The organism is Mucilaginibacter mali (assembly GCF_013283875.1).
Lineage (GTDB): Bacteria > Bacteroidota > Bacteroidia > Sphingobacteriales > Sphingobacteriaceae > Mucilaginibacter > Mucilaginibacter mali.
On record NZ_CP054139.1, the window covers coordinates 686,906 to 917,591 of the forward strand.

General features: G+C 47.4%; 187 protein-coding genes, 2 tRNA genes and 1 riboswitch (2 of these 190 cut by a window edge). Of the genes, 98 read left to right on the forward strand and 91 right to left on the reverse strand.

The features are described 5' to 3' along the window. Together HQ865_RS03040 and HQ865_RS03045 are read right to left on the reverse strand one after the other, a co-directional pair. Nucleotides 1-754: the 5' portion of a SusC/RagA family TonB-linked outer membrane protein gene (locus HQ865_RS03040; RefSeq protein ID WP_173413474.1), read on the reverse strand. 2,681 nt of this gene lie to the left of the window's left edge; only the first 754 of its 3,435 coding nucleotides appear in the window; its start codon is at nt 752-754; its stop codon lies beyond the left edge, outside the window. Nucleotides 755-1,105: 351 nt separating this feature from the next. Next, nucleotides 1,106-2,221, reverse strand: a complete 1,116-nt coding sequence (locus HQ865_RS03045) for a FecR family protein (RefSeq protein ID WP_173413475.1) — start codon at nt 2,219-2,221, stop codon at nt 1,106-1,108. Between the two features lie 339 nt (nt 2,222-2,560). On the opposite strand from HQ865_RS03045, the gene HQ865_RS03050 reads away from it, so the two are divergent. Then, the gene (locus tag HQ865_RS03050) at nt 2,561-4,654 is read left to right on the forward strand and encodes a sulfatase-like hydrolase/transferase (protein ID WP_173413476.1); all 2,094 of its coding nucleotides are present in this window, start codon (nt 2,561-2,563) and stop codon (nt 4,652-4,654) included. A 202-nt stretch (nt 4,655-4,856) separates the two neighbouring features. Next, entirely contained in the window at nt 4,857-5,891 is a 1,035-nt protein-coding gene (locus HQ865_RS03055) for a metallophosphoesterase family protein (protein ID WP_173413477.1), read from the forward strand. A 246-nt stretch (nt 5,892-6,137) separates the two neighbouring features. Here HQ865_RS03055 and HQ865_RS03060 read toward each other — a convergent pair whose 3' ends face one another. Beyond that, nucleotides 6,138-6,290, reverse strand: a complete 153-nt coding sequence (locus tag HQ865_RS03060; RefSeq protein ID WP_173413478.1) for a hypothetical protein — start codon at nt 6,288-6,290, stop codon at nt 6,138-6,140. A gap of 625 nt (nt 6,291-6,915) precedes the next feature. Here HQ865_RS03060 and HQ865_RS03065 point away from each other — a divergent pair. From HQ865_RS03065 to HQ865_RS03110, 10 genes are all read left to right on the forward strand, one after another. Beyond that, a complete protein-coding gene (locus HQ865_RS03065; RefSeq protein ID WP_173413479.1) occupies nt 6,916-9,795 on the forward strand; it encodes a SusC/RagA family TonB-linked outer membrane protein in 2,880 nt (959 codons plus the stop codon). A gap of 14 nt (nt 9,796-9,809) precedes the next feature. Further along, entirely contained in the window at nt 9,810-11,483 is a 1,674-nt protein-coding gene (locus HQ865_RS03070) for a RagB/SusD family nutrient uptake outer membrane protein (RefSeq protein ID WP_173413480.1), read from the forward strand. A gap of 121 nt (nt 11,484-11,604) precedes the next feature. Beyond that, nucleotides 11,605-14,682 (forward strand): SusC/RagA family TonB-linked outer membrane protein, encoded by a 3,078-nt coding sequence (locus HQ865_RS03075; RefSeq protein WP_173413481.1) that lies wholly within the window; start codon nt 11,605-11,607, stop codon nt 14,680-14,682. 5 nt (nt 14,683-14,687) lie between these two features. Then, nucleotides 14,688-16,484 (forward strand): RagB/SusD family nutrient uptake outer membrane protein, encoded by a 1,797-nt coding sequence (locus tag HQ865_RS03080; protein WP_173413482.1) that lies wholly within the window; start codon nt 14,688-14,690, stop codon nt 16,482-16,484. 236 nt (nt 16,485-16,720) lie between these two features. Beyond that, nucleotides 16,721-17,653 carry an AraC family transcriptional regulator gene (locus HQ865_RS03085; RefSeq protein WP_173413483.1) on the forward strand — a complete coding sequence of 311 codons (933 nt, stop codon included), beginning with the start codon at nt 16,721-16,723 and terminating at the stop codon, nt 17,651-17,653. A 311-nt stretch (nt 17,654-17,964) separates the two neighbouring features. After that, nucleotides 17,965-18,351, forward strand: coding sequence for a hypothetical protein (locus HQ865_RS03090; protein WP_173413484.1), 387 nt, complete (start codon nt 17,965-17,967; stop codon nt 18,349-18,351). Between the two features lie 168 nt (nt 18,352-18,519). Beyond that, nucleotides 18,520-18,933 carry a hypothetical protein gene (locus HQ865_RS03095; RefSeq protein ID WP_173413485.1) on the forward strand — a complete coding sequence of 138 codons (414 nt, stop codon included), beginning with the start codon at nt 18,520-18,522 and terminating at the stop codon, nt 18,931-18,933. A gap of 425 nt (nt 18,934-19,358) precedes the next feature. Next, a complete protein-coding gene (locus HQ865_RS03100; protein ID WP_173413486.1) occupies nt 19,359-19,784 on the forward strand; it encodes a hypothetical protein in 426 nt (141 codons plus the stop codon). A gap of 48 nt (nt 19,785-19,832) precedes the next feature. Next, the gene (locus HQ865_RS03105) at nt 19,833-20,426 is read left to right on the forward strand and encodes a penicillin-binding protein activator LpoB (RefSeq protein WP_173413487.1); all 594 of its coding nucleotides are present in this window, start codon (nt 19,833-19,835) and stop codon (nt 20,424-20,426) included. A gap of 170 nt (nt 20,427-20,596) precedes the next feature. Next, nucleotides 20,597-22,012: a COG3014 family protein gene (locus HQ865_RS03110; protein ID WP_237073732.1), complete on the forward strand. Its 1,416-nt coding sequence runs from the start codon at nt 20,597-20,599 to the stop codon at nt 22,010-22,012. A gap of 486 nt (nt 22,013-22,498) precedes the next feature. Here HQ865_RS03110 and HQ865_RS03115 read toward each other — a convergent pair whose 3' ends face one another. Continuing rightward, nucleotides 22,499-22,855 carry a response regulator gene (locus HQ865_RS03115; protein ID WP_173413489.1) on the reverse strand — a complete coding sequence of 119 codons (357 nt, stop codon included), beginning with the start codon at nt 22,853-22,855 and terminating at the stop codon, nt 22,499-22,501. A 327-nt stretch (nt 22,856-23,182) separates the two neighbouring features. After that, on the reverse strand, nt 23,183-25,249 hold the full coding sequence (locus HQ865_RS03120) for a M13 family metallopeptidase (protein ID WP_173413490.1): 2,067 nt from the start codon (nt 25,247-25,249) through the stop codon (nt 23,183-23,185). Between the two features lie 578 nt (nt 25,250-25,827). Between HQ865_RS03120 and HQ865_RS03125 the strand changes: the two genes are divergently transcribed. Next, complete coding sequence (locus tag HQ865_RS03125; RefSeq protein WP_173413491.1) at nt 25,828-26,178, forward strand: hypothetical protein; 351 nt, start codon at nt 25,828-25,830, stop codon at nt 26,176-26,178. 188 nt (nt 26,179-26,366) lie between these two features. Here HQ865_RS03125 and HQ865_RS03130 read toward each other — a convergent pair whose 3' ends face one another. Beyond that, nucleotides 26,367-28,409: a M13 family metallopeptidase gene (locus tag HQ865_RS03130; RefSeq protein WP_173413492.1), complete on the reverse strand. Its 2,043-nt coding sequence runs from the start codon at nt 28,407-28,409 to the stop codon at nt 26,367-26,369. 333 nt (nt 28,410-28,742) lie between these two features. Here HQ865_RS03130 and HQ865_RS03135 point away from each other — a divergent pair, with 333 nt between their 5' ends. Then, nucleotides 28,743-30,278, forward strand: a complete 1,536-nt coding sequence (locus HQ865_RS03135; protein WP_173413493.1) for an IS1182 family transposase — start codon at nt 28,743-28,745, stop codon at nt 30,276-30,278. A gap of 197 nt (nt 30,279-30,475) precedes the next feature. Here the strand turns inward: HQ865_RS03135 and lpdA are convergent, their stop codons facing one another. After that, nucleotides 30,476-31,861, reverse strand: a complete 1,386-nt coding sequence (lpdA, locus tag HQ865_RS03140; RefSeq protein ID WP_173413494.1) for a dihydrolipoyl dehydrogenase — start codon at nt 31,859-31,861, stop codon at nt 30,476-30,478. Nucleotides 31,862-32,124: 263 nt separating this feature from the next. Between lpdA and HQ865_RS03145 the strand changes: the two genes are divergently transcribed. From HQ865_RS03145 to HQ865_RS03160, 4 genes are all read left to right on the forward strand, one after another. Then, nucleotides 32,125-34,746, forward strand: a complete 2,622-nt coding sequence (locus tag HQ865_RS03145; RefSeq protein ID WP_173413495.1) for a TonB-dependent receptor — start codon at nt 32,125-32,127, stop codon at nt 34,744-34,746. Nucleotides 34,747-34,757: 11 nt separating this feature from the next. Further along, nucleotides 34,758-35,975: a hypothetical protein gene (locus tag HQ865_RS03150; RefSeq protein ID WP_173413496.1), complete on the forward strand. Its 1,218-nt coding sequence runs from the start codon at nt 34,758-34,760 to the stop codon at nt 35,973-35,975. A 292-nt stretch (nt 35,976-36,267) separates the two neighbouring features. Beyond that, nucleotides 36,268-39,597: a TonB-dependent receptor gene (locus tag HQ865_RS03155; RefSeq protein WP_173413497.1), complete on the forward strand. Its 3,330-nt coding sequence runs from the start codon at nt 36,268-36,270 to the stop codon at nt 39,595-39,597. Between the two features lie 39 nt (nt 39,598-39,636). Continuing rightward, entirely contained in the window at nt 39,637-40,173 is a 537-nt protein-coding gene (locus HQ865_RS03160) for a hypothetical protein (RefSeq protein WP_173413498.1), read from the forward strand. A 162-nt stretch (nt 40,174-40,335) separates the two neighbouring features. Here HQ865_RS03160 and HQ865_RS03165 read toward each other — a convergent pair whose 3' ends face one another. The 8 genes from HQ865_RS03165 to HQ865_RS03200 form a co-directional block, all read right to left on the reverse strand. Next, nucleotides 40,336-41,871 (reverse strand): IS1182 family transposase, encoded by a 1,536-nt coding sequence (locus tag HQ865_RS03165; protein WP_173412997.1) that lies wholly within the window; start codon nt 41,869-41,871, stop codon nt 40,336-40,338. A 212-nt stretch (nt 41,872-42,083) separates the two neighbouring features. Further along, on the reverse strand, nt 42,084-43,262 hold the full coding sequence (locus HQ865_RS03170; protein ID WP_173413499.1) for an AIR synthase related protein: 1,179 nt from the start codon (nt 43,260-43,262) through the stop codon (nt 42,084-42,086). Nucleotides 43,263-43,325: 63 nt separating this feature from the next. Next, a complete protein-coding gene (locus HQ865_RS03175; RefSeq protein WP_173413500.1) occupies nt 43,326-43,943 on the reverse strand; it encodes a class I SAM-dependent methyltransferase in 618 nt (205 codons plus the stop codon). Between the two features lies 1 nt (nt 43,944). Then, nucleotides 43,945-44,826, reverse strand: a complete 882-nt coding sequence (locus HQ865_RS03180) for a UbiA prenyltransferase family protein (protein WP_237073733.1) — start codon at nt 44,824-44,826, stop codon at nt 43,945-43,947. A gap of 40 nt (nt 44,827-44,866) precedes the next feature. Continuing rightward, nucleotides 44,867-46,153, reverse strand: coding sequence for a metallophosphoesterase (locus HQ865_RS03185; RefSeq protein WP_173413501.1), 1,287 nt, complete (start codon nt 46,151-46,153; stop codon nt 44,867-44,869). A 102-nt stretch (nt 46,154-46,255) separates the two neighbouring features. Then, the gene (locus tag HQ865_RS03190) at nt 46,256-47,761 is read right to left on the reverse strand and encodes a sigma 54-interacting transcriptional regulator (RefSeq protein WP_173413502.1); all 1,506 of its coding nucleotides are present in this window, start codon (nt 47,759-47,761) and stop codon (nt 46,256-46,258) included. Between the two features lie 114 nt (nt 47,762-47,875). After that, on the reverse strand, nt 47,876-48,973 hold the full coding sequence (locus HQ865_RS03195) for a vWA domain-containing protein (protein ID WP_173413503.1): 1,098 nt from the start codon (nt 48,971-48,973) through the stop codon (nt 47,876-47,878). A 237-nt stretch (nt 48,974-49,210) separates the two neighbouring features. Next, the gene (locus tag HQ865_RS03200; protein ID WP_173413504.1) at nt 49,211-50,077 is read right to left on the reverse strand and encodes a carbohydrate kinase family protein; all 867 of its coding nucleotides are present in this window, start codon (nt 50,075-50,077) and stop codon (nt 49,211-49,213) included. A 176-nt stretch (nt 50,078-50,253) separates the two neighbouring features. Here HQ865_RS03200 and HQ865_RS03205 point away from each other — a divergent pair, with 176 nt between their 5' ends. The 3 genes from HQ865_RS03205 to HQ865_RS03215 are packed head-to-tail and all read left to right on the forward strand — an operon-like array spanning nt 50,254 to nt 52,193. Continuing rightward, on the forward strand, nt 50,254-51,300 hold the full coding sequence (locus HQ865_RS03205) for a c-type cytochrome (RefSeq protein ID WP_237073734.1): 1,047 nt from the start codon (nt 50,254-50,256) through the stop codon (nt 51,298-51,300). 9 nt (nt 51,301-51,309) lie between these two features. Then, the gene (locus HQ865_RS03210; RefSeq protein ID WP_173413505.1) at nt 51,310-51,765 is read left to right on the forward strand and encodes a DsrE family protein; all 456 of its coding nucleotides are present in this window, start codon (nt 51,310-51,312) and stop codon (nt 51,763-51,765) included. 23 nt (nt 51,766-51,788) lie between these two features. Further along, nucleotides 51,789-52,193 (forward strand): hypothetical protein, encoded by a 405-nt coding sequence (locus HQ865_RS03215; protein ID WP_173413506.1) that lies wholly within the window; start codon nt 51,789-51,791, stop codon nt 52,191-52,193. 102 nt (nt 52,194-52,295) lie between these two features. Here the strand turns inward: HQ865_RS03215 and HQ865_RS03220 are convergent, their stop codons facing one another. Further along, a complete protein-coding gene (locus HQ865_RS03220; RefSeq protein WP_173413507.1) occupies nt 52,296-53,177 on the reverse strand; it encodes a cupin-like domain-containing protein in 882 nt (293 codons plus the stop codon). Between the two features lie 364 nt (nt 53,178-53,541). Between HQ865_RS03220 and HQ865_RS03225 the strand changes: the two genes are divergently transcribed. Both HQ865_RS03225 and HQ865_RS03230 read left to right on the forward strand, forming a co-directional pair. Beyond that, nucleotides 53,542-55,818, forward strand: a complete 2,277-nt coding sequence (locus HQ865_RS03225; protein ID WP_173413508.1) for a glycosyltransferase family 4 protein — start codon at nt 53,542-53,544, stop codon at nt 55,816-55,818. A 50-nt stretch (nt 55,819-55,868) separates the two neighbouring features. Beyond that, complete coding sequence (locus tag HQ865_RS03230) at nt 55,869-56,924, forward strand: glycosyltransferase family 4 protein (protein ID WP_173413509.1); 1,056 nt, start codon at nt 55,869-55,871, stop codon at nt 56,922-56,924. Nucleotides 56,925-57,108: 184 nt separating this feature from the next. Here the strand turns inward: HQ865_RS03230 and HQ865_RS03235 are convergent, their stop codons facing one another. The 9 genes from HQ865_RS03235 to HQ865_RS03275 all read right to left on the reverse strand — a co-directional run bounded on the left by HQ865_RS03235 (nt 57,109) and on the right by HQ865_RS03275 (nt 65,044). Then, entirely contained in the window at nt 57,109-57,588 is a 480-nt protein-coding gene (locus HQ865_RS03235; RefSeq protein ID WP_173413510.1) for a hypothetical protein, read from the reverse strand. 17 nt (nt 57,589-57,605) lie between these two features. Then, nucleotides 57,606-58,457 carry a hypothetical protein gene (locus HQ865_RS03240; protein WP_173413511.1) on the reverse strand — a complete coding sequence of 284 codons (852 nt, stop codon included), beginning with the start codon at nt 58,455-58,457 and terminating at the stop codon, nt 57,606-57,608. Between the two features lie 53 nt (nt 58,458-58,510). Then, nucleotides 58,511-59,065, reverse strand: a complete 555-nt coding sequence (locus HQ865_RS03245) for an RNA polymerase sigma factor (RefSeq protein ID WP_173413512.1) — start codon at nt 59,063-59,065, stop codon at nt 58,511-58,513. Nucleotides 59,066-59,373: 308 nt separating this feature from the next. Continuing rightward, nucleotides 59,374-60,330, reverse strand: coding sequence for a transketolase family protein (locus HQ865_RS03250; RefSeq protein WP_173413513.1), 957 nt, complete (start codon nt 60,328-60,330; stop codon nt 59,374-59,376). Between the two features lie 108 nt (nt 60,331-60,438). Beyond that, nucleotides 60,439-61,284: a transketolase gene (locus HQ865_RS03255; protein WP_173413514.1), complete on the reverse strand. Its 846-nt coding sequence runs from the start codon at nt 61,282-61,284 to the stop codon at nt 60,439-60,441. A 62-nt stretch (nt 61,285-61,346) separates the two neighbouring features. After that, nucleotides 61,347-61,805 carry a thioredoxin-dependent thiol peroxidase gene (gene bcp, locus HQ865_RS03260; protein WP_173413515.1) on the reverse strand — a complete coding sequence of 153 codons (459 nt, stop codon included), beginning with the start codon at nt 61,803-61,805 and terminating at the stop codon, nt 61,347-61,349. Then, complete coding sequence (locus tag HQ865_RS03265; RefSeq protein WP_173413516.1) at nt 61,805-63,517, reverse strand: M23 family metallopeptidase; 1,713 nt, start codon at nt 63,515-63,517, stop codon at nt 61,805-61,807. Before HQ865_RS03265 ends, bcp begins: the two co-directional genes overlap by 1 nt. 151 nt (nt 63,518-63,668) lie before the next feature. Beyond that, nucleotides 63,669-64,280 carry a fumarylacetoacetate hydrolase family protein gene (locus HQ865_RS03270; protein ID WP_173413517.1) on the reverse strand — a complete coding sequence of 204 codons (612 nt, stop codon included), beginning with the start codon at nt 64,278-64,280 and terminating at the stop codon, nt 63,669-63,671. A gap of 116 nt (nt 64,281-64,396) precedes the next feature. Continuing rightward, nucleotides 64,397-65,044, reverse strand: coding sequence for a DsbA family oxidoreductase (locus tag HQ865_RS03275; RefSeq protein ID WP_173413518.1), 648 nt, complete (start codon nt 65,042-65,044; stop codon nt 64,397-64,399). 369 nt (nt 65,045-65,413) lie between these two features. On the opposite strand from HQ865_RS03275, the gene HQ865_RS03280 reads away from it, so the two are divergent. After that, nucleotides 65,414-67,066, forward strand: a complete 1,653-nt coding sequence (locus HQ865_RS03280) for a polysaccharide lyase (RefSeq protein WP_173413519.1) — start codon at nt 65,414-65,416, stop codon at nt 67,064-67,066. A gap of 226 nt (nt 67,067-67,292) precedes the next feature. On the opposite strand, the gene HQ865_RS03285 is transcribed toward HQ865_RS03280, so the two are convergent. From HQ865_RS03285 to HQ865_RS03315, 7 genes are all read right to left on the reverse strand, one after another. Continuing rightward, nucleotides 67,293-68,717: a serine hydrolase domain-containing protein gene (locus HQ865_RS03285; protein WP_237073735.1), complete on the reverse strand. Its 1,425-nt coding sequence runs from the start codon at nt 68,715-68,717 to the stop codon at nt 67,293-67,295. Nucleotides 68,718-68,766: 49 nt separating this feature from the next. After that, nucleotides 68,767-69,939, reverse strand: a complete 1,173-nt coding sequence (locus HQ865_RS03290) for a helix-turn-helix domain-containing protein (RefSeq protein ID WP_173413520.1) — start codon at nt 69,937-69,939, stop codon at nt 68,767-68,769. 50 nt (nt 69,940-69,989) lie between these two features. Further along, nucleotides 69,990-70,364 carry a glyoxalase superfamily protein gene (locus HQ865_RS03295; protein ID WP_173413521.1) on the reverse strand — a complete coding sequence of 125 codons (375 nt, stop codon included), beginning with the start codon at nt 70,362-70,364 and terminating at the stop codon, nt 69,990-69,992. Nucleotides 70,365-70,417: 53 nt separating this feature from the next. Further along, the gene (locus HQ865_RS03300) at nt 70,418-70,819 is read right to left on the reverse strand and encodes a contact-dependent growth inhibition system immunity protein (RefSeq protein ID WP_173413522.1); all 402 of its coding nucleotides are present in this window, start codon (nt 70,817-70,819) and stop codon (nt 70,418-70,420) included. Then, the gene (locus HQ865_RS03305) at nt 70,816-71,517 is read right to left on the reverse strand and encodes a TIGR02117 family protein (RefSeq protein ID WP_202020445.1); all 702 of its coding nucleotides are present in this window, start codon (nt 71,515-71,517) and stop codon (nt 70,816-70,818) included. The genes HQ865_RS03300 and HQ865_RS03305 overlap by 4 nt, the downstream gene beginning before the upstream one ends. Nucleotides 71,518-72,098: 581 nt before the next feature. After that, complete coding sequence (gene aroB / locus HQ865_RS03310) at nt 72,099-73,181, reverse strand: 3-dehydroquinate synthase (RefSeq protein ID WP_237073736.1); 1,083 nt, start codon at nt 73,179-73,181, stop codon at nt 72,099-72,101. Nucleotides 73,182-73,183: 2 nt separating this feature from the next. Then, on the reverse strand, nt 73,184-73,390 hold the full coding sequence (locus tag HQ865_RS03315) for an RNA-binding S4 domain-containing protein (protein WP_173413523.1): 207 nt from the start codon (nt 73,388-73,390) through the stop codon (nt 73,184-73,186). 68 nt (nt 73,391-73,458) lie between these two features. On the opposite strand from HQ865_RS03315, the gene HQ865_RS03320 reads away from it, so the two are divergent. Further along, complete coding sequence (locus tag HQ865_RS03320) at nt 73,459-74,661, forward strand: proline dehydrogenase family protein (RefSeq protein ID WP_173413524.1); 1,203 nt, start codon at nt 73,459-73,461, stop codon at nt 74,659-74,661. Here HQ865_RS03320 and HQ865_RS03325 read toward each other — a convergent pair. The 5 genes from HQ865_RS03325 to HQ865_RS03345 form a co-directional block, all read right to left on the reverse strand. Beyond that, the gene (locus HQ865_RS03325; RefSeq protein WP_173413525.1) at nt 74,658-75,137 is read right to left on the reverse strand and encodes a DinB family protein; all 480 of its coding nucleotides are present in this window, start codon (nt 75,135-75,137) and stop codon (nt 74,658-74,660) included. The two genes, HQ865_RS03320 and HQ865_RS03325, sit on opposite strands and share 4 nt — an antisense overlap. Nucleotides 75,138-75,139: 2 nt before the next feature. Continuing rightward, nucleotides 75,140-75,769 carry an HAD family hydrolase gene (locus tag HQ865_RS03330; RefSeq protein WP_173413526.1) on the reverse strand — a complete coding sequence of 210 codons (630 nt, stop codon included), beginning with the start codon at nt 75,767-75,769 and terminating at the stop codon, nt 75,140-75,142. 118 nt (nt 75,770-75,887) lie between these two features. Further along, nucleotides 75,888-75,961 (reverse strand) — tRNA-Ile (locus HQ865_RS03335). A 235-nt stretch (nt 75,962-76,196) separates the two neighbouring features. Further along, on the reverse strand, nt 76,197-77,753 hold the full coding sequence (locus tag HQ865_RS03340; protein ID WP_173413527.1) for a glycoside hydrolase: 1,557 nt from the start codon (nt 77,751-77,753) through the stop codon (nt 76,197-76,199). Between the two features lie 88 nt (nt 77,754-77,841). After that, a complete protein-coding gene (locus HQ865_RS03345; RefSeq protein ID WP_173413528.1) occupies nt 77,842-78,363 on the reverse strand; it encodes a hypothetical protein in 522 nt (173 codons plus the stop codon). 444 nt (nt 78,364-78,807) lie between these two features. Between HQ865_RS03345 and HQ865_RS03350 the strand changes: the two genes are divergently transcribed. From HQ865_RS03350 to HQ865_RS03425, 15 genes are all read left to right on the forward strand, one after another. Continuing rightward, nucleotides 78,808-80,235 (forward strand): inorganic phosphate transporter, encoded by a 1,428-nt coding sequence (locus tag HQ865_RS03350; RefSeq protein ID WP_173413529.1) that lies wholly within the window; start codon nt 78,808-78,810, stop codon nt 80,233-80,235. A 36-nt stretch (nt 80,236-80,271) separates the two neighbouring features. Continuing rightward, nucleotides 80,272-81,093, forward strand: coding sequence for a universal stress protein (locus HQ865_RS03355; RefSeq protein WP_173413530.1), 822 nt, complete (start codon nt 80,272-80,274; stop codon nt 81,091-81,093). Between the two features lie 47 nt (nt 81,094-81,140). Then, a complete protein-coding gene (locus tag HQ865_RS03360; protein ID WP_173413531.1) occupies nt 81,141-81,752 on the forward strand; it encodes a GDSL-type esterase/lipase family protein in 612 nt (203 codons plus the stop codon). Nucleotides 81,753-81,789: 37 nt separating this feature from the next. Then, on the forward strand, nt 81,790-82,518 hold the full coding sequence (locus HQ865_RS03365) for an esterase family protein (protein WP_173413532.1): 729 nt from the start codon (nt 81,790-81,792) through the stop codon (nt 82,516-82,518). Nucleotides 82,519-82,766: 248 nt separating this feature from the next. Continuing rightward, nucleotides 82,767-83,822, forward strand: coding sequence for a hypothetical protein (locus HQ865_RS03370; protein ID WP_173413533.1), 1,056 nt, complete (start codon nt 82,767-82,769; stop codon nt 83,820-83,822). Between the two features lies 1 nt (nt 83,823). After that, a complete protein-coding gene (locus HQ865_RS03375) occupies nt 83,824-84,663 on the forward strand; it encodes a cytidylyltransferase domain-containing protein (RefSeq protein ID WP_173413534.1) in 840 nt (279 codons plus the stop codon). 1 nt (nt 84,664) lies between these two features. After that, nucleotides 84,665-85,525: a transketolase gene (locus HQ865_RS03380; RefSeq protein ID WP_237073737.1), complete on the forward strand. Its 861-nt coding sequence runs from the start codon at nt 84,665-84,667 to the stop codon at nt 85,523-85,525. 3 nt (nt 85,526-85,528) lie between these two features. After that, nucleotides 85,529-86,467, forward strand: a complete 939-nt coding sequence (locus tag HQ865_RS03385) for a transketolase family protein (protein ID WP_173413535.1) — start codon at nt 85,529-85,531, stop codon at nt 86,465-86,467. Between the two features lie 6 nt (nt 86,468-86,473). Then, nucleotides 86,474-87,817 (forward strand): aminotransferase class III-fold pyridoxal phosphate-dependent enzyme, encoded by a 1,344-nt coding sequence (locus HQ865_RS03390; protein WP_173413536.1) that lies wholly within the window; start codon nt 86,474-86,476, stop codon nt 87,815-87,817. Between the two features lie 3 nt (nt 87,818-87,820). Beyond that, nucleotides 87,821-88,624, forward strand: a complete 804-nt coding sequence (locus tag HQ865_RS03395) for an SDR family oxidoreductase (RefSeq protein ID WP_173413537.1) — start codon at nt 87,821-87,823, stop codon at nt 88,622-88,624. A 12-nt stretch (nt 88,625-88,636) separates the two neighbouring features. Next, on the forward strand, nt 88,637-90,088 hold the full coding sequence (locus tag HQ865_RS25920) for an HAD-IIIA family hydrolase (protein WP_178126374.1): 1,452 nt from the start codon (nt 88,637-88,639) through the stop codon (nt 90,086-90,088). Further along, nucleotides 90,075-91,016: a sterol desaturase family protein gene (locus HQ865_RS03410; protein WP_173413538.1), complete on the forward strand. Its 942-nt coding sequence runs from the start codon at nt 90,075-90,077 to the stop codon at nt 91,014-91,016. The genes HQ865_RS25920 and HQ865_RS03410 overlap by 14 nt, the downstream gene beginning before the upstream one ends. A gap of 102 nt (nt 91,017-91,118) precedes the next feature. After that, on the forward strand, nt 91,119-91,931 hold the full coding sequence (locus tag HQ865_RS03415) for an SDR family oxidoreductase (RefSeq protein WP_173413539.1): 813 nt from the start codon (nt 91,119-91,121) through the stop codon (nt 91,929-91,931). Between the two features lie 67 nt (nt 91,932-91,998). Beyond that, nucleotides 91,999-92,901, forward strand: a complete 903-nt coding sequence (locus tag HQ865_RS03420; protein ID WP_173413540.1) for a helix-turn-helix domain-containing protein — start codon at nt 91,999-92,001, stop codon at nt 92,899-92,901. A 151-nt stretch (nt 92,902-93,052) separates the two neighbouring features. Continuing rightward, nucleotides 93,053-93,235: a hypothetical protein gene (locus tag HQ865_RS03425; protein WP_173413541.1), complete on the forward strand. Its 183-nt coding sequence runs from the start codon at nt 93,053-93,055 to the stop codon at nt 93,233-93,235. Nucleotides 93,236-93,256: 21 nt separating this feature from the next. Here the strand turns inward: HQ865_RS03425 and HQ865_RS03430 are convergent, their stop codons facing one another. Continuing rightward, nucleotides 93,257-93,895 (reverse strand): START domain-containing protein, encoded by a 639-nt coding sequence (locus HQ865_RS03430; RefSeq protein WP_173413542.1) that lies wholly within the window; start codon nt 93,893-93,895, stop codon nt 93,257-93,259. A 415-nt stretch (nt 93,896-94,310) separates the two neighbouring features. On the opposite strand from HQ865_RS03430, the gene HQ865_RS03435 reads away from it, so the two are divergent. The 3 genes from HQ865_RS03435 to HQ865_RS03445 are packed head-to-tail and all read left to right on the forward strand — an operon-like array spanning nt 94,311 to nt 96,344. Then, nucleotides 94,311-94,589 carry a hypothetical protein gene (locus tag HQ865_RS03435; RefSeq protein WP_173413543.1) on the forward strand — a complete coding sequence of 93 codons (279 nt, stop codon included), beginning with the start codon at nt 94,311-94,313 and terminating at the stop codon, nt 94,587-94,589. Next, nucleotides 94,586-95,512 carry a hypothetical protein gene (locus HQ865_RS03440; RefSeq protein WP_173413544.1) on the forward strand — a complete coding sequence of 309 codons (927 nt, stop codon included), beginning with the start codon at nt 94,586-94,588 and terminating at the stop codon, nt 95,510-95,512. The genes HQ865_RS03435 and HQ865_RS03440 overlap by 4 nt, the downstream gene beginning before the upstream one ends. Before the next feature lie 16 nt (nt 95,513-95,528). Then, a complete protein-coding gene (locus HQ865_RS03445) occupies nt 95,529-96,344 on the forward strand; it encodes a hypothetical protein (protein ID WP_173413545.1) in 816 nt (271 codons plus the stop codon). Between the two features lie 76 nt (nt 96,345-96,420). On the opposite strand, the gene HQ865_RS03450 is transcribed toward HQ865_RS03445, so the two are convergent. Continuing rightward, nucleotides 96,421-96,912 carry an SRPBCC family protein gene (locus tag HQ865_RS03450; RefSeq protein WP_173413546.1) on the reverse strand — a complete coding sequence of 164 codons (492 nt, stop codon included), beginning with the start codon at nt 96,910-96,912 and terminating at the stop codon, nt 96,421-96,423. Beyond that, a complete protein-coding gene (locus tag HQ865_RS03455; RefSeq protein WP_173413547.1) occupies nt 96,909-97,232 on the reverse strand; it encodes an ArsR/SmtB family transcription factor in 324 nt (107 codons plus the stop codon). Before HQ865_RS03455 ends, HQ865_RS03450 begins: the two co-directional genes overlap by 4 nt. Nucleotides 97,233-97,546: 314 nt before the next feature. On the opposite strand from HQ865_RS03455, the gene HQ865_RS03460 reads away from it, so the two are divergent. The 11 genes from HQ865_RS03460 to HQ865_RS03510 all read left to right on the forward strand — a co-directional run bounded on the left by HQ865_RS03460 (nt 97,547) and on the right by HQ865_RS03510 (nt 109,356). Further along, nucleotides 97,547-99,223: a GMC oxidoreductase gene (locus HQ865_RS03460; RefSeq protein WP_173413548.1), complete on the forward strand. Its 1,677-nt coding sequence runs from the start codon at nt 97,547-97,549 to the stop codon at nt 99,221-99,223. Between the two features lie 21 nt (nt 99,224-99,244). Beyond that, nucleotides 99,245-100,711, forward strand: a complete 1,467-nt coding sequence (locus HQ865_RS03465; protein ID WP_173413549.1) for a Gfo/Idh/MocA family protein — start codon at nt 99,245-99,247, stop codon at nt 100,709-100,711. 32 nt (nt 100,712-100,743) lie between these two features. Beyond that, a complete protein-coding gene (locus tag HQ865_RS03470; RefSeq protein ID WP_173413550.1) occupies nt 100,744-101,310 on the forward strand; it encodes a gluconate 2-dehydrogenase subunit 3 family protein in 567 nt (188 codons plus the stop codon). 30 nt (nt 101,311-101,340) lie between these two features. After that, nucleotides 101,341-102,234 (forward strand): hydroxypyruvate isomerase family protein, encoded by an 894-nt coding sequence (locus tag HQ865_RS03475; RefSeq protein ID WP_173413551.1) that lies wholly within the window; start codon nt 101,341-101,343, stop codon nt 102,232-102,234. 36 nt (nt 102,235-102,270) lie between these two features. After that, entirely contained in the window at nt 102,271-103,149 is an 879-nt protein-coding gene (locus HQ865_RS03480) for a TIM barrel protein (RefSeq protein ID WP_173413552.1), read from the forward strand. 22 nt (nt 103,150-103,171) lie between these two features. Then, on the forward strand, nt 103,172-103,948 hold the full coding sequence (locus HQ865_RS03485) for a 3-keto-disaccharide hydrolase (protein ID WP_173413553.1): 777 nt from the start codon (nt 103,172-103,174) through the stop codon (nt 103,946-103,948). A 419-nt stretch (nt 103,949-104,367) separates the two neighbouring features. Then, on the forward strand, nt 104,368-105,519 hold the full coding sequence (locus HQ865_RS03490; RefSeq protein WP_237073738.1) for a Gfo/Idh/MocA family protein: 1,152 nt from the start codon (nt 104,368-104,370) through the stop codon (nt 105,517-105,519). A gap of 7 nt (nt 105,520-105,526) precedes the next feature. Next, a complete protein-coding gene (locus tag HQ865_RS03495; protein WP_173413554.1) occupies nt 105,527-106,579 on the forward strand; it encodes a sugar phosphate isomerase/epimerase family protein in 1,053 nt (350 codons plus the stop codon). Between the two features lie 34 nt (nt 106,580-106,613). Beyond that, nucleotides 106,614-107,030: a c-type cytochrome gene (locus HQ865_RS03500; RefSeq protein WP_173413555.1), complete on the forward strand. Its 417-nt coding sequence runs from the start codon at nt 106,614-106,616 to the stop codon at nt 107,028-107,030. Nucleotides 107,031-107,069: 39 nt separating this feature from the next. Then, on the forward strand, nt 107,070-108,290 hold the full coding sequence (locus HQ865_RS03505; RefSeq protein WP_173413556.1) for a nucleoside permease: 1,221 nt from the start codon (nt 107,070-107,072) through the stop codon (nt 108,288-108,290). A 70-nt stretch (nt 108,291-108,360) separates the two neighbouring features. Beyond that, nucleotides 108,361-109,356, forward strand: coding sequence for an alpha/beta hydrolase (locus tag HQ865_RS03510; protein ID WP_173413557.1), 996 nt, complete (start codon nt 108,361-108,363; stop codon nt 109,354-109,356). Nucleotides 109,357-109,358: 2 nt separating this feature from the next. Here HQ865_RS03510 and HQ865_RS03515 read toward each other — a convergent pair whose 3' ends face one another. From HQ865_RS03515 to HQ865_RS03530, 4 genes are all read right to left on the reverse strand, one after another. Beyond that, nucleotides 109,359-110,600 (reverse strand): serine hydrolase, encoded by a 1,242-nt coding sequence (locus tag HQ865_RS03515; RefSeq protein ID WP_173413558.1) that lies wholly within the window; start codon nt 110,598-110,600, stop codon nt 109,359-109,361. Between the two features lie 92 nt (nt 110,601-110,692). Then, complete coding sequence (locus HQ865_RS03520) at nt 110,693-111,493, reverse strand: DUF4397 domain-containing protein (protein WP_173413559.1); 801 nt, start codon at nt 111,491-111,493, stop codon at nt 110,693-110,695. An 11-nt stretch (nt 111,494-111,504) separates the two neighbouring features. After that, nucleotides 111,505-113,064 carry a SusD/RagB family nutrient-binding outer membrane lipoprotein gene (locus HQ865_RS03525; protein ID WP_173413560.1) on the reverse strand — a complete coding sequence of 520 codons (1,560 nt, stop codon included), beginning with the start codon at nt 113,062-113,064 and terminating at the stop codon, nt 111,505-111,507. An 8-nt stretch (nt 113,065-113,072) separates the two neighbouring features. Then, nucleotides 113,073-116,180 carry a SusC/RagA family TonB-linked outer membrane protein gene (locus tag HQ865_RS03530; RefSeq protein ID WP_173413561.1) on the reverse strand — a complete coding sequence of 1,036 codons (3,108 nt, stop codon included), beginning with the start codon at nt 116,178-116,180 and terminating at the stop codon, nt 113,073-113,075. A gap of 223 nt (nt 116,181-116,403) precedes the next feature. Here HQ865_RS03530 and HQ865_RS03535 point away from each other — a divergent pair, with 223 nt between their 5' ends. Together HQ865_RS03535 and HQ865_RS03540 are read left to right on the forward strand one after the other, a co-directional pair. Next, nucleotides 116,404-117,150, forward strand: a complete 747-nt coding sequence (locus tag HQ865_RS03535; RefSeq protein ID WP_173413562.1) for a DeoR/GlpR family DNA-binding transcription regulator — start codon at nt 116,404-116,406, stop codon at nt 117,148-117,150. A 196-nt stretch (nt 117,151-117,346) separates the two neighbouring features. Then, a complete protein-coding gene (locus HQ865_RS03540) occupies nt 117,347-118,672 on the forward strand; it encodes an MFS transporter (protein ID WP_173413563.1) in 1,326 nt (441 codons plus the stop codon). On the opposite strand, the gene HQ865_RS03545 is transcribed toward HQ865_RS03540, so the two are convergent. From HQ865_RS03545 to HQ865_RS03650, 22 genes are all read right to left on the reverse strand, one after another. Further along, nucleotides 118,669-118,971, reverse strand: a complete 303-nt coding sequence (locus tag HQ865_RS03545; RefSeq protein WP_173413564.1) for a hypothetical protein — start codon at nt 118,969-118,971, stop codon at nt 118,669-118,671. The two genes, HQ865_RS03540 and HQ865_RS03545, sit on opposite strands and share 4 nt — an antisense overlap. A 479-nt stretch (nt 118,972-119,450) precedes the next feature. Beyond that, nucleotides 119,451-120,770 carry a glucuronyl esterase domain-containing protein gene (locus HQ865_RS03550; RefSeq protein WP_173413565.1) on the reverse strand — a complete coding sequence of 440 codons (1,320 nt, stop codon included), beginning with the start codon at nt 120,768-120,770 and terminating at the stop codon, nt 119,451-119,453. A gap of 33 nt (nt 120,771-120,803) precedes the next feature. After that, on the reverse strand, nt 120,804-122,207 hold the full coding sequence (locus HQ865_RS03555) for a glycoside hydrolase family 28 protein (protein ID WP_173413566.1): 1,404 nt from the start codon (nt 122,205-122,207) through the stop codon (nt 120,804-120,806). A gap of 151 nt (nt 122,208-122,358) precedes the next feature. Next, entirely contained in the window at nt 122,359-123,864 is a 1,506-nt protein-coding gene (locus tag HQ865_RS03560) for an FGGY family carbohydrate kinase (RefSeq protein ID WP_237073739.1), read from the reverse strand. Further along, on the reverse strand, nt 123,848-124,828 hold the full coding sequence (locus tag HQ865_RS03565) for an ABC transporter permease (protein ID WP_173413567.1): 981 nt from the start codon (nt 124,826-124,828) through the stop codon (nt 123,848-123,850). The genes HQ865_RS03560 and HQ865_RS03565 overlap by 17 nt, the downstream gene beginning before the upstream one ends. Nucleotides 124,829-124,834: 6 nt before the next feature. Next, nucleotides 124,835-126,343: a sugar ABC transporter ATP-binding protein gene (locus HQ865_RS03570; protein WP_173413568.1), complete on the reverse strand. Its 1,509-nt coding sequence runs from the start codon at nt 126,341-126,343 to the stop codon at nt 124,835-124,837. Nucleotide 126,344: 1 nt separating this feature from the next. Then, nucleotides 126,345-126,965 carry a DUF2291 domain-containing protein gene (locus HQ865_RS03575; protein ID WP_173413569.1) on the reverse strand — a complete coding sequence of 207 codons (621 nt, stop codon included), beginning with the start codon at nt 126,963-126,965 and terminating at the stop codon, nt 126,345-126,347. Nucleotides 126,966-127,154: 189 nt separating this feature from the next. After that, complete coding sequence (locus tag HQ865_RS03580) at nt 127,155-128,093, reverse strand: D-ribose ABC transporter substrate-binding protein (protein WP_173413570.1); 939 nt, start codon at nt 128,091-128,093, stop codon at nt 127,155-127,157. Nucleotides 128,094-128,722: 629 nt separating this feature from the next. Further along, nucleotides 128,723-129,691 (reverse strand): transketolase family protein, encoded by a 969-nt coding sequence (locus tag HQ865_RS03585; RefSeq protein WP_173413571.1) that lies wholly within the window; start codon nt 129,689-129,691, stop codon nt 128,723-128,725. Between the two features lie 235 nt (nt 129,692-129,926). After that, nucleotides 129,927-130,736, reverse strand: a complete 810-nt coding sequence (locus HQ865_RS03590; RefSeq protein WP_173413572.1) for a transketolase — start codon at nt 130,734-130,736, stop codon at nt 129,927-129,929. Between the two features lie 6 nt (nt 130,737-130,742). Continuing rightward, complete coding sequence (locus tag HQ865_RS03595; RefSeq protein WP_173413573.1) at nt 130,743-132,152, reverse strand: L-fucose/L-arabinose isomerase family protein; 1,410 nt, start codon at nt 132,150-132,152, stop codon at nt 130,743-130,745. A 228-nt stretch (nt 132,153-132,380) separates the two neighbouring features. Next, nucleotides 132,381-133,664: a bile acid:sodium symporter family protein gene (locus HQ865_RS03600; RefSeq protein WP_173413574.1), complete on the reverse strand. Its 1,284-nt coding sequence runs from the start codon at nt 133,662-133,664 to the stop codon at nt 132,381-132,383. Between the two features lie 165 nt (nt 133,665-133,829). Beyond that, complete coding sequence (locus HQ865_RS03605; protein ID WP_173413575.1) at nt 133,830-134,495, reverse strand: aspartate/glutamate racemase family protein; 666 nt, start codon at nt 134,493-134,495, stop codon at nt 133,830-133,832. 369 nt (nt 134,496-134,864) lie between these two features. Then, nucleotides 134,865-136,262 carry a four-carbon acid sugar kinase family protein gene (locus HQ865_RS03610; RefSeq protein WP_173413576.1) on the reverse strand — a complete coding sequence of 466 codons (1,398 nt, stop codon included), beginning with the start codon at nt 136,260-136,262 and terminating at the stop codon, nt 134,865-134,867. 4 nt (nt 136,263-136,266) lie between these two features. After that, a complete protein-coding gene (locus HQ865_RS03615; protein ID WP_173413577.1) occupies nt 136,267-137,514 on the reverse strand; it encodes a ribulose-bisphosphate carboxylase large subunit family protein in 1,248 nt (415 codons plus the stop codon). Continuing rightward, nucleotides 137,514-138,818 carry an L-fucose:H+ symporter permease gene (fucP, locus tag HQ865_RS03620; RefSeq protein ID WP_173413578.1) on the reverse strand — a complete coding sequence of 435 codons (1,305 nt, stop codon included), beginning with the start codon at nt 138,816-138,818 and terminating at the stop codon, nt 137,514-137,516. Before fucP ends, HQ865_RS03615 begins: the two co-directional genes overlap by 1 nt. Nucleotides 138,819-138,824: 6 nt before the next feature. Beyond that, entirely contained in the window at nt 138,825-139,271 is a 447-nt protein-coding gene (locus HQ865_RS03625; protein WP_173413579.1) for a MaoC family dehydratase, read from the reverse strand. 557 nt (nt 139,272-139,828) lie between these two features. Next, the gene (locus HQ865_RS03630; RefSeq protein ID WP_173413580.1) at nt 139,829-140,905 is read right to left on the reverse strand and encodes a Gfo/Idh/MocA family protein; all 1,077 of its coding nucleotides are present in this window, start codon (nt 140,903-140,905) and stop codon (nt 139,829-139,831) included. Beyond that, on the reverse strand, nt 140,889-142,142 hold the full coding sequence (locus HQ865_RS03635; RefSeq protein ID WP_173413581.1) for an extracellular solute-binding protein: 1,254 nt from the start codon (nt 142,140-142,142) through the stop codon (nt 140,889-140,891). Before HQ865_RS03635 ends, HQ865_RS03630 begins: the two co-directional genes overlap by 17 nt. After that, nucleotides 142,139-143,275, reverse strand: a complete 1,137-nt coding sequence (locus HQ865_RS03640; protein ID WP_173413582.1) for a CaiB/BaiF CoA transferase family protein — start codon at nt 143,273-143,275, stop codon at nt 142,139-142,141. Before HQ865_RS03640 ends, HQ865_RS03635 begins: the two co-directional genes overlap by 4 nt. Beyond that, nucleotides 143,272-144,417, reverse strand: a complete 1,146-nt coding sequence (locus HQ865_RS03645) for a CaiB/BaiF CoA transferase family protein (RefSeq protein WP_173417708.1) — start codon at nt 144,415-144,417, stop codon at nt 143,272-143,274. Before HQ865_RS03645 ends, HQ865_RS03640 begins: the two co-directional genes overlap by 4 nt. Beyond that, nucleotides 144,417-145,592 (reverse strand): ABC transporter substrate-binding protein, encoded by a 1,176-nt coding sequence (locus tag HQ865_RS03650; protein WP_237073740.1) that lies wholly within the window; start codon nt 145,590-145,592, stop codon nt 144,417-144,419. Before HQ865_RS03650 ends, HQ865_RS03645 begins: the two co-directional genes overlap by 1 nt. A gap of 389 nt (nt 145,593-145,981) precedes the next feature. On the opposite strand from HQ865_RS03650, the gene HQ865_RS03655 reads away from it, so the two are divergent. From HQ865_RS03655 to HQ865_RS03665, 3 genes are all read left to right on the forward strand, one after another. Further along, on the forward strand, nt 145,982-146,368 hold the full coding sequence (locus HQ865_RS03655) for a BlaI/MecI/CopY family transcriptional regulator (protein WP_173413583.1): 387 nt from the start codon (nt 145,982-145,984) through the stop codon (nt 146,366-146,368). 34 nt (nt 146,369-146,402) lie between these two features. After that, nucleotides 146,403-148,436 (forward strand): M56 family metallopeptidase, encoded by a 2,034-nt coding sequence (locus HQ865_RS03660; RefSeq protein ID WP_173413584.1) that lies wholly within the window; start codon nt 146,403-146,405, stop codon nt 148,434-148,436. A gap of 131 nt (nt 148,437-148,567) precedes the next feature. Further along, nucleotides 148,568-151,003: a TonB-dependent receptor gene (locus HQ865_RS03665; RefSeq protein WP_173413585.1), complete on the forward strand. Its 2,436-nt coding sequence runs from the start codon at nt 148,568-148,570 to the stop codon at nt 151,001-151,003. Between the two features lie 142 nt (nt 151,004-151,145). On the opposite strand, the gene HQ865_RS03670 is transcribed toward HQ865_RS03665, so the two are convergent. Next, a complete protein-coding gene (locus tag HQ865_RS03670; protein ID WP_173413586.1) occupies nt 151,146-152,015 on the reverse strand; it encodes a pirin family protein in 870 nt (289 codons plus the stop codon). A 377-nt stretch (nt 152,016-152,392) separates the two neighbouring features. On the opposite strand from HQ865_RS03670, the gene HQ865_RS03675 reads away from it, so the two are divergent. From HQ865_RS03675 to HQ865_RS03720, 10 genes are all read left to right on the forward strand, one after another. Next, on the forward strand, nt 152,393-153,136 hold the full coding sequence (locus tag HQ865_RS03675) for a (Fe-S)-binding protein (protein WP_173413587.1): 744 nt from the start codon (nt 152,393-152,395) through the stop codon (nt 153,134-153,136). 113 nt (nt 153,137-153,249) lie between these two features. Next, on the forward strand, nt 153,250-154,623 hold the full coding sequence (locus HQ865_RS03680) for a lactate utilization protein B (protein WP_173413588.1): 1,374 nt from the start codon (nt 153,250-153,252) through the stop codon (nt 154,621-154,623). A 171-nt stretch (nt 154,624-154,794) separates the two neighbouring features. Then, nucleotides 154,795-155,382: a LutC/YkgG family protein gene (locus HQ865_RS03685; protein WP_173413589.1), complete on the forward strand. Its 588-nt coding sequence runs from the start codon at nt 154,795-154,797 to the stop codon at nt 155,380-155,382. A 294-nt stretch (nt 155,383-155,676) separates the two neighbouring features. Next, on the forward strand, nt 155,677-155,952 hold the full coding sequence (locus HQ865_RS03690; RefSeq protein WP_173413590.1) for an ArsR/SmtB family transcription factor: 276 nt from the start codon (nt 155,677-155,679) through the stop codon (nt 155,950-155,952). Between the two features lie 190 nt (nt 155,953-156,142). Beyond that, entirely contained in the window at nt 156,143-157,234 is a 1,092-nt protein-coding gene (locus HQ865_RS03695; RefSeq protein WP_173413591.1) for an efflux RND transporter periplasmic adaptor subunit, read from the forward strand. Nucleotides 157,235-157,240: 6 nt separating this feature from the next. Then, entirely contained in the window at nt 157,241-160,357 is a 3,117-nt protein-coding gene (locus HQ865_RS03700) for an efflux RND transporter permease subunit (protein ID WP_173413592.1), read from the forward strand. Continuing rightward, on the forward strand, nt 160,354-161,709 hold the full coding sequence (locus HQ865_RS03705) for a TolC family protein (RefSeq protein WP_173413593.1): 1,356 nt from the start codon (nt 160,354-160,356) through the stop codon (nt 161,707-161,709). The genes HQ865_RS03700 and HQ865_RS03705 overlap by 4 nt, the downstream gene beginning before the upstream one ends. 804 nt (nt 161,710-162,513) lie before the next feature. After that, a complete protein-coding gene (locus HQ865_RS03710) occupies nt 162,514-163,245 on the forward strand; it encodes a dioxygenase family protein (protein ID WP_173413594.1) in 732 nt (243 codons plus the stop codon). Between the two features lie 75 nt (nt 163,246-163,320). Beyond that, nucleotides 163,321-163,863 carry a hypothetical protein gene (locus tag HQ865_RS03715; RefSeq protein ID WP_173413595.1) on the forward strand — a complete coding sequence of 181 codons (543 nt, stop codon included), beginning with the start codon at nt 163,321-163,323 and terminating at the stop codon, nt 163,861-163,863. A 71-nt stretch (nt 163,864-163,934) separates the two neighbouring features. Continuing rightward, the gene (locus HQ865_RS03720) at nt 163,935-164,651 is read left to right on the forward strand and encodes a pirin family protein (RefSeq protein WP_173413596.1); all 717 of its coding nucleotides are present in this window, start codon (nt 163,935-163,937) and stop codon (nt 164,649-164,651) included. A 98-nt stretch (nt 164,652-164,749) separates the two neighbouring features. Here the strand turns inward: HQ865_RS03720 and HQ865_RS03725 are convergent, their stop codons facing one another. Continuing rightward, complete coding sequence (locus HQ865_RS03725; RefSeq protein ID WP_173413597.1) at nt 164,750-164,887, reverse strand: Sec-independent protein translocase subunit TatA/TatB; 138 nt, start codon at nt 164,885-164,887, stop codon at nt 164,750-164,752. 318 nt (nt 164,888-165,205) lie between these two features. Then, nucleotides 165,206-165,682, reverse strand: coding sequence for a DUF6265 family protein (locus HQ865_RS03730; RefSeq protein ID WP_173413598.1), 477 nt, complete (start codon nt 165,680-165,682; stop codon nt 165,206-165,208). A gap of 259 nt (nt 165,683-165,941) precedes the next feature. Here HQ865_RS03730 and HQ865_RS03735 point away from each other — a divergent pair, with 259 nt between their 5' ends. The 7 genes from HQ865_RS03735 to HQ865_RS03765 all read left to right on the forward strand — a co-directional run bounded on the left by HQ865_RS03735 (nt 165,942) and on the right by HQ865_RS03765 (nt 175,826). Next, nucleotides 165,942-166,430 carry a nuclear transport factor 2 family protein gene (locus HQ865_RS03735; RefSeq protein ID WP_173413599.1) on the forward strand — a complete coding sequence of 163 codons (489 nt, stop codon included), beginning with the start codon at nt 165,942-165,944 and terminating at the stop codon, nt 166,428-166,430. A 257-nt stretch (nt 166,431-166,687) separates the two neighbouring features. After that, on the forward strand, nt 166,688-169,657 hold the full coding sequence (locus HQ865_RS03740; protein WP_173413600.1) for a ligand-binding sensor domain-containing protein: 2,970 nt from the start codon (nt 166,688-166,690) through the stop codon (nt 169,655-169,657). Between the two features lie 23 nt (nt 169,658-169,680). Then, nucleotides 169,681-170,307 (forward strand): response regulator transcription factor, encoded by a 627-nt coding sequence (locus HQ865_RS03745; RefSeq protein WP_237073741.1) that lies wholly within the window; start codon nt 169,681-169,683, stop codon nt 170,305-170,307. A 203-nt stretch (nt 170,308-170,510) separates the two neighbouring features. After that, on the forward strand, nt 170,511-172,940 hold the full coding sequence (locus HQ865_RS03750) for an outer membrane beta-barrel protein (RefSeq protein WP_173413602.1): 2,430 nt from the start codon (nt 170,511-170,513) through the stop codon (nt 172,938-172,940). Between the two features lie 224 nt (nt 172,941-173,164). After that, nucleotides 173,165-174,373, forward strand: a complete 1,209-nt coding sequence (locus tag HQ865_RS03755) for an outer membrane protein assembly factor BamB family protein (RefSeq protein ID WP_173413603.1) — start codon at nt 173,165-173,167, stop codon at nt 174,371-174,373. Between the two features lie 206 nt (nt 174,374-174,579). Next, a complete protein-coding gene (locus HQ865_RS03760; protein ID WP_173413604.1) occupies nt 174,580-174,951 on the forward strand; it encodes a VOC family protein in 372 nt (123 codons plus the stop codon). Between the two features lie 11 nt (nt 174,952-174,962). Continuing rightward, on the forward strand, nt 174,963-175,826 hold the full coding sequence (locus HQ865_RS03765) for an AraC family transcriptional regulator (RefSeq protein WP_173413605.1): 864 nt from the start codon (nt 174,963-174,965) through the stop codon (nt 175,824-175,826). A gap of 226 nt (nt 175,827-176,052) precedes the next feature. On the opposite strand, the gene HQ865_RS03770 is transcribed toward HQ865_RS03765, so the two are convergent. Continuing rightward, complete coding sequence (locus HQ865_RS03770; protein ID WP_173413606.1) at nt 176,053-176,556, reverse strand: T9SS type A sorting domain-containing protein; 504 nt, start codon at nt 176,554-176,556, stop codon at nt 176,053-176,055. Between the two features lie 202 nt (nt 176,557-176,758). On the opposite strand from HQ865_RS03770, the gene HQ865_RS03775 reads away from it, so the two are divergent. Then, a complete protein-coding gene (locus HQ865_RS03775; RefSeq protein WP_173413607.1) occupies nt 176,759-178,708 on the forward strand; it encodes a KUP/HAK/KT family potassium transporter in 1,950 nt (649 codons plus the stop codon). Between the two features lie 239 nt (nt 178,709-178,947). After that, nucleotides 178,948-180,648 carry a M3 family oligoendopeptidase gene (locus HQ865_RS03780; RefSeq protein ID WP_173413608.1) on the forward strand — a complete coding sequence of 567 codons (1,701 nt, stop codon included), beginning with the start codon at nt 178,948-178,950 and terminating at the stop codon, nt 180,646-180,648. A gap of 169 nt (nt 180,649-180,817) precedes the next feature. Here the strand turns inward: HQ865_RS03780 and HQ865_RS03785 are convergent, their stop codons facing one another. Beyond that, a complete protein-coding gene (locus HQ865_RS03785; RefSeq protein WP_173413609.1) occupies nt 180,818-182,842 on the reverse strand; it encodes an alpha/beta hydrolase domain-containing protein in 2,025 nt (674 codons plus the stop codon). 200 nt (nt 182,843-183,042) lie between these two features. Between HQ865_RS03785 and HQ865_RS03790 the strand changes: the two genes are divergently transcribed. After that, nucleotides 183,043-183,276 carry a hypothetical protein gene (locus HQ865_RS03790; RefSeq protein WP_173413610.1) on the forward strand — a complete coding sequence of 78 codons (234 nt, stop codon included), beginning with the start codon at nt 183,043-183,045 and terminating at the stop codon, nt 183,274-183,276. A 180-nt stretch (nt 183,277-183,456) separates the two neighbouring features. Here the strand turns inward: HQ865_RS03790 and HQ865_RS03795 are convergent, their stop codons facing one another. The 6 genes from HQ865_RS03795 to HQ865_RS03820 all read right to left on the reverse strand — a co-directional run bounded on the left by HQ865_RS03795 (nt 183,457) and on the right by HQ865_RS03820 (nt 187,668). Continuing rightward, the gene (locus HQ865_RS03795; protein ID WP_173413611.1) at nt 183,457-184,965 is read right to left on the reverse strand and encodes a M56 family metallopeptidase; all 1,509 of its coding nucleotides are present in this window, start codon (nt 184,963-184,965) and stop codon (nt 183,457-183,459) included. Then, the gene (locus tag HQ865_RS03800) at nt 184,962-185,333 is read right to left on the reverse strand and encodes a BlaI/MecI/CopY family transcriptional regulator (protein ID WP_173413612.1); all 372 of its coding nucleotides are present in this window, start codon (nt 185,331-185,333) and stop codon (nt 184,962-184,964) included. The genes HQ865_RS03795 and HQ865_RS03800 overlap by 4 nt, the downstream gene beginning before the upstream one ends. A 236-nt stretch (nt 185,334-185,569) precedes the next feature. Beyond that, a complete protein-coding gene (locus HQ865_RS03805; RefSeq protein ID WP_173413613.1) occupies nt 185,570-186,061 on the reverse strand; it encodes an SRPBCC family protein in 492 nt (163 codons plus the stop codon). Nucleotides 186,062-186,172: 111 nt separating this feature from the next. Continuing rightward, the gene (locus tag HQ865_RS03810) at nt 186,173-186,574 is read right to left on the reverse strand and encodes a VOC family protein (protein ID WP_173413614.1); all 402 of its coding nucleotides are present in this window, start codon (nt 186,572-186,574) and stop codon (nt 186,173-186,175) included. A gap of 31 nt (nt 186,575-186,605) precedes the next feature. Further along, complete coding sequence (locus HQ865_RS03815) at nt 186,606-187,325, reverse strand: DNA alkylation repair protein (RefSeq protein WP_173413615.1); 720 nt, start codon at nt 187,323-187,325, stop codon at nt 186,606-186,608. Between the two features lie 4 nt (nt 187,326-187,329). Next, nucleotides 187,330-187,668 (reverse strand): ArsR/SmtB family transcription factor, encoded by a 339-nt coding sequence (locus HQ865_RS03820; protein ID WP_173413616.1) that lies wholly within the window; start codon nt 187,666-187,668, stop codon nt 187,330-187,332. 734 nt (nt 187,669-188,402) lie between these two features. Here HQ865_RS03820 and HQ865_RS03825 point away from each other — a divergent pair. The 6 genes from HQ865_RS03825 (at nt 188,403) to HQ865_RS03850 (ending at nt 201,346) form a co-directional block, all read left to right on the forward strand. After that, a complete protein-coding gene (locus HQ865_RS03825; RefSeq protein WP_173413617.1) occupies nt 188,403-191,423 on the forward strand; it encodes a SusC/RagA family TonB-linked outer membrane protein in 3,021 nt (1,006 codons plus the stop codon). A gap of 13 nt (nt 191,424-191,436) precedes the next feature. Beyond that, a complete protein-coding gene (locus HQ865_RS03830) occupies nt 191,437-192,879 on the forward strand; it encodes a RagB/SusD family nutrient uptake outer membrane protein (RefSeq protein ID WP_173413618.1) in 1,443 nt (480 codons plus the stop codon). Between the two features lie 356 nt (nt 192,880-193,235). Further along, nucleotides 193,236-193,412, forward strand: coding sequence for a hypothetical protein (locus tag HQ865_RS03835; RefSeq protein ID WP_173413619.1), 177 nt, complete (start codon nt 193,236-193,238; stop codon nt 193,410-193,412). A 171-nt stretch (nt 193,413-193,583) separates the two neighbouring features. Further along, nucleotides 193,584-195,935, forward strand: a complete 2,352-nt coding sequence (locus HQ865_RS03840; RefSeq protein ID WP_173413620.1) for a PDZ domain-containing protein — start codon at nt 193,584-193,586, stop codon at nt 195,933-195,935. Between the two features lie 95 nt (nt 195,936-196,030). Beyond that, complete coding sequence (locus HQ865_RS03845; RefSeq protein ID WP_173413621.1) at nt 196,031-198,757, forward strand: TonB-dependent receptor; 2,727 nt, start codon at nt 196,031-196,033, stop codon at nt 198,755-198,757. A 384-nt stretch (nt 198,758-199,141) separates the two neighbouring features. Next, on the forward strand, nt 199,142-201,346 hold the full coding sequence (locus HQ865_RS03850) for a glycoside hydrolase family 3 C-terminal domain-containing protein (protein ID WP_173413622.1): 2,205 nt from the start codon (nt 199,142-199,144) through the stop codon (nt 201,344-201,346). A gap of 48 nt (nt 201,347-201,394) precedes the next feature. On the opposite strand, the gene HQ865_RS03855 is transcribed toward HQ865_RS03850, so the two are convergent. The 8 genes from HQ865_RS03855 to HQ865_RS03890 form a co-directional block, all read right to left on the reverse strand. Beyond that, nucleotides 201,395-202,159, reverse strand: coding sequence for an SDR family NAD(P)-dependent oxidoreductase (locus tag HQ865_RS03855; RefSeq protein ID WP_173413623.1), 765 nt, complete (start codon nt 202,157-202,159; stop codon nt 201,395-201,397). Between the two features lie 419 nt (nt 202,160-202,578). Then, nucleotides 202,579-203,484: a helix-turn-helix domain-containing protein gene (locus HQ865_RS03860; protein ID WP_173413624.1), complete on the reverse strand. Its 906-nt coding sequence runs from the start codon at nt 203,482-203,484 to the stop codon at nt 202,579-202,581. A gap of 197 nt (nt 203,485-203,681) precedes the next feature. Further along, complete coding sequence (locus HQ865_RS03865; protein WP_173413625.1) at nt 203,682-206,021, reverse strand: S9 family peptidase; 2,340 nt, start codon at nt 206,019-206,021, stop codon at nt 203,682-203,684. A 236-nt stretch (nt 206,022-206,257) separates the two neighbouring features. Then, entirely contained in the window at nt 206,258-208,714 is a 2,457-nt protein-coding gene (locus HQ865_RS03870; protein WP_173413626.1) for an outer membrane beta-barrel family protein, read from the reverse strand. 129 nt (nt 208,715-208,843) lie between these two features. After that, nucleotides 208,844-209,656, reverse strand: a complete 813-nt coding sequence (locus tag HQ865_RS03875) for a DUF4097 family beta strand repeat-containing protein (RefSeq protein WP_173413627.1) — start codon at nt 209,654-209,656, stop codon at nt 208,844-208,846. A gap of 22 nt (nt 209,657-209,678) precedes the next feature. Beyond that, nucleotides 209,679-210,533: a DUF4097 family beta strand repeat-containing protein gene (locus HQ865_RS03880; RefSeq protein ID WP_173413628.1), complete on the reverse strand. Its 855-nt coding sequence runs from the start codon at nt 210,531-210,533 to the stop codon at nt 209,679-209,681. Nucleotides 210,534-210,547: 14 nt separating this feature from the next. After that, nucleotides 210,548-211,363 carry a zf-HC2 domain-containing protein gene (locus tag HQ865_RS03885; protein WP_173417710.1) on the reverse strand — a complete coding sequence of 272 codons (816 nt, stop codon included), beginning with the start codon at nt 211,361-211,363 and terminating at the stop codon, nt 210,548-210,550. Between the two features lie 15 nt (nt 211,364-211,378). Beyond that, a complete protein-coding gene (locus tag HQ865_RS03890; RefSeq protein WP_202020446.1) occupies nt 211,379-211,930 on the reverse strand; it encodes an RNA polymerase sigma factor in 552 nt (183 codons plus the stop codon). A 472-nt stretch (nt 211,931-212,402) separates the two neighbouring features. Between HQ865_RS03890 and HQ865_RS03895 the strand changes: the two genes are divergently transcribed. From HQ865_RS03895 to HQ865_RS03935, 9 genes are all read left to right on the forward strand, one after another. Next, complete coding sequence (locus HQ865_RS03895) at nt 212,403-212,639, forward strand: helix-turn-helix domain-containing protein (protein ID WP_173413629.1); 237 nt, start codon at nt 212,403-212,405, stop codon at nt 212,637-212,639. A 101-nt stretch (nt 212,640-212,740) separates the two neighbouring features. Further along, on the forward strand, nt 212,741-213,154 hold the full coding sequence (locus HQ865_RS03900; protein WP_173413630.1) for a hypothetical protein: 414 nt from the start codon (nt 212,741-212,743) through the stop codon (nt 213,152-213,154). A gap of 206 nt (nt 213,155-213,360) precedes the next feature. Then, a riboswitch (SAM riboswitch) is annotated at nt 213,361-213,479 on the forward strand. A 174-nt stretch (nt 213,480-213,653) separates the two neighbouring features. Further along, nucleotides 213,654-214,289 (forward strand): peroxiredoxin, encoded by a 636-nt coding sequence (locus HQ865_RS03905; protein WP_173413631.1) that lies wholly within the window; start codon nt 213,654-213,656, stop codon nt 214,287-214,289. 245 nt (nt 214,290-214,534) lie between these two features. Beyond that, a tRNA-Cys gene (locus HQ865_RS03910) sits at nt 214,535-214,605 on the forward strand. 230 nt (nt 214,606-214,835) lie between these two features. Continuing rightward, on the forward strand, nt 214,836-215,486 hold the full coding sequence (locus HQ865_RS03915; RefSeq protein WP_173413632.1) for a peroxiredoxin family protein: 651 nt from the start codon (nt 214,836-214,838) through the stop codon (nt 215,484-215,486). 594 nt (nt 215,487-216,080) lie between these two features. After that, nucleotides 216,081-216,278 carry a hypothetical protein gene (locus tag HQ865_RS03920; protein WP_173413633.1) on the forward strand — a complete coding sequence of 66 codons (198 nt, stop codon included), beginning with the start codon at nt 216,081-216,083 and terminating at the stop codon, nt 216,276-216,278. Nucleotides 216,279-216,478: 200 nt separating this feature from the next. Beyond that, on the forward strand, nt 216,479-217,309 hold the full coding sequence (gene kduI / locus HQ865_RS03925) for a 5-dehydro-4-deoxy-D-glucuronate isomerase (RefSeq protein WP_173413634.1): 831 nt from the start codon (nt 216,479-216,481) through the stop codon (nt 217,307-217,309). Between the two features lie 30 nt (nt 217,310-217,339). Beyond that, a complete protein-coding gene (locus tag HQ865_RS03930; RefSeq protein WP_173413635.1) occupies nt 217,340-218,155 on the forward strand; it encodes an SDR family oxidoreductase in 816 nt (271 codons plus the stop codon). A gap of 158 nt (nt 218,156-218,313) precedes the next feature. Then, on the forward strand, nt 218,314-219,099 hold the full coding sequence (locus HQ865_RS03935) for a DUF4350 domain-containing protein (protein ID WP_237073742.1): 786 nt from the start codon (nt 218,314-218,316) through the stop codon (nt 219,097-219,099). 238 nt (nt 219,100-219,337) lie between these two features. Here the strand turns inward: HQ865_RS03935 and HQ865_RS03940 are convergent, their stop codons facing one another. The 4 genes from HQ865_RS03940 to HQ865_RS03955 form a co-directional block, all read right to left on the reverse strand. Next, nucleotides 219,338-219,928 carry a nucleotidyltransferase family protein gene (locus HQ865_RS03940; RefSeq protein WP_173413636.1) on the reverse strand — a complete coding sequence of 197 codons (591 nt, stop codon included), beginning with the start codon at nt 219,926-219,928 and terminating at the stop codon, nt 219,338-219,340. Further along, nucleotides 219,921-221,075, reverse strand: a complete 1,155-nt coding sequence (locus HQ865_RS03945; protein ID WP_173413637.1) for an XdhC family protein — start codon at nt 221,073-221,075, stop codon at nt 219,921-219,923. The genes HQ865_RS03940 and HQ865_RS03945 overlap by 8 nt, the downstream gene beginning before the upstream one ends. A 263-nt stretch (nt 221,076-221,338) precedes the next feature. After that, nucleotides 221,339-222,499, reverse strand: coding sequence for a trans-sulfuration enzyme family protein (locus HQ865_RS03950; protein ID WP_173413638.1), 1,161 nt, complete (start codon nt 222,497-222,499; stop codon nt 221,339-221,341). Between the two features lie 346 nt (nt 222,500-222,845). Further along, entirely contained in the window at nt 222,846-224,177 is a 1,332-nt protein-coding gene (locus HQ865_RS03955) for an APC family permease (RefSeq protein ID WP_173413639.1), read from the reverse strand. Nucleotides 224,178-224,356: 179 nt separating this feature from the next. On the opposite strand from HQ865_RS03955, the gene HQ865_RS03960 reads away from it, so the two are divergent. Continuing rightward, nucleotides 224,357-224,878, forward strand: a complete 522-nt coding sequence (locus HQ865_RS03960; RefSeq protein WP_173413640.1) for a hypothetical protein — start codon at nt 224,357-224,359, stop codon at nt 224,876-224,878. A 214-nt stretch (nt 224,879-225,092) separates the two neighbouring features. On the opposite strand, the gene HQ865_RS03965 is transcribed toward HQ865_RS03960, so the two are convergent. Beyond that, complete coding sequence (locus HQ865_RS03965; RefSeq protein WP_173413641.1) at nt 225,093-225,293, reverse strand: hypothetical protein; 201 nt, start codon at nt 225,291-225,293, stop codon at nt 225,093-225,095. Between the two features lie 101 nt (nt 225,294-225,394). Here HQ865_RS03965 and HQ865_RS03970 point away from each other — a divergent pair, with 101 nt between their 5' ends. The 3 genes from HQ865_RS03970 (at nt 225,395) to HQ865_RS03980 (ending at nt 228,918) form a co-directional block, all read left to right on the forward strand. Further along, nucleotides 225,395-226,147, forward strand: a complete 753-nt coding sequence (locus HQ865_RS03970; protein WP_173413642.1) for a hypothetical protein — start codon at nt 225,395-225,397, stop codon at nt 226,145-226,147. A gap of 318 nt (nt 226,148-226,465) precedes the next feature. Further along, on the forward strand, nt 226,466-227,056 hold the full coding sequence (locus tag HQ865_RS03975; protein WP_173413643.1) for an RNA polymerase sigma factor: 591 nt from the start codon (nt 226,466-226,468) through the stop codon (nt 227,054-227,056). Further along, nucleotides 227,053-228,918 (forward strand): outer membrane beta-barrel protein, encoded by a 1,866-nt coding sequence (locus tag HQ865_RS03980; RefSeq protein WP_173413644.1) that lies wholly within the window; start codon nt 227,053-227,055, stop codon nt 228,916-228,918. Before HQ865_RS03975 ends, HQ865_RS03980 begins: the two co-directional genes overlap by 4 nt. Nucleotides 228,919-229,560: 642 nt before the next feature. Here HQ865_RS03980 and HQ865_RS03985 read toward each other — a convergent pair. Further along, nucleotides 229,561-230,686 carry the 3' portion of a family 43 glycosylhydrolase gene (locus HQ865_RS03985; RefSeq protein WP_202020447.1) on the reverse strand. Its footprint extends 482 nt past the window's final position, so only the last 1,126 of its 1,608 coding nucleotides appear in the window; its start codon lies off the right edge, out of view; the stop codon is at nt 229,561-229,563.

The following is a 230,686-nucleotide window of genomic DNA, read 5'->3' on the forward strand; positions in this document are numbered from 1 at the left end:
AAAAGTCGGCGCCATCATCGCCCGGGCGGCCGCCGCGTTGTTGCGAGAAAAATCCGGTCACCTTACCCGTAAGCGAGTTTTGGATACTGGCCGATGGCGTTTGCTGGATATCATCGGTGCTGATGGTGCTGACAGCGCCGGTCAGCACAATTTTCTTTTGCGTGCCGTAGCCCACCACTACCACCTCGCTTAAAACCTTTGGGTAGGGCACCATTTTTATACTGATGCTGTTACGGCCGGCTGTGCCCACTTCCTGAGTGGCGTAGGCGATATACGAAAAGATGAGCGCGGCATTGGGGTTTTGTAAATTGATGCTAAATATGCCATTGGCATCGGTTGATGTGGCCTGGGCTGTACCCTTAACCCTAATGGTAACACCAGGAAGCGGCAGCCCGTTCTCATCCGTTACCGCGCCATGGATATGGCCCGGTACCTCGTATATTTTATGAAGGACGATCAGCCCGCCAACATCCTCAAAAGTGATATTTTGTGTAATAAGTACCTGCCTTAATACATTGCTGATGGCCTGATTATTGGCTGTGAGGGAAACAAGCGTGCTGTCGATATTTTCCGAACTGTAGGCAAAGCGCACATCGGCCAGTTTTTCGATGGTTTTTAAAACGCTTTTAATATCGGCGTTCCTCACCTCGATGCTGATCTTTTTATCCAGCGGCCCCTGGGCCAAAGCCCGCACCTGCATCAATGCCGAAAAGAAGAACACAAACCCTATGAAATAAAAGTACTTACATTTCATATTCACCATCAATGGGCTATCAGCAACCATGCAAAACCGGCCATATAAAGCCGGGTAAATTTAGCATTGTAAAATTACCCCTATGTTTACTCAGCGGTAAGTTATTAATATAAAACAGTATTCCATATACCACAAAAACTTATCCCGGTACAGAGATAAGTTTTTAGTCGTCCCCCAGGGAGCTTTTTCAGTTCCCTCCTTTGGGAGGGGTGCGGATGCCGGTGTGATGGCAAGGAGGGGGTTTATACGATATTGCATCAGGACTAAACCCCTCCCTGAATCCTCCCAGTGGAAGGGAATCGCACAATTCCGCTCTTTGCTTGCGACAGGGTTAACAAAAACAGCGTTTACCTATTGCAGCACCTTTGCGTAAATCACCACCTTGCCGTCGTTAATTTCGTAGCGGGCGTTAATGGTTTTACAAATAATATCCAGCTTTTGGTACATAGTGGTCTTGCTCAAATCGGCAGTTAAGGTGCGGCTTGCGAAAACCTTGTCATCATATATCACCGGGATGCCATAGCAATCTTCCATTTTTTTAAATACAGTTTTCAGCGGCGCGTCGGCAAAGGCTTCGTTAAAAACCTGCTCGTTTGCCGCCACCGGTTTTGCTACCACCGACGCGATCAGCGTACGGTCGATCTTTGAGAAGCTGGCCTTTTGGTTACGGGTTAAGATCAGGCTGTTCAGCTTTTGGGTGTTCGCGTCATCCTGCGATTTTTTATCTACCAGCGAAAATACGGATACAATGCCCGAGGTCACTTCTACGGTCGCGTTCTTATCCTCCTCGTTTGATGTAATGGTGAAACGCGTGCCCAGCACTTTGGTGATCAGCCCGTTGGTGTAAACAAAAAACGGCTTAGCCGGATTTTTAGCCACCTCGAATGTCGCCTTGCCCGTCAGGTATATTTTGCGCGTGCCGTAGCTGTTAAATTTAGGGGCGTAACTTATACGCGCACCTTTTTGCAGGATGATCTCGCTGCCGTCGGCCATAATCACCTGCCTGGCCGAAGCATTGTTATTACTTTGCTCCACCAGTTCGCCGCCGGCTTCCTTTACCAGGTCTTTGTAGGATATGGTGCCATGGCTATACCGCACAAAGAACAGCAGCGCCACACTCATTACCACCAACAACGATGCCGCGATGCCTGCGTGTTTATACCAGTTGGTTCGCTTTATCGGTACCACCGGAGCCGGCTCGAGAACTGCTTTATCGGCGGTTTGGGCCATAATGTTTTGTATGGACATATCCATTTCCTCATCCGAAACCAAAGCCTCCTTTACTACCATAGAGCGGATGATCTGTTTGGCGGTGGCTATCTCCTCGCGTTTATTTTGATGAGCGGCTTCCCAATCGCTCCAGAACGCATCCAGGTCGCTGTCGTTAGTTAAAACCCATTGCCTGAAATCCTCGTCCCAAACCAAATCTTCAACGGTCGCGGCATCTCTGTTTATATGATTATTCATGATCTGTTAAGGTAGTAGAGACATTGGCTTAGGACAGATACCAGTCTTTTGTTAATTTTTTATTAAAAGAGTAATAATTGAGTGTTAAGTGGCTGATGTGCAACACGTGTGATAAAAAATTTAGTTTGCATGGGACAAGTTACAGATAAATTATTGGTATTTGGAAGAGGGGTTGGCAGGTGGAACCATCCTAAATCGATAACAAATTAATACGTTAAATACTGGTATGCCGCGCAGTCCGCTGTCTCTATGAAATTGTAAATTATTAATTAAGGTATACTTGCTATGGAAATATTAAGCCTAATTTTAGCGATCCACTTTTAACCAATTCTGCCTTAAATGAAATTTAATTGTAGCTTATTGCTGATACCTGCTTTATTATTGTACAAACCAGCCAATGCCCAGGGGCAAAAAAAGCCCGCGGTGAAAAAACCGAATATCATTTTTATCCTTACCGACGATCTGGGTTATGGTGATGTTGGCGTTTTCTGGCAAAATCAGCGCGCCAAAGCGGCCGACCGCAGCCAACCCTGGACGTATACGCCCAATTTGGATAAAATGGCCATGCAGGGCGCTATGCTTACGCAGGCTTATGCCGCGGCGCCGGTCTGCGCCCCGTCGAGGGCCTCGATACTGACCGGTTTAAGCCAGGGCCACGCCCGCGTGCGCGATAACCAGTTTGATAAGGACCTGGCCGATAATTATACCCTGGGTAATGTATTGCAAAAGGCGGGTTACGCCACCGCCGCCATCGGTAAATGGGGTTTGCAGGGCGATGCCCGCTGGACTAAAGATGGTAAAGACTGGATAGCCCATCCGTTGAACCGCGGCTTCGATTATTACTACGGCTACATGCGTCATGAAGACGGGCACGAGCATTACCCTAAAGAGGGCCTGTACCGCAAACAGAAACAAGTTTGGGATAATCGTACCGATGTAACCCAGCAACTGGATAAATGCTATACCGCTGACCTGTGGACAGCCGCCGCCAAAAAATGGATTGCTGAACATCAAAAGGGTAAAAATGGCGATCAGCCGTTTTTTATGTATTTGGCTTATGATACCCCGCACGCCGTATTGGAATTGCCTACCGGACCTTACCCCGCAGGTGGCGGATTAAAAGGTGGTGTACAATGGCTGGGGCAGCCGGGCCACATGATCAATACAGCAACCGGAACCATAGATAGCTATACCTATCCCGACTATGCCAATGCCACTTATGATGATGACAACAATAAGGCCACACCCGAGGTGCCCTGGCCAGATACTTATAAACGCTACGCCAGCAGCGTGCGCCGTATTGACGATAACATCGGCGATCTGTTTAAACTATTGGCGGATTTGAAGATAGACGATAACACACTGGTGATCTTCAGCAGCGATAACGGGCCATCGATAGAGGCCTATTTGCCCAAACCACATGTAGATTATAAGGCCAATTTTTTCGGGAGCTTTGGTCCGTTTGATGGCATCAAGCGCGATGAACTGGAGGGCGGCGAACGTATGCCGGTGATAGCCCGCTGGCCGGGGCATATACCAGCAGGTAAGCCGGTAAATACGCCAACCATATCTTACGATTGGCTGCCCACCATGGCAGATGCCGCCGGGCTACCCGCTCCGGCCAATACAGATGGCCGGTCGATATTGCCTGCCCTGACCGGAAAGGGAGTGCAAAAAGATGGGCTGATCTATTCGGAGTACTTCGAACCGGGTAAATCACCAAACTATAAAGAGTATGCACCCAATAACCGCATGAAGCAGCGCAACCAAATGCAGATGATCCGCATGGGTAATTTGGTTGGCTTGCGATATAATGTAAAATCGGCGGATGATGATTTTGCCATTTTTGATGTAGTTAAGGATACGCACCAGGCTAATAACCTCGCGGCAGCCATGCCCCAACTTCAAAAGCAAATGAAGGAAATGGTATTGCAGGTAAGGCGGCCGGATACCTCGGCCCAAAGGCCTTATGATGATGCGCTGGTACCGGCATCAAACACCGGCAATACTAAACAGGGCCTGGTATGGAAAGGTTATGCGGGTAAATACCCGTGGATACCTGATGTGACCGATCTGGCAGCGACTGCTACAGGCCAATGTAATACCATTGATACCAAAACTTTAAAACCCGGCTGCGATACCTACCTGTTTGAGGGTTATATCAAAGTACCCGAAGACGGCGAGTACACGTTTTACTTAAGCAGCAGCGGCAAGGCTTTTCTGCGGATCCATGATGCATCGGTAATTGATGAGGATTATGGCTATCAGCCAAATACCGAAAAGGAAGGGAGTATGAAATTGAAAGCAGGATTGCACCCCATCAGGATATACTACCAGGGCAAACCCGGCGGCGCGCTGAATTTTGAATGGAAAAGCGATGTATCTAAGAAAATGCAAGTTCCTGCGAACGCGTTTTTTATTGGGGGCAAGTAATTGCGGGATAATATTCATCGCCGTTGACTTTAGTCAACGGTAGAAGAGCAGTAATACGGAGCTTTAGCCCAATTACCCAAGCGTAGTTTGGCTAAAGCCATTTGTTTACCATGCATTATCCGTTGGCTAAAGTCAACGGCAATGATTTTTACTTAAGGATCCTAAATTGGATTTAACATCTTCAGTATATCATTAACATCCTATGAAAAAGAATAACCTACTAAAAAAATGGCGACCGGCTTTAATCGCTACATCGTTATTGAGCGTAGCGCTGCTGGCTTTTACAGTTCCATCACACAAAAAGAAGCCTGCGAAAACAAAGATAGAGCAGGCTGGTGTAGATTTCCGCATCGCGGTGCTGCCCGATATCCAGTTCTATACCGGTATGGCGCATGGCGGCAAACCGGCCATGTTCATGTCGCAAATTAAATGGATCAAACAACACCAGGCCGATTCGAACATTGTGTTTGTAGCCGGTTTGGGCGATACGGTAGATGATACGGTGATAGACAGCGTGCCGCCACCGCAGCAATGGATCAATGCATCTGCCGGATATTACGCTTTGGAAGCCGCGCCTGCTTTGGCTTACGGCGTAACTGTTGGCAACCATGATGAGGCCGACCCTGCATTCCCGCAAAAAGAGCCGGGGAAATACCATAACCATCCGGGCCTGTCGCCGGTGCGTAATACTACCGAGAATTATAATAAATATTTTGGTGTAGACCGCTTTAAGAACAAGCCCTGGTATGGCGGCCATGCCAATATATTGGGCAAAAATAATAACGACCTGCATTACGATAAATTTACCGTGGCCGGCAAAAAGTACCTGGTGATCTTTATCCCCTTTGATGTGAACGGCCAGAACGGCGAAGGCGAAGACAAAGACGGCCTGATGATGAAATGGGTGCACAATGTGCTGGAAGAACATAAGGATGCCAAAGCCATTATTGTTAGCCACAGTATATTGAAGGGTCCTAAGGATGGCAATTTCAGCGAGCAGGGTAAGCGCATTTACGATGGTGTAAAGGATATGCCCAATGTTTTCCTGATGCTGTGCGGCCACGTTACCGGCGAATACATGCGCGAAGACGTATACCAGGGCAACACCATAAAAACCTACCTGATAGATTGCCAGGCGCTGCCCAACGGCGGCGGCGGCCGCATGCGCACCATGCGGATAAACACGGAAACCAATGCTATCAGCATTAATACTTTTTCGCCGTATAAGGGGGAGTAGGCGAAAGTTATAATGTGCTTTGCACCCCGGTCCCCCCCATCGGGGTGAAATATCTGTAGAATAACCACATATTGATTTCCTCCGTGCCTTTAGGTACGGAATAGAATATAGCGTACCTAAAGGCACGCTGATACAATGAGTTTATTTTGCTGTTCACGCGAAGAAATAATTGTTCAAAAAAACGCTTTTTTTGAACAAAAATTGAACACACATCATTTTGATTTTCAATAAAATAAATGCGTTTGTTCAGTTTTTCGTTTTCTCACCACTACCATGTTTTTTAAGGGTACTGACACATTTACGCCACCATTTATAATGGTTATTATCGGTACTTTCCACCAGCTTTTTTATAGATGCCTGGGCCAAATCCGGTTCGCCATCCTGAATGCGGTGAGCCAATTTCAAGCTTGGTTGCTAAACCCACACCACATTAAAAGATGTGTCCACACGATAGCCCAAACGGATGGTGTAGGGAGGGGTTTGTACGATACGGCATTGCAGGCAAACCCCTCCCTTACACAACACGGCCAACCGCACCCTCCCGGGAGGAGGCAACTATATTTTTACGTAAATAAACCTGGCTTATTTATTTAGGGATAGTGTATTAAATAATACGCTAACAATTATTTAACAATAATCTAATCTACCCGCTTTTTCCACACTTTGTACATGGTGTTTGTTCTTAATATATGTTGTTATACAGTTGTTTATAGCTTCATGCCCGGTTTTTAAATATCGCTACTGCTTTTAATTCACTCAATCCAACCGGCGCGGATATATTTAAGATAGTGTGCGATATTCGGAAAAATAAAAATTAAAAATTATGGTATGCGGTATATTGTACCCGTCTCTCTGTATATGTAACCGGTGAAAAATAATTAAACGCGGGTAGGTAAACGCTCCGTGAGCCATCTGCAAAAACGTAAAAACTAAAACAGGAAAACGATTTTAAAACCAACCAGCGCCCAACCCATTATTTCGACAAACATTTTGTAGCCCACCGTGGCTGCCTATGAATTTTTATATGAATAGAAATTTACTTCACAGATCAAAAAATATCATCTGCCTGTGCCTTTTCTCGTCGGGGCTGTTGCTTGCTCAACAAGGCCTTGCCCAGGGGAAATTGCGGGATACCACCCAAAAAGCTACAGATGATTCCATTAAACGGGCGACAGGGATTGCCGCCGGTTTAATCCCACAAAACATACCCATATTATTTGGCCAGCAGGATCGTAGCCGACTGGTGCAATCGGTTAGCTACCTGAATGGAAAACGCCTGGAAAGCGCGCCGGTATCGCTGCTTAGTAACTCGTTTGGCGGGCAGCTGGCGGGTTTATATGCCCAACAAAGCAATGGCGCGCCCCGCTTTGATAACCCAACGCTTAGCCTGCGCGGCCGCAACCCGCTGGTAGTGATCGACGGTGTGCCGATGTATAACCTGGTAAGCCTTACCGCATCTAACGTAACATCAGGCATCACTAACCAAAGCTTGTTCGATGTACTGTCCATCAACCCTGAGCAGGTAGAATCGGTAGTATTACTGAAAGACGCCTTATCAACCGCCATGCTGGGCAACCAGGCTATGGACGGCGTGCTGCTGATCACCACCCGCAAGGGCCTGCCTGAGAAAACATCGGGTGTAACCTTTACGGCGCAGGCGGGTGTGCAAACGCCCATCGGTATGCGTAAACCGCTGTCGGCTTTTGATTATGCATCGCTTTATAACGAGGCGGCTATTAACAGCGGCGGCGCGGCGGTATTTAGTCCGGCGCAGTTAGATGCCTACAGAAACGGCACCGACCCAAACCTGTACCCTAACGTAAACTGGCAGGATGCCGTGTTGAAAAAGAACGCGCCCATGCAGCGCTACAACCTGAGCGCGGGCGGCACTTTTACCAATATGAAGTACTTCCTTTCGTTGGATTACCTCGCGCAGGGTGGCCTGCTGAAAGAGGACCCGAACACGGCTTATGGTACTAATGTTGATTATAAGCGCTACGTATTGCGCTCCAACATCGATATCAATCTGGATAAACACCTCTCAGCATCGTTCAACCTGCTGGGTAATATACAGGATTACTACCAGCCCGGTGTAGGTTATGCTTCGGTGTTCAGCAGTATATTAAATACCCCGGCCAACGCTACGCCAATTTATACACCGGTTGGCGGCACTTACGCGGGTACCAGGCAATACCCAACTAACCCCTACGCGCAGGCGGTATCTACAGGTTACCTTAAAAACAATTTACAGGCAGCATCGGCCAATATCTCAATCAAAAGGATGATGGACGATGTGGTGAAGGGCCTGTATGTAAAAGCCTTATTGTCCTACACGCCATCGTACGAGCAGCAGATAGACAGGTCTAAAAACTATAACGCCTACTACTATCCCGTAACTGCCGATACCACGCAGCACATCAAGGTAAACACCATATCCGACCAAAGCAACGTCGCCAGCGTTATCGAACGTTTCCAGCAAACCTATACCGAACTATCGATGGGTTACGATCATGCTTTTGGTAACGATAAATTAAGCGCCTTACTAATGGGCCGTTACGATAATACCCAGGGCGATAACACGCTGAACCAGGTTTACAAAGGCTTTTCGGGCCGTGTAAATTACAGCTTTAATAACCGCTTTAATGTGGAGGCCGCCGGCGCTTACAATGGCAATAACCGCTTTGCGCCGGGTAACCAGTATGGCTTTTATCCATCGGTGGGGGCAAGCTGGAATATCCATAACGAGGACTTCTTTAAAAGCATCAATTTCCTATCCGAACTGAAAGTTCGCGCCACCTACGGTAAAGTAGGCAATGCCAATCCCGGCTATTATACCTATTTGCAGGCTTACAGCGGTGGCTCGGCCTACTTTTTTGGTACGGGCGCTACCAGCAGCTCGTCATTTTTCCAGGGCGATCTGGTTAACCCCAACCGCGTAGCCGAAAAGGCCAATAAGCTGGATCTTGGCTTCGACCTGGCTTACAGCCAAAACCGTGGCTGGCTGAATTTTGATTACTACAATAACAAGCAATACGATCTGCTGCAGATCCGCGGTGGTAATACCGCCGTATTGGGCCAGGTTTATCCGCTGGAGAATATCGGCAAAAACAAATATTACGGTTTCGAGATCAATACCGGCTGGAGCGATAAAATTGGCAAGCTGCTTTACAGCGTATCGGGCAACCTCTCTACCGTATCAAGCAAAATTATTTATAACGATGAACCGGCGCAGGCTTATCCGTACATGGCTAAAACCGGCACGCCTATCAACGCCATCCGTGGTTATGTGGCAGATGGTTTCTTTACCGCGGGCAACTTAACGGGGGCTACCATGTCGGGCTTTACGCCATCGGCAGGCGATGTTAGATACAAAGACCTGAACGGCGATGGCATCATCAACCAGTACGATCAGACCGTTATCGGTAACAACAAGCCGCTGGTATTTTATGGTTTAGGTTTAAACCTGCAATATAACGGTTTGGATCTGGGCATACTGTTCCAGGGGGTGGCTAACCGCGATATTATGCTTAGTGGTAATTACGAATATCCGTTCACCAACAACGGCCTGGGCCAGGCATTCGATTATAACCTTAACCGTTACACGCCGGCAACCGCCGCTACCGCCACTTTGCCGAGGGTTACTCTAGGTACCGATATTAATAATTATGTACCGTCATCGCTGTTTGTGCGCAATGCCAGTTATGTAAGGCTAAAGAACTTTGAACTGGGTTTCAGTTTTAGCAACAGGCTTTTATCAGCCGCTAAAATTAAAAGGGTACGCCTGTTTGTAAGGGGCGAGAACCTGCTCACCTGGTCTAAGTACAAGGAATCAGATCCGGAAGATTACACCGGCCTGTACCCGATACAACGTGTAATTAATGGTGGTTTATCGGTTAAATTATAAGGAGGAAGAGCAACATGAACTTTAAACGATCATACAAATTTTACGCCATGCTGCTAATAATGGGCATTGCGCAAACGGGCTGCATCAAGAATGAAACGGTACCGTTGGATATTAAAACCGAGGACCTGATCTACGATAAAATGGATATCAACGGCTACTATGCCGACCAGGCCCTTACCAACCTGTACACGTTTTTGCCCAAAGGCTTCAATAGGGTCGATAACTCGTACCTCGATGCCGCTACCGACGACGCGGTGAACTCGCAGCTATCGGGTAATATTGATATTTTGGCTAAGGGCCTGCAAAGCCCCACCCAGGTGGTTGATGACGCATTTGCCAGCAACTATACCGGCATTTACAGGGCCAACCAGTTTTTATCTAAGATTGATGTGGTGCCGATAACCAACTCGGTTAAAACCTTTGATAAAGCCGAGGCCCGCTTCCTGCGTGCCATGTTTTACTTTGAATTGGTGAAACGTTACGGCGGTGTGCCCCTGCTGGGCGACCAGGTACTTAATTTGAACAGCAACCTTAAGATAGCCCGCAACAGCTATGCCGATTGCGTTAATTACATTGTTAGCGAATGCGATGCCATCAGCGGACAATTGCGCACCGAACCGATCACGACAACCTTATTAGGGCATGCTACACAGGGTTGCGCGCTGGCTTTGAAAGCCCGTACCTTGCTATACGCCGCCAGTCCGCAGAATAACCCCGGTAACGATGCTGCCAAATGGACCTCGGCAGCCAATGCGGCCAAAGCGGTTATCGACCTGAATTATTATGCGCTGAACGCCAGTTTTGTATCGGCCTTTTTAAACCGGGCCGATAAGGAAGTGATATTGGGCTTTCAGCAGGCTAAAAACCAAACGCTGGAAACAGCGCAGGCGCCGGTGGGTTATACCAACGATCTGATCACCAGCCGTGGCCAAACCAGCCCGACGCAGGATCTGGTGGATGCATTCCCCACCATTAAAGGTCTACCTATCGGCACCGATATTAAATCGGGCACAAATACAACCGGCTTTGATGCTGCCAACCCTTATGCTAACCGCGACCCGCGCATGGGCGCAACCGTGTTCTACAACGGGCAGCAATGGCTGGGCCGGGCGGTAGAAACTTTTGAGGGCGGTAAGGATAAACCGGGTGGCACGCTGGTGCAAACCAAAACCGGCTATTACCTGCGCAAATTCCTGCCCGATCTGTCAGCCGCTTCGGCCTATAGCACGCAGGACCATAACTTCATCATCTTCCGTTATGCCGAAATTTTGCTGGATTATGCCGAGGCTATTAACGAAGCGGCCGACGCGGCATCGAACAGGTCGACAGCTTTGGCGCAACTGGTGTTGATTCGTAAACGTGCCGGTTTAACGGCAGGCACACCTGCTAACTACGGTATTACGGCCACTACCCAAAGCCAGATGCGCGATGCCATCCGCCTGGAGCGAAGGCTGGAACTGGCCTTTGAGGAGCACCGCTTTTGGGATGAGCGCCGCTGGAATACCGCGGGTACCGATTTTAATAAAACACGACATGGTATCACCATTACCAAAACGGGGACGACATACAATTATCAAACCAAAAATGTAGACAATATGGTGTTTATAGCGCCAAAAATGTACCTATACCCATTTGCTTTCAGCGATTTGCAAAGCAATACGGCGCTCACGCAAAATCCCGGATGGTAATTTTTGACAGACCTAATTTCTGATAGCGAGTAATATGAAAAATATATACAAATTTTTGTTACCGGTGCTACTGCTATGCGCTGTTTTTCAGGCCCGAGGCCAAAATCGTATAGTAACCGGTATGGTAAAAGATAAAGACGGCCCGCTTCCGGGCGCCACCGTAATGGAAAAAGGTACTGCCGCCAATGGCGTGAGCACCACTGTGGATGGTAAATTTACCATCACCCTGCGGGGGAGCAGCAATGTGCTTACCGTGCGTGGCGTAAGCTATATTTCGCAAGATGTAAACGTGGCCGGGAAGAGCAATATCACCGTCACACTGGTGGCCGACTCCAAGGGTTTGGAGGAAGTTGTGGTGGTGGGTTACGGTACACAAAAGAAGATAAACGTAACCGGCGCGGTAAGTTCTGTTAGCCGTACCGAGATCCAGCAAACCCCATCGGCCAGTATCCAAAACGCGCTGACTGGTAAATTGCCGGGTTTCTTTTCGCAACAACGCAGCGGTCGCCCCGGTGCCGATGCCGCCGATTTTTTTGTGCGTGGTGTAAGTACGCCATCCGGTAATCAATCACCATTAATTTTGGTGGATGATATCATCACCAATTACAACGATTTTGCCAATATCGACCCGAACGAGGTACAAAGCATCAGTATACTAAAAGATGCTGCCACCACCGCCCCATACGGTATTGAGGGCGCGAACGGTGTAATTTTAGTAACCACCCGCCGTGGCGCAGTTGGTGCGCCCCGCATTAATTTCCGCACCGAGTTTGGCTTGCAAACGCCTACGCAAAGGCCGCATTTTTTGGATGCTTACAACACGGCGCTTTTGCGCAACGAAGCCGGTTATAACGATGCCCGCATTACCGGCGGTACAGCGTTAACCAACTACGTACCTGAGTTTAGCGCGGCCGATCTGCAAAAATTTCAGGATGGGTCCGACCCTTACGGCCACCCGAATGTGGATTGGTATAATACCCTGTTCAAAAAATTCGCCGGTATCAATAAAAGCAATTTCGATCTTTCAGGCGGTACCGAAAATGTGCAGTACTTTGTATCGCTGGGTTACGAAGACCAGGGTGGTATGATGCGCAATTTCAATACATCAAACGATCTGGATAATAACTACGCGTTCAACCGCTTCAACTTCCGGTCTAATTTGGATATCAAAGCCAGCAAATCCTTAAGCTTTAAGGTCGACCTGTCGGGAAATAATACCATCACCAATAGTCCTAAATTTAATGGTGGCAGTGGTTCGGCCGAAACAGCGGCGTTTTACGAAGTGTTTAACTTCGAATCGTTAACGCCGTATAGTTATCCAATTTACAATCCCGATGGCAGCTTTGGCGCGGCTAACCCAAACAAGCCGGCGCCATCAAATAATATTATCGGCCGTTTAACCTACGGTGGTTACAGCCGTGTGAAGCAAAACTTGCTGAACGTGAATCTGTCGGCAATAGAAAAGATGGATTACATTACCAAAGGTTTATCGGCTAAGCTAACAGCTTCCGTATCAAATTCCGAAGCATCGACACGCACAACCAGCCGCGCGAACTTCCCATCGTTCTATTACGATCCGGTTGCCGGTACCTATACTCCGCGCGATGCTACTATCTATCGTATCGATCCATTCGCTACAACTTACGCGGGTGGCAGCCCGCGCAGGCAATCGAGCATACAGGCCAGTTTAAATTACAATAATTCGTTTGGCAAGCATAATGTAAGCGTATTGGTGCTGGCTAATCAAAGTACTATAGTTACTGCCGATGCGGGCGATACTAATTATATCCCTACTAACCTGCGTGGCGCTATGAGCCGTGTGCAGTATAACTTCAACAACAAGTACAATGTGGAGTTTGATGGCAGCTATAACGGTACCGATAAGTTCGCGGCTGCCAAGCGTTACGGCTTCTTCCCGGCGGTATCGGCCGGCTGGACGATATCCGAAGAAGGCTTTGTGAAAAATAACCTGAAGTTTATCGACCTGTTGAAATTCCGTGGATCGTACGGTGTGGTGGGTAGCGATAACCTGCCTAACGGTGCCAAAAACTCGTACGAAGAAAATTATATCCGTGGCGGTATCTACTCGTTCGGGCAAAGTAATACGCCTTATACCAGTATTGTGCCCAGCACACTGGCCAATAACAGCGTAACCTGGGAAAAGGAAAAGAAGCTGAACTTAGGCGCCGATTTTTCTTTTTTTCACGGCCGCTTGTATGGTTTGGTCGAAGTATTTAAAAACAGGCGTTACGATATCTTAACCGCCCTGAAAACCGTTCCGCATTATTATGGCGTGCCCACATCGGGCCTGCCGCCAGAGAATTTGGGTATTGTAGAGAACCATGGCTACGAGTTTGAACTGGGTTATAACGGCAAGGCCGGTAAGGATTTTACCTACCGGTTGAAAGGCAGTTTCTCGTACGCTAAAAATAAAATTATTGAGATTGACGAGGTGCCGCCGCTGTACCCATGGCAGGAACAAACCGGGCGCTCTATTGGCGAAGTGACACAGTGGATCTGGGATGGCTACTATTCGGCTGCCGAAGCGGCCGACCCTAAAGTTCCTAAATATATCGGTTCGGCAGTGGCCGGGGTAGCAGGTACAACCTTGCCCGGTTTCCTGAAATACCGCGACCTGAACGGCGATGGCGTGATCACCGACCTGGATAAGGCTTACGTGGGCCATGCCAACCTGCCAACTACCATTATTGGGTTTAATACAGGCTTAACATATAAACGCATATCTTTAAACGTACTCATGCAATCGGCCTTAAATTACGATGTGCAGGTGAACTATGCTTTCGCTACGCCGTTTAAGGGTAACCTGCAGGCCATCCATTTAGACAGGTGGCAGGCCAGCGACCCCGGCGCGGCGCAGTTCCCTACGCTGGTAACCAATTTTCACGGCACCTATCAAACCGCGGGCAACTATTCTACGTTTTGGTCTATAAGCGGCAACTACCTGCGTATCAAATCGGTAGAGTTGGGTTACCAATTGCCCGAACGCTGGGCAAACGCCGTTGGTATGAAAGGCATACGCTTATATGCAAACGGCTATAACCTGTATACCTGGTCTAAAAGTTTAACTAAATACGGTTTAGATCCCGAAGTGCTGCGTGGCGCCGGCGATCCGGGCGCGCAGGGTGTTTACCCGCAGTCGGCCATTTTTAATTTAGGTGTTAACGTTTCGATAAAATAATTACGATGATGAAAAAGTTTTATTTAATAGGTTTAGCTATCGTTGCGGTAACCATAGTTTCATGCCGCAAGGGTAGCTTCCTCGATAACAAATCGACCGCCAGTTTAAACAAATCCATAACCTTTGCCGATAGCGCCAATACCATGGATTTTTTGGCCGGTTTGTATATCGATATCGCTTACAGTTTCCCTTCAAGACCAACAGCCACGGCCACTATCGCCAATAACCTGGCCGATTTTTCGGACATGTGCGATGAAGGCACAGGCCGTTACCCGGCAGCGGGTAATTTTGATAAAGTGGTAACCCAGGGTACATTCGCCAGTATTTTCGCGGGTACGCTTACCCAGCATTATTCAGATTTTTATGCCGATATCCGCAACATTAATATCTTTTTGCAGAATGTGGATTCATCGCCACTGTCGGCTGCTAAAAAGACCCGCGTAAAAGGCGAAGCCCGCTTCCTGCGCGCGCTGTACTACTCGTACCTGATGCGTTACTTTGGCGGCATTCCGCTGGTGGGCGATAAGGTGTTTGATATTGCCGAACCCGGTACGGTTATCCGTGGTACTTATGATGAATGCGTAAAATACCTGGTTGGCGAACTTGATGCCATTTCACCAAATATGCCTTTAAGTTATACCGGGCTTGATTATGGCCGTATTACTAAAGGCGCTTGTTTAGCCCTGAAATCGAGGATCTTATTGTACGCGGCTAGTCCGCTTTATAACGGTGGCAGTACCGCCAGTGGCACCGCATTGATTGCCACTACGGCCTATCCAAGCGCCGATCCTAACCGCTGGGAAACCGCGCGCCTGGCTGCTAAAGCGGTGATGGATTTGGGCGTATACTCGTTAAATACCAATAACACCACCGCCTGGGGAGGTAACTCAGCCGGATTGGGCTATGGCTTTTATAAGCTGTTCATCACCCGCGAGAATGCCGAATTTATTTTGCCACGCCCACAAGTAACCGGTAAAGCGGTCGAGGCTTATTTCAACCCTAAATCGCGCGGCGGTGCCGACTTTTACTATTACCCAACGCAGGAACTGGTTGATAAATTTCCGACCATTAAAGGTTTACCCATCACCAGTGATGTTTACAACGCCACCACCAACCCAACCGGCTATAACGCCGCTAACCCTTATGCCAACCGCGATCCGCGCATGTCGGCCACGATTGTTTACAATGGCAGCCTGATGTTCCTGAACAGCACCAAGGCACTGGCCGAAGTAAATACCTATGTAGGTGCCGCAAACGATGGTATTGTAGCCGTATCATCAAACACGGCTACCATCACCGGTTATTATGTGCGCAAAATGTGCGATGAGAACGGTGTGGTAACCGGTGGTAATAACGTAGACCGTAGCTTACCGGTTATCCGTTATGCCGAGATCTTATTAAACTACGCCGAGGCCACAAACGAAACTGGCAACCAGGTGGAAGCCTTAAATACCCTGCGCCTGTTGCGGGTACGCGCCGGCATTACACCGGGTGCAGGTAACTTGTACGGCATCCCGGCAACGGATACCAAGGATAATGTGCGTGCGCTGATCATGAACGAGAGGGGTATCGAACTGGCTTTCGAGGGGCACCGCTTCTTCGATATCCGCCGGTGGAAGATCGGTCCGCAGATTGATGGCATGATGACCCACGGGATGCAGATCACCAAAACGGGCAGTACTTACACCTACGCCCGTATTAACGTAACACCGCGCTATTTTAAGGATATTTACTACTACTTCCCGATACCGACGGACGACGTTACTTTTAACCCGCAATTGTTGCAAAACCCGGGTTATTAATATAAATGTGTGTTTTTTGGATTGATAAATTGCCTGTGCTGAAAAGCGCAGGCATTTATGTTTTGTGCTAATGTAATTCGGGGTAGATAGTATAGCGACTTTGTTTGATTGGTAAGTATATTATCCATCGATATAAAAAGATAAGATTTTGATAAAAGTATATTAATAATGTATTGCAAACGTACGCTATATTTATCATCATAAAATAATCCATCTATAATTACTCATAAACGCAATTGCAGGCATTAGATAACATAACGATAACAGATCCGCCAGCCGAACATACTCAACGAAAAAGTGAGGGCTTTAACGGTCAGCGGGCTATTGTGCTTCCCGATAAGGTGATAAAAGCTTATCGTAAATCGGCCATTATCAGCAATGTGTTTATTACCGATATCGGCTTTTATCCAAAAGCTAAGTTTCATTACTTCGAGCGCAACACCGGTTCACCGGCCTACATTCTTATTTATTGTGTGGACGGAAAAGGGTGGCTGAACATAAACGGTAAGGAAATGATAGTTGAGCGTGGCCAGTACATTATCATCCCCGCCAATACCCCACACAAATATGGCTCGGACGAGAAGCATCCCTGGTCTATCTACTGGTTGCACTTCAAAGGCAGCCAGGCCGGAGCATTAGCCGATTTGTTGAGTTTGGGGAATACCAGCTTTTGCCGCGGCATTACTTATTCGGAAGATCGGATAAAGCTGTTTGATAACATATACCGTATTTTAGAAAAAGGTTACAGCGATGCCAATCTGCAATATATCAATATGTGCCTGTGGCACTTCCTTTCGTCGTTCAGCTACCCAGATCAGTTTGATGCCGGTGAGAACAACCGCGGCGAGGACGCTATCGACCGCTCCATCGCCTATATGCGCGATAACCTGCACCACGTGCTCACATTGAAGCAATTGGCTGGGCAGGCGCTCGTTTCGCCGTCACATTATTCGGCCCTGTTTAAAAAGAAGACCGGCTACCCGCCGCTCGAATATTTTAACCATATCAAAATCCAGAAGGCTTGCCAGTACCTGGAGTTTACCGATAGCAGCATTAAAGAGGTAAGCCATAAAATGGGCATCAGCGATCCGTATTACTTTTCGCGCTTGTTTAGTAATGTGATGGGGGTGTCGCCTACAGCGTTTAGGAATAGGAAGAGGGAGGTGTAGAAATGTGCAGATGTGCGTATGTGCAAATATGCAGATGAAAAATCGGTGAAATCGAAAACTAATCGGTGAAATCAAATGGGAATTGCTACAACGCCCGCCATCTCATATACCAAACCCCACAATATGTAGATGAAACCCCCGAAACCTGCTTTATCGCAACTTTTTAGCTGTTATAGCCAATTATAGCCTACATGTATACTTATCCCCGTAACTGGTATACTATCAAAAATCGGTATCGGATTAATGTGTTGCTTTGGACATTGAAACAAAACAACAAACACACATTAACACACTCTTAAACAAAAAATATTATGAAAACCACTATCAAAACCGCTATCATTTTTTCAGCATTCGCATTATTATCAACCGGCGCTTTTGCCGCTAACAACATGAAAACCGATACCACCGCCAACGATGTATCGGCCACAGTAAGCTATTACGATGATACCTTTGGCATCGACGTAAACATTGACAAAGCTACCGAAGGCGATAAGGTGGTAACCATATACGATGCCGCCGGCGAAGTGATATTAACCGACAAATTTGAAGCCGAAAGCGCCAGCATCAAGAAAAGCTATCTAATGACCGGCATTGCTGAGGGCAGCTATACCATCGAAGTAAAAACCGGCACTGAAGTAGTAAAACACAGCATACAACTGAGCGCTGAAGAAGACGATGCCACGTCGTTCGCGTTCTGAAAATATAGACCCCTTTTAATTTCTCTCTCAATTTGGGTTGGCCCTGCCTGTTAAGGCGGGGCTTTTTTGATTAATAGGATAGTACTTCCAGATTACTTTTTTTCATGACCTTGTAAGGCAACCGGTTTTAAAAGTGTTTCGTTAGGCTATTGTAATTATAAACTATAAATGAAAAAGACACTTACAATTTTAGCCGCTATTACCGCTATCTGCCTTGCCATCTCCTGTAAAAAAGGTAAGCCGCAGCAACCCGTCCCCTCGCCTACAAAAACAGTTAGGTTTGTTTTGTATACCAACGCAGATTTTTCGACCGATAATGATACCGTAAGCTTTAAGCTGGTGATACGTAATAATGCCGGCACTATACAATCGCGCACGATATTTGATTCGACACTGGCCACCAGGCGGTTTAAAGATCTGCCAGGCCCCTTGCATAAATTGGTTTTCGAGAAGACTGTACCGGATGATGGATCCATCCTGCAGGCGGGCTTTATTTATAGCGCCTGGTTTGGGGTGGGATCACGCTTTGATACGGTTGGGGTGAATGAGAAGTTAAAGGTGTTTGAGTATCCGTTTCAGTAGGAAATAACTCATAATATGGTAGCCGGAACCTGTTTGCATTATTCCGATAGTGAGTAGATGCAAAATGGATCTGCTAATGGATAGCGCCAGATAATTATTTGGCGCTACAGTATATTTTGCCCTGTTAACGTAGGGGGCGCTTCGTGCAGCGATGATATATATTACTATGTTTTTCTACCCACCGGAGCTGATTCGCTATCGCTCAGGATGACGACGGGGTATTAAATTTCACACCCCCATTAAACCACAAATCATTTCTCACATCTAATCCATCAATTGCAGGCAAGGATGATTTAACGCGCCCCCGGTTCATTGCTAAGTAAAAAATTATTGTTGCGCACATTTTTTTACCTGCTTGCAACGTTTAGGTGTTTTATATCGTCTAAGCGTTACGTAATTTTACTTATTACAATATCACAATAACCATGAAAGCAAAATTCATCATTATAGCAACCTTTGTTTTAGGTGCTCTTTACAGCGGAGCTACACTGGCCCAGCAAAGGGTTTTAGCGGCTGACCAAAACCCGCGCTATATGGAAAGCCAGGCTAAGTACGCCCGCGTGGCCGACAGCCTGACCACTACCCAGGGCACTACCATACAAGATACTTACAAAGCTTATGATTGGTATGAAGCCCGCCAGGAGCGCCGCCAGCAAAACCGCGAATGGGCGCACCAGGAGCGCATGAACGGCTATTACGATTACTCGCCATCGTGGGGCATATATGGCGGTAGCTATTACAGTCCGTTTTATAATAATTATAACTATGGCCGCGGTTGGGGCCGCGGTGCTTACCGTGGCGGCTGGGGTGGCCGGAGCCATATCGGTATCGGCTTTGGCTGGTATAATTAACATGCATTTTTTTTCGATCTGTCTATATCATAATTAATCTTCCCAAAAATGAAATTTCGTAGTATTTTATCTATTGCTGCCATCGCGGCATCAGGCATTTTTATAACTTCCTGCTCAAGGCAGGTAACGCGGGTTAGTCCCGATCAAACCATCGACGTAAGCGGTAACTGGAACAACAGTGATGCCCGCATGGCCGCCGACGAACTGACCGGAAAAATTTTAAGCGGTGCATGGATAGATACACACCGGAGCGGCCATCAGGGCAAAAGCCCGGTAGTGATCGTTGGTTTTGTACAGAACAAAAGCCACGAGCATATTGATGCCGAGACGTTCCTGACCGATATTGAAAGCTCGTTCATCCAATCGCAAAAGGTACGTTTGGTGCAGGGCGGTAAAAAACGCGAAGAACTGCGTGCCGAAAAAGCCGATCAGCAAACCAACGCTTCGGTATCGAGCATGAAGAAGTTTGGGCTGGAGAACGGCGCCGATTACATCCTGCAGGGTTCTATCAATTCCATTGTCGATTCGCACAAGCGCCAAAAGGTGGTTTACTACCAGGTAAGCCTTGAACTGACCAATATCCAAACCAACGAAGTGGTATGGATAGGTGAGAAGAAGATAGCTAAATACGTTAAGAATTAATTTCGTCCATATTTCGTAACCCTGAACATAGCCGATAGGGGACTGTCGGTCTGAGCTTGTCGAAGATTGTGCGCGGTGGGCTGCCCGCCCCATGCTTCGACAGGCTCAGCATGACACCCGGTTCACTTCTGGCTATATTTAGGGTTATTTGCATTATCACAATGATCTACATGCGTAAGCATATCTTCAGGGCCGTGGCTTTTGTGGCGCTCTCTATTAGTTTGTGGGGCTGCGCAAGCTATAACGATGCTGTGGCGCCGTATTATAAAAACGTATCGGCGGCCAACTATCCGCAGGCCGAAAAAGAGCTGGATAAGAACAGCCTGATACAAAAGCCCCGAAACCAGCTGCTTTACTTTATGGAGAAAGGCCGCATTGCCCACCTGCGTGGCGAGTACCAGGAAAGTAATAAGTACTTTAACGATGCCGATCAGCTACTGGACAACGGCATGAAGAGCGCCGGCGACGAAGCGGTGGGCCTGCTGGTGAACTCCATGTCGCAAAAATATAAGGGCGAGGATTTTGAGAAGTTCATGATCCACTATTACAAGGCGCTTAATTATTTGTACCTCCATCAAACCGAAGATGCCATTGTGGAAGCCCGCCGCATTACCCTGCAAGCGCAGGAGCAGGGCGATAAATTTAATAATAAGGATACGCGTTATAGTAACGATGCTTTTTCGCTGATGCTGCAGGGCATGCTGTACGAGAGTAATAACGATGTGAACAATGCCTTTATATCGTACCGAAACGCGGCTGATATCTACCTGAAAAGCCCTGACAAAACTTATTACGGTACACCGATGCCCTTAGGCTTACAGCAGGATGTGATCCGCACGGCCCGGTTAAATGGTTTTACCGATGAGGCCGACCGCTACGAAAATACCTTCGGTATTAAATACGATGCGCCACCGGCAAGCGATGGTGGCAGTCTGATAGTTTTTTGGGAGAACGGCCGTGCACCAATTAAAGAGCAAAGCGACCTGTTCTTCACCCTGGTACGTAACAGTAACGGCGACTTCTTTTTTGATGGCGGCGGCGGGGTAATGATCCCCTTTAACTATACCGGCGACCGCAGTAAGGTGAACACCAAAGGGATAGAGAGCCTGCATGTAGCTTTCCCTAAATATGTGGCGCAGGTACCTTATTATTTGGGCGCGGATATTACGGTTAACGGCAGCACGACACCATTCATCAAGGCCGAAGATATTAACGAACTGGCCTTTAAAACCCTGCAACAGCGCATGCTGAACGAAATGGGTAAAGTGCTGGCCCGCCTGGCGGTTAAAAAGATAGCCGAATACAGTCTGCGTGAAGCGGCTAAAAAAGATAACGGCAAAACCAATAGTTTGATAGAGGGCTTGGGTTATGGTGTGCAGCTATACAGTTTATTCTCTGAAAAAGCCGATACCCGCAACTGGCAGAGTTTGCCATCATATATATCTTACGCGCGTGTGCCGCTGCAAAAAGGCGCAAATCACATCGAAATTAAAATGCGGAGCGCCAATGGCACCAGTGAAGTAAAAACGATTGATGTGGAGGGTAAGGGAGGTTTACAGTTTTATAATTACGCTACTTTGAGGTAGGGGAGGTAAAGCTGCTACCTCATTGTGAGCTATAGACTTAATTTATCGGGAGATTGTTAAAGTAACAATAAGCTTACCTACTTCCTATTGAAAATTACATATCCACATCACGGTGCCATAAAATGCAATAAGTAAAAGAATAGCAATGGCGATCAGTTGAATATTGTCTGTCTTTTTCACGCTGTGTACGTATTAGGGGAGTATGGGCTATAATAGTTAAAAGGCTAAGCGTGCTATAAATACTTATCGCTATTGCTTTTATTGGAAGTTATACATCCATAAAGCAGTGCCGTAGCATCCGGTAAGGATGATGACAGTGATGGCTATCCATTGTATCTTTTCTAACTTTTTCATGTTGGTGGTTGTTGGGCGTAAAAAATTGGTCTGTGATTGCTTATTGAAAATTAGAGATCCACAGCGCGGTACCGTAGCAGCCTGTGATCAGGATCACGGTGATGGCTATCCATTGTATTTTTTCTAACTTTTTCATGCTGCGTTACGTGTTTGAGGTAAACGTGATAATATGTGATCTATATAGCTGGTAACATACTGGTTGTGTTGTTCGCTTGCTCCCTTTTTTCCGGCTGTTGCGGGCAATAATACTACCTGTATGCCTGGGTTAAACGCTTTAATTTGGTGCAGGGCCTCCAAAGCCATCCCGGCCGACTGTCCGTAGGTTAAGAAAATGATATCGGGGCGTTCGGTTAGTTTGTCGGTACACTGGCGGCCGTTATCAAACTTGTATACATTGTTATAGCCCGATTGCGCCAAATGGCCGAATTGATTTTCAAGACTTGCCTTATTACTGTCAACCAGGAATATTTTTAACTTATCTGTTGTCATGATTATGTTATTGTTTTGATATGACGTTGGCATGAAGCGTGCCAATTGAGTTAATTTATTGATTATCAAATTGTTGGTATTTTGGCATGCTGTGCCACTTTCCAAAAAATGGACGGGTATTCTAAAAAATGGGTTGAGGTATTGAGTTAGGACGATTCACGTGCCTGTGGCATACAGCCGGGCTGATCAGCATGTTTTAGGTTAATATGCTGTGCTTTCGTGCTTAATGTAGTAGAGGATGGGATAAAAACAACAAAGCCCCCGGCCATGGCCGGGGGCTTCTTTTTGATTGGATTCAAAATTTAAGACCGTGGTGGTTCTACCGAACTACCAGACCTTAATGCGGTCTTCCGGCTTTTTATATAGTTTGTTGCCGGGTTGTATATTAAATGCCTTGTACCAGGCATCCATATTGGTAATAGGCGCGTTGGTGCGGAACTGCTCGGGCGAGTGCGGGTCTACCAGTATACGCTGGCGGGCCGCTTCGTCGCGTTGCGAACTGCGCCAAACTTGTGCCCAGCTCAGGAAGAAACGCTGATCTGGTGTAAAGCCGTCTATCTTCTCGCTCGATTGACCTTCCTTTGTCTTCTTAAATCCTTCGTAAGCGATATTTAAACCGCCCAGGTCGGCCAGGTTCTCGCCCAGGGTCAGCTTGCCGTTCACGTGGGTGGCTGTATCAACAACAGTAAAGGCGTTATATTGTTCAACCACTTTGTTGGCACGGGCTGTAAATTTGGCAGCATCATCTTTGGTCCACCAGTCGCGCAGGGTACCATCATAGTCGTACTGACGGCCCTGATCATCAAAGCCATGGGTCATTTCGTGCCCGATAACCGCACCGATACCACCATAGTTCAGTGCGTCATCAGCCTGGAAATCAAAGAATGGGAATTTCAGGATCCCGGCAGGGAAAACGATCTCGTTATTTACCGGATTATAATACGCGTTCACGGTTGGCGGCGTCATACCCCAGCGGGTCTTATCAACCGGTTTGCCTAACTGGCTCACACTATAGTTATAGCGCCACTGGGCAACACGTTTAAGGTTACCGTAATAATCATCGCGGTTAATGGTAAGGCCATCGTAGTTCTGCCATTTATCCGGATAAGCGATCTTAACGGTAAAGGCATCCAGCTTTTTAAGGGCACGCACCTTGGTTTCAGGGCTCATCCATTCCAGGTTTTTAATACGGTCGGCAAGCGCCAGTTTCAGGTTGTTCACCAGTTTTACCATGTACACTTTAGCTTCGGCCGGGAAATAACGCTGAACGTAGATCTGGCCCAGCAATTCGCCAATGCTGCCATCAACCAGGTTTGCCATACGCTCGGTACGCGGGGCTTGAACCTGCTGACCGGTCAACACCTTATTAAACTCGAAACCGGCTTTAACGAATGGGGCACTCAACTGGCCCGATGAGTTTTTAAGCACGTTCCATTGCAGGTAAGTCTTCCAGTCTTTAACCGGCACGGCCGCTATCAGGCTGTCCAGTGTTTTAAAAAATGGTGGCTGGCCAACCAGCAGGCTATCCTGCCCACCCATTTTTAACTTATTGGTAATATCTACCCAGTTAAGATGCGGGGTCTTTTTAGCAAAGTCGGCAATACTGTATTTGTTGTAAGTTTTTTGCGGATCGCGTTGTTCCACACGGCTCCATTGCGCGGCTGCCAGTTGTTTTTCTATAGCGAAAACAGTGTTGGCATTAGCCTCAGCTTCGGTGGCGGGGGTACCGGTCATAGTGAAAAGAGCCACCATGTATTTGTGGTAGGCATCCTGTATGGTTTTAGTGCGTGCGTCGCTTTTCAGGTAATAATCGCGGTCGGGCAGCGAAGTACCACCCTGGCCCACCTGGATGATGTTTTTGGTAGGGTTGCGCGAATCCTGGCCCACGCCAATAAAGTACAGCGGTGACGACACCACATTTAGCCTGTCGTAAATCGTTTCGGCCAATACGCCGTCAAGGCTACTGATCTGGCTGATGCGTTGCAGGTCTGGTTTGATGGGGTTGTAGCCGCGTTTATCAATACCAACGCTATCCATAGCGCTGGCGTACAGGTCGCCTATGCGCTGTTTCAGGCTGCCTTTGGGTTGCCCGGGTTTGTTCACCTCGTTAAGGATGGTGAGTAGTTGCTTGGTATTATCTTCGGCAATAATGCTGAAACTGCCCCAGCGGGTAGCTTTGGCCGGGATAGGATTATCTTTTACCCAGTTACCGTTGGCATACTCAAAAAAGTTATCGCCCGGCGGTACGGTCTCGTCGAAGTTCTTTTTCTGAACGAACTTGCCAGCTATAGATTTCGGCGAATCGTGCTGGGCACTGGCCGTAAACGTGCTGAACATAGCGGCAGCAAAGCAGGCCGCGGTAACAGCACTTAAATTTTTAAATTTATTGTTCATGGAATTTACTTGGGATTGTAAATGTATGTTTTTGAGGGATTAAGTGCAAGGGGATTGGGAATATCCCCCTAAACGGGGGATTGTCTGAACCATGATTAAACAGATTTGTCAGATAACAGGATTTTAAAACTACTTGTCATTGCGAGCGATAGCGCGGCAATCTCGTAGTGTGACACTCAAACCGCAAAATTGCCGCGTATCGCTTGCTCAAACTCGGGCTGTTCTCCGAAAGTGCGAGGACGGAAAAGGCCAATTATAGGATTTATAAAATAATATTGGGGGTACAAAAATTAATTCGTAGTTTAAGTCAACCGACCAGTTTACATACTAAAATTGCCGGAGTTAATTGAGTTTTTACTGCTATTTTTAATACTGTTGAAGCTGTTTCGGACTTTCCAAATTAGCAAATTCTTAACACCATGAGTGTTCCTATTACTATTGTGTGTTTTTATCAGTTTGTTTGATATAAAATCATTTATTCTATTCAATTATAAGTCTTCTTACTTGATGTTTAAAGAAGTATGACTCATACTACTTCTGTTATCATCAGTCTTTTCTTTTTAAAATAATTGAATTATATGCATAAACAAATAAAAGTAATTATCACAACAGATGCTTGTGATAACTGTCATGCCATTAAGGGCAAATATGAAAATGGGAATTTACATATTGTTATCACATATATCGGTGATTTAATTTATATTATTATAGATAACCCTTTTAGTGTTGGTGATGTTGAAAGATGCCTTAACCTACTACGTGAAAAATTATATATTTACGAAAGGTTGATCTTGAAAAAAAATGTGATGACTGATTACAATCATGCTCCAACACATTCTTTTTTTGGCGGATTAATAAAAGGGAATTTTAATAAATGTTTTACGGCAATACATTATTACATAACTTATTCATTAAATAGATGGAATTAATCTTTTAGATCTTTTTAATAAACTCGCTAACTATCTTACGAGATCGCCGCGTCGCGCTTTCGCTCAGGCCCGACCTGGCTCAATGACAAACTGGTAAAAGCGCAGCGCCCCGAAAACATTCGTTTTCGGGGCGCTGCGCTTTTATATCTTCCGGACTTCCGGTCTTCACCGACTTCCGGACTATTCATTTACCAAATCCTAATCCTATCCTCCGGCTTTTTGTAAAGCTTGTTGGTAGGTTTAATATCAAAGGCATTGTACCAGGCATCAATATTGGTCAACGGCAAGTTACCACGCGCTTGTGCAGGCGAGTGTGGATCGGTTTGGATGGCGGTTTGGGCAGCCTCGGGGCGTTGCGAACCGCGCCATACCTGCGCCCACGACATAAAGAAGCGCTGATCTGGTGTAAAGCCGTCTATCTTGGTATTGCTCTGGCCTTCTTTGGTTTTTTTGAAAGCGGCGTAAGCCACGTTCAAACCACCAAGGTCGGCAATGTTTTCTCCTTGAGTAAGCGCCCCGTTAACATGGATACTATCTAAAATAGTGAAAGCGTTGTATTGTTCAACTACTTTATTGGCACGGGCGGTAAACTTGGCAGCATCGTCTTTGGTCCACCAGTCGCGCAGGGCGCCGTCAAAATCGTACTGGCGGCCCTGGTCGTCAAAACCGTGGGTCATTTCGTGGCCGATAACGGCACCTATGCCGCCATAGTTCATCGCATCATCGGCATCAAAATCAAAAAATGGCGGCTGCAGGATGCCGGCCGGGAAGGTGATCTCGTTGCGGTTAGGGCTGTATGAAGCATTTACCGTAGGTGGGGTCATCCCCATGCGTGTTTTGTCAACAGGTTTGCCTAAGTGGCCAATGCTTTCGTTATAACGGTACATGGCAATGCGGCGCAGGTTACCATAGTAATCGTTTTTGTTAATGGTAAGGCCATCGTAGGTTTGCCATTTATCAGGATAAGCTATCTTAACCGAAAAGTTAGCCAGTTTCTTCAGGGCGCGGGCTTTAGTTTCAGCGCTCATCCAGTCAAGGCCTTGTATGCGTTCGCCTAAAGCTATCTTCAGGTTATTCACCAGGTTTACCATATAAGTTTTAGCTGCCTGCGGGAAGTATTTTTCTACATAAAGCTGGCCCAGCAAATCGGGCAGGCTGCCATCAACCAGGCTGGCCATGCGCTCTTTACGCGGAGTTTGCACCTGCTGGCCGCTCAGCGCGCTGTTATAAGCAAAGCTGGCTTTTACAAATGGCGAGCTTAACGAGCCAGACGCGCCACGAAGTAAATGCCATTTCAGGTACACCTGCCAGTCGCTTACCGGTACTGCGCTCAGCAAGCTATCAACACACTTTACCATTTTAGGCTGCGATACCAGCATACTGTCCTGCCCGGTTATTTTAGATGCGGCCAGTATCTCCCTGAAATTAAAGTGGGTGAAGTTTTTGCTGAAGTCGTCGATATTTACTTTGTTGTAATTGCCGTTAGGGTCGCGCATTTGCACACGGCTTTTTTGCGACATGGCCATTTGCTTTTCGATAGCGAAGATGGTTTCGGCATCTTTTTTAGCCTCAACTTCGCTGGTACCGGTCAGCATAAAAATATCGGCGATATACTTTTTGTAAGCTGCTTGTATTTTCAGGCTGCGCGGATCGTTCTTCAGGTAGTTATCACGGTCGGGCAAGCTTGTGCCGCCAGCGCCCGCGTTAACAATATAAGTATCGGGGTGCTTTGAATCGGTACCTACGCCAACGCTAAACAGGCCGGCCTGTAAGCCATTCACACGCTCGTAATTTACTTCGTTGATAATACCCGCAGGAGTTTTGATCTGGCCAATGCGTTCCAGATCGGCGCGGATAGGGGCGTAACCGCGCTTCTCGATAGACATGCTATCCATAGCGCTGGCGTAAAGGTCGCCCACGCGTTGTTTGGCGCTGCCCGGCTTTTGTCCCGGTTTTCCGGCATCAACCAAAATGCTTTGCACTTTTTTGTTATTCTCGTCGCGCAGGATGTTGAAGGTACCCCAGCGGGTTTCTTTAGCGGGGATCGGATTATCCTTTATCCAGTTGCCATTGGCATATTGGTAAAAGTCGTTACCGGGAGGCACGGTTTTATCCATATTCTTCTCCACGATGTATTTGCCCGCAATAGATTTAGGCGAATCGTGCTGGGCCAGCGCCGCGGTTGTGGCCAGGCACAGGCTGCTAATAGTTAGTAAAGATTTTAATTCCATAATCGATCAGGTAATTCTTTAAAAAGTAAAGCTAATGTTTTTATGGCATCCGCTGCAAGTGGTTTGGGCTTGTATGCAGTGTATTATTTCTGATATATCAATGATTGTTGTCTGAACCTTGATTAAACAGATTAACCCGATGCCAGGATTGTTAAAAATCTTGTTATCCTATAAATCCGTTTAATCAAGGTTCAGACAATAAAAAAGAGGCTGTATCATAAATCATGGTATGGCCTCTTTTTTATTTGTGCATAATTTATTGGAATAAAGAGGGGTATTTATTTGATATAATAATCTGATTTTCATATATTTATGTATCGAAAGTAGCGTAGTATGTCCTCTAAAAGACCTGTATTCAAGCCCTACCAGCAACGGCAGTTGATGGCTATTCCTCCGACACTTGACGAATTAGTTCCGGCATCGCACCCGGTGCGTGTAGTTAACGATGTGATCGACAGGCTCTATCTGGAACCATTGCTGAAAGCTTATCATATCCGCGGGAGTTCAAGCTATCACCCGCAAATGTTGTTAAAGGTGCTGGTATATGGGTATGTAACCAACACCTACTCCAGCCGAAAGCTGGCAGCAGCCTGCCGGGAAAGCGTTTACCTGATGTGGCTGAGTTCGATGAACTATCCTGATCATAATACGATCAACCGTTTCCGGGGCGTACGTTTGAAGCATGCGCTGCGTGATGTGTTCGAAGATGTGGTGAAACTTTTGGCAGAGGAAGGCCTGCTCAGTATTGAAGAAGTGAATACGGACGGGACAAAGATAGAGGCGAATGCAAACCGGTATACCTTTGTCTGGAAGAAAGCGATTCAGACCAATAAGGAAAAGATGAAAAAGCAGCTGTCAGAGATATGGGACTATGCCCAAAGCGTAGCAAAAGAAGAAGACAGGCTGCCTGATCCGCCTGACTTTACTGTTATTGACAGTGAAAAGGTCAATGCCGCAGTAGATAAACTCAATGAGAAGCTTTCCTCGCGTGAGGATGTTTCCAAACAGGTCAAAAGCAAGCTGCGGTATATCAGCAAACATTACCCGCAGGCCATTGCCCGCTATGGGCAGCAGGAAGCTCTGCTGGGTGAACGCAACAGCTATTCCAAGACCGATACGGATGCCACATTCATGCGGATGAAGGAAGACCACATGAAAAACGGCCAGTTAAAACCGGGGTATAATGTTCAGATATCCACATCCAACCAGTTCATTGTCAATTACACCATTCACTCCAACACCACAGACACCAATACATTAAGTGCTCATTTAGCGCAGCATGAAGTCAGCTTTGGCAAAGCACCGCAAGTGCTTACAGCCGATGCCGGATATGGCTCCGAGGAGAACTACACGCGGTTGGAACAAAAAGGAACAATCGCCTTTGTAAAGTATGGGATGTTCGATAAGGAACAAAATGAGAATCACAACAACAAGCACCCTTTTGCAGCAAATAAGCTTTTTTACAACCAGGAGAAAGATTGTTACATCTGCCCGATGGGCCAGCAAATGAATTTCATCGGAACAAGTAAAAGAAAAACAAGCACGGAGTTTGAACAAACGGTAAAAAGATACCAGGCAGTTAACTGCGCTAACTGTCCGCTGAACGGTATTTGCCATAAATCAAAAGGGAATCGGATCATTGAAATCAATGAAAACCTGAACCGCCTGAAACAAAAGGCGCACGAGCTGTTAAACAGTGAAGAAGGCATACAACGGCGAAAGAAACGCTGCTTTGATGTAGAACCTGTATTTGGTAATATTAAGCAGAACCATGGCTTTAAACGGTTTATGCTCCGCGGCAAGGAAAAAGTAGAAATAGAATGGGGTTTAGTTGCAATCGCACAAAATCTAAGGAAAAAAGCGGCTTAAATGAGTCGTTTTACCACTCAGGTTCGCCCAAGAAAGCTACCCCCTCCCCCTCAAAAAATTCCATAGAAACTCAATACCAAATTCAGCTATTAGGCTAAAAAAATAAAGACCGCATCATTTGATTTATGATACGGCCTCTACAGTATAATATTTAAAGATCAGCCTAACCTCTGATTAGGCCAATCATTAATCTCCAACTACAAGTGTATACACTCGCCGTACGCATCAGCGGCGGCTTCCATCAGGGCCTCGCTCATGGTTGGGTGCGGGTGTACGGTTTTGATGATCTCGTGGCCGGTAGTTTCCAGCTTGCGGGCGGCAACTACTTCGGCAATCATTTCGGTTACGTTGTGGCCCAGCATATGCGCGCCAAGGAACTCGCCGTATTTGGCATCGAAGATCACTTTAACAAAACCATCTTTGGCACCAGCGGCGCTGGCTTTGCCCGATGCCGAGAACGGGAACTTACCAATTTTAATCTCGTAACCGGCTTCTTTAGCTGCTTTTTCGGTATAACCTACCGATGCGATCTCTGGCAGGCAATAAGTACAGCCCGGGATGTTGTTGTAGTTGATCGGCTCCGGGTGATGCCCCGCGATCTTTTCAACACAGGTAATAGCTTCGGCTGATGCTACGTGAGCTAAAGCCTGGCCTTTAACAATATCGCCGATGGCGTAAACGCCTTCAACGTTGGTGCGGTAGTAGTCATCAACCAATACTTTGCCCTTGTCGGTCTTCACACCAGTTTCTTCAAGGCCAATGCCTTCTAAGTTGGTTGCGATACCTACAGCGGATAGTACGATCTCGGCTTCCAGTACTTCAACGCCGGTGGCTGTTTTAACGCTTACCTTGCACAGCTCGCCGCTGGTATCAACCGATTCAACTGTAGAACTGGTCATGATATTCATGCCCTGTTTTTTCAGGATACGGCCCAGCTGTTTCGAGATCTCTTCGTCCTCAAGCGGAACGATGTTATCCATAAACTCAACCACGGTAACTTTTGTACCGATAGAATTGTAGAAATAAGCAAACTCGATACCGATAGCGCCCGAACCTACTACAACCATTGATTTTGGCTGTTTAGGCAATACCATGGCCTGGCGGTAACCGATCACCTTTTTGCCGTCCTGTTTAAGGTTTGGCAATTCGCGACTGCGGCCGCCGGTAGCTAATATAATATGTTTGGCGGTATAAACTTTGGCAGTGCCTTCGTTGCTAACTTCAACCTGGCCTTTGCCTTTAAGCTTACCGAAACCTACCAAAACATCAATTTTATTCTTCTTCATCAGGAACTGAACACCCTTGCTCATACCGTCGGCTACGCCGCGGCTCCTTTTTACTACGGCTTCAAAATCAATTTCGCCGCCGTTAACCTTAATGCCGTAATCGGCAGCATGGTTTAGATATTCAAATACCTGGGCGCTTTTTAACAGCGCTTTGGTTGGGATACAACCCCAGTTAAGGCAAATACCGCCAAGCGATTCTTTTTCAACTATCGCGGTTTTTAAACCCAGTTGGGAAGCGCGTATGGCAGCAACATATCCGCCCGGGCCCGACCCTATAACAATTACATCGTAATCCATAGTATTGGTATAAATATGCTTTTTTGAATTTGAGCCAAAGCTATAAAAAAACCACGGAATGAAAAATTAGTATTAGTTGTGCCCTTAAGATATTGCAGGTGGATGGCATTTAATGCTTACGCAAGTTTCTTGTTACAATATGACAAATATGTAGGTAGCGTTAATAAAAGATATGCTTGTTAATAATTAGTTAACAATGCCATTTAACTGTTTACTTACATTTGTCTGTAAAAACATTTTTAATAATTAAAACAGACAAAAACATGAGGAAGCATTTACTCATTTTATTTCTTGCAGTTTTTAGTATTACGGGTTTTACCTTAGCGCAAGGCACTAAGGTAGTAACAGGTAAATTACTTGATGCACAGACAAAAGAGCCGCTTATTGGCGCAACCGTTAACATTAAAGGCACTACTAAAGCAACTTCAGTTGCGCTGGACGGTTCCTTTAAGATCAGCGTACCGGCTGATGGCAGTACTACACTGGTGTTAAGCTATATTGGTTATGTAACTAAAGAGATTGAAGCTTCGGGCAAGGCACTGGGTACAATAACACTAGATCAGTCTTCGGCTGCGATGAAGGAGGTTGTGATTACCGGTACGCAATCTATAGCTATTGGCAGGCAAACCCCTATCGCGGTATCGGCAGTTAATGCCCAGTATATCGAAGAAAAAGGTGCGGGTGCGGAGTTCCCCGAGCTTTTACAGGAGACGCCAGGCGTAACTGTATCACGTTCTGGCGGCGGCTACGGCGATTCACGTATCAATATACGTGGTTTTAGCAGTAACAACGTGGCTTTGTTAATAAACGGTATCCCTGTTAATGATGTGGAGGCCGGTAAAATTTACTGGAACGACTGGGCAGGCTTGTCGGATGTTACCACTTCAATGCAGGTACAGCGCGGTTTAGGCGCTTCTAAGATCCCTGTTCCTTCGCTTGGTGGTACCATTAATATCACCACCATGGGTACACAAACCCAAACCGGTGGTTCTGTAGCGCAATCTATTGGTAGTTATGACCAGCTAAAGACCGTAGTTTCCTATTCGACCGGTTTAAGTGATAAAGGATGGTCTTCATCATTCCTGTTGTCTAAAAGCACAGGTACATCACCAGGCGGCGAAGCTTTATATTATACTGGCTATAGCTACTTTCTTAACATATCTAAGGTGTTAAGTAAAACACAATCGCTATCATTTAACTTCCTGGGTGCAGCACAAAGCCATGCGCAGCGTTATACTTACAATACCATCAATACTTACCGTATGGAAGGTACCAGGTTTAATACAGACTATGGTTACTACGGTGGCCAGTTGTTAAGCGCCGAGCAAAACTTCTACAATAAACCATTAGCATCTATCAACCACGACTGGCAAATTAACCCTACTACTTCGTTAGCTACCGTTGCTTATGCAACTTATGGCGCGGGCGCGGCAAGATATGTAAACTCGCTGACCGGTGTACCGAGAATAGGAAACCAATATTCTCCTATCGATTTCAACGCTATCAGCAAAAACAATTTGGCCAATGCGGATGGTTCATCTAAAAACTATTTCCAGGATGTAGAGAACGATCATCAGCAGTATGGCATATTAAGCACATTGAATAAAAAAATTGGCAATTATGTTAACATAGTTGGCGGTTTAGACCTGCGTTACTATAGGGGCGAACACTTTTACAAGGTACATGATTTGTTAGGCGGTTCGTACATTATCGATACCCGCAACAACAGCAGGACCAGCCCTTCCGGCGATATCAATAACCCAAACAAACAGGTAGTTGAAGGCGATAAATTCAATAACGATTACTTGTTAGAGACAGCTTCTGAAGGCATTTACCTGCAATCGGAATACACTAAAAATAATTTATCGGCATTTGTTGCCGTAGCGGGTACAAATACCGGTAACAGAAGGACAGATTACTTTAACTACCTTGCAAGCGATCCAAACCGTACTTCCAAATGGATAAACTTTTTAGGTTACCAGGCAAAAGGCGGCGCCAATTATAACCTGGATGCGCACAACAACGTTTATGCTAACGTTGGTTACCTGGTAAGGTCGCCACTGGTAGCTACTATTTTCCTTAACAAACAGAATGATGTTAACCCATCTGCAAAACCTGAAAAGTTAATGAGCTATGAATTAGGTTATGGTTATGTGAGCCCGATGTTCAGCGCTAACGTGAACCTGTACCGCTCAACTTATAAAGACAGGGCTAAGATTACTTCCAACCCCAACCCCAATAATGATGGCACTATAGCAGTGGCAAACATTTCAGGCATCAACGAGTTACACCAGGGTATCGAATTTGAAGGTAAGTTCCGTCCGTCGAAAGATGTTACTTTCAGCGGTAGTTTCTCTGTTGGCGATTTCCACTACCTGTCAAATACAGGCGCAGTACAAATTACAAGCGATGCGCCAGGTTCCAGCACAACTACCCAGCCTTCGTTATTGCTGAAAGACCTTAAAATTGGTGAGTTTGGTTCGAATGCTACCGGCGCGCAAACTACGGCTGCGTTTGGCGCGGATATTACCGTATTGCCAAAGGTAAAAATAGGTGGTAATTATACTTACTACGCCCGTTACTACGGCTCATACGATCCTACAAAGATTACAGCGACAGGTTATAGTGTATATAATATCCCCGACTACGGCACACTGAACATGAACTTGGTATTCCGCTTTAAATTTGCAGGTTTGGATGCTTCATTTATTGGCAATGTTTATAACGTGCTTAATACACAGTACATCGCAGACGCCTATGACACCGGCATACCGGGAGCCGTTGGCGGAGTAATAGCCGATTCGCCTGTAGCGCAGTTGAACCGGATGAATGTATGGTATGGTGCCAACAGGTACTATATGACAACCCTGAAAATTAAATTTTAAGAATTACTGATATGAAAAGAATATATTATTTCGTAGCATTTGTAAGCGCTGTTGCAGCATTTACTGCCTGTAAACCGTTGAACAAAACTTATGATACATTAGGCGATGTACCAGGGCCGGCCGCGCCAACTATGCCATACACACTGACATCTGCCGAGTATAAGCTTTTAAACAAAGGCGCGGGCGCATATACCTCGCTGTATTTTAAAAGTGCAGATACAGCAAAAGCCCAGATACCAACCATACTGGCATCAAGGTTTGCTACTTATCCTGTAAAAACGACAGTTTCGGTTACTTACAATTCGATCCCGGTAACTATAAAGCTGGCCGATTCGACCTTAGCTACCACCGCCATAACCTTACAAACAACGCCAACAAGCGATTACAGATGGACAGCGTTTACTTATAATGGCCTTTCCATTTCGGCTAACAACTTTGATGACCTTTCTGCTACTGCCGTTATCAATTGGCTGAGGTATAAAAATCAAACCCCACCTGCCGAGAACTCGTTACGCGTGTTAACCTACCTGTATTTCGAATCGAATGTTACCGCATCTTCAGGTACGTTGCAAACCGATGCCTTCCTGTATACTGCTGCTAACGACTGGCAAAAGATATACCGTGTGAGCAACGCGCAGTATGCTTCTGTTAATCGCGGCAACAATAACGCGTTTGTTTCATCTGATGCTGCCAACCTGCCAACTTATTTCAATAATTTCCTTAAGGCAGATGCAACTACTTTCGCGTCTGCAAAGGTTGGTAACGTAATTTATGTTAACTACAAATATCAAACAAGCGCTACTGTTTCTTATCAAAGGGTATTGCCATTAATGTTTGATGGTACCAACTGGACCACCGCGCCTATCCCTGTAACGTTATCATTTGTAAAAACAACTACCGGCTGGGTTGCCGATAATACAGTGAACTATAAATTAACCACTGCCGATTATCAGTATATTAAAACAATGCCGACCACAGTTAACATACAAACCGCGTTGGATAACGTAGCCCAGTTTGGCGATTATAACGTTAGCGTGCCGGTTTCGCCAACTACAGGCTGGACGGATGCGCAAGTGAATGCCTCGCTTATTTTGATCATGGCCAAAAATTTCACTAAGCCAGAACTTAACCAGGTATATAACATTACATATGTAGCTTACAATGGCTCTACATTTAATGCTACCAAGAAATTTGTGTACGATGGCACTACGTTTGTATATAAACCATAACTATTAGGCAATAAATATCATTTAATTGTAAATCAATCCCCGTCATTTGGAAAAAATGACGGGGATTTTTTTTGAACGCCGCAAAATAATGTGATGTTTTAATAAGCTTTTGCGCCTAAATATTTCATTTTGTTCTCTGTGATTAGGGATAAAGCAAATTTTGTTTCGTTATAATGTTAAGTTATGAGCAATAGGTTGTAAGATACGAGAGCATGTTAACAATATCTTAACATGGAGTATTGCCCTATTACCTATCTTTGTAACAAAATTTAAACAAAAACCCCAAACAAGTATGAGGAAGCATTTACTTTTTCTAATCATTGCTCTTTTTACTACCGTTGCAACCTTTGCACAGGTTACAACCAGTAGTTTGTCTGGTACCATCAAGGATGCTAAGGGTACAACCCTGCCTGGTGCTACCGTAAAGGCAACCCACGTTCCTTCAGGAACGGTTTACTCAACATCTACCAACGCCAATGGCCTGTATACGATCCCCGGTATGCGTATTGGCGGCCCGTACAAGGTTGAGATCAGTTTTATAGGTTATAAACCTAACGCTTACGAAGGTATTATCCTGCAATTAGGCCAAACCTTTATTTTGAACACCGTATTAGCCGAAACAGGTATCGACCTGAAAGAGGTGAAGGTAACATCTACCAAGGTAATTAATAACGGTAAACTTGGTGCAAGTACCAACATTAACAGGGCGCAAATTGCCGCATTGCCTACTATCAACCGTAGCATTGTTGATTTCACCCGTTTAACACCACAATCAACTGGTACTAGCTTTGCAGGTCGCGACAACCGTTTAAACAACACCACTGTTGACGGTGCCAACCTGAACAACACCTTTGGCACATCGCAAGATCCGCTGCCTGGTGGTGGCGCCCAGCCAATCTCTATCGAAGCTTATGATGAGATCTCGGTAAACATCGCCCCCTTCGACGTTAGGCAGGCTGGCTTTACCGGTGCCGGTATTTACGCTACAACCAAAAGCGGTACCAACACCTTCCATGGTTCGGCTTACACTTACTATAAAGATCAATCTTTCAATGGTAACTACATTGGCGATAATTACATCGGTAATAACGTAGCTAAATCAAAAACCAATACTTATGGTTTTACCATAGGTGGCCCTATCATTAAAAACAAATTATTCTTCTTTGGTAACTACGAGCAGGAGAAATCAACCACTCCTGGTATTGCTTATTCGCCAACCGGCGGTTCGGGTACAGGCCAGGTTACCCCTGCAACTGTTACCGAGTTAACCAACGTGCAAAAGTACTTAGCCGGTAAAGGTTATGAAACCGGAGGCTTTGATAACTTCCCCGCATTTCAGCCAAAAAACAAGAAGTTCCTGGCTAAATTAGACTGGAACATCAACGACAAAAACAAACTGACCGTTAAATACAGCTACCTGAACGCTACCAGCGATCAGCCTGTAAACTCTACTTCAATTGCTAACGGTGGTTCGTTTACTTCGTTCAATGCTACTACCGGTGTTGCGGCATCAAGCCGTACCAACCTGCCAAACGGCCGTTACAGCGCGCAATCTATCGCGTTCCAAAACTCTAACTATGGCTTTAAAAATCTGGTAACTACCGGTACTGCCGAGTTGAACACCCGTTTTAACTCAAGCATGAGCAACCAGTTGTTAGTAGCTTTTAAACGTTACGATAACCCGCGTACTTTTAATGGTTCTGTATTCCCAACCATCGATATTTTCAATGGCGCCAACAGTAACTACATTACTGCCGGTATGGATCCGTTTACCAATAACAACGAGGTTATTGATAACTCTACCAGCTTAACAGATAACTTTACCTACTACGCCGGCAAGCACACACTTACCGCAGGTATCAACTACGAATTCCAAAAGGTAGGTAATGCGTTTATGCCTGGCTCAAACAGCCATTACATCTACAATTCGCTGGATGATTTCCTGACTGATAAGGCCCCTATCTATTACTCTTATACTTACTCGTTATTACCGGGTGTAAGCAAAGTGTTTTCGGCTAACCTGAAAATTGGCCAGATAAGCGCTTACGTGCAAGACGAATACAACGTAAACCCTAACTTTAAATTAACCTACGGTATCCGTGTTGATAAACCACAATACCTGGAAGATCCGGTTGAAAACCCTCAGGTAACTGCTTTATTGTTGCCAGATCAGAACGGTAACTTAAAATCATACAATGGTGGTAAATTCCCTAAAACAAGGTTTATCTTCTCTCCACGTATCGGTTTCCGTTTAAGCATGCTTGACGATAACTCGTTAGTATTACGCGGTGGTATCGGTATCTTCACCGGTCGTATCCCGTATGTATCGTTAACCAACGCGCCAAGCAACAGCGGTATGTACCAGTTTGGTGGTATAGCTACAGCCGCTCAGTTAGCTACTATTAAATTTAACGCCGATCCGGCTGCATATGCTTCATTATTCCCGCAAACAGCAGGTACCGCTATCCAGCCAAATACAGCTTTGTTAGATCCTAACTACAAATTCCCGCAGGTATTCCGTACCGATTTTGCTGCCGAGAAAAACCTGGGCAATGGCTGGTCGGCTAACTTCGAGGCCTTGTATACTAAAGATATCAACGCTACCAAAGTACGTAACGCCAACCTTAAAGCGCCAACCGGCACTATTAATGAAGGTGACCTGACACGTGTACGTTACGTGGGTACAGGTACTAACAATGCCGTACAAGCTATAGACAGGGCTATTTACCCAAGCTTAAGCTCGGTGATCATTCTTGAAAATACTAACAAAGGTTATTCAGCAGCGTTTACCGGTCAGTTAAACAAATCGTTTAATAACGGCTTGAGCGCAAGTTTAGCTTATACTTACACTGTGTCTAAAGAGGTTACGCCAAACGTTGGTTCAACTGCTACTTCGGTATGGCAAAGTAACTTTAACGTAGGTACATCAAATGATGTTGAACTGCGCAACTCAAGCTATTATGTACCTCACCGTATAGTAGCTAACGCCAGCTATAAATTTAACTATCTGAACCACGCTGCTACTACTATTGGTTTATTTTTACAAGGCCAGGCTGGTAGTACTACGCCAAGCACTACTCCGCTTAGCTATACTTACGGTACTGATATCAACGGCGATGGTAACGCGTCTGACCTGATGTATATCCCAAAAAGGGCAAGCGAGTTGAACATTACTCAGTACACTGCTACTGTAAACGGTGTAACTTATACTTATACTGTACAACAACAGCAAGCCGCTTTAGAGCAGTTTATTAACAACAGCCCTTACCTGCGTAAACACAGGGGCGAGTTTGCCGACAGGAATGCTGCATTCCTGCCATGGTATACCCGTGTTGATCTGAACATCCTGCAAGATTTTTACATCAATACAGGCAACAATCACAAACACACTTTACAGTTTAGCGCCGTAGTTCAAAACTTACCTAACTTGCTTAACAAATACTGGGGTATCCAAAAGATTGTAACCACTACAACTCCGCTTACAACAGCTATTGATGCTACCACCGGCCTGCCTACTTACAACGTAAGGCAGCTGAATGGTAAACTGGTTAATACACCTTTCCAGGATGCAACAACTGCTACTACCTGGAGCATATTAATTGGTGCTAAGTATATTTTCTAATCAGGTAAAAGGTAATTGAAAAATTTAAAAAAGATGAAAATGAAAAAATATATAAGCGCAGTATTAATTGGTTTACTTGCCATCGGTACTTTCTCGTGCACAAAAAAGGCCGACGTTGTAGGTATCGAGGCTAAATTGCCACCGGTGCAGCTCAGCAGCCTTGGTTTGCAAAGCACTGCTCCGTTCAGTACTTCAAGTGTTATACAATTGTCGTTTGGTGCTACTTTAACAAAATTAACACCCGGCGCGTTCGACCTTGAGATCTACGATAACACTACCAGTACGGCTTTAACCGCTGCTACTTTAGTACAAACCGTGCATTTTAACTCATGGTCTGGTTTCGATTCAACTACCCCCGCCACCACTCCGGCTTCAACCCCGGTAGGTACACAGGGTACTATATCGTTTATTAATGCTACCACCACATACCCAAATACATTGGTATACAATGGTACCATATTACTTAAGCTGAACAAACTGACAGCAGGTAAAATTTACACCCTTAAGGCTTATGCCCGCACAAGCGATGGCCAGGTATCTAACTTTACCGTTAGCAAAATGATAGCTGTTAACTAATAACCGCTAAGCATAAAAACGAACGAGGCCGTATCATAAATCAAATGATGCGGTCTTTATTTTTTTAGCCTAATAGCTGAATTTGGTATTGAGTTTCTATGGAATTTTTTGAGGGGGAGGGGGTAGCTTTCTTGGGCGAACCTGAGTGGTAAAACGACTCATTTAAGCCGCTTTTTTCCTTAGATTTTGTGCGATTGCAACTAAACCCCATTCTATTTCTACTTTTTCCTTGCCGCGGAGCATAAACCGTTTAAAGCCATGGTTCTGCTTAATATTACCAAATACAGGTTCTACATCAAAGCAGCGTTTCTTTCGCCGTTGTATGCCTTCTTCACTGTTTAACAGCTCGTGCGCCTTTTGTTTCAGGCGGTTCAGGTTTTCATTGATTTCAATGATCCGATTCCCTTTTGATTTATGGCAAATACCGTTCAGCGGACAGTTAGCGCAGTTAACTGCCTGGTATCTTTTTACCGTTTGTTCAAACTCCGTGCTTGTTTTTCTTTTACTTGTTCCGATGAAATTCATTTGCTGGCCCATCGGGCAGATGTAACAATCTTTCTCCTGGTTGTAAAAAAGCTTATTTGCTGCAAAAGGGTGCTTGTTGTTGTGATTCTCATTTTGTTCCTTATCGAACATCCCATACTTTACAAAGGCGATTGTTCCTTTTTGTTCCAACCGCGTGTAGTTCTCCTCGGAGCCATATCCGGCATCGGCTGTAAGCACTTGCGGTGCTTTGCCAAAGCTGACTTCATGCTGCGCTAAATGAGCACTTAATGTATTGGTGTCTGTGGTGTTGGAGTGAATGGTGTAATTGACAATGAACTGGTTGGATGTGGATATCTGAACATTATACCCCGGTTTTAACTGGCCGTTTTTCATGTGGTCTTCCTTCATCCGCATGAATGTGGCATCCGTATCGGTCTTGGAATAGCTGTTGCGTTCACCCAGCAGAGCTTCCTGCTGCTCATAGCGGGCAATGGCCTGCGGGTAATGTTTGCTGATATACCGCAGCTTGCTTTTGACCTGTTTGGAAACATCCTCACGCGAGGAAAGCTTCTCATTGAGTTTATCTACTGCGGCATTGACCTTTTCACTGTCAATAACAGTAAAGTCAGGCGGATCAGGCAGCCTGTCTTCTTCTTTTGCTACGCTTTGGGCATAGTCCCATATCTCTGACAGCTGCTTTTTCATCTTTTCCTTATTGGTCTGAATCGCTTTCTTCCAGACAAAGGTATACCGGTTTGCATTCGCCTCTATCTTTGTCCCGTCCGTATTCACTTCTTCAATACTGAGCAGGCCTTCCTCTGCCAAAAGTTTCACCACATCTTCGAACACATCACGCAGCGCATGCTTCAAACGTACGCCCCGGAAACGGTTGATCGTATTATGATCAGGATAGTTCATCGAACTCAGCCACATCAGGTAAACGCTTTCCCGGCAGGCTGCTGCCAGCTTTCGGCTGGAGTAGGTGTTGGTTACATACCCATATACCAGCACCTTTAACAACATTTGCGGGTGATAGCTTGAACTCCCGCGGATATGATAAGCTTTCAGCAATGGTTCCAGATAGAGCCTGTCGATCACATCGTTAACTACACGCACCGGGTGCGATGCCGGAACTAATTCGTCAAGTGTTGGAGGAATAGCCATCAACTGCCGTTGCTGGTAGGGCTTGAATACAGGTCTTTTAGAGGACATACTACGCTACTTTCGATACATAAATATATGAAAATCAGATTATTATATCAAATAAATACCCCTCTTTATTCCAATAAATTATGCACAAATAAAAAAGAGGCCATACCATGATTTATGATACAGCCTCGTTTTGTTTACAAGGATAGTACATAAGTAAACGGCCTGTTTGCATTGCAAACAGGCCGTTTATATAAAAGGATGACGAACCTTAATTAATACACAAACTCTCCAAACTCCGAACGTACAGTTACCTGTTTGCTTTCGGCAGCCTCAACCCGGCCGATAATCTGCGCGTCTACATTAAAGCTTTTTGAGATAGCGATCAGGTCGGTAGCAATGGATTCGGGCACATAAAGTTCCATGCGGTGGCCCATATTAAATACCTTGTACATTTCCTGCCAGCTGGTGCCCGATTCTTCATGGATCAGTTTAAAAAGCGGTGGCACAGGGAAAAGATTATCCTTTATTACATGCACGTTATTGATAAAGTGTAGCACCTTGGTTTGCGCGCCGCCACTGCAATGCACCATGCCATGTATCTGCGGGCGGTATTTATCCAGTATTTGTTTGATGATAGGCGCATAGGTGCGGGTAGGGGATAGCACCAGTTTACCGGCAGTGATGCTTTGCCCCTTGCCGATATCTATCATATCCGTTAACTGCTTGCTGCCCGAGAATACCAAATCCTGCGGAACGGCAGGGTCAAAACTTTCGGGGTAACTGCTGGCTACCGATTTGTTAAATACATCGTGACGGGCGGATGTTAATCCGTTAGAGCCCATGCCGCCGTTGTATTCGGTCTCGTAAGTGGCTTGTCCGTATGATGCCAGGCCGACGATGACATCGCCGGGTTGGATAGTATGGTTTGATATCACCTCATCGCGGCGCATGCGGCAGGTAACGGTCGAATCGACGATCACCGTGCGCACCAAATCGCCTACATCAGCAGTTTCGCCACCGGTTGAGTAGATGCCAATGCCCGCCGCGCGAAGATCGGCCAGTACTTCCTCTGTTCCGTTGATGATGGCAGCTATTACCTCTCCGGTTATCAGGTTTTTGTTGCGGCCAATGGTTGATGATAAAAGGATATTATCGGTAGCGCCTACGCAAAGCAGGTCGTCAAGGTTCATGATCACGGCGTCCTGCGCTATACCTCTCCATACAGAAAGGTCGCCGGTTTGCTTCCAGTAGCTGTAGGCTAAGGATGATTTGGTACCAGCCCCATCGGCGTGCATAATGTTGCACCACTCCGGGTCGTTACTTAAAATATCGGGAATAATTTTGCAGAAAGCTTGCGGGAAAATGCCCTTATCGATGTTTTTGATGGCATTGTGCACATCATCTTTTGATGCGGATACACCCCGCTGATCGTACCTTTGCGAAGAAGTCATGGGCAAATATACGTATCGGTTACGTAAGATTTGATGATAAAGCACACAAAGGCTTGCGGCACCTTATTTACGATAAACGCCTGCCGCGATGAAATCGCCAAAAAATAACTTTCTTTCAATTTCGTTGTAGCCCTTCACAGCGAAATATGCAGCCATATCAGGCAGCTCGGCCGTCTCCACACAACCTAGCAGCCTGAAGAAAAAATACATGCTTTTAAGTAAAGGTTTCTGCCACCATTTGCCGTTAAGCTGGAAATCGGTATTCAGCCAAAGGCAGCCGGGTTTTAGCAACGCATCCATAGCGGCAAATACTTTTATAAAATTTACAGGTGATAAACTATCCAGCAAAAAAGGCGAGATCACTACATCAAATTCCTGCGTTAAACCAGCATCTTCAACAGGTTGATTTATGTACGATACCTTATTGCCCGCCGTGTTTCGCTTTTTAGCCAGTGCCATCATTTTTTCAGATAATTCAACGTAGGCGATCTGCAGGCCGGATGGATGTATCCGGGCAATTGCTTCCAGCAGCATCCCGCTGCCGCCTCCCGCTATCAGCACATTTGAATTTTGTGGTATGGTATGCAGAAAATGCGTTTGTGCTTGGATTAGCGCCTTGCCATAAACCACCCGCGAAAGGCGGTCGTAAAACCAGGCGGCGTTATCGTAGTTAGAGGGCAATTTATTTAAAGATGAAGTTAAAGGCCACCAGTACTACATATTGTACTATCAGCACGCCATCCATATACAGGAAGTAGTAATACTCGTTCTTCTCCCATTTAGAGCGGAAGATGAGCCAGCCGGTAAGGAACATGGTTGAAGTAAGCGCCCAAAAATCAATCGAAAAGCCATTGTTGCGAAAAAGAAATAACAGCACCACGTAGCCTGCCAATAAAGCCTGGCAAAACAGGTAGGCGTTTTTTTCGCCAAAAGCAACGGGGATGGTTTTTAGGCCCGTCTTTTTATCATGAAACAGGTCGCGGATATCAAACGGAACTGTCAGCGCGCCGATGAATAGAAAACGCTTGGCTATCAGGATGGTGGTATCCCGCATAGAAACATCTGTTAAATGCAGATCTTTTGCTTCAAGCACCGGCAGCAACACGCAGCTCAGTGTCCATACCAGCGTAATGAGGAATGGCTTTAAACCGGGTACATTCCGCAGACTAAATTTTTGTTCGCCAATGGTGAAAAGTGGTATGCTGTACCCCACGCAGAGCACCGACATAAATACCAGGAGCAGCCTCGATTCGATAGATATTAACAGGAACAGCGGGATCAATATCAATATCGATACGATGGTAAAGGTGACCATTAACCGGTGGTGGGCGTAAAACCACCGCACCCTGCGAAACGGCGACTTAAGTGGCTGCTGTGGCTTACTAACCAGTACACTAAAGTTATACTCGACCAGCGTAGCGGTAAATAAAATGCCCAACACCGCGTAAACCGGTTTTGAACCGATAAGATGAAAGGTAACCAGCGCCTGCGCCACACCACACAAGGCCATGAAAACATTGCTGAACAATATAAAATCAAGAACCGAGTAATACAGTTTTTTCATTTAAACGATAAAATGCAAAGCCGGCGGCCTGCTTTAGGTATTATGTAAGAGATGGATCGGTGCCCGATCTCAGCGTAAATATCGTAATCTCCGGCAATATTCCAATCCTGCCCGGGTAGCCTACGTAGCCAAAGCCTACGTTTACGTATATCTGTTGGTGTGCTTCGCGGTACAGGCCTGCCCATTCTTCGTATAAATATTCGATAGGGCTCCATTGAAAGTAGCCTGTTTGTACCCCAAACTGCATGCCGTGCGTATGCCCGGCAAAAACAGCGTCTATCTGCGGGTATTTAGGCAGTACTTCGGCCCGCCAGTGAGATGGGTCGTGAGAGAGCAGGAGTTTTACGGGTAGGTCACCGGTGTTTTTAGTAGCCAGGTCCATACGGCCATATTTAGGGAAGCGGCTCAGCACCCCCCAGTTTTCTATACCGACGATGCCTATTTCTTCGCCCTCCACCTTTAAGCGTCGGTTCTCGTTCAGCAGCAGATCCCAACCGTAGCTATGATGCAGTTTGATCATGGCATCGCGGTTTTCCTGCCGTGGCTTACCAGTCAGTTGCGAATAATCACCATAATCGTGGTTACCAAAGCAAGAGAATACGCCCAGCGGGGCTTTTATCGGCGTAAAACAATCATACACCCATTCAATATCGGTTGCCACATCGTTCACCAGATCGCCGGTGAAGAATATCATATCGGGCTTTTCTTTCATCAGCATATCAACACCACCACGAATACGTATACGGTCGCGTTTGTGATAGCTGCCCGAGTGGATATCGGAGATCTGCCCCAATGTTAGTCCGTCAAATTTTTTAGGCAGATTGGGCAGGTAAAGGTTTACGCGCTTTAATTGATAATCGAACACGCCAACGCGTGATACCACACCTGCGCCCAAGCCTATTACCGGTACCGAAGTGGCCATAATACCGGCTTTCATTAAAAATGATGAACGGGTGATCTGTATTGGCTCTGTTTCTTCTTTTTTATCTTCTGCCTTTAGTTTGGCCGCTTCTTTTGTCTTTCTCTTTTTTATGATATAGCGGCGCACATCATCGATGATCATAAACGGCAAAAAGCAGAGCTTGGCTACCTGCGTAACAAAAAAGAACATCAGGAACGCCGCCCTTACGCCTACGCCAAGTTTAAAGTAAACGCAGCACAGCAAACCAAAAACCATACCCGCGCAAAAGATCCAGTAAAAAATGTTAAAGCCTTTTTTGCGGATGATAGCCCAATTGGCGAGTGCCGCGCGCAAACCATGCAGCAGGTAAGCATCAATGGTTAACAGTACCGCGGCGATGAAAAAAACGAAGAGTAGGCTATGCATTAATTGGCCCCCTCCAAACCTCCCCCAGCAGGGGAGGCTTTTTTAGAAAGTACTATAATAAGCCCCTCTCCAAAGGAGAGGGGTTGGGGTGAGGCCTGTATATTAATACCTGTCATCATTCAAGTCCAGATCATCGTCGTCATCGGGTTGCAAGTTAAACAAACTGTCAAACATATCCGAAAAAGCGAAGCCATTATCCAGGAAACCTTTATTCAACTGCGAGAACTCGGCAAGGCCGTGCAGTACAAACTCCATCAATAATAGTTGCTGGTTCTCGCTCAGTTGCGGATGGAAGGTTTTTACCAATTCCTTTAATCCGGTAACCGAGTTCAGCGCTTCTTTATATTCGCGGGCGGGCATACCATCTATCAAAGCCAAATTATTGGCATCGCTAAACCAGGCAATAATAGATGCGTATGGATTACCCTTTTTAGATTTTTTAGCTTTTTCCGGATCGGGGAAAAATTGCAGCATCAGGTTTTTGATGGCCTTGCCCAACAGAATATTGGCCACTTTTGCCGGGCCTTCCAGTTCGCCTTCGTAAACCAATTCTATTTTACCGGTAATGGCCGGGATAACGCCTAAAAAGTCGGAGATGCGGACGAATGTATTCTTCTCGCCGTTGATGATCATACGGCGTTCGGCATTGCTGATCAGGTTCTCGAAGGCCGAGATGGTCAATCGAGCCGATACCCCCGATTTTTTATCGATATATTCCGAATTACGCGCCTCGAAGGCGATCTGCTCTACCAGGTCTTTCACCAGGCCATCGGCTTCTATATTTTTACGCTGTTCGGGTGTTAATGATGCTTCTTGTTGGGTGATCTTGCGCGATATCTCTACCGAGCGCGGGTAGTGGGTTAAGATCTGGCTTTCGATACGGTCTTTCAACGGCGTAACTATCGAACCACGGTTAGTATAATCCTCGGGGTTGGCGGTAAACACAAACTGGATATCCAACGGCAGGCGCAGCTTAAAACCGCGGATCTGAATATCCTTTTCCTGCAAAATGTTAAACAGGGATACCTGTATACGGGCCTGTAGGTCGGGCAATTCGTTTATTACAAATATGCCGCGGTGCGCGCGTGGGATCAGGCCGAAGTGCAGCACGCGTTCGTCTGAATAAGTCAGCTTTAAAGTAGCTGCTTTGATGGGGTCAACATCGCCGATCAGGTCGGCAACGGTAACATCAGGCGTGGCCAGTTTTTCGGTATAGCGTTCGCTACGGTGTATCCAGGCAATGGGCGTATTATCGCCGTGGATCTCAATTTGGTTATGACCATACCAACTGATCGGGGCCAGCGGATCATCATATAATTCCGAACCCTCAATATAAGGCACATATTCGTCCAGCAGGTTCACCAGTAAGCGGGCAATACGGGTTTTTGCCTGCCCCCGTAAACCCAGCAGCAATATATTATGGCGCGACAGGATAGCCGTTTGCAGATCGGGAATGACGGTATCCTCGTAACCCACAATGCCCTCAAACCCGCCCTCGTGTTTTTGCAATTGCTTGATCAGGTTCTCGCGTAACTCATCCTTAACCGAGCGGCTTTTATAATCGGTTTGCTTTAACTCGCCTAATGTTTTTATGTTCAATTTACTCATTTCATTCGTTTGATTTCACCGATTACTTTTTGATTTCACCGATTCATTTCTTCATTTGCACATCTGCATATCCAGGCATCTGCACATTAACTCCCCCTTTAGGGGGCCGGGGGCCTACCTTACCGTCTTCCTCCGGTTTTTAATATAATCCTCAAAAATATACTCACCCAAACCCGTTAGCGAACTATAGAATGCCCGTCCGCCGTTAGTTTCGGTGAACTTGCGGACAAACTGTTGCAGGTAGGGGTCCTTCGCTATCATAAACGTGGTGATTGGTATCTTCAATCGCTTACACTGCGCGGCCATGTTCAGGGTTTTGTTCACCACTTTACGATCGAGCCCGATACTGTTTTTATAATACTTGGTGCCTTCCTTTAAGCAGGTGGGTTTGCCATCGGTTATCATAAATATCTGCTTGTTATGCGTTTTACGGCGGCGAAGCAGATCGGTAGCCAGTTCAAGCCCGGCATAGGTATTGGTATGGTAGGGGCCAACCTGCAGGTAGGGTAGGTCCTGTAGCGCGATAGGCCAGGCATCATTACCAAACACCACAATATCCAGCGTATCCTTAGGGTATTTGGTGCGAATGAGTTCGGCCAGTGCCATCGCCACCTTTTTGGCAGGGGTAATACGGTCTTCGCCGTACAGGATCATGGAGTGCGAGATATCGATCATCAACACGGTAGAGGTCAATGTCTTAAAATCCATCTCCTCAACCTCCAGGTCTTTTTCGGTCATCATAAAATCGCCGATGCCGTGGTTCACCTGCGCGTTGTGGATAGATTGCGTCATATCTATCTGATCCAAACTATCGCCAAACTGGAACTCCCGGCGTTCGGCGTTCTTTTCGTCGCCTTGTCCCGATTGTGGCGAGCGGTGGTTACCGCGCCCCGATTTTTTCAACTTGCCGAAGATCTCCTCCAGCGCCGATTGACGGATGCTTTGCTCCGTTTTAGCCGTAATGCTGAAGTTGCCGCTCTGGTTATCCTCGTTCAGGTAACCGCGCTGTTTCAGCTCGTCAATAAAATCACCCATGCCATAATCGTCATTGGTGAGGTTGTATTGCTTATCCAGCTCGTTCATCCAGGCCAAAGCTTCGCCCGCGTCGCCGGCTGTATAGTTAAGCAACTCTAAAAATAACTTCAGTAATTCATCAAACCCGCCCTTTTGAACCTGGCGGGGAGTAAATTTGGAAAATCCAAAACCGCGCATAATTGCCCTTTCTTGTATAAAGGAACGGATATTTTTACTGAAAAGTTTATTATGAAATGGTTAAAAGATGAATTGTTAGGCAGGGATGACATTTGTTTTCTGTAAAGGCAGATAATTATCTGTCTCCTCTTTCAAGCGGAAAGCTTAGCCGATAAGTTAGTGTCAAATTCGGGGTTAAACCTGCAAACGGGAGACAGATAATTATCTGTCTCTACAAAAATATCCTGGTTCAGGCTTTTATGCCACCAACTCCTTAGGATAAACCGGGTTAGCCCCGCGCTGGGTAGCTACAAAGGCGCTGATTTTGCAGGCCCGTTTCAGTATCTCATTCACCGGTTCGTTATTCAGCAAGCCGGCAATAAAGGTGGCCAGGAACGAATCGCCAGCGCCAACGGTATCAACCACATCTACCTTAACACCCGGCGATTCATAGAATTGCTTATCATGCCAAACCATGGCGCCTTCTGCACCACGGGTAATAATAATGGTATGCGGATGGTAGGCCTTTTGAAACTCCGTGATCTTTTGCTGTAGTTTTTTGCCGCTGCCACCGCCGATGAGCAGAGTAGCCTCTTCCTCGTTCATCTTGATCACGTCGGACATGGCGGCCAGTAATTCGATGGTTGAGCGTTCATAATGCGGCGCGCGCAGGTTAACATCAAATATCTTTATAGCTTTGCTTTCTTCAAGTAAGGTGCGTAATGTATTGCGGGTAACATCACCACGGCTGGCTAAACTGCCAAATACAATGGCGCTGGCTTCCTTTGCTGTTTTTAACAGGTTGGGATCGACGTGTATATTATCCCAGGATACAGGTTGCGGGATAATATAGGTGGCTTGCTTTTTTGGGTCCAGTTCAACGGTTACCTCGCAGGTGGGAAGGTTTGGGTCTTCGGAAATAAGGTTGGAATAAAGGTCTTTATCCTTTAAGGCCAGTATCAATTCACGGCCCGACCTATCAGCACCTACACGGCTTGCGAAATGTGTTTTTACCCCCTGTTGTGTTAAATGAAAGGCCACATTCATGGGCGCTCCGCCGGCAATTTTCTCGTAACCAAAGGCATCCCACAAAACTTCGCCGAAGCATAAAACCTGTTTTTTCATAGTGTGGGCAAAGCTAACGTTTTTAGGTAAATTAATGTGAAATATACGTGTATCAACTACACAAAGCTTGTGTGCTGATTAACAAGGTATTGAACGTATACTTAGGGTAAATAGTTACACTAAATTAATTTGCGTGGCCATTTTTATTACTTACCTTTAACCATTACCCCAATTTTGTGGACGGAAACAAGCACAACAAAACTCATTTAAAACCAATCAACAGGATATCATCCCTGCAATTTATTTCGGTTGCTGTAACAGTAATTGGTATTGCCTTATTAAGTTTTTATTTGTTACATAAAGTACCGGTAAAGCCTGGTTCGCCGCCGGCAGCTAATGCAATTCCGGCAGCAGGCCTCCAATGGAAAATGCCTGACGAACGAACGATCCCCACAGGTAAGGAGGGCGAAGCGATCCGCTACGGCAGGGAATTATTGGTGCATACCGCGCAATATTTCGGGCCACGCGGCAGTATCGCCCAAATATCAAATGGTATGAATTGCCAAAACTGCCACCTGGAGGCCGGTGGTAAACTTTTTGGGAATAATTACGCCAGCTTTATAGCTACTTATCCAAAAATGGGCAACCGCAGTGGTAAGTTAGAACGCCCCGACGATCGCATTGTGCAATGCTTTGAGCGCAGCCTGGCAGGCCATGCACCCGATACAACGAGCCGCGAAGTACAGGCCATGTTGGCTTATATGAAATGGCTGGCCCGTGATGTGAAGCGTGGGCAAAAACTTTATGGTACTGCCTGTGGCAAACTCCCGTTTTTAGACCATGCCGCCGACCCTGTGAAAGGGCTGGCCATATATACTTCAAAATGCCAGAGTTGCCACGGTAAAGATGGCGAAGGGGTACTTGCTGCCGATAAACTATCATACACATTCCCGCCGCTGTGGGGCCGGCATAGCTATAACGATGGGGCAGGTATGTATCGCATTGGCAACCTGGCCGCCTTCGCGAAGAATAATATGCCTTTAGGCGCCTCTTATAAAAGCCCCCAATTAACCGATGAAGAAGCCTGGAATGTTGCCGCCTTTATTAACTCGCAACCACGCCCTCATCGCGACCAGCATGCCGATTGGCCCGATCTGAAGCTGAAACCCATTGACGCGCCTTTTGGCCCATATGCGGATAAGTTCAGCGAAACTCAGCATAAATACGGTCCGTTTGGGCCAATAAAAGATGCGCAAAAATTATTGAGCAGTAAAAAAGTATAAATATATCCCATGAAAAAATACACCTTTATTTTGTTAGCACTTGCTTTTATCGCTATTGTAAAACCGGCAAAAGCCCAAACCTCAAAAACTGAATTTACCGGCGCCGTGCCAAAGCTGGCTCATTACGATGCTCTTTATACCCTTAACTCTGGCGATGACACGAAGATCAGAACTATATTTCGCTCTATCAGCCATGCTATGGAAGACCCGCGGCTGAAGGGGAAGTTAAAGGTAGAACTGATCGTCTTTTCTGACGGTGTAGCCGCATTTATGAAGAATAGCCCTTACGAGGCACAATGGAAGGAACTTTTGGACAAGGGCGTAATCCTTGCGCAGTGCAATAATACCATTGTAGCGCGCAATATTAAACCCACAGACCTGTTTCCCTTCGTATCGCTGGTACCATCGGGCAATGGCGAGATCATTCTGCGCCAGTACGAGGGCTGGGCAGTGGTGAATTTGTAGCGTGCTTTGTTTACCTTCGCGCCATGAATATCATTCCATTCCAATCTGTAGGCGACCTTAATTTTACCGACGAACGCCATGTGCTGCGCGGAAAAATTGACGGGGAATATCAGCCCGGCATGAACGAGTTTGAGGGGCATACAGAGTATTACGATTTCTTCCCGGAAGTGGATATGCTGATCTACTACGATGCCGATGACCGTGTGAACGCCTTCGAGTTTTTCTCGCAAGGACCGGAATACCGGGACATTGATCTGTTATCCGAAACCTATGCCGATCTGCTTAAACTATTCAAAGTGTTCGACCCGGAGCTGATCATTGAAGAAGATAATTTCGAATCGGCCAAAGCTGGCATCGTAGTAAACGCTACCGAACCTGATGACCTGCCCGAATCGGTACTGGTGTACCGTGAGGGGTATTATGAATAGTCATTAATCATTAGTCAAAATGACCGCGGCATTTTTTAACACACATTACTTTAATGACTAATGATAGCGCAGCGTAATTACCAATGACGCGAAGCACAATGATTAATAAGGCTTCCCTGCAGCCAATGCTTTGTTTGCTCTTCTTATTGCTACTTTTTCGCGATAATTGGCATAACGGCCTTTAAAGGTCATTTTTAATAAACTATCTAAACCACCTTTTGTGGCCAGGTTATACACGCTGGCGGCTTTGCGGGTGATGGATGCATCCCAGGCGCGCAAACTCAGTGAATACGAACCATCCACATATTTCATCCAATGCCAGTAGCCGGTCGGCATAAACAGGGTATCGCCGTGTTCCAGTATAACTTCCTGTCCTTCGATGCCCTCCAACGCCGGGAAGCGTTTGGTATCGGGGTTTAGTACATCATAATCCTCCAACGCGTAAGTAGCGTTAGGCAGGCAATACAGGCGGCGTTTCCATTTATTTTCAAATAATATTACATGCTTGCGACCGCCAAAATGGGTATGGAAGATGTGGGGCAGGTCGATATCATAATGTAAAAAGGTAACCGAGTTCGATCCGCCGAAGAACATGGCCGGCATGCTTTCAATAAAGCCGCCCATCAGGTCTTTAGGTATTACAATATCATTTAATAGCTCGGGCGCCTGTTTAAATATATTGAAGAAGAAGATCCGCAATTCAGTAGGTTGCGAACGGATCAGGTCGATATACTCATCAAAAGGCATTTCCGTTGCCGACGAGTTTATGGGTTTAGACGGATCGGCCTTGGCGTTGTTGTACAATGGCACCACTTTATTGCCAACCAGTTGCTTTAAATATTCAGGTGTCCATTTTTCGCGTGCGGGCCAGTCGCGGGTAAGTCCTCTCAGCACTACCGGTCGGCGTGGCTTCAGGTACTTTTCCATAAAATCCTGTGGGGTAATGGTATCCACCACGTCAACCGGGGTTAATTTAAAACACATATAAAATTATCGTAATGTTTAGTGATAAGCAGGCCAACCCCTGTTATTTAAAAATCCACCTCAAATAAACGAATAAAAACGCTTACAGGTATTAAGTTTATGTTAAGTGGTGTAATATTAAAATTGCACCAGTATGTAAATAAAAATCCGCTCGTTAAAAACCTAACCAATAGTTTACCTGTTCTACTTTAAAATAATATTGGTACGGTTTATGCAAAACTTAGCGTGACTTACCAATGCAGGGGCTTTTTAAAGGAAAAACTGCGCTGATCATATCAAAAACGCCCTTTTTTTAAGTCAATACGTGTTGTGAAAATTAGAAAAACTTATTAAAGAACATCAAAATCTGACCCTTTATCTACCTATGAAAATTGCTTATATTTCTACTTATCCGCCACGCGAATGCGGTATCGCCACCTTCAATCAAAACCTGATGGCGGCCATCAACAGCAACTTCCCCAAGCGGAGCGACCCTTTGCAGGGCGGTTTTGTGGTGGCACTTAACGATTCGGAAAATTTGCAGGAGTACGAGTACCCCAAAGAGGTAAAATACGTTATCCGCCAAAACCACCAGAAGGATTATATCCGTGCGGCCAATTACATTAATACCAGCGATGCGGACATCTGCATTTTAGAGCACGAATTTGGTATTTACGGCGGCGAGAGCGGTATCTACATCCTGCCCTTGCTGAAGCGTTTGGAAAAGCCGCTGATCGCTATCCTGCACACCGTGCTGCGCGACCCCAGCTATGTGCAAAAGATCATCATCCGCGAAATTGCCGAACAGGCATCAAAAATTGTGGTGATGAGTAAAAGAGCGGTAGAATTTCTGACTACAATTTACGAGATCCCTGCCGACAGGATACAGATCATCGAACACGGCGTGCCCGATCTGGAAGCGCCCGAAGATAACCCGGTGAAGAACCTGGCCGCGTTTAAAAACCGCCGCGTATTGTTAACCTTTGGTTTATTAAGCCGTAACAAAGGTTTGGAAACAGTGGTGCGCGCCCTGCCTAAAATTGTAGAGCAGCACCCGGATGTGGTTTATGTGGTATTGGGCAATACCCACCCGGGGGTACTGAAACATTCGGGCGAGGAGTATCGCGACCATCTGAAAAGCCTGGCCGCGCAGTTGAATGTATCGCAGCACCTTGCCTTTATCAATAAGTTTGTAAGCGACGAGGAACTGATCAATTACCTTACCGCCTGTGAGGTGTATGTTACGCCGTACCTTAACGAGGCGCAGATCACCAGCGGTACTTTGTCATATGCCATAGGGGCTGGCGCAGCCGTGGTATCAACCCCATACTGGCACGCTACCGAACTGTTGGCCCATAGCCGTGGCCGCCTGTTCGATTTTAAAGACCACGAGCAATTAGCCGAAATTGTGAACGATCTGCTGGGTAACCACGCTGTATTGAACCAACTAAAAAGCAATGCCTACGAGTACGGCCTGCACTTGCGTTACCCTCAAATTGGCGCCGAATTTATAAAAGTGGCCCAGGAATGCTGCCGCCTGCACGATTTTAGCGCGACCGTTTTAAAGAACAGTATCGTCGACCCGGAGATACTGCCCAAATTCAGCCTGGCGCATGTTACCCGTTTAACCGATGATACCGGTATTGTGCAGCACGCCAAGTTTGGGATCCCTAATTTAAAGGAGGGGTATTGTTTGGATGATAACGCGCGCGCGCTGATCATGGCGCTGATGGCTTACCAGCGTAATAAAAGCGCCGAGGCCCTGCGACTGCTGCCCATCTACCTTAGCTACATCCACTACATGCAAACGGATGACGGTAACTTCCGCAATTTCCTGAGTTTTAGCAGGCAGTATTTGGATGAAGTAGGGTCGGAAGATTCATTTGGCCGTACGGTGTGGGCTTTAGGTTATTTGATAGGCTGCGCGCCCAATAACTCGTACCAGGAATTCGCGGTCGAGATCTTCCGCCGGTCGATAACGCATTTCGAAAGCCTGACCTATATCCGGGGACGAGCCAATACCATTATCGGTATTTGCCACTATCTGAAGGTATTTCCTACCGATGAGGGTATGGTACGCATCCTGATCAATATGACTCAGCCTTTGGTGGATGCTTATGAACAAACCGCATCGCCGGACTGGCAATGGTTTGAGGAGGGGATGACCTACGATAATGCCATATTACCACTGGCCCTGCTGCACAGCTGCACCATAACCGGCGATGAAAAAGTGAAGAAGATAGCCCTGGCTACCATGAAGTTTTTAGATAACCTTACCCTTTCAAACGGGTACCTGAGCCCGGTTGGTAACGATGGCTGGTATTACCGCGGCGGCACTTTTCCAACGTTCGACCAACAGGCTATCGAAACCATGGCCATGGTGCTGATGCATTTTGAAGCTTACCAAACCTTCCGCGAGCCGGAGTATATTGAAAAGATGTTCCTGAGTTATCGTTGGTTCCTTGGCGAAAATACCCTGCGTGCCCCGCTATACGATCATGAAACAAAAGGCTGTTGCGACGGCCTGCTACCCACCGGCATTAACCGTAACCAGGGTGCCGAAAGTACACTGGCCTACCTGATATCGCACCTGACAGTGCTGCGCGCCTTTGAGCTGGAGTATGAGTATAATAAAACGGGTGCGAGTATGGAGATTTGTTAAGATGACCTCACCCTGCCCTCTCCAATGGAGAGGGTTTTAAAAATCTAATTATGCTGAATGAAAACAAGAAAGCCCCTCTCTCTCGGAGAGGGGTTGGGGAGAGGTTACGAATAGCCATCCTATCCCCCGTTGCCTGGCGTACCCCACCGCGCCACTACGGCCCCTGGGAACAAATTGCCAGCACCATTGCCGAGGGCATGATAACCAAAGGCGCGGATGTTACGCTGTTTGCTACCGGCGATTCTGTTACAGCCGGTAAGCTGCAATCTATTTGTGCCACCGGTTACGAGGAAGACCGTAGCCAGGATGCCAAAGTGCTGGAATGCCTGCATATCAGCAACCTGATGGAGCAAGCCGGAGAGTTCGACCTGATCCATAATAACTTTGATTTTTTGCCGCTTACTTATTCCCGGCTGATCAAAACACCGGTGATCACTACCATTCATGGGTTTTCATCGCAAAAAATCATCCCGGTTTATAAAAAATATAATGATACATCGCATTACGTATCCATCAGCAATGCAGACCGTAGCCCTGAACTGAATTACCTGGCTACGGTGTATAACGGCATCGACCCATCGGAGTTCGATTTTGTAGAGCAGCCTGATGACTACCTGTTGTATTTTGGCCGTATCCATCACGATAAGGGCACTCATGAAGCTATACAGATAGCCAGACAAAGCAAGCGTCGCCTGTTGATTGCAGGCATTATACAGGACGAGGGTTATTACCGGTCGAAAATAGAACCGGAATTGAACAACCAGATCATATATGTTGGCCATGCAGGTCCGGATAAGCGTAAGCAACTATTGGGCAATGCGCACGCCCTGTTGCATCCAATTAACTTTAACGAACCTTTTGGCATGAGCGTAGCCGAAAGCATGCTTTGCGGTACTCCAGTTATCGCCTTCAATAAAGGATCGATGCAGGAATTGATTGAACACGAGGGCACGGGGTTTTTGGTGGACGAGGTAGATGAGGCCGTGGTAGCGGTTAACGAATTAGCGCATATCAGCCGCGCGCATTGCCGGGATTGGGCCATGGCTAAATTTTCGGCGCAGAAGATGGTGGATGATTATTGGGAGGTGTATAAAAAGATCGTCTGACTTTCACCAACTCGTCATTGCGAGGAGCGATAGCGACGCGGCAATCCCATAGGCAGGTCCTCGTTGCTTGTCCTATGGGATTGCCACGCTATCGCTCGCAATGACAAGTTGGGCAAAATGAAAAAAGCCGCCCGGGGGTCCCGGGCGGCTTCATATTACTTTAACAGGCGTATTTCTAAAATAATTAAAAAGGCTGCTGACGGCCTTCCTTCAGGCGGCGCAGCAATTCAAACTTAAAGTCGCGCTCGCTTTTAAATACCAGGTTTGCCTTTTCGGGAGGGATCATTTTAATAAACTCCTCGTAGTAGTGCTTTTGCAAATTGGTGATGCGCTGCTGGTACCCCAACTCGCGCTCAAACTGGTCGGTACCGTTCTCTGGCTGTGCATTGTTGGCTTTACGTAAGTCGGCCACCACATCAAGTTCGTATTGGTACTCATCGTAAGTCGGCCAAAACTTAGCCGATTGCTCTTGGGTAAGGGCCAGCCGTTGTGCTATATAAGCCTTCTTTATTACCTCGAAACGTTTAGCTACAGTAGGTTTGCGCACCTTTGTTTGCGCATTGTTATTACGTAAAGCAGGCGGACGGCCACCCTGTGCAAAAGCGGTTAAACCGATGCCCAGTGTTAAAAGTATAATGTATGTATGCTTTAGTAGCTTGTCCATTCCGGGTATTAAGTTTATTAATGCGTGCTTAGGTAGTCTTTTAGTTCGTCAACACTTGCATCGGCAGTGTTGATCTGGTCGGCCCCGTTCATTAAACTACGGGTATCGGCAGCATCCATGTGCGTTTGCAGATAATCCATTATATCCGCGTCAGACACCTGCGATAGCGCTTTATGAATGTACGAGCGTTCGTGCCTGGCGTTAGGACTTTCATAACGGTTTAAAAATATAGTACCACCTATACCCAGCACCAAACAAGCGGCGGTAGCATACTTAAACGCGCCCGAAGTAAACATGCGGCGCACAATACCCGGTTGCTGTCGTTTTATGGCAGGCTGGGCAGGTGCAGCGTTATCAGCTTCGGTTGTTTTGCTCAGAATAGCGTTTTCCAAATTCGCGAAATAACTTTCGGGGACTGTAAAACCTTCCGATTCGCGGTCCAGTATCTCGTTAACCGCCACCATGCTGATGATCTGCTGGTGCTGATCTTCAAAAAAATCATCGGGCACCGTAAAATCGCCGGTAGTGTGGTGCAGCGCTTCTTCTATATTAATGCGGCTTTGCAGGTTGGCCTGCATTTCATTAAAATAGTTATCGGGCACCGTAAAACCGGGCGCAGTATTATCCAGGGCAGCCTCAATAGCTATACGGCTTTGCAGGTTGCTCTCTAATGTATTAAAATAATCCTCCGGGATGGTGAAGCCCTCCCCGGCTTTGTCGTTCACACCGTCAATAAAGGCGCGTGAAGAAGCCCTTCGAGTTAATTCCTCAAAGTAACCATCGGGCACTGTAAACGGGTTATTTGGGTTAACCTGTTTCAATGACAGATAATCGTCAAGCCATTCCCTATTGTCCATATCACTTTTCATATCTATACCTATAGATGAAATTTAAATGAAAAGGTTTAAACGTTATTTTAAAATTAATCATTCCCAAGCAAATGCGCTTCAATTTTTTTCACTGCCAGGTGAAAAGAGGCCTTTAAAGCCCCTACGCTGGTGCCTAAAACGTCAGATATTTCTTCATACTTCATATCATCATAATACTTCATGTTAAATACCAGGCGCTGTTTATCGGGCAGGGTGAGCAGTGCTTCCTGCAGTTTTTGCTGAGCGCGGTCGCCATTGAAATAGGTAGAATCGGCAAGCGATTCGGCCAGTTCGTACGATACGTCATCCAGCGGTATATTGTTCTTCTGCTTCTTTTTGTTCAGGAAGGTGATGCACTCGTTAGTAGCAATGCGGTACATCCAGGTGTAAAGCTGCGCGTCGTTCCTGAAGTTTGCCAGGCTTTTCCACACCTTTACAAATACATCCTGCGTAACATCGTCGGCGTCGTCATGATCTATCACCATGCGGCGCACGTGCCAGTATATTTTTTGCTGATACTTTTTAAGCAGCAGATTAAAAGCCGCGTTCCGGGTTTTTTCATCCCGAAACTTCTCTAATATCTCTGCATCATCTACCTGTTGCGACATTTTGTAAAATTAATATTTTAATGTGAGTTATAACACCCGGTTTGTCATTGCGAGGAGCGTAGCGACGCGGCAATCCCATCGGCAGGTCCAAGTTGCCTGTCCTATGAGATTGCCGCGCTATCGCTCGCAATGACAATGGGGCTACTAACCCACCTTACATAAAGCGCAAACGCTTTAAATTGTTTTATTGAAGGCAACCTCACCTAATTATAAACGTCATGCCGAATTTGTTTCGGCATCCCATCTGTATAGTGCGAATTTGATCTGCGTGATGGGATGCTGAAACAAGTTCAGCATGACATTAAGGTTTACTTCTTACGCTTCATCACTCGCTGAACCGCCTCTACAATATGCTTGGCGTCCAGGCCGTATTTGGTCATTAGCTGGGCGGGTGTACCGCTTTCGCCAAAGCTGTCGTTAACGGCCACATACTCTTGTGGAGTAGGGTTGTTAACAGCTAATAACTGCGCGATGCTGTCGCCTAAACCACCTAAACGGTTATGCTCTTCGGCAGTTACCACACAGCCGGTTTTAGCTACCGATTTTAGAACGGCTTCAGCATCTAAAGGTTTAATGGTGTGGATGTTGATGATCTCGGCATCGATACCCATTTCGGCAAGCTGCTCGCCGGCTTGTATGGCTTCCCATACCAGGTGACCAGTAGCGAAGATGGATACATCGGCACCCTCGTTCACCATCCAGGCTTTGCCTATTTCAAATTTCTGATCGGCATCGGTAAATATTGGCACCACTGGCCTGCCAAAACGCAGGTAAACCGGGCCCTCATGCTCGGCAATGGCAATGGTAGCGGCCTTGGTTTGGTTATAATCGCATGGGTTGATAACCGTCATGCCCGGCAACATCTTCATCAGGCCAATATCTTCCAGTATCTGGTGGGTAGCGCCGTCCTCGCCCAGGGTTAAACCCGCGTGCGAAGCGCAGATCTTCACGTTCTTGTCCGAATAAGCTATCGACTGGCGGATCTGGTCGTAAACACGGCCTGTCGAGAAGTTAGCAAAAGTACCGGTGAAAGGGATTTTACCGCCGATGGTCAAGCCAGCGGCAATGCCCATCATGTTAGCCTCGGCAATACCGGTCTGGAAAAAGCGTTCAGGAAATTCTTTAATAAAATCGGCCATTTTAAGTGAGCCGATCAAGTCGGCGCAAAGGGCAACTACTTTATCGTTGCGTTTGCCGGCTTCCAGTAAACCCGCGCCAAAGCCCGAGCGTGTATCTTTTTTATCTGTGTAAGTGTATTTTTTCATCTGTTTGTGAATGGTTGATTGAGTGAGCAGTTGATTAAGTGAGTGGTTTGTTGATAATGAGTGTTGAACTAATCAACTACTCACACAATCAACTATTCACTCAAAAAATTAATAATCCCCCAAAGTTTCCTCTAATTGCGCTAATGCCGCGGCTAACTGCTCATCATTTGGTGCAACGCCGTGCCATTTATGGCTGCCCATCATAAAGTCGACACCATAGCCCATGCCGGTATGCATTAATATAACAATAGATTTGCCCTGGCCGGTGCGGCTTTTAGCTTCAGCTAATGTTTTTACCACTTCTTCCATGTCGTTACCGTTCATGGTCATCACCTCCCAGCCAAATGATGTCCATTTAGCGGCAAGGTCAAGCAGGTTCAAAATTTTATCGGTAGGGCCGTCAATTTGCTGGCCGTTCACGTCAACCGTAGCGATCAGGTTATCAACCTTGTTATGCGGCGCGAACATGGCAGCTTCCCAGATCTGGCCTTCCTGCAATTCGCCATCGCCGTGTAAGGTGTAAACTATGCGGTCATCGCCGTTCAGTTTTTTAGCTAAGGCCGCGCCGATAGCTACCGATAAGCCCTGACCCAGCGAACCTGATGCGATGCGTACGCCCGGCAGATGTTCGTGCGTGGTAGGGTGGCCCTGTAAACGCGAGTCCAGCTTACGGAAGGTTGCCAATTCAGCTTTATCAAAATAACCGGCATGCGCCAGCACGCTATAAAACACCGGTGAAATATGTCCGTTTGAAAGGAAAAACAGGTCTTCGCCAATGCCATCCATGTTAAAAGATGGATCGTGCTTCATGGCGTTAAAGTAAAGGGCTACCAAAAAATCGGTGCAGCCCAGCGAACCGCCCGGGTGTCCCGACTGGCAACCATGTACCATGCGTACAATATCGCGCCTCACCTGCGAGGCAATTTGTTTTAGTTCGTTAACGTTTTTAGTCATTATTAATGCGTGATTGTGAGTATTTTAAGCTGCTAAATTATAAATAAATGTCAATATGACAACTATATCAGGTCAAGTACTTGCTGCGATGCTGCTTTAGTGTCCACCTTATCGATAATATGGGTGATGATGCCATCGCCATTGATGATAAATGTTTTGCGGATGGTGCCCATGAAGGTTTTGCCATACATGCTTTTTTCACCCCAAACACCATATGCTTCATTTATCTCCTTGCTCTCGTCTGCTATCAGGGTAAAAGGCAAACTATACTTGTTCTCGAATTTTTTGTGCGATTTTTCGCTATCTGTACTAACGCCAATTACTTCGTAACCTTTTGAAAGCAGCGACTGGTAGTTATCTCTGAAATCGCAGGCTTCGGCAGTACAGCCGGGGGTATTATCTTTAGGGTAAAAATACAGGATAACGGTTTTGCCCTTGTAATCCGACAGGGAAACCTCCTTGCCGTTTTGGTCTTTGGCGGTAAAGCCGGGAGCCTTATCGCCCGCTTGTAATGTTGCCATTATCGGTAAAAATCTGCGGTAAATTGTGAATTGTTGTTCTTGAAATCGGTGGCGGTAATTTCAAACGTATGTTTGCCGCTACCTATTTCAGGGCCAAATGTATAAATAAAGATCTTGCTTTTATAATCATGTTCAACCAAAACCCATTTGCCGTCAATTTTAGCCACCCAGCTTTTTACGCCCGACATATTATCGCTGATCTTCAAAATGATAGATTTGGCCGCAGGCATGCTTAACCCATTATGGATATTCACCGGCGTGATCACCGGTGGAACGCTATCTATCTTGATATCATAATCGCCAAACGAGCGCATCTTGCCCTTAACGTAACCATCGGCATATTCGCTTTCTACAGCCCCAACTGATGTGCTTACCACTACGGCTTTATCGGCATACTTACCCAGGTCGGCATCGGGTTTGATCCATAGCATCAGGCTATCGTGGATAGGGGTATAGCGGTTTTGGATATGCTGCAACTCCGAGTAACTGCCCGGGCGTTTAGCCGATGAACTGTATTGCAGGTCCAAATCGTCATACAAATTATAAGGCTCGGCTATTAGCTTTATTTTATCGTTAACAAATTCGCTGTGCTGGTTATAACGCAGTAGGGTTCCCTGCGGACGGAAAACAGGGCGATCTTTAGGGATGCTTGATTTCACCTTTAGCTTTACAGTTGAAGTATTGCCCGCGATATCCTTTACCACATATTCTACATCGTGCAGTTCGTTATCGTTAAAGGTAACAATGCCCCGGTTGATGGATTGCGGGTACAGCGTGATCCTCGCGCCGGGTGCTATAAAGCATTTTTGGATGAAACCGCCGGTTTTCAATTGATAAGGAAAGTCGATATACGAGTTGATGGCATGGGTTTGATCAAACGCGAAACGCTCGACCGCAAAGGTGTAAACCGTTTTACCATCAACCTTTAGTTCGATAGAGTACACGCCGTTTTTATTGGCCGATGTACTGTTCATGTCGTTAGTGGTAATGCCGAAGCCAATATCGCCGCTTAGCTCGAGCGTTTGTGGTTTAAGCAGGTGATAATTGCCCGCCGCGCCTTTAACCGGGTAACTTTGCCTGAAGGTATTTTCATCAAAAGGGCGACCGTTCAGGTGATAAACGCTCACGCCGAAAATGGTAGGCGGTATCTTATCGGGGATGGTTAACCCGAAAAGCTGCGCATTAATGGTTTCCTGCGTTTGGGTATCGCGGATCTCGAAATGTAAATGCGGCCCGCCCGAAGCACCGGTATTACCCGACCATGCGAACACTTGTCCTTTAAAAACCGGGAAAAGGAAAGGCGGCAGGTTGATGTCCACCTCATATTTCTGCTGCTCGGTCTGTGCTTTGCGGATCACCTGCAATATTTCGGGTGTAAAGTGATCAAGGTGGCCGTAAACAGTAGTATAGCCGCCAGGATGATCAATATAAACGGCCTGCCCAAAGCCACCGAACTGGATCTTTAAACGGGAAATATAGCCATTAAGCGCGGCATGCACGGGGTAACCAATACGCTGCATTGTTTTAAAATCCAAGCCTGAATGGAAGTGGTTAGGCCGCAATTCGCCGAAAGAGCCGGCTGTGCTTGGCGCTAATTCTAATGGGTATTGGAACAGATCTTTAGGATATTCTTTGGAACTTTTGAAGTCCTGTGCCTGGGGGTGAGTTAAAGTGATAAGTAATAGAACGAGTGTTAGCAGTTGTTTGATCATCGGTAGCGAAAGTAGTAAAAGTGGTCATGCAAGCAAATGGTCATGCCGAACTTGTTTCGGCATCCCACAAGCTTAGCAGACTTAGCATTTACTATACTTTGCTAATGGGATGCCGAAACAAGTTCGGCATGACAGTTTGATAGTGTGTCGCCTACTTAACAAAAAAATCAAGCATTTTGTTCCCCTGTAAATAACCTTCCAGGTGATCGCCGATGGCAACTTTGCCTACACCCGGTGGCGTGCCGGTAAAAATCAGGTCGCCTTTTTTTAGGGTGATATATTTGGATACGAAGACGATGAGGCTTTCGAACGAGAAAAGCAGGTCTTTAGTAGAGCCGTTTTGACGGGTTTCGCCGTTGATATCCAGTCGCAGGTTTAAGTTGTACAGATCGCCAAGATCGGCCTTTGGTACAAAATTGCTGATGGGTGCCGAGCCGTCGAAACCTTTGGCCAGTTCCCATGGCAGTCCCTTTTCTTTATGGCGGTTTTGGATATCGCGCGCGGTGAAATCGATACCCAGGCCTATTTCATCGTAATAGCTGGCGGCAAATTTCTCGTCGATATGCTTGCCTTCTTTACAAATCTTTAGCACCAGTTCAATCTCGTGGTGCACATCCTGTGAAAACTCGGGGTGATAAAAAGGTTTGTTGTCCTTTAGTATCGCCGTATCCGGCTTCATGAAAATTACAGGGGTAGTAGGTACCGGGTTGTTCAGTTCTTTGGCATGCTCGGCATAGTTGCGGCCAATGGCGATTATCTTCATAGCAAGGGTAATGTTAAGGCCTCGAAGTTAAATAAAATTGTCTGAACCTTGATTTAAACTGATTCTCAGGATACAGAATTTGAAATTGACTGCCAGAACCGCGTAACCCGATGCTTTTAGAAATTCTCCGAGCTATCTTCCCAAGCCTTCTCTAACGCTCCGGAAAACACCCCTACCGCCTGTGCACCTGATACGGCATATTTATCGTTCAGCACAAAGAAGGGCACACCGCTAATGCCTAATTGCCGGGCCTCGTCAATATCGCGGCGCACTTCATCGGCATAAGCGTTGGTGTTTAAAGCCTGTCTTACGTCTTCGGCATCCAAACCTATCGATGTACCTAAGGCTACCAAAGTATCTGTATCGTCGATATTTTTGCCTTGGGTGAAATAAGCGTTAAATAAGGCTTCTTCGGCAGCATCACCTAACCCTTTGGCCGTGGCCAGGTGCGACAGGCGGTGCGCGTTGAAACTATTTGCCACTACGGCATTATCAAGCTGATAATTTAAACCTACAGCCTGGGCCATATCGGTAACCTGCTGGTTTAATTGTTTGGCGTAGTCCAGTTGCCAGCCTTTGGCATCGGCCAGGTATTGGTGTATGCTGATGGACGGGGCGGTTACCAAACCGGGATTTAGCTGGAAGCTTTTCCAGGTAACCTCAACTTCGCCGGCATGCGCGAATTGCGCCAATGCCTGCTCAAAGCGCCGCTTGCCAATGTAGCAAAAGGGGCACATCACATCCGACCATATTTCAACCTTCATGCGGTAAAGGTAGCAAACGGATTGTCAGGCAGGGGTAATTGTTTGTTTGCTCCATCCGCTGAGTATTGGCCGGCTGCACCCTGCAAAGTCTGTATTTTTAATATCGTGCAGGGTTAACATAACTTAACATATTTTGGATTAACATTGGTGTTAACTTATTTATTATCAATAGTTTATGATAAAAATGGGTGAAAATAGTGTTAACCCTCCGTTTGGTAACATGTCCATTACAATAAAGGGGTGCTAAGCTGTGGGATAAAATCATACAATAGCTTGAAAAAATGCTATATGAAATGCGGGTAACAATGCGCCATATTTGGTTGAGTATATTATAAACCGATAGAAGTATTATATTTTATTATCCAAAAAATGAATAAGAGACTGATTGGCGTAGCCGTGCTGGCTGTTACACTAAGCACCGTAAATATTGCACGCGCGCAGTATCCAACCATCCCGCCTGCCGTACAGGCCAAGGCCGATTCGGCGCTTAACGAAGCCAAGAAGCGTTCGGACGCGGCATGGGAAAAGGCGTTACCTATCATCCAGCGCGATGAAAAGGCGGGCAAGCCTTATGTACCATGGGCTAATAAGCCGTCTGATCTGCCGTCAGCTTCGATACCTGCATTTCCGGGCGCCGAAGGTGGCGGTATGTATACCCCCGGCGGTCGCGGTGGCCGTGTGTTTGTGGTAACCAGCCTGGCCGATCATGGTCCCGGTACCCTGCGTGAAGCTTGCGAGCAGGGCGGTGCCCGTATTGTGGTGTTCAATGTGTCGGGCATTATCCATTTAACCGAGCCGCTGAGCATTCGCGCGCCTTATATCACTATCGAGGGGCAATCGGCCCCGGGCGATGGTATTTGCATCGCCGGCGAATCTACCTGGATAGATACGCACGATGTGGTGATCCGTTATGTACGCTTCCGCCGTGGCGCTACCGATGTGGCCCGCAGAGACGATGCCCTGGGCGGCAACCCCATGGGTAATATCATTATCGATCACGTTTCGGCCAGTTGGGGTTTGGACGAGAATATGTCCATTTACCGCCACGTGTACGATCGTGCCGGTGCCAAGCAGGAGAAAATGGCAACCGTTAACGTAACCATCCAAAACTCCATCTTCTCTGAAGCTTTGGATACTTATAACCATGCTTTCGGCAGCACCATTGGCGGCCATAACAGCACCTTTATGCGCAATCTTTGGGCCAACAACATCGCCCGTAACCCATCGGTGGGTATGGACGAGGATTTTGGCTTCTTTAATAATGTAGTGTTTAACTGGTGGAACCGCAGTGCCGATGGCGGCGACAACAAATCGCTGTATAACTTCATCAACAATTACTTTAAACCGGGCCCCATCACACCTGCCGGTAAGCCCATCAGCTACCGCATCTTAAAGCCTGAAGCAGGCCGCGACCCGGCTAATAAAACGCATTACGGCAAAGTGTACGTAAGCGGTAATGTTATTGAAGGCAACGACAAGGTAACCAAAAACAATTGGGACGGTGGTGTGCAAATAGGCGAAGGCCCAGATGCGGGTCGTTATACCGACAGCATCCGTTCGGACAAACCGTTGCCGATAAAAAATAAGGTAACCATCATCCCAACCATGGATGCCTACAGCTACGTACTGGCCAACGCCGGTTGTACCCTGCCAAAGCGCGACCCTGTTGACGAACGCATTGTAGAAGATGTGCGTACGGGCAAAATTAAATACGCTACCAGCGGTATTGTTGAGCACATCGGTGCTAAATATGTAAAAGAGCGCCTGCCAGATAGCTATAAGCAAGGCATCATCAGCGATATTAGCCAGGTTGGCGGCTACCCCGAGTATAAAGGTACGCCATATAAAGACAGCGATAACGACGGGATGCCCGATGCTTATGAAACAGCCCACGGACTGAACCCTAAAGACGCGTCCGACTCGCCAAAATTGGCTAAGAATGGCGGCGGCTACAGCAATATCGAAGTATACCTGAACAGCCTGGTGCCAACAAAGGTGGTTACTCCCGAGGTTAAAAAATAATATCTTTTCTTCATCATTTGTAAATTGGTTAGCCCCGTGCTGGTTTAGCGCGGGGCTTTTTTGTGCCGCCATATTTTATCCACTTGTCATTGCGAGGAGCCGAAAGGGCTGTGTGTTGGGGCGACGTGGCAATCTCGTAGTACGCAAATCAAACTACGAGATTACCACGTCGCCCCATTTCACAATTCCCGTCAGCTCCTCAATGACATATTGGAGAGCAGGATCGCTACTTCACCTTCTTCAACTCATACTTCTCTCCCTCATCATCCAGCATCGCCTTGATAACCTTCCCGCTGGCATCCTTCACAAAATCTATATCCGTTTCCATTATTTTTAAAAAAAAGTGGTGATCATTCACCGCGTACAGGTTGGTTTTACTTAAATGAACTGTTGGCGATTCTACTTTTAATTTGCCGTTAACCACCGATACAATGGCCTTTAGCTTACCGTCGTACTCGCCAACATATTGTTGCAACACATTTACCGGCAGCTTAATATTTTGGCGATAGGGGATATAGTTTTCCCAATACCAGGGGATGGTTACACCGGTCAGTTTTTCCACCAGTTCCTTAAAAATACTTTCACTGCTGCTGCTGTTACACATGATGACCAACGCTATTTTTTTATCCGGGAAACCAATAACATAATGCCCCCAGCCGTCGAGATGCCCCTCCTTAAAAAAGGCTTTTCCATAAGGCGTATTAAATAAACCCCAGCCTAAACCGTAAGCCAGCTTTATAGATTCGTTGGGGTTGACCGCCTGTATTTCGGGGCCATCTAACTGGCGTTTTGATTTGATGCTGATCTGCGGCGAGAGCATTTCTGCCGCCGATTTTGCCGATAAGCCCTTGCCCTGCATCACCGCGGCCATAAAACGGGTATAATCGGTAACGGTGGTTTCCATTGATCCGGCCGCCGCCGCTTTGTCCGACCGCCTTTTGGGGATGGTGTCGTCGTTCCAGTCGTGCCCTACAGCGTAATCACTTTCAAAACGGGGTTGCCATAGGTAGTCTGTCCGGGTCATACCAAAAGGTTTAAACACTTTTTTGCGGGCCAAAATTTCTAAGGGTTTGCCGGCGATGGTCTCAACGGCAAGTTGCAGCAATTGTATACCCTCGCCCGAATAGCTGTATCTATCACCTGGGGTAAACAATATTTCCAGTTTTTTATGCGGGGTAAACTGGCGCCAGTTGGGGAGGCCGGTGGTATGGCTAAGGCACATACGGGCGGTGATCAGCTTCCAGCGGGCATCGTTGGCCAGGTCTTTATAATTATCATATTCGGGCAAGGGCTTGGGCAGGTATTGGTACAGCGGCCGGTCCAGGTCTATCTTGCCCTCGTCAACCAAATGCATTACTACATAGCCAAACAGCGGCTTAGCCAGCGACGCCGCGTAAAAACAGGTATTGGCATTGTTCAGTTTTTTAAGGGCGATGTTACTGTAACCGTAGCCTTTTGCAAATACAGTAGTATTGTTGTTGACAATACCCAGTTGCAGGCCGGTAACCTCGGCGGTATCCATCAGCTTTTTTACGATGTTATTAATGGCGCTAACCGACATGGTTTTGCCATCGGGCCGTTTAATTTGCTGCGCGATGCTGTAGTTTGCAAAAGCCAGCAGCAGGAATAGTGGTAGAAATGATTTTTTCACGTGCGATATTTTTTTATCAAATGTCGCCCGCTGATAGAGGCGGTTGAAATTAAACAGTGCTCAAATCCGGATTTGAGTACTGTTTTTGGGGATCACCGGCCGCCTGCGCCTTAAATTCGGATGGCGACAAACCCGTAAACTGCCTGAAGATGCGTTGAAAGGTAGCCTGCGAGTTAAAACCGCATTCGGCGGCAATGCCGGCAATGGTGAGGTGTTTCAGTTCATCGGCACAAACCTTTTGCTTAAAGGCATCAACCCGGTATTGGTTTATAAACTCGTTAAAGCTTTTGCCCTGGTATTGGTTAAGTACGGCCGATATGGTTTTTTGCGCGATGCCGGTATGCTGCGCCAGCAGGTTAAGATTAAGCGAGGGATTGAGGTAAAGCCCATCTTGCTCCATCGCTTTTTTTAAAGTGGAAATGACTTTAGCCGATTCGGCATCGGGCAATGTCGCGGCAGTTTTTTTTATAACCGGTGATTGCGCCTGCATCATTAAATACCCCTTTACCCCCAGCCAATAAATAAGAATAGACATGGGTACATAAATAGGGTACCAGTTCACCGCGTTAAGCAGTTTATTGCCATAAGCCGGTATCACATACGGGATAAGATAAACCAGCCAGATGGATTGAAAAATAATAAAGGCTATTGTGAGTTGCCGAAGCCATTTTAGCTGTAGTGGCGTATCTGTTGCCGCCGCGGTTTTTCTAAAGGCTGCAACGTAACGGATAGTTAGCGTTAGGTAAATGCTTAGCGATAACCAGCGTGGTATATCTGAATATACGTTATAATTATCAATAAAAAGCCCCACATCAAACGCATTGTTCCTTAACAAGCCCGACAGTACGCCGATAATAAAAAAGATAGCGGTTAAATAAGGAAACAGGTCTATAATTACGGTTGCGAAATGAAGCCTGTCCTTTTTTGCCAGCTTGAAATTTGGACTTAGCGACGCCTTTGTATAAAAGAACAACAAAGGGCCAAGTGGCATCACCACAACCATTGGCACAACGGCCATAATCAGCGGCATGACTTGCCCGGATGAAGCCCATTTTTGACCCGAGATAGAGAGATTAAGGCAAGCCAGGGCGATGAAGAAGATAAAGGCCGCCAGTAATTTGTTAGCCAGCTGTTTTTTTTTAGAAAAGAATAGCAGCGTGCTGATAATGAAGCCCTGTAAGGCACCCATCAGGATAATGATATTGAAAAATCCGGCCAGCATATCAAAGCGCTATCAACGGCTAATTTAGCAATATATTCAAATAACGGGGGTTATTTTATCAGCTGGCAATAGCGCAGGGTGTTCCCGTCGGCATCGGTAACATAAAACTCGCGGCGACCCCAGGTTTGGTCCACCGGACCGCGGTGTACCGGCGAATTGGGTTTATCGTTATGCAACCCGCGACTTATAAACTTAGCGAACAGGGCATCCACATCATCAACCCAAACATAAACCACCGAACCGAAAAGGCGATCGGCTTCGTGAGTAGTGATCTGTAATTCCATTTCACCGGCATGACCAAGGTCTACCACGGGCGAATCCGGCGTATCGTCAGGCCAGGTCATTACAAAATCAAGTACTTCAGTATAGTGCCTGATAGCCCGGCGCATGTCCTTAACTTTAAAAAGCGGGATGAATTGTTGCATGATTAAAGGTACGTTGTGTGGGGCTATATTAAAAGGAGATTTACCGGATGTGTTTATTGATAATTCAAAAATGAGGTAATGTTAATACCCTCCCCGGCTATTTTTTGTTTGTTTTTCTTGATAAGCGTTTTTAGCTGTCTATATAAATCAGAATGCGCTTTCCAAAACAAAACATCAACCGAAATTATACTTTTTAATAAATCACCCGGATAAAAATCTCCCTCCGATAGTATATCTTTTTCCAGATGGGTTAACGCTTGTACAATTAAATAGGGCAAGCCAATTTGCTGGCCAATAAGTAATCGCAATTGTTCGATATCTAAATTACCGACAGGTATACGCACATATTCCAGGCAGCGTTTTACAAGCGGTGTCGGAGCGGTTTCCGGGTCGCCATAATCGCTGTTTTCAAGTACTGTTACCGATTTACTCCGCCAGTTTTGCTCAAGCTTCATTTGGCAGGCTGATCTTTATACATATAAAATATTCCCTTGTCAAATGGCGTCCATATGCAGGCTTTTTGTCCGGCTGCTTTCAGGGCGTTGTTGGCCCAGGTGTTGCAGGTGTAAAAAAGGTTATAACGACGTTTAGCATCGTAAAAAGCATCGTTGTTGTTGTAGTTGGCCGTGGTTGGGATATTGATGGTATGTCCGGCCGGATCGGTTTTGAAGCTGCTTTGTATGTAACTGCATAGTCGCGCGTACTGGCTGTTGCTGATCCATATCCGGTGACAATCGGGGCCTTCGGTTAAACTCTTGTAAAAGGTAGCATGTATAGCGGATGTACTTAGGCCGGTTGCTGCCTTAAAGGCTACGCTGAACTTGAGTTGCGCCCAGGTGGGTGTATTCAGATAAAAACCCTTATCGCCCCAGCCAAAAGCAATCAGCGTGGCAGTTGTATCCTTGCTGATAGTGTTGCTAAACTTTATCTCGTGGCTCCAGTTGGTTTGGCCATATTTTACCGGTACCACAATATCGGTGTGCACACCATTGGTAAGGATATAGATGGGAACATCGGCGGTAACATTATCCTCTTTGTTGGTGCTGATATGCGAGAGAATATAGGTTGAGCATAGATAAAGTATAATAAAAGCCAGTAAACTGCCGATAGTCCAGACAATGGTTTTCAGTATTTTCTTTACAATCTTATTCAAAACGGCGATGAGGTTAATGGAACTCCAAAATAGCGTTTTATTTTATTAATGATGGGCCTGTTTGACAAGTAGTTGTTTAAACAGCCAGCTTAAAACCTCAAAAAATACCTGTATTAAATTTAAGTTTTGCTTAATAATGCTAAAGCAAAAAACTCCTCAATGTGAATTTTACGCGTATTTTATGTTAAAATAAAAATTTTCTGGCCCGTATTTAGCCAAAACGCCAGTGTTAAATGTACACAATACGGTTATTTTGTTGGGAATTTATTACCTGGGAAGCCACAACACAAAAGAGCTTCAAAATAATATTAAACCTTTCTTGAAATTTTACTAAAAGTGAGGTATAGTATTGTAATGCTAATATTACATGTGATATATTTATAGCAAGTCCTTACACATAAAGATGAAAACTATTGATAAACTAACCATTGAACAAAAATTACAAGGAATCATACTTGCGATAATTGGTTTCGTAGCCTTAATTGACTTCGTTATCTTGTAATTTTACTAAAAGCCGAAACACAGGCGCCTGATCCAGGCGCCTTTTTTGTTGCTTATTGATTTGTGGTAATCGTATCCGCTTAGGCAAGCGACGAATAGTATTGCAGGCTGCTGCAAAGTTCAGCTTCGGTACAAATATTATCAATAGCATGCCGGCCAATGCTGCTGATGAGCGAGCAGTTGATCTTTGAGCCATGGTTCTTTTTATCCTTTTGCATCAGGCTGTACAACTCGCCGTGGCACGATGCTTCAATGGTGTAACGGGGGTATAAGCCAGAGAAAACTTCTACAATCTCGTTCAACTCCTCAATACTTAAGCCGGTGCGCTTATGCGATAACCACGACTCGCAGATCATGCCTATCGCTATGGCTTCGCCGTGGGTAAGCGGGTTTTCATCATGCTCAAGCGAGTAGGTTTCAACCGCGTGGCCAATGGTATGCCCAAAGTTTAGCGCCTTGCGGATGCCTTTTTCCTTGGGGTCTTCAATAACCACATCGTTTTTAATATTTACCGATTGGTAAACCAACCCGGCCGATGGCGATTTGAGGTCGCTCATTTTAAGTTCGTTCCAGTACTCTGCATCGGCAATCAGGCCGTGCTTCAGCATTTCGGCCAGGCCCGATAGTATTTGGCGCGGTGGCAGGGTGCTGATAAAGCTATGCTCCATAAACACTGCTTTAGGCTGCGCGAAGGTGCCTATAATGTTTTTAATGCTATCCAGGTCAACCCCGGTCTTTCCACCAACCGACGCATCTACCTGCGAAAGCAGGGTAGTGGGCACGTGTACAAAATCGATACCACGTTTATAGGTTGATGCCGCGAAGCCGCCCATATCACTGATGACACCGCCGCCTAAATTAACCAGCAGGCTATTGCGGTCGGCGCCGAAATCGATCAGCATTTTCCAAATCCCCACACAAAAATCAATGGTTTTATTTTCCTCGCCCGATGATATCTCTATCAGGTCGTATTTGGCATCTTCGCCCAGGTATTTTTGCAGCACAGGCAGGCAAAATTTGCCGGTATGCTCATCTGTTAAAACAAAAAACTTTGAGTAGTTGCCTCTTTCAATAAAGGCGGCCAGTTCGGCCAGGCTGTCGTTAAAATATATAGGGTAGCCGATGCTATTAATAGTATCCATCGAAATGTCTAAAGTATCCATGCTTATATCACTATGATCTTTTTGCCGTCAAACTCAATCACGTCGCGTTGCTTCACTTTCAGGCGTTTGCGGTAATCAACAGTGCCGTTGTATTTTACTAATCCTTCAGATACGACTATCTGGGCCTCGCCACCGGTACTTACCAGGTTGGTTGCTTTTAATAATTGTATCAGCGGAATGTATTCGCCCTGTAATTGAAACTCTATCATAGGTGCTGCAAAAATAAACTATTCGGCCAAATAATGTTTATGTTAAAAGCATTTTCTAATTTTGGCCCATGATAACCAATAAACCAGAAGAGAATCCCGTTGGGGGTAAACTATCATTTGAAAATACCGAAATAGCGTTTAAACACGCGAGTAATAACGACCTGAAGCGTGCCTACTGGCTTTTCAGGGCCATAAATATCAATTTTTTGGTAAAGATCGGTCCGCCGATAACCAACTTTGCCATGAATATAGGCTTGCCCATAAAAGGTATTATTAAGGCCACCATATTTAAGCAATTTTGTGGCGGCGAAACCATTGCCGAATGCGACCCCACCATCAAAAACCTGGCATCAGGCGGGGTGGGTACCATCCTCGATTATTCGGTTGAAGGCGAAGACGATGAGCAGGTGTTTGACGAAACCCGCGACGAGATCATCCGGACCATCATCCGCGCCACCGGCGACAAAACCGTACCCATAACCGTTTTTAAAATAACAGGTGTAGGCCGTTTCGGTTTGCTGGAAAAGCTGGATGCCAAACAAACCCTTACCGCCGAAGAGGAGATGGAATGGCAAAAGGTACAGGCACGCGTAAAAGCTATCTGCGAGAAGGCTTTTACTGCTAACGTCCCCATCATGATAGATGCCGAGGAAAGCTGGATCCAAAATACCATCGACGGTTTGGCCATTGACATGATGCGTGCTTATAATAAAGCCAAGATCATCGTATATAATACTTACCAACTGTATCGGCACGATAAGCTGGCATCGCTGATGAGTGATTTCGCGGTAGCCGAAGCCGAAGGCTTTATCCTTGGTGCTAAACTGGTGCGGGGCGCTTACATGGAAAAAGAGCGTAAACGCGCCGCCGAAAAAGGTTACGAATCGCCGATACAGCCCGATAAGGAATCAGCCGACCGGGATTATGATGCCGCCTTATACTTCTGTATTGAAAACATTGAAAAGCTGGCAATAGTAGCCGGTACCCATAACGAGCAAAGTTGCAAAATGCTGGCTGCTTTGTTAGATGAACACCAGATACCACACAATCATCCGCATGTTTACTGCTCGCAGTTGCTGGGTATGAGCGATAACCTGAGTTTTAACCTGGCCAACGCGGGCTACAATGTAGCTAAATATGTTCCGTACGGGCCGGTTAAGGCGGTGTTGCCGTACCTGTTCCGCCGTGCGCAGGAGAATACGGCCATTGCCGGGCAAATGAGCCGCGAGCTGAACCTGATCATCAAAGAGAAAAAGCGCCGCGGTATTTAAGTGCGGATCACATCGGTATCAGCCGGGATGTAGCCCATCAGCCGGCTCATGGTTAGTATTTGCCCCTTGTGGTGAAACTCGTGCGTGATAACATGGGTGAACAACTGTAAAGGCGTGGTATTTAACAGGGCCTTCCTGCTGCGCGGATATTGGGTGATGGGCTGGGTATAGTCTGCCTTGTATTTATCAAGAAACATTGCCACCTGTTCATCTATTTTTTGATAGATGGCACGGATCTGTTCTATACTTTTAATATCCTCATCGTTAAAATACTCAACCGGGTGCTGCGTATCAAAAAATACCAGCCAGTGCAAATAGGTATTGGCCGAATGTACCATCAGGCTAACGATGGTGTTATTATTAAATTCGGCAACAGGCTTAAACAGATGGGCGCTGGCCATGTTGCTGCAATAGCTAAACAGCGCGTCTCTGGCGCCCTGTATATTTTGATATTGCAATTGCAGCAGGTTTTCCATCACTACAACAAGTTTTCGTTAGCAAATTTTTGGATCGTATCCGGAGCTTTCATCAGGTACGTGTGGATGCCTAATTTTTTTGCACCCTCCAGGTGTTGCGGACTATCATCAATAAACAAGGTTTCGGCGGGATCGAGGTTGTTTTCGTCCAGTATTTGCTGAAAGAAATCGGCATTGGGTTTGCGCTTACCTACCAGGTGCGAATAGTACACCTTTTCGAACAGGTGATCGTTACCCTCGAAATTGAACTCGCGGCGCAGGTAGTTCATGATATGAGTGTAGTGGATATCATTGATATTGCTCATTAAAAAGGTGCGGTATTTGCCCTTTAGTTTCAATAAAAGGTCGTGATTACCCTCGGCAATACCCAGCAATAAACTGTTCCAAGCCGCATCAATTTGCTCGTCGCTCAGATTTTTATTACCTGCCGCGGCCCTGATATGGTCGCGGAATTGGACTGAAGTGATCTCGCCCTTATCATAAGCGTCAAAGATCGCGTCCTGTTGCAGGTGGCCAAAAAACTCGCCCGAATTATTGACCCCTAAGGCATTAAATGCATTTTGCGTGCGTGAAAAATCTATGCTGAAGATGACGTTACCGTAATCGAAGATGATGTTTTTGATGGGCTGCATATGCGTTTGTTATAGTTTAGGCAAAGATATTAGCTAAAGGCAAACAGCCAAGTTTTGTTGATATGTAAACAGGAGATAAAGAAAAAGGAGACGACTATTTTTTAGTTATCTCCTTTTGTGCGCCCACCTGGGCTCGAACCAGGGACCAAAAGATTATGAGTCTTCTACTCTAACCGACTGAGCTATAGGCGCGGGTATCGGTTTGTAATTTCCGGCTGCAATTTTACGCAAAATAGGGCAAATTGCAAAAATGCATTTCATTTATTTTATAACGTGCTGTTTTACATCGTTAAAAAACTATAAGCGGGTGAAAAGAAGGGGGATTACAAAATATATCTGACGGCTATCAGGCAAAAAAGCTTTAATAAGCAGATCGGTCTTTTGCCGTCCCCGGCAACCATATAGAATGCCTTAATTTTATCAGTTGTTAATTAATAACAATGGTAGATATCGACCTTGCCGGCAAAGTAATTTGCTGCCCATAGGCTTGTTTTGGCGAAGGCGCCATATTTAACTCACTACCATTTGCAGTTAAATATTGGGTTTGTACGGTGTATTTCTTTTTCGCGTTGGCTACATCAACATTTAGCGCCACATCGGTAGTGTCGTAATTAATGCTAACTACTATCAATTGTTTGTTATCGGTGTAAGCGCTTATCAATAGTTTATCGTTGGCGGTATTTAAGCTGGTAATTACGCGTTTCATGCCCGGGCGTACAAACCGGCTGTAACTGCCCAGCGCCCAAAGGTTTTTAGTAGCGGTAAATTCGCCATCTTTAAAATCGGGCGCTGCTTTAAGCGCTATTAAATAGTAGCGGGTGTCAAAGTCGGCATTGCCTGGTTCGTAAGCATTCCAGTATTGCCAGGCAGTGGCATTACCAACCGTAAGATCGGTATGTATCACTTTAGCCAAAAATAAAGCACAATCCATGGCTGTTCTTCGGCCCTTAGCCCCATCTTTATAACCATCGCCCAGCATGGAGTATTCGGTTTGCCAGTAGTTTACCTTGTGTTTTTTAAATTGACCGGCCAACTGCGCGCGCGTATCGATCAGGGTGCTATCATTGGTTTCGCTAAAATAGCTGTGCCCGCCAAGTATAGCGGGGACATGATTTAGTTTGCGCAGGTTGTAAGTGCCGGTACCGCTAAAAAAATATTGTAACTGGTGTGCTGCCGGCCCTTTATCGCCGTATAAATAGGTGAGTTTGCCGGCTTCGGTCAGCAATATCTTTGTGTTTACACGGGCCTTATCCAACGCGGAGTTTAACGATCGGGCTACATGGTATATTTCCCCATTTTGCCATGGCGATCCTTCCTGGTCGCCTTTTTTATCCGTGTGCGACCAATCCCACTGCGGTTCGTTCACCGGGCTGATATAATTAAAATGCAAGCCCTTATCTTCAAAGTGCTTAAGCACATCGGTAAGGAATTTGGTGTAAGCATCATAATCATCGTCTTTAAGGTTAGCTTTAAAATCGTGCTCGGTTTTAAAACCCAGGCCATTTTTGGTAAACTGCACCGGGGGCGAATTTGAAAAGGCGATCAAATTGGGTACGCCATAATCATGCGCTTTTTGCAGGAAAAACTGGTAGCCCGCCTGCTTTGTCCAATCGTATGTCCCATCACGGTTTAAAAAGCATTCGGTACGCCTTCTAAAATCCCTAATATGGCTGCTGTCGCCCTGCTCAAAGGTACCCGCGCCAATGTTGAAACGCCATGCCGATAGCCCTATACCCAAAGGCGCGCCTTGCACATCTGTTTTTTGGCTGAACAATAATTCGGCAATGCGTTCCTTTTTCTCCGACGGCCAGTATTTGCCTATTCCCTCCGAAAACCAACAGCCTGAAGCTCCGATATTATCTATGGTTTGGGCCGTTTGGTTCATGTTGATACTAACGGTATATAGTTTAGCCGGTACTGTTTGGGCCAAAGCAGATAAGCCGGGGACAAGGCCAAGTATTAAAAAATAGATGTTCTTAAACATTTGGGTAGGATAACATATTAAATGTAAATCTAAATTTTATAGTATGCGGTAGGATGGGGGCTTTATTTAACATCCAAACAAAGCTATTTCATTTTGTACTTGTATTTATCCAACTAACCATATGCGGGAACGGTTGTGTGCCCAGTAATTCTGCCTGTTGGTGTGTATGGGTCATGTCGTAATATCCCAAAAGTGGCACTCCTGTTGCGCACGGCCCGCTGTAATTCTCAATAAGGCTTTTACTTGACCCATGGTACCCTGCTTCGTGAAAAACCAGCGAAGGATCAAAGCCAAGATGTACGCAGGCTGCATATGACCAAGCTTGTGCTATAATTTCTGATGCTTGTTCCATATCGGTCTTTTTTCCCAGCATGCCGTTCATCGTAAGTCGACCGGATGGAGGCATGGTAGCTACATGGCCCGCTTCGTGAAGGAGGTCGCCGGGATATAATAGCCTTTCCTTGTCAATAATCATCACGCCGTTTTTAATGGTAAGGCCGGCCATTACTGGTCCGCTTTCAACAGGTTCCAGTTGATAAGGAAGACCGATGGTTGTGAAAAAGCTGAGGATCTTATCAATGATATGATCGCGTTCGGTTTGTGTTGTCATCGCTAATAAAGTTAACCAAATATCCCTGACAGGCTTTATTATATAACCATTTTACCTGTTATGCTACATTGTAACATTTTTACAATGTTAAGTTATCCCCATTATCATAACATTCAGTTATTATTTACCTAATGTAACGCCCCTACCTTCGCCGCAGATTTATTACTTGCCCGGTAGTTCTTTATAATAAATAAGATCAGTTTAGTTAATAGTTTAGATATAGGAAAGGAGGCAAGCCTTTCTTTATAAAAAATAAAGCAAAACAGGCTTTGCACGCAGGAGCTGTCAGGAGCATGTTTTAGGTTCGATCCCTTACCTGCAACCAGGCGAATAAATAGCCGGTATTATTAAATGCACCAAAATATAACAATTTGGTAACCTGTTGTTTTAACTAATAAGCGCTATTTTACTTCAATTCGCATTGTTTTTCATAAACCAACCCTAATGTTGCACACCCTCCAAATGATCTCGCTTCCCTTTATCGGGGATATTGATTTAAGCGGCGCAATTCTTTTTGTTTTCTTTATCTGCTTCTTCGCTGTTGTCTGCTTCGAATTTGTGAATGGTTTTCACGATACGGCCAACGCGGTAGCCACTGTGATTTATACCCGTGCGCTTAAACCGGCCTATGCTATACCATGGTCGGGCCTTTGGAATTTTATGGGCGTGTTTTTAGGCGGTGTAGCTGTGGCTATGGGTATTTTAAAGCTGGTACCTTTAAACGAGTTGATGGCGCTGCCGGTTAATACCGGCGCCTGCTTTGTACTGGCCGTTTTGTTAGGCTCTATTATCTGGAACCTGGGTACCTGGTATTTGGGTATCCCTTGTTCAAGCTCGCATACATTGATTGGCGCTATGATAGGCTCCAGCCTGGCATTTACCTTATATTATAATAGCAAAGGCGTTAACTGGGAAAAGGCCGGCGAGATCGGCTCGTCTCTGGTACTTTCACCTTTGGTAGGTTTTGGTTTGGCCTGGATGCTGATGTACCTGCTAAAGAACGTGTTTAAAGCCGCGCACCTGTTCCATATTCCCCAGGGCGATACCGATAAACCACCGCTGTTAACCCGCTTATTGCTGATCACCACCTGTACGTTGGTTAGCTTTTTTCATGGTAGTAACGATGGGCAAAAGGGCGTGGGCCTGTTGATGCTTATCCTTATCGCTTTTCTGCCTGCCAAGTTCGCGGTCAATCATGCTATCCCAGATCAGTATATATTAAGCAACCTGAATAGAACAGAATTGGTCATCCAGAAATATAACGGCAACACCACAGCCGATCAGAAACTGATCACAGATATGAAGTCGGCTATCACCCAGTCAAAAGCATTGATCGATCTGAAGGATCCAAAGCATAAGGCCAATACCTTCGCTTTCCGCAAGCAGTTACAAACAGTAATTAAAAACACCAAAGCCTTATTGGGCGATGATAAAAATATCGGCTTCAGCAGTGCCGATAAGGACGTGTTGCACCAGTCGGCAGAGGAGTTAACTAAAGTTACCGATTTTGCCCCGGTATGGGTGATCGCTATCATTTCGTTCTCCTTAGGTTTAGGTACTATGATCGGCTGGAAGCGCATAGTAGTTACCATTGGCGAAAAGATAGGCAACCAGCACCTTAACTACGCGCAGGGCGCTACGGCCGAAATTGTTGCTGCGTCAACCATCGGCCTAAGTACAGGCTTCGGCTTGCCGGTAAGTACCACGCACGTATTGTCCAGCGGTATCGCAGGCGCCATGGTCGCGTCGGATGGTACTAAAAACTTAAATAACGGTACTATCAAAAGCATCGCCATAGCCTGGGTGCTTACCTTGCCAGTATCTATCGCGTTATCATTCCTGCTGTTCATGCTCTTCCATTTGTTTGTGTAAAACGGACTATTAGTGGTAACTTTAAAATTGTAAAAAATGAAACAGATCCTTGTAGCTACCGACTTTTCTGCCGCCGCGGCCAATGCTATGGCTTATGCCATGGAACTTGCCAAAACGCTGGCTACCGAAGTTTGTGTGATACACGCCATACACCCTACCGAGGGCATCGACAATAATACCTATAACGCCATTTTTATTGAAGATTACTACACCAATAAAAGGCAGGCACTTAAAGATTGGGTAGTAGCTTATACCGATAACGAGGCTTATAAAGATGTAGAAGTAACTACGCTTTGCGCGGTAGGCTTCCTGAAAAATGTGATCGGCCGTTATATTGACGAGAACCCGGTTGAATTATTGGTGATGGGCATTACCGGCGCTACCGGCATTACGGGTATTGTAGGTAGTAACGTAAGTATAATTGTATCTAAGGTGAAAATACCCACGCTGATCATTCCGCTGGAAAGCAAGTTTTCAAAAGTTCCGGCTATAACGCTGGCTACCGATTATGAAACGCGGCTATCGGCCCAGGACGTTAACGCGCTAAACGAAATGACCAGGGCTTTTGGCTCGGAAAAAATAAAAGTGCTTTACGTGGTTGAACGATCAGATAGCAAATACCTGGAAACCCGTGAGCATCAGCTGAAGGACCTGATAAAACATACTTCGCTGGAGTTTAATTATATTAACAACGCAAGGCCGTTAAACGGTATTATTGATTTTGTGGAAGCGCACGATACCGACCTGCTTTGTTTGGTCAAGCATCACCATAATATTGTATACCGTTTGTTTAATCGCAGCATGGTAAACCAGGTGATGAATAAATCGGTAAAGGCGATATTGGTATTGCATGAATAGCGTTTCTTCTTCATCCATTACATTGATATTTAATACTTGTTGCTTTTATGTTTTGGTATGAGGATGAAGTAAGGCGGCTGGAAAGCAAGATAAATCAAAGCAAAAACCGCCCGGTTACTTTATTTTATGGTAGCTCATCGTTTAGGTTATGGCCCGACCTGGAGAATGACTTCGCGGCCTTTGATCCGGTTAATTTAGGTTTCGGTGGATCGACGCTTGCCGCCTGCACCTGGTTTTTTAATCGCACGGTTGCTCCATACAATCCGCGGGCCATCGTAATTTATGCCGGCGATAACGATCTGGGCGATGGCCGCCATCCCGAAGAGATCTTCATTTATTTTCAGCAACTGGCCGTTTTAATAAAAGACCGGTTTGGGGATATCCCCTGCTTTTTTATCTCCATTAAACCAAGCCTGGCCCGCTGGGACCTGATAGACGCGCTGAAATACACCAATAATATTATTGAAAGCGAGATCATCCGCCAGGATGAGAACTGGAGCTTCATCAACATTTTTCAGCTCATGCTGAAAAAGGACGGCCGCCCTAACGAAATTTATTTTGAAAAGGATGGCCTGCACCTCACCAAAGCGGGCTACACCCTTTGGAAAAGCGTAATTGAAGTTAAACTTTCGTCAATTCTTCATCCCGGATTAACATAAACATCATATCGCATCAGGTACTTTGCAGCACCTTGCCATGAATAGAAATTACTTACAATGGTATAGCCCGGCGCTTCAAAAAAACATGGAATTATTGGTTTTTGGGCACAGCGGCGACTCCATCTTATTTTTCCCCGCCCGCATGGGGCGCTTTTACGATTACGAGAACTGGAGAGTGATTGAGGCCATGCGCCCGAAAATAGAAAACGGATCGGTGCAGATCTACTGTATCGATAGTAACGACCGTGAAAGCTTTTACGATCCGGTGGCGCACCCTTACTACCGTATCCAAAGGCAAATACAATACGAGCACTATATCTTAGATGAGGTTTTGCCTTTCATCAAAACTAAAAATCACGATGCGCCTATTGTGGCTGCCGGTTGCAGCCTGGGCGCCTACCACGCTGTAAATACAGCATTAAGGCATCCCGGCATCTTTAAAAAAGTGGTGGCTATGAGTGGCCGTTACGACCTTACCCGGCAAATAGGGCATTATAACGATCTGCTGGGTAATTACTGGGACGAGAACATCTACTTTAACATGCCCCTGCAATACCTCCCCAACCTTACCGACGAAAACCTGCTGCGCGAGCTTTCACACACCGACCTGGTTTTGGTGGTGGGGAACGAGGACGTGGTAAAAGACAGCAACACGGCGCTGCATCAACTTCTTATTTCAAAGGGCATAAATTCAACCATGTACTTGTGGGAGCACGAAGCGCACCAGGCCCGGGCATGGCGGCAAATGGTTGCTATATATTTATAAGTCCAGTATTTTTTATCCTAAAGGTTGCAAATGCCTCATTGTTAAAACCTTATCAAAGGTACTCTTCTACCAGCCTGCTAATGTATTGTCAGTGTTAAGTCAATATTCATTTACTTTTAATGCATTTCAGCTGCTTAATTATTTGTTAATCTACGCTTTACTTTATTTAAAAACACCGTCTCTACCTTTAAACCTATCAGGTAATTAAGTGCCTGTGGCGTACAAATACCTGGTTAGTTTAATATTACATGCAGAAAATTCTGTTTATCACCGGCTCTATCAATCAAACCTCCCAAATGCATCAAATAGCGGCGCAATTGCCCGAATTTGATTGTTGGTTTAGCCAGATATTTACCGATTCGCCCTTTGTTAAATTTCTTATTAAACATACTTCCCTGCTCAACGGCACCATCCTGGCCGGTCAGTTCAAAGCTAATTCTGAAAAGTATTTAGCCCAGCACGGCTTGCAAATGGACTACGGTGCAAGGTTAAATAATTATGACCTGGTGGTTTATTGCAGCGACCTTGTTGTACCCGCACGCATGCAAAAGCACAAAACCATTTGGGTGCAGGAAGGTATGACCGACAGGTTTACACTATTGGGTAAAATAGTTAAAGCCTTGAAACTACCGGCCGCTCTTTGCGGGAATACGGCCCTTAACGGCTCTACCAACCAGTGTGATGTTTACTGCGCGGCCTCAAAGGGATACAGTGAGTATTTTACAACCAACGGCACCGAAGAGCGCAAGATCGTGGTAACCGGTATGCCTAACTATGATAATCTTATCCGCTTTTCAGATAATGATTTCCCGCACAGTGATTACGTGATGGTAGCCACTACCGATATGCGCGAAACCTTCCGTTACGAGAATAGGCCCGCCTTTATTAAGGAAGCGGTTGCCATCGCTAAAGGCCGCCAACTTTTATTTAAGCTGCATCCTAACGAAAACATGGAACGGGCGAAAAAAGAAATTGCCCGTTACGCGCCCCCCGGCACCCTGGTTTATACATCGGGCAATACCAATGAAATGATAGCCAATTGCTGCGAACTCATTACCCAGTATTCTACCGTGGTGTATACGGGCATTGTATTGGGTAAAAAAGTGCACTCGTGGTTTAATGTTGATGAGTTGCGGAGGCTTGCCCCATTGCAAAATGAGGGTACAAGCGCCGAAAATATTGCAGACATATGCCGTCGGTACATGGTGCATGAAGGCAGTAAGGAAGATTTTGATCCTAATATAACCCTGGATATTGTTGAAGAAGAAGACCCGGCAGAAATGCTGGAATTAGCGGAGGTGTGATATGCCACAAAAAATAGTGATTGTTGTACAGGCCCGCATGGCATCCAGCCGGTTGCCGGGTAAAGTGCTGATGTCCATATTGGGTAAAAGCCTGCTGGCGCGCATGATCAGGCGGCTGCAAATGGTACAGCACCGGGTTAGCATCGTCATCGCCACATCAACCCAGCCCGAGGATAATGCGATTGAACAGGAGGCACTGAAGCTAAATGTCCCCTGCTACAGGGGCAGCATTGATAACCTGCTTGACAGGCATTACCAGGTTGGCAAACTTTATGAAGCCGATATGGTGCTGAAAATACCATCCGACTGCCCCCTGATAGATCCGGCAGTTATAGACCAGGCTTTGCATTATTATTTTAAGCACAAAGGCCAGTTTGATTATGTAAGCAACCTGCACCCCGCCACCTGGCCCGATGGTAACGATGTGGAAATTATGACCATGGACTGCCTTACCAGTGCCTGGGAAAATGCCACCCGCCCGATGGAACTGGAGCATACCACACCATACATATGGGAGAACCCGCAATTATACCGTACTGGCAACATCACCTGGGAAACCGGTTTGGATTATTCCATGTCGCACCGCTTTACCATCGATTATCAAGCCGACTACGATTTCATCAACGCGGTATTCAGCGAATTATACCCGGTTAACGATGGTTTTACCTGCCAGGATATCATCGACCTGTTGCAGCGTAAGCCCGAAATATACGAACTGAACCGCCAGTACGCCGGTGTAAACTGGTACAGGCACCATTTAGATGAATTGAAAACCGTTTCGCCGGAGCAAACCCGGTCGTTACAACAAGCAGATCCTGAACTCACCATAACATCTTTATAAATTGAATAATAACTATCAAAAACACCAGTTGGAAGCCATTGCCCTAAATGTAAGGGAGCATATCATCCGTATGTCTACCGATGGCGGCTGCTTCATTGGTGCGTCCTTGTCGGCGGTCGATCTGATCGTTTATCTGTATACTGAATTTTTAAATATCAATGCGGATAATTTAGAAAGTCCCGATCGCGATTACCTCTTTCTTTCCAAAGGGCATGATGTGCCCGCGCTTTATGGCACACTGGCCGAGCTGGGCCTGCTGGAAAAAAAGCGCCTGCAAAACCACTTGTCCATTCACGATCATATTTACTGGCACCCTAATACCAAAATTCCGGGTATCGAGTTTCACTCGGGTTCCTTAGGTCACCTGCCATCGGTAGCTATTGGCGTGGCGATGGATATAAAAATGCGCGGTGGCGAAAACAAGGTTGTTTGCATTTTGGGCGATGGCGAATTAAACGAAGGCACCTGCTGGGAAGCCATGCTGGTAGCCAATGCTTATCAGTTAGATAACCTGATCTTTGTGGTAGACCGCAACCAGTTCCAGGCTAACATCCGCACCGAGGAATTGATACCATTAGAGCCGCTTACTGATAAATTTGAGGCTTTTGGCGCCGCCGTAAAGCGGATAAACGGCCATAGCTTTGATGCCTTGCACGAAGCTTTCGGCGCCTATCCCTTCCATCCCGGCAAATTTAACGTGGTGATTGCCGATACCATGCGCGGCAAAGGCCTGCCCAGCATACAGGAACGTGCCGACCGATGGTTCTGTAATTTCTCGGCCAACGAGATAGACCAGCTACTGCTTGAACTGCACGGCAACCACACTACCCAACTAACTTCTGAAACTTTAATAGTAAGATAATATATGACTTACGAAGAACTACTAACCCAAACCGCGCTGGCCGATGATAACCTGGTGGTAATGACGGCAGAGAACCGCGCACTGGTGCGCAACCTGCCCGGTATTTTGGGAAAACGTTTTATTGATACCGGTATTACCGAACAAACCATGATAGGCGCTGCAGCCGGTTTAGCATTGCGCGGACGGGTACCGGTGGTACATGCACTTGCCGCGTTTTTAACCATGCGCGCCTTCGAGTTTGTGCGTACCGATGTAGGTATCGCCAATCTGCCGGTAAAACTGAGTGGTTTTATCCCCGGCTTCCTGTCGGATGCTAACGGGCCTACGCACCAGGCTATCGAGGATATATCGATTATGCGTGGTATTCCCAACCTTACCGTATTTGCTCCAGCTGATGAAGACGACCTGCTGAAAATGCTGCCTGCGATCTGGGATGCTCCGCAACCGGCGTACACCCGCATTAACACCCGTAAAACCACGCATGAGCATGCACCATTTGAATGGGGCAAAGCCGAGGTGATCAGCATAGGTAGCGATGTAACCATACTGACCTATGGCCTGATGTTCGAACAGGCTTTGGTTACTGTAGAAATGCTGAAAAACGAGGGCCTTTCGGTTGGCTTGATCAATATGCGCAGCCTGAAACCGGTTGATGAGCAAGTCATCCTGCAAGCTGTCGCGTTAAGCAATATGGTAGTTACGCTGGAAGATCATTTCGTTACCGGCGGCCTTTATACTATCGTGGCCGAGGTGCTACTGAAGCACCGCGCCACGGCCAATGTATTGCCTGTTGCCCTTGAAGAAAAATGGTTCCGCCCGGCTTTGCTGAACGAAGTACTGAACTACGAAGGTTTTACCGGCAAGCAAATAGCCGAAAAGATATTAGGCTACCAAACCCTTGGCAATCAGCCCGAAATAAAGATCAATGAATTTGCTGAATAAAAAATTATGGCTAATCAAATAAAATTAGATAACGATTTCCCGGTAATTACCGAATCGGACAAATTATATGAGCGCGCGCTGAAAGTGCAGCACCCCATTACCCAAACCCTGGCCAAAGGCCCGGGGCAGTTTACCAAAGGCGTAGCACCAAAATACATCGTTAAAGGTGCCGGTTCGCACGTTTGGGATGTGGATGGCAACGAATACATCGACTTTAACTCGGCCATTGGCCCAATTTCTTTAGGCTACGCCTACCCGGTTGTTGATGATGCCATCAGGCAGCAACTGAATGATGGTATCACCTTCTCGCTGATGCACCCGCTGGAGGTGGAATTGTCGGAATTGATCACACAAGTGATCCCCAATGCCGAAACCGTAAAGATCTCAAAAACCGGCGCCGATGTTTGTTCGGCAGCCATCCGTGTGGCCCGCGCCTTTACCGGTCGCGATAAGGTGTTCTGCTGCGGCTACCACGGCTGGCACGATTGGTATATCGGCATAACCAGTCGCAATGCAGGTATCCCCGAAGCTACGCAGGAACTGACCTATACTTTCCAGTACAACGATATCGAATCGATTAAAGCGGCTTTAGATGAAACCGTAGCGGCTTTAATCTTAGAGCCATTCATTTTTGAAGCACCGGCCCCTGGCTTTTTGCAGGAATTGGCACAGGCTTGTAAGGATAACGGTACCCTGCTCATTTTTGATGAGATGTGGACCGGCTTCCGCATCGCTTTAGGTGGCGCGCAGGAATACTTTAATGTAAAAGCCGATCTGGCCGTATTCTCTAAAGCATGTGCCAACGGTATGCCGATAGCATTGCTTACCGGCAGGGACGATGTAATGTCGCTGTTTGACAGCGAAGTTTTTAGCTATACCACTTTCGGTGGCGAGGCGCTTTCGCTGGCGGCTTGTGTAGCTACCATCAACGAATTAAGAGATAGAAATGTTCCCGCCTATCTTGATGAAAAAGGCGCGCTGCTGAAAGATGGTTATAACGCCCTGGCTATTGAATTGGGCATGGATCAATACACCCGCTGCATTGGCTTTAACTGCCGCAGCATGGTTACGTTTACCCCGGCTGCCGGTAACGGTTTGGAACTGAAAACCCTGATGCAGCAGGAAATGATTAAACGCGGCATCCTGTGGGCAGGTTTCCATAACATGTGCTATAGCCATACCGACCAGGATATTGAATATACCTTATCGGCTTACCGCGATGTGCTGCCACTAATAAAAGAAGCTATTGAAAGTGGCGATATTAAAAGCTACCTGAAAGGCGAAGTGCTGGAGGCTGTTTTCCGCAAAGTGGATAATTATAATATTAAACCAAAACCGGCCGCGCTTTAAGCTATGGAGATCTTTTCGTTAAAAGGGAAAATAGCAGTAGTAACCGGGGCAACCGGTTTGCTGGGCCGCAAGCATTGCGAGGCGCTGGCTATGTCAGGCGCTAACGTAATTGCTACGGATGTAAACGAACCGGCAGTTAAACAACTGGCTGCCAACCTGGGCCAACAGCACAAGGGTATGGTGATGGATGTAACAAGTAAGCAGTCGGTAACGGGTGTGCTGGAAGCCATCATGAACGAATTTGGCACTGTTGATATCCTGGTGAACAACGCGGCCATAAACGATATGTTCGAAAAGCCATCCATGGCAGCTGAGTTATCGGCATTTGAGAATTATCCTTTAGATGCCTTACAGAAATCGATGGATGTGAATATTACCGGCGTGTTCCTCTGCTCGCAGGTATTTGGTACCCGAATGGCCCGGCAGGGGAGGGGCAGTATCATCAACATCGCCTCTACCTATGGAATGGTAGGTCCCGATCAATCTATTTATAAAAATGAAGCGGGCGAGCAGGTGTTTTACAAATCGGCCGCTTACCCTATCACCAAAGGCGCGGTGCTGAACTTTACCCGCTTCTTGGCCTCGTACTGGGGCAATAAAGGCGTAAGGGTAAACACCCTATCGCCGGGCGGGGTAGAGAACGAACAATCCACACAGTTTATCGGGCAATATTCAGCAAAAACATTATTAGGACGCATGGCTAACCCATCCGATTACCAGGGGGCACTGATCTTCCTGGCCAGCGACGCATCGGCTTATATGACCGGCGCTAACCTGGTAGTAGACGGCGGATGGACAGCGATATAAAAACTTAAACACATGATGAACGAAACCTTACAACAAAAAGCAAGCCGTATAAAATTATTAATAACCGATTGCGACGGCGTTTTAACCGATGGCGGTGTATATTATGGCCCGCAGGGCGAAAGCGAAAAGAAATTCAATGTCCGCGATGGTATGGGCCGCGAGCGCCTGCTTAAACTGGCAGGTGTTGATACCGCGATAATTACCGGCGAGAGATCGCCATCGCTTATAAAAAGGGCGGAGAAATTGCAGATCACTGAATTGCACCTGCTGGTAAAGGATAAACCGGCGGTACTGAAGGATATCATGACCCGCCTGAACCTGCAACAAGAAGAGATCGCTTATATTGGCGATGATTATAACGATTTGGAAGTAATGAAGCTGGTAGGCTTAACGGCTTGCCCTGCCGACGCGCTTTCGGGCATAAAAGCCCAGACCGATCATATTTGCCAGGCTAAAGGTGGCGAAGGCTGCTTCCGCGAATTTGCGGAGTTGATCGTCGAAGCTAAAAGCGGCGTGGTAAATTTAGCTATTCCTGCTAAAAGTGGGAGCATAACCCTGCACACTGGTCGTATAATAGGCGAGGGGCAGCCTTGCTATGTGATAGCCGAGATCGGTATCAACCACAACGGTTCGCTGGAGATTGCCAAAAAATTGATTGACGAAGCCGTGGCCGCCAAAGCCGACGCGGTGAAATTTCAAAAACGTACACCGGAAATTTGCGTACCTAAAGATCAGTGGGAAATTATGCGCGATACCCCCTGGGGCCGCATGAGCTATATCGATTATAAACGCAAAACCGAATTTGGCATTGCCGAATACGCTGCTATCGACCAGTATTGCAAAAAACTGGGTATCGACTGGTTTGTATCACCATGGGATGTGCCATCGGTTGATTTTATGGAGCAGTTTAATACCGTTATCTATAAACTGGCATCAGCTTCGTTAACCGACCTGGCGCTGATTGGCCGTATTTTAGAAACCGGCCGCCCGCTGATGTTATCTACCGGTATGTCTACCATGAAGGAAATAGAAGAGGCCTTAAGCTTCGTCCATCAGTACGATGCCGGTTACCCTGTTTTTGTGGCGCATTCTACATCGGCCTACCCATGTAAGCCCGAAGAATTGAACTTGAAGATGATCCAAACCCTGAAGCAAAAATTCCCGGGTATGCCTGTGGGATATTCGGGGCACGAGACTGGTTTGGCTACTACCGTTGGCGCGGTTGCCATGGGCGCTACTTTTGTAGAAAGGCATTTTACCCTTGACAGGGCCATGTGGGGTTCGGATCATGCCGCCTCTGTTGAGCCGCAGGGTTTACAGCGTTTGGTGCGCGATATCAGGGATGTGGAAACCGCGGCAGGCGATGGCGTAAAAAAAGTATACGAATCGGAACTGGCGCCGATGAAGCGTTTGCGCGTAAACATTAGTAAAGAATACCACGAAGTGTTTAATGCCAAAGCCTGATACCTTAACTGTTACAACGGCAATCCTCATCGGTTGGATGATCATTATCATCTTGTGGGAACGGCTTGCGCCATACCGCAAAGGATTGCCATTCTTCAGGGAGGGTTTTTGGGTTGACCTGGTGTGGTACACCCTGATCCAAAGCTATTTCCTGAAGATATTGATATTCGATTATATCATTGCACCCGTTAACCGCAACCTGGATTGGTCGCATTGGCAGTTTGTGAAGGATTGGCCGGTAGCGGTACAGGTATTGTTTTTCCTGATAACGCACGATCTGTACATCTACCTGTTCCATCGTTTTCAGCATGCCAATAAGTTTTTCTGGCGGATCCATGAGGCGCACCACTCGGGCAAGCAGGTAGATTTTTTGTCGGGTTCGCGTTCGCATATTATGGAGATCGTTATCAATCAAACCATTGAGTTTGCACCGATTATTTTGTTAGGGGCCGACCCGGTGGTGATACCCGTCAAGGCGATGCTGGATGCCATGTTTGGCTTGTTTATCCATGCCAACATCAATGTAAAGCTGGGTAAGCTGAAATACATCATCAACTCGCCCGAATTGCATTTATGGCATCACGCTAACTACCAGGAGGTGTTTCACGCTAACTTCTCTACCAAGTTTGCCATATGGGATCATTTATTCGGTACAGTGTACGATCCGGGCCACGCGCCGGGCGATAAGCCAGAGAACTGGGGGCTGTATTACGATTATCCAAAAGACTATTTCCTGCAGCACGCGTTTTCAATTAAGCGCTTCGATGAAAAGGAATTGACCCGATACAAGTGGTTTAAGCGATATTATAATTTAAGGCCGGCTATTAATAATAAGCTGATCGCCTACTGGAAGAAATTCAACGGTAGCGCGCAATCGCCCCCGGTTAAAGTAGTACAACCCGAACCTTTGGAGGCTGTTCAGCAGTAATTCTGCAAATATCTCCCAAATGTATAAGTGATGGGTAGAAAGGTATAAGCCGGACCGTGCTATTCGCTGCAACTTTGCTTTAGAAATTAAAAATTAAAGCAAATGAAAAAGACAGTATTAATAACAGGCGCCTCTTCCGGGTTTGGGAAATCGGCCGCTAAACTATTTTATAATAACGGTTGGAATGTAATAGCTACCATGCGTTCGCCGGAAAAAGAAACGGAATTATCGCCATTAGATGGCCTGTTATTGACCAGGCTGGATGTAACCGATAAGGCAAGTATCCAAAGCGCCATTTCGGCAGGGATAGAAAAGTTTGGCCAAATTGATGTATTGGTAAACAACGCTGGCTACGGGGCTATGGGCGCACTTGAAGCCGCGTCCGAAGAACAGATCAAGCAACAGTTTGATGTTAACCTGTTCGGCGTGATCGCCGTTACGCAGGCGGTGCTGCCCATTCTGCGCAGGCAAAAATCGGGCATTATCATCAATGTTTCTTCTGTAGGCGGCCGGGTTACGTTCCCGTTCTCATCGCTTTATCATGCCACCAAATTCGCGATGGAAGGCTTAACCGAATCGATGCAATACGAACTGAACCCGCTGGGGATCCAATTGAAGATAGTGGAACCGGGTGGTTATAAAACAGAGTTTGCAGGCCGGTCGATGGATCTGTTTGGCGCAAATGGTATGGAGGATTACAAGCCATCGTTCGATCGGTTCATTACCATGCTGGATCACTGGCCAATGTCTGAAAATATTGGCGAGGTGGCCGAAGCGATATACGAAGCGGCCACCGATGGTACCGAAAAATTGCGTTATCCTGTAGGACATGATGCCGCGCAACTGTTGCAAAACCGCCAGCAAACAGACGATGTGAGCTTTAAAAAACAAATGGCCGCCCAAACCGGCATTTAAATCGATACAGGTTTAGGCTGACCGCAATTTGGTCAGCCTAAACTTTAATTAGTAGTTTTATAAAATCATGCCAGATCAATATACCGATCTCCAATCCATCAGCGATATGCACAAATTGGTGCAGTATACGCCGCCCAAACATCCGCTGGTGAGCCTGGTGGATCATGCCGATTTTTATGCTTGCCGGCCCCGGACAGATACGCTCTACCGTTTTGGTTTTTATACCATTTCGTGCAAAAAGTTTGAGGGTACCATGAAGTACGGCAAAGGCTATTATGATTTTAACGAAGGTTCGCTAATGTTTACTGCCCCATGGCAGGTTATATCGCCAGGGCCCGATGTGGTGGTTGACGAGGGTTGGGCGTTGTTTATTCACCCCGACCTGATCCATGGCACAGATCTGGGCCGGAAGATCCACCAATACTCGTTTTTTAATTATGAAACCAACGAGGCGCTGCATATTTCGGAAGAAGAGAAGCTGATCATTAAAGATTGCGTAGCGAAAATAGAGCGCGAATACTCCCAAAACCTCGACAAACATTCGCAGGGCCTTATTGTGAGTAATATTGAACTACTGCTGAATTATTGCAATCGCTTTTACGATCGCCAGTTTTACACCCGGGCCAAAGTAAATTCGGATGTAGTGCAGCAGTTTGAAAAATTGTTGAAGGAATATTTTTTACAGGATACATTGATAGAGGCCGGTTTGCCCGGCGTAAAATACTTCGCGTCGCGGCTGAACCTATCGCCGCATTATTTATCCGACCTGCTGAACAAGTTTACCGGCAAAACCACCCAGGAGCATATCCACCTGGAAATGATAGATAAGGCGAAATCGATGTTATGGGGCACTAATAATTCCATCAGCGAAATTGCTTATGACCTTGGCTTTGAACATCCATCACACTTTACCAAAATATTTAAATCTAAAACAGGGAAATCTCCCAGCGAATATCGCGGGCTGAATTAATGGCGGCAATTACCGGTGTTTTTTAACTGTGGGATGCCGGGTTTTCTTTATGGTAAATTTTCTTTTAAAAAACCTTGCAAATGAGCGGGTTTGCTGCGTAACTTTATATAGTAATTGCTATAAACCTAAAATTTTCAGGAGGGAAAATGTTATGAAGAAGAATGACATTTTAATTGCTCAGCCTGTTAAGACTGAAACCGGTAACCCGGCATTGCAAATTCAACCCATTACAGGCCAAAAAATGTACCGCGACCATAAGGTGTGCGATCATTACACGCATGGCAGGGTTAATAAATTCCCGTTTGGCAGCAGCCAGGGGCCGGTGTGCTTTTAATAAAATTGCCGCGGTCTTATATCAATTTTTAATAAATGGAAGCGATGCTTCCTTATAGACCGGCTTTTGCACTTGCGACCGCAATTTGCTAAAGCTTTGCGTAGGGCCATTAGCCGCGAACATATTTACCAGCCAGGCGGGGATAGCGCCACCGGGATCTACCTGCAGCGTGTACGCCACGTGTACCCGGTTAGTCCCTACCGGGCTGATCACCCACTTTCCCGTTGAATGCTCTATCCGTACAATTCCCTTTTTAACAGGCACCATGCCCGGCACCACTGGGCCATCAACATAAACAACTTTGGTTTCGGGGTTTTGCGTTACCACCAAATGCGCCACAAAATCGCGGTTTTGGGCAGGCCAGGGAATGTTTACTTCCGAATAATAATATAGTTCTGACGGGGATACCTGCTTCAGCAGCGTGCAGCTTTTGGTGCTGTAAACCCATTCGGTACATGTTTTAACATCAAGTAATACGGTAACCAGTTGGGCAAGGGTGGCATCAAAGTAACATTCTACTTTAATGGCTTTTACCTTCGAATCGGGTACCGACGCGGTATAAACCTTAATACCATTTGTCTCGCTGTTCAGCTGCCACGATTGTCCGCTGGCCCATAAAAAGCCAAACAATAAAAAGGAAAGGGTTATAATTTTGCGCATCAATTTTAAAAGTACACACTTGATATTCTTTTAGTTTCATTAAAAAGTAAAAAATATTTTAAAATATTTTTTACTGCGCAAATACACTGCGCAGTGCCGCTCAACCTTTGTATCGTCAACAAAAACAAAAGGAGGGATTTTAAAATGGCTCTCCCCCTTTAGGGGGCGGGGGCTTTGAATGATGCCGTAAGCTGCTGATACTTCGTCCGGTCGAAGGCTGCTAGCACAGCCGGGGTTCAACTCCCCATCAATGTTCACCTGCTGCCTGTCGCTCTTTCATTTTCATAATTAACGCATTAAAATACCGTGTTTTTACGGTATAATATGGCATAAGTTAATCTTTAACTTGCAGGTAATTAACAGGATATTCGCATTAAAGCATATCCTTATTCTTAGACCTTAAATTTTATTAATTATGCCAACTATTGAAGAAGTAACTGCAAAAGTGATCGCTATCCTTGCAGAAAAGGCCAACCTCGATCCTGAAGACATTACCGATTACACCAAAAAGCTAACCGAGTTTCCGCTTAATCTCGATTCCACTGCATTGGGCTTTATAGCTATTACGCTAAGGGAATATATGGAAGATATTTTAGCGGGCGCTACCATTACCTCACAGGAAGTAAAAGCCAGTGGACTTACGGTTAAAAAGCTGATAGCATTAGTATGTGAAAGGTTAGGGGTAGCAGCATGAAAACGCGGTTGATCTTAACAGCGCTGGTGTTCTTAACAGTTAAGGCATCGGCCAATAATTACAGTGATACAACTCATCATGCGCATACCGACAGTATCCCCAATTTTGTGCGTGGTATTGGTAAAATAAGCGCGGCGCTGGCAAAAAGCAATATTGCCTTGCGGCGATCATTTGATGGCGCTAAAGAAGAAGCTAAACCCGCCAGCATCCTTTGGAATAATGATTACGAGAACAAGCTGTACTACACCGTTTTAGATATGGCTGTCAGGGTATCCGAACTTGATCTGTTACAAACCGGCCACACCAGCCTGGTATTTTATCCCAAGTTTGAATGGCATAAAAACAGCATCGACAAGGATGACAAGAAGAAAAATAACCTGACCGGCGGCATCAATACCGAATTTTTGGTGAGTGTGGCCAATCATTGGTGGGCGCATCCGTTTATAACCGGTTCGTTTGATTATAAGAACGATCTGGTAAAATCGCTGGAAACAACGCAGACCAAAGGCTTCCTGTCATTCAGCGGTTCGCATAATTTTGAACCGGGCGCGCCTGTGCGAAACGATACCAAGGCGGTAATTTTTAAATATTATCCCTATACCGGCCTCGAATACTACAACAGCATTAATAAAGGCAGCCAGAAGGCCAGCTTTTGGGCCAATCGTTTTTATGCCGAGTTAAACCCGATATCGCGCTATCAGTACAATTTTATGCAGATCACTATCGATTATACCTTCCGTAAGGTATTGAACGATAATTTGTACAACATGGGTAATGTGCATTGGTTATCTATTGGGGCAAATATTTATCCTGATGGCAAAGGCAACCTGGGTTTAGGCCTTGATTATAGCGAGGGAGAAGATCCCAGCAGCAATTTTACCCGTACAAAAATGCTGGCTTTAGGTATAAAGCTAAAAATATAACCTTAAACCTTTAATCATGAAAAAGCTATTTACACTATTGGCAGCGCTTATTACAGCGGTCAGAATTTTTGCCCAAACCCCGGCTGCTACTTATACGCTCCCGCTCGATCTGGCTTCCAATCAAACGGTTGATGCCGTTGCACAGATAGGTGATATCGGCCCTAATGTTTCATATATCGACCTGACATCTATGATCACCAAATTACAGGGCGACCTGGGCGCACAGACCGATAATTTAAATACCAACAAAAACCTGCTGCAGATCTACACGCCAATGGCAGTGAACCTGGAAAACCCGGCGACATACCCCGATACGCAAAAAAGGGAAGCGTTGACCAATAGTTATAACAACGCCATGAAGACGGTGAAGGGCAATGTAGAAACCAGCAAAAAGAACATCGAAAAGATAAACGCTGATATTGCCAAGATAACCAAGGTGATAAACAACCGGATGAATATTGAGCAATCGCAGCAAAACTTCAGACAGTGGACCTCTTTTATATTTGCCGGTTTGCTGGCAATTATTATCGGAGGCTTCTTTTACATCTTGTTCCGGAGTGATAATAACAATCTGGCATCGCTATTAATGGGCGAGAGTGGTTTACAATTTATCACGTTGTTTTCGCTTATTATTTCAATTATTCTGTTCGGGGTATTAAATATACTGGAAGGTAAGGAACTGGCGGCAATCATTTCGGCCATAGCAGGTTTTATATTGGGTAAGTATGATCCGGCTAAAGTTGGCGGTGCAGCCGGCGGCGGTGCGGGTAATGGCGGAAATCCGCCACCGGGGGGCGGCGGTAACGGCGGTAATGCCGGCGATGGTAAATAGTGATTTAAACGGGTATCAATAAAAAAGCGTGGTGTATCTTTTTGCGCCACGCTTTTTTTTATTGATGCGGTATTGCTTAAGCCAGCAATTCGTCCAGGTTGCCAAGGGCCATGGTAAAGCCTTCTTTGAAACCCATGCCCACAATTTGCTCCAGTTCCGCTTCGCTGTCAAATGACATTTCTACGGTTATTGTAGTACCGGTAGCCGTAGCAGTGAACTCATTCTTCCAGTACATATTAGGGAAACCGGGGGCTTTGTTGCCATCCTCATCAGCAAAAACGCTGGTAGCGGTAAAGCTTTTGCCGGGATCTATCGTACCAAAATCTACCAGGCACCATTGGCCTTCGCCATCGGGGCCGGTCATTTTATAAAACCATTGGCCACCTTCGGTAAAGTCCATTCTTTTGGTAACGGCCTTCCATGGTTTTGGCGCCCACCATTGGTCAAGCAGTTCGGCCTCGGTCCAGGCGCGCCAAACAGCATCTACAGGTGCGTTAATGTCGCGTGTTACGATCAGCGCTTTGCCCGATGCGGCTTTGCTGATCTTTGTTTCATTCATGTTCATCATTGGTTTTTGTTTTTAAGGTTATTTAATACGTTCTCTAACTCGTTAAACTTGTCGTCCCACATCTTGCGGAACGGTTCCAGCCATGCATCTACTTCCTTCATTTTATTGGTGTTTAAATGATAATATATCTCACGCCCCTGGTGTTGCTGTGTAACCAGGCCACACTCGGTTAGTATGCCGACGTGTTTGGATACCGCCTGCCGGGTACTGTCAAAGCGTTCGGCAAGGGCATTGGGTGTCATGGCTTGTAAAGCCAGCAAAGCCAGTATCATGCGGCGGGTGGGGTCGGCAATGCCCTGGAATACGTCTCGTCTGGTCATTTTGTAGTATTTCTTGCAACTATATGGTTGCAAATATATTAATGCAATCAATTGGTTGCAAGTTTTATTTGAAAATTTATTTTTGTCAGCATGCGACACTATTGTATGTACATGATATTCTCCATGGTACTATAGTGCCTTATTTTGATATTTTTTTATCGGATATCAGCATAAAATCCATCCTTTTGAACTAAGTGTACATGATACAATTACATGGGCAATTGTATCCATTTTGTTACCAATGTTGCTAATTAGAAAAAAGCAATATATTTACATCTCCCTATAATAATTAACCTCTTTATAACCTTTTATATATGGCTGAAAACGTATTCGACGCGATAGTTATCGGGTCTGGAATATCAGGCGGATGGGCCGCTAAAGAACTGACGGAGAAAGGCTTAAAAACCCTAATGCTGGAGCGTGGCAAAGATATCGAACACATTAAGGGATATGTGAATGCCAATAAAGATCCATGGGAAATACCTCATCATGGAAGCCGTACCCAGCAAATGATCAATGATCACCCGGTGCTGAAACGCGATTATGTGCTAAGCGAAGCCAATCTTGATTACTGGGTTAACGAAAAAGAAAGCCCGTATACCGAAACTAAACCATTTGATTGGTTTCGTGGATATCATGTAGGTGGCCGTTCGCTGATGTGGGGGCGCCAATCATACCGCTGGAGCGATTTTGATTTTGAAGGGAACGCCAAGGATGGCATCGCTGTTGATTGGCCGATCCGTTATAAAGACCTGGCCCCATGGTACAGCCATGTAGAAAAATTTGCCGGCATCAGTGGTTCGCTTGAAGGCTTGCCACAACTTCCTGATGGCGATTTCATGCCTGCCATGCAAATGAACATTGTTGAGAAAGATGTGGCCGCCCGTATCAAAGCCGCTTATAAAGACAGGCATATGATCATTGGTCGTACGGCTAATATCACCGTGCCGCACAATGGCCGCACCAATTGCCAGTACCGCAATAAATGCGCACTGGGTTGTCCGTTCGGCGGGTACTTCAGCACACAGTCGGCAACCCTGCCGGCAGCCAGGGCTACCGGTAATTTAAAACTGCGTCCGTTCTCTATCGTTACCAAAATTTTGTACGATAAGGATACCAAAAAGGCCAGGGGCGTAGAGATCATTGATGCTGAAACCAACAAAACTTACGAATACTTTGCCAAAGTGATCTTCGTGAACGCCTCTACACTTAACTCAACCTGGGTGCTGATGAATTCGGCTACTGATGTTTGGGAAGGTGGCCTGGGCAGCAGCAGTGGCGAACTGGGCCATAACCTGATGGACCACCACTTTAAACTGGGTGCCAGCGGCGAGATGGAAGGTTATGATGATAAGTATTATTACGGTCGCCGTGCCAACGGCATTTATGTGCCACGCTATCGCAATTTGTTTGGCGATAAACGCGATTACCTGCGCGGCTTCGGCTACCAGGGCGGCGCGAGCCGAAAAGGCTGGAGCCGGGAGATTGCCGAAATGGGCATCGGTGCAGACTTTAAGGAGGCGCTGACCGAACCGGGCCAGTGGGGTATGGGCATCACCGCCTTTGGCGAGACCTTGCCTTACCACGATAATAAGATCACTTTAGACCATACCAATAAGGATAAATGGGGCCTGCCAACCTTAGCTATCGATGCCGAAATAAAAGAAAACGAGCAAAAAATGCGCGTTGATATGATGGCCGACGCGGTAGAGATGCTGGAGAAGGCCGGTGTTAAAAACGTAAAATCGTTTGATAACGGCTACACCCTGGGCGCGGGCATCCACGAGATGGGCACCGCACGTATGGGTTTAGATCCAAAAACATCGGTACTGAATAAACACAACCAGGTTTGGGACGCGCTGAACGTTTATGTTACCGATGGCGCCTGTATGACATCGGCAGCATGCCAAAACCCATCGTTAACCTATATGGCATTAACCGCCCGCGCGGTAGATCATGCCGTTGGCGAATTAAAGAACAGAAACATCTAATCAAAATAAAAAAGACCTTATATGAAAAATGAAGCTACAGAGCAGCCTAAAGATAATTCGAGGCGCGATTTTATAAAGAACAGCGCCATTGCTGCTGCCGGTTTTATGATAGTGCCCCGTTTTGTGCTGGGCGGCAAGGGCTTTACCGCGCCAAGCGATAAACTGTTGATTGCCGGTGTGGGTGTTGGCGGTAAGGGCCAAAGTGATATTGCCAATTTCTACAAAAGCGGCAAGGCCGAGATCGCTTTCCTGTGCGATGTAGATGAGGTGCGCGCGGCTGCATCGGTTAAAGCATTCCCTAAAGCTAAATTTTATAAAGACTGGCGCGAGATGTTCGATAAAGAGTCGAAGAACTTCGATGCCGTTTCGATATCAACGCCCGATCATAACCACGCCATTGTAACCCTTGGCGCTATGCAGTTGGGCAAGCACGTTTATGTGCAAAAACCAATGACACATGACCTGTACGAAGCCCGCGCTTTAACTAAAGCTGCCGAGCGCTACAAGGTGGTAACCCAAATGGGCAACCAGGGCTCATCGGGCGATGGTGTGCGCCAGTTGATGGAGTGGTATAATGCCGGCGTTATCGGCGATGTACATACTGTATACTGCTGGACCAACCGCCCCGTATGGCCGCAAGGCATCCCATGGCCAAGCACGCCAAAGCAGGTACCAGCTACCTTAGACTGGAACCTGTGGTTGGGTACCGCGCCGCAAAAAGATTACGTAGATAACCTGGTGCCGTTTAACTGGCGCGGCTGGTGGGATTACGGAACCGGCGCCTTAGGCGATATGGGTTGCCACATTGTTGAGGCCCCTTTCAGCGTGCTGAACCTGAAGTATGCCCGCGATGTGCAGGCCAGCGTAGGCAGCGTATATGTAGGCGAGTTTAAACAGGGCTACTTCCCTGATAGTTGCCCGCCATCAAGCCATGCTACGCTTACCTTCCCTAAAACCAATAAAACCAAAGGAGATGTTACCCTGCACTGGATGGACGGCGGTATCCAACCCGAACGCCCTGCCGAATTAGGCCCTAACGAAGTATTTGGCGATAATGAGGGCAACGGTATCCTGTTTGTAGGTACCAAAGGTAAAATGATAGCTGGTTGCTATGCCGAAAATCCGAAGCTGTTGCCAACATCGCGTACCGAACAGGTGCACGTTAAACAAACATTGGCAAGGGTACCGGGCAGCGCCAACGGCCACTACGCGCAATGGGTTGAAGGTTGTATTGCCGGTCATGGTAAAACAGAATTAAGCTCATCGTTTGATAAAGCTGGTCCGCTTACCGAGTGCTTGCTGATGGCTAACCTGGCAATCCGTGGTCATGAGATCCGTGTGCCTAAGGCCGATGGTAAAGGCTTCAATTATCCTGGCCGCAACACCAAACTGGTTTGGGATAACGACAACATGAAGGTAACCAATGTTGACGAGGCTAACCAATACGTAAAACGCACCTACAGGCAAGGCTGGAAACTGGGCGAATAATTAACAAAAGCTAATCATATCAATATCAATATATGAACAGAAGAGAAGCTATTTCGAGGGTGGCCCTGTTGATGGGCGGCACGGTAATTGGGGCCGAGTTCTTTTTGAACGGTTGCGTGACCGCGCCAAAAAACTATAACGAACTATTTAGCCAGGCGCAGGTGGCGCTGCTTGATGAGATAGGCGATACCATCATCCCTGCAACTAAAACACCGGGTGCCAAGGCCGTGCATATCGGCCAATTTATGGCCTTTATGGTGAAGGATTGTTATAACGATAAGGACCAGGCTATATTTTTAGATGGTATCAAAAAAATAGATGATGTTTCTAAGGCTAAGTATAAGGCCGATTTTATGACCATCACACCCGCGCAGCGTACCGAAATGCTGAACGAATTGGACAAGGAACAAAAGGATTATACCAAAACCAAAAAGAAGGAAGATCCGAACCATTATTTCCGTATGATGAAAGAGTTGACCTTGTTGGGCTACTTTACATCAAAAGAAGGTGCTACGCAGGCATTGCGCTATGTGCCTGTTCCGGGGCGATATGATGGCAACCTGCCTTATAAAAAAGGCGATAAAGCCTGGGCCACCTAATTAATTTGAACTAAAAAACCTGATCAGCAAATGGCAAATAATCAAAACCGCCGTACAGCGATAAAAAACATGGTTACCGGCACAGTTGCGGTAGGCGCGGCAGGTATGCTGTCATCGCTTACAAGCGAAGCTGCCGAACCGGATAACACCAATATGGCATTAAAAGGAAACATTAACCACTCGGTATGCCGGTGGTGTTATAATGATATGTCGGTTGACGCTTTGTGTGCTAACGCCGCAAAAATGGGCATTAAAGGTATCGACCTGGTTGGCCCAGCCGATTGGCCTACTTTAAAAAAACACGGATTGGATTCGCCGATGTGTAATGGCGCCGAGATAAACCTGACCGATGGTTTTGCCGAGCCTAAATTTCACGCGCAACTGCAAAAAAACTATTCGGAGATGATCCCAAAAGTGGCTGCGGCCGGGTATACCAACCTGATCTGCTTTAGCGGTAGCCGCCGTGGCATGGATAACGAAACCGGTTGGAAAAATTGTGTGGAAGGGTTGAAACCCCTGGTTGCATTGGCCGAAAAACATAAGGTAGTACTGGTGATGGAATTGCTGAACAGCAAGGTAAACCATAAGGATTACATGTGCGATCGCACATCGTGGGGTGCGGAACTGTGCAAACGCTTAGGATCGGAGAATTTTAAGTTGCTTTACGATATCTACCACATGCAAATTGACGAGGGTGATGTGATCCGTAATATTAATGATAATCATCAGTACATCGCGCATTACCACACCGGCGGTGTGCCCGGACGTAATGAGATCGACGAAACCCAGGAACTCTATTATCCGGCTATTATGAAGGCCATAGCCGCCACCGGTTTTAAAGGTTACGTAGCGCAGGAGTTTATCCCAAAAAATCCGGATAAAATGGCATCGCTAAAAAAGGCTATCCAGATCTGCGATGTTTAATTTATAAATAACCATTAATCCATCTAACTATATATAATGAATAACAGAAGAGATTTCCTTAAGCAAAGCGCTATGCTGTCAGCAGGTATGCTTTTGGCCAAACCCGGTATGCTTTTGGCTGCGCCATCAAACCTAAAGGTGGGCATACAGCTATATTCCATGCGCGATTTTTTGCCTAAAGATGTAAAAGGCACTATTGCCAAAGTGGCCAAAGCCGGCTATAAAGAAGTGGAGACCTTTGGTTATGATACCACTAAAAAATCGTTCTGGGGACTGAGCGCTAAGGATTTTAAATCGTTATTGAGCGATAACGGCCTTACCTCGCCAAGCGGCCATTACGGTGCCGATCTATTTTTTGATAAGGGAAAAACCGACGATCAGAAGGCTTATATCGATGCCGCGCATGCTTTAGGGCAAACTACCATCGTTATCCCGTATTTGAACGATACCTGGCGCAAAACCGTAGCCGATTTTAGTACTTGCGCGCAAAAGATCAACAAGATAGCTGCCATGAACAAAGCCGCGGGCCTGAAAACAGGATACCATAACCACAACTTCGAGTTTGAAGCGATAAATGGTACCATGTTATACGACGTACTGCTGAAGGAGACCGACCCGTCGGTTACTTTTGAAATGGACCTGTATTGGGTAGTCCGTGCCGGCCATGACCCGATCAAACTGATGCAACAGCACCCGGGCCGCTTCAGCATGTGGCATGTAAAGGATATGGACAAAAAGAACCATGGCATTAATACCGAGATCGGTTCGGGTACTATCGATTTTAAAAAGATCTTTACCGAGCAGAAGTTATCGGGCGTGAAGCACATCTTTATGGAGCAGGAAAACTTCGGGATGGATGCTTATGCCAGCATTACGCAAAGCGCGGCCTATATTAAAAATACGCTGCTTAAATAAATTGTATACAAATCATCTGACTATGAAACGTAATTTGTTATTTGCTTTTGCCTTAGGTGCTGGTTTAATGACCGCATCGGCGCAAGCTAAGCACGAGGACACTGAAGTTTATACACCAGTGCCACCTATAGTTACCCCCGGCGCTACCAATACCGCCCCCCCGTCTGACGCGATCATCCTTTTTGATGGCAAAAACATGGATCAATGGGTAAGTACCAATGATAAAAGCCCCGCTAAATGGACGGTAGAAAACGGAACCATGAAGGTGAGCAAGGGTGCCGGGAATATCGAAACCAAACAATCCTTTAAAGATTACCAACTGCACATTGAGTGGAAGATCCCCGAAAACATTACGGGCAGCGATCAGGCACGCGGCAATAGTGGTGTGTTTTTAGCATCGATAGGTAAGGGCGATGCCGGTTACGAACTACAGGTGCTGGATAACTACAATAACAAAACCTACACCAACGGACAAGCAGGCAGCATCTACAAGCAATCTATCCCGCTGGCCAATGCTAATAAAAAACCTGGCGAATGGCAAACGTACGATGTGATCTGGACAGCTCCGGTATTTAACACAGATGGCAGCCTGAAAAGCCCGGCCCGGGTTACCGTTTTGTTTAACGGTGTGTTGGTTCAAAACAATTTTGAGTTGAAGGGGCCGACCTTATATATCGGTCAGCCGGCATACACGCAAGCACATGGTGCCAGCCCGATAAAGTTGCAGGCCCATGGCGACAAAAGCGAACCGATCAGCTTCAGGAATATTTGGGTGAGGGAGATAAAGCCTTTGCAATAGCAAAGCGGCGATCACTCACCCGGTCTACGCTTCGCTGGACCACCCTCTCTTGCCTGCGGCAAAAGAGAGGATTTGATAACCATAGTGAGGGGTTTGAACCCCCTCGCTACAGACAAATACTGTAAAACTTGCCGGCTGCCCGCGCAGCGAAGAGAGGGCCGGCGAGCGAAGCAACGTCGGGGTGGGTAAAGAGGTGGCAGAGCAGCAAACCCGCGTTAGGGATTGCAGTGTAAAGCCCACAGCGTGTAGTGGAAATGCGGGAAGGCAAGGCGAGGACTTGGAACGGAAAGCCCGGGCCGGAGGCAACGCCCAAAGAGAGGAGATATATAATCTTATAAACCCCCTCCCTGCCACAACACCGTCCGTCGCGCCCCTCCCTTGGGAGGGAACTAAATAGTGATTAATAAAAAACTAAATTGATGAAACTAAGATTAGGCATGATAGGCGGTGGCAGCGGGGCTTTTATTGGCGCGGTGCACCGTATAGCTGCCCGTATTGATGATAAATACGAACTGGTTTGCGGCGCTTTCAGCAGCGATGCCGAAAAGAGCAAAGCTAGCGGGCTACTGTTAGGCATCCCCGAAAGCCGGGCGTATGGTTCGTATGTTGAATTGATTGAAAAGGAAAAGCAACTACCGGAAAATGAGCGTGCGCAGGTGATCAGCATCGTAACGCCAAATCACGTACACTTCGCGCCAACCAAGATGGCTTTGGAGAACGGTTTCCACGTAGTATTGGATAAACCCATGACCTTTTCTTTAGCCGAAGCCCTTGAACTGGAAAAAGTAGTTGCAACCAGTGGCAAGCTGTTTTGCTTAACGCATACATATACTGGTTACCCCATGGTAAAGGAGGCCCGCCAATTTGTGGCTTCCGGTAAATTGGGTAAGGTGAGGAAGGTTTATGTAGAATATCCGCAAGGCTGGTTGAGCCAGTTTACCGAAGCTACCGGCAACAAGCAGGCCACCTGGCGTACCGACCCTAAGCAAAGCGGCATTGCCGGTGCTATGGGCGATATTGGTACCCACGCTTTTAACTTATTGGAATATGTAAGTGGCCTTCAGGTAACTAAGCTTTGCGCCGATATTAATATTGTAGTAGAAGGACGCAAACTGGATGACGACGGTGCTGTATTACTTAAACTATCTAACGGCGCCAGCGGCGTGCTGATGGCTACCCAAATAGCTGCGGGTGAAGAGAATAACGTAAAGATCCGCGTATATGGCGAGCACGGCGGGCTGGAATGGCAGCAGTGCGATGCCAATACCCTGCAGGTGAAATGGCTGGATAAACCAACTGAGATATGGCGAACCGGCGCGGGTTATACCAGCAGTTTCGCGCAGCATAATACCCGCACGCCGCCAGGCCATCCTGAGGGATACCTGGAAGCATTTGCTAACCTGTACCGCAACTTTGCCGAATGTGTAGATGGAGGACTGGAAGGCAGGCAACCATCACCCGAATCGATGGATTATCCGGGAATTACCGAAGGGGTACGCGGTATGGCCTTTATCGAACATGTGATCGAATCGGGCAAGTCTGAACAGAAATGGATCGACCTGAAAATATAATCAACCTATGAAAACAATTAAAGGACCAGCCATATTTATAGCGCAGTTTATTGGCGATACAGCGCCATATAATAGTTTGGATTCTATTTGCAAATGGGCAGCGGGTTTAGGCTTTAAAGGTGTGCAATTGCCCACCGGCGATCCGCGTTTTATCGATCTGCAAAAGGCCGCCGAAAGCAAGACCTATGCCGATGAGATAAAAGGCATCGTTAACGCCGCCGGATTAGAGATCACCGAGTTATCTACCCACCTGCAAGGTCAACTGGTGGCCGTAAACCCGGTTTATGATAACCTGTTCGATGGTTTCGCGCCCGAGCAATATCGTAATAATCCTAAAGCCCGGCAGGAATGGGCCGTTCAGCAATTGAAATATGCCGCCAAGGCATCACAAAACCTGGGCTTAACCGCCAGCGTTACATTTAGCGGGGCTTTGCTGTGGCCAATGGTATACCCATGGCCGCAAAGGCCGGCAGGTATTGTTGATACCTGCTTTACCGAACTGGCCAATCGCTGGAAACCGATTTTGGATGTATACGAAGACCACGGTATCGACCTGTGTTACGAGATCCACGCCGGCGAGGACCTGCACGATGGCATCACCTACGAGATGTTTTTGGATAAAGTAGATCAGCACAAACGCGCTTGCTTATTGTACGATCCATCACACTTTATATTGCAATGCCTGGATTATTTGGAATATATCGACATTTATCACGAACGAATTAAGATGTTCCACGTAAAAGATGCGGAGTTTAACCCGACAGGCCGTCAGGGCGTTTACGGTGGCTATCAAAACTGGGTAGACCGTGCCGGGCGCTTCCGTTCGCTGGGCGACGGGCAGGTTGATTTTAAATCGATCTTTAGCAAAATGGCACAATACGATTTCCCGGGCTGGGCGGTACTGGAGTGGGAGTGCGCGTTAAAGCACCCCGAGGATGGCGCACGCGAAGGCGCGCAATTTATAAAAGACCACATCATCAGGGTAACTGATAAAGCGTTTGACGATTTTGCGGCGTCGGGCGCGGATGAGGCATTGAACCGTAAAACTTTAGGTATATAACAGAAACAGAAATACAACACCCCAATAACAACTAATGAAAAAGTCTATTTTAATTCTTTCTTTATCTTTAGCTATCGCGGCTTGCGGCGGTAAATCAAGCAACAGCGGCAGCGATACTACCAATACCAAACAGGATGCTGTAGCGCAAAACTCAAGTACCGATACAGCCGGCGCTAAAAATGGTACCGAAGCCGTTGGCGGCACCTCAAAAGGCGAAAGCCTGATGGCATCGGCCGATTGCAATACCTGTCATAAATATGATACTAAGCTGGTTGGTCCTTCGCTTAAGGATATCGCCGCCAAATACACATCGGCCGATGTAGACAAACTGGCCGATAAAGTAATTAAGGGCGGTAGCGGCAGCTGGGGCGATGTGGCCATGACCCCGCACCCCTCTGTATCTAAGGATGATGCCAAAGCTATGGTAGAGTACATCCTTACGCAGAAATAAACCAACCAAACCAATTATAAACCTTTAATCAATTTTGCTATGGGAAGCACAATTAAGATCAAATTATCCGTCATGATGTTCCTGGAGTTTTTCATCTGGGGCGCGTGGTTTGTTACTATGGGTACCTATCTGGCTAATTCGTTGAAAGCATCGGGTACACAGATCGGTACCGCTTATGCAACGCAGTCTTTAGGTGCTATCATAGCGCCGTTCATTATCGGTCTTATTGCTGATAAGTATTTTTCAGCGCAGCGGATATTGGGTATACTTCACCTTATTGGCGCGGCATTAATGTGGTATGCCACTACGCTTGGTAATTTCGACAGCTTTTACCCTGTGATATTGCTGTACATGATCATTTATATGCCAACCCTGGCGCTGGTTAACTCGGTGTCTTTTAAGCAAATGACCAACCCCAACAAGGAGTTTCCGCCAATTCGTTTTTTTGGTACGCTCGGTTGGATCATTGCGGGGACTATTATAGGGAAATTAGCCTGGGAGCATAATAATACACTGATACTTACTTTTAAAATGGCCGCTGTGGCTTCATTAGTGTTAGGTTTGTTAAGCTTTACCCTGCCAGATACCCCACCTGTAAAGAAAGGTCAGAAAACCACTTTTGGCGAACTCATTGGCCTGGAGTCAATCGGTTTATTAAAAAATCGGTCTTACCTTATTTTTTTCCTGGCTTCAATTGCTATCTGTGTACCACTGGCGTTTTATTATAATTTCACAAACCCGTTTCTGAATGAAGCGGGTATGAAGGAGGCTGCCTTTAAACAATCGTGGGGGCAGTGGTCTGAATTGATATTTATGGCAGCTATGCCTTTGTTTTTTGTGCGATTGGGGGTGAAAAAAATGCTTGCGATAGGCATGCTCACCTGGGTAGTAAGATATGTGTTTTTTGCTTATGGAAATGGTGATGCAAACTACTGGATGTTGATTGCCGGTATTGTAGTTCACGGTGTATGTTACGATTTCTTCTTTGTAACCGGTCAGCTTTATACAGATAATTTAGCTGGTGATCGCTTTAAAAGCGCTGCGCAGGGCTTTATTACACTTGCTACCTATGGTGTGGGTATGCTAATCGGTTCTTATATTTCAGGCCCGCTGGTTGATGCGCACAAAACTGCCACAGGTCATGATTGGCATGCTATCTGGTTGATTCCAGCTGAAATAGCTGCGGTTGTGCTTATTGCATTCCTGCTGTTTTTCAGAGATAAGCCGGTTGCAGTAACTGAATCAACGGCCGTATTATAATCGTTTTAGACAGTGTAAATGTCATTTCGACCAATTGTCGGAATGACATTTTTTATTTAATTTGGTTGATATGATTGCCAAATATCTACGCCACATCCTGGTACCGGGCATAGCTTTATTAGCCGGACTGCAAACCTCCAATGCCCAAAGCGGGATAACCAATATCCCCGATACCTCATTCTCATACAACAGCGCGTTCGCGGGTGTTAAAAAATCAAATCCCGAGGCCCGCATTCCGCAGCTAAACCTGGGCGATAGTGTAAGCACGGTGAAGGATATTGTTTATTGCACCATTAACAATCATGCTTTAAAACTGGATGTTTTTTCGCCAACTAAATATAAAGGCAAGCTGCCTGCTTTGCTGATGATATTTGGCGGTGGGTGGCGTTCGGGTAACCGCACCATGCACTGGCAAATGGCCCAATCAATCGCAGCAAGGGGCTATATTGTTATCACTGCCGATTATCGACTCTCAACCGAAGCTTTATACCCCGCGGCGGTAAACGATTTAAAAACGGCCATTAAATGGATGCGTGATAAAAGCGGTCAATATCGCATAGATAAGGATAAGATTGCCGTATGGGGTTTTTCAGCCGGCGGGCAATTGGCGGCTTTGATAGGTACCACAGCCAATAATCCCTTATATCCGGGCAACCCCGGTTACAGGATAACTTCAGATGCTGTGCAGGCGGTTATAGATGTGGACGGTACGCTGGCCTTTGTTCATCCCGAATCGGGCGAGGGGGACGAGAGCAAGCATCCATCAGCAGGCACGTACTGGTTTGGGGCTACCAAAGCCCAGCGCCGCGATCTGTGGATAGAGGCCGGTCCGCTAATGCATGTAGATAAGCATACACCACCCATCCTGTTCCTGAACAGCAGCGTAGACCGTATGCATGCGGGCCGAGAGGATATGATCAAAAAGTTGGATTCTTTAGGCGGTATCTACCACGAGGTGCATACCTTTAAAGGCGCGCCGCATTCGTTTAACATGTTCGAACCATGGTTTACCCCGACGCTGAATTATTCAGTTGCCTTTTTAGATAAGATATTCAAGGGCAAATAATCCTACTTATACCTGCTTAAATTGGGTTCATTCTTTTTAGGACGGGTTAACTCGTACTGATAGATCACCTGCGCCAGGTTCTTCAGGAATGGCAGGCACACCGTGGTATACTCGTACTTGTTGTCGTTATAAATCCCATCCTCGTTTGATTGTACTACGGCCGATAGCAGGAATTCCGTTTTGGTTTTAAAGTTGACGATGCAGGCATTATCGATATCATACCCATACGAATCGCCCACCTTGTTAAATATGCGGATATCGGGGTTGATGACCGCGCTGCTGTCGCCGCCATAAAACAAAAACTTGCAATAAGCCGGAAAGTAATCGGGCCGGTTATAAGTTGGCTTCTTGCTTTCGGTTGGATACATGCTCATGTATTTATAAATGAAACGGTAATCATTATCCGTTAGGTTAAAGCGTTCGTTCTTCGGAAATGTTTCCGGGAAGAGTAAGCGTCGCAATACCATCTGCTGATCGGCCAGCGGGTAGTTGTTCATGTTCGAGAAATCGAACGGTCCCATTACCAGTTTATCGTTGCGGTCCAAGTAGCCCTTGCCTTGTTGCAGGTTGTCGGTTGCGGCCATCGGGTAATCGTTATTATCAATTAGTTCAGGTTTGGTGTAGATCAGTTTATCGCCATTGTAAAAGCGGATGGGGTTGGTGTGGCGTGCACGGTCGCCGCCATCGCCAATAGCGAGGCGGCCAACAATGCGGGTTTGGGTTAGTCCGTACTTTTTTAGCTTTTGGTTAATCTCTTCGCGACCGACAAATTCGTACAAACGGTTATAGGCATCGTTATCACTTACCAGTAGTATCTTCTTCATGTAGTTCTCTAAACTCGGCAGTCCGGTTTTAGATGAGGTATCGCGGGTTACTTTGGTTTGTCCGGCAAAGCTGCTGTCGGTTATCATGCTTGATTGCCGACTGAGCCCCTTTATCTTCAACTCATTCAACTTCTCCAGCGCGAAGATGAGCGTAGGCAACTTCACTGTACTGGCAGGGTAGAAGTAGCGTTTAGGATTCAACCGGTAACTGTACGATTTGAAATGCGGTATGTTATGCTCATCGCGGTCTATCTGTGTATACAGTATCTGCACCTCGTTTTGGGTAGGGTGCTTCAATATCCCCGCAAATAGTTCGGGATGGCTTTCCAGCATGTTTTTCAGGAATAGGGTATCCGGTTGTTGGGCGAAGCTGTTTAACGATGCAAACATAATGAATGTAGCGAAGAGTAGTTTTTTCATGATGGGATGGCGCGATAGCTTTTACAAAAATAAGCTTAAATAAAAATGCCCCGCCATAACAGCGGGGCATTGGGTATAATGATCATTCTAACTTATCGGTTTGTAGTGTTATCAAAACGGCAACGGTTGGTAGCAGTACCGGTTGTTGATACCGTCATATCGCCAAGTGCGGTAATGGTATATACGCGGCCCTGGGTTAAGCCTACTGCTGATGTACCGTTACGCACAACAACGTTGGTTGTTGCGTTAGATGGATAACGGCCATACAACTCGTAAATACCAACTGGAACGGTTGTAAAAGCCGAAGCTGATTTATAAGCAACAGCGCTGGCTACCTTAGTTTCGGCACCTGTAGTTGTGTTTTTAACATACAGGTCTAACGGTTCGGTACCGTTTGATATGGTATTAACCAAACGTATAGATACGGTTACCTTATCATCAGCAGGCATGGTATCGCCAATAAGGAACATATCGCTGGTTTTGGTGGTTGTGTTATAAAAGCCACCGGTATATAAGCTGTAAAGCTTATTGCTTTCCAACGTGCCGGTTACTGTACCAAGTGTTACGTTGGCATTAGCAGTAGCGGTTGACGATACGACAGCCTTAAAGGTATAATTACCCGCGGCCATTGTAGCATAGTTTGATGCAGGTAATACACTGCCATAAGCCAAGCCTGCTGCGGCCTCGGCGCCGGTAGCGCTTAAGGTTGCGGTTACCTTGGTGTCATTAGCATAAAAGTTTACCGATGGCATGTTCACACTAAAGTTGAAGAACTTGATCTGCGGGGCAGACGGATCTACTGGCGCGTCGATAGTTTTAAACTCCTGCTTTTTACACGAGAACGTTAAGGATAACAGCAGCAGTGCTGCCATTTGTATATATTTTCTTTTCATTATAGTCAAAATTAAGGTTGAACTATCCATGTTTGTTTGGTATGGTAATCAGGGGCAAGGCCGCCTATAGCGGTAAGGCCTGGTACGTTCCATACATAATCTGAGTTATAACGCGGCCTGATGCGGTAAGCTGGCTTACCAGCATTATCGGTATAAAGCGTGGTTGGGAATACATACCCTATAAACACCTGGCCACCGGCTGGGTCTGCATCGGTATAATGGTACCTGCGCAGGTCCATCCATGTTTCGCATGGTGCCCAGGCCCATTGCGCGATGTATTTCTGGCACATGATCATCGATATCTTCAGATTAGCAGCTGTTGGAACGATTAGCGGGTTTGACAGGAACGCCGACTTTTCTGCAGCGGTGATCTGGGTAACGTTTTGACCGTTCTCTGAGTTGCGGGTGTTCACAAAATCAATATGGGCAGATATACCATTATTGTAAGCTGTTAAAGCTGTTGCCTTATCGCCGGCTTTGAAAGCCGCTTCTGCTTTAATAAACTGCAATTGCGCATAGGTCATTAATGGGAATTTGCTCTTGTCGTCAAAAATATACCTTACCGGTGTGCCGGTTGCAGGCAAACTAGCATAACCCCAAATGTTGTTTGGCAGGGTATTGGCATTAAACGCGCCGGTACCTGCACCGGTGGTAACACCACGGTAAACACCATCAGGCGATGCGGAAAGAATACGGCTCATACGCGGATCAACAACGCCACCAAAAGCACCACCATTCATCAGGTTAACAATCATTGGGGTTTGCCTGTAAGTGTTAAAGTTATTACGGGTTGGGCCTATAAAGTTACGGTCATCATTAGCGGTACCGGTATATTGCAACAATGCATCGTCGCTGTTGCTGGCGAACGATTTATCAATAGCAGCAATAACATCAGCCGGTTTATAGGTTGATTTGTTGCTGTAGTGATTAAGTGTCATCCCCAGTAAGCCATAGGCAAATTTTAACCATTTTGTACGGTCGCCTTTATAGATCAGGTCGGTTTTGCCCAAAAAGGTAGCGTCAACAGCGCCATCCGTGCGTTGCAGGTTGGTGATAGCCAAACCTAATAAGCGCTGCACTTCGCCATAAACATACTCCTGGCTGTCGTAATCAAATGTAGTACGCAGCGGGTCGAATGCTTCCTTAACAATGATCTCGCCGTGGATATCGGTTAAGGTTAACCAGCCCCAGGCCTTCATCACATAACCTACACCCAAAAGGTCCCAGCGTTGCTCGGCCTCGCTCTTGGTCATCATATCTATCAGGTTATCGCCAAGGCTCCAGTAAACATCGCGCCAAAGTTCGGCGCCGTTATCACTGGCCGGGTCGTAACCTTGCAGGTCCCAGGTGGTACCAGCCGAGGTGGAGGTGAAGTTTTGGGTATAACGGCCTATAAAGCGCTGATCGTAAATTGGCGCGGTGGCCATCCAGTGCTCCATGGGCGAAAGGTATAAGTTCGCAGTTACAGTCTGCGGAGCATTTGGATTGGTATTAACATCCAGGTACTTTTTACAACTGCTTACCGATACAAGGCAAGCGGTTAATAATAATATAATTTGAAACTTTTTCATGATCATCTTTATAATCCTATTTTAACGCCAAAGTTTAAACCAATAGGCATCGGGAAGTTGCCATAATCTATACCACCCGCGCCCGAACCGCCTACTGCTGCCGTGTTACCGTTAACTACTGGGTCTAAACCTTTGTAGTTGGTGATCAGGAACAAATCGGTAGCGGTTACAAATACGCTGGCATTCTTTAAAAAGTTTTGCTTCCTTAATAAGCTTTGCGGTAACTGGTAAGCCAGTGTTACATCGCGCATACGTATCCAGTTAATATTCTTTTGGATAAACAACTCCTCGCTCATTGATGTATAGTAAGCGTTTTGATAGTATGGCGTAACTACAATGTTGTTAGCAGTTGGTGTAGCGCTGTTTTCCTTGCCATCCTGTAACACACCTGGTATAATGCGGCTTGTTTTACGGTCGAGCGTGCTTGGGCTTAAACCTAAGGTGGTCAGGTAGTGGTCGGTAGCATCCAATACGTCGCCGCCCTTCCTGAAATCTAACAGGAACGATAACGAGAAGTTTTTATACTGGAAGTTGTTACTTAAACCAAAGGTAAAGTTAGGGTTCCTGTCGTAACCGGCATCAAAGAATGTGGTTGAGCGGATAGGCAGACCCGAGCTTGGGCTGATCAGGATCTGGCCTTGGTTGTTGCGCAGGTAAAATAAACCGGTTAACGAGCGGGTTGAATGGCCCGGGGTGTTACCGTTACGCACGTTATTGTATAGCCAGGTATCTGATACGTACGACTCCGGCAGCGCGTTTGGCAGCGCGGTTACAGTACCTTTATCAGCATAAAAATTACCAGTAGCATTCCAGGTGAAATTGCTGGTTTTAACCGGTGTGCCACGCAGGGTGATCTCGATACCTTTATTTTCGGTGGCGGCACCGTTAAGGTTGAACAGGATGAAGCCTGTAGCATAGCTGCCGCGGATATCGTTCACGATCTGATCGGTAGTGGTTTTGCGGAACACAGTCACATCTAAACCTAATCTGTCTTGCAGCCATGATAACTCGGCGCCAATTTCGTAAGATTTAGCAAATTCTGGCTTTAATGCAGGGTTAGGACCGTAGAAGCCGTAGCCATAACCGCCGCCGGTGGTCAGCTTGCTTTCAAGCGCGGCAGCGTACGAGTACGGGCGGGCATCCTTACCTACCTGTGCATACGCGGCGCGTAACTTACCAGAGTAGAAGTATTTCTTCATAGCGCTAAACGCGTCGGTAAATACAAAGCTGGCAGAAACTGACGGGTAGTAGAATGAGCTTTTATCGTACGGGATAGTAGATGTATGGTCATTGCGGATGGTACCGGTCAAGTATAAATAATCTTTATAGCTTAAGGTAGCGCGGCCGAAGTAGCTGTATAAGCGCCTTTGGCTGATGGTGCTTTTTACACCGCGGCTGGTTGGCAGGGTGTTATTAAGCGATATAAAGTTAGGGTCTAAGAAGTTCTCACCGTAACCATCCTCGCTATCGCCATATTGCGAAAGGATTGAATTACCTAAGGTAGCATCAATGCTCAGGTCTTTAATTAACTTTTGTGGTGTAAGGTTAACTAAGTTTTGTATACTGATGTTGCGGGTTTGGTCATTCAGCACATCCATTAAACCATTGCGACTGAAGCCGATAGCACTTTCAGGGTGCCTTAATTGCAGGTATTGGGTATTGTAAGCATCAACACCGGCGTTAGTTTTAATATTTAACCATTTAAAGGGCGTAATGGTTAAGCCCAGGTTGGTTAAAAAACGGTTGTTTTTTGATGTGTTGAGGTTTTTGTTTACGCTGAAGTAAGGATTGTCAACTTCGCCACTACCTAAGGTGCCTAAGCCGCTCAATCGCCTGGTGCCGGCCGGGGTAAGATAGTTGGCAGCGTCGTCTGTTTGCGGCCAGTCTAATAAACCCAGCAGCGGGCCAACGCCACCTTTAAGCGGTTGCCTGTTATAAGCATACTCGTAGCTCATGCTAAGGTCGGTTTTTAACCATTTGGTAACTGTGCTTTGGGTGGCGCCGGTTACGTTAAGCTTATTATAAATACTATTTGGTACCACCCCGTTTTGGCCGGTGTATGAGGTAGCTACGCGATAGTTGCTGCGATCTGTACCACCAGAGAAGGATAGGTTATGCTTTTGGGTATGACCATCCTGGAAGAAGTTCTTCACGTTATCGTATAGTTGGGTACCTGCCGGATATTCAGGGCCAAAGTATTCGTAGTATGAACTGGCCAGCGCTGTAATTTGTGGGTTACCCGCAGTGCCGGGAGCATAAGTGTGTTGTACCTGTGGTACACCGTTAACGTGCTCTATGCGGAAACTGTTGCTGTAATCGATACGGCCTTCGCCCGGTTTACCGCGTTTGGTGGTGATAACGATGGCGCCGTTAGCCGCGTCGATACCATAAAGAGCCGCAGCTTCCGGACCTTTCAACACTACAAGGCTTTCAATATCCTCGGGGTTGATGTCGGCCGCGCGGTTGGTAAAGTCGATACCGCGATTACTTAAGGCAGTAGTCGAACTTACGTCCGAATAGAAAGCACCTGTATTAAGCGTTTTGTTATCAATGGGTAAACCATCCACAATAAACAGTGGGGAGTTGTTGCTGCTGATAGAGCTTACACCACGGATGGTGATTGAGGTTGAAGCACCCGGAACGCCAGATGTACTGGTAACTTCCACACCGGCAATACGGCCCTGCAACGAGTTAATGAAGTTCTCGCGTTGTGTACCAGCAATATCAGCGCCTTTTACGCTTTGTTGCGATGTACCTAGCGCGCGTTGCTTAACAGTTTGGCCCAGTGCGGTTACTACAACTTCGTTAATTTGTTTGGTGTCCGATTTTAAGGCTACGTTCATCGGGCCTTGCGCGGCCGAAACGCTAATTTCCTGGGTTACGGTACCTATAAAGGAAAACACCAGCACCTGGCCTGTAACAGCCCTGATGCTGAAACCCCCGGTGGCATCTGTTTGTGTACCGGTTGTTGTTCCTTTGATCTTAACGGTTACACCCGGCAGGGGATACCGATCCTCGGCCGAAGTTACCTTTCCTGTAACGGTTTGGGCCTGTGCATAGGTTTGCACGGTCCAGCAACAAAGTCCCAGGAAAAAAAGGAGTAAACTTTTTTTCATACGTGAATTGTTTGGTTAATTTATATTAGTTGTTTGTTATGCTTGCAAGGCTGCTTTTAAACTTGCAGGTTTTTGCGGGAATTGGTTCGAAAAACCGCATGTTTGCAAAACAGTTAATAAAGATATGTAAAATTAATTTTATGTTTTGCATGATTTAGCTAATTTTATTTTAAAACCATGCAGAAAACCGCAACTTTTCTTTTTGTAAAAAATACACTTTGCTATGCTTAAAAAAGAGCGCCATACCTATATCATCAGGCAGGTAAACCTCCACAACAAGGTGCTGTCATCCGATCTGGCCATCGAGCTGAACGTATCGGAAGATACCGTGCGCCGCGATCTGAACGAACTGCACGAATCGGGGCAGGTAGTGAAGGTGCATGGCGGGGCTTTATCGCGCTCGTATCATTATCCGTTTCAGCATAACAATATTTACGCGGCTGATGCAAAGAAGGGTATAGCCCGCAAAGGCATCGGGCTGATTAAGGATGGCATGGTGGTATTAACCGGCGGCGGCACAACCATTATCGAGATGGTTACCATGCTGCCACCCGATCTGTCGGTTACCATATTTACCATAAGCCCGCCGGTAGCCCTGCAACTGGCCGATCACCCGCTAATAAAAGTAGTGCTGATAGGCGGCGAACTTTCCAAAGATTCGCAGGTGTGCACCGGCACCCAGGTGGTAAGTTATCTTGGCGAGATCAAATTCGACCTGTGCTTCCTTGGTACAAATGGTATATCCTTGCAGGATGGCGTAACAGATTCGGACCTGGATATTGTACAGGTAAAAAAGGCCATGATCAAAGCATCAAAACGGCTGGTTATTATGTGTATTGCCGAAAAACTGAACTCGGTACAGCGCATGCGCGTATGCGACCTGCAGCAGATCAGTTGCCTCATCACCGATCTTGACCCGGCTGATCATATCCTGCAGGCTTATCGTAAGCAGCATTTGCAGTTGTATTGATTAAGATTTTAACCACAGAGGACACGGAGGTTTACACAGAGGACACAGAGAATAAAGTTCGCTTCTCCTGATGACTTTGCAAAGCTCTGTGTCCTCCGTGCTTTTTCTCTGTGACCTCTGTGGTTAATTCTCCTGTAATATCTTTGTTCCCTTTGTGGTTAAACTCTAACCTAAAATGTATTTTTAAACCATCACAATGGAAGACAAAAACAATAAGAAAACCATTTGGGCATGGTGCATGTTCGATTGGGCCAATCAATCGTACAATATGGTAATTACCTCTACCATATTTCCGGCTTATTACGTAGGCATTACCGCTAATACGGTTTACGGTAAAAACACCGTCAGCTTTTTTGGGCACAAGTTTGTAAATACGGTTTTGCAAAACTATGTGCTGGCGGCATCGTACCTGCTGATCGTGGTTTTATTGCCCATATTAACTTCCATTGCCGATTATCGCGGCGCCAAGAAACTGTACCTGCAATTATTTACCTGGTTGGGTAGCCTGGCCTGTGCCGGTTTGTTTTTTATGAAGGAGGGCGGACCGATAGAATTTGGCATGATCTGCTTTGGCCTGGCCACCATAGGTTATTGCGGCGGATTTGTGTTCTATAACTCGTACCTGCCACAGATAGCCACCCTTGATAAACAAAACGATGTAAGCGCCAAAGGCTTTATTTACGGCTTCGCGGGGAGCATTGTAGTGCAGTTGGTTTGTTTGGTAGGCGTATTATTCCACGATACTTTTGGCATTACCGAAGATATGGGCGCGCGCATATCCTTTGTCATCGTATTTTTATGGTGGATAGGTTTTGCCATTATTCCGTTCCGGATCTTACCTAAAGGTGAGCCTAACGCCGGATCGCACAAGTTTAATGTACTGACAGGCGGGTTTAAGGAACTGGCTAAAGTATTAGGTAAGATCAAGGAAATGCCTTTGGTAAAACGGTTCCTGCCCGCGTTTTTCTTTTACTCGGTTGGGGTGCAAACCATTATGCTGGTTGCCGCCGAATTTGCCGCCAAGGAGTTACACATGAAGGACGACGACCTGATCACCATTATACTGGTGATACAAGTGGTGGCTATCATTGGCGCCTGGTTGACCTCGCTGGCATCCAACAAATGGGGTAATACAAAGGCGTTGATTGTGCTGGTAGTTTTTTGGACCATAACCTGTCTGTGCGTTTACTTTATCGCCAACCAAAGCCAGTTTTATGTAGCCGCGTTTGCTGTGGGTTTAGTAATGGGAGGGGTACAGTCGCTCTCGCGTTCAACTTATGCTAAACTGCTGCCCGAAAATATACCGGATACGGCATCTTACTTCAGTTTTTATGATGCTACCGAAAAGCTATCGATTGTAGTTGGCTTAGCCGTTTTCGCTTATGTGGAAGATCATACCAGCACCATGCGTAATTCAGCACTGGCGCTGGATGTGTTTTTTGTTATCGGCTTACTGTTGCTGATCGTTCTGCAGGTAGCCGAGAGCCGTAAGAAAAAAGAAGCGGCGTTAAACGCCGATTAGGCCGATTTCAGGTTGCGGTCGCCCGGGTTTTCCTGGTAAATGCTTTGTATCTGCTCCTGCGCGCTGATCACGTTGATGAGTTGCTGCACTAACACCGGTGTAGCGCTGCCCATGATCTGGCTCCATTCGCCATTTTTATTAAGTGCCAGCCAGCTCTGCTGAACATCAGATATTGCCGATGGCAGGGCTATTTTGTAAAGTGTTTCGCGGCGGTAATTGTGTTTTAAAACCTTTGTCTCGAACGATGTGCCGTTGTGGTTAAACTTTACCGGAAATATGTTGTGTTTCTGATGGATCATATACTAATAACACCTCTTTACAACCTTTGTTTGTGTGTTTTTCTTACAAGTTAAACTTTAGTATCTGTGTAGCAATTAAGTTACATGTTACGCTTTTTTAACCCGACTGACCGTTCTTTTACGCCCGTAAATATTTTATCAAAATAATACGTCTGTGATTTAACGATACCGGTAAATATTTTTAACCTTTTGGTATATTGGTACGTAATAATGCCATATCGTTAACGTATTAATACGTAATACTCAACATTACATGAAAGATACCCTTATCGTATTAGGCGCATTAGTTGTTTTACTTGCCCTTTGGTTCATCTTCAGGGGAACCGGGACTAAACCTGTTGACGAAGAGCCGGATGATAAATAGTTCTTTTAGGTGATTTCACCGATTAAGTGATGATTTCACCGATACCGCAATCAAAATCGGTGAAATCATTTCCTCAAATCGGTGAAATCAAAAAATCAAGTCGGTAAAATTCCAACTATAAAAACTTCTTCAAATACTCCAGGTAAATATCCCAGTCGCTTGGTACGGTGCCGTGCCCGCCCTGATGCATAAAGTAGCCCAGGGGGTTATAAGCCAACGAGGCATCCTTAGCCGCAGGCCACGGCGCGTTGCCCGGCCCCTGCAATCCAAATAAATTATAAACAGGTTGTGCCGATACAGCCGACAGAAACTCGCCATGCGGATCAGACCATAGGTCGGTATCCCCTGTTTGCAACAACAGGCTGCGCGGTGCCATTAAGGCCACCAGCATGTGCGCGTCTACCGGCGACAGGTTAAAATCGCCGGCGTATTTATGCCATTGGGCCGCGAACTGGTAAAAGTAGCGCGAGGTGTCGCTCATATGTGCCAGGTTCTCGCCATAATTACGGCGACTAAGCGCCGCGCCGCCCTCACCCGAGCAACTGGCCAGCACTGCTTTAAAACGGGTATCATGCGCGCCGGTCCATAACACGGTTTTACCCAGGCGCGATACACCGTGCAGGGCAACGCGATTAGCATCTATTTGCTTATCGGTCTCCAAATAATCCATAGCGCGGCTCAGGCCCCAGCTCCAGGCAGATATGGCGCCCCATTCACTATCGCCGGGGATGGTTTGCCCGGGTTTCATGTATTTGCCGATGATGCCGTATTTATAACCGGTTTTAAAATCAGGCTCGATATCGCCATAATAAATAGTAGCAATGCCATAACCCATGCCGGTAACACGTTCTATCAGTTCTTTCTTCATCGAACCCAGCCCCATTTTAGGAGCCGGCACCTTCTTGCCATTTTTATCCCACATGGTACCCTGCTTCACGCCCGGATCATCAACCGACATGCTGGAATTTGGCGAGAACGATATCATCAATAACAGCGGAACGGGTTTTGCAGATTTTGCCGGCAGGTACATCAGGATATCCATTTTCTGGTCGGTAGTATCCTTGGTAAAGTAAACGGTTACCTGTTTGCGTATGGTGCCGCCGCCAAAAACAGGTGTGCCCTTATCAAATACATTAAAACGCATACCTGCAGGTTTGCCGGGCATGGTGCCGTATTGGTTTTCTTCAAACAGTTTTACTATTTCAGGCCGGCGCTTGGTTAGCCAGGTTTGCTTATCCGTAACCTTTTGACCGTTCTTCATGGTCAGCACATCGGGCAGGGTATAGTTGCCTACTTTATCCTCATCGTAATTTACGGGGATACCCGCCACCATTGCAGCCGGCGGTTTGGCCGCTGGTGTGTTTTGGCCCAAAGCAACATGCCCCAATGCAGCGCAGGCGCTAAATAATAAAAGGCTTTTTGTTAAACGATACATAAAATCGGGTTTTATGGTGATGTTTGATAGGATTTATTTTAACTGGTATGGTGTGGCTGGCACAGGTATCATGTCAGGTGTTTTGGGTTGAGGCAAGGCAGCCGCGCTTTCAAGCCCGTTACCGGTTACGTTATAGGTGCTAAGCAAAGGCCCGGTATATCCTTTTACATTGATCCCGCTGATCTTAGCGTTTTTAATATTGGCCAGCGATATCCCCTTTTTGCAAGTGCCGCTGATATTGCTTAGTGTAAACCCATCCAGCGGTTTGCTGGGGTGTACGCCTACGCCATCTACCAAAACAGGCACATCAGTTACCTTAATATTAGTAAAGCTGAAGTTTTTGGTGGTAGGGATGCCCTCTAAACCGGGCACCGGCACCTGGTCCTGCAAGCCACTGCCGCTCAGGTTAAAGCGCAGCAGGCCGCCCTCCATACCGGTAACCTCGATATTATTTACGCTGATATTCTCGACAAAAGCACCACGGCCAACATTGCTTTTCATATAAAGCGCGAATGTTTTGGCGGCGGTGAACTTGCAATTTTCGATAGTAACGTTCCTTATCCCGCCCGATGTTTCGCTGCCGATACCGATGCAGGCAAATATCGAATCGGCAAAAGTGCAGTTGCTGATGTGAACATTTTGGGTAGTGCGCAGCAGGGTATAACCCTCCATGCCGCGACCAGACTTTAAGGAGATGCAATCATCGCCCGTAGCAATATCACAACCATCAATGGTAACGTTCTCGCACGAATCTACATCTATGCCATCGCCATTGCCGCCTGTACTGCGGATGTGTAGATTTTTTATTGTTACCGCATTACAATAAGTTAGGTGGATCGACCACATCACACGGTATTCGGTAGAAAAGCCCGAAAACTCTACGCCGGTGCAATCTATCGGTTCAATTAATGCCGGTCTGCGTAAGGGGTTATCAGCAGTTGGTCGGCCGCCTACAACTGTACTTCCCATAATTTTCCCTGCGCCCTGAATCGCGATTGACTTAGCACCCACGGCGTAGATCAGCCCCGAATAGCCTTGTATCCATTTACCCTCCCAGCGCACCTGCATCACGGCGTAATCCTTCAAATCGGGCGAACCAATGATAACGGCATCCTTTTCTAAATTTAAGGTAACCAGCGAGCGTAATTGGATAGCCCCGGTAAGATAATTCCCGGCAGGAACTAACACGATGCCGCCGCCAAGCACGCTGCACCTGTCGATAGTTTGCTGTATGGCCTGCATGTCTTTAGTCTGCCCATCGCCAACAGCACCAAAATCACGGATATTGAGCACCAGTTTTTTTACCTGTGCTAATACAGGCGCATTACTGGCATGATTTGTAACGGGCATATTAACCGCCAGTGATGCGGCAGGCAAAGCCAGTAAACCCATCCCGGCTTGTTTTATAAAAGTGCGGCGTGTATTGTTATTGCTCATATGCGGTTTATCCGCATCCTGGGGGCATGCGGTATGATGTTGTTTGATAATGCGTTGACAGCAGCAGGTTTATCTATACGATATTAAGAAAGTATCGCGGCATTTTAGCTACAACGTGCCCGATTATTTTACGGGAACGATTGCGTACCAGCTATTTTACAGCTTGTTGCCAGCCCTGGTAATATCGCGCCATATTTTCGCTGTACGTACCTTTCGCGATAGTTTCCTTTTGCGTGTTGAGGGTTTTAATAGCGGCCAGGTCTTTAAATATACCTGCCTTTAAACCGGCCAGCAAAGCGGCGCCTAAGGCCGACACGTCAGGCATTTGGCTGCGGACAAGCTTGTTATCCAGCAAATCGGCCAGGAAATCCAAAACAAAACGGTTAGCACTAAGGCCACCGTGTACCATCAATTCGTTCAGGGTGATGCCGGTATCGGCCTGCATGGCATCAATCACATCTTTTATTTGGTAAGCGATAGATTCCAGCCCGGCACGCACCACGTGATTTTTATTGCAATCGAAGGTTAAGCCACTGATACCCGCCTTGCGGCTCATATCCCAATGCGGCGCACCCAAGCCGCTGAATGCAGGAACGAGATAAACACCATTGTTATCGGCAACAGCATTGGCCATAGCTTCAGCTTGCGATACATTATCGATGATGCCCAACTCATTCTTCAGCCATTCGATGGTCGATCCGGCGGATACGATAACACCTTCCAACGCGTAGTTGACCTGTTGAGCGGTGCTCCAGCACAACGTAGTTACCATGCCATTGCCCGATGCTACCGGTTTGTTGCCGATGTTCATAATAATAGAGCAGCCCGTGCCCAATGTAGCCTTAGCAGTGCCAGGCGTAACGCAACCTTCGCCAAAAGCCGCCGCGTGCGAATCGCCGATCATGCTCATTACCGGTATGGTATCGGGCAGCAACCCGCCGAAATCGGTATCCCCATATTTTGCAGATGATGGCAGTATTTCCGGCAGTTTCAGGTTTTCAAGACCAAACCGGCCTAACAATTCCTTATCCCATTGTAAAGTTTCTAAATTAAAGAACAGCGTACGCGAGGCATTAGTATGGTCGGTCAGATACTTTTTGCCCTTGGTGAGTTTATACAACAACCAGGTATCGATAGTGCCAAAATGGGCCTGTCCTTCGCCAACGGTAGCGGCTACCAAAGGGATATGCTGATGCAGCCACATGAGTTTAGTACCCGAAAAATAAGGATCGATGATGAGACCGGTTTTGGCGCGGATCTCAGGTTCCAATCCTTGTGCCAGTAACTCTTTACAGATATCAACCGAGCGTTTGCACTGCCAAACCACAGCGTTATACAGTGGTTGACCGAACTCGTTCCAAACCACAAAGGTTTCGCGCTGGTTAGAGATGCCACAGGTTTTAATATCGGTAACATCGCCGCCCTGCACGGTAAATTCGGCAAGGCAATTTTTTACGGCTGCCAGCACGTTGGTATAGATACCCTCGGCATCCTGCTCTACAAAGCCACCTTCGCTGTACATGGTGTGCAGCGGTTCGGTAGCTTTGGCCAGCGCATGGCCTTTATCGTTAAAAATAATGGCTTTGGTGCCGCTGGTGCCCTGGTCAATAGCCAGTATATAGTTGTTATCCATAGAAAGCTTAATCGTTTTTGGCATTGGCCTTATCAATAATTACAGCCAGTAAGATCACCGCGCCCTTTACCACCTGCTGCCAAAACGGCGATACATTTAGCAACACCAAACCATTGTTCAATACCCCGATGATGATGGCGCCAAGCACGGTACCCATTATCGTACCACGTCCGCCGGATAAGGATGTACCGCCAATAACCACCGCAGCGATGGAATCCAGTTCGTAACTCATCCCCGCGTTAGGCTGCGCCGAATCTAACCGTGAGGTAACCATAATACCGCCCACAGCAGCCAGCAGGCCAGCAATGCCATATACCATCAGTTTCACTTTATTAATATTGATACCCGAAAGGCGCGAAGCCTGCTCGTTACCGCCAATGGCATAAATGTATCGGCCTAAAGCTGTTTTTTGGGTGATGATGACCGCGGCAATAACCACCAGTCCCGAGATCCAGACTGGCAACGGCACGCCCAGGAACCACCCCGTACCGATATAGGCAAAACGGTCGCCAAGATCAGAGATCGGGAAGCCTTTGGTCCAAAGCATGGTGAAGCCGCGGGCAACGGTAAGCATGGCCAGCGTAGCCACAAAGGGTGGCACCTTAAATTTGGTAATTGCCCAGCCGTTGAATAAGCCCAGCAATACCCCGGTGATCAAGCCCGCCACTACAGCACCAAGAATAGTAAAGCCGATAAACAGATCGTTTGATGGCAATTCTATGCCATACTTCAGTAACCCGGCGGTAACAGCCCCGCAAAAGGCCAGCACCGAACCTACCGATAAATCGATACCAGCGGTGAGTACCACCAAAGTCATGCCTACCGATATGCAGATGTTTACCGAGATCTGCCGCATTACATTCCAGGTATTATCTACCGTTAGGAATTTATCCGACATTAGGCTAATGCCAATGCAAAGCAATATCAGCGCTATCAGCGACTGGAATTTTACCAATTGGGGTTTGTAGCTTGCTAAGGTTGCGTCCATAGTGTTTTACAGGTTATCCGCTATAGCGGCTTTAAGGATATTGTCTTCAGTTGCGTTTGCGCCGTCAAATTCGGCAGTGATACGGCCATCGGCCATTACCAGTATGCGGTCGGATACGGCCAGGATCTCGGGCAGCTCGGATGACACCATGATGATGCCCAGCCCCTCTGCCGCCAATGATGATATCAGCTTGTAGATCTCGTTCTTGGCGTTGATATCAATGCCGCGGGTTGGTTCGTCCAGCATCAATACCTTAGGCTGGGTAGCCAGGCATTTGGCTATCACTATCTTTTGCTGGTTGCCGCCGCTCAGGTTTTTGGCTGTTTGTTTAGCCGAGGGCGTTTTTATCTTCAGTGCGGATATGTACTTATCGGCCAGTTGCTGCTCTGCTTTCAGACTTATCGTACCAGTCGGGTGTAGGATCTTATCATAAATACTCAGTGCGATATTGGTTTTTACGTCCATCCCTAATACCAGTCCGTCTTTCTTGCGGTCTTCCGGTACCAGGGCCAGGCCGGCATTGATGGCATCGGCAACCGAATTGAACTTAACCGCGTTGCCATCTAAGGTAATTTGCCCGCTTAGCTGACCACCGCAGGTACCCAATAAGGCCTCGGTCAGCTCCGTTCTGCCGGCTCCCATCAGACCGAAAACGCCCAGTATCTCGCCTTTTTTTAATTCGAAGCTGATATTTTTCAGCGCTTTTTTGCCCGAATTTCCCGAAATGTTCAAAGTAAGATCGTACACTTTTAACACCACCGGCTTATCGGCCGAAGTATTATTGCTTCGCATGATCTCAATATCGCGGCCCACCATTTTACGGATCAGTTCATCATGACCGATACCCTGCATGGCCCCGCTTTCTATCGTGTGCCCATCGCGCAGCACAGTGTAGTTATCGGCTATTTTAAACAGTTCGTTCAGCTTGTGCGAGATATAGGCAATGGCTTTGCCCTCCTTCTTCAAGCCGGCGATGATGCCGAACAATACCTCCACCTCGCTCTCGCTGATGGCCGATGTAGGCTCATCCATAATGATCACTTCGGCATCGTATAGCAGGGCCTTGGCTATCTCTACCACCTGCTGCTGGCCAACCTTCAGATCGGCTACCAGTTTATCCGGCGCTATATTTAGCTTCAGTTTCTTTAATAATTCTTCGGCGCGCGACCGCATAGCTGTCTTATCCAAAAATCCCCAGCTGTTCCGGATCTCGCGGCCTAAAAACAGGTTTTCGGTAATGCTGAGGTAAGGGATCAGGTTCAGTTCCTGGTGGATGATGGCAATGCCGGCCTCCTGTGCCTCGCGCGGGTTATTGAAGCGGATGGGCTGGCCCTTGAAGATCAGTTGCCCCTCGTAATCGGCATATACGCCCGATAGGATCTTCATCAGGGTAGATTTCCCCGCGCCGTTCTCGCCGATGATGGCCGTTACCTTGCCGGCTTCCAGTTGCAGGTTCACATCGCTGAGCGCCGTAACGCCGGTGAACTTTTTGGTGATATGTTGGGCCGCCAGCACTTTATTTAACGTTTAGTGTAACGGGTATCACCTCAATATTATTCAGGTTGATGTGCTCCTGGTTCAATTCAAAAGCACCGGCAAAACTGATATTATCGCCCTTTTTTACCTTGCTTTTAAACGGTGGCAACACCTCAGTACGCACCAGTTTATTTACCTCGGCCGATACATTGTTCAGGTCCATCCCGTTGCCAAAATCGTTAACACCGATAATGCCGGGCGCATCGCGCAGGGCGTTGCCAAAAACATATTCGGTAGCTATTTTAAGCGGTAGTTTGCCCGGCGTGATGATGTACACATTGCTTTCATCAATATTGGTAATTACGCCCTGGCCCTGCACTAAAAAAAAGCGGGTATTGCCAATAGCCAGCGCGTGGGCATAAGCTTTAAAGGCCTTAACCGGGTTGTTTTTTAATTGCGAGATCAGCGTATCGGCATTAGGCGCTACGGCAGCAGCCGGGATCAATTGCTTATCCAGGTAAGTGCGGGCATAAGTTGCCGGGTCGAACTTTTTAGCCGCCGCGGCCTTCACCTCGCTCAGTTTTTTAAAGTAAACCGAATGGTAGGCGATGAACCCCAATATACAAAAAAATACGCAGTATTTGATGATCTTCTTCGTCATATTCTATTTTTTATTTTAGTGCACTTGGCGGCTATTTAACCACAAAGGGCACTAAGAAAATGCTAACTGATTAACACAAAGGGCACAAAGTTTTTCTTCCTCAATTATCCGTACACAAAGGCTTTGTGGTCTTTGTGTTTCCTCCTCTTTGTGCCCTTTGTGGTTAAATCGCCACAAAGCCAAAAACAACTAATTCTTTTTACCGAAGGCGATATAATCGTTAATATTATCGCCCGTCACCATCTCTACGCCCACCTGTATCTTCTTCGGGAAATCGCGCTTGCCTTTAAAATAGGCATCGGCATAGTTGGCCGCCGTTTGCGCCATCACTTTAGGGAACTGCATAGCCGTAGCCGTAATTTTGCCCTCCTTAATGCCCTCAATCGCATCACCCGCACCGTCAAAACCTATCACTTTTACATTAGCGGCCTTTCCTGCCGCGGCCAGCGCCTGGTAGGCGCCCATGGCCATGGCATCGTTACCACAAAAAACGGCGTTGATATCCGGGTGGGCCTGTAGTATCGATTCCATCACTTCCATACCCTTGTTACGGTCGAAATCGGCACTTTGCTGGGCCACCATTTGCAGGCCGGGATAATAATCAACTACGCTATGGAAACCCTTAGACCGTGCCCAGGTATTATTATCGGCCACAATCCCCAAAATCTCTACATATTTACCTTTGGCGTGCGTGCTCTTCACAAAGAACTTACCCAAATCAACACAGCCCGAATAACTATCTGACAGGATCTGCGATGTAGCCGCATCCGGCGAATCCACCTCGCGGTCCATACAAAACACCGGCACGCCTGCCTTTTTCGCCTTCATCACATTAGCTACCGAACCTTTGGCATCGGTAGGGTTGAACAGGATAGCCCCATAGCCCGATGAAATGGCATTCTCGAAGTTATCGCTCTCGGTAGCCGTGTTATTCTGCGAGTCGAAGATCTTCGATTCGTAGCCTAAAGCTTTAGCCTGCGCGGCCGCCGTTTGCGCCAAAAACACAAACCAGGGGTTATTAAGGGTTGATACCACAATGGCCATCTTTTTCTGGTGATTGTCGGTATGCCTTTCGCATCCCGCAAAAACCACAACCACCAGCAATAGCAGTGCTTTTATGTATTTCATTTATAATTGGTTTATAATTCTCAATCTATTCAAATGGCTTCAGTTTATAACCGAAGTCTATGGATATCAGCAAGTCTGTGACTTGCGGTTGTATATTAATAAAGTCGCAGACTTTATTTTATCCGCAGGCTTCAGTTACAAACTGAAGCCAGTGTGTGGGGCGTAATGACCAATGGCCATTATGGCGTTGCCTGCGGCCCGGGCTATCCGTTCCAAGTCCTCGCTTTTCCCTTGCACAATTCCAGCACACGCTGTGGGCTTTCCACTGCTATCCCTAACGCGGGTTAGCGGCTCTGTTACCGCCCTTACTCACCCCGACGTTGCTTCGCCGTCGCCCCTCTCTTCGCTTCGCGGGCAGCCGGCAGGAGCAGTGTTGGTAATATAGCGAGGGGTTTCAAACCCCTCGCTATAGTTATCTGTCCCCTCTTTTGCCAAAGGCAAGAGAGGGTGGTCGAGCGAAGCAACGACCGGGTGAGTCCTCGCGACGTGGTCTTTCGTCCTTACCCGTCTTGAGCAGAGCGACTGCGTTAAATCATGTCATGCTGAACCTGCTTCAGCATCCCACGCGCAAATCTCGCCGTGGTAGCTCTTCTGATGGGGTGACGAAACAAGTTCCGCATGACAAGGTATTAACTCACCAACACCCCATTCACCACTTCGGCAATCCCATCTGCCGAAATACCGTAGTGGTTCAATATCTCCACCTGCGATCCGGTAACCGTATACTCATCAGGTATCCCCATCATTTTAAATGGTTTGTTGTAGCCGTTTTGCAACAGCAACGACGCGCAGGCTTCACCCAAACCGCCGTTTACCATATGTTCTTCAACAGTGATAATGGCCTGTGTTTTTTCGGCCAACTCAAGCACCAGTTGCGCGTCGAGTGGTTTTATGGTGTGCATACTTACTACGGTAGCACGTATGCCGCTTTCCTTTGCCAGTTTTTCGGCCGCTTGTAAGGCGGGGTATACTGTTTCTCCGTTGGCTATAATGGCAACATCGGGGCCTTGTTTCACTACGCGGCCTTTGCCAAATTCAAAACCAATGCCTTCATCTTCGGTAAGCAGCGGCATAGGCTTTTTTCCAAAGCGCAGGTAAAGCGGCTTTTGGTGTTTAACCGCCAGCTTTACCGCCTCGCGGGTCTCGAAATTATCGGCCGGGGCCACAATCGTAATATTGTTAATGGCCCGCAGTACTGCATAATCGTGCAGACTGTGGTGCGTGGTACCCAAAGCGCCATAACTTACCCCGGCGCTAATGCCGATCAAGCGCACGGGGTTATCAGAATAAGCCACGTCGTTCTTGATCTGTTCTAATGCCCTTGCCGTTAAAAAACAGGCCGGCGATACCGCGAATGCCTTTTTACCTGCCGATGCCAACCCGGCGGCAACACCTACCAGGTTCTGCTCGGCTATGCCTATCTCTACAATTTGCTTAGGCAAGGTTTGCCCGAAGGTGACCAATTTGCCCGACCCCCGAGAATCGCTGGTGACGGCTACGATATCCCTGTCGGCCTTAGCCAGTTCCAGTAAAGTAGCCGAAAATACATCCTGGTTAGGCTGGTTGTTCGGGTCGGTATTTGTTATAGGTGCTCCCATTTAATTTTATTCTTTATTAATAAGTTCCCTCCTTTGGGAGGGGTGCGGTTGGATGTGTGGTGGCAGGGAGGGGTTTCGCCATTCCTGTCTCGTTTACTCACCCCGACGTTGCTTCGCTCGTCGGCCCTCTCTTCGCTGCGCGGGGCAGCGGACAGGAGCAATCGGCTCTTCATCCCCTCTTTTGCCAAAGGCAAGAGAGGGTGGTCAAACGTAGCGTAGACCGGGTGAGTACTCGTTACGCGCCCAACTCCGCCAGCGCCGCCTCATACTGCGCTGCATCAGGCACGCCATGGTGCCATTTCACGCTGTTCTCCATAAAGCTTACGCCCTTGCCTTTTATGGTGTGCGCTATCACCAAACTCGGCTTGTCCGGTTCAAAGGGCATAGCGGCAAAAACATCCATCAGCGCCTGCACATCGTGGCCATCAACCTCGCGCACAGCCCAGCCAAAGGTCTCAAACTTGCCGTCTATCGGGTCGGTGTTGCATACCTCGGCGTTGGTGCCGGTTATTTGCAGTTTGTTGTTATCTATTATGGCGCACAGGTTATCCAGCTTATAATGGGCGGCGGTCAATGCTGCTTCCCAATTGCTGCCCTCGGGCAGTTCGCCATCGCCCAAAAGGGTATAAACTTTAAAGTCTTTATCATCCATTTTTGCGGCAAGGGCAGTACCCACCGCTATCGGCAAGCCATGACCCAACGCCCCGGTATTCTGTTCAACGCCGTGTACTTTTTTTGTAGGATGACCGATATAATGCGATTGATATTTGCACAAGGTTTCCAGGTCGCTTTCGGGGAAGAAACCCTTATCGGCCAGCGTAACAAACAAGGCTTCCACACAGTGGCCTTTGCTTTGGATATAACGGTCACGATCTGGCGAGGTGAAGTTCCTGGGCGATACGTTCATCACCCCGTTGTACAGTACGTTCAGGATATCGATACAAGACAGACTGCCGCCCGTATGCCCGGCTTTGGCGCCCACAATGTATTTCAGTATATTTTTTCGGTACGTTACCGATTTTGCCTTCAGTTCCGCTGCGGTCATGCTATTTTAATTATGCTGGTAAACCTCCCAGCCCATGTAATTGCCTAAAGCTTCTTTCAAAATACCGGCAGTTTTGCTGGCGTTCATTACCACGTGGTGCTCAAAACCGTTGCGGCAAACGTATTGCATCAGTCCCTGCAGATCAGGTATTTCTGCCACAGCGCGGTTACCGAAAGTGTTCAGTGCGTCATCGGTAAGCATGCCCTCGCCAACGTAAACTTTAATAATGCCCTTAGGGTCGTCGGTACTGATGCGGCCATAGGTAAGCGGTGATGCCGGCGTGCGGCCATCCAGCGCGCCGTAGGTATTCTCCACGCCAACCGTAGTGCCCAAGATAGGCGCGTTGCTGATCTCGATATCCGGCAGGAATGATTTGGCCCAGTTGCCACAATGGAACAGTACACATTTGTTCTCATCGTCGGCATAATTATTATTCCAGTCTACCAGTGCGCTTGGCGAACCCGATGCCAGTTGCATGGCGTACATGCTTAGCGTACCGGTAACATCCACCTCGCAGGCGCTGGGCAGCATGTTCTCGCTCATGATGCTCATGCTGGTGCACACGTTGCAGCCATAGTTCTTCTGCAGCGATGTCCAGCATTGTATGGCGGTGGCATCTAACTGATGTTCTTCTACGTACTGGTTAAGCACCACATCCAGCTTGGCAATTTGTATCATGGCCTCATCCGGCGTACCGCCAATAGGGGCGTAGTTCAATATTTTTTCCAAATGCTCCTTTACCTCGGGATGATCTTTGGTAAGGTGGTTGGCCCGGCCTAAGATCTCCGACAAGTCTACGGTGGTTACCGAGATGCCATTGCGCTGCAGGATCTTCTCGCTGTAGCGCACGGTGTTGAATGCACCCGGGCGAGCGCCCACAGCGCCTATGCGCACCCGCTTCATCCCCTTTACTACACGGCAAACGGCCACAAAATCCATTAATTCCTTACTAAATTCAGGCTGGTTAGGGTGAATTACATGTTGGCTGGTGAGCGTATATTTAATGCCGAATTGGTATAAGTTATTGCAAACCGAGATCTTCCCGCACCAGGCATCGCGACGGCGGGCTACGTCAAGTTTCGAAAGGTCATCGGGATAAGCTTGTATCAGCACCGGCACATCCAGTCCCGACAGTTTGATGGTCTCAGCTACACCAATTTCATCGCCGAAGTTTGGCAGGATCACCAGTATCCCGCTGATCTCGTCGCGGTGCCTGCCAAATAGCTCGGCGCAACGCTTCGCGTCTCTAAAGCCCTCTACGCCGCCCAACTTCGATTCGTCTTCGCCCAATAGAATAGCATTGAGGTTAAGTTTGTTAAACAGTGCCAGGATATCTGCCCGTGCTTCGGACACCAAACGGTCGGGGAAGAAATCGCGGTTGCCAATAATTACGCCTAAGGTGGCTTTAGTACTCATATAAACGTGTTATAATATTCTTTTTATAATTGGGTAAAATCTGCAAGAGAAACAGATGATATTTCAAAGCTATTGCATAAATGTATGTATTTGTGATAATGAATTATCAGGATATTGTAGGATTTTATCCTGATGGGAGAATCGATGTAGAGACACGATACTTCGTGTCTCTGTTACGCATATAAGAAATTGCAGTGGTGAGACACGAGGTATCGTGTCTCTATGGGGTTATGGTGTTTTTTCATCCTGCACCCGTCGCTTGCGCCAGTAGTTAGCCAAAATACTTCCCGAAATATTCATCCACGGGCTAAATACCGCCGCCGCCAAACCAACCGTAGCCAATTTGCCCATAGTGCCGGCCAGTCCCGATGCCATGCCGCCATTCTGCAAACCAACTTCAAAGGCAATCGTCCGTGCCGAGTTTTTGTCCAGCCCGAAAATACGGCTCAGCCAGTAACCGAAAAAGTACCCAGCCCCGTTATGAATAACAGATGCCAGGAATAACAGCAAGCCCACATTAAGCAGATTATCCCTGCCCGCGGCCGTAGTAACCGTAGTAAAATAAACAATGCCGAACATGGACAGGTAGGGGATATATTCATCAACCTTTGACGCTTTCAGGTACAGCAGATGATAAGCCGCGCCAACCACAAACGCCCCGGTAAGGAAGTTAAATACCGTTGCCGACTGCAGGGCGGCATCAGGCAGGTGAGCGGCCTGGATATCCCACAAAAACAAAGCCTGGCAAACCAACCAAACAATGCAACATACAGCAATTACAACAGTGTTTTTTTTGCCTTTCGGCGATGCATGCTTCAAAAAATCGTGCACAAAAGCGGCACCGATAGGTACAATGACAATTTTGATGATCTCCATCATCATATTCACAAATTTCACCTCGATAAGTGTACCCGCCAACAAACGCATCAGCAATGGGGTAAGGAAAGGCGCTGCCAGGGTGGCCATGGCCGTAACCGTTACCGATAGCACCAAATTAGCGCGCGAAAGATACACCATTACGTTAGATGCCAGCCCGCTGCTACACGAACCGATGAGGATAATGCCCGCCGCAATTTCCGGCTCGAAGTGGAATATTTTGGTCAGCAGCAAACCCATCAGCGGCATTACCGAAAAGTGACAGGCCAAGCCGATCAGCACACCTTTCCCCGTACTGGCCAATCCCGAAAAATCGCGGATACTCATCTGGATCCCCATCCCAAACATTACCATTTGCACAATCACCAGGATGAGCCATTTGTTGCGCAGATCAACCGGTCCCCATTTGATAAAGGCATGCGGATAGATCATGGCCACAACCACGGCTACGATGATCCAGGCGGTGTACTGGTAGTTATGCAGGAAAACCACGCTGCCCGCGCCAATGGCAAACAAAATGGCCGTTGTTACCGCCGCCGGCTGCCAAACCACCGGGCTGTTACCTATAATACCGGCCAGCAGGCAAATAAATGCCATTATGCTAACACCCAGGCATATTTTTCGGAATAGTTTCATGTTTTATTCTTCTAAAATCTTCCCACCGTTATGCGTATCTTAAAGGCCTCACCTAAATCCTCTCCAAAGGAGAGGACTTAAAAAGCTTGTAGAACCCTCTCCTCTGGAGAGGGTAGGGTGAGGCTTAGAGAGCGCTTCGTACCTCGCAATGACGGTATGGTGGTGTTAATTATTAATAACCCCCGCTATATACTTAATCGCATTCGGCGGACTGGCTACTATCGGCACGCGCTTGTCCTCGTCGCTCAATATATCCACCACCCGGGCCATGCTGGCCTGTGCCAACAGGATCACATCTACCTGCTTGCCTAATTCGCGCAGGGCATCACCGACGATCTGATCGTGTGTGGCGGCATCGCCGCTCATCAGGGCTTCAAAAGCGCCATCGCAAAGTTTGGCGGTTAACTCAATATATTTACCTGCTGCTTCCGCGCTGCGTTTCACCAAATCGCTGGTAGGTTCAAGCGTGGTGGAAAGCGTAGCGATCACGCCGATACGCATACCCGTCTGCACTGCCAGATCGGCCATCGGCTGATCTACACGCAGCACTGGCACACTCGCTTTTGTCGCCGCTGCTTCAATAGCCGCGCCGATGGATGAGCAGGTAACGAGCACGTAATTGGCCCCCGAATCGATAGCCGAATCTACATAATCGGCCACACGTTTATAAATGACCGGTGTAACTTCACCGCGCTCGCGGATATTGCGCACCAGGCTATCATCAACAATGTTAAAAGTGTTCACGCCCGGCAAGTACTCCTTGCACAATTGCTGAAATACCGGTATCAGCGTTGCCGAGGTATGGATCAATCCCAATGTTTTTGGTTTCATATGTTGTATTTCCTTCTTAGTAATTATCAGTTCCCTCCCTTGGGAGGGGTGTTTTGGCTTGTGCGGTGGCAGGGAGGGGTTTCTACGCCCGGTCTCTTTTTATCCTTATCACAATGGCGTTGCCTCCGGCCCGGGCTTTCCGCTCATACTGCACGGGCCTTAGCCACCAGGCCGGTATCCGCTGCAATCCCTAACGCGTGGTTGCTGCTCTGCTACCGGCTTCGACTCACCCCGACGTAGCTTCGCTCGTCGACCCTCTCTTCGCTACGCGGAAAGAGGGCAGGAGTTGTGCTGGCAAATCATCCCCTCTTTTGCCGTAGGCAAGAGAGGGTGGTCCAGCGAAGCGCGGACCGGGTGAGTCCTCGCCACTCAGCCGTTCAAAACCCTCAAAAAATAATCCTCGGCACCAACCTGCCCGCCTTTAAAATTCACTTCAATGCCATCAACGGCACTACCTGGCGCGCTGGCCCGGCATAGTGGTGCCCCCGGCGATACCGGCGCAATCATCTCTACCGATTCGATACCCAGGGCACGCGCCACAAAGCTTGATGTATCGCCGCCGGCAATTATCAGCCTTTGCAGTTTAATATTTTTAGCAACAGCAAGCGCTATCCAGCCCAGCACCTGCCCATACAGGTGCGCGGTTTTTTCAAGAATGTCTTGCCGGGTCATCCCCGTTTTTGATAGGGCCTGGTAGGTAGCTTCAACGCGGCTATCATCAGTACCCAGGCTGGTATGTACAATAACCGGTTTACCCGCTGTTATGTGCAAGGTCGCTTCATCGGCACAGGCTTCAACCATGTCTAAAACATCTTCGTGTGAGGCCATCTTTTCGGCCATGCTAACGGTATCTAATGCAATGGCCGCAAAGCCATGCTCAAGCGCGTACCTGATCTGTCCGGCCGTAACCGGCGAACAACTGCCCGATACCACCAGCATACTTTCTGCCTTTCCCAAGGGCTGCCAATCGGTTTTGTTTTGGGTGATACCTTGTTGCTGCCACAGTTGGCCCAATGCCATCTCGATACCCGATGAACCGATAGAGAACAACGGACGCGAACGGTCGGCATACTGATCTATCAGCTGACCGATAGGCAGCAGGTGCTTATCTTCCAGCGCGTCGAACAGGATAATGTCGTCGCCATTATCTATTAGTTGTTCCAGTTTATTCTCGGCGGCCGTCTCATCGCCGCTGATGGTGTTTATATCTATCAGCCCAATCTGCTGCTGGGTTTGTTTACCCAGGTGCAGGCGCAGGTCGGCTTCATCCATAGGGGTAGATGGGTGCTTGCTCATGGATGGGTGCCTGTCGAGCCGGTAAATGCTGCCCTGGCTGCCAATGCCCATGCGGGCATACAGGTTGCCGAAAAGGCAATATCTGCCCAAAACGGGTGCTGCCACCAGTAATGGGATGAACGGCGCTCGAAAAATACCCGCCCCCACATCGGCCGCGCAACCTATGCTGCCAATATTAGGCGACGAATCGAACGTGGAGCATACTTTGTAATGCACATGCGGCGCGCCCAGTTTCTTCAGGGCGTTAAAGGCATGTACCAATTCATGCTGCATCGTGGCGGGTGGCATGGCCCGGGTCATCCCGGCTACGCCTATAGCTTGCAGGCCTTTGTACCTGGCCAGTTGCGCTACTGTAGGCGCTTCAATAAAAAGCACGGTTTTTACCCCCGCGCGACTTAAAAACTCCAGCGCATCGGTGCTGCCGGTGAAATCGTCGCCGTAGTAGGCCAGTAAAAGGTTGTGCTTTGCCATTGGTTTATTTATTGCCAAATTTTTCAACCGAGTGACCAAATTCAGGGTATTGCTGCGCGGTTTGTGCTAAGCTTAAGCCTTTCACCGCGCCTTCCCATGCCTGTTGCAGGGCAATAACGCCACCAGTCGGCCCATCCGGATGGGCCATAATGCCGCCACCGGCCATATACAGCAGATCGGTAGTTTGGGTACGCCGCCAGGTCTCGAAAGCCTGCCCGCCCCACTGGCCTGACGATACCACCGGGATAGGGTTTTGCTGATTGAACAAAGGTTTCAGACAAGCTTCTATCGACCGTACCACCGAATCGTCCGACTCCCAGAATTTATTGGCAATGCCGTTCACGTGCAACTGATCTACGCCGGCCAACCGCCATATCTTTTGATAAGCAGGGAACTCGATACCCAGCAGCGGGTGGCGATTCAGCATGCCCCAACCGTTGCGGTGCCCGTGGATGACCAGTTCGCCCTGGTCGCATATTTTTTTAGTACCGCTTAGTCCAACACTGTTGATACTCACCATAGCGCAGGTGGCGCCGGCTTTCACCAGGTATTCGTAGCGGCGCAGCATATTGTCCACCTCATCGCTCAGGTTAAAGGCATACATTACCTTCTTACCTGTTTTATGGGCGTGATCATTAATCACCCGCATAATGGCATCAACCCTGTCCTCGAATTTAGAGTTAGCTGCCGCTGATTGCAACTCGTCATCCTTTACAAAATCTATCCCGGCTTCGGCCAGTGTTTTTACCAAAGCAGCTGTTTCTGCAGGCGATAACCCTATACTTGGTTTAATAATGGTACCGATCATCGGCCTGCCCTCAACCCCGGCGCTTTTTTTAGATCCGGCAATGCCGAAGCGTGGCCCGATGAAATTATCGGCATACGATGACGGCAGTTCGATATCCATCAGCTTCAGGCCGGTAAACTGTGTGATCTCGTACAGGTTACCCTGCAGGGTAGATACCATCACCGGCAGGTTATAGCCAAAATTCTCTATCGACCATGATACCTCGATATTGGCCCTGTGATACATTGCCCCCGGTTTAGCTGTAGCACCGGGGATAGCTGGTTCACTAACCGATTCCATCGGCGTGATCTTTTCTACCCTTGCGGCAAAGCGCTGCTTCAACTCCTCTGTCTCACCCGGAACGGCCACAAAGGTACCCGACGATTGTTCGCCCGCCAGCACAGCCGCCGCCTTTTCCAACTCGTAGGGGGTTTCTATATAATATTTTGCAATAATGCGTTCCATCACGATAAATGTTTTTTGATCTTGTAGCCGCTTGCGCCGTAGTACAATACTACTAAAAAGCAGATGAGTGGGATAATGTAGCCGGGCTGGATCTTGTCGTGGCTCATATCTACCACCATACCCATTACGTAAGGCAGGATCGCGCCGCCAACAATCGACATGATCATCCACGACGATGCCGGTTTGGTATCTTCGCCCAAACCATCTATACCCAACCCAAATATGGTAGGGAACATAATCGACATAAAAAAGCCGATACCCCACAGGCAATATACCACATAAACGCCCTTCCCCAGTATGGCAACAAGGCAAAGTATGGCAGCCAATACTGAATAGATAGCTAATAATTTAGGCGCTTTAATAAACTGTAAAAGGGCTGTGCCTAAAAAGCGACCGCCCACAAAAAAGCCACCGTAAACGGCCAGGTAGTAACCCGCGGTCTTTTCATCAAAACCACCGCCCTGTATGGCCATTTTAATAAAGAAACTGGTGACACAAACCTGCGCGCCTACATAAAAAAACTGCGCGATAACCCCCCATTTTAAATGCTTATGTCGCAGCGTGCCAAAAAAGCTACCGCCGGTGGTCTCTTCTTTCGATACATTTTTGATCTCGGGCAGTTTGGTTATCCAGAATAAAAACGCCACCAACACCAGCACGCCCGCTAATACACCATAAGGTACTTTTACCGATGCGGCCTCGTGCAACAGGTAGGCCGAGCGCTCTGCTGATGGCATCTTAGCCAAATCTGTGGCCGATAGGTCTTTGCCCGATAGGATGAATATGGTACCTACCAGCGGCCCCACCATTGCCGCCACGCCATTAAAGGCAGCTGCTAAATTCAATCGGGTTGTAGCTTTAGCCGGGTCGCCCAATACGGCAGAGTAAGGATTGGCTGCCGTCTCCAATATGGCAATGCCGCAACCAATAATGAACAGCGATCCCAAAAATGCGAGATAGCTTACCGCATTGGCCGCGGGGATAAAGAAAAGCGCACCAATGGCGGCCAGCGTAAGCCCGGTGATGATACTTTTTTTGTACCCCCATTTTTTAAGCAGCATACCTGCCGGGATGGCCATCAGGAAGTAGGCCAGGAAAATGGCCGTATCTACCAGTGTCGACTGCGCGTTATTAAGTTGACAGGCTTTTTTTAAATGGGGGATCAGTATGCCATCCAAATTATGCACCATGCCCCATAAAAAGAACAGGCAGCAGATCAGAATGAAAGGCACCAACAAGGTTTTGCCCTTTAGTGCCTGTTCGTCAATAACGGCGCTGTCGGCCGCGTTGCTAATGTTTGCCATATTGTTTTAGGTTGTTTTCTTTTTTGCCAGTAATAAATGATCGCACACTACCACCACTTCGCCGTGCTGGTTAATAATTTCTACATGCTCGGTCACCGTACCGTATTCGGGGTTTTTGGCCTCGGTCTTTTCCGATATCGTAATTTCTGAGTGAATGGTATCGCCAATAAACACCGGTTTTACAAAGCGCAGCTTATCATAACCCTTGCTAAACGCTTCGGGGTTAATTTCCGATGCCGTCAGCCCGATACCTATGCTGAAGATCATAGTGCCGTGGGCAATACGCTGTTTAAAGGGCTGCGTTTTGCACCACTCGGCATCCATATGGTGCGGGAAGAAATCGCCGGTATGGCCGGCATGTACCACAAAGTCGGTTTCGGTAATAGTGCGCCCAAAGGTTACGCGCTTATCGCCCAGGGTGTAATCCTCAAAAAATATCGATCTGAATTGCATGTTATATTATTTATTGTAGAGCCACATATTTGTGGCTCTTGTGTTTTTATCTGTAGAGACACGATACTTCGTGTCTCTTTACTGTGTTTTTTCTGTTAATGGGAGACACGAAGTATCGTGTCTCTACGGTTTTTATGGGCGTTGCCTGCGGCCCGGGCTATCCGTTCCAAGTCCTCGCTTGCTTCCCCGCATTCCCTCCGCACGCTGCGGGCTTTCCACTACTATCCCTAACGCGGGTTTGCGGCCCTGCACCGTCCTTACTCACCCTGACATCGCTTCGCTTGTCGGCCCTTTCTTCGCTACGCGGAAAGAGGGCAGGAGCAGTATTGGATAAACCTATTCCCTCTTTTGCCAAAGGCAAGAGAGGGTGCCCGGCGAAGCAACGGGCGGGTGAGTCAACTCGCGGCTTTGCTACCAATATTCCCCAGTTCTCTCCCTTGGGAGGGTGTGCCGGACTTGTGTAGTGGCAGGAGGGGGGGCTACGTTAAAGCATAGTCGCCAAACCCCTCCCTGCCAGCGCTCTTGGCCACTCGCACCCCTCCCAAGGGAGGGAACTATCAAGAACCAAACCTTTCCGCCACCACAACCCCGCCTGTGTCGCTGCTGATATAAGCACTCTCCACTACGGCCATCGTTTTTATTACATCCTCAACACTGGTATGTAATATATCGCTTTCGCCGCTTTTATAGCGCATCACACTGCTCATGGTACCCACAAACGCATCGGGGAACCAGCTGCCTTCCAGTTTAACTTCCGTCCATTCGGGCGCTTTGCCTTCTTCCACAATACAGTATTCAAATTTATCGGGCACGCCATGCGGGTAATCCATCAGCAGGCCCATGCGGGCTTTAATAGCGCCTTTGGTGCCTTCCCATTTAATAAAGCTCTCCTGATTGTGCGGACCAAAGGCGTGGTCGTGATTGGTGTTGATGACCGCGTGCATGGTATCGCCATAATCAAATAATATGGTACTGCGCGACGACGACAAGGTTTTAGCCGGGTGCTTCAGCGTTTTGGCCATCACTGTGCGCGGATCACCAAGGAACGAGCGCATCAGATCGATATAATGGATGCTGTGGTATTGTATCTCCAATCGCGGGTGGATAATCACATGCGGGAACAGTTCCCAGGGTGTTTGCAGGGTAACGCGCACTTCCATATCGTAAAGCTCGCCAATCAGGCCCTGCTCTATTATGTACCTTGCCGCGCTAACAAAAGGGGCAAAGCGCAACTGGCAATTAATAGCTGCCGCCAGGTTTTTGCGGCGGCAAACTTCCAGTATCTCCTTGCTTTGCCAAAAGTAGTCGCCCATGGGTTTTTGTATCAGTACGCCGGCGCCATCGGGTAGTTTGTTTAGCGTTTCCACAAACTGATCGGGCATAATAGTGATATCGTAAACGGCATTAGCGGGCGCGTTAGCTACGGCTTCATCAATGGTATCGTATACATGAGGGATATCCCATTCGGCGGCCAGTTTTTCGGCACGGACACGGGTGCGGTTGGTGATACCCCATACGTTGAAGCCCGCTTTACGGTAGGCCGGCAAATGCGCGTCGCCAACTATACCGCCCGCGCCAATAATGATAATTGGCGGCGGATTTTTGGGCAATATGGGTTTATAAGGTATTTCCATGCGTTGGTTTATCTATCTGGTTTATTTTTTCCTGTCCGGCTGCCAGCAGGTCGGCAGCAGGTATATCAGTATTGATGGCTTGCAGTACCACCTCATCAATAATTTTGGCTATTTGCGCCCAGTTGCCCTTTTGCGGCAGCGAACGGGCCGACTGGTGCAATTGCTCCAGTTTATGATAATAGGGGATAATGGCGTTAATGCCGCCATCTACCCAGGTAGAGATACGGCAGCCGATGCCGCCTTCAAGCGTCAGCAACTTATCGTTGCGACTGGTGGTAGCAAAGCGGATAAAATCGTAAGCCAGTTGCTTGTGCTTGCTGCCCGCACCGATGGTATAAGTCCAATACACGTTTAAAGATGCGGACTTGTTGCCCGGCGTGCAGGGAATAGGCGCGATATCTACCTTAGTTTTTACGTTCGATTCGTCAATCACCTCGCACATAGATGCAAAGCCGAACCAGTTCACCATCATAGCGGCCTCGCCACGGGCAAAGGCCATTCCCGATGCTACAGACTCGTACTGCATGGTATCCGGATGCACAGCCGACCTATCGCGTAAAATGTTTTTGTAATAGTTTAAGCCTTCAGCAGCGGCGGGGGTATTGATATTAACAGTGCCATCAGGCGCGGTTAATTCACCGCCGCGTGTCCACAATTGCAGGCAGAAATCGAACACGGTATTATGCCCGTCAGGCAAACCGGCGAATACGGTGCCGTATAGATTTTGTTCGGGGCGATGAAAAAAGCGGGCTACCTCTAAAAAGTCATCCCAGGTTTGGGGTACTTGTAAAGGGCGGCCGTATTGCTCATGAAAGTTTTGTATCTCGGTGCTGTCCTCAAACAAATCGCGGCGATAGATGAGGCATTCGGGGCCATCATGAAAAGGGAGACCAGCCACCGCATCGCCAAATTGCTGCATGCCTAATAACGAACTGCTCCAGCCGTTAGGAAAATCATCGGGCGGTTTTTGGGCGATATAGGGTTGCAGGTTGAGCAAGGCGCCGTTTGTCCAGGCCTCGTACAGCCAGTCGGTTACTACGTGGGCAATATCCCAATCGCCATTCTTCAGGCCGTTGTTTTCAAGGATGCTGCTGTGCAGGTCGTCCAGATCCATCGGCACCATTTCGGCTTTCAGGGTGCAGCCGCTGTGGTCGCAAAACTCATCCCAAAACTTTTGCAGGGCACTTTCAAAAGGCCCGAATTTGCGTACAGCTATGCGGATGGTACCGGCGCTCATGCGTTAATCTCCTTATTGATGTTCCCGTTGTCCTGTCCCAGTTTAGGCGAGCCTTTAACCGATGTAAACAGTTCGCCATCCATACGGATAGGGCTACGGGTGGTGCGGTATTTAAAGCCGTCGGTCATCTGCACTTCTTGTATCATTTCCAGCACTTTAAAGCCTTCCTGCTGCATCAGGGTATCCCAGTTCATTACCTCGGCGCACCAGATATCGGCTGCTTGCAGTATGCTTAGCCAGTGTTGGGTAGTATTGGTTTGCAGGTGCGCGGCCAGTATGGCTTTTATCTCATCGCGCTGATGAAAGGCCTGGCCAACATCAGTGTAAGCCAATAGCGAATCACAACTTAACAGTTGACCTAACTGTGGGATAGAACCCATGGCCAGCGCCATAAAGCCATCCTGTGTTTGGTAAATACCGTAAGGCGCGCCTAAATAAGCGTGGGCGTTGTTTTTCTCTGAACGTTCGGGAAGTTTGCCGTCGTAAAAATAAGTGGTAATGGCCTCGAACTGGAAATCCAACGCCGATTCCAGCATACTCACTTGCACCAACGCACCCTCGCCGCTGATGGTTTTACGGAGCAGGCAAGCCAAAATACCCTGCGCCAAATGATTGCCGGCCAACATATCTACAATGGATAAGCCCATGGGGGTTGGCCCGCCGGCATTGCCGCTTAGCCAGGTAAGGCCCGATAGCGATTGTAGCAGCAGATCCTGCCCGGGTTTGTCCTTCCAGGGGCCTTCATTACCATAGCCGGATATTTCGCCGTAAACTACTGATGGGTTAACAGCTTTTACACTTTCATAATCAAAACCCAAACGCTCCATTACACCGGGGCGGAAGTTGTGCATCACCACATCGGCTTTTTTGACCAGTTGCCAAATGGCTGCTTTATCTTCATCGTTTTTAATATCGGCCGCAAAGCTTTCCTTATTGCGGTTAATGGCATGGAAAACCGACGATTCGCCGTTAAGGATAACATTTGATGTGTACAGGTGGCGGCAAATATCCCCTGTGCCGGGCTTTTCTATTTTGATAACGCGCGCGCCCAGATCGGCCAGTTTTAAACTGGCCGACGGCCCCGAAAGGAATTGGCTGAAATCAACTATCAAATAATCTTCCAGCGGTTTCATATCAGGTTAAATTGTTGGTTAATAGCCTCAGTTTGTGCACCGGGCCGAGGGGCGGCCACGTTTGAATATAGTTTTTCGCCATTAATACGGATAGGGCAGCGGGTGGTACTCAGGCTGCTGCCATCGGGCAGGGTTACGCTTTGCTGCATGCCTAAAATTTTTACGCCCTCGTGCTGCAGGGTTTGTTCGTAAGTCATCACTTCCGAACACCAGATGCCAGCGGCCTCCAACAGTTCCAGCCATTCGGCGGTGGTTTTATGTTTGATGTTTTGGGCCAGTTGAGTTATGATCTCGTCGCGGTTATCAAACCAGCTGGCTTTATCGGCATAGCCTGATAGATTGGCACCAATGGCATGGCCAATTTTATGCAGGTCGCCCATGGCCAGCGAGAGGTAGGCGTCTTTTGTTTGATAAATGCCGTAAGGGGCGCTCAGGTAGGCATGACCATTCCCTTTTACGCTGCTGCGCTGCGGGAGTTTTCCGCCATCGTTTAGGTAGGTGGTGATGACCTCGAATTGCAGATCGAGGGTCGATTCCAGCAGGCTAACTTCAACCAGTACGCCCTGATTAGTTTTGGCGCGTTTAATTAAAGCCGCCAGTATGCCTTGCACAAAATGTGCACCGCAGATCATATCGGCAGTGGCCAACCCGAAGGGTACCGGACCGGCATCGGCGGTATCGGATAAATAAGCTAAGCCTGATAGCGATTGGATCAGCAAGTCCTGCCCCGGGCGCAGTGCCCATGGGCCTTTATTGCCGTAGCCGGTTACCACGCCATAAATAATGCGTGGGTTAATAGCTTTTACGCTTTCATAATCCAGCCCAATCTTTTGCATCACACCCGGGCGAAAATTATGGGTGATGACATCGGCTTGCTGAATCAATTTTTTAACGCGCGCCAGATCTTCGGGGTCTTTCAGATCGGCCCCGTACGATTCTTTATTGCGGTTGATGGTATGGAAAACCAGGCTGCTGCCGTCAACAAAAATATTACGGATGGCTATTTGGCGGCCAGCTTCGCCCTTTACAGGGCGCTCTATTTTGATGACGCGGGCGCCTAGATCCGCCAGGCGCAGGCCTGCCGTGGGCGCGGCCATAAACTGGCTAAATTCCAGTACCAGCAATCCTTCAAGCGGTTTCATCATGCCTGTACTTTTTGTTTCGATTGCAGGTACAACTCATCCATGGCGCGTAATACTTGGCGTTCGTCGCCGCCGTTCATCAGGTAATCGCGTACGATATCGCCGGCATGGTCCTGGAAAAACATGTGGCCAAAATAGCGCGGCCTTAAATAGGCCCTTTGCAGGGCGGGCAGGGTATTGGCAAAATAATTATGGGTGATGGCGTTGGTGTTAGCATTCGCCCAGGCCTGTAAATGCCCAGGCTGACCGCCGTTATCGGTATATAAACCGGCTTGACAAGCAGGTGATGCTACAAATTCGGCATACTGCATAGCCACATCTATGTGTTTACAATTAGCCGAAACGGCCAAACCTGTACCACCAAGCGAACTGCGCAGATTGTTTGCGCCATCAAGCGTAACCATATCATGAAAATGCAGCAGCTTGCGGGCATAGCCATTGCGCGAATAGTTGGAATAGCCGTAGGCAAACGGACAATAAGCAATATCATCGCTTAAAGTCATGGCCTCGTACGTTTGGATAGGGTTGCGGTTAAAACAAGCCTGATCGATATGTTTAGCCAGTTGGCGGTACAATTGCAATGCCTTAATACCGGTAGCCTCACTAATTACTGTATCATCCTGCTGGCAGGGGTCTTCACCCAGCGAGCAGCAGAAGGTATAAAAGGTCATTAACGAATCGATAGGGATAGCAGGGAATGCCACCAGGCCAAGCTTGGCCATCGCTAATAGTTCATCATAAGTTTTAGGCAGGTTTAAGCCGTGCTGCTCTAACAGATCGGGCCTGCTTGCAGCCACGGGCGTTGCCGCGTCTATAGCCAGTGCCCATTGGTGGCCGTTATAGTTATAACTCTCGTACGAGTGCCCCACGGTGTTCTGTTCCTGATCTTTTAGAAATTCGGCAGACAGGTATTTATCAAAAGCCAGTATCGAGCCTGTTTTGGCCGCGAAGCCGGCCCATGGGTGGTCGATCACCAGCAGGTCGTAACGTTCGGCCAGTTGCTGGATAGACAGGTCGGCAAATTGTTGCAGCGAACGCTTCTCCCAGGTGATATTCACATGGGGGTTCAGCTCATTAAAACGCTGCGCGGTGGCCGTCATAGGCGTAAAGCCGCGGCTATGGTTCCAGGTGATCCCTTTTAAAGTAATATTATCAGACATGTATTTATCGCCCATGCAAACCATAGTGGCTTAACGTACGGTGCGGGTGTACGCAAGCAACAGGTTCCCATTAAAATTTTAACAGAATTAGATTTATCGTAAACAAATTTATTAGGTAGGGCAATTGGGGTATTGTATTATCTGTGCAAGGCATTGTAGGATTTTGCCATGAATGCTTTTAATAATAGATGAATGGATGTAAAATGGTATAGTGATGGTGGTAATTTAATCACAAAGAAAGAACCACAAAGTGCACAAAGTTAAGCTTGTTGTGAAGCTATAAAGTCTTTGTGCTCTTTGTGAAAACCTTTACGCGCTTTGTGGTTAAATTGCCTATATCACAAAAAAATAAACTTACCTCTTGTTTCGTACGAAAAAATTCCTATCTTTGATTTGTGAACAATATGGAAGATCAAAATAAACGCCCCGAGCCAACCAGATCTGAGTTGGAAATATTGCAGGTACTGTGGGATAAAGGCCCATCTACTGTGCGCGCCGTTAACGATGAATTGCTGAAGCAAAAGGATGTGAACTATACCACCACCCTGAAGCTGATGCAGATCATGACCGATAAGGGGATCCTGAAACGCGACGAAAGCCAGATGAAGCACGTGTATCACGTTGCCGAAGCCGAAGAAAAAACCAAGGACCATCTGCTCGATAAGTTTATCGATTCGGTGTACCAGGGATCGGCCGGGAAACTGGTGATGCAATTGCTGGGCAATAAAAAGGCATCGAAGGAAGATCTGGACGGTATCCGCCGGATGCTGGACGAACTGGATAATAAATAATGCCAATTAAAAAAACCTAAAATTATAAACCACCATGTCATTTACCCTCACCTCCGCGCTAACCGATCAACTGATCGGCGCGCTATCCAATACGCTGGTTTACTCCCTTTTGCAGGGCGTTGTACTGGCTGCTGCCGCTGGACTTATCGTTGTGTTTACCCGCAAGTCTACCGCTGCAAAGCGATACAATATGCTGGTGGGGGTGATGGTGTTGTTTGCCATATCTGCCGCGGTAACATTCACAATGGAAATGCAGCATGCTGCTAAACCTGTTGTAACGGCGGTACACAGCGCCGGCAATGCGGTTAATAACGCTGGCGGGGTAGAGGGTATCGATCAGCCCGGGCAGGTTATTAGTCATGCGGATAAGAATAAGGCTGATGTATTGGCTGCCATTGCCGGCTATTTGAATGATCATCATAATAACATCGTACTCATTTGGTTTATGGTAATCTGTGTACGCTGCATTCAACTGGCTACCGGTTTGCAGGGTACCTACCTGCTTAAGCGCAATAAGGTTTATGCCGTGGCAGCCGATTGGGAACAATGGTTGCAACGGATGGCGGATAAGATGGGTATCAGGCAAAGCATAAGCCTGCTGGAATCGGGACTGGCCAAGGTGCCGATGGTGATCGGGCATTTAAAGCCGGTGATACTGATACCGGTTGGTTTGCTTGCGGCTTTAAGCCCCGACCAGGTTGAGGCCATCCTACTGCATGAACTGGCGCACATCCGCCGCCGCGATTATTTGGTTAACCTGCTGCAAAACCTGGTCGAGATCGTCTTCTTCTTTAACCCGGCGGTGTTGTGGGTATCGCAACTGATCAAAACCGAGCGTGAACATTGCTGCGATGATATGGCGCTGGCGCAAAACGCGGCTAAAACAAGTTATATCCGTGCATTGGTAAGTTGCGAAGAATACCAGCAAGCCATACCGGCCTATGCTATGGCTTTCCCCGGTCAAAAAAATCATTTGGTAGATAGGGTGAAGCGCATGGTAACCAACCGCAACCACTCGCTGGATACATTTGAAAAGACACTGCTAACGATAGGGCTGGTGGCGGCCGGCTTGCTCACCACCGCCTTTTCAAACACGACGCAGATCAACAAACTGGTTGATTCCACTAAAAAAGTGATTAGCCATGCTGCTGCATCTGTTATTAAAGAAGATAAACCGGCAAGTGAAAAAACAATGCCTGATGCCAAACCGGAAGCCGAAATAACGGCACCAGACTCGCCGGCACAGGAAGTTGCTGTTGCCGATACCACGCCGGTTAATCAGATGATCATTTACAACCCCGGGCAGTTTAAAGACGGGGTGGAGAAGATCATCACAAAACCCAACTTTACAACTTACTTGTATAAAGAGAACGGTGTTCTGTACCAGCTGAACCAGGTAGAGGGTAAGCTAATATCGATACAAATTAACGGTGAGACACTCTCTGCCGATGAACAGACAAAGCGCAAGGCAGATATCGATCGTGTATTATCGAAAATTGATGCCGACGCGGCCAAAATGAATCAGAAGATGAACACCAATACCGCGGCTTTAGGTAAGTTGTCGGGAAATTTAAACCAGTTATCGGGGCAGTTAGGGCAACTGAGCAAGCTAATGAATAATACTACCAGCGATTCGGTGAGCAACAAGCGGGCGTTGCCTGTTGCCCCCAAACAGCGCGTGGTAGCACCAGTGCAAAAGCAACCCTATGCATCGCCTTATAACAGCACTTATCCCAGCAATGCCTATAACGCGGATACAAGTAACTACAACAAGGACAAAAACAAGTACAAAGCCAAGGCCGGGAAATATGGTGATAACAGGGAAGAGATAATTGATGACATGATAAAAGACGGCCTGATCAAAAGCCGCGATAACCTTTCGTTTAAGATAAGCACTACCGAGTTTGTCATCAATTATAAAAAACAGCCCGAAGATGTTTACCAGAAATACCGCGCCAAATATGTTAAGGCAGCCAAAAAAGGCGACTGGACCTGGATGTATAACTACGATACCGAAAAGCACACTGAAAGCAGCACGACTATTGACAATACATCAAGCAATAAGTAAATAACCAATAATTGTAACGAAATGACTTTTAAGGCGTCTTTTAATAGGCGCGGAGGGATAGCTATGGCCTTGTTACAGGTAAAACATTCCTCATGAATTAAAATACCACAAAAAATAAACTGACCAGACACATGAAACTAAAGCTAACGGCTATGATAGCCGCGTGGATAATTATTGCCTCAACATGCGCATTTGCCCAAACGGGTTTTAAAATAAGCGGAAAAGTAACCGGTAACGATGGTAAGCCGCTGGATGGCGCTACCATCTACCTGTCGCGTGCCACCGATTCGGTACTGGTAAAAACCGCGTTAGCCGAGCCTGACGGTAGTTACATATTGGCGGGGTTAAAAGCGGGTAACTATAAATTAGCGGTAAACATGATCGGCTTCGCCAGGTATAAAACCGCTGTGATTAGTTTGGATAAGGATATGGTGCTACCCGCTATCGCCCTGCAGCAAAAAGGTACGGCCCTGAAGGAGGTATCGGTAAGCGCGTCGCGGCCTTTGGTTGAGCATAAGATAGACCGCACGGTGGTGAATGTGGATGCCGATATCAGCAATGCCGGATCGACCGTGATGGAAATGCTGGAAAAAGCGCCGGGGGTAGTCGTCGATCAGAACGGAGGCATCAGTTTGAACGGCAAAGGCGTGAGGATCTTTATCGACGATAAGCCCACCTACCTATCTGGCGCCGACCTGGAGAATTACCTGCGTTCGCTGTCATCATCCACCATCGATCAGTTAGAACTGATGACCAATCCGCCCGCCAAATACGACGCGGCTGGAAATGGCGGGGTGATCAATATCCGCAGTAAGCGCAGCAAGGTGGTGGGCTTTAATGGCAGCGTAAATCTTAGTTACTCACTGGGCCGGTATGGGCGCACCAATAATTCGGGCAATTTTAATTACCGTAAGGATAAGCTGAACATTACCGGTAATGTGAGTTATAACACCAACGATAACTTTACTAATTTGAACATCAACCGCATGTTCACCAATTCGGCGGGAAATATCAATTCTATATTTATTCAGAACGATTTTATCCGTCGCTGGGCCAAAAGCTATAATGCAAGGTTAAGCGCCGATTATTACCTGTCGGATAAAACCACCATCGGTATAGGTATTACCGGCCTGGTGAACCCGCAACACAGGCCAACAATTAATACCAGTAACTTCTACAATCCGCAATATAAGTTGGATAGCACCATTGTTGCCAATAATAACGACGATGGCCAATTTGATAACGCCGGCCTTAACCTGAACTACCGCCACGAGTACGCCACCAAAGGACAGGAACTAACTGTGGATGTGGATTACCTGAATTATTATACCAACAATGTGCAATCATTTTTGAACACCAGTTTTTTGCCTAATAATACCGTTAAAGGATCGGACCTGCTGACCGGCAACCTGCCCGCACATTTGGATATCTATTCGGCCAAAACGGATTATACCCAGCCGCTAAAGAACGGCATCAAGCTATCGACAGGATTAAAGACCAGCTATACCACTACCGATAATATGGCCGGCTACTTTTACACCTTAGGCGGTGTTACCAAGCCCGATTACGGCAAAACCAACCATTTCCTTTATCGTGAAAACATCAACGCGGCCTATTTAAATGCCAGTAAGGATTACAAGCGCTTCTCGCTCCAGGCAGGTTTGCGTTTGGAGAACACCGTATCCGACGGGCACCAGTTGGGTAACGCGCAAAAGCCCGATTCATCTTTCAGGCGAAATTATACCAGCCTGTTTCCAACCGTTTACCTGCAATATAAGCTGGACAGCGCCGGACATCATAACCTTACGCTTGATTACGGCCGCCGTATCGACCGCCCGTATTACCAGGATCTGAACCCCTTTCAATCGCCGCTGGATAAGTTTACCTATTATGTGGGCAACCCGTTCCTGAGGCCATCATACACCAATAATTTCGAGTTGACCTACTCCTATAAAAACATCAGCCTCACCGCATCGTACGGTAAAACGCTTGATGATGTGAACGAAACGATAGAAATTGTAAACGGTATTTATTACAGTCGCCCCGGCAATTTGGGCAGTACCGAAGTGAAAACGATATCGGTTGACGCCCCTGTAGATCTTGCTAAATGGTTTAACCTTAGTTTGAACAGCCGTGTGCAAAATATCCATACCATCAGCGATTTTTATACCGGCCGGCTTAACACGCAGGGTACCTACTTCTTCGGCCGGATGATGCTGCAATTTAAACCCGGTAAGGACTGGACCATCCAAACCACCGGCGGCTACCAAAGCCAGCTGCAAAGCGCGCAGTTTACAGTAGCCCGCAAGTATAGGGTTGATGCCGCCATAGCCAAAAAGCTATCCACCTCAACAAGCGTAAAGCTGGCCCTGAACGATATTTTTTACACCTGGGATAACGGAGGTATTATTAATAACCTGGCCAATACCCTGGCCAATTATCATAGCGTAGGCGATACCCGCTTCGCCCAGCTAACCTTCAGTTACCGCTTCGGCAAAGCCATACAAGGCCAGCGTAAGCATAACGCCAATGGAGCGGATAGCGAGCAGAACAGGGTGAAAAATTAGAATTAGTGGCAATTTAACCACAAAGGTCACAAAGAAATAAAAGCACAAAGACCACAAAGCCTGGCTTAATTATTAAGTTATAAATGCTTTGTGATCTTTGTGAAAACCTTTGTGACCTTTGTGGTTAAATTGCCACTAATCCTTAATCCAAACTCCCAAATTTCCCTGATTGAAACTCTTCAAAAGCCTCCTGCAGTTCGCGGTTGGTATTCATTACAAACGGGCCGTATTGGGCTATCGGCTCGTTTATCGGTTCGCCGCTTAACAGCAGGAGTACGCTGTTTTCGGTAGCTTTTATGCTGATGTCTTCGCCATCATTTTTAAATAGTACCAGGTCGTGCAATTGGGCGGCTTCGCCATTTACTTCAATGCTGCCCTCAACCACCAGTATTACGGTGTTGTGGCTGGCAGGGATGGTGGTACTTAATTCGCCACCAGCGTTCAGTTTGATATCAAACATGTTCACCGGAGTGAAGGTGCTGGCCGGGCCATTGTTGCCATTGAACGATCCGGCGATGACATTTACCAATCCCGCATCGCCGGGCAGGTTTACCTTACCCATTTCGGCAGCAGTAATGGCCTGGTATTTTGGCTGGGTCAGCTTATCCTTTGCAGGCAGGTTTACCCAAAGCTGCACCATCTCGAAGGGGCCGCCGCGCTTGCTGAAATTCTCTTCGTGGTATTCTTTGTGTAACAAGCCGGCGCCGGCGGTCATCCACTGTACATCGCCGGGATGGATCACACCGCTGTTGCCGGTGCTATCGTGATGGGCCACGCTGCCTTTGTAGGCAATAGTAACGGTTTCGAAACCTTTGTGCGGGTGCACATCTACGCCACGGATATGGTCGGATGCGCCAAAATCGCACTCGGCGTTAAAATCCATCATCAGGAAAGGGCTAACCCTTTGCTGACTGATCCCCCCGCCGGGGAAATAGTTAAACACCCTGAAACCATCGCCCACCATACCCGGACGGGCGGGGCGGCTGTATATACGCTCTATCGGCTTTTTCATTTTATGCTCCTTTGTAATTGATGATACAAAGATAAGCCGGGCGAAAGCCGGAAAACTTGACGCAGGTCAAGAAGTTTAGCGGCAACTCCGCGTTATGGATAGGAGCGGATACCGGCCCCGTGGCTAAGGCCCTGTGTAGTATGAGCGGATAGCCCGGGCCGCAGGCAACGCCATAATTGTCTGGATCAGGATTTTCAGAATTTAAGGATGAACAAAATTCTGAAAATTTTGAAATACTGTAAATTCTGATTCAGACCAACGACCAACCGACTGTACAGGATAGTTTAGCCAATATGATGCTATACATTTGCAAGGATAGAATATCAATTGACCATTTGATACTCCTAATTTAGGCGTTTTATAAAATCTGTTTGCTAATGCGTGTTGGGTTATTTATCCCCTGTTATGTCGATCAGTTTTACCCCGGTGCAGCCATTGCTACCCTGCAATTGCTGGAGAAATTGGGTGTTGAGGTAGTGTATCCCGCCAACCAGACCTGCTGCGGCCAGCCAATGGCCAATTCGGGTTTCGAGCATCTTACCCATGGCTGTAACGAACTGTTCATAAAAAATTTTGATGGTTTCGATTATATTGTAGCGCCCTCGGGCAGTTGTGTGCTGCACGTGCGCGATCACCTGCACGATGATAAGCAGGAAGATAAAGCTAAAGACGTGCGCAGCCGCGTATACGAGTTGACCACCTTCTTAACCGATGTGCTGAAGGTGAAAAGCCTGCCGGCTAAATTTCCGCATAAGGTGGGGATGCACCAAAGCTGCCACGGGCAGCGAGGCTTGCACATTAGCAGCATGAGCGAACTGGTTGCGCCATCGTTCTCTAAACCGGGCAGCCTGCTGGCCATGGTGGAGGGTATCGAAATCGTCCCCCTTAACCGTATTGATGAATGCTGTGGCTTTGGCGGTACCTTTTGCGTTGCCGAAGAAGCCGTATCGGCCAAAATGGGTAAGGACAGGGTAGACGACCACCTGGAACACGGCGCCGAATATATTACCGGTGTAGATATGAGCTGCCTGATGCACATGGAAGGCATACTGAAGCGCAAGGGCAGCAAAGTGAAAGTGCTGCATATTGCGCAGATATTGAATGGCAGCCCAACCCCCTAACCCCCTAAAGGGGGAATAATGTGCAGATGTGCGAATATGCAGATGTGCAAATGATGAAAATGGATTAATGACAGCGTAGCGAATGACGGCGCAGCGCAATGACTTAATGACACATGCATACCGAAGGTAAAGACCACGCCGAACTGGCGGATATATTTAATAAAGACGAAAAACGTGTCGATTGGCACGATGAAACGCTTTGGTTCATCCGCGCAAAGCGCGATAAGGCCGTGCACCAACTGCCCGAATGGGAAGATCTGCGCAACACGGCATCGCAAATAAAGCATAATGTATTATCAAACCTTGATAAATACCTGGTAGAGTTTGAGGCGCAAGCCCAGGCCAACGGTATCACCGTACACTGGGCAGCCGACGCGGCCGAGCATAACCGCATCGTCCATCAATTGATAAAAGACGAGGGCGTTACGCAGATGGTGAAAAGCAAATCGATGCTGACTGAGGAGTGCGGTCTGAACGAATACCTGGCCGAACACGGTATCGAGGTGATCGACTCTGATCTGGGCGAACGTATTGTTCAGCTGGCTAAGGAACCACCAAGCCATATCGTGCTGCCTTGTATCCACAAAAAGAAAGGCGAGATAGGCGACCTGTTCCACATGTATTTGGGGACACCAAGCGGACTGGATGATCCGCAGCAACTGACCGAAGCAGCGCGTATTCACCTGCGCGATACCTTCCTTACCCGTAAAGTAGCCTTAACCGGCGTAAACTTTGCTATTGCCGAAACGGGCGAGTTTGTGGTTTGCACCAACGAAGGTAATGCCGATATGGGCGCGCACCTGGCCAATGTGCATATTGCCTGCATGGGTATCGAGAAGATCATCCCGCAGCGCAAGCACCTAAGTGTTTTTCTACGTTTGTTAACCCGCAGCGCTACAGGGCAGCCTATCACTACCTACTCAAGCCACTTTAAAAAACCGCGCGAGGGGCAGCAGATGCACCTGGTACTGGTTGATAACGGCCGTACGGTACAATTGGGCCGCGAGGAGTTCCGCAACTCGCTGAAATGTATCCGTTGCGGGGCCTGTATGAATACCTGCCCTGTTTATCGCCGTAGTGGCGGGCATAGTTACCATACTGCCGTTGCCGGGCCTATAGGTTCCATATTGGCACCTAACCTGGATATGAAAAAGTATGCCGACCTGCCATTCGCCTCAACATTATGCGGATCATGCTCAAACGTATGCCCGGTGAAGATCGATATCCACGATCAGCTGTATAAATGGCGGCAGGTGCTGGTGAAAGAAGGCTACGCGCCCACCGTTAAAAAGGTAGGCATGCAGGTAATGACCACCACGCTCAACTCGCCGACCGTATACCGCCTGGCAGGTAAAATGGGCCGTATAGTAATGAAATACGCGCCGTTTGCTGTAAACAACGGACTGAACCCATGGTATAAAAACCGTGATATGCCCGAGCCGCCGAAAGAATCGTTCGGGGAGTGGTATAAGAAGAATAGGAAGTAAATATGTGGATTGGAGCCTCACCCTGCCCTCTCCAAAGGAGAGGGTGATAAAACTTCTGAAGTCCTCTCCTTTGGAGAGGATTTAGGTGAGGCCAGAAGTTATGCAAATCACGAACAAAACAATGACTCAACGACAGCGCAGCGAATGACGCGCAGCAAATGATACGAAGTAATGACAAGCAGAGAAAAAATACTCGCCGCGGTTAAGCAGAATCAGCCAGAAAGTGTACCTATGCCGGATATTGCTTTTTTAACGGGCGAACCTGTAGAGGCGACCGAGAAATTTGTTACCACGCTAACCACCATTGGCGGTAGGGTTTACCGTGTAGGCAGCTATGATGAAATAGCGGCTATTGTTAAACAAAATTATACCGGCGGGCAACGCATCATCACCCTGATACCCGAACTGGCTGAAATTACCACCGAAGTTTTCGCCCCGCAACCTGCCGCCCATCATTTGCAGGATGTGGAACTGGCCGTACTAAAGGCCCACTTCGGCGTGGCCGAGAATGGCGCCGTTTGGGTTACCGAGGAACTGTTGGGTCACCGGGCCTTACCTTTTATTACCCAGCATTTGGCCGTAGTAGTTAACGCTGCCGATATTGTACCTACCATGCATCAGGCCTACGCGCGTAATATTGATCTGAGTTATGGCTACGGCGCGTTTATAGCCGGGCCATCCAAAACTGCTGATATCGAACAATCACTGGTCATCGGCGCGCATGGATCGAGGAGTATGACGGTGTTTTTGATGGGGTGATAATGTTTGGTGTTGGTGGCAATTTAACCACAAAGGTCACAAAGGTTTTTCACAAAGAGCACAAAGCCTTTATATCTTAATATTAAACTCTAATAGCTTTGTGTTCTCATTTTCTAAAGACTTTCTTGTTAATATAGGCCTTTGTGTTCTTTGTGGTTAATACGCTTCTCATTCCTTTGTGCCCTTTGTGGTTAAATAACCACTATGGCAAAAATCACCCGCATGTCATCAAATAAAACACATTGATAAATTTCGATATATCTATTTACATTTGTTCAGGAAAAGGAAATAGTTGTGGACTTAAAAAAATTTGAGCGCATATCCAAGGCGCTTAGCGACCCCAACCGGGTTTGCATTTTGCAGGAGATCAAGAAGAAGAATAACTGCCTGTACTGTACCGAGATACATGATTTCGTCACCCTGGCCCAACCATCCATCTCGCACCACGTAAAGCAGCTTACTGATGCCGACCTGATCATCCCGCAAAAAGAGGGGCGTAACCTTAAATATACGCTGAACGAAGAAGTGCTGGACGAATACATCAGTTACCTTAACCAGTTTAAAGGGTAAATAGCTTGTATTCCCGCTCTTTCTTAAATATAGATAATATATCGAAATATTTAAATTTATCAATATGAAAAATCAATCATCACAACTTATTAAGCCGGCTGCCGGATGCGGCCCGTTTAATACTGCGCTTTAGCGCAGCCGCTTTTCTTCATCATCAATAATATATCGAAATATTTAAATTAATGAATATATGAATACGCAAATCAAATCAAAAACTATTATACAGGGTGCATTGCTCATCAGTCTTGTCGCGCTAACCTTGGTATGGGCAGGCTGCAATACCGAAGCTAAGAACACACCGCCCGCGCAAAAAGCTGCCGCGGCACCAGTTGGTGTGCCGGTTGATGCCATTGTGCTGAAAGCCGAAACCATTAAAGACGAAATGGAAGCCACCGGGACATTAGTAGCCAACCAGTTTGTAGACATTGTGAGCGAACTGAACCGCAAAGTAGTACGTGTAAATGTTAAAGAAGGCAGCACGGTAAGCACCGGTGCTTTATTATTCCAACTGGATGATGCCGACCTGCAGGCCCAGCTTGAACAATTAGTTCAACAACAAAAACTTGCCCGCCTGAACGAGCAGCGCCTTAAAGACCTGATACAGCACCGGGCCGTTATCCAGCAGGATTACGACCAAACTTTTACTAATCTGAAAGTGATTGACGCGCAGGTGCAGCAACTGAAGGTAATGATAGAGAAAACACGCATCCGCGCGCCGTTTAGCGGGCGTATCGGTATCATCCATGTATACCCCGGCTCGTTTGTTACCCCGCAAACGGTAATGACCAATTTGGAAGATTATACCCGCCTGAAGCTTGATTTTACCGTGCCCGAAAAATATGCCGCCATCCTGCGCGAAGGCAGCCGTATCGGTTTCAGTGTAGAATCGAACACCAAAACTTATACCGCTGTGGTGCAAGCACACGAGTCTAAACTGGACCAGAACACCCGCACATTGCTGATCCGCGCTGTGAGCGATAACCCTAAGGATGAACTGCTGCCCGGCCAGAGTGCCCGCCTGAAGATTGCCCTTAATTCGGCCAATAACCAGCTGATGGTGCCATCGCAGGCGCTGATGCCATCGTCGCAGGGCTATACGGTTTACGCGGTTAAAAACGGTAAGGCAACCATGGTGCCTATCCAAACCGGTCAGCGTACCGATAGGAACGTGCAGGTGCTGAGTGGCCTTGCCGCCGGCGATACCCTGGTTACCAGTAACCTGATGCGCCTTAGCCCCGGCTCGGCTGTACAGCTGGCCACTATTAATTCAACTCAAAACTAATTAACCATGAGTGCTATATCTCAAACAAGCATATCCCGGCCCGTGCTGGCAGGTGTAATGTCGGTATTACTGATATTATTCGGCATCGTGGGCTACACATTTTTGGGTACCAGGGAGTACCCGGTTACCGATTCGCCGATAGTGACTATCACTACCGTATACCCGGGCGCCAGCGCCGATATCATCGCGTCGCAGGTAACCAAGCCGTTGGAAGAGGCCATTGCCGAAGCCAACGGGATCCGCGCCATCTCATCGGTATCGCGCGAGCAGGTGAGTATGATCACCGTAGAATTTAACCTGAGCACCGACCTGGAAGCCGCTGCCAACGATGTACGCGACAAGGTATCCAAATCGCGCCAGCAGTTGCCTACCGATATTGAACCTACCGTGGTAGAAAAATCGGGCCCGCCCGATATCCTGGTGTTCCTTACCGTAAAAAGCAAGACCAAAAGCCTGGAAGATGTTACCGATTTTGTGAACATCAACATTAAAGAAAGCCTGCAATCCATCCCCGGCGTTAGGCTGGTGGATAGCTATGCCGGCCGCAAACGCTCCATGCGCTTAAGGATGGACCCGGTTAAAATGGCATCGTACGGATTAACCCCATCAGACATACAAGACGCTTTACAGCGCGAGAACGTCGATTTGCCAAGTGGCCGTATCGAAGGCCAAAACAACGAAGTTACCCTGCGTACCCAGGGCCGTTTGGTTACCGAGAACGATTTTAATAACATGATCATCAGCCAAAAGGATGGGGCTATTGTGCGCTTCCGCGATATTGGTACGGCGGTAATGTCGTCGGCAAACGAGCGTACGGCTATGATCGAGTTCAGCGGCAAAACGGCCAGCTTTGGCGTGGGTACAGGCGTGCAGCCACAGCGCGGCGCTAACTCGCTGGCCATTGTAGAAGATTTTAAGAAGAAGTTCGAAGAGATCAAAAAGAACGCTCCGGCAGAATATGATATCGCTTTGGGTAAAGATTTTACCGTTCCGGTGCGTAATTCGCTGTCGGAGGTAAAGGAAACCCTGATCATCGCCTTTGGACTGGTGGCCATCATCATCTTCATCTTTTTACGCGACTGGCGCAGTACCATTATCCCGCTGGTGGCTATCCCGGTATCCATCATCTCGGCGTTCTTTATCATGTACGTAGCGGGTTTCAGTATCAACGTATTAACCTTGTTAGGTTTGGTACTTGCCATCGGCCTGGTTGTGGATGATGCCATTGTGGTGCTGGAAAATATCTACAGTAAGATAGAGCAGGGGATGACCCCGATAGAGGCTGCCCGCAAAGGTGCTAACGAGATCTATTTCGCGGTAATATCAACCACGGTAACACTGGCTGCAGTGTTTTTGCCCATCTTATTCCTTGGCGGGATAACCGGGCGGCTGTTCCGCGAGTTTGCCATTGTGGTATCGGGATCGGTACTGATATCGGCCTTTGTGGCGCTAACCTTATCGCCTATGATGAGCGCCTACCTGCTAAAAGCCGGATCGGCACATAACTGGCTGTATCGCAAAACCGAGCCGTTTTTTGTGGCCATAAATAATGGCTATGGGCGTTCATTGGCCTTCTTCCTCAAATTCAGGTGGCTGGGCTTCGCTTTGCTTATCCTGTCGTTCGGGCTGGTATACTTTATTATGCCTAAGCTGCCGTCGGAACTGGCGCCGCTGGAAGACCGCTCGATGATCGGTTTGGCCGTAATAGCCCCCGAGGGTACATCGTACGAAAGTATGGAGAGTACCATGAAGGATATAGGCAATTTTGTGAACGATTCCATCCCCGATCTGCATGCCGGGCGCACCTATTCGGGTATAGCGGCCAGCGTGGGCACTTTGGCACAGCCGGTTAACGGCGGTTTTCAGTGGATCTTTTTAAAAGATCCTAAAGAGCGCCAAAGCAAAATGACGCAGCAGCAGATCTACCAGAAACTGGCCGTGGCTACGCAACGATTCCGCAATGTAATGGTGATCCCGATACAAACCCCAACTATTGGCGGCTTTGTAACCACCCAACCCGTGCAATACGTAATTAAGGCGCCCGATCTGCAGCAACTGATCAACGTGATGCCGAAATTGATGGGGGCGGTGTATACCAACCCTAAACTGACCTTCCAGGACCCTGACTTTAAGATCAACCGCCCGGAGATCAGCATCTCTATCGACCGCCAGCGTGCCGCCCAGTTAGGTATCTCGACACAGGAAATAGGCAAGACCCTGCAACTGGCCCTATCAGGCCGCCGTTACGGCTACTTTATCTATAACGACAGGCAGTACGAAGTGATCGGCCAGTTAGACCGTAAAGAACGATCGGCCCCTTACGATCTGCGTTCGCTGTTCCTGAAAGCGGGCAATAGCCAGATGGTATCGCTGGATAATTTAGTGAACCTGAAAGAGGGAATCAGTCCACCGGCTATTTACCGTTACAACCAATCGTACGCGGTAACTATTAACGCAACCCCGGCGCCCGGCGTTAGTTTGGGCGAGGCTTTGCAGGAAATGGACAAGATAGCCGCCAAAGAATTGCCTAAAGGTTTCAGCACCGCGCTGGCCGGCCAAAGCCGCGATTTTAGCGAAAGCAGTTCGAGTTTGATCTACGCGTTCCTGTTTGCCATTGTGTTGATCTATTTGGTGCTGGCCGCGCAGTTTGAAAGTTTGATAGATCCGTTCATCATCCTGTTAACCGTGCCGATGGCCGTTACCGGGGCCGTGCTGAGCCTGTGGTTTACCGGGCAGACGATGAACATCTTTAGCGAGATCGGCATTATTATGCTTATCGGTCTGATCACCAAAAACGGTATCCTGATAGTAGAGTTTGCCAACCAGAACAAAGAAGAAGGCCAAAGCAAAATGGATGCTGTGCGCAACGCCGCCATCTCCCGCTTCCGCCCGATTTTGATGACCACGCTGGCCATGATCTTCGGTACACTGCCCATTGCCGTGGCTACGGGCAGCAGGCAATCGCTGGGTATTGTGGTAGTAGGCGGGCTGGTGTTTGCCGGTATCCTTACCCTTTATGTTATCCCGGCTGTTTACAGCTTCTTCAGCAGGGCGATGCGCCATAAAACGGCCACCACCCATCCCGAAGAGCAAACAGCTTCACCTGTTGAATTAACCATATGAAAAATCAATATAACGCGCACCTGCTGGCATGGCTGGTGCTTGTCATCCTCGTTTTTGCTATATCAAAAACGCATGCCCAAAGCATTAGCCTGGGTATGAACGACGCGGTTAAAATGGCCGTTGCCCATAACCGCGAATTAAAAAGCGACTCGCTGAATATTGGCCGTGCGCAGCAACAAACCATTGTATCAAAAGCCCTGTTGTTGCCTAACATCGGCATCACCGGGCAATATCAGCGCTATTTCCAAAAGCCGGTTTTCTTCGGACTGGGTAGCGGCGCGCCAACCACGTCAAAGGCCGTACCCTATAGCCGTTTCGGCGGCGACGACCAGGTGGGCGCGACGGTAGGTTTAGTACAATCGCTGTACAACCCATCGGCTGTGGCCGGGTTAAAGCAAGCCAAATTGTACGAACAGCAATCTGTTTTGCTTTACCGCGATAAAGAGGCCGATGTAACCGCCACCGTAAAACAGGTTTACCTGCGTATGCTGGTGCTGGCCAAAAGGCTGCAACTGCAAATGGAAAGCATCACCCGTAACAAAAAAGCGCTGGAAGATTCGCGCTCGCTGCTGGCACAGGGTAAGGCCCTGCGTGTGGATACCCTGCGTGCCTACACCAACCTGCAAAACCTGCAACCCGATATTATGCGCCTGACTTACGCCATTAATGTAAGCCGCCAGCAGCTAAAAGTTTTGCTGGCGCTGGAAGAAAAGGCCGAGTTGACCCTCACCGATTCGTTATCGTACAACGTGGCCGATGTGCTACCCGACGAAAGCGGTGTTTACACCGAGGCCCTGCACCAGCGCCCCGACCTGAAAGCGTTGGAACTGAACAAAACCATTAGTCTGAGCGAGGTAGATGTGGCTAAAGCCGGTAAAATGCCGGTGCTGAACCTGATTAGCGCCTACCAGGTGCAAAGCCAGGCCAATGGCTTTAAATGGGGTGGCAGCAGCTGGCCGCCGGTATCGTACGCGGGTTTACAATTCGCTATCCCGCTTTTCTCGGGCAATGCCAATAAGGCTAAGATAGCCCGGGCAAGGATAGGCGCAGAGCAATCGGCCGTGAACTATACCAACGCGCAGGAGCAACTGCGCGTAAGCGTGAAGCAGGTGGTAGCCAACCTGGCCGAAACCACGCAACGCATACAAGTGCAAAACAAGGTGGCCGAAACAGCAGCGCTTAGCTACAGCATTACCCAGTACCGTTACGAAAGGGGCGTAGCATCGCGCCTGGAACTGCTGGATGCCGAACTGGGACTGACCACTGCCAAATCAAACTACCTGGAGGCAGTGTATGATTATCAGTCGGCCAGGATAGATTTGGAGCGGGTGCTGGCTGCCAAAGGAAATTAATAACCAACATCATCGTTTTTAAAGCCGTGTGGACTGAGGTGCACACGGCTTTTTTGTTTTGCCGCTTGTATCAACACAAAACGTCATTCTGAGCGATAACGAAGGATCCCAAACTGTGCATTACCGCTCTGCTTACCGGGATTACTCACCCCGACTACGCTACGCTGGTCGGCCCTCTCTCTTCGGCTGCGCCGGAAAGAGGGCAGGAGCAGTTGCTGCAATGTAGCGAGGGGTTTCAAACCTTGTACTGGCTTCAGTCTGTGACTGAAGCCTTAAGATATCTGCAAGTCTGTGACTTGCGCATGCCTAAAGTCATAGACTTTAATTTATCCGTAGGCTTCAGTCACAGACTGAAGCCAGTGAGGGGTCATCCTGTGCAATAGCAAAGGATCCCAAACTATGCATTACCGCTATGCCTACCGGGATTACTCACCCCGACTACGCTACGCTGGTCGGCCCTCTCTTCGCTGCGCGGAAAGAGGGCCGGAGCAGTACGGCAATGTAGCGAGGGGTTTCAAACCCCTCACTACGTTATTTCATCCCCTCTTTCGCCAAAGGCGAGAGAGGGTGCCCGGGCGAAGCAACGGGCGGGTGAGTCTACCCTTGGTTAGTTTACACGCGCTATAGCCACCTTTATACTCCCGGTTGTACTTTATAATCAGAATGACGAAGTTTTTTTGAATAACAAGTCCCTTTATCGACACAATCCCTCCATTTACCGATACCCTTTTCCGTGCCTGTAACCGGCTTGTTACTTTTGGTTTAACTAATTGAAATTAAAACTAACGCATAGGAGATAACAAGATGGAAAGGAAGAACTTTTTAAAAAGCCTGGTGATAGGGGCGGCATCAGCATCGGCAATAATAGCCTGCAAAAAGGACGGCGTATCAAACACCGACACCAGCACCGGGACAACCACTACCACCACAGGCGGCGCTACCACAACCAATGGCTGCACCGTAGCGCCCGACGAAACCGAAGGCCCTTTCCCCACCCATACCCCGGCATCGTATGTGCGCAGCGATATCCGCGACGACCGTACCGGTTATAAACTGACCGCCAAGCTCACCGTGGTGAACCATAACAATAACTGTAACGCGCTGTCGGGTTTACTGGTAGATATCTGGCATTGCGACGCGGCCGGTAACTACTCTGAATATGGCGGTACCACCATGCAGAGCACCAACTATACATCGGTACACTTCCTGCGCGGCCGCCAAACCACCGACTCGACCGGCACGGTAACCTTTACCACCATTTTCCCGGGTTGGTACAGCGGCCGGGCTACGCATATCCATGTGCATATTTACAGCGCGTCAGGCACATCGTTAAAAGTTACACAAATCGCGTTCCCTGAAGGTGCAAACACCGCGCTTGTAGCGGTGAACGGCTACAGCAAGGGCATGAGCGGTTATACTTATAACAAAAGCGACGGCATCTTCAGTGATGATACCGCCGGTATTGAAATTGCCACGGTAACCGGTAATACTACCGATGGTTTCGCCCTGTCGATCAACCTTGCAGTGAACGCTTAATTACAATTCGATATCCCCCAATAAAACAGAGACGCTAAGGGCCGAAACCCTGCGCGTCTTTTCACATTTATAAAAATGAATAAACGGATCATTACCCTTTGCTATCGAAAGATCATCAGGCCAAACGCCGCCTTACCCTGGGATAAAATGGTGCACGGGGACAGCTATATGGAGTTTAAAATGCAGGCGCAAAACTTCAGCGCGGGCACACCTTATACCAGCTATGCCCAACTGTTGCAGCATTTCCCCAACGCGCAAAAGCTTACTGGTATGGTAACGCCATCGGTAACGGGGTATGTGCAGCAACTGGGCGGTATCCTCCCCGAGATACTGAATACGCTGGGCCGCCGCTTTTTACGGATCCGTTCGTTTCAGTTCGAGATCATCAATTCGGATATTAACGACAGGGATAAGCACGTAGTGGCCATCAACTTCTTTAGCGAACCGTTGATCTGGCATGATACGATAAATAATTATCTGCTGGTATCGTCCCACAATACCGAAACCCCGAACGATGAGGATGCAGAAGCGCTGACCGAATTATTTCAGCTGCAGCCGTATTTAAATATCCACAGTGTGGCCTCACCCCAACCCCTCTCCAAAGGAGAGGGGCTTTAGAACTTGCAAGGCAAGTCCTCTCCTTTGGAGAGGATTTAGGTGAGGCTTCTAACTTTAAAAAAACAGCTAACATGCAAAAACTAACCCCCGGACAAATTTACCTGGCCGATCAGCGCGGTGTAACCCAAACCGGCAAGCTGACCCGCTGCTGCACGTTTAACTATGGCGATTATGCAGACCCGCACCGTAAACCGTTCGGTTCGCTGCTTACGCTGAACGATGAGCTGTATGCGCCAGGTCAAAGGGTAAGCTACATTGCTACACACGCGTTGTGGTCGGTTATTATCCCCATCACCGGCGAGGTAGATTGGAAGGATGACCTGGGCCATACCGGCACGGTGGATGTTGGCCAGGTGCAGGTACGCTACCTGCCAGCTGGAAATATCATCGAATTGAATAACCCTTACAACGATGAGCAGATCAATTTCCTGTACCTTGAGTTCAGGGCCGATCCGCTGGGATTATCAACCTTGTTACCTAAATTATACGAGTTTGAGTTTGAAGGCAGGCAGAACCAGTTGATTGATGTATTGCAGGGCGAGCAACCGGAATCGCTGAAGCAATTGCCGTTCAAATTGCACATCGCCCGTTTTGATGGCCGGGAGGAAGCACTGTATCCTGTGCCCGATGGCGGTCTGTTCTTCGCCTTTGTAATAGCCGGTGCTTTTGAACTACAAGGCCGCCTGATGCACCAGCGCGATGGTCTGGCGCTATGGGACCTGCACGAAGCCGATATGGAAGCCCTGAGCAATAGCGCGGTAATACTGGTGCTGGAAATGCGAAAGTAACGGGCACAAAAAAAGCAGGCTTAGGGGAGCCTGCTCTCGGAATGAAAAAATTCCGGCTACGGATGGGATCGTGCTAAAATAAAATTCGTTTTGCCTGCTTACCGGTAACCGGTATTGTTCATACTTTTCTTTTTCTCTTCGTGCCTGATCATTAGTTCAGGTATCCTTTTCGCACCGATGAATAGCAATACGGCTATCATCATCAGTAGCACTTCTTGTCCGCCAAACCCGTTCATTTTATGTTTAATTAATTAGTTAGCTAAATTTATCAAACCTGTTCAAAAAGATTGCCAAAGTATCGGTAAAACCGCTTTTTGTATCGATAGAAGCTATTCCCACGTAAAGGTTTGCATTAATTTTTAATTAAATAAGCGGCGGCTGTTTATCTATGTGGTTAAACCTCGCCAGGTATGCCGACCAAATTCCCCAAATATACCCGTATATTGCTTTTAGGTTTAATGCTGTAGAATTACCAGACCATAGCGCGGCCAAAATTACCCCTAAGCAGGGATGATATCAGTACTATTCAAGCATCCATAAAAAATAAGCAGGACTTAATTCATCCGTTTGTAGTGAAAGTCAACCCGTTTGCGGTTGCCTTGTATATTGCCATCTATCCAGGCGTTTATCGAATCTTTGCTGACAAACTGATAGGCCACCACCTGTGGGTAATCGTGATCGGGATTGCTGAAGGTATACACGCCCTTGTATGATGATATCAGTTTAAAGGGCACCGGCTTGCCCTCGTTTTGCCCGTTAACGGTAGGGATATAAAAGATATAACCGTCTTTCATGGTCAGTTGTACGTTTTCTTCAACGGTGGTATCCGTACCTGACACGCGGAAGCCGCGACCGCTCAGTTCGGTATCGTTGGTCTTTCGCCATTGCTCGCAGATATAATAGCCTTTGGCGCTTTTCATTTTCCAGGTTCCTCCGGTTAACTGGTGTAGTGGCTTAAAGGTATCCTGCTGCACAATTGGAGTAAATGCTGCCAGCAGAAAAAGAGCGGCTAATAAACAGAAGTACTTCATGGCGTTAATATTAGATTAATGTTTAAAGCCTCACCCCAACCCCTCTCCGGGGGAGAGGGGCTTCTAAGAATTTCTAAATCTTCTCCAAAGGAGAGGATTTAGGGGAGGCTCCTTAACTCAAATTTAACACAAAACGCGCATTATCCGCATACCCCGTTTAGGGGGATATTTATTAGTGTAAACGGCATATCGGGTGGTGTAATCAGCATATCTGCAGGAAATTATGCGGCGGATATTTGGTTAAAAATATCACAAGATCATGAGAAACAAATTTTTTATGGCATGCATAGTCTTAGGATTGTCGGCCGCAGTAAACACAAGCTACGCTACAGATGGTATAGCCCCCAGCTATAAGGACGTAATTAATAATTATATTGATGGCTGCATGAACGGCAATGCCAAAAAACTGGACAAAGTATTAAGCGATGACGCCAGCGTGAAAATTCCACGCGCCGATGTAGTATTGGTACACAATAGAGAAGGATTGATAGCGCAGATGAAGGCTGATGGCGCTACCCATCAAAATTGTGAATCGAAATACGAGGTGCTGGATAAAAGCGACGCTATTGTAATTGCCAAGGTTGATTTTAAATACAACGAATTTACCCAGCACAACTACATTACCCTTGAAAAGAACGAAAACAAGGAGTGGAAGATAACCCAGGTGTGCCGCTTTTTTGAAGATGTAAAACCAAAGGCCGAAGCTATGCCGGATGTAACCGCGAGTACAGGAAAGGTGGGGAGGTAAGGTAAAAGCGCAGGCCGTGTGCGATTCCCTCCCACGGGGATGGGGTAGGGAGGAGTTTAGCCGCAATGCAATATCGTATAAACCCCTCCCTGCCACCACACAACCGATTACACCCCTCCCCAGGGAGGGAACTAAAAGCCTCTTCGAAATAAGAGGTAACATTAATCACCCCATTCGGGTGATTTTTTTTATTTTTAAATTAGCTTTATTTTGAATTGGGAAATTAACTATTGCCGCAAGTTTATATACATATAAAATTGAAGAGAATATCACTACACATATCGCGGCATTTTTTAGCTTTTGCACTATCGGCCTGTATATTACTGCTTTGCAAATTACCCGCGCACGCGCAACGATATACGTTTACGCATTACGATATCGAGAACGGGCTGATCCAATCGCAGGTTAACCGGATATACCAGGATAATAACCACCGCATATGGATGGGTACGCTTGGCGGTGCCTGCCGGTATGATGGGATGGATTTTTACGGCGTATCTAAAGCCAGCGGGCTGATCAACAACTTTGTAAGTTCGGTTTTTTGCGATAAGCAGGGCACGGTTTGGTTTGGCACTAACAGGGGGCTGGCATGCCTGAAAAATCAAAAGCTATATAATATTACGCCGCCTGCAGGGCTTAAAGAGATCTGGGTATCGCGCCTTACGCAGGATGCATCGGGCACGGTATGGGGTATTATGTATAACCACCTGTTTAAGGTGGTGGGTAACCGGGTGGTGCTACAAACCATAAACGGTATGCCCAATTCGGTAACTACAGTTAAGGCTAACGGGCAGGGCCAGCTTTTTGCTTTTGTGAGCGGGATGGGCCTATACACCCTAAAAGGGGGAACGTGGCAAAGTGTTGTACTGCTGCCTAAGGAAATGCAGGATATTTACGGCGTAAAGATCGTATTCGATAAACTTAACGCTAACCGTATTTTCCTGCAGAGTTACCGGTACCTCTTCACTATCGAAAATAATACCATTACATCATACGCTACCGAATTGCTAAAAGACGTTCATAAGGGCTTTTTAACCATGGAGCAGGATGCCGCCGGCAAGATCTGGATAGGCACCACCGGCGGGGCGTATTGTATTGATGGCGATAAGCTGATCGCCTTCGATTCGCATAATGGTTTTAGTGATGCCTCGGTATCCGATATTTATCGAGATAGCGACGATAATCTTTGGCTGGGCACCCAGGGCAACGGCCTTTACCGGTACGATGGGGACGATTATGTGATCTATACCCAATCAGACAAGGCCAAGGAAAGCCCTATTGTGATGGGTTTAGGGTTTGACCAACAGCAAAATGTGTTATTAGGCATTGATGGCGGCGGCATAGCCCGGTATAATGGGAAAACGATAGAAACCTTATGGCTGCCGGCTGATATGCCCAACTCGCGCAAGGTAGAGTGCCTGTATAAAGATCGCAACGGCCTGGTTTGGGTAGGTACCAGCCTGGGCGGGATCTGGCAGTATGATGGCAGGCAGTTTAAGATGGTAAAGGGTACCGACCGCAATTCGGTAACCAGTATCAGGGAGGATTCGGAAGGCCAGCTTTGGTTTGCTACCCCATCGGGGCCGTATTATTACGATCAGCAACATGTGATGCAGTCGGTGGGGCTTAATATCTTCTCGTCGTCGTTGCTGCCATTGGGGAAGGATAGTATGCTGGTGGGTACGCAGGAGGGCGTGGCGCTGGTGGTTAATAAAAAATTGGTACCCGATTTTAAAATAGGGCGGCTGGGCACAACCACCATCTTGTGCATGATAAAGTACAAAAACCTGGTGCTGATAGGTACCGACGACGACGGGCTTTATATATGGGAGCGCTCAACCGGCCGTATGCGCAAATACCAGGTGCAGGGCGGCCTGAAGGCCAACGCCATTTACAGTTTGGCTGTCGATGATCACGACCTGGTTTGGGCAGGTACGGGGCGTGGGGTAAGCCGGTTTAAATTAAATACCCGTAGCCTGGATATCGAAGTCATCAGCACCGGCGAATCGAAAGACCGCATTGTCGAATCGAACCAGAACGCTATCATTTATAACAATAATAAAATGATCCTTGGTACCACTAAGGGACTTACCGTTTACAATACCGCGCTACCCACAACAACAGGGCCGGCGCCGCATATTATCATTAATGCCATCAAATTGTTCGGGCAGGATAATTCAAAGTCTACCATCATTACCAACCCAAAGGCAACCGACCGTTTAGTGTTGTCATCCGGGCAAAATCACCTGGCTATCGCATTTTTGGGCGTATTCCTGAAAAGCCCGGAAAGCGTAACCTATCAATACCGCTTAAACGGGTTGGACGATAAATTTTGCGCCCCGGTAAAAAATGATATGGTAGATTACCCATCGCTGCCCCCCGGGCATTACACCTTCGAGGTGAGGGCCATTGGTGGCGACGGACAGGTATCAAAAAATACGGCGACATTCAGTTTCGAGATCACGCCGCCGTTCTATCGCACCTATATTTTCCAGTTGGGGGTGATACTGTTCCTGATATTTATTGGGGTGCTGATACAAAACATCCTGCATCAGCGTAAAATAAAACAAGAGCGCGCGCTGGAAGCCATGAAGCGTGAAGAAAAGCTAAAGATCCGTCAGCAAACTGCCGAGGATTTTCACGATGACCTGGGCAATAAGTTGACGCGTATTACGGTACTGTCCGATATCCTTGACGCCAAACTGGCTAAGGACGAACCTGAGCAGAAGAAGCTGGTATTGCAGATCAAACAGAACGCATCGGCACTATATAACGGTACGCGCGATATTCTTTGGGCCATGGATCCGAAAAGTGATAACCTTTACGAGGTGTTGAACCACATTAAGGAAACCGGGATCGAGATATTTGAAGATACCCATGTAGAGTTTCGCTTCGATGGCATCAGCGAGGAACTATCGGCCATAAAACTGCCGATGGAATATAGCCGCAATATCACCATGATATTTAAAGAGTTGCTTAACAACTCGCTGAAACATGCCGAGGCACACCATGTAAAGGTGGAATTTACGCAGAATGATAAGGATGAGGCTACCATCCGCGTAAGCGATGACGGCATTGGCTTTGACCCCGGTACCAATAAAAAAGGCCACGGCATTAACAATATAAAGGCCCGGGCCAAGCGTATAGACGGGCAGATCAATTGCCTGTCGGAAAAAGGCCAGGGCGCTGTAACCGAATTAACCTTCAGGATAACTAAAAGGGCCTGATACAAACCGTATATTTGATGGAAATGGAACGCGACATAAAAATTGTGATTATTGAGGATGACGAGACCATCCGCACCGGCTACACCTTTCTGATCGGGAATACCGATGGATACGAGGTGGTGAACGCCTACGCCAGTTATGACGAAGCCGCCAACCATTTAGCCGCCGACCGCCCCGATGTGATCTTGCTGGATATTGAACTGCCCGGCACCAACGGTATCGAAGCCTTGCCCAAGATCAAAAAGATTTTGCCCCATTGCTATGTGCTGATCTTAACGGTTTACGAATCGCAAAAACAGATCTTCGACGCGTTGGCTAATGGCGCATCGGGCTACCTGACAAAAGGTACGCCTGCGGTGAAGATCATCGAATCGATAAAAGAGGTAAAAGAAGGCGGCGGCCCCATGAGCGTGAACATTGCCCGCATGGTGATCTCGTCGTTCATGAAGAACCAGGATTCGCCGCTATCCAAACGCGAAACCCAGATCCTGGAACTGGTGGTTGAAGGCAAAAGCCGCAGCCAGATAGCCAAGGAATTGTTTATTGATTTGGAAACGGTACGCAGCCACATCAAAAACATCTACCTGAAGCTGGATGTAAACTCCCGCGCCGACGCGATTAAGACGGCGAAGGAGAATAAGCTTATCTAATGTGCAGATGTGCGTATGTGCAAATATGCAAATGGATAGAATTGGTTCATTCGCACATTCGCACATCTGCATATTTGCACATTAATTCATCATCTGCACATTTGCATATCCACGCATTTGCACATTCGCAAAATCCCCCCATAAGGGTGTAAAACTATACCGGTAGTTGATTTATATTTGATATATCAATTAACTATTGTCGCATGCGTTACACTTTTACTTTTCTGCTCCTGCTTTTTACCTGCCAGATAGCCCTGTCGCAAACAGGAACCATCAACACACATATTATAGATGATAAACAGAAACCCATAGATGGGGCCACTGTTTCGCTGCTGAACGCCAAAGATTCATCGCTGGTGAAGGTCAATATCAGCGATAAGGATGGCTCGGCCGCTTTTGAATTGATCAAATATGGCAGGTACCTGTTGAGTGTAAGCAATGTGGGTTTCAAGAAGGCCAAATCGCCCTTGTTTGTATTGGATGAGGCGCATAACGCAGTTAAGTTGAACGATATCGCCCTTACTGCCGATGCATCAGCCCTGAAGGAAGTTACCGTATTAGAGAAGAAACCATTTATTGAACGGCAGGTGGATAAGGTAGTGGTGAATGTAAGTAACAGCATCGCCAGTGCCGGCAGTACCGCGCTGGATGTTTTGTCGAGGTCGCCGGGGGTACTGATCAATCAAAACGACCAGATCAGCATGAAAGGTAAGCAGGGCGTTATGGTAATGATGGACGGCAAGCCTACTTATCTTGGCGCCACCGATCTGGCCAATCTGCTGCGCAGCACGCCTGCCAACGCCATTGATAAGATAGAACTGATCACCAACCCGTCATCCAAATTCGACGCGGCGGGTAGTTCGGGTATCATCAACATCAAACTAAAAAAAGACCAGCGCTACGGCACCAACGGTTCGCTGGCGTTGAATGCGGGGCAGGGGGTATACGCCAAATCAAACGCGGGTATCAATCTTAATTATCGTAACAGCAAGGTGAACGTGTTCGGTAATTATAATTATGCCTACCGCACCAGCTTTAACCACCTTGCGCTGGAGCGCGAGTTTTATACCAACGGCGCGGTAAATGGCGCGTATCAGCAGGATAACTATTTAAAGTTCCCGGTTGAAAGTAATTTGGGTAAGGTTGGGGCCGATTTCTTTACATCGCCTAAAACTACCATTGGTGTAGTGTTTACCGGTAATACCACGGGATTGAATACTACGGTAAACAATTTCTCGGATGTGCAGAACGCCGCCTTGCAAAACACATCGTACTTTACCACCGGCGCGCATAACCATGCCCGCGCAAAAAACTTTACCGCCAACGTAAATTTTAAACATACGGCCGATACCAGCGGGCGCGAGCTAACATCGGACTTTGATTATGCCCATTACGGCAGCAACGTGGAGCAGAACTACGATACCGAATACTTTAACCTGGACAACACACTACAGAAGCCAGCGCAATTGCTGAAGGATTATCAGTTAGGCCAGTTGGATATCTACTCGGTAAAAGCCGATTACGTAGTACCGATGAAGCACAAGCAGAAACTGGAGATGGGCATAAAAACCAGCTACGTGCGTGCTGATAACGACCTGACCTTTTACAACATCGTTAGCAATGTAGCCAAATACGACAGCACCCAAAGCAACCACTTTATTTACGACGAGAATATCAACGCCGCTTACCTGAGCTACAACAAAAGCTTCAGCAAGTATAAGGTACAGTTTGGCATGCGCGCCGAGCAAACCAATGCCAGGGGCAACCAGATAGCTACCCAAACCAGGTTTAAAAACAGCTATGTGCAGTTGTTCCCCAGCATGTTCATCAACGATAAAATTAACGAGCAGAACGAGTTGAACCTGTCCATCAGTCGCCGTATTGACAGACCAACTTACAAGCAGCTAAACCCGTTCAAGTTTTATCTCGACCCAAGCACCTACGTAGAGGGTAATCCTTACCTGAAGCCGCAGTTAACCTACCAGGCGCAGCTAAGTTATACCTATAAACAAAAGTATAATGTTACGGCCAGCTACAGCAAAACTACCGATAACATTACCAGCATCCTGATCCCCAACCAAACCCTTAACCGGGTAACCATCCAAACCGATTTGAACCTGGCCACTTACGATAACTATGGCCTCAGCTTCTCGCTGCCTGTTGAGCCTGCCAAATGGTGGAACGTGGAGAATAACCTGAATTTTTATTATAACCGCTATTCGGGCAATTTGGCAAACACACCGCTAAACAGTGGGCTGGTAGCTTTCGATATCAACAGCAGCAGCAGCCTCACCTTTTCTAAAAAAATGAGCGCCGAGTTTAATGCCGTGTATACATCGCGCAATGTGTATGGCTATTTGGGGATAAAGCAGGTGGTAGAGTTTTCGGCAGGGATACAGCGGCTGATCCTGGCCAATAAAGGTTCATTGAAACTGAATATTACCGATGCACTGTACAGCAATAAACTTATAGGTAATACCACTATCGATAATTACAGCGAAACATTCAGGCGTGGTATCGAGTCGCGGGTGGCTACGCTGGCCTTTACCTATCGGTTTGGCAGTAATAAGGTGGCCGGCGCACGCAAGCGCAGCGGTGGGGCCGAGGATGAGAAGAAAAGGGCGAATGGGTAAGGGGCCGAGGTGGCGGGTACTCACCCGGTCGTTGCTTCGCTCGACCACCCTCTCTTGCCTTTGGCAAAAGAGGGAACATATGACCGTAGCGATGGGTTTTATACCCATCGCTACACCGCAGATGCAGTCTTCCCGCCCTCTTTGCGCGCAGCGAAGAGAGGGCGGATCAGCGAAGCGTAGTCGGGGTGAGTAAACAAAGCGATAAGAGAACTAGCGAAACGAATATGAAAACACTCAACATCCTCACCACATTCCTGCTCTGTAGCTTGACGGCCGCCGCGCAGGATAAAGCCCCGCAACCCACCGTTAAATGGAAATTTCAGGCTAATAGCGCCATCATGGCATCACCGGTGGTAAGCGATGGGGCGGTTTATTTCGGCAGCCTGGACAGTAGCTTTTACGCGCTGGATGTAAATACAGGCTCCCAGAAATGGAAGTTTGAAACCAGGGGGCAGATCCGGTCTACCGCGGCTATCCATAATAACAAACTCATTTTTGTAAGCGGCGATGGCCTGTTGTATTGCCTGGATAAAACTACCGGCAAAACCACCTGGACGTTTAAAACCGGCGGCGAAAAGCTATATCCGCTCTACAGCTTTGCCGATTACTACCAATCATCGCCACAAATAAAAGATGGCCGGGTTTATTTTGGTAGCGGCGATGGAAACGTTTATGCTGTTAACGAGGCCGATGGTACCCTGATATGGAAATACACCACCGGCGATATTGTACACGCCGCCCCCGCGCTGGATGGCGATATGTTGTTCGCCGGCTCGTTTGATGGGTATGTGTACGCGTTGAATAATATTACCGGGGCCCTGGTCTGGAAGTTTAAGTCTGTCGGCCAGCGGTATTTTCCTAAAGGCGAGATGCAGGGCAACCCGATGGTATTTAATGGAAAAGTGTTTGTGGGCAGCCGCGATTATAACTTTTACGCGCTTGACGAAAAGAAAGGATATGCCATCTGGAACCGCCAGTTTCCCCGGGGATGGGCCATGGCGCCGCCGGTTATTAAAGACTCGGTGTTATATGTCGGCACGTCAGATGATATGGAGATGCACGCTATGGACCCCGAGACGGGCCGCGACAAATGGAAGATCAATGTAAAGTTCAACATCTTCGGCGGCAACGCCTTTAGCGGGCAAAATATGTACTTCGGCACGCTGATCGGCAAGATGCTGGCATTGGATTATAAAACCGGCAACATCAAATGGACATTCCTTACCGATGCCTATTTAAGCAAGCGCCTGAATTATTTTAAAGAGGACGATAGCCGTCGCGACGACTTTATCGAGATCATGACAAAGCCTAACGGTCAATGGTTATCTATGCTGGCCTTAGGCTCGGTTTTTAGCACGCCAGCGGTTGTTGGTAACTATTTGATTTTCACAACGATGGATGGGAAGGCTTATTGTTTGAGCATGCCTGCATAAAATGTTAAAAAGTGTTAAAATAAAATAAATCCCCCTATCGGGGGGATAACACTACTAAATTGATAGTCTAAATTTGGAATATACAATTCAATACTTTAACTGATCGATATTGTAACTACTGCAGATGTCAGAATGCCGCTTCCGGAGCATTTTGAAGCAGATCAATTTTTTACCTTTTTTACAATAACGCGGGTAGTATTTAAAGTATGAGGATAAAGTATATTCCGTTTTTTACCGGGGATATGGAAGAGCAGATCAGGTTTTTTACTGAAAAATTAAAGTTTAAAGTTGCCGATAATGTGCAATTGTACGAGCACGCGGGTGCCACCCTGCTGCAAAGTGCAAATGGCGATGTGCAGGTAGCCATAAGCGATAGAAGGGAGTACAGAAACCATAAGAACTACGTGATACTAAGTACTGATGACTGCCTGAAGGATTACCACTCGCTGAAAGCCGAAGGATTGATCTTTACAAAAGAGCCGCATTATGTACCCGTAGGACTGGCAGCCGAGTTTTGCGACCATAACGACAACCGCTTTATGTTACTTGAGGAACGGAACTATAACGATGACCTTTAACCTGTACCGCTATGAAATACAGTAAAACACTTCGCAACAACAACACCATTTGGAGCGATACCACCAGCCATAAGCAACAAACACAATATACCAACGATTTTAACATCCGCTTTGTATTTAGCGGTGATGAAGAATATAATATCGGTCGTCGGAAACTGACTTTATACCCCGACCAGTTTTTGATATTGAACAAAGGCACCCAGTATACCAGCAAGATAGATTCGGCCAGCCCGGTCGAGTCGTTCTCGATGGGTTTTGACCAGGGCTTTCTGCAGGATTTTACCAACAGCTGGCAACTGAACGAACGCAAATTGCTTGACCGTACCAGCAGCCGTGTGCACGAATATGATTTCAGCGAAACACTATATCCCTTTAAAGGCGATATCCGCTTCAATGTTCAGCACCTGAAAAATTATATGGATAAAGGCGCCAGCAACGAGATCCTGATCAACGAGTACATGCACCATTGCCTGCTGAACTATTATACTATTTACGATAAGGAGATCTACAAAAAGATAGACTCGCTGAAGTTTTTGAACCGCAGCACCAAGGTAGAGATCTTACGCCGACTTAACCTGGCCAAGGAATACCTGCTGAGTAATTTTAATCAAAACATCAGCCTGGAAGAACTGGCCGATCATGCCTGCCTTTCGGTAAATCACCTGCTGCGCACGTTTAAGCAGGCCTTTCACCAATCGCCGCACCAGTTTTTAATGCAAACCCGGCTGCAAAGGGCCAAGTTACTGTTGAAGACCACCGATTACCCCATTAACGAGATCGTTAACCTTGTCGGCTTCGAATGCCCAAGCTCGTTCATCAGGCTATTTAAAAACCGTTACGATATCACACCTTTAAAGTTCAGGTGTTCATTATAGATTCCTTTTTTGATGGTTGACTGTGAGGGCCGGATAGTGTAAAAGCTATCCGGCCTCGTTTTTATTACCTGAAAATACCGTCATCCTGAGCAATAGCGAAGAATTTTACTCTTCCCGTCATGCTGAGCATAGCAAAGCATCCCCAATTTGCAGATCGGAAATGTATAGTTTGGGATTCTTCGTTATCGCTCAGGATGACGGGGAATTATGAGAGTGGAGATATACCTTACAGAATAGAGATCCGCCTGATGGCAGACTCGGTACCAACTACAATGCGCACAAAGTAGAAGCCACTGTTCATTTTGTTAGAGATGCTGGAGGTAAACTTCTGTTCGCCGCCTTTATCAACATGCTGCGAGAAAAGGGTTACCACTTCGTTACCCAATACATCCATAATTTTAATGTTTACGTTTGATGGGCGTGAGATGGTATATTTCAGATTGATCTGGTCGGTAACCGGGTTGGGGTAAACCTGCACATTGGTCAGCAGCTTATCATCAGGCGATGACGTAACCACGGTTTTTGCCGGCAGGCTGCCATAGGTTTTAATAACCGGCAGGTTAACGTGGAAGTTCTTCAACACGTTTTTATCCTTTTTTAAGCGGTTAAGATGCAGATAAGTGGTATCGGTTTTTTGAATCTGCGAGTTGGCTACAATAGAAAAACTCATCAGCATAGCTACTGCAAGCAATAATATACGCGAATAAATTTTAGTATAGCTTCTCCTCATATCTGGGTTTCTAAATGCAAAAGTAGGAATTAACCCTTGCATCTTTTATAATACACAGTTATTTAATATATGAATTTAACAATTTTTAACATTAATTGTAATATCCTTAGTGTGATTTTCACAATTATTTATACGTGATATAAATATTTAGGTTATCCATTAACATTTTTAATACTTTTGCAACCGCTATTAATTTAATAAAGTGTCACAACATAAAGATTTACAGAAGCTGTCCGTTGCGGGGCTTCTGATCAGTTTAGGTATCATCTACGGTGATATCGGTACATCGCCCCTATATGTATTTAAAGCGATTGTTGGCAACCATACCATAAACGAAACCCTCGTTCTCGGCGGCGTCTCCCTTGTATTCTGGACGCTCACGATGCAAACCACCCTTAAATACGTTGTTATTACCCTTCGGGCCGATAACAAGGGCGAGGGGGGCATTTTCTCACTCTTCTCGCTGGTGCGCCGAAAGGCCAAGTGGCTGATTGTACCGGCAGTAATAGGCGGCTGCGCCCTGCTGGCCGATGGTATCATTACCCCGCCCATCACCATTTCATCAGCTATTGAAGGTTTAGAACCACTTTATCCTAATATCCCTACGGTTTGGATAGTGGCGGCCATCATTACTATCCTGTTCATTATACAGCAATTCGGTACATCGCTGGTGGGCAAGGCTTTTGGGCCTATTATGTTCTTGTGGTTTACCATGATGGGTATTTTAGGCATCAGCTATATTGCCAAGATGCCGGTTGTTTTTAAAGCGCTAAACCCTTATTACGCCTACCAATTGTTACACAGCAGCAGCAGCCACGCAGCCTTTATTATATTGGGCGCGGTTTTCCTGTGTACCACCGGAGCCGAAGCTTTGTACTCAGACCTGGGGCATTGTGGCCGCAGCAATATCCGTATAAGCTGGATCTATGTTAAAAGCTGTTTAGTGCTTAACTACCTGGGGCAGGCCGTTTGGCTGATGCAGCATAATGGGCAAAAGATGGATCTGAACCTATATAATCCATTCTTCCAGATCGTACCGCAGCAGTTTTATTATGGTGGTGTGGCCATTGCCACAGCGGCGGCGGTTATTGCAAGCCAGGCCTTAATTTCAGGTTCGTTTACGCTGATATCAGAAGCGGTGCGCCTTAACCTTTGGCCAAAGGTGCGCATCAATTACCCAAGCGAGCAAAAAGGACAATTATATGTGCCCAGCATTAACTGGATACTTTGCGCCGGCTGTTTAATTGTAGTGGCCTTATTTCAGCGTTCAGAAAAAATGGAGGCTGCTTACGGTTTAAGCATTACCGTAGCCATGTTGATGACCACCATCCTGGTATCCAAATTCCTGAAAAGGCGTAAGGTGCCATCGTATATTATAGGGACTTTCCTGCTGGTATATCTCGTTATCGAGGGGACATTCCTTGCCGGTAATCTGGTTAAGTTTATCCACGGCGGCTGGTTTACTTTAACCATCGGCCTGTTCCTGTTTGGCGTGATGTGGTGCTGGCATACGGCCCGAAAGATCCGCAACCGCTTTGTGAAGTTTGTGGAGATAGAAGATTACTTCAGTATTTTACAGGAGCTGAGTGAAGATGAGAGCGTGCCGAAATACGCCTCGCAACTGGTTTACCTCACCAGCGCCAATTTCGATTCGGAAGTTGAATCGAAGATCATTTACTCTATCCTGCAAAAGCAGCCTAAACGGGCCGATGTATACTGGCTGGTACATGTTGACGTAATGGACGAGCCATATACCCGCGAGTACCGGGTTGATTTCCTGGTGCCGAATAAGGTGATCCGTGTTGACTTTAAGCTGGGTTTCCGGGTTGAGCAGCAAATTAACCTGCTGTTCCGCAAGGTGGTTGAAGACCTGGTGAAAAAGGGAGAAGTGGAAATTATGAGTAAATACACCTCGTTAAACAAGCATAAAATTGTGGGCGATTTCCGCTTCGTAGTGATCGAGAAGGTGCTGTCGCGTTCGCACGGATTGTCGTTTTTCGAGAGCATGGTGATGAAAGTTTACCAGCAATTGAAGCACCTGAGTTTATCGGAAGAACGCGGCTTTGGTTTGGACTTAAGCTTTGTGACGGTAGAAAAAGTGCCACTGATGCTTTCGAACCCGGAAGAAGTAGTGATAACGAGAATGAATTGATTGGGATAGTCCGGAAGTCAGGAAAGACGGGAAGTCCGGAAGATATTTACGGTAGCGATGGGTGTATGCTCATCGCTATTTTTTTAGCAGGATAAGAAAGTTTCGCATATTATGGTTTGCTATCGCAAGATAGTCAATTGCAAGACATTTCTTTCACACTTTCCGTCCTGCTCCCTTGCCTTTCTCCCAAATCTTTCGGACTTTCGGACATCCGACTTCCGGACTTTTATTTTGATACCATGATCCATAAAAAACCAAGAACATACGTGCCGGCTAACTTTGAAATGAATTGGGAAGGCCTGGAACCACTTTTTAACGAACTGATAGCCCGCCCAATTCATTCGGTTGAAGAACTGGAGCAATGGATGCGCGACCGCAGCGAGGTGGAAGCCGCCATTGAAGAAGATTTTGCCTGGCGCTATATCCGCATGACCTGCGACACCACCAGCGAAGACCTGCTGGCCAAGTTCCAGTACTTCGCTACCGAGGTTGAACCCAAGATTGCCCCCTGCAACAACGAACTGAACAAAAAGCTGGTAGAAAGCGAATACGCCGATCAATTGGACGGCGAGAAATACTTCATCTACCTGCGTGGTGTGCGCAAAGCTTTAGAACTGTTCCGCGAGGAGAATATCCCGGTGCAAACCGAGATACAGGTGGAGCAGCAGAAGTATCAGTCGATAACCGGCTCTATGTCGGTGCATATTGGCGATAAGGAATACACCATGGAGCAGGCCGCTGTTATTTTAAAAGATACCGACCGCGCCAAACGCCAGAACGCCTGGGAAACCATCACGGCCCGCCGCCTGCAGGATAAGGATAAGCTGAACGAATTGTTCGATCACTTGCGTGCCCTGCGCCACAAATTGGCACTGAATGCTAATTTCGAGAACTTCCGCGATTACATGTTCCAGGCACTGGGCCGCTTTGATTATACGCCGCAGGATTGCTATGCTTTTCACGAGGCGATTGAAAAAGAGATCGTCCCCATTTTACGCGATCAGGCCGAAAAGCGCCGCGAAGCTTTAAAACTGGATACGTTGAAACCATGGGATATGGATGTAGATGTATCGGGAAAGGCCGCGTTGAAGCCATTTAAAAATGGCGACGACCTGATTGAAAAATCGATCCAATGCTTTAGCAATATCAGTCGCTATCTGGGCGAGCGCTTGGAAATTATGAAGGATAACCACCTGTTTGATGTTGAAAGCCGCAAAGGCAAAGCACCGGGTGGCTACAACTACCCGCTGGCCGAAACCGGCGCACCGTTCATCTTCATGAATTCGGCCAACAGCTTCCGCGATTTGACCACCATGGTACACGAGGGTGGCCATGCCGTACATACCTTCCTTACTGCCGACCTGGAACTGAACGATTTTAAACACACCCCTGCCGAGGTGGCTGAACTAGCTTCCATGTCGATGGAGTTGATATCGATGGATAACTGGGATGTGTACTTTGATAATGCCGAAGACCTGAAGCGCGCCAAACGCGATCAGTTGATAGACGCGCTGAAAACGCTGCCCTGGGTAGCCGTGGTCGATCAGTTTCAGCACTGGATCTACACCAACCCCGGCCATACCGATGCGGAGCGCTACGATGCCTGGGTGCAAATCTACAGCCGCTTCGGTGCTGGCTTTGCCGATTGGGAAGACCGCCCGGATGCCCTGCAAAACCTATGGCAAAAACAGCTGCATATCTTCGAGGTGCCGTTTTATTACATTGAATATGGCATGGCCCAGTTAGGCGCCATTGCCGTTTGGAAAAACTACAAGGAAAACCCGGAGAAAGGCCTGCAACAATATCTTGATGCGTTGAAGCTTGGCTATACCAAAACCATTAAAGAGATTTACGAAACTGCCGGTATCAAGTTTGATTTCAGCGCCGATTATGTGGCCGAACTGGCGGACTTTGTGAAGGGTGAGTTGGAGAAGATATAGTATTCGGCACCACCACATCAATACCATCCCGTCATTGGGGTAGTGGTATACTAAAAGCTAATGTCATGCCGAACTTGTTTCGGCATCCCACTTGCATAGTTAAGTTTTGCTTAAACGACCTGTGTGATGGGGTGCTGAAACAAGTTCAGCATGACATATTGTTATTAAGCTACTTCAACACCTCGCTCTCCTCCGCTTCCAGGATATAGTTCGCCACATCTTCGGGAAGCAGCAAGCGTTTGGCCTGCAAATCTTTAGCTACTTTAGTTACAGCCTCCACATATTTGGCGTGCGTACCATAACGTTCTTCTAAGGATAAGCGCGGATCATTGGCAGCCAACCGCTCGGCTTTGGTTTTGCGGAACGGGATCATTTGCCCGGATGATTCGGCGCCATCATTCAACCCGAAACCCTCGCGGCGCAAACCCCAGCCCGTTAAAGTGGCAATTGGTGCTGCCACCGGTGGCAGGCGGATACCGGCCACCTCATTACCATCGGCATCAACCCTGGATACAAAATTTTGATAAACCGGCGCGTTGATCTTTCCCAAAGCATATTGGCTGATGATCCCCTGCTTAAACTGCGGGCCAAAATCAAGGCAATAACGGGTGGTGATCAGCCCGGTATAAGTAACACCGGGGATATCGGGCCAACCCAGTTCGGTTTTTGATACGGCACCCGTTTGATAGCCCGGGTTTGCCTTAGCCATGGCGGCTGTGCCATTAGCACGACGGGGGACACTGCTGGCAGGTGGTGGCATACCTTTAGTCACCCATTCATCAAGCGCAATAAACAAGGCCCTAAGCAAAGGTTCGGGGCGGGTAGGGTTTTGTAGTTGCTGAGCATCGCCCTTGCTGTTGCCGTTACCGCTACCGTGCTGCATGCCCGATACAAGGTAAAAGCGGACATTATCCGGATCGGGCAAGTCGTTACCCTGCAGATCGGTATGCAGCAGCGAAGCCGCCTTTACCCAATACTCGTTTGCTGAATTGATCTCCAGCACCTTTGGCTTATTGGCCGGGTTGGTATAACCTGCAATACGACCGCCGGTCTTGCCGCTCAGTTTATCGGTTAACACCGGGTAGGCGAATGGGAAGATGCCCTCGGGATATAAATGGTTTTGCCGGTTACGTTCGGTACGGCCCGGTTGCGCAAAGCGATAATTGATGCCTACGCCGCTGCCACCACCCAGCCAGTTTTCAATGCCGTCGAACACGCGGCGGCCCTGCTCATCCTCGTTAAAACCCAGGGTTTGAAAATCGTTCATATAACGCGCCGGTTGCGATATAGCAAAGCTGTAGGTATATCTTACGTCGCCGGCTAAGGGGTTGGCAGTGCCAGATGCATCGGCCCTGGCATGGCGCAGGAACGAGATTACATCGCGTGTAGCGGCTAAACCTAAGCCGGCAACCTTGGGATTTTTAACGATATAAACAAAATCGTAAATATAGCTGGCTTTAAATGGTGTACCCGCGGGTAATAACCGGATGGTGTTTTCGTTGGTAAATTCCCAATCGTTAACCGGTTGAGGCGTGTCGTTTAATAATGCCCGGCAGGTGAGGGTAGCGCTTTGTTTATTTAAATTGGCGGCAGGGTAGGCCAGTTTGTAACTCTGGGTTTTATCGTTATCAACCGAAATATACTCGTACGACAGGCCGGTGATAGCCGAGCCATCCTTATTAACCGCCACCGGCACGCTGATACAGATATTATTATTGCCTGTAGCTGCCGAGACATCCCAGCCACACCAAACGATGGTATAGCCCATGCTCATTAAAAAGGCGTCATCGGGCTGATCAGAAGCGCCGGGATCGTTACCGCCCTTGCTTTTATTGAACGCGCCGAACGGCTTGCCGCCACGGTTAGGCAATTCGGCAAAAAGCTTATGGTTGCCTTTGCTTAGGTCAATGGGTTTCAGGATGTAGATATCGGTGCTGTACTCTACCATCCCCCGGGCATTGCGCGGGGCTAATTGGATATCGGTTATTTTAGCGTTCTGCGGCAGGGTAGGGTCAACCTCGCCGTAGGCTTTGCCGGTGAGCTTTTCATAAGCGCCAACTTTGCCAAACTCCTTGCCGTTAAATGCCGGTGCGCGACTGGTAATGCTGATCCTGATGATGCCGGCATCGGCCTGCCATATAGATAGGATAATGATAATAACAGGCAGGATGTATTTTAACCGACGAGCGTTCATGGCGATGGCAAATAATTCCCTGTAAGTTAAAAAAGGATTATTTGATTAGCAAGCGCATAGCAAGGGTGTTACGTTAACCCGTAGAGACACGATACTTCGTGTCTCTTTTATTAATTGGATACGGGAGACACGATACTTCGTGTCTCTACGGTTATAAATGATTAGCAACCATCAGCCCTAATTTATATTTTTGACGCGAAATGAATATCGACCCTTTAAGCGTATCACTGTTCGAAATGCGGCTGGAAGAAATACACCGCGCAGACCCCTGGCTGAGGTACGAGATCAGCATACGTGATTTCATCGCGCTGTTCCCTATGCGTTATAAAAATGGCAAGCCCGTTAAACCCGAGCATCCTGCCGCTTTCGGAGTCGACCGCGAGGTTTACCTAAAGGTTTTGGTGGCGTTCAGGCAATCGTTCCAGGGGAAGTAAGTGCTATCACAAACACACCTCGTCATGTTTGAGCGATAGCGAAACATCCCCGGCTATGCAATTCCGCTCTGCTTATTGGGGATCCTTCGCTATCTCTCAGAATGACGTATCGTAGTAAATAAAAAAACGGGCACCCGCCTCCCGTATGCCCGTTTCTCAAATTATATTATTTAACAGATCTTATTTTCGGCGCTGAATATGCCAGTAATCCATGCGGTCTTCCTGGTTGGCCATGGTTTTTTTGTAATATTCGGCATAATATGGTTTGGTCATCAGGTTAACCTGGAAACGGAAGCCGTCGTTTTTTATAGCGACAGGCGTTAAGCGACTGAACATCAGGTTGTCGAAATCGTCGGCTTTATAGTTGGCCAGATCGGCGTTTTTAACGCGTTTATCGTTTACCCATACGCCAAACTTTTTAGGGTCTTGCTGCCATTCGCTTAGCTGTTCAGTAGTTATAGTGTTTTTGGCAACAGGTTTAAAGGCTTTGGTAAAGCGAAATTGCTGCCTGTTTTGCTGCTTTACGCTCATCTGGATGAACAGCGCGTGTAATTGGGCTTTATCAGTTGCCGATATATCTGTGGTTTTGCCATTGCCATCCGGTATATCATATTTTTTTAGAATAGCCGTGTACTCGCTCATCACTTTTTCAGACGCGTCGGTAGCCGAATACTTTGTACGCATGGCTTTTGGTATAGCGAAGCGGACAAAGTCAACTTTAGGCGTATCAACTTTAGCTGTAAGGGCTTCAACAGTCTTTAATGTCGGGAAAATTTTAGGCAGTACAGTAGCAGCGGTTTTTTCGCTGAACAGTAATACAGCCAATGCGGCAACGGGTAGCATTAGTAGTTGCTTGCCAATAGCCTTGGCAAAGGTGGTGTTTTTGGTCATCATGGTTAGACGTTTTTTGGTGGTTTGATAATTAAACTGGCTGGCAAGGTGTATGCTGTTGGCCTGGCTGGCCTTAGCCAGCAGCAGGTATTGATAATCGATGGTATCGTAGATGGATTGACTGATCACCGCTTCATCGGCTAAAAATTCGTGGTTAAGTTGTATGGCCCGGCGATAGAATGGAATGAATGGGTTAAACCAGCACAGTACCTGCATCATCTCCACCAGCAGCACGTCCAGCGAGTGGCGCTGGCGCACATGGGCTTGCTCATGGCAAATGATCTGTGGCTCCAGGCCGTCGGGATAATCATCGCGGTTTACAAATACGTAGTTTAAAAAACTGTGGGGTATAACGCTGGCATCGGTTAATACCAGTTGCGTATCGTCCAGTTCAATCCGCTGATTTTGGGTGATGCTGCGATTGATGCGATAAAGATTGATCATAAAGCGGCCCAGTAATACCAGGGTTACAAAAGCATAAACCGCAAGTATTATGCTGATTGCAGTGATAACAGGGTTGGGATCAACATCGGGTAATATCTGCGGATGTTGTGCCAAGGGCGATGAAGTAGCGGTAGTTTGCGATGATGTAAATACCCGCTCCACCGCATGCTGGTAACTTACCGGTAACGATTGGGGATGGGTGGTTATCGTAATAAAAGGCACCGCAGCTGAGAACAGTAAGCTGAACAACAGATAAAAGCGGTTGAATCGGTACATCCGCTCGTTTTGTAAAAACACCCGGTAAGCCAGTAATAGCAGGCCTGAGCATAAGATGAAGTTGATAAGCGCCATCATTCCTTCCTCCTTTCTATTTCCTTGTCGATGATCTTTTTCAGGTCTTCCAGCTCGGCCGGGGTCATGTTGCTGGATGATGTGAAGAACGACGCGAACTGTAGTGCCGAGTTATCGAAAAAGTTTTTGACGATGCCGCCAACTTCCTTTGAAAAGTATGCCGATTTCTTCACCAGCGGGTAGTACTGCCGCGAGTTACCGAAGGTTTCGTAAGCCACAAAGTTTTTGTCCTGCATGCGCTTCAGCAGCGTGGCGATGGTAGTGCCGGCCGGCTTTGGCTCAGGGTAACTGTCGATGATATCCTTCAGGAACGCTTTTTCGCGTGTCCAGATGATCTCCATCAATTGTTCTTCGGTTTTGGTGAGCTGCATATTCTACAATGTTAGAGTTTATTCTACAAATGTAGAGTAGTTTTTGAGATATGCAAATTTTTAGAAAATAATTTAAAAATATGTCATGCTGAGCCCGGGCAAAGTATCCCCGATTAGCAGAGTTGATCTGCACAGTTTGGGATGCTTCGCCCGCACTCAGTATGATGGAATGAATAGATTCTGCGCTATCGCTCTGAATGACGTAAAGTGGGGGTTAAGGGGACGGGATGGAAAATCTACTCCAACCCAGCCTCAAACAATTCATCAAGCCGCTCATGCGAATCGATGACACCGCGCTCCATGCCCGATTGCACCAGGCCGTCCCTGTCGGCTACCGACTGGAAGATGGATTGGATGATGACCCTTGTGCGGTTGTTGGGAAGTGCCTCAAAGCGGGCTGTTTCCATAGATACATGGCCTTTTTCGGGCAGGCCCTCAAATTCAAAGGTTTGGATGATGCGCTCCGGAGCCGTTACTTCGTGAATAACGCCACGGAAACCGAAACTCATACCGCAGCTTTCGCCGGTGTACCGGTACGCGCCGTTGGTTTCTACCTTATAATAGTCAAGCGTGATCTTTACATCGCGCGGACCAAGCCATTTTTGTATCAATGCCGGCGTGGCGAATGCCTTAAATACCAGTTCGCGCGGCGCTTCAAATTCGCGAACGATGAATAGTTCCTGCCGGCCCGGCTCGGCAGTGATGATGGTTTTGTTATTTGATGCCATTGGGTTTTAGTTTTAATTGTTACCTCTCCTAAATTCTCTCCGAAGGAGAGGACGTCAGAAGCTTTATTTTAAAGCCACTCTCCTTTGGAGAGGGGTTGGGGTGAGGTCTCCCTACATACTCATATGCAACATATTCCAGCGATGTCCGTCCAGATCGGCAAAAGCGAAGCCGTACATCCAACCTTGTACCGATGCAGGCTGGGCGAAAATGGTACCGCCTGCGGCTTCAACTTTGGTGGCGGTCGCGTCCACCTCTTCGCGGTTTTCCGCATCGAACGAGAATAATACCTCGGTGCCTTTAGCGGTATCGGCCACGGCATTCATACAGGTGTTTTTAAATACATCCTCCTGGAAAAGCATTACTACAATGCCTTTACTGCCGACGATCATGGGCGCCATGGTATCGGTATAACCCGGGCTATCGGTTTTAAAGCTGAAGCCGATAGCGGTAAAAAATTCAATTGATTGCTTCAGGTTCTTAACCGGAAGATTGATCCACAGTTCTTTGGTCATGTTGATTGGTGTTAATTATTATGTCTTTCTGTTATTTAAGCTTCAAATAATGTGCGCGCTGTTCCACCTCTAATTTTTCAATAGCGTTGCGCAGTAATACCCGGGGCATGCCGACCGCATGGTGGTCTAAAAAATCCAGTAACGCGGGCATATTTTTATCGCCGGCAAAACGAAGCATCCATCCGGTGGCTTTATGCACCAGGTCTTCGGTATCGGTTAATAAGAGCCGGGCTATTTTAAACACATCGTGCGTATCCCCCTGTCGTATAAAATAACAAGTACTCAATATTGCTGTACGGCGCTCCCATAAATTTGGTGATAAAGCCATGGTATATAACACATCATGTGGTTTATCGTGCAGGTGTCGCCCCGTCATATACAGGCAGCCCAGGTCAACCAGGTCCCAGTTGTTAATGCGGTCATGGCGGCGCATATATAAATTATAGATAGCTTCCAGCCTTTGGGGGCTTGTTTTTTTGTCGCGGGCTATTTTATCCATTATGCTTACAGCACCCGCCCGGGCCTCGTGGATGGGGCTCTCCAGCAATGTTTCCAATTCGGTAAGGGATATATCAAGATATTGTTTGGCAAGATTAAATACCTGTCCCATAGGTACACCAATAAACTCATCGCCCGCGCCGTATTGACCATCGCCGGTTTTAAAATAGCGCTGAATTTTAGCCTGTTCGGCCAGGGTGCTCAAGGTTTTAAGCGTTTTAATGAATTGCTGCGCGGTTAATAACGTTTCCATCGGTTTATTTTATTTCCTTATTATCGTTTTGCTGCGCTTGCATTTCGTTCAGCATATCATCAATAACGCTGAAACGGTCTTCCCACATCTTGCGGAAGCGCTCGATCCATATCGCTACCTCGTTTAGCGGTTCAAGCTGGATCTCGCAATAGCGTTCGCGGCCTTGTTTTTTAACGCTGATCAGCCCGCATTCCGTTAATATTTTGATATGCTGTGATATGGCGGGGCGGCTCACATCAAAATTATCGGCAATGGCATTCAGGTTTAGCGGGTTGTATGCCACCAGGTTGATGATCTCTCTGCGGGTTGGGTCGGCTATAGCCTGGAAAACGTCTCTTCTCATTTTAATTTCAATATGTAAGCATTTGCTTACACAAATATAATATGTAAGTAATTACTTACGCAAATTTATTTCGAAATAATTTTAATGCTAAGGGCAGTGGGGGCACGAGTGCAGGAGAAAGGGGCGGGGTTGTGCGGTCCCCCCAGGGGGCTATCGTGTGTACACATCTTTTAACAGCTTGCCATTTCGACGAACATGGGAATGGCTCGTGCGGCTGCGTGAGGAGAAATTATACAACATACTTGTCGCACGTACAAGATTTCTCACCCTTGCCCTACTATTCCCCTCCAAGGGTTCGAAATGACAAATTGTACTTATATAAAAGAGGTGTCCACACGATAGCCCATTGGGAGGGGGAGGGGAGTTTTGTTCAGGATCACATCCTGGCTAAACCCCTCCCATCCACCGCGCAGCCAGCCACGCCCCTCCCAGGGGAGGGAATTATTGAAAGCCCCGCATCACTCCCCAAATCCCCTTAAAATATGCAGGAATGGGCAAAATGGTGATTGCCGCATATCCGTGGGTGATAATCGCACACGCCTGCCTCAATTGTCTCACTAATATTACAAATCACAAGAAAAGGCCACTCAAAGGCCGGGAATTAAATTTTATTAACTGCTTTATTATGCTTCTGCCTCAGCTACACCGCAATCCGCCATAGTTTATTTAAACGGCTGATGATCAGCGTGTAATTTATTTACTACGAACACTTATTTACAAACACAAACTAACACATGAAACAAAGATTACTTTTTATTTTATTACTGGGCTTCGCGTTGATGACCAACGCATTTGCCCAGGAGAGAAAAATTACGGGTAGGGTGTTAAGTGCCGACGATAGTCAGCCTTTGCCCGGTGTATCCGTAAAAATTAAGGGGACCACCAAAGGGGTTTTAACCGATGGTGATGGCAATTTCAGCATTTCGGCAAGCAACGGGCAAACCCTTGTTTTTAGCTTTATTGGCTATAACGAGCAAAGTGTGGCAGTGCGCGCCGGTAATTTCCCTGCCGTAAAACTGATCACTAACAATAAGTTGCTGAACGAAGTTGTGGTAACCGACGGCTATACCACTCAATCTAAAAAATTTCGCACGGGTTCATCAACCGTTGTACAGGGGGTTGAGAATGAGAACAAGCCTTTTTCATCGCCACTCCAGGCACTACAAGGCCAGGTGCCGGGTTTAAACGTTACCTCAAACAGCGGTCAGCCGGGTGCCAACGTGCAGGTGCGCTTGCGTGGTGTTGGTTCAATTGGCGCCGGCTCGAACCCGCTGTACGTAATTGATGGTATGATCATTAACGCGGGCGACCTTTCGCGCTTAACCACATCTACCAACGTGCTGGCAGGTATTAACGAGGATGATATCGATAATATTACTGTACTGAAAGACGCTTCGGAAACCGCTATTTACGGTTCGCGCGGCGCCAACGGTGTAATTGTGATCAATACCAAACGCGGTAAGGCAGGCAAAACACAGGTAAGGTTTGATAGCGAGGTGGGTGTAACCAACGTGATGCCGATACCCGACGCAGGTAAACCACTAACTGCCGCTCAGTTCCGCGAACTGTTTATGGAAGGTGATGCCAACTCTGGCTCTACTCCCGCCGATGTAGCGGCCGACGCGCAGGCTTATGGCCTGAACGGGCGTAGTAACGACTGGTATCAACTGGTAACCCGTAAAGGTAAGCAACAACAGTACAACGTTTCTATTAACGGTGGTACCGATGCTACCCGTGTATTTGCTTCGGCAGGGTATTTTAAGCAGGATGCTACTATTATCTATTCGAGCCTGCAAAGGTTTACTGGTCAGTTTAATATCGACCACACCATCAGCAAAAAAATATCGCTGAGCAATAACCTGAATTTCAGCAACATTAACCAGTATACGCCTGTAAATGGTGGCGCTTTTGCCAACCCTACCAGCAGTATCTGGTTCCTGCTGCCATTCCAGTTAGCTTATAACGATGATGGTACCATAAACTCGAGCACTTCGGGCAGCAATAACTTCACCAGCCAGTATAACGCGGTATTTAACGCGGCTAACGATAAGCACTACTCATCGCAAAACCGTATCCTGGAAGGATTAACACTGAAATGGAACATCCTTGACAAACTGAAATTTACCAGCTTTGGTAGCATCGATTATAACGTGCTGGAAGAGCAACTGTTCAACAACCCTATTATGGGTGATGGTCAGGCAAACCAGGGCCAGGGTTTTGATTATTATACCCGATTTTTTAACTGGCTTACGCGTAACCAGTTTGAATACCGTACAGATATCATAGACGATTTGCGATTTAATATAACAGCAGGTTACGAGGCCCAGCGTTCACAAAGCTATAATATCACCGCGCAATCTAACGGGTTTCCGGCTACCCAACCACTGCTTACCGCTTCGGCCAATGCGGCAACACCTATCGCTGGCCGTGGCACTTTTGGTAACTACTCGTTCGATTCGTTTTACAGCTTAGGCGGTTTCACATATAAAAACAGGTACTCGCTTACTGCTACTTTCCGCCGGGACGGATCATCGTTGTTTGGTATTACCAAGCAGTTTGGTAATTTTTATAGTGTAGGGGGTGCATGGAATATCGACCAGGAAAAATTCTTTAATATACAACACGTTTTATCTTCGGCCAAATTGCGTGGATCGTATGGTACAGTAGGTAATGCGCAGGGCATAGGTAATTACCAGGCCCGTGCTACCGCGGGTTACGGAGCTAACTATGTTGGAAAAAACGGCCAGAATTACAGTACTGTGGGCAACCCGGACCTTACGTGGGAAGCGCAGAAGAAACTGGACATCGGTGCCGATTTTGGGTTTTTGCATGACAGATTGAGTTTTAGCGTTGATTACTACAGCAACAATATCGACAGACTGATACAAGCCGCGCCAATATCGCGTACCACGGGTTTTGCCAGTATTACGCAAAATATAGGTGCTATGGTAAACAAGGGTGTGGAAGCTACTGTTAAAGGCTGGATAATTAAATCGGACGATTTTAACTGGAATACCAGTTTTAACGTAGCGCTTAACCAAAACCGCGTAACATCGTTAGTTAACCATGCGCCAGGTGTAAACGGTCCGTTCCAATATAAAGAGGGCATGGATTTTCAAACCTATTACGTGCGTCTGTATGCAGGTGTTAACCCGACAACAGGTGATGCTTTATGGTATACCGATGGTACACGTACAGCTACTACCAGTACATATTCCGCTGCTACCCGTGTTAACGCTTACCAGGCCGATCCAAAAGTATTTGGCGGCTTTAGTAATACGTTTAGTTTTAAGGGTATAACTCTTAGTGCCGATTTGTATTATAACTTCGGAAACATGGTGAATGACTCAAGTTGGGGTTATTACCTGAACGATGGTACGTTTGCCCTGAGCAATAAATATCAGTATATTTATCAGCACCGCTGGACCACACCTGGCCAGATAACCGATGTGCCTAAATTTGATTTCTCGGGCGGCATTAGCGGTAACTCGTCCAGCTTCTCATCAAGGGAACTTTATTATGGCGATTATATCAGGCTGAAAAACCTGGTTATCGGTTATGATTTCAAAAACATCGACGCCCTTAAAAAATTAGGTATCAGCAAACTTTACCTATATGGCCGCGGTACCAACCTGTGGACCAAAACTTATGATAAACGTTTGCCATTTGATCCGGAGCAGGGTATAAATGGTACTAACAACCTGGATGTATTACAGGGTAAAACGTTCACTATTGGCTTAAATGTAGGTTTATAAAATTTTGAAGAACATGAAAATTAAAAGATCATTATACATATTATTTGCCGCCGCCACTATGCTGGCGTCGTGCAAAAAAGAATTTTTGGACGAAAAGCCGCCTACCGCCGTTCCAGTAGCCGATGCGATAAAGACCGAAAGTGACCTTACCGATGCCGTTAACGGTATGTATGCCGCAATGCGTTCTACGCTTTTTTACGGCAGGGATGTCCCCTTCCTGGGTGATGAACTGGCAGATAATACTTATATATCCAGCAATAACTCGGGCCGTTATTTGCCGGAAATGGCTTATACCTACATAGCAGGCACTGCCGAACCGGCTAACATATGGGCGCAGGGGTATTACACCATATTGCAGGCCAATCGCATTATTTACGCGGCAAACACATTGCCAAACAGCAACAACGTTAACCAACTGAAAGGCGAGGCTTATGCTGTGCGCGCTCTGAGTTATCTTACCCTGGTAAATTTTTACGCCAAACCGTTTACGGTTGATCCGGCTGCCATCGGTGTGCCTTTGGTAACCGCGCCAACCAATATTACCGGTCCGTTTGTCAAACCAGTCCGTAGTACAACAGCACAGGTTTATGCTAAAATCATCAGCGATTTGGATAGCGCGTATGCAATAATGCCGACTACAACACCTACACTATTACATCCAACCAATTCAGAGTATATCTCTAAATATGCGGCCAAGGCTATAGAAGCACGCGCTTACCTGTACAAAGGCGATTATGCCAATGCCCGTGATGCTGCCCTGCTGGTTGTTAACAATGGTGGTTATACCCTGGCTACCTCGGCTACTTACGCTTCTTATTGGGCTACCCCAACCCCGTTAACCAATAAACAGGAAACCATTTTTGAACTTGGCCTTAACACCGCTAACAATAACGGTAATACTGGTTTAGATTATTTCTACAATCAGGCAGGTTATGGCGACGCATTGGCTTACCTTGATTTTTATAACAGCTTTTCGGCAACAGACGTGCGTAAAAGCCTGTTCCTGACCAGTAGTTCTAAACGCGGGGCGGTAATTGTGGTTAACAAATATCAAAACGTAACCATTGCCGGCGATAAGGACGATGTAAAGGTGATCCGCTACTCGGAAGTATTGCTTACCCTGGCCGAGGCTTACGCCCGTACCGGTAACGAGGTGAACGCTTTGCTATACCTTAACCAACTGGCGCAACGCCGCGACCCGTCGCTGGTGGCTTATGCATCTACCGGGGCTACGTTAATTAACGATATTATTAACGAGCGCCGCAAGGAACTGGCCTTTGAAGGCTTGCGCTATTTTGATTTAACCAGGCTTAACCTGCCGGTTAACCGCCCGGCGCAAACCAGCACTGCCACTACTGTGCGCACGCTTGATATTACCAGCAATAAACGTATATTCCCTATACCACAGGGCGAAATAGACGCTAACCCGGCTATGACTCAAAACACCGGTTATTAATAGTACCCGGTATCTAACAAAAACGGCCCTTACAATATTGTAAGGGCCGTTTTTGTTAGATAAAAATGTGCTTAAAACACCTTAAACAGGGTGATTTTCACCTATAGGCAAAAAAACACAACAGTTACTTTTACAGCAACCGAATGTTTCTTCATTTTAATATTTGGTCAGTTAATAATAGTTAATTAAAAAGGCCAGTCACGCGAGGTGGGTGGCTTTTTCTTTCGCTAATATATTGATAAAAATGAGAAATCCAAAAATGTGCGAAAATCACCTTGTTGATTTTTGCATGTAACGTTTTTCTTTAGGCTACGTCTATTAAGGTGAAACGTACAGTCAAAAACACCATCATCACCATGAAACCAGCAATATTAATGGCCATAGCCGGCAGCATGATCATCCACGGAGTGAATGTTTGCAAAAATAGTAACGATGTTTTTTCGAAAGCCGATAAAAATTACCACCAGAAAAAGTGTAATCCATCGGCTAAAAATACCAAAGCTAAAAACTGGCGTACTTGCCGGGCTGTTTAAACGCTCCCACAAGTTTTTAGTAAAAGACACGGGGGCCTCGTGTCTTTTTTGTTTCACTCCTCCCAAACCCTCCCCGACGGGGGGAGGAGTTGCCAATCAAACTTAATACCTTACCAATACGCCTTTGCGGTAAATTAGTAATATTGATGCTGATATAACCAATTGTCAGCCATGCTAAAACGTTTCTGCCTGTTCGCGCTGTTAAACATAATTGTGTCTATTGCATACGCGCGTGATATTTATGTGTCGCCAATAGGCAATGATCATAGCAATGGCAGCAAAACGGCTCCCTTTGCCACCTTGCAGAAAGCGCAAGCCGCAGCCCGCAAAAACAAACAGGAAAAGGTAACCATCTGGCTGATGGGTGGCACCTGCTACATCAATAATGCTGTGGTTTTTACTGCTGCCGATGCCCGCCCTGCCAATGCGCCGCTCAGCATTAAGGCTTATCAAAATCAACAGGTTACCCTTGCCGCGTCAAAAGCGTTGGCGTTAAACTGGCAGCCTTATAAAAACGGCATTATGCAGGCGCGGGTAAAAGGCGATGTGATCTTTGATGAATTATTCGTAAACGGTCAGTTGCAACATATGGCCCGCTATCCAAACTACGATGCCGATGCCAAACACTTTAACGGCACGGCCGATGATGTGCTTAGTCCCGAACGGATTGCCCGCTGGCAGCATTCTGAAGGCGGGTATATCCACGCCCTGCATAAAAGCGAGTGGGGCGATATGGCTTATCGCATTACCGGCAAGGATGCCAAAGGTGAACTGACCATGGAGGGCGGCTGGCAAAATAACCGCCCCAGTGCTATGCATGCCAAATATCGTTTTGCGGAAAATATTTTTGAAGAACTGGATGCAGAGAATGAGTGGTATTACGATAAAACCAGCCATACGCTTTATTATTATCCGCCTAAAAACCTCAACCTAAAGAATGCTATTGTAAGCACACCTCAACTGGAAAGCCTGTTTGTTTTTAATGGCGATGCGGCTAAACCCGTTACCAATATCAATATCGACGGCCTGCAGCTTACCCAAACCCTGCGCACTTTTATGAAAAACCGCGAACCATTACTGCGCAGCGATTGGACAATCTACCGGGTAGGGGCTATAACCATGCAGGGGGCCGAACATTGTTCCATCACCAATTGCTATTTTAACAATGTTGGCGGCAATGCCATGGTATTCAGTAATTACAATCGTAATAACGAAATATCCGGCTGTAAGATCATTGGCGCGGGTAGCAGCGGGGTGGCTTTTGTGGGCGATCCGGCGGCGGTGCGGTCGCCATTGTTCCAGTACAGCCAGGCTAATGATCTGGCTAAGATGGATAAAACACCAGGCCCCGTCGGTAATAATTACCCTGCGGATTGCCGGGTGTATAATAACCTGATCGAGGGCATCGGCAGGGTAGAGAAACAGGTGGCAGGTGTGCAGCTTTCTATGTGTCAAAGTATAACGGTTAGCCATAACACCATCGACGACGTCCCGCGTGCCGGTATCAACGTTAACGAAGGCACCTGGGGTGGGCACATTATTGAGTTTAATGATGTGTTTAACACCGTGCAGGAAACCGGCGATCACGGTTCGTTCAACTCATGGGGGCGCGATCGTTTTTGGTTCCCCAATCGCAAGCAGATGGATAGCATAAATCTCGCCCATCCCGAACTGGCCCTGCTGGATGTAGTGAAGCCTATCATCATCCGCAACAACCGCTTCCGTTGCGACCATGGCTGGGATATCGATCTGGATGACGGATCAAGCAATTACGAGATCTGCAACAACCTATGCTTAAACGGCGGCCTGAAGCTGCGTGAAGGCTTTAACCGCAAAGTGTATAATAACGTCATCATTAATAACTCTTTTCATCCACATGTATGGTTTAAGGATAGCAAGGTATCGTTTCAGCATAATATCGTATCGTCGGGTTACTTTCCCATCGGTGTAAAGTTTTGGGGCGATGATGTGGATAATAACCTCTTCCCGGATAGCGCGGCTTTAAACAAAAGCCTGAAGAACCATACCGATGCGCATTCCACTTACGGCGACCCGATGTTTGTTGATGCAGCCAAAGGCAACTTTACGGTAAAGCCTAATTCGCCGGCTTTTAAGATCGGTTTTAAGAATTTCCCGATGGATGAATTTGGCGTGGTATCGCCCCGGTTGAAAGCCGTTGCCCATAAAATAAGCATACCGGCTATTGCTGCAAGTATGGATAACAGCGCATCGGCCACTATGGCATTTTTGGGCGCGAAGGTAAAAAGCCTGAATACCCTGGGCGAACGATCGGCCACCGGCATGGCCAGTGAAACCGGCGCGCTGGTGCTGGATGTGCCCAGGCGAAGCGTATTGTATGGTGTACTGAATGCCAATGATGTGATATTGCAGGTAGGCGAACGTAAAATAAACGATATAAAAGACCTGGCCGCGGCAGCTATGGGTTTACAGATAGCAAAGGAGATAACGCTGGAGATATTCCGTAACCAGGCGGCGCAAAAGGTGGTGGTAAAATTAAAGTAGGGCGGGGTAGAAGTTAGTTTTAATAAATTTAACCGGTAATTAGTTAAAAAGCCTAATAACTACTAAATTAGGTCAACTATTAATCCTGACCTGTTATGAAAAAGCGAACCATCCTGCCTTTGCTGTTGGCAACAGCTGCCTTTTTCTTGTTAAGATTCACTTACGCCGATGGCGAACTGGATAAATTGCTAACCGGACTGGAAAAATATACGGCCGAATACCCGCAGGAAAAGATCCATATACAGTTTGATAAACCCTATTACAGCGTAGGCGAAGACATTTGGTTTAAAGCTTACGTGGTGAACGCCGAAAAGAATATCCTGAGCCCGCAAAGCAAGATATTATATATCGATTTGCTTGATGAGCGCGATTCGGTAGTGCAAACAAAAGTTTTCCCCCTGGCTAATGGCATGACCGACGCGAATATCCCGTTAACGGATTCGTTATACAACTCGGGCAATTATCATTTGTATGCCTATACCAAATGGATGACCAACTTTGGCACCGATTACTACTTTAAAAAAACTATTCCGCTGGTGAACGCCCGCCACGGTGCTATCAGCGGAAGCTTAACTTATAAAGCCATCAGTTCGGCTGCCGGTAAACAGCTAAATGCCGATATTACTTTCGCTAATGAGAAAGGGCAACCCCATATCGCCGGCGACATCACTTATGTTTTGCAAGCCAACGGGAAAAATATCGCGAACGGAAAAGCCACAACCGATGTATCGGGCAAGATCAATATCGCCAGCTTGCTGAAACCTGAATTTAAAAATAGCCCGGTTACCATCACCACTAATTTAATTACACGCGATAAGCATATCATCACCCAAAGTTTTGTAATAAAACCGCTTGCTGCCGGCGCAGATGTACAGTTTTTCCCCGAAGGTGGCACGTTGGTGAATAACATCCGTACAAAGGTGGCCTTTAAAGCCGTTAAGCCAGATGGGATAAGCGAGGCCATTAGTGGTTACATTATTGATAATGCTAATGAGCGGGTAGCCGAATTCAGATCGCAACACGCGGGAATGGGCCTGTTTGCCCTGCAGCCTCTGCCTGGCAAAAGTTATACTGCTGTAGTAACACACGAGGATGGCACCGAAAGCCGTTACCAGTTGCCGGCTGCTACAGAAAATGGTTACGTACTGAATGTAAACCAAACAGGTAAAGACAGTTTGTCGGTAAGGGTATCTGCCAGCCCCGGCTTAATTAACGGCAGGGAAGCTGTACTGGTAGCGCAAATTAATGGTGTAGTGCAATTTGCAGCCAGGACAAAACTGGATGGCCCATCAAACCTGAGTATTATATCTACCAAAAAATTCCCTACCGGTATCGCGCAGTTCACCCTGTTCTCGCCCGATTACGCGCCTGTTGCAGAACGGCTGATATTTGTAGAGCATAACAACCGCCTGGATGCAGAGATCAGCACCGATAAACCAGCTTACGCGCAACGCGGTAAAGTAAAAATGGATATGAAGGTTACCGATGTTTATGGCGACCCGGTGATGGGCAGCTTTTCGGTAGCGGTAACGGATGAAAGTAAGGTGAAAATGGCGGAGGACGATGAGCTAAGCATCCTCTCTAACCTGTTACTTACGTCGGATATTAAGGGGTATATCGAACAACCTAACTATTACTTTAATGCCGCCAACCCCGATAGGTTGAAGCACCTGGATCAGCTATTGCTTACCCAGGGCTGGCGCCGCTTTAATTGGGCCGATCTGCAGGCGGGTAAATATCCGCAAATGAAGTACCGGCCAGAGCAGGGGCTCACCGTAACAGGCACTATTAAGACCTTTGGTAATAAACCGGTGAGTAAAGGTAAAGTAGTACTGTTCGCATCCACAAATAACGGGCCTTTAATTATTGATACGGTTGCCGACGAGCAGGGGCGTTTTGTGTTTGAGGGACTTGATTTTGCCGATAGCGCTAAGCTGGTGGTGCGGGCAGCCAACGCTAAAGACCGTGGGACGGTGAAGATCAGTATTGATAAAAAGCCGCGTATCAATTTTAAGCCGGGATTTATTGTCGCTAACGATGTGAAGGGTTTTAACTTAAACGAATACCTGAGATCGACCGAAGCGCAATTTACCGAACTGACCAAGCTTGGCCTGATGAAGAATGTAATAGCGTTGAAAGAGGTGCAGATAAAAGCCAAACGGGATTATATTGCCGAAAAAACTGTCCCTCACTCAGCTAATTTAGATCCCGGTCATGCCGACATCGTATTAAAAGCGGATAAGTTTAAAACCGTCCCTCACTTTATCGATGCCTTTTATAATGTGCCTGGTGTGCGGGTGGTGGGTAAATTACTTTTTCCTGTAGGGCTGAGGTCGATAACCGGACAAGGCCCAATGCTGGTGATCATGGATGGGGCCTATTTACCACGTAACCCCAAACTTTTGGCAGAGATATTAGAGAGCATTCCCCCAGGCGATATCTTGGCTGTAGAACTGCTGACACATGGCAGTGCTTCTATGTATGGTAACGATGGTGCAAGCGGAGTAGTAATTATCACAACCAAACGGGGCGATGAACAACAGGAATATGTCCCCGAATTAAATGTTGGTCATTATACCCCGAAAGGGTATTCATCAACTAAAAGCTTTTACGCGCCGGTGTATGATACACCCGCTGATAACAGGGCTGCCGATCTGCGGTCAACCATACATTGGGCGCCCAACGTGGTAACTAACGATAAAGGCGAGGCCAGTATCAGCTATTTTAATGCCGATGGCGTGGGTATCTATAAAGTAACGCTTGAGGGTATGGACCTGAAGGGTAACCTGGCCCGCCGCACATACACTTATGCTGTGAAATAGAATGCCGATTTACCATATTTTCCAAACCGTTTAAAACAGAAACAGCAGAACGCCCCTCGCGGGAATCCTGCCGTTTCACACTAAACTATTGATGGAAAACTATTAAGTAAACAGTTCAAAATAGCGGAATAAATTTCAGGGCTACAACCCGTGTTTTCACGGTATTTTATCTACGTGGAACCCGCAATTCTTCGCTGCATGTCATTGGGTCATTCGTTGCGCTTGTCATTGTATTCTTAATGACAGCGAAGCGAATGACCCAATGATGCGAAGTATAATGATGTTTTCTGCAATCGATTGTCAAAAAAATTATGCTTTTGATTTTCTAAGTGTTATTATTGTTTGCCAATACATTCAGATCATATCATTTTTTAAACCAAACCAATGAAATCAGTTGCCAGATATTTGCTGTTTTTAGCTGCAGCCTGCATTGCCCGGGGAGCTACTGCCCAAAAATTGCCTTTCAAAGATCCCAAATTATCGTTTGATAAACGTGCCGACGACCTGGTGAGCCGTTTAACCCTGGAGGAAAAAGTAGGGCAGATGATAGACCAGGCTAAATCCATCCCGCGCCTGGGTATACCCGAATATAACTGGTGGAACGAGTGCCTGCACGGTGTGGCAAGGGCAGGGCTGGCTACGGTATTCCCCATGCCAATTGGTACAGCGGCCAGCTTTGATAGTAAACTGATCAGCGATATTGGTAACGCCACCAGCGATGAGGCCCGTGCCAAATACCACGAGTTTTTGCGCAATGGCAAGCATGGCCGATACCAGGGGCTGACATTTTGGTCGCCCAATATCAATATTTTCCGTGATCCGCGCTGGGGCCGTGGTATGGAAACTTATGGGGAAGACCCCTTCCTTACCAGCGTGATGGGTGTGAACTTTGTAAAAGGCTTACAGGGCGATGATCCGCATTATTTAAAACTGGTGGCCACCCCCAAGCACTACATGGTGCATAGCGGCCCCGAACTGGAACGCCACCAGTTTAACGCCACTACCGATAAGTACGACTTTTATGATACCTACCTACCCGCCTTTAAAGCTACCGTGCAAAAAGGCAAAGCGGTGAGCATCATGAGCGCCTATAACGCCTACGATGGCGAGCCTGCCCCGGCCAGCGTTTTCCTGCTGGATAAAGTGCTGCGCACCGAACTGGGCTTTAATGGCTATGTAGTATCCGATTGCGATGCCATTTACGATGTGTACGCGTTCCACAAAAAGGCGGGTAGCAAGGCCGAGGCATCGGCTAAATCGGTAATAGCGGGTACCGACCTGGATTGCGGCCCAACCTATCTCACCCTGCTGGATGCGGTAAAAGCCGGCATGATCACCGAAAAGCAAATTGATGTATCGCTGAAGCGTTTGTTTATGGCGCGTTTAAGGCTGGGGATGTTTGATGCTGATAAACTGGTGAAATATGCCTCGATACCTTACTCGGTGGTTAACTCGCATGCTAACCAGAAGTTGGCTTTAGATGCGGCCCGTAAATCGATAGTGCTGCTGAAGAACGAGCACGATATCCTGCCGTTAAGCAAAAATATCAAAACCTTAGCCGTTATCGGCCCTAATGCCGATGCTAAGGAGGTGCAATGGGGTAACTACAACGGTATCCCTACCGATGAGGTGAATATCACCCCACTACAGGGCCTGCGCACTAAACTACCCAACGCGCAAATTATTTATGCGCCAGGCTGTGAACTGGCCGAGTTTGATAAAGGTGCAGATACGGCTAAAGCCAAACAAAACTTCACGGCGGCTATGGCCGCAGCACAACAGGCCGATGCGGTGGTATTATGCATGGGCCTTACCCCTAAATTAGAAGGCGAGGAAATGAAGGTACAGGCCAAAGGCTTCAGCGGCGGCGACAGGGTAAGTATCGATTTGCCCAAGCCACAGGAAGACCTGATAAAAGCTATCTACAAAACCGGTAAGCCGGTTGTACTGGTGCTGCTGAACGGCAGTGCTTTAAGTATCAACTGGGAAAAAGAAAACCTGCCCGCTATTGTAGAAAGCTGGTACGGTGGACAGGCCGCGGGCACCGCTATTGCCGATGTGCTGTTTGGCGATTATAACCCCGCGGGACGCCTGCCGGTAACCTTTTATAAAAGCGTGAACGATCTGCCCGACTTTCACGATTATAGCATGAGTAACCGTACTTACCGCTATTTTAAAGGCGATGTAGCCTACGCGTTCGGTTATGGGTTAAGCTACACTACATTCAAATATTCGGGTATAGCTGCCCCGGCCGAACTGGCTAAAGGGAAAAACATCACTGTAAGTGTAAACGTAACCAACACCGGTAAAATGGCCGGCGATGAGGTGGCCGAGCTGTACGTACGCCATTTAAGCGATGTGCGCAAACCTATCCACGCTTTGAAAGGTTTTAAGCGCATCCACCTGAAAGCCGGTGAAACCCAGGCGATAACTTTCACGCTAACCTCTGATCAGTTGATGCTGGTTGACAAAACCGATAAATGGAGCCAGGAAACCGGGAAGATCCAACTGTTTATCGGCGGCTCTCAACCCGGCGAAAAGAATGCGACCACCGGAAATGTAGTGAGCAAAATTGTAAATGTAAGATAGATTTAAAAGTCCATGGACCATGGTCTATGGTCCATGGACTTTCTTACCTTATATATTCATCCCGCCCGAAACTTCGATGCGCTGGGCGTTGATCCAACGGCCTTCTTCGGTACACAGGAAGGCAACTACACCGCCAATATCGTCGGGAACACCGGCGCGGCCCAAAGCGGTAGCGCCTGCTATCATCTTATTAACTTCAGGGTTATCGCGTGTGCCGCCACCGCCAAAGTCGGTCTCGATAGCGCCGGGGGCAACCACATTTACAGCAATACCGCGCAACCCTAATTCTTTGGCCATATAACGGCTCAGTGTTTCAATAGCTCCTTTCATGCTGGCATAAGCGCCGTAGCCCGGATAGCTGAAACGTGCCAGTCCCGATGAGATATTGATGATACGGCCGCCGTCGTTCATAACCGGCAATGCCTTTTGGGTAAGGAAAAACACGCCTTTAAAGTGGATATTCACCAGGGTATCAAAATCATCTTCGCTGAATGACGCTATCGGGCCATACATGCCTATACCAGCGTTGTTGATCAAAAAATCGAAGTGATCGGTACCGAAAACATTTTTCAATGCACCCTTAACTTGCTCCAAAAAAGCGTCGAAGCCTTTAATATCCCCCGCATTAAACTGCAGGGCAGCAGCCTTTGCACCCAGTGTTTCGATCTCGGCTACCACAGCCTCGGCTTCGTCCTTTTTGCTGTTGTAGGTTAACAATACATTGATGCCTTTTTTGGCCAGTGCAATGGCCATGTTTTTACCCAGTCCGCGGCTGCCGCCGGTTACCAGTGCTATTTTGTTTGTTGTGCTCATGATCTTTGTTTGTTTTTTTATTGACAGAACAAAGGTAACACGCTAAACAGGGCAGGTGTTTGCGATTATCAATCCGTTGTTTGCGAAATTCAATCCTGGCCGCTGATTTTAAAATGATTTTTTGATTTCGCTGATTTTACGTGTATTTCCACGAGCGCTGTGGCCGCACAGGCCCGTTTGCATTTCCGCGTTAGGGATGGAAGCGGATACCGGCCTGTGGCTAAGGCCCGTGCAGTATGAGCGGACAGCCCGGGCCGCAGGCAACGCCATAATAGTCATTCATCATTTCGCTGCGCTGTCATTATGCTGCACGTTTTTTGCACCTAACGCAATTAAATGGATAATTACGTCGTGGCTAAACCCCTCCCTGCCATCGCTCATTCCTGCACACCCCTCCCAGGGGAGGGAACTAAAATTGTTTAGCCACGAAACGCCACAGGTGCCAGCGCCGTTTGCTTACGGAAGAAGTTAGAGAAATGCGCCAGTTCCTCAAAACCCAGGCTCCAGGCAATTTCAGAGATGTTCCAGTCGGTTTGCTTGAGCAGGATCTTGGCTTCCTGTACAATGCGGCTGCTGATGATGTCGGTGGTGGTTTTGCCGGTGTTTTCCTTCAATACTTTATTCAGGTGGTTAACGTGTACGGCAAGGCGGTCGGCGTAATCTTTGGCGGTACGCAGGTTAAGTCGTTGATTGGGTGATTCGATAGGGAACTGACGTTCCAACAGTTCGATGAATAATGATGATACCCTTGCCGATGCCGTGTGCGATGGATACAGCGCCGTGGCTGGCTGTAGCTTCTGTCCGAAGTGGAGCAGTTCGATAACGTAATTGCGCAGCAGATCATACTTGTAAGCATAATCCGATTCCAGTTCGCGGCGTATTTTGCCGAAGATATGTTGCAATTCGGCGGCATGTTCATCATTGATCTGAAAGATGGGCACGGTTCCCGGGCGGAACAAGGGCAGGTCATCGATCACAATCCCGCTTTTTGCCGGCAGCAGGAAATCGTGCGTAAAAATGCAGAAGTAGCCGCCCTGCTTATCATCCTGCGGGATATAGTTGTAGGGGATCTTTGGCGTAGCAAACAGCAGCGCGCTCCTTTCTATCTCCACTACCTTATCGGCATACTCGGCGCGGTTATGGCCCACAATAAAGCTGATCTTATAATAAGCCCGGCGGTTATAAGGCATGGGCATTTTTTTATGGTGCCGCGCCACCATATCGGCAATAGGGAATACATTGAAGTGGCCTATCTCCTTATTGATCCCCTCGGGGATAAGGCCCGATGTTTCCCGGTAAAAATCTTCGATGGTGGTTGTTTCCATGGCGCTGGGGTTTGTAAAATTCAAATGTAGGGAGATTTTTCTATCTATTCGTCATTCTGAGCGATAGCGAAGAATCTCCGTTTCACAGAGCGGCATGTATTATCGGGGATCCTTCGCTATCGCTCAGGATGACGAGGAGGAAACGAAAACGGCCTGATGCTGTCGCACCAGGCCGTTTCTTTAGGGTTATCAAAACCTTAAAAACCACCACCCTTCATTTGGTAATCAAGCGGTGGTTCTACACCAAGCAGGTTTTTCACAAAGTAATCCCAGCGGCGGCGCATCATGTATTGCGAGTGCTGGCCGTAGCCGTGGGCGCTGTTAGGGAATATCACCAGGTCGAAGCTTTTATTGGCACGTTCCAGCGCTTCAACAACCAGCAGGGTGTTTTGCGGCGGTACGTTGTTATCCATTAAACCATGGGCCAGCATCAGCTTGCCTTTCAGGTTTTTAGCCAGGCTTTCGTTGGCTTGCGCGGCATAGTCCGAATTGCTGGTTAAGCCGTTATAGCGCTCACCCCAGTTGTCTTCGTAGTTCAGGTTCTCGTGGTTGCCCGATTCGGCAATACCTACCTTAAAGAAATCAGGGTAACGGAACATGGCGCCCGCAGTAGCGAAACCACCGCCTGAGTGGCCCCAAATGCCTACACGGGTAAGGTCCATATACGGGTATTTGGTTGCCAGTTCTTTAATGCCGGCTACCTGGTCGCCCAGGGTGTTATCGGCCATGTTGCCATAGCTCATATCGTGGAACGATTTTGAACGGTATGGGTTGCTGGTACCTTCAATTTCAACAACTACAAAACCCAGTTCGGCCAGCGCGCCGTTATCGCCACGGGTAACCGAGAATGCCCAGCTGCCTACGCTACCACCCTGCGGACCAGGATAGATATAATCGATAACCGGGTATTTCTTGTTAGGATCAACATTGCGTGGTACCCACATCAAGCCGTAAACATCGGTTTTCCCATCGTGCGCTTTGGTAGAGAATGGGATGCAAGGTTTCCAGCCGGTGGCGGTCAATTTAGAAATATCGGTTTTTTCCAGTTCCAGCAGTTGTTTGCCTTTCATATCGCGCAGCACGGTAACCGGCGGTACATCAGGTTTTGAATAGGTATCAACAATATAATTGCCCGATGGCGAGAAGGTAACGCTGTGCGTACCTGCGCCAGGGGTTAATACGGTAAAACCTTTACCATCAAAGCCAACTTTGCACAACTGGCTAAAGTATGGGTTTTCGGCCTGCAGGCCATCGGCCATAAAATAGATCACACGGGCTTTTTCGTCAACTTTTATAAGGTTAGCCTGTACCCAGTCGCCTTTGTCAACCTGGTTTTTCAGGGCGCCGGTGTTGGCATCGTACAGGTAAAGGTGGCCCCAGTTATCGCGCTCAGAGAACCAAAGGATCTCGTTGCTTTTGCTCAGGTAGCGCCAGTTAACACCAGCCCAGCCCGATTCGAATTGGGTTTTAACGGTTTCGGTAAACAGTTCTTTTACATCGCCGGTAGCAGCATCGGCCATGCGTACTTTCTCTTCTTTGTGGTCGCGGTTGGTTGATGCAAATACCAGTTTGGTAGCGTCATCGCTCCAGTAAACGTCGGCCCAGCCTTCGCCGCCCTTAATATCATCGCTCAGGGTTGAACGGTGCGGATCTGGTGCGCATTTTATCGAGATCACTTTAGGTTGATCAACATTAACAATCACCCGGCGTAGCATTGGGATCACCTTATCGCCAGGGAAAGGATATTTCCACTGGGTTAGGTTAGGCGCGCCAACTTTGGTGTTCACCATATACATGTTGTTCACCTCGCGCTCATCCTGCTGAAAAGTGGCTATCTTTTTAGAATCGGGCGACCAAACCAATATCGGGCGGATGCCTTGTGCCCAGCCGGCGTTATCGGTAGCGTAGCCGTTATCTTTAACACCATCGGTAGTCAGCTGGGTTAGTTTGTTCGATGCGATATCGCGCGACCACAGGTTAAAATCTTTTATAAATACGGCTGTTTTGCCATCGGGCGATACGTTTTCGTTAGGGTTACCGCCGCGACCAAAACCGCCACGGCCACCGCGACCACCACGTCCGCCGCCAAAAGCACCACCAGCCGATGGGAATTGTACCGGGCTGCTATCGGCTTCTACTTTGCTGCCGTCAAACTTCCACTGCTTGCCATCTGCCATAAAAATTACGCTTTTGTTATCGCTCGCGTATACAATGGCATCAAATGGCAAATTAGCCGCGGTATAACTTTTGCCCGATGCGGTTGACAAAGCCGCTGCCAGCTTATCATGATCGAAAGCGGCCGATTTGCTGCCTTTTGCAGGGTTAAATACAATAAACTTGCTGTCTTCTTTGTACCAGAAACGGTCATCAGGCATCCAGTTTGGGCGGATACCGCTGCGGGTAACGAGCGGACTTAACGAGGCAGCCATCTGGCTTTCGGCACGTTGATAATCCTGGGCCGTATAGGCTTTCGGAGCCTGGGCATTCGCGCCTAAAGCCAGCGCGAAGGGTAGGGCTGTAAGTAAAAATTTATTCATGTTAATTAGGTTAAGCTTTGCTTTTGTTTAACAAAGCAAGATACCGCAAATTAACATTTTGTCAAGTAACGTTTCTGATAGGAATTTGATGTGCGGATGTGCAAATGTGCAGATATGCAAATGTGCGTATCTGCAAATGAAAACAGGACAGGCATATGCACATTTGCATATCCTCGCATTTGCACATTCATACATCATCTGCACATTTGCATATACGCACATTTGCACATTCAAAACTAATTCCCCGCCCGGTTTTGTTCGGCTTCTGCGCTGCCGGTTTGGCGTTTTTTAGGGATGTTGGCGCTTTTACCAAAATTATAGCTAAACGCCAGGTTTACACTACGGTTGCCGTTGTCGTTATGATAGGTAATAGCCGCGCCGGGTATGTTATTAATGGTACCTGCCGAGTAGTTCCCTTTAAACAGGTCGCGGGCACTTAGCCTTATTGTGCCATTATTATTCAGCACCTTTTTGGCAAGGCCGATGTTAACCTGTTTGCGGGCAATGTGGGTAAACTGCGAATCGTGATTGGGCGCTACATAAAACACATTCAACTCGCTGCTCCAGCCGTGCGAAAGGTTAAACTGGCTGGTGGTGTTCATAAAGGCATAATTGCTTGGGGTATTAATGGGTACACTGCCCAACTGACCTTTAAAGCGCGCGAAGTTATATTCCAGATCCATATAAAACTTCCACCATTTTACAGGTTCCAGGTTAAGGATAGCGCCAAAGGCCGTTTCCTCGCGACTGCCCAGGTTAATACGGTTGGCGAAGAAGATATCCCCCTGCTGGTAATCGTACTCCACCTGGTAATCGCTCACGTAATTGTATGATGCCTGTAGTATCAGCTTGCTTTTAAAGCTGTAACTAAACTGGTAAACGTTTACAAATTGCGGACGAAGGAAGGGGTTACCTGAAAAAGCGCTATACTTATCAAGGATGATAACGAAAGGGTTCAGATCCTGGTAGCTGGGGCGCTCAATCCTGCGACCATACGACAAATTGAGGCTATTGTTTCCGGCCGAATCAAGCTTGTACAGCACAAAACCGGTAGGGAATAGGTTGGTATAGTTTTTCACAAATGAGGAATCCTGCCCCAGCGCGTTACCCAACTGATGGGCGTTCACACGGGTGTTTTCGGCGCGCAGGCCCAGTTGCAGGGAAAAGCGCTTAAAGTCTTTATTGTAGTTGATATAGGCGGCGTTGATGTTTTCTTTGTACAGGAAACGGTTGGTGCGGGTATAATCAATAGTCTGTATGTTGTTGATGATATTAAAATAATTGGCCCCGTTATCGGTATTTACATAGCTGGTTTTTACACCGAAGGCCAGTTTCGACTTTTTATCAATCGGTAAAGTGTAATCACTTTTGGCCGACCAGATATTGATGATATTAGGGAGGTTATCGATAATATCCTGCTTACTACCCAAGGCGCCGGCGGTGTTATAGCTGGCGCTCATAAAACTTTGATCGCGGTAGTTATTGTAGCGGATATAGTCGACATCAACCGTAATGTTACGACCCAAACTATCGTACTGGTGGCTATAATTAAGGTTGATGCCTCCGTTTTTAAAGTTGTAGTTAGTGTTATTATTGGCCACAATAGACGAATCTAAACCGCCGGTTTTGTTGCGCAAAAAACTGTTCACCGGGTTATAATTATCGCCTGTGGTCATTACACCGGTGAGCACTACGCCTAATGTAGTTTTGGGCGATACATAATAATCCATCCCGGTTTTTACGTTAGTATTTTGGGTGCTGGGGTTAAAAAAGGCAACTTCGGTATACGATGATTTGATACTGTTTAACGCGTCAAAATAAGTGCGGCCAACATCAAGCCGGCGATAATTGTTTTGTGCACTATAACCCGCCAGCGCGAAAAAGTTGACCTTGTTCTCGCGGTAGTTCATATTAAAGCTTTCGGATGTACGCATGTACTTCGCCCGCCCCACACTGGCGGCTGCCGAACCATTGAAACCCTTTATTTTAAAGCGTTTAGTTTTGATGTTGATTATGCCTGCCGTGCCCGATGCATCATATTGAGCAGGCGGATTTGGCATTAGCTCGATCTGATCGAGCACAGAAGCCGGTAACGAGCGCAGGTAATTGGCCAGGGCTTCGCCCGACAGGTAAGATGGTTTGTTATCAATCATGATCTGCAAGCCCGTTTTGCCTTTGTAGCTGATGGTGCCGTCATCGTTAACGATAATACCCGGTGCCTTCTCCAAGGCCTCCAGCGCGTTGGCTCCGGCATTGGTGATACTGGCACCGACGTTCACCACGGTACGGTCGGCTTTTAGTTCGATAAAAGGTTTTTGCGCGGTGATGGCTACTTCTTTTAAGGTTGATGTGCCGGGTTTTAAATTGATGGAAGGTAGTTCAATGGCCGGAACAGTTTCGCCCAATGCGACCTTTGCGCTGCGGTATTTTTGAAAACCAACGGCGGTGATGTTCACCCGGTAATCGCCTGCAGCTATCTTATCGAAAACGAACCTACCCTGCGCATCGGCCAGCGTGGTTTTTACGGTGGATGAATCTTTAAATCTTACCAAAACAATTGTGGCGGCTATGGCAGGTTGTTTAGCGGCATCAAAAACTTGCCCGCTTATTTTGCCCTGCGGTGTTTGTGCCGATGCTAAATTAAGGGCAAAGCTTAGCCAGGCGGCTATGATGGCCGTTATAATGGTTTTCATGATGGTTGGGGGTTTGGAAGAGACTGTCATGCTGAACTTGTTTCAGCATCCCACATGCACGGTAGGTGGTATGGCAACCTTGCATGTGGGATCCCGAAATAAATTCGGGATGACTGAAAATTTTGACGTTTACTTCGCCTTGCGGATATAGATATTCCCGTTCATGTTTTTCATTAGCAGTTCGGGGCCGCCGCCGTTTATTTTGCCGTACACCCAATCTTCAATAGTGATGCGGTACATGCCATCCTTAGCGGTTTTGGTGCTTTTTGATGGTGATTTTTCGGTTACCATATCAAAATCGCTGAACACGTTACCGTTATCAGAACGGGCCTTTAAGTTAGCTTTAAATGTGGCCGGAAAGGTAACATCCACATCGCCGTTAAGGGTGGTAAAGGCCAGTGCTGCTTTATTATCAAGCGTTTTAAAGGTAACCAACACCCTGCCATTAGTAGTATTGGCTACAGCCGAACCAGAAATATTAGTCAGCTTAATAGCGCCGTTGGTGTTGCTGGCCTCAATATCGCTGCTTACATCGTTTACAGAAATATCGCCGCCGTTAACTGCCATTAATTTAATATTGGTAGCGCCACGGGGGATCTTAATATCAAGCGCCACATTTTTGTTAGGCATGTTGTTACTGATGCGTACCTGGTTATTCTTTTCACGGGCCTCCACATCCAGGTTCTCGCCGCTGGATAAGCGCCTCATACCGCCGCTTTCCTTTGCTTCTTTGCGGCCGTGAGGTGCGCTGGCATCAATAATGATATCCTTACCATCGTGCACCGATACCTTGATAGATCCGGTTACCAGGTCTACATTTAATTTATATGGTTTACCCGGGTCGCTTAGGGGTACGGTTAATTGCTGACTTTCCTGTGCCATCAGGCGGGTGCTTAGTGCTAATGCCAATGCTACCAGGCCTGTAAATTTTAGTGCTTTCATATTATTATTGGGGAGTGTTAAATTATGCTTTTTTAATGTAAATATTACCATTCAGGGTCTCAAACTTAAATACCTTGCCACCCTTGCCTACACGGATGGCCGTGTTTTTGTTAAGGCGGTAGATGGTGCCGTTATTGCCTTTGTTTTGTGTTTTGGTTATTTCGGTAGGTAAAACCTCGGTATCAGGAAAGTCGGTAAAAAACTGACCATTCATGCTTTTAAACTGTAGGTTGGCCTCGAAGTTAGCCGGATAGGTGATCTCCATTTTGCCGTTCACCGTATAGTAACTCGATTCTTCCTGCGGGATGCTCAGGTAGTTCACAGTTACCGGGCCGTTTACGGTGCGGGCCATGGTGGTGCTTTTGGCATTCACAATGGTTAGTGGGCCATTCACATTGTTTACTTTCAGCGTACCGTATACATCTTTCACGTATGCTTCGCCATTGTTTACGGTTCCGGCATTCAGGTTAATGTTGTTGGGCACCTTTACGGTGTAATCCAGTTTTACATTATAGTGGCGCTCCTTGCGGTCGTCATCTTTGTTCCAATTGCGGTGCGGACGGGTATCATACGGTTCGGCAGTATAGGCGATAATGCTGTCGGCCTTTTGGTCGAAGCCCAACTTAAACTCCTTTTTTGCTGTTTCCAGTTCCGCGGCGTCTTTAGCGGTGATAGTCTCTTCAATTTCAATTACCACTTCGTTGCCGCTGTAGCCTTCTATCTTTACATCGCCGAATACATTGTACAGCGCGAATACGGTGCCCGAGGCTGGTTTTTGCAGCGTAAACTGCTTGCTTACATGTGTTTTAAACTCTTGTTTTTGGGCAAAACAATGGCCCCATCCCGCTAAAAGCGCGATCCAGATTAATCGTTTCATAATGTTTGGTTTGTTTAAATTAAGTTGTTGATCGTCTCTTTGATCTTATTCCTGACCCCTTTGTCCAGGTCTTTTTGTTTTAGTAATTCCTTAAACGAATTCACCGAGCGCTTCTCCTGCAGCTTCAGCATCACATCTGCAATGGCCGATTGCATCAGTGGCGAATCCTGCTGGGTGATGGATTTGATCAGCCCGGTGCGCACCTCGGGATGATTAGACAATTGTGAAAGCGCGTCGAGTGTACTCAATCGTACGTTCACGTTCGGGTCGTTGTTCAGTGTGGCGAATAAAGCGTCGATCACCTGCTGGTCCACATGTTTTATTTCAGATGTGTAGCTCACGCCTTTTATCCTTTCGGATGCCGACGGGTTTTCCAGCATGGCCAGCATCATGGTTTGTTTCAGCTCGTGCACCTGGCTGCTCAACGTGGCCAATTGCTTATCCTGCTGACCGCCCTTACCCATACTAAATACCCAGTACCCACATGCAAAGCTCATCATAATGATCACCAGGCTATAGGCCAGCGGCAGGCGCGGCTGCCATTGCCATAACTGGGCCAGCGCGTTTTTAAAGTTTGCCCAGGCATTGGTTTTGTCGGCGGCTTCTTCCTTAAAGGTGTTCAGCATGGCCTCAAACTTCACCTGCATATGTTCGGATGGGGCAGGGGTTTCCATCTCGCCCATTTCTATCCACAGTTCCTTCATAGCCTCCAGTTCGGCGCGGCAGCCCGGGCAACCGCTTAGGTGTTGCTCCAGCTTCAGGCGTTCGGCCGGTGGCAGGGCTTTATCTATCCAACTGGTAAACAGTTCGCTATATTTTTCACAGTCCATTTTCAATTCCTCTGTTTAGCGTTCAATTTTTGTGTAAATCTCTTTTAGCTGACACATGGCCCGGTGCACCCGCACCTTAACCGCGCCCTCGCTAATGTTTAATATCTGTGCAATTTCCTGGTGCTTTAACTCCTGGAAACGGCTGAGCGACAGTATCTCGCGCTCATCATCATTTAGTTTGGCCATGGCGCGGTGCAAGCCCTGCGCCGCCTGTTTTTTATCTAATTGCTCTGCCACATCAGTGCCGCCGGGCAGGTAGTCGGCCATATCTTCTACGCCATCTTTTGCCATCACCAGTTTTTTACGCTTACCCTGATCTTTCAGCACATTGCGGGCAATGGCATACATCCAGTGGATAAATTCGCCGCTGCCGGTAAAGTTTTGGCGGTACTTCAGCATTTTATAAAACACCTGCTGCACCATGTCCTCGGCAGCCTCGCGCTGGTAGGTCATGTGGAAAAGGAAACCATACAACTGGCGATGGTAGCGCTGAAACAGCAGCCCCATGCGGTCCAGGTCGCCGGCCTTCACCTTTAGCATGATCGCATTGTCGGTCAGCTTATCCAATGCGTGTGATGTTAGTATAGTTAATCATATATTATATGCCTGTAAACTCCGGCTAAAAAAAATGGTTACAGGAAAATTAAGAAAAAAATATCTGAACCATGATTAAACAGATTTTTAAGATGACAAGATAGGGGACCTGGAGTTGGGGATGCACAGTGATTGTTCAAATTCTTTTAAAATGTCCTGAATCCTGAAAATCTGTTTAATCCCGGTTCTGACAATTCCGCGTTAGCGATAGAAGCGGATACCGGCCCTGTGGCTAAAGCCTGTGCAGTATGAGCGGATAGCGCGGGCCGCAGGCAACGCCATAAATATATTATGATAATAAATTGTGGCCCGATAAAATATCGGTTTTGACGTTTAATGGGTCTTATTATTTGTATAAACACCGTTACAATAGCTATTTAATAAGTATTTTATAAAACAAGTAATAAATATGCGCTGTTGCTTTAACATAATAATTTTCAACCTTATGAAACAACAGGAAGAACACGATCATGATAAAACCGTCAGACGGTTACTTGATAAAGTTAGGCATTACCGCAAGCTAAATAAACTGACACAGGGGCACCTTGCCCGGCATTTGCGCATATCGCAAAACGCTTACAGTAAGCTTGAGCGCGGTATTAGCGAACTTACTATTTACAAGCTACTGGTTATTATGCAGATACTGGGCATCAGTATTTTTGAATTGCTGGAGAAGCATTAAATACTCAAGCTAAGGGGAACTGCCGGTATATTATTAATTGTATTGGCGGTATATGGTTAATATCAAATATTACTATATTTGATATTAACCAACCCTTAATTATGAAAGCAATTTGTACCCTCATCCTCGCTGCCGCCGCGCTGTCGATAACAGCCTGCCGCAACCCGCAAACCGAAGCGTCGAACAAAAAAATAACTGCTTACCCCGATAACAGCACCAAATACAAACAAGCCCTGATAGCCGAACTGAAGGCACATCCCGAGGGTTTTACCTATACGTTTAGAGGTTATACCAAAAAAGCGAATGCCGAATATATGTCGGTACGCATTAAACGCGGAAGTTTTGATAATGTGGAAGAAGTTTTGGTAAACAAATGGAACAAGCTGGATGGCATCCGCCGGACAAAAGGCCTGGGTTATCGCGCCGCCGAATTAAAGGGACTTAAACTTGACCTGGTAAGCACCGGTAACGAGCAGTGCTTTGTTTATGAGGATTTGGATAGGATAGTTGACTAAGACCGCTGATGTGCGCTGATTATTTGATTTCGCTGATTTTTTGAAAAATTAGATAATCAATGAAATCAAAACAATCATCTAAAAATCAGCGGTCAATTTTCTGTCTGATAATCAACCTATTTCAAATAAATTCTACTAAATCTATAGATTTTATTTGCTATTTTAATTATTGCCCTTATATTTGTTGCCATAATCGTTCTTTTATTTACTTATCCAGAAAGACTGAGGGAAAGGCCCGAAGACGTCTTGGCAACCTGTACCGCCTTTATCGGCCGTAACAAGGTGCTAATTCCTGCTCCGTTACCAAAACGGGGAAAGATAAGCGAGTGAACAAACACAACCATTGCTACGGTTTCTCTCCCTTTCGGTTTTCGCGGATAAGCGATGCATAAAACAATAATTTTAAGATAACAATTAATCGGCCTGTATTAGTTAGTTTTGAGTTGATAACCACGAAACTTTTAAATACATCCGATCACAAATTTTAAAAACGAAAAACATGAGTTTACGATTAGGCGACGATGCGCCAAACTTTAAAGCACAAACCAGCCAGGGCGAAATTGATTTCTACGAATTTTTAGGCGACGGCTGGGGCGTACTGTTCAGTCACCCTGCCGATTATACCCCGGTGTGCACTACCGAACTGGGCCGCACCGCCGCACTGAAAGAAGAATTTGCCAAGCGCAACGTGAAAGTAGCGGCACTGAGTGTAGATTCGGTAGAATCGCACCACGGATGGATCAGCGATATCAACGAAACGCAAGGCGTTGAAGTAACCTTCCCCATTATAGCCGACGAAGACCGCAAGATTGCCGAGGCTTACGATATGATCCACCCGAATGCTTCGCTGAACGCTACGGTGCGCTCGCTGTTCATCATAGGTCCGGATAAAAAGATCAAGCTGATCATTACTTATCCAGCATCTACCGGCCGTAACTTTAACGAGATATTGCGTGTGATCGACTCGCTGCAACTGACCGCCTACCACAGCGTAGCCACTCCGGCCGATTGGAAAGACGGCGAGGATGTAGTAGTGCTGCCCTCTATCAAAACCGAGGATATCCCTGATAAGTTCCCGAAAGGGCATAAAGTGGTGAAGCCATATTTAAGGACAACACCGCAGCCGAATAAGTAATACCCCTCCCGGCCTCCCCGAGGGGGAGGAGTTGGGAAAGAAATACAGGCCTCTCTAAATAAAAGTAAAACTGTGCAAGGTTTTAAAGTCTCCCCCCTCGGGGGAGATTTAGAGGGGGAGATTTCCTCAAAAAGTAAAACTGTGCAAGGTTTTATTAATGAGGGAGATAAACGATACCCGGCCCCGAGCGATAAAAGGTAAAACTGTGCAAGGTTTTATGCAGCCCCGAAAGGGGCGGGGCATATGGTCAGATGGCCGAGTGGTGAGGCGGAGGTTAGCAAAACCTTTTACGGTGGTTCAACTCCATCTCTGACCTCGAAGCTTAAATCCCGAAAACACTTATTGTTTTTTGAATTTAATAGCGAGGAAAGAAAATTTAAATAAATACTATAAAATCTATAGATATTATATACATTTGAAATAATGCACCAGAACATGAAATATTTTAACATCATTTATGGTTCAGCCCGATGTTGTAGCCCGGCTGAAATTGAATCATAAAGACGCCGCGAGGCAACCTGTTCACCATTAAGTAAAAATATCATCATGTTAGCTACAACTATAAACAATACCAAATATCCTTTTTTCGATCTGTCTGAAATTATCCCCGAGCGCGATCTGGGCTTTAGAGCCTATAAGCCGTTGAAGCCGGTCCGCAACGGCAATTACCTGCCCGGTTTTACCCTGCAGGCAGCCTATACCCGCTGGCAACACTTTTTTAATGGTGCCGAAACACATGGCGCCTTGCTATTGCGCCAGCTACTGAGCAAACCGCTGGTCATCAGTTTTTACTCGCCCCAATGGCGGCAACATGGTTTGGAGCAATTGAAACAATTGAACGCTATCCAATCAGAAATAAAAGCCAGCGGTGGCAACCTGATCATCATCACTGCCGAAAAGGAAAAGGCGCTGGAAAAGTTGGTATGGGAAAATAACCTGTCGTTAAACTTTTACTTCGATGCGAAGTACGAGATTGCCCAAAGCCTGCGCATCTATTCGGACGCCGACCCGGTTTGGAACCGCTTTTCGGGCATTGATACCAACGTGCCGTTATTGGCTACTTATGTATTGGATGCCAACCGGCAGGTGATCTTCGACCAGGTGAGTTATGACCTGAGCGAAGCGATTGCTGCCAAAAGTATCATCAGCGCGGTGTATGGGGCCAGCCTGGCCGAGAATTTAAAAAGATCGGCGTAGGAGGGGGGCCTCACCTAAATCCTCTCCAAAGGAGAGGGTTAGGGTGAGGCCTCTCTCTCAAATTTATATTTATACTTTGTTTGTTAGGTTTGGCCCCGGTAAAGGGGCCTTTCCGTTTATCTGAACCGCTGATCCTTGATCGTCGATCTTTAGATGATTTTCCTGATTTCGTTGATTTTCATGCATCAGCGTCATTACCCTAATCATTCTAAATCAGCGGTTCAGAAAATTTCCCGCCAAAACACGCCCCCATTTTGGCACATCGCCCTTCCATAATGGGGTATCTCTGCCCTAACGAAATGCCCGGAAGTGATTTTGACATAAATTTAAAAGATCGGCACCTGGCTGTTGGCTATAGATCACCTAAATATAAAAACTTCGTTTTTCGCCTGAAAACAAACAATACAGCCCTGAAAAGCGTATATTTACATATCGTTCAATATCTCTTCAATCGCCCATAAAAGCGGGCTTACCACGCTATTTTTATCACTCAACAAAATGTGGCATTATTTTAGCGTAAATCTACTATGCGTGCATAATATATTTTATATGTTTGTGTACCAGTTAATCAAAACCGAAAAAGAATTTTTTATAATGATCACCGTACTAACCTCCATTGTGATGCTTGCGCTTATCGCGTTGCCTTTTTTTAAAAGGGGTAGCAAGCCGGCCGATAAAACCGTTGTTTATAAAAACGATACCGATACCACCCACGCCCATTATGCCATTAACGACCGGGGTTACCTGGAAGAAATATCGGGCAATAAGGTGCACGGCAACTTTATCGATTAAGCACAATTAACGCATTAATAAGTTATCCTTACATCAAGCTCCCGCCGTGGGCTTTTTTTGTGCGCATCCGTACCGTTTTTGCAGGTGAGATGTATCGGCAACCATCCTGCCCTACAGTAAAGGTTTGGATTTTAATGCTTAAGGTTGTACACTTGCATTAGTTATTCATAGCTATTTCATTTACCAAAAATTCCCACGTTTTGAAAGTAATACAAGCAGTACACCCTGAAGATTTTAAGGCCTATCAAACCGCGCAGATCCGCGAGCGCTTTTTGCTTGACGGCATTGTTGAACCCGGTAAAATTAACCTGGTATATACCCATTACGATCGTATGATTGTTGGCGGCGCTTCGCCGCTGGGCACCGAGCTTGACCTGGGCAATTACCCTAACCTGCGCGCCGAATATTTTTTGGAGCGCCGCGAGATTGGCATTATTAACGTTGGCGGCGATGGTACTGTTACCGCTGATGGCACAGCTTACAATGTAAACAAGCTGGACTGCCTGTACATTGGCAAAGGCACTAAAGAGGTAAAATTTGCCAGCAAAAGCGCCGATGCGCCAGCGGTATTCTTTATCCTGTCGGCCCCCGCGCATATGACCTATCCAACCGCCCTGATGACCAACGAAGAAGCGGTTAAGGTACACGCCGGCGCTACCGAAACTGCCAACAAGCGTACCATCAATAAATACATCTTCCTTGAAGGCATCCGTAGCTGCCAGTTGGTAATGGGATTGACCATACTTGAACCGGGCAGCGTTTGGAACACCATGCCGGCCCATGTACACGATCGCCGTATGGAAGCCTACTTCTACTTCGACCTGGATAAGAGCCAGAAACTGGTACACTATATGGGCGAGGGCAACGAAACCCGCCACATTATGATGAACAACCACGAAGCCGTGGTATCACCACCATGGAGCATCCACAGCGGCAGCGCTACCGCCAACTATAAATTTATTTGGGGCATGGCCGGCGAGAACCAGGATTATACCGATATGGATCCGATAGCTATCCCAGATCTGCGTTAATTTTTCATCAACCCAAAAACAGAACATAAATTGGAAAATAATTTTTCGTTAGCCGGAAAAGTAATTGTGGTGACCGGCGGTACCGGCATCCTGGGTAAATCGTTTATTGATGGTATTGTTGCCGCTGGCGGCGCGGTAGGCATTTTAGGACGTAACGCCGAAATAGCCGAACAACGCGCGGCCGAGATAAACGCCAACGGCGGCCGTGCCGTAGCGCTGGTTGCCGATGTGCTGGATAAAGACCAGTTGATAGCCGCCAAAGAAAAACTTTGGGCCGAATTTGGTCGCCTTGACGGCCTTGTTAACGGCGCTGGTGGCAACATGCCCGAGGGCGCTATACAGCCTGATGAGGATATCTTCAATATGAACCTTGACGGGATGAAACGCGTAGCCGAAGTAAACCTTTGGGGCACCATTATCCCTACGCAGATATTTGGCGAGTTGATTGCTAAAACCGGCGGTGGCAGCATCGTTAATATCTCATCGATGAACTCAAAGCGTGCCATTACCAAGGTATTGGGCTACAATATGGGTAAGGCCGGGGTAGATTGCTATAACCAATGGTTCGCGGTAGAGCTGGCCAACCGTTATGGCGATGCCATTCGTATGAATGCTTTGGCGCCGGGCTTTTTCCTGACCGAGCAGAACCGCAACATGCACCTTAAACCCGATGGCAGCTACTCGCCAAGGGCCGAGTCGGTTATCCGCCAAACACCGTTCAAACGTTTCGGCAAACCCGAAGAACTGATCGGCGCGCTGGTATGGCTGCTTAGCGATGCTTCTGCCTTCGTAACCGGATCTATGGTATGCGTAGATGGCGGTTTCTCGATATTTGGCGGGGTGTAGTGAATGTGCGGATATGCAGATGGGATACCGCTTCGTCATAGCGAGCGATAGCGTGGCTATTCCCGATATACAAAGGCGACTCTGCCTGCCGGAGATAGCCACGTTGCTACGCTCCTCGCTATGACGTTACTTATACAAACCAAACTATAACCATAGATATGAAGAACCTTTTAAAACTATCAGCCTTGGCCGCCATATCGGCTATGCCATTTATGGGTAAGGCCCAAACCGTAACCCTCGACTATTACTTTAACCACGAGGTGCACAAGAACGCTGCGGGGCAGGAAGAACGCTTTCACTACATTTGGGAAGAGAAAGACCTGAACGGTTACTCTAACTGGGGCGATGCCTTTGTGAAAGAGGGAGCGAAGCTAAAGTCGCTGGATGCGGCGCCTACCACGGCTAATTTAAAAGGTACGGATATCTATATCATAGTGGATCCCGACACTAAAAAAGAAAGCCCTAATCCTAACTACATTATGCCAAAAGATGTAGAGCAGATAGAGCAATATGTAAAAGCCGGCGGTGTACTGGTAATGATGGCTAACGACAGCGCCAATGTCGAGCTGCCACACTTTAACACCCTGGCTGCCAAATTTGGTATGCACTTTAGCGATGAACTGCACAACCACGTGCTTGGCAACAAGATAGAAAGCGGCACCATGATGGTAGAGGGTAACCCCTTCTTCAAAACCGCTAAAAAAATCTACATGAAAGACGTTTGCAGTATAGACCTGAGCGGCCCGGCTACAGCTATACTGAAGAACGAGGGTGTAGCCATCATCGCCACCGCCAAATATGGTAAAGGCACCGTATTGGCTATTGCCGACCCATGGTTGTATAATGAATACACCAACGGCCACCTGCCGGCTGATGGGCATTATGATAATGATAAGGCCATTAATGATGTAACGCAATGGCTGCTGAAGCAGGTGAAGAAGTAAGCCCCCCACCCCCCCCTAAAGGGGGAGTGAATGTGAAAATGCGTGGATATGCAGATGTGCAAATGATAAACGAGCAAGGCCCGGGATTTCCCGGGCCTTGCTCGTTTCATTACAATTTGTCATTGCGAGCGATAGCGTGGCAATCTCGTGGTTGGTTTACATGCGATGAGATTGCCACGTCGCCCTATTTCACATAACCACGCGCAGCTCCTCGCAATGACACATAGAGAGGACTTTTCTACAACAGCCCCTCATAATCCTCTATCGTATCCACATCCACAGCCGCCGGTTTAAAAGGAACGGTGGTTAACCGCTGCGGCGGATCATCAAATATCTGCCTTGCTCCTTTATCGCCCTTTAATTGGTACAAGGCATCAAACACCTCGCGACTGAATATGCAGGGCGCGCCCACCACATTGGCAAATGCTGTAGCCACTATCACCTGGCTGCGGTGATGCGCGAACATATCCAGCAAGTTGTTGATGTGCTCGGTAGTGATGAGCGGTTGGTCGCAAAGCATAATTAAAGCCCCGGTAGTAGCAGGGTTGGCCCGTGTTAAGGCCCGCAGACCGGTATGTATCGATGTGGACATGCCTTGCTGCCAGTTGGTGTTATGTGCTACACTGATATTCAGGTCGGCGCATTCCTTAAATAACTCATCGTGCAGGGCGCCGGTAACCACCAGCAAGGGGCCTTTAGTGCGCGATGCCTTGGCGGTTTCTACGGCGTGGCGTAGCAGGGTGGTATCCTTATATTTTAATAATTGCTTAGGCTGCCCCATGCGGCTGGAGCCGCCGGCGGCTAATATCACAATGCCAATATTATCCATTACTAAGTGCTTTTATAATTTGGTTACGGTTGTGTATCGGTGCATCTAAATTACGCAAAAAACCACCATTTAAGCCATTGCGCACGGCCAGCAGTTCGGCCATTATGGCCAGGGCAATCTCGTCGGCGTTCTCGCTGCCAATATCCAGGCCTATGGGGCTGTGCAGGCGTTTATCTAAAGCTTCGGTATCTATGCCTTTTTGCGCCAGGTCGGCCAGCATGCGGTCGGTTTTTTTGCGTGGACCTAATATGCCGATGTAATCCAGAGTTGGAAATTGCTCCAACTGTTCCAAAACAGCCAGGTCGTAGTAATAATTATGGCTCATTAGCACGGTGAAGCCTGTTGGGTTCACATATTGCTGTAATTCGCCGGTCCGGGCCACCTGTACTAACTCTGCTTCAGGGAAACGGGCAGCGGATGCCTGCAATGGCCGACCGTCGATCACCATTACCCGCCAGCCTAAGTTTTTAGCCTGTTTGGCCAGTGGCTGCGCATCGTTACCGGCACCATAAATGGTAAGCAGGGGAGCCGGCTTAATCAATTCTAAAAACACACGGATGTTGACACCTGCGTATTCCATATCCAAACACGCCGATGTGCCGTTGACTAACACATCTTGCATTTCGGGTAGTAATTGTTGCTGTATAAAATTGGGATTGATAGCGCCGGCCTTAGTGTTGCCATTGTTCAGCAATAAAACCCGTTCGGCTATTGGGGCAATGGCTGCATCGCTGCTTTTGAGCACGGTAGCCAATACCGATGGCTGTTGCAGGCGGAAGGTATCGCGCAGCAATTCAAGCGGATTGTAGACATCGGTAAAATCAATAGGTTCCAGCAGGATAAAGATCTGGCCCTGGCAGCCCAGTTGCGCGCCGTTCTCCAGGTCGTCGTCAATGTCAGTACTATCGTAAACAATAATTTCGGGTTTGCCGCGGTGCATTACCTGTTGTGCGCGCCGGCGGGCATCGCCCTCTAAACATCCTCCGCTGATGGTGCCGGTCAGTTGCCCCTCGCCGGTAACCAGCATGCGCGCCCCGGGCCGGCGGTAGGCCGAGCCCTTCACCTCAACCACCGTAGCCAAAGCGCAGGCATTGCCCAACTTGCGTTCGGCATCATAAGCGGCTAAAAGGCGTTGTAGTTCGGACATGGAGGATGGTTTACTTTAGGTAAAGATAATGGGTAGGGGGCGGATTAGCAAAAGAACGGTAATGTGCCTGGCGTTTGGCTAAAGCCACTTATCAGGTTTAACTATTCCGTCCCATAAATAGGACGGCAATGAATTTCGGAGATCGAATTTCAATCGGTGTTTCTATTATTAGATAAATAGATAAGATAGCCGATCAAAATTCATTGCCGTTAGCTTTAGCCAACGGATAAAAATTAACAGAGAGGGGCTTTAGCCCAATATACTCACAATTCGCCCAGGGCCTGCTCCAAATCCCCTATCAAATACTCCGCATCCTCTAACCCCACATACATTCTGATCAGCTGATGCCGCGGGTTATCCAAACTGTAATCGGCAACCGGGATGGTGGCAATAGCCGGGATCACCAAACTTTCATGTCCGCCCCAGGATACCGCCATCAGGATATGCTGCAGGGCATCGCAAAAAACTTCTATTTTTTTAATGGACGGTTCCTTTAGCGTAAAACTGAACAATCCGCCGCAGCCCTGCATTTGCCTGCAGGCCAGTTCTGCTTGTTTAAAGCCAGGCATAAAGGGCCATACCACCTTATCTACTGCCGGGTGTTGCTGTAGCCAGGCTGTTACCTTTTGGCAGGTCTCAAAGCTGCGTTGCAGGCGCAGGGGTAGCGTGCGCAGACCACGGATGAGCAGCCAGGCCGTTTGCGGGGCCATGCCTGCGCCAATGTTCATGTGCTCCAGTTCAAATACCTTTTTCAGCAAAGTGCGGCTGCCTGTCAATACCCCTGCCACCACATCCGAATGGCCCCCCAAATATTTGGTAGCCGATTGCGCCACCAGATCGATACCCAGTTTAATAGGCTGTTGGTACAGGGGAGAGCAGTAACTGTTATCCATCATGGTGATAATACCTTTGCTTTTGGCCAGTTGGGCTACGGCAGCAATATCCTGCAATTCGTAACTAAAGGTATTGGGGCTCTCCAGGTAAATGAGTTTGGTGTTGGCTTGAAGGGCGTTCTCAAAATTGGCAGTATCGGTACCATTGATAAACGTACAGGTAACGCCAAAGCGGGGCAGTAACTTGGTAAACAGCTTAATAGTCCAGCTGTAAGGGTTTTCTACGCACACCACATGATCGCCGCTTTGCAGCAGGGCAATTACAGGGACTGCAATAGCCGCCACGCCGCTGCCAAAAACCATGGCATCTTCGGCCCCATCCAGCGCGGCCAGTTTTTTACGCAGGATATTGATGGTGGGGTTATTAGCGCGCGAGTAGATATTCTTGTCGTACTCATCGCCCAACGCGGCGCGGAAATCGGCCACCGAATTAAAGGCGAAGTTGCTGGTTTGCACAATGGGCGGCGCAATGGCGTTAAAATAGTTGTCGCGCTCTTCGCCCAGTTCATTTAGTATGTAGGAGATGTTCATGGTATATATAGAGAGGTAAAGCCTAAATACAATATCACTATCGCCGGCAAACAAAAAAATATCAATGTGGCTATCAGCTTAATTTCTATTACACGGTTGTTAAGCAACTCCACAGGTTTTAATAGAATATCAAGCATTAGCCCTGTAAAGCCAATAGTGCATAAAACAATTAATAAAGGTAAACCTACCGACAGGACAGCAGACAGGAAAACATCCCATGGCCGCGCCCACAACATGTATATTAAAATAAAAATGAGCTGGAATATAAAAATAGCCCATGCCGCCTTCCGCAGTGCCTTTGCCGATCGAACCTCCGGCGTGTCGGTACTTTTAACAAACGGCTCCATTATTCCTTCGGTAATTTTCCCTTATTTAAATAAACGCTCGCGTAGTAAATAGCCAGCCCCGCCGCGAATACGCAAAGGCAAACAAAGGCTGCCTGTGGGTTAGCATAAAATATATTGATGGTAACAAACCAGTACGACAGGATGAACACTACCGGAACCAGCGGGAACCACTTAATGGTGTAAATGCCCGTACCGTCCAACTCTTTTGTCCGCTTGCGCAGGATGAAGATGGACAGGGCCGCCAGCGACAAGCCAATGGTATCAAAGAACATCACATAATTAAGCATATTGCGGAAGCTATCGGCAAAAAACAGTACCACCAGTATGCACAGCACAAAAAAGGTAACACCAAACTCCTGCACCTGCGTTTTAGGGTTCACCTTGCGGAAGATATAGGGTAGGATGCCGTCCTCGCTCATGGCGTAGTATACGCGCGGGTTAGCCATCACGTTCACATTAATATAGGCCAGTACCGATACAAACATCAGTACCGATGCTATTTTGGAGCCGATACTACCAAATATCACCCCTGCCATTACCGCCGCAAGCGTGGTGGTTTGCTGCAATCCACCCAATCCTAATATTTTAAAATAAGCGAAGTTGATGGACAGGTACAGCAGTATTACCACGCCGATGCCGATGGCGATAGCCCTTGGGATGTTGTGCTTCGGTTCGATGATATCGCCACCGAAATTGATGGTTTGCTGGTAGCCACCATACGTAAAGAATATCGCCACCAAACTTAGCCCGAAAGCGGTAACGAGGTTGCCGCTATGCGGCGCAGCCGTGGTTACCACATGGCTGTCATCGTGCATAAAAACAGCGCAGCATAGTACCACAATGGCCAGCACTTTAAACATCGTGAGAAAATTTTGGGTACGGGCGCTTACCTTAATGCCCATAAAGGCCAGCGCGTAAAGTATCAGTACCGATGATATGGCCATGATCTTCACCCCCACAGGTCCCTGCCAATCGGCCGGGAGCAGTACCGGGTTAATGTAGTTGGCGCCGATAATAGCCACCACGGCTACCGATGCGGCGTTGCTGATAACCAGCACCCAATTGATCATAAAGGCGAATGCGGGGTGATAGCAATAGGAAAACACTTTGTAAAAGCCACCGGTGGTAGGGTACCGCGCGCCTATCTCAGCAAAGGTGAGCGCACCGCAAAGGGTAACCAGGCCGCCGAAGATCCAGGCGCCGAAGAACACCCAGGTGCTGCCCGCGCGCACGGCTACCTCGCTGGGGTTGGCAAATATGCCCATGCCTATCACCAGGCTGATAACGATCATCGTAAGGTCGAACCGGTTGAGGCGGGGGATAATGCTCATATTTAGTTATAATTTAAAAATTTAGGTTATATTATATTTTTATTTTTTTTGATGTAGCAGATAACATATATTTTATTAGATTCGTTTAACTGATCGTACATCTGGTCCATTAAATGAAATATTTGTCAAGGCAATTTAAACAAATATTGTTGATTACTTGTCTCCTGTTTTTTGCGGGGATGGCATTTGCTCAAACCAAACCCGCGCGGGAAAGCCGCGAGTTCAGGAATTTTAATAAAGTAGCCACCCGCGCCAATGTTGCTGTTGTTATACCCGATGGTTTTAAGGAAATTGATGTAAAAAGCGATAACCCGGCTTTCGATTATGGCATAACCATTCCCGATCAGGGCTTTGAAATATGGCTTAAAGTAATGCCGCAAACCGAAAGTACGCCCGATTCGGTTTACCTGGAGATAGGCCGCGCCCAGGCCAGGCAACTGGCCGGCGATAACGAATACCTGGTGCGTGGCATGCCCGAGCGTGTGCTGAACGACTATAACGCCGATGCCGGCAAAACCTACTTCTTTAACCTGCCCGATGCGGCGGCCACCAAACGCTACAAATTCGCGCTGCTGATCACCCTGCAAAAAAGCCATAAAGGCACAATTATGGCTGTTTGCCTTACTAACGATAAGGGGCCTGATTTCTTCCGGAACATTAATCGTGCGCGTAACTGTATAAAGTTTAAACCGGCAAGTTAACCATAATATACAGTTCCCTCTCCCGGGACTTCTACGTAATCCTATCTACACATTGTCATTTCGAACGAACATGGGATGGCCTGTGTTATGACGTGAGGAGAAATCCTATACGTGCGACTGGCTGCATGTGGGAGATTTCTCCTCACGCAGCCGCAAACCGGCCTCATGTTCGTTCGAAATGACAAAATTCTCTTGATTTGAAAAATGAGGCCACTCACAACGCCGTCAACTCCACCTTTTGATGAAACTCTTCGGGGCTAAGCTTCCCCTTGCGTAGTTGCTGCACATATTTCAGGGCCGAAACCCGGTCCAGTTCCTCGTGGTATTCGCGTCGCTCGTCATCTGTTTTTGGCGCGGCCTGTAAACGGAGCCTGATAGACGAGCGCGAGATCTCGTCGTCAAGCACATCGGGCAAGCAATTGCGATAGTGCCTGAATCAGTCGTCCCCACCCAACGTTCCACCACTTCACTACGATGATGCAATAAACAGACTTAAAAAAACAAATATTCCGCATCATGAAAAAGCTACTTTACTGTATCATGGCTCTTATCCCGGCCTACCTTATCATCCAGGGATGTAACAAACTGGGCAATGTGATATCGCCCGCCGGTCAGATATCAGCCACCCGGGCCGAATTGAAAGTTGGCGAGATTGATACCGTACTGGCCGTTAACGCCAAGGCAACCGACAACATCAGCTGGTATGTTACCCCCGTGGGTTTCAATACGATTTCTACAAGGGATAATGCCGCCACGCTGGTGTTCAGCAAAGCCGGTAACTATACGGTTAAGGCAAGTATCAACGGTAGCCCGACCGACGCCATCAGCATCAAGGTAAACGAAGCGGCCACACCGCCGGCCAACACCCTGATGTCCCTGACCGGCGACCAGATCAACCTGGTGCCTACCTACTATAAAAGCGCGCATGCCGATACTACTTATATCTACTTCACCGCCACCACCACCAAAACCTATTGCGCCAGCAGCAGGCTTAACTTAACCAATAGCATTGATGCCAGTGGTACCTATCTGCTTAACTTTACCAATGTGCTGGTATACGCGGGTTGCAGCGGCACATCATCAACCATACATAACTGGGCTTACTTTAAGCAAACGCCCATACTACTGGCCAACGGTACCTATCCGCTTAGCGTAACGCTTGATGGCACCACCTATACCGGCACCATTGCGGTTACCACCACCAACGTTACTTTTAACTGGACCTATACCTCGGGCGTACTTATCGCGCCAAAGGTGTTGACGAGGTAAAATCATTTGTTACCCGACGCGTATTTACTCACCCTGACTACGCTACGCTGGTCGGCCCTCTCTTCGCTGCGCGGAAAGAGGGCAGGAGCAGTATTCGATATCCATATCCCCTCTTTGCGCAAAGCGCAGAGAGGGTGGTTGGGCGAAGCCATGACCGGGTGAGTAAAATATGCGGCTTGTCCTGTTGTCTCGTTACCACTAAGAACAGGACAAGAACAGGACAAGCATTATTAACCTAAATTTTTTTAAATTTTACCCAACGTTTTGCACACATGTCCCGAAGCTACCTTTGGGAGCGGTGGTGAACCTGGATCTTTAATGAATATCGCCAAAAAGGAAGCAGATAAGCTGGTAAAAGGATGTATGGATAACGACAGGGCAGCGCAGGAGGCGCTGTACCGGCTTTTTTATGCCGATATGTTGCGCGTGTGCTACAGCTACCTGCCCGATAAAGAACGGGCTAAGGAAGCGTTTAACAGCGGCTTTTTAAAGGTGTTTAAAACCATTGGTAATTTCGATAACGAAAAGGGTGAACTGGGGGGATGGATCCGCAAAATAATGATCTACACGGCGATAGACCTGTATCGCAAGGAACTAAAATTTAATACCACTGCCGCCGACCCGCCCGATGACGGGCCGGAGCAATTTATATCGCCGGGGGTGCTGGATAAGCTCTATTTTGATGATATCCTGCAGCAACTGCGCAAGCTGCCACCTGCCACGCAAACGGTATTTAGCCTGGCGGTGCTGGATGGGTTTACACACAAGGAAATTGGCGAGCAACTGAACATTAGCGAGGGTACATCGCGCTGGCATTTGGCCGAAGCCAAGCGGCAATTGCGGCAACTGCTTGAACCCGCGACGCAGGCCAATACCAACAACGAAGAAAGGAGGGGCAAAGCGTTATGAGCGAAGATTTAAAATACGCGACCCTTTGGCAAAATAAACGCGACGGATTGTCTGTTGATGGCGATCCGGGCGCGGACTGGCAAGGCATGCAAAGCCTTTTAGATGAACACCTGCCAAACCCGGCGCAAACCGGCGGGAACGCTGGCAGCACAGGTGGAGGTGCCACTGGCAGTGGCGGAGCAGCTGGCTTTAGTAGCGGCATCATTAAACTGCTGGCTGTATTGGCTATCGCCATACCGGCTACCGTAACCCTGTACTTTTTGGTGTATAACGCTAACCTGAAAGATAAAAAGCAACCGGCAAATACACGCGATAGCGTAGCGTCCGCCATCGTAAAGAGTGATAGTATATTGGCCGATAAGCAGGCCAGCAACGAACAGTTGACGGCTTATAACGATAGCATTGCGCAGGCGCAGCAACAAATTAATACAGTTAATATCGCTTTAAACACTTTATCGGGTAGCATTAACAAAACCGCGGCTGTTAAAGATAGCATAGCCGTGCTTAAGCGTACCCTTGCAGCAGCAAATCAAACCTTAAGTAAGCTAACAGTCGTTAGGAATGCGATATTGGCGGATCGTAAACTTGTAGCCGGTAACGGTGCTTCGGGGAATGGTGGGGCAGCATCCGCAGATGAAGCTACAGCCGCTTCGCCCGGCAATAAAAGCAATATACCGAACGGTCTATCGAGTATAGGCAATAGTGTTGCAAACACTAACAGGCAATCATCAAATAAGAAAAAAGCCGCGAATACATCAGAGGGAAACACCCGTTTAGTACCGGGTGGCGGTGGTAACAGCAAAACGGGACACCTAATCAATACCTTACCTGGTACAAGTACTAATGGCCGGCGAAACAGGCCTGAAAACTCCTTATCCGGTAACGGAGATAATAAAGGAGGCCACGCCGGAAAGGGCGCATCTACTAATGACAATATGCCGGGTAACAAACCCGGCGGCCTGACAGGCAGTAATTCCATTAATTCGACCGCTAATAACACCAACGATCCATTGATGGCCATCAACGGTTATCACCCCGATGCCGACGTATTTGGCATTATGGCCGCGTCCGGTAATTATCCCTTTATCAATAAGCTGCGCCCGGGCGATATGCGTTACAAGCTACGGGTATACCCCGGCCCGGGCAGCAGCAAAATAGATGTAAACAAGCCCGGTAAAGCACCAAAGGAAAAGAAGATAAAGACACCGAAAAGCCCGGGGGATACCCTATCGAACATTGATTGGGGCCTGTTGGTGGGTGTAAACACCAACGGCAGCTTCACCGGGAAAAATCAGAACGCTAATATTTACGGCAGCCTGCCTGTCGATTTATATACCGGCCTGTTCGGTACCTATCACTTCAATAACAATTGGGGGCTTAACGCGCAGCTATGGCTGTATAACCCGCAAAACATCAGCGGCGGCTATAGTCATGCCAACGGCAGCAAGGTAGATTCGGGCAAGGTGATACAGGTTTCCGATAGCCGTAAGGCCTATTTTGTAACCATCCCGGTGCATGCCCTATATCAAATTACCGATAACCTGAGCGTAAAGTTTGGCCCGGTGATCAATCTGCCTGTAAAGCAAATTAACGGCAGCACCAGCCTTACGCCAAGCACCATCAGTAAGGATAGCAGCTATTATAAAAAAACCATCACCCAAATAAACGCCACCAAATACCAGCAGCAACTCAACTTTGGCCTTAGCGGCGGCCTGCAATTCAATACCGGTCGCCTAAGTATCGAGGCTACCTATCTTAAAAATTTAGGCGGATATAAAGTATCGTCTGATTACGGCACGTATACGGCCGGTCCGGGTGTGTTGCAGTTTACGGTTGGGTTTAGGTTAAATAAGGGGAGGTAGCGATACATATGTCGTGCTGAGTAATATAATCCCGGCGGCCTCTAATGGTTTTTATGACATGCCGATGAAAGCCCCCTCTAAATCACCCCCAAAGGGGGGGACTTTGGAACCCCTCCTCTGGAGAGGGCAGGGTGAGGCTTCAGCGGAAAAACAAACATGTCATAGGTAACTTGTCGAATACTGTGCGCGATGGGTCGGTCCGACATTAGTAAGGTTGAAATGCAGATAGCGTAATTTCTCCCCTCTTTTCGCGAAGCGAAGAGAGGGTGGTCGGCGAAGCAACGACCGGGTGAGTCCTCGCCGTACAGCTTACTCACCCCGACTACGCTACGCTGGTCGGCCCTCTCTTCGCTGCGCGGAAAGAGGGCAGGAGTAGTGATGGCCCTGCTCACAATGACACCCTACCTATAAATCTTGTCTTGCTGTCGTGGTGTCCCGTTACCACGATGCGCAGGACAGGAACAGGACAGAAGATTATATGGAAATTAGGCTAAAGCCATTCCCTTTATTATCGCTATTCCGTCCCATAAATGGGACGGTAATGAATTTAAGATTAACGTTAACCAGCATTACAATTCATTGCCGTTGGCTTTAGCCAACAGTTTAAAGGCCAGGCAAAAGAGGCTTTAGCCCAATCTCGCACTACTCCCTCACCAGCCCCACATCATCCACCCAGCAAAAAGCCTTCGCCGCGCCATCAGCAAAAAAGCCAACCTCTACCTTGCCGCCCTTAACCGGGATGTGCGCCAGCGTAATGGTTTGCCATGCAGCGTTCTCGCCCTTAATGCTGTACTTCATGGCCTTGCCCTTGCTTTCTGCATACATATCCAGCGTGGCGAAACCGGCGCTGTTCTTCACCTTAGCAGTCAACGTATAAAGCCCATCGGCTAAAGCCACATAGGGCGACGAAGCGATCACCTGCGATACCTTGCGTTTGAACGGCACCTTATCCGTCATATTCAGGCTCTTCTCGCCGATGACGATCTTGCGGTCGTCCACACTGTTTACGTGGTTTAAAACAATCGAATCGGCGCTGCCGATGGCTATCTTGTTGCCGGCTAAAACGTTAGTCAGCCAGCCGGTTAGTTGTTCCTGCACGGGCTTCACCGGGCTGGGGATATTCTTGCGGTCGGCTTCGAAGCTGCCGTTCCGTACATAATTATTATCGGGCGCAACCTGCCACAGGCCCGTTTTGGCATCCAACCCCCACGAGCCAAGCGAGTTGAAATAAGGCACCCTGCCATCAAACGACAGTGGCACCCATTGGTTATAGCCCAGTCCGTTTCCGGCAAAATCGGCCCAGCGGTCGCCGCAGTAAATCACCGTTTCCTGCTTGCTGCCCCTGATGGTGTAAAAGAAGCCCGTTTGCGTAACGTGGGCGTAATCGTCGGCACAGCCGTTCATCACCTGCATATCGTCGGTTGGGATATATGGCCCGCGGATGTCGTCGGCCACCAAATAATAAGCAAAGGAGGCATCCCAGCCGTAAATGTTTGATGCGCACATGTAGTAGCGGCCCTTGTACTTAAACATGCAGTTTCCCTCGCGGCTTTCACCCTTAAAAACCTGCGTGCAATCCAGCAGATCAACCTTGCCATCCTTAACACCAATTTCGGATACATAGATCTTATTGCGCCCCTTTCCGTACGAATACACCAGGTACGATTTCCCCGTATCCTCGTCCGTAAACACCGTTTGGTCGCCGGTATTGGTGGTGCCAATCCGCTGCTCCATACTGATCTCCTGGTGCCAGCTGAAGGGGCCGGTT

Coding starts and splice junctions, on each gene's coding strand:
- HQ865_RS03045 (WP_173413475.1), bottom strand. CDS start 2,221: ATGAATAATCATATAAACAGAGATGCCGCGACCGTTGAAGATTTGGTT.
- HQ865_RS03050 (WP_173413476.1), top strand. CDS start 2,561: ATGAAATTTAATTGTAGCTTATTGCTGATACCTGCTTTATTATTGTAC.
- HQ865_RS03055 (WP_173413477.1), top strand. CDS start 4,857: ATGAAAAAGAATAACCTACTAAAAAAATGGCGACCGGCTTTAATCGCT.
- HQ865_RS03065 (WP_173413479.1), top strand. CDS start 6,916: ATGAATAGAAATTTACTTCACAGATCAAAAAATATCATCTGCCTGTGC.
- HQ865_RS03070 (WP_173413480.1), top strand. CDS start 9,810: ATGAACTTTAAACGATCATACAAATTTTACGCCATGCTGCTAATAATG.
- HQ865_RS03075 (WP_173413481.1), top strand. CDS start 11,605: ATGGTAAAAGATAAAGACGGCCCGCTTCCGGGCGCCACCGTAATGGAA.
- HQ865_RS03080 (WP_173413482.1), top strand. CDS start 14,688: ATGATGAAAAAGTTTTATTTAATAGGTTTAGCTATCGTTGCGGTAACC.
- HQ865_RS03090 (WP_173413484.1), top strand. CDS start 17,965: ATGAAAACCACTATCAAAACCGCTATCATTTTTTCAGCATTCGCATTA.
- HQ865_RS03095 (WP_173413485.1), top strand. CDS start 18,520: ATGAAAAAGACACTTACAATTTTAGCCGCTATTACCGCTATCTGCCTT.
- HQ865_RS03100 (WP_173413486.1), top strand. CDS start 19,359: ATGAAAGCAAAATTCATCATTATAGCAACCTTTGTTTTAGGTGCTCTT.
- HQ865_RS03105 (WP_173413487.1), top strand. CDS start 19,833: ATGAAATTTCGTAGTATTTTATCTATTGCTGCCATCGCGGCATCAGGC.
- HQ865_RS03110 (WP_237073732.1), top strand. CDS start 20,597: ATGCGTAAGCATATCTTCAGGGCCGTGGCTTTTGTGGCGCTCTCTATT.
- HQ865_RS03115 (WP_173413489.1), bottom strand. CDS start 22,855: ATGACAACAGATAAGTTAAAAATATTCCTGGTTGACAGTAATAAGGCA.
- HQ865_RS03120 (WP_173413490.1), bottom strand. CDS start 25,249: ATGAACAATAAATTTAAAAATTTAAGTGCTGTTACCGCGGCCTGCTTT.
- HQ865_RS03125 (WP_173413491.1), top strand. CDS start 25,828: ATGCATAAACAAATAAAAGTAATTATCACAACAGATGCTTGTGATAAC.
- HQ865_RS03130 (WP_173413492.1), bottom strand. CDS start 28,409: ATGGAATTAAAATCTTTACTAACTATTAGCAGCCTGTGCCTGGCCACA.
- HQ865_RS03135 (WP_173413493.1), top strand. CDS start 28,743: ATGTCCTCTAAAAGACCTGTATTCAAGCCCTACCAGCAACGGCAGTTG.
- lpdA (WP_173413494.1), bottom strand. CDS start 31,861: ATGGATTACGATGTAATTGTTATAGGGTCGGGCCCGGGCGGATATGTT.
- HQ865_RS03145 (WP_173413495.1), top strand. CDS start 32,125: ATGAGGAAGCATTTACTCATTTTATTTCTTGCAGTTTTTAGTATTACG.
- HQ865_RS03150 (WP_173413496.1), top strand. CDS start 34,758: ATGAAAAGAATATATTATTTCGTAGCATTTGTAAGCGCTGTTGCAGCA.
- HQ865_RS03155 (WP_173413497.1), top strand. CDS start 36,268: ATGAGGAAGCATTTACTTTTTCTAATCATTGCTCTTTTTACTACCGTT.
- HQ865_RS03160 (WP_173413498.1), top strand. CDS start 39,637: ATGAAAAAATATATAAGCGCAGTATTAATTGGTTTACTTGCCATCGGT.
- HQ865_RS03165 (WP_173412997.1), bottom strand. CDS start 41,871: ATGTCCTCTAAAAGACCTGTATTCAAGCCCTACCAGCAACGGCAGTTG.
- HQ865_RS03170 (WP_173413499.1), bottom strand. CDS start 43,262: ATGACTTCTTCGCAAAGGTACGATCAGCGGGGTGTATCCGCATCAAAA.
- HQ865_RS03180 (WP_237073733.1), bottom strand. CDS start 44,826: ATGAAAAAACTGTATTACTCGGTTCTTGATTTTATATTGTTCAGCAAT.
- HQ865_RS03185 (WP_173413501.1), bottom strand. CDS start 46,153: ATGCATAGCCTACTCTTCGTTTTTTTCATCGCCGCGGTACTGTTAACC.
- HQ865_RS03190 (WP_173413502.1), bottom strand. CDS start 47,761: ATGAGTAAATTGAACATAAAAACATTAGGCGAGTTAAAGCAAACCGAT.
- HQ865_RS03195 (WP_173413503.1), bottom strand. CDS start 48,973: ATGCGCGGTTTTGGATTTTCCAAATTTACTCCCCGCCAGGTTCAAAAG.
- HQ865_RS03200 (WP_173413504.1), bottom strand. CDS start 50,077: ATGAAAAAACAGGTTTTATGCTTCGGCGAAGTTTTGTGGGATGCCTTT.
- HQ865_RS03210 (WP_173413505.1), top strand. CDS start 51,310: ATGAAAAAATACACCTTTATTTTGTTAGCACTTGCTTTTATCGCTATT.
- HQ865_RS03215 (WP_173413506.1), top strand. CDS start 51,789: ATGAATATCATTCCATTCCAATCTGTAGGCGACCTTAATTTTACCGAC.
- HQ865_RS03220 (WP_173413507.1), bottom strand. CDS start 53,177: ATGTGTTTTAAATTAACCCCGGTTGACGTGGTGGATACCATTACCCCA.
- HQ865_RS03225 (WP_173413508.1), top strand. CDS start 53,542: ATGAAAATTGCTTATATTTCTACTTATCCGCCACGCGAATGCGGTATC.
- HQ865_RS03230 (WP_173413509.1), top strand. CDS start 55,869: ATGCTGAATGAAAACAAGAAAGCCCCTCTCTCTCGGAGAGGGGTTGGG.
- HQ865_RS03235 (WP_173413510.1), bottom strand. CDS start 57,588: ATGGACAAGCTACTAAAGCATACATACATTATACTTTTAACACTGGGC.
- HQ865_RS03240 (WP_173413511.1), bottom strand. CDS start 58,457: ATGAAAAGTGATATGGACAATAGGGAATGGCTTGACGATTATCTGTCA.
- HQ865_RS03245 (WP_173413512.1), bottom strand. CDS start 59,065: ATGTCGCAACAGGTAGATGATGCAGAGATATTAGAGAAGTTTCGGGAT.
- HQ865_RS03250 (WP_173413513.1), bottom strand. CDS start 60,330: ATGAAAAAATACACTTACACAGATAAAAAAGATACACGCTCGGGCTTT.
- HQ865_RS03255 (WP_173413514.1), bottom strand. CDS start 61,284: ATGACTAAAAACGTTAACGAACTAAAACAAATTGCCTCGCAGGTGAGG.
- bcp (WP_173413515.1), bottom strand. CDS start 61,805: ATGGCAACATTACAAGCGGGCGATAAGGCTCCCGGCTTTACCGCCAAA.
- HQ865_RS03265 (WP_173413516.1), bottom strand. CDS start 63,517: ATGATCAAACAACTGCTAACACTCGTTCTATTACTTATCACTTTAACT.
- HQ865_RS03270 (WP_173413517.1), bottom strand. CDS start 64,280: ATGAAGATAATCGCCATTGGCCGCAACTATGCCGAGCATGCCAAAGAA.
- HQ865_RS03275 (WP_173413518.1), bottom strand. CDS start 65,044: ATGAAGGTTGAAATATGGTCGGATGTGATGTGCCCCTTTTGCTACATT.
- HQ865_RS03280 (WP_173413519.1), top strand. CDS start 65,414: ATGAATAAGAGACTGATTGGCGTAGCCGTGCTGGCTGTTACACTAAGC.
- HQ865_RS03290 (WP_173413520.1), bottom strand. CDS start 69,939: ATGCTGGCCGGATTTTTCAATATCATTATCCTGATGGGTGCCTTACAG.
- HQ865_RS03295 (WP_173413521.1), bottom strand. CDS start 70,364: ATGCAACAATTCATCCCGCTTTTTAAAGTTAAGGACATGCGCCGGGCT.
- HQ865_RS03300 (WP_173413522.1), bottom strand. CDS start 70,819: ATGAAGCTTGAGCAAAACTGGCGGAGTAAATCGGTAACAGTACTTGAA.
- aroB (WP_237073736.1), bottom strand. CDS start 73,181: ATGGATACTTTAGACATTTCGATGGATACTATTAATAGCATCGGCTAC.
- HQ865_RS03315 (WP_173413523.1), bottom strand. CDS start 73,390: ATGATAGAGTTTCAATTACAGGGCGAATACATTCCGCTGATACAATTA.
- HQ865_RS03320 (WP_173413524.1), top strand. CDS start 73,459: ATGATAACCAATAAACCAGAAGAGAATCCCGTTGGGGGTAAACTATCA.
- HQ865_RS03325 (WP_173413525.1), bottom strand. CDS start 75,137: ATGGAAAACCTGCTGCAATTGCAATATCAAAATATACAGGGCGCCAGA.
- HQ865_RS03330 (WP_173413526.1), bottom strand. CDS start 75,769: ATGCAGCCCATCAAAAACATCATCTTCGATTACGGTAACGTCATCTTC.
- HQ865_RS03340 (WP_173413527.1), bottom strand. CDS start 77,753: ATGTTTAAGAACATCTATTTTTTAATACTTGGCCTTGTCCCCGGCTTA.
- HQ865_RS03345 (WP_173413528.1), bottom strand. CDS start 78,363: ATGACAACACAAACCGAACGCGATCATATCATTGATAAGATCCTCAGC.
- HQ865_RS03350 (WP_173413529.1), top strand. CDS start 78,808: ATGTTGCACACCCTCCAAATGATCTCGCTTCCCTTTATCGGGGATATT.
- HQ865_RS03355 (WP_173413530.1), top strand. CDS start 80,272: ATGAAACAGATCCTTGTAGCTACCGACTTTTCTGCCGCCGCGGCCAAT.
- HQ865_RS03360 (WP_173413531.1), top strand. CDS start 81,141: ATGTTTTGGTATGAGGATGAAGTAAGGCGGCTGGAAAGCAAGATAAAT.
- HQ865_RS03365 (WP_173413532.1), top strand. CDS start 81,790: ATGAATAGAAATTACTTACAATGGTATAGCCCGGCGCTTCAAAAAAAC.
- HQ865_RS03370 (WP_173413533.1), top strand. CDS start 82,767: ATGCAGAAAATTCTGTTTATCACCGGCTCTATCAATCAAACCTCCCAA.
- HQ865_RS03375 (WP_173413534.1), top strand. CDS start 83,824: ATGCCACAAAAAATAGTGATTGTTGTACAGGCCCGCATGGCATCCAGC.
- HQ865_RS03385 (WP_173413535.1), top strand. CDS start 85,529: ATGACTTACGAAGAACTACTAACCCAAACCGCGCTGGCCGATGATAAC.
- HQ865_RS03390 (WP_173413536.1), top strand. CDS start 86,474: ATGGCTAATCAAATAAAATTAGATAACGATTTCCCGGTAATTACCGAA.
- HQ865_RS03395 (WP_173413537.1), top strand. CDS start 87,821: ATGGAGATCTTTTCGTTAAAAGGGAAAATAGCAGTAGTAACCGGGGCA.
- HQ865_RS25920 (WP_178126374.1), top strand. CDS start 88,637: ATGATGAACGAAACCTTACAACAAAAAGCAAGCCGTATAAAATTATTA.
- HQ865_RS03410 (WP_173413538.1), top strand. CDS start 90,075: ATGCCAAAGCCTGATACCTTAACTGTTACAACGGCAATCCTCATCGGT.
- HQ865_RS03415 (WP_173413539.1), top strand. CDS start 91,119: ATGAAAAAGACAGTATTAATAACAGGCGCCTCTTCCGGGTTTGGGAAA.
- HQ865_RS03420 (WP_173413540.1), top strand. CDS start 91,999: ATGCCAGATCAATATACCGATCTCCAATCCATCAGCGATATGCACAAA.
- HQ865_RS03425 (WP_173413541.1), top strand. CDS start 93,053: ATGAAGAAGAATGACATTTTAATTGCTCAGCCTGTTAAGACTGAAACC.
- HQ865_RS03430 (WP_173413542.1), bottom strand. CDS start 93,895: ATGCGCAAAATTATAACCCTTTCCTTTTTATTGTTTGGCTTTTTATGG.
- HQ865_RS03435 (WP_173413543.1), top strand. CDS start 94,311: ATGCCAACTATTGAAGAAGTAACTGCAAAAGTGATCGCTATCCTTGCA.
- HQ865_RS03440 (WP_173413544.1), top strand. CDS start 94,586: ATGAAAACGCGGTTGATCTTAACAGCGCTGGTGTTCTTAACAGTTAAG.
- HQ865_RS03445 (WP_173413545.1), top strand. CDS start 95,529: ATGAAAAAGCTATTTACACTATTGGCAGCGCTTATTACAGCGGTCAGA.
- HQ865_RS03450 (WP_173413546.1), bottom strand. CDS start 96,912: ATGATGAACATGAATGAAACAAAGATCAGCAAAGCCGCATCGGGCAAA.
- HQ865_RS03455 (WP_173413547.1), bottom strand. CDS start 97,232: ATGACCAGACGAGACGTATTCCAGGGCATTGCCGACCCCACCCGCCGC.
- HQ865_RS03460 (WP_173413548.1), top strand. CDS start 97,547: ATGGCTGAAAACGTATTCGACGCGATAGTTATCGGGTCTGGAATATCA.
- HQ865_RS03465 (WP_173413549.1), top strand. CDS start 99,245: ATGAAAAATGAAGCTACAGAGCAGCCTAAAGATAATTCGAGGCGCGAT.
- HQ865_RS03470 (WP_173413550.1), top strand. CDS start 100,744: ATGAACAGAAGAGAAGCTATTTCGAGGGTGGCCCTGTTGATGGGCGGC.
- HQ865_RS03475 (WP_173413551.1), top strand. CDS start 101,341: ATGGCAAATAATCAAAACCGCCGTACAGCGATAAAAAACATGGTTACC.
- HQ865_RS03480 (WP_173413552.1), top strand. CDS start 102,271: ATGAATAACAGAAGAGATTTCCTTAAGCAAAGCGCTATGCTGTCAGCA.
- HQ865_RS03485 (WP_173413553.1), top strand. CDS start 103,172: ATGAAACGTAATTTGTTATTTGCTTTTGCCTTAGGTGCTGGTTTAATG.
- HQ865_RS03490 (WP_237073738.1), top strand. CDS start 104,368: ATGAAACTAAGATTAGGCATGATAGGCGGTGGCAGCGGGGCTTTTATT.
- HQ865_RS03495 (WP_173413554.1), top strand. CDS start 105,527: ATGAAAACAATTAAAGGACCAGCCATATTTATAGCGCAGTTTATTGGC.
- HQ865_RS03500 (WP_173413555.1), top strand. CDS start 106,614: ATGAAAAAGTCTATTTTAATTCTTTCTTTATCTTTAGCTATCGCGGCT.
- HQ865_RS03505 (WP_173413556.1), top strand. CDS start 107,070: ATGGGAAGCACAATTAAGATCAAATTATCCGTCATGATGTTCCTGGAG.
- HQ865_RS03510 (WP_173413557.1), top strand. CDS start 108,361: ATGATTGCCAAATATCTACGCCACATCCTGGTACCGGGCATAGCTTTA.
- HQ865_RS03515 (WP_173413558.1), bottom strand. CDS start 110,600: ATGAAAAAACTACTCTTCGCTACATTCATTATGTTTGCATCGTTAAAC.
- HQ865_RS03520 (WP_173413559.1), bottom strand. CDS start 111,493: ATGAAAAGAAAATATATACAAATGGCAGCACTGCTGCTGTTATCCTTA.
- HQ865_RS03525 (WP_173413560.1), bottom strand. CDS start 113,064: ATGAAAAAGTTTCAAATTATATTATTATTAACCGCTTGCCTTGTATCG.
- HQ865_RS03530 (WP_173413561.1), bottom strand. CDS start 116,180: ATGAAAAAAAGTTTACTCCTTTTTTTCCTGGGACTTTGTTGCTGGACC.
- HQ865_RS03535 (WP_173413562.1), top strand. CDS start 116,404: ATGCTTAAAAAAGAGCGCCATACCTATATCATCAGGCAGGTAAACCTC.
- HQ865_RS03540 (WP_173413563.1), top strand. CDS start 117,347: ATGGAAGACAAAAACAATAAGAAAACCATTTGGGCATGGTGCATGTTC.
- HQ865_RS03545 (WP_173413564.1), bottom strand. CDS start 118,971: ATGATCCATCAGAAACACAACATATTTCCGGTAAAGTTTAACCACAAC.
- HQ865_RS03550 (WP_173413565.1), bottom strand. CDS start 120,770: ATGTATCGTTTAACAAAAAGCCTTTTATTATTTAGCGCCTGCGCTGCA.
- HQ865_RS03555 (WP_173413566.1), bottom strand. CDS start 122,207: ATGAGCAATAACAATACACGCCGCACTTTTATAAAACAAGCCGGGATG.
- HQ865_RS03560 (WP_237073739.1), bottom strand. CDS start 123,864: ATGCCAAAAACGATTAAGCTTTCTATGGATAACAACTATATACTGGCT.
- HQ865_RS03565 (WP_173413567.1), bottom strand. CDS start 124,828: ATGGACGCAACCTTAGCAAGCTACAAACCCCAATTGGTAAAATTCCAG.
- HQ865_RS03575 (WP_173413569.1), bottom strand. CDS start 126,965: ATGACGAAGAAGATCATCAAATACTGCGTATTTTTTTGTATATTGGGG.
- HQ865_RS03580 (WP_173413570.1), bottom strand. CDS start 128,093: ATGAAATACATAAAAGCACTGCTATTGCTGGTGGTTGTGGTTTTTGCG.
- HQ865_RS03585 (WP_173413571.1), bottom strand. CDS start 129,691: ATGGGAGCACCTATAACAAATACCGACCCGAACAACCAGCCTAACCAG.
- HQ865_RS03590 (WP_173413572.1), bottom strand. CDS start 130,736: ATGACCGCAGCGGAACTGAAGGCAAAATCGGTAACGTACCGAAAAAAT.
- HQ865_RS03595 (WP_173413573.1), bottom strand. CDS start 132,152: ATGAGTACTAAAGCCACCTTAGGCGTAATTATTGGCAACCGCGATTTC.
- HQ865_RS03600 (WP_173413574.1), bottom strand. CDS start 133,664: ATGAAACTATTCCGAAAAATATGCCTGGGTGTTAGCATAATGGCATTT.
- HQ865_RS03605 (WP_173413575.1), bottom strand. CDS start 134,495: ATGAAACCAAAAACATTGGGATTGATCCATACCTCGGCAACGCTGATA.
- HQ865_RS03610 (WP_173413576.1), bottom strand. CDS start 136,262: ATGGCAAAGCACAACCTTTTACTGGCCTACTACGGCGACGATTTCACC.
- HQ865_RS03615 (WP_173413577.1), bottom strand. CDS start 137,514: ATGGAACGCATTATTGCAAAATATTATATAGAAACCCCCTACGAGTTG.
- fucP (WP_173413578.1), bottom strand. CDS start 138,818: ATGGCAAACATTAGCAACGCGGCCGACAGCGCCGTTATTGACGAACAG.
- HQ865_RS03625 (WP_173413579.1), bottom strand. CDS start 139,271: ATGCAATTCAGATCGATATTTTTTGAGGATTACACCCTGGGCGATAAG.
- HQ865_RS03630 (WP_173413580.1), bottom strand. CDS start 140,905: ATGGAAATACCTTATAAACCCATATTGCCCAAAAATCCGCCGCCAATT.
- HQ865_RS03635 (WP_173413581.1), bottom strand. CDS start 142,142: ATGAGCGCCGGTACCATCCGCATAGCTGTACGCAAATTCGGGCCTTTT.
- HQ865_RS03640 (WP_173413582.1), bottom strand. CDS start 143,275: ATGAAACCGCTGGAAGATTATTTGATAGTTGATTTCAGCCAATTCCTT.
- HQ865_RS03645 (WP_173417708.1), bottom strand. CDS start 144,417: ATGAAACCGCTTGAAGGATTGCTGGTACTGGAATTTAGCCAGTTTATG.
- HQ865_RS03650 (WP_237073740.1), bottom strand. CDS start 145,592: ATGGGCGATAAATACATGTCTGATAATATTACTTTAAAAGGGATCACC.
- HQ865_RS03655 (WP_173413583.1), top strand. CDS start 145,982: ATGGAAGATCAAAATAAACGCCCCGAGCCAACCAGATCTGAGTTGGAA.
- HQ865_RS03660 (WP_173413584.1), top strand. CDS start 146,403: ATGTCATTTACCCTCACCTCCGCGCTAACCGATCAACTGATCGGCGCG.
- HQ865_RS03665 (WP_173413585.1), top strand. CDS start 148,568: ATGAAACTAAAGCTAACGGCTATGATAGCCGCGTGGATAATTATTGCC.
- HQ865_RS03670 (WP_173413586.1), bottom strand. CDS start 152,015: ATGAAAAAGCCGATAGAGCGTATATACAGCCGCCCCGCCCGTCCGGGT.
- HQ865_RS03675 (WP_173413587.1), top strand. CDS start 152,393: ATGCGTGTTGGGTTATTTATCCCCTGTTATGTCGATCAGTTTTACCCC.
- HQ865_RS03680 (WP_173413588.1), top strand. CDS start 153,250: ATGCATACCGAAGGTAAAGACCACGCCGAACTGGCGGATATATTTAAT.
- HQ865_RS03685 (WP_173413589.1), top strand. CDS start 154,795: ATGACAAGCAGAGAAAAAATACTCGCCGCGGTTAAGCAGAATCAGCCA.
- HQ865_RS03695 (WP_173413591.1), top strand. CDS start 156,143: ATGAATACGCAAATCAAATCAAAAACTATTATACAGGGTGCATTGCTC.
- HQ865_RS03700 (WP_173413592.1), top strand. CDS start 157,241: ATGAGTGCTATATCTCAAACAAGCATATCCCGGCCCGTGCTGGCAGGT.
- HQ865_RS03705 (WP_173413593.1), top strand. CDS start 160,354: ATGAAAAATCAATATAACGCGCACCTGCTGGCATGGCTGGTGCTTGTC.
- HQ865_RS03710 (WP_173413594.1), top strand. CDS start 162,514: ATGGAAAGGAAGAACTTTTTAAAAAGCCTGGTGATAGGGGCGGCATCA.
- HQ865_RS03715 (WP_173413595.1), top strand. CDS start 163,321: ATGAATAAACGGATCATTACCCTTTGCTATCGAAAGATCATCAGGCCA.
- HQ865_RS03720 (WP_173413596.1), top strand. CDS start 163,935: ATGCAAAAACTAACCCCCGGACAAATTTACCTGGCCGATCAGCGCGGT.
- HQ865_RS03725 (WP_173413597.1), bottom strand. CDS start 164,887: ATGAACGGGTTTGGCGGACAAGAAGTGCTACTGATGATGATAGCCGTA.
- HQ865_RS03730 (WP_173413598.1), bottom strand. CDS start 165,682: ATGAAGTACTTCTGTTTATTAGCCGCTCTTTTTCTGCTGGCAGCATTT.
- HQ865_RS03735 (WP_173413599.1), top strand. CDS start 165,942: ATGAGAAACAAATTTTTTATGGCATGCATAGTCTTAGGATTGTCGGCC.
- HQ865_RS03745 (WP_237073741.1), top strand. CDS start 169,681: ATGGAACGCGACATAAAAATTGTGATTATTGAGGATGACGAGACCATC.
- HQ865_RS03750 (WP_173413602.1), top strand. CDS start 170,511: ATGCGTTACACTTTTACTTTTCTGCTCCTGCTTTTTACCTGCCAGATA.
- HQ865_RS03755 (WP_173413603.1), top strand. CDS start 173,165: ATGAAAACACTCAACATCCTCACCACATTCCTGCTCTGTAGCTTGACG.
- HQ865_RS03760 (WP_173413604.1), top strand. CDS start 174,580: ATGAGGATAAAGTATATTCCGTTTTTTACCGGGGATATGGAAGAGCAG.
- HQ865_RS03765 (WP_173413605.1), top strand. CDS start 174,963: ATGAAATACAGTAAAACACTTCGCAACAACAACACCATTTGGAGCGAT.
- HQ865_RS03770 (WP_173413606.1), bottom strand. CDS start 176,556: ATGAGGAGAAGCTATACTAAAATTTATTCGCGTATATTATTGCTTGCA.
- HQ865_RS03780 (WP_173413608.1), top strand. CDS start 178,948: ATGATCCATAAAAAACCAAGAACATACGTGCCGGCTAACTTTGAAATG.
- HQ865_RS03785 (WP_173413609.1), bottom strand. CDS start 182,842: ATGAACGCTCGTCGGTTAAAATACATCCTGCCTGTTATTATCATTATC.
- HQ865_RS03790 (WP_173413610.1), top strand. CDS start 183,043: ATGAATATCGACCCTTTAAGCGTATCACTGTTCGAAATGCGGCTGGAA.
- HQ865_RS03795 (WP_173413611.1), bottom strand. CDS start 184,965: ATGATGGCGCTTATCAACTTCATCTTATGCTCAGGCCTGCTATTACTG.
- HQ865_RS03800 (WP_173413612.1), bottom strand. CDS start 185,333: ATGCAGCTCACCAAAACCGAAGAACAATTGATGGAGATCATCTGGACA.
- HQ865_RS03805 (WP_173413613.1), bottom strand. CDS start 186,061: ATGGCATCAAATAACAAAACCATCATCACTGCCGAGCCGGGCCGGCAG.
- HQ865_RS03810 (WP_173413614.1), bottom strand. CDS start 186,574: ATGACCAAAGAACTGTGGATCAATCTTCCGGTTAAGAACCTGAAGCAA.
- HQ865_RS03815 (WP_173413615.1), bottom strand. CDS start 187,325: ATGGAAACGTTATTAACCGCGCAGCAATTCATTAAAACGCTTAAAACC.
- HQ865_RS03820 (WP_173413616.1), bottom strand. CDS start 187,668: ATGAGAAGAGACGTTTTCCAGGCTATAGCCGACCCAACCCGCAGAGAG.
- HQ865_RS03825 (WP_173413617.1), top strand. CDS start 188,403: ATGAAACAAAGATTACTTTTTATTTTATTACTGGGCTTCGCGTTGATG.
- HQ865_RS03830 (WP_173413618.1), top strand. CDS start 191,437: ATGAAAATTAAAAGATCATTATACATATTATTTGCCGCCGCCACTATG.
- HQ865_RS03835 (WP_173413619.1), top strand. CDS start 193,236: ATGAAACCAGCAATATTAATGGCCATAGCCGGCAGCATGATCATCCAC.
- HQ865_RS03840 (WP_173413620.1), top strand. CDS start 193,584: ATGCTAAAACGTTTCTGCCTGTTCGCGCTGTTAAACATAATTGTGTCT.
- HQ865_RS03845 (WP_173413621.1), top strand. CDS start 196,031: ATGAAAAAGCGAACCATCCTGCCTTTGCTGTTGGCAACAGCTGCCTTT.
- HQ865_RS03850 (WP_173413622.1), top strand. CDS start 199,142: ATGAAATCAGTTGCCAGATATTTGCTGTTTTTAGCTGCAGCCTGCATT.
- HQ865_RS03855 (WP_173413623.1), bottom strand. CDS start 202,159: ATGAGCACAACAAACAAAATAGCACTGGTAACCGGCGGCAGCCGCGGA.
- HQ865_RS03860 (WP_173413624.1), bottom strand. CDS start 203,484: ATGGAAACAACCACCATCGAAGATTTTTACCGGGAAACATCGGGCCTT.
- HQ865_RS03865 (WP_173413625.1), bottom strand. CDS start 206,021: ATGAATAAATTTTTACTTACAGCCCTACCCTTCGCGCTGGCTTTAGGC.
- HQ865_RS03870 (WP_173413626.1), bottom strand. CDS start 208,714: ATGAAAACCATTATAACGGCCATCATAGCCGCCTGGCTAAGCTTTGCC.
- HQ865_RS03875 (WP_173413627.1), bottom strand. CDS start 209,656: ATGAAAGCACTAAAATTTACAGGCCTGGTAGCATTGGCATTAGCACTA.
- HQ865_RS03880 (WP_173413628.1), bottom strand. CDS start 210,533: ATGAAACGATTAATCTGGATCGCGCTTTTAGCGGGATGGGGCCATTGT.
- HQ865_RS03885 (WP_173417710.1), bottom strand. CDS start 211,363: ATGGACTGTGAAAAATATAGCGAACTGTTTACCAGTTGGATAGATAAA.
- HQ865_RS03895 (WP_173413629.1), top strand. CDS start 212,403: ATGAAACAACAGGAAGAACACGATCATGATAAAACCGTCAGACGGTTA.
- HQ865_RS03900 (WP_173413630.1), top strand. CDS start 212,741: ATGAAAGCAATTTGTACCCTCATCCTCGCTGCCGCCGCGCTGTCGATA.
- HQ865_RS03905 (WP_173413631.1), top strand. CDS start 213,654: ATGAGTTTACGATTAGGCGACGATGCGCCAAACTTTAAAGCACAAACC.
- HQ865_RS03915 (WP_173413632.1), top strand. CDS start 214,836: ATGTTAGCTACAACTATAAACAATACCAAATATCCTTTTTTCGATCTG.
- HQ865_RS03920 (WP_173413633.1), top strand. CDS start 216,081: ATGATCACCGTACTAACCTCCATTGTGATGCTTGCGCTTATCGCGTTG.
- HQ865_RS03935 (WP_237073742.1), top strand. CDS start 218,314: ATGAAGAACCTTTTAAAACTATCAGCCTTGGCCGCCATATCGGCTATG.
- HQ865_RS03940 (WP_173413636.1), bottom strand. CDS start 219,928: ATGGATAATATTGGCATTGTGATATTAGCCGCCGGCGGCTCCAGCCGC.
- HQ865_RS03945 (WP_173413637.1), bottom strand. CDS start 221,075: ATGTCCGAACTACAACGCCTTTTAGCCGCTTATGATGCCGAACGCAAG.
- HQ865_RS03950 (WP_173413638.1), bottom strand. CDS start 222,499: ATGAACATCTCCTACATACTAAATGAACTGGGCGAAGAGCGCGACAAC.
- HQ865_RS03955 (WP_173413639.1), bottom strand. CDS start 224,177: ATGAGCATTATCCCCCGCCTCAACCGGTTCGACCTTACGATGATCGTT.
- HQ865_RS03960 (WP_173413640.1), top strand. CDS start 224,357: ATGGCATTTGCTCAAACCAAACCCGCGCGGGAAAGCCGCGAGTTCAGG.
- HQ865_RS03970 (WP_173413642.1), top strand. CDS start 225,395: ATGAAAAAGCTACTTTACTGTATCATGGCTCTTATCCCGGCCTACCTT.
- HQ865_RS03975 (WP_173413643.1), top strand. CDS start 226,466: ATGAATATCGCCAAAAAGGAAGCAGATAAGCTGGTAAAAGGATGTATG.
- HQ865_RS03980 (WP_173413644.1), top strand. CDS start 227,053: ATGAGCGAAGATTTAAAATACGCGACCCTTTGGCAAAATAAACGCGAC.